This window comes from Pseudomonas sp. KH_027, assembly GCF_057838565.1.
Genome location: NZ_CM174470.1, coordinates 738,931 through 969,616, shown reverse-complemented (window position 1 = coordinate 969,616; position 230,686 = coordinate 738,931). Strand labels below are relative to the sequence as shown.

The window sequence follows — 230,686 nt, the reverse complement described above, 5'->3', positions numbered from 1 at the left end:
CCCTACAGCCTATGGCCACTACCACCTCAAGGTAGCGTGTCTACCAATTCCACCACCTCGGCAAAACTCTTTTTACTTCTGCTCTGGAGCTTGAGGTACGTCAGCCGCGTTAGCCGCAGGCTTTTGCTCTTCGAGCACCGGCACATCTTCTGCTACCGGCTTTTCTTGCTGCACTTCCAGAACCGCCGGATCAGGCAAACCAACCTGAGTCAGCGCCTCAGCCTTTTCCTTAGCAAAGAAGCCTAAGCCCAAGCTAGTTATGAAAAAAGCGGCCGCAAGTATAGCAGTAAAGCGACTAAGAAAGGTAGAGGAACCTTGGCTACCAAATACAGTTGCCGAAGCACCCGAACCAAAAGAGGCACCCGCATCAGCCCCCTTACCTTGCTGCAGCAGAACGAGCGCAACAACACCCAGCGCTGCCAACAGATGCAAAACTACAACGATAGTTTCCAGCATTTCTTCAGTTTCCTGCGGCGCGACAAATCGCACCAAACTCATCCGCATTCAGAGAGGCCCCACCAATGAGCCCCCCATCGATATCCGGCATGCCGAACAGTTCTATCGCATTGGCCGCCTTGACACTGCCGCCATAAAGAATTCTTACACCGCGCGCCACTTCGGCGTTTTCTGCCGCCAACTGCGCACGAATAGCCGCATGCACATCCTGCGCCTGCTGCGGCGAAGCCGTAAGCCCGGTACCTATGGCCCAGACCGGCTCATACGCCACAACCGCTTGAGTAAATGCACCGACACCCAACTCTTCGATGACGCTGCCAAGCTGGCGCCCGACCACTTCAAGCGTTCTGCCCGCTTCGCGCTGCTCGAGGGTTTCACCAATGCAAAGCACCGGGGTCAACCCGCAAGATTGCGCGGCAGCAAACTTGCGACTCAACAACTCATCACGCTCGCCGAGAATCAGGCGACGCTCCGAGTGACCGACCAACACCAACGTGCAACCGGCATCCGCCAACTGACTTGGCGCAACCTCACCGGTCAGCGCACCCTGCATGGGCTCTACCGCACAATTCTGAGCACCGACAGCAATCGACTTGCCGTCAAGGCCAGTCATCACTTGGTTGATGTACAGGCAGGGCGGAAAAACCGCAACATCCACGCCACTTGGCAAAGCCAAAAGACGCAGGCCCTTGATCAACTCAGCGACGCTGGCGCGGGTACCGTGCATTTTCCAGTTACCAGCTACCAAAGGGCGACGCATGCTATACCTCGTCGATCAAAGTGGGCGCAGATGTTACCCAAGAGCTTCTGGGCTGGCAAGCCGAATCAGGCACAGACTTGAGTAACTATTTTAGCCAATTCATCGGCATAGCTACGCACCGACGCCTCATCATCACCTTCTACCATGACCCTGACCAGTGGCTCGGTGCCAGATTTGCGCAACAGCACACGCCCTCGGCCCGCCATGCGCTCGGTAATTCGCGCGCAAGCCTCCTGTACGGCCGGGTGCTCGACCGGATCCTGGCCACCGGCAAAGCGCACATTAATCAACACCTGCGGACACTTGCGCAAACTTTGACGCGCCTGCGCCAAGCTCTGTTCACGACGCTTGAGCGCCAGCAGGACCTGCAGCGCCGCGATAATCGCATCACCCGTGGTGGTGTGCTGGAAGCACACCAGGTGCCCTGAGTTCTCGCCACCCAACTGCCAGTTGCGCTCCAACAGCTCGCTGATCACATAGCGGTCGCCAACTTTCGCCCGCACGAAGGGAATGCTCAACTCAGCCAGTGCCAGCTCCAACCCCAGATTGCTCATCAAGGTGCCAACCACGCCCCCCTGCAGCTTGCCTCGCTCCTGCAGGTCGCGCGCGATGATAAACAGCAGCTCATCGCCATCCACCACAGCACCCGTATGATCGACCATCAACACGCGATCGGCATCGCCATCGAAGGCGATACCCAGATCGGCCTGCTGCGTCACCACGGCAGCCTGCAAGGCCTGCATATGAGTCGAGCCGCAATCGTCGTTGATGTTCAAGCCGTTCGGCTGCGCGGAAAGCACAGACACCTGCGCACCCAGCTCACGAAACACGCTCGGCGCGACCTTGTAGGCAGCACCATGAGCGCAATCGATCACCAGCTTGAGGCCGGCAAAGTCCGTACTGGTCGGCACACTGCTCTTGCAGAACTCGATGTAACGACCCGCAGCGTCATTTATCCGCGAAACCTTGCCCAACTGCGCCGACTCGACCACGCTCATCGGCGCATCGAGCAACTCCTCGATCATCAACTCGACTTCATCCGGCAGTTTGGTGCCCTGACCGGAGAAGAACTTGATGCCGTTATCGTGGTGCGGGTTGTGCGAGGCACTGATGACGATACCGGCCTCGGCATGGAAGGTCCGGGTCAGGTAGGCGATCGCCGGCGTCGGCATAGGCCCCAACAGCATCACGTCAGCCCCGGCAGCGGACAGGCCCGCCTCCAACGCCGACTCGAACATATAGCCGGAAATCCGCGTGTCCTTGCCAATCAATACCCGGCAAGCGCCCTGGCGGCGAAACGCCATGCCAGCGGCCCAACCCAGTTTGAGCATGAAATCAGGCGTGATCGGAAACTCACCTACACGCCCCCGGATACCATCCGTGCCGAAATATTTTCTGCTCATAAACGCTCCGCTTTTCTTATTCTGCCGTTTGCACGGCAGCAATCATGCGTACGACATCAACGGTCTCGGCCACATCATGCACACGCAGGATGTGCGCCCCCTTGGCCACCGCCAATGCGGCCAGCGCCAAGCTGCCGTATAAACGCTCGCCCACCTCACGCCCCAGCGCCTGACCGATCATACTCTTGCGTGACACGCCGACCAGCAGCGGCCGCCCCATGCCATGCAAGACCTCCAGGTGCTTGAAGAGACTGAGGTTATGCTCCAGGGTCTTGGCAAAGCCAAATCCCGGATCGAGGATCACCCGCTCGGCGCCAATACCGACAGTTGCACAGGCAGCGAGGCGCTCGCGGAGAAAGTCGCCAACCTCCCCCAGTAAATTCGCATAGTGCGGATTTTGCTGCATGTTGCCCGGCTCACCGCGCATATGCATCAAGCACACCGGCAGACCGCTGGCGACCAACGCTTCAAGCGCGCCCTCGCGCTGGAGCGAGCGCACATCATTGATGAGCCCAGCGCCAAGCCGCGCCGCTTCACGCATGACCGCCGGCGTAGAGGTGTCCACCGAGATGATCACGTCCAGCTCGCATGCAATCGCCTCGACCACCGGCGCGACCCGCTCGAGCTCCTCCAGCGGTGAAACCGCACGCGCCCCTGGACGCGTGGACTCGCCACCCACGTCAATCAGCGTCGCGCCAGCAGCAACCATATCGGCCGCATGCTGGAGCGCCGTATCGACGCGACTGAAGCGCCCGCCATCGGAAAAGGAGTCAGGGGTTACATTGAGGATGCCCATGACGTGCGGGCGGCTTAAATCAAGAAACCGGCTGCCACACGACAGCCGGTTAGGGTATTGCGTCAGGGACATGTCAGGCCTTAATGCTCGGCAGCCGGCCCACCAATGGGCTTCTCAGGCTGTTCAACTTCATCCAGTTTGCTCAGCGGCACACCGGAATCATCTCCGCCATCCTGCCAATCGCGGGGCTCACGCGGGACGCGACCGTTCATGATGTCGTCGATCTGCTCGGCATCGACCGTCTCATACTTCATCAGCGCTTCGGCCATGGCATTGAGCTTGTCGCGGTTTTCTTCCAGCAGGCGCTTGGCCGTGCCGTAACAATGATCGATGATGCTGCGCACTTCCAGATCGATCAGCCTGGCGGTATCGGCAGAAATGTTGCTGTGCTGGCTGCCCATGCTGCGACCCAGGAATACCTCGCCTTCTTCCTCGGCATACATCAGCGGGCCGAGCTTCTCCGACAGGCCCCACTTGGTCACCATGTTCCGGGCAATCTGACTGGCACGCATGATGTCATTCGAAGCACCGGTGGTGACGCCGTCGAAGCCCAGGGTCATCTCCTCGGCAATCCGGCCGCCGTAGAGCGAGCAGATCTGACTGGTCAACGCTCGCTTGGACAAGCTGTAACGATCTTCCTCGGGCAGGAACATGGTCACGCCCAAGGCGCGGCCACGCGGGATGATCGAAACCTTGTAGACCGGGTCATGCTCAGGCACCAGGCGCCCGACAATGGCATGGCCCGCTTCATGGAACGCGGTATTGAGCTTCTCTTTTTCCGACATGACCATGGATTTGCGCTCTGCGCCCATCATGATCTTGTCTTTGGCCAGCTCGAACTCTTTCATCTCGACGATGCGCTTGCCGGTACGGGCCGCGAACAGCGAAGCCTCGTTGACCAGGTTGGCCAGGTCGGCACCCGAGAAGCCCGGAGTACCGCGAGCAATCACCGCAGGCTTGACGTCCTCGCCCATCGGCACTTTGCGCATGTGGACCTTAAGAATCTGTTCGCGGCCACGGATATCCGGCAGACCGACCACCACCTGACGGTCGAAACGCCCCGGACGCAGTAGCGCCGGGTCGAGAACGTCGGGGCGGTTGGTGGCAGCGATGACGATGATGCCGTCATTCATTTCGAAGCCGTCCATCTCCACCAGCAACTGGTTGAGAGTCTGCTCACGCTCATCGTGACCACCGCCCATGCCGGCACCACGGTGACGACCGACGGCATCGATTTCATCGATAAAGATGATGCACGGCGCATGTTTCTTGGCCTGCTCAAACATGTCGCGGACACGGCTGGCACCGACACCGACGAACATTTCGACGAAATCCGAACCCGAGATGGTGAAGAACGGCACTTTCGCTTCACCCGCGATGGCCTTGGCCAGCAGGGTCTTACCGGTACCCGGAGGGCCAACCATCAGCACGCCACGCGGAATACGGCCACCCAGGCGCTGGAACTTGCCCGGATCACGGAGGAACTCGACCAGCTCGCCAACCTCTTCCTTGGCCTCATCGCAGCCTGCGACGTCAGCCAGAGTGGTCTTGACCTGATCTTCCGATAGCAGACGCGCCTTGCTCTTGCCAAAGCTCATCGGCCCGCCTTTACCACCGGCACCGCCCTGCATCTGGCGCATGAAGAACATGAACACGGCAATGATCACCAGGATCGGGAAGCTGGCGACCAGCAACTGCGTCCAGATGCTCTGCTGCTCGGGCTTCTTGCCTTCGACGATCACGTTGTTGTTGATCAGATCGCCGATCAAGCCGCGGTCTTCGATCATCGGGCGCACGGTGGTGAAAGGCTTGCCATCGGTGCCAACGCCACTGATGGTGTAACCCTCAACGGTGACTCGCTGAACCCCACCGTCCTTGACCTGCTCGATAAACTGCGAGTAGTTCAGCGTCTGCGGCTCGCTCGGGCTGGAGAAGTTGTTCATCACTGTCACCAGGACGGCGGCGATGATGAGCCACAGGATCAGGTTCTTTGCCATATCGTTCAATTAGCTACCCTCTGAAGCAGGCCCCGTCCTGGAACGTGCCTCGCATGACGGCTGGTTATTTACCAGCCTAACTTACTACACAACTCCCGCCCCTGGCAGGAACCGTCTGTAACCCTTTATGAAACACCGACCCAGCGGGCCGGTTACGCTAAACACTTATCAGCGCGGCAGCCGCTATGCTTTCGACCCTGCGAAGCGGCTTAAGTGCCGCTCGGCGCGCCACGGAAACCGCGAGCCAGCAGGTACTGCTCGCGGGAGCGATCACGGGAAGACAGCGGCTTGCGCATCTGCACTTTCTCGAACATGGTCCGAACCTGCTTGTGGTAAAGGTCGAAACCCTCGCCCTGGAAGATCTTGATCAAGAAATCGCCCCCCGGGCGCAATACCTGCCCGGCAAGGTCCAGCGCCAGCTCGCACAGGTACATGGCGCGGGCCTGATCGGCCATCCTCACCCCACTCATATTGGGGGCCATATCGGAAATCACAAGGTCTACCGGATTATTGCCGACCGCCTCGAGAATCTGCGCCAGCACCGCCGCCTCGGTAAAGTCACCCTGAATGAAGGTGACATCCGGAATGCTGTCCATTTCCAGGATATCCGAGGCGATCAGGCGACCCTTGTCGCCAATCACCCGACTGGTCACCTGCGACCAGCCGCCGGGCGCCGCCCCCAGATCGACCACGGTGTTGCCAGGCCGCAGAATGCGGTCCTTCTCCTGGATCTCCAGCAACTTGTAGCTGGCGCGCGAACGGTAGCCGTCCTTCTGCGCCATCTTCACATAAGGGTCGTTAAAATGTTCTCTCAGCCAGTTCTGGCTAGTTTTGGAACGTGCCACGGGGTACCTCGAAATTGACGGGGCGTGATTAACTGGGCGGTTGCGGGGTCGCTCGGGTAAACTGGCCGCCGCTTTTTACCAGATCAGACGCAGGGGTCAGATTATGCCGCTCACTCAGGAGCAGAAGAAACAGTACAAATCTATCGGCCACCATCTGAAACCAGTATTGATTGTGGCTGACAATGGTTTGACCGAAGGCGTGCTAGCCGAATTGGAGCGCGCATTGAGCGATCATGAGCTGATCAAGATCCAGCTCAGAATCACCGAACGCGAAGATCGCTTGGCGGCGATTGCCGAACTGTGCAAGACCGCCAAGAGCGAGCTGGTGCAGGTCATTGGCAAAATGGCGCTGATTTATCGCAAGAACCCGAAAGCCAACAAACAGCTGTCCAACATCAGCCGTCACAGCTAAGGCTCCCGCCTCTACTGTCAGTGGCGCGCCTGGCGCGCCCTGCCAGCCCCTACACCCGGCACCGGCTGCAGCACCAGCAGCAAACCGAACAGGGCCAGCAGCAAATAATTGAACAGCAGCCAGCGCCTGGCGTCCGGCAGCCATTCGTGTGCCAGCAGATAACTCGCCGCCACCAGCACAATGGTCAGCAGCAACTGGCCACGCATATCGTGCAGCAGGCGGTCCAAACGCTCGACCCACAGCAGCAGCAATAACTGCAGGATCGCGCAAAAACCCGCCAACCCCACCAGCAGCGGGCCCAGCGCACGGGTAACGTCCTCAATCAATAGCGGCGCCCAACCCAATTTCACCAGAGCCGGGAGCATGACGAATTGCAGCAACCAGATGCCGCCGACCCAGAAAGTCTGAGCCACCTGCCAACTGATCGCTGCCGCCTTGAATGGCCGAGGCTTAAAGATGACGGACTTCGACAATCTCGTACTCGATGACACCGCCAGGGGTTTTCACGACCACCACATCGCCCTCTTCCTTGGCAATCAAGGCGCGAGCGATAGGTGAGCCGACCGAAATCTTGCCCAGCTTGATATCGGCTTCGTCTTCGCCAACGATCTGATAGGTCACGCGCTCATCGGTTTCGACGTTAGCGATCTCGACGGTCGTACCAAAGATCACCTTGCCGGTGCGAGGAATCGCCGCAATATCGATGACCTGGGCATTCTGCAAACGGCCTTCGATATCACGAACACGCGCCTCGACCATCCCTTGCTGCTCACGGGCGGCGTGATACTCGGCGTTTTCCTTCAAATCACCCAACTCGCGGGCCGTACCGATGTCCTGGCTGAGCTTTGGCCGAACGACCTTGGTCAGGTGAGTCAATTCTTCTTCCAGGGCGCGCGCGCCCTGGACTGTCATTGGGTATTTGGTCATGCCTTCAATCCTGCGTGTAGATCCTGCAAGCGACGCACGGTCTTCTCGGGACCGAACTTGAGCGCTTCGCAGATAGCCTCGCCAGCAGCAATGGTAGTGGTGCAGTAAATCTTGTGCTGCAGGGCGTTACGGCGAATGGAGTAGGAATCAGCAATCGACTGACGACCTTCGGTGGTATTGATGATCAGCGTGACTTCGTCATTCTTGATCATGTCGACCACGTGCGGACGACCCTCGGTCACCTTGTTCACCCGACGTACTTTCAGGCCTGCCGCTTCGATCAGCTTGGCAGTACCGGCAGTGGCGACCACTTCGAAACCCAAGTTGATCAGATCACGGGCCACGCCCGCAACCAGCGGCTTGTCGTCGTCACGCACGCTGATAAAAGCAGTACCGCCGGTCGGCAGCACTTCGCTGGCACCCATCTGGGCCTTGGCGAACGCTTCACCGAAGGTATCGCCGACGCCCATCACCTCGCCGGTGGACTTCATCTCTGGGCCGAGGATCGGGTCAACGCCCGGGAATTTGGCGAAGGGGAACACCGCCTCCTTCACGCTGTAGAAGTTCGGAATGATTTCCTTGGTGAAACCGATTTCCTTCAGGGTTTTACCGGCCATCACGCGCGCCGCGATCATCGCCAGGGAAACACCGATGCACTTCGAGACGAACGGCACGGTACGCGAGGCGCGTGGATTGACTTCAATGACGTAGATGTCTTCGCCTTGCAGCGCCAACTGCACGTTCATCAGGCCGATCACACCCAGCTCCAAGGCCATCTTCTTGACCTGCTCGCGCATCTCGTCCTGGATATGCGCCGGCAGCGAATACGGCGGCAGCGAACACGCGGAGTCACCGGAGTGCACGCCAGCCTGTTCGATGTGCTGCATGATCGCGCCGATCACCACGTCGGTGCCGTCGCAGACCGCGTCGACATCCATCTCGATGGCGCAGTTGAGGAAGTGGTCCAGCAGCACCGGGCTGTCGTTGGACACTTGCACCGCGTCACGCAGGTAGCGCTTGAGCTCTTCTTCTTCGTAGACGATTTCCATCGCCCGGCCGCCCAGTACGTAGGACGGACGCACCACCAGCGGGTAACCGATCTTGCCAGCCGCGCGGATGGCTTCGTCTTCGCTGCGCACGGTGGCGTTCGGCGGCTGACGCAGGTTCAGGCGCTCAACCATCTGCTGGAAGCGCTCACGGTCTTCGGCACGATCGATGGCATCCGGGCTGGTACCGATGATCGGCACGCCGGCTTCTTCCAAGGCGCGGGCCAGCTTCAGCGGAGTCTGGCCGCCATACTGGACGATCACACCCTTCGGCTTCTCGACGCGGACGATTTCCAGTACGTCTTCCAGGGTCACCGGTTCGAAGTACAGACGATCCGAGGTGTCGTAGTCGGTGGAGACGGTTTCCGGGTTGCAGTTGACCATGATGGTCTCGTAGCCGTCTTCGCGCAGGGCGAGGGCCGCGTGTACGCAGCAGTAGTCGAACTCGATGCCCTGACCGATGCGGTTAGGACCGCCGCCCAGGATCATGATCTTGTCGCGGGTCGACGGATTGGCCTCGCACTCTTCCTCGTAGGTCGAGTACAGGTAGGCGGTGTCGGTGGCGAACTCGGCGGCGCAGGTGTCGACGCGCTTGTAGACCGGGTAGACCTCGAGCTTGTGACGATGGCGCCGCAGGTTCTTCTCGGTCACACCCAACAGCTTGGCCAGGCGCGCATCGGAGAAGCCTTTGCGCTTGAGGCGGAACATCAGGTCGCGGTCGATGGTCGACAGGCCGAGGACCTTGATCTTCTCTTCTTCCTTGATCAGGTCTTCGATCTGCACCAGGAACCAGGGGTCGATCATGTTCATGTCGAAGATATTTTCAACACTCATGCCAGCACGGAAAGCGTCCGCCACGTACCAAATACGCTCGGCGCCCGGCACGGTCAGCTCGCGTTTGAGCACACTCATGCTTTCCGGATTGCTCAGGTCGAGTTTCGGGTCCAGGCCGCTGACACCGACCTCCAGGCCGCGCAAGGCTTTCTGCAGGGACTCCTGGAAGGTCCGACCGATGGCCATGACTTCACCGACCGACTTCATCTGGGTGGTCAGGCGCGCATCGGCTTTCGGAAATTTCTCGAAAGCGAAGCGTGGCAGCTTGGTCACGACGTAGTCGATGGACGGCTCGAAGGACGCCGGGGTCTTGCCGCCGGTGATTTCGTTCTGCAGTTCGTCGAGGGTGTAGCCGATTGCCAGCTTGGCCGCGACCCGGGCAATCGGGAAGCCGGTAGCTTTCGAGGCCAGCGCCGAAGAGCGCGATACCCGCGGGTTCATTTCGATCACGACCATGCGGCCGGTATTCGGGCAGATACCGAACTGCACGTTGGAACCGCCGGTTTCCACGCCGATCTCACGCAGTACCGCCAGGGAGGCGTTACGCAGGATCTGGTATTCCTTGTCGGTCAGGGTCTGCGCCGGCGCGACGGTGATCGAGTCACCCGTGTGCACGCCCATCGGGTCGAAGTTTTCGATCGAGCAGACGATGATGCAGTTGTCCTTCTTATCGCGGACCACCTCCATCTCGTACTCTTTCCAGCCGATCAGCGATTCGTCGATCAACAGTTCCTTGGTCGGCGACAGGTCCAGACCACGGGCACAGATTTCTTCGAACTCTTCACGGTTGTAAGCGATACCGCCACCGGTCCCGCCCATGGTAAAGGACGGACGGATGATGCACGGGAAGCCGAGCTTCTCGAGCACCGCGTTGGCCTCTTCCATGCTGTGGGCGATGCCGGAACGCGGGCACGCCAGGCCGATGGACTTCATCGCCTTGTCGAAGCGCGAGCGATCTTCAGCCTTGTCGATGGTGTCGGCGTTGGCGCCGATCATTTCCACACCGAACTTCTCCAGAACGCCTTCGCGCTCCAGATCCAGGGCGCAGTTCAGCGCGGTCTGGCCGCCCATGGTCGGCAGCAGCGCATCAGGACGTTCTTTTTCGATGATCTTGGCAACCGTTTGCCACTTGATCGGCTCGATGTAGGTGGCGTCGGCCATGTCCGGGTCGGTCATGATGGTCGCTGGGTTGGAGTTCACCAGGATGACGCGGTAACCCTCTTCGCGCAGGGCTTTGCAGGCCTGGGCGCCGGAGTAGTCGAATTCACAGGCCTGGCCGATAACGATCGGGCCGGCGCCGAGAATCAGGATGCTTTTTATGTCTGTACGTTTTGGCATTAGTTGTCACTCAAATCCGCAGGTCAGTCGGCAAGCCGTCTTGAACATTTTCCGAGGCACCTGAGGGAAATCCGCCGGAGTTACCGGGCTCGCCTCAGGCGCCTTTTCGCTACATTCTCAAGGCGCGCGATTAGCGGCGCTTGGCCATGGCGTCGATGAAGCGATCGAACAACGGCGCCACATCATTCGGGCCCGGGCTCGCTTCAGGGTGACCCTGGAAGCTGAACGCGCTCTTGTCGGTACGCTCGATCCCTTGCAGGGTGCCATCGAACAGCGACTTGTGAATCGCCCGGACATTGCCTGGCAGGGTCGCCTCGTCCACCGCAAAACCATGGTTCTGGCTGGTGATCATCACCACGCCGCTATCCAGATCCTGGACCGGGTGGTTGGCACCGTGGTGGCCGTGACCCATTTTCACGGTCTTGGCGCCGGAAGCCAGGGCCAGCAACTGATGGCCAAGGCAGATGCCGAACACCGGAATCTCGGTTTCCAGCACGTCCTTGATCGCCTGGATCGCGTAGTCGCAAGGCTCCGGATCGCCAGGGCCGTTGGACAGGAACACGCCATCAGGCTTGAGCGCCAGAACGTCAGTAGCCGGAGTCTGCGCCGGAACCACGGTTACACGGCAACCGCGCTCGACCAGCATGCGCAGGATGTTCACTTTCACGCCGTAGTCGTAAGCAACCACGTGGTACGGCAACTCGGAAGCTTCGATGGTTGCATGGCTGTCGGTCTTCAGATCCCAGACAGTCGAACGCCACTCATAGGTTTCCTTGGTGCTGACAACCTTCGCCAGGTCCATGCCTTTGAGGCCAGGGAAGCCTTGGGCTGCCGCAATGGCCGCGTCTTCGGAAATATCGTCGCCGGCCATGATGCAGCCGTTCTGTGCGCCTTTCTCACGCAGGATGCGGGTCAGGCGACGGGTATCGATACCAGCGATGGCCACTACGTTGTTGGCCTGCAGGTAATCCGACAACGACAGGGTGCTGCGCCAGTTACTGGCGGTCAGCGGCAGATCGCGAATCACCAGGCCGGCGGACCAGACGCGATCGGACTCGGCGTCTTCCGGCGTAGTGCCGGTGTTGCCGATATGCGGGTAAGTCAGGGTAACGATTTGCTGGGCATAGGAAGGATCGGTAAGGATTTCCTGATAGCCGGTCATGGCGGTGTTGAACACCACCTCTCCGACGGTTTGACCGTCGATGCCAATGGCTTCGCCGCGAAAAATGCTGCCATCGGCAAGGGCCAAAATGGCGGGTTTAAGGGCTGGCTTACTCAAGAAAACCTCCGATCAATCAAGCCTGACAGGGCATACGCAGATTGTAAAAAAGCGGGATGACGCTTGAACACGTCACCCCGCTTTTTTCGAATCACTTTTTCAAGTTTCTGCGCGCTTTTAGTGGACACACTAAAGCTGTAGCTTACAGAAAAAGGCCTTTTTGGTCTACCCGCCATTACAACCGCTTGGCTGTATCAGCGCAACTCCAGCACATCCTGCATGTCGTACAGCCCCGGCGCCTGACCTTCCAGCCACAACGCCGCCCGTACCGCACCCCGGGCAAACGTCATACGGCTGGACGCCTTGTGGGTGATTTCCACGCGCTCGCCGTCAGCGGCGAACAGGACGGTGTGATCGCCCACCACATCACCGGCGCGCACTGTGGCAAAACCGATGGTTTCGCGCTCACGGGCGCCTGTCTGACCTTCGCGACCATAGACGGCGACCTTTTGCAGATCACGCCCCAATGCATTGGCGACCACTTCACCCATGCGCAAGGCCGTACCGGAAGGCGCGTCGACCTTGTGCCGATGATGCGCTTCGATGATTTCGATATCGACCTCATCGCCCAGCACGCGGGCGGCGGTATCCAGCAACTTCAGGCAGAGATTGACGCCAACACTGAAATTGGCGGCAAAAACGATCGGAATCTCCTTGCCCGCCTGCGCCAGCACCAACTTCTCTTCGGCACTGAAGCCCGTGGTGCCGATGATCATGGCCTTGCCCGCCTGCCGGCACAGCGCCAGATTCTGCAAGGTCACGGACGGATGGGTGAAGTCGATCAGCACATCGAAGCGATCCAGCACTGTCGCCAGATCACCCGACAACGGCACACCCAGCTTGCCGAGCGCCGCCAACTCACCGGCATCCGCCCCGATCAGGCTGCTGTCCGGGCGATCCACCGCCGCCGTCAAGCTGGCACCCGCCTGCTGTATCGCTTCGATCAGGGTCTTGCCCATGCGCCCAGCGGCGCCTACCACGGCTATACGTCGCATAAATCCAGCTCCCAGCCAACCACCTAAAGCGGCATGGCGCAGGCGGCATTCGCCGCCCGACACCTGCAACTGATTACTTAAACATCGCCAAAGAAGCGCTTCACGCCCTCGAACCAGCCACTGGCCTTGGGCGAGTGGCTGGTATCGCCGAGCAGCGACTTGCGAAACTCTTCAAGCAGCTCGCGCTGACGCTTATCCAGGTGCACCGGCGTCTCCACCGCCACCCGGCACATCAGGTCGCCCGCGCCACCGCCACGCACCGGCGCCACACCCTTGCCGCGCAGGCGGAACAGCTTGCCGGTTTGCGTGCCTTCCGGAATCTTCAGCTTGACCCGGCCATCCAGGGTCGGCACCTCCAACTCGCCACCGAGCGCCGCATCGGCGAAGCTGATCGGCACATCGCAGTACAGGTGTTTGCCGTCACGCTGGAAGATCGCGTGCTCGCGCACATTCACCACCACATACAGGTCGCCCGCCGGGCCACCCATGGCGCCCGCCTCACCCTCACCGGAGAGACGGATGCGGTCGCCGGTATCGACACCTGGCGGCACCTTGACCGACAGGGTCTTGTGCTCTTCCACCCGGCCATGGCCGTGGCAGGAACCACAGGGATCGGCGATCATCTTGCCGCTGCCATGGCAACGCGGGCAGGTTTGCTGCACCGAGAAGAAGCCCTGCTGCATGCGCACCTGACCGATACCGCCGCAGGTAGTGCAGGTCACCGGGCTGGTGCCCTTCTTCGCGCCGGAACCTTCGCAGATCTTGCAATTGACCAGCGTTGGCACGCGAATGGTCACGGTAGTGCCACGCACCGCCTCTTCCAGATCCAGCTCCAGGGTGTAGCGCAGGTCACTGCCGCGCTGCGCACCGCCGCGCGAACCACCACGGGCGCCACCGAAGAAATCGCTGAACACATCGCCGAAAATATCGGAGAAGTTCGCCCCGCCAAACCCGGCGCCACCCGCACCGCCACCGCCCATGCTCGGATCGACGCCGGCGTGGCCGTATTGATCGAAAGCCGCACGTTTGTTCGCATCGGACAACACTTCATAGGCCTCATTGGCCTCTTTGAAGCGCTCTTCAGCCGCTTTATCGTCAGGGTTGCGGTCCGGGTGGTGCTTCATTGCCAGCCGGCGGTAAGCCTTTTTCAGCTCCGCTTCACTGACACCACGCTCGACACCCAGCACTTCGTAATAGTCACGCTTAGCCATAATTGTTCAACACTCTTAAATCGGCTTCTCCAGACACGCCAACGCGGGAGCAAGCTCCCGCGCGGCGGATAACACCTGCCAGCGCTTTAGCTAGTCAGGTTGGAGAGCAAGCAAATGGACGCTTACTTGTTTTCCTTGACCTCTTCGAACTCGGCATCGACTACGTCATCGGCGCCGCCTTTCGGCTCGTCATGGCCTTGTGCTGCTTCACCAGCCTGCGGCTGTTCGGCATACATTTTCTGCGCCAGCGGTGCAGTGGCTTCCGACAGAGCGTTGATCTTGGCTTCGATGGTTTCCTTGTCGTCGCCTTTCACGGCCACTTCGAGTTCACCCAAGGCTTTTTCGATCGCCGCTTTCTCATCCGCAGTGGCCTTGTCGCCCGCTTCGGTGATCATTTTACGTGTTGCATGCACCAAGGCATCGCCCTGATTGCGGGCAGTTGCCAGCTCTTCGAACTTGCGGTCTTCTTCAGCGTTGACTTCAGCATCGCGAACCATCTGCTGAATCTCTTCCTCGGACAAACCGGAGTTGGCCTTGATCACGATCGACTGAGTCTTGCCCGTCGCCTTGTCTTTGGCGCCTACGTGCAGGATGCCGTTGGCATCGATATCGAAGGTTACTTCGATCTGCGGCACGCCACGCGGAGCCGGCGGAATTTCAGCCAGGTCGAACTTGCCCAGCGATTTGTTCTGCGCGGCTTGCTTGCGCTCGCCCTGCAGCACGTGAATGGTCACAGCGCCCTGGTTATCGTCGGCAGTCGAGAACACTTGCGATTTCTTGGTCGGAATCGTGGTGTTTTTCTCGATCAGCGCGGTCATCACGCCGCCCATGGTTTCGATACCCAGGGTCAGCGGGCTGACATCCAGCAGCAGCACGTCTTTAACGTCACCGGCCAATACCGCGCCCTGGATGGCAGCACCCATGGCAACCGCTTCGTCCGGGTTCACGTCTTTGCGCGCTTCTTTACCGAAGAAATCGGTAACCAGCTTCTGCACCAGCGGCATACGGGTCTGACCGCCGACCAGGATCACGTCGTGGATCGCGCCAACGTCGATACCGGCATCTTTCAACGCGATACGGCAAGGCTCGATGGTGCGCTGCACCAGATCCTCGACCAGCGATTCCAGCTTGGCGCGGGAAATCTTCACGTTCAGGTGCTTAGGACCGCTGGCATCTGCAGTGATGTACGGCAGGTTGACGTCGGTCTGCTGCGCGGAAGACAGCTCGATCTTGGCTTTCTCGGCCGCTTCTTTCAGGCGCTGCATGGCCAGCGGGTCACCCTTGAGGTTCATGCCGCTTTCTTTCTTGAACTCGTCGACGAGGTAGTCGATCAAGCGGATGTCGAAGTCTTCACCGCCGAGGAAGGTGTCACCGTTGGTGGCCAACACTTCGAACTGGTGCTCGCCGTCGACTTCGGCAATCTCGATTACGGAAATGTCGAAAGTACCGCCGCCGAGGTCATAAACGATCACGGTGTGATCGCCCTTGGCCTTGTCCATACCGTACGCCAGAGCGGCTGCGGTCGGCTCGTTGATGATCCGTTTTACGTCCAGACCGGCGATACGGCCGGCATCTTTAGTGGCCTGACGCTGACTGTCGTTGAAGTAGGCCGGCACGGTGATCACCGCTTCGGTCACTGGCTCGCCGAGGTAGTCTTCGGCGGTTTTCTTCATCTTTTTCAGCACTTCGGCGGAAATTTGTGGCGGTGCCATCTTCTGGCCCTTCACTTCCACCCAGGCGTCGCCGTTGTCGGCTTTGACGATTTTGTACGGCACCATCTCGATGTCTTTCTGTACGACGCTTTCTTCAAAACGACGACCGATCAGACGTTTTACCGCGTACAGGGTGTTGTGCGGGTTGGTCACGGCCTGACGCTTGGCCGACTGACCGACGAGGATTTCGCCATCATTGGTGTAAGCGATGATCGACGGCGTGGTACGCGCGCCTTCGGCGTTTTCCAGCACTTTGACGGTGCCGTTTTCCAGGATCGAGACGCAGGAGTTGGTGGTCCCCAGGTCGATACCGATAATTCTGCCCATGTTTACTCTCCCGAAACTTTGATTTGGTTGCCGCAGCAGTGGTGGCTAACTGCGGTAGCACTTAAACGCTTGACTTCTAAATGGGGGCCTTACGGCTAATTTCAAGCCTGCTCATCAATCGAAGGCGGTGTTTCCGCCGGCGGCTTGCTGACCACGACCATGGCCGGGCGCAGCAGGCGACCGTTGAGCAGGTAACCTTTCTGGAACACCTTGAGCACGCTATTGGGTTCCAGATGGGTGCTTTCCTGCATCGCCATGGCCTGATGGTGCTCGGCATTGAACGGTGCGCCGTGCGGGTCGATGACTTCCAACTGGTAACGCTTGAGCGTGTCCTGGAACAGCTTGAGCGTCAGTTCCATGCCTTCACGCACCGCCTTGATGGCCTCGTCGTCAGGGCTGGACAGCTCCAGGCCGCGCTCGAGGCTATCGACCACCGGCAACAGGTCATTGGCGAATTTTTCCAGCGCAAACTTGTGCGCTTTTTCCACGTCCTGCTCAGCGCGGCGGCGCACGTTCTGCAAATCAGCCGCAACGCGCAGAGCCTGATCCTGAGCGGCCGCCAGCTGCTCTTCCAGCGTTTGCACGCGGGCAGCCAGGTCCTCGCCCGCTACAGCCTCGGCAGCAGGTTCAAAGTCAGGATTCTGGGAATTCTGGGTCTGTTCGTCAGCCATGCGTCTCTCCTATCAAAATCGTTCGCGAGCCTTAACTCACGTTTCTGCCGCTTATATGGGGCCACAATCTGGCGATTCAAGAGCAAGGGAGGATTGTCAGAGACAAAACAAACACTGTATAAATAACCATGTCTTACGCCCGAGGGCTCCGCCATGCTGGTCCACCTTTCCGTACACAACTACGCCATCGTCGAACACCTCGACCTCGAGCTGAATGGCGGGATGAGCGTAATTACCGGGGAAACCGGTGCCGGCAAGTCGATCATGCTCGACGCCCTCGGCCTGACCCTGGGTGATCGCGCCGACAGCGGCGTGGTGCGACCCGGCGCCGACAAAGCAGACATTCTTGCCAGCTTCGACCTGGCCGACATCCCGGAAGCCCGCGCCTGGCTGACCGAGCGCGACCTGGACAACGACGGGCCGTGCATCCTCCGCCGCGTGATCACCGCCGAAGGTCGCTCACGCGGCTACATCAATGGCTCGCCCTGCCCGCAAGGCGACCTGAAAGCCCTCGGCGAACTGCTGATCGACATCCACAACCAGCATGAACATCAGTCACTGCTCAAACCCGAAACCCACCGCCGCCTGCTCGATGAGTATGCCGGCAGCCAAGAACTGGCGCGCCAGGTGCAACTCGCCGCGCAGCGCTGGCGACAGACCCGGCAAGAGCTTGAACGCCTGTCCAGTGCCGGCGATGAACAGCGCGCCCGCCACCAGCTGCTCAGCTACCAGTTGGAAGAGCTGGATAATCTGGCCCTCGGCGAAAGCGAACTGGTACAACTGGAACAGGACCACAAGGCCCTGGCCAATGCCGAGAGCCTGCTCAGCGCCTGTCGCCTGGTACTGGAACAATGCAGCGAAAACGACGCCGGCAATGTGCTGTCAGCCCTGACCGGCAGCCTGCAACGGCTCAGCGCCTTCAACAGCCCGCAGGGCGCACTGAGTGAAGCGGTCAACCTGCTGGCCAGCGCGCAGATCCAAGTAGAAGAAGCGGTGGGTGAACTGAACCGCTTTCTCGATCATTTCGACGCCGACCCCGCGCGCCAGCAACTGCTCGAAGAACGCCTCGACGCCATCTACACCCTGGCGCGTAAACACCGGGTCCAACCTAGCGAACTGGGCGCGCTGCAACAGCAACTGTTTGAAGAACTGGAAAGCCTGAACGCCGACGACCAGGCCACCGAGCGCCTGAGCGAAGAACTGACGGCCTACGCCCGCCATTACCAGGAAAAAGCCCAGCAGCTCAGCACCCTGCGGCATGACGCAGCGGGTCAACTGGCCAGCGCCGTCGAAGTCGAGATGCAGCGCCTGGGCATGCCGGGGGGGCGCTTCAACATCCAATTGCACGTGGCCAACGTCAGCGATCCGCACCCGCAAGGCCTGGAACAGGTCGAGTTTCTGGTCAGCGCCAACCCCGGACAACCACTCAAGGCCCTGGCCAAAGTCGCGTCCGGCGGTGAACTGTCACGTATCAGCCTGGCCATTCAGGTGATCACGGCGCAAACCTCGCGGGTACCGACGCTGGTTTTCGACGAAGTCGACGTCGGCATCGGCGGCCCGACGGCCGAAGTAGTCGGCCAGCTGCTGCGCAAGCTCGGCGAGCGCGGCCAAGTGCTGACCGTGACCCACCTGCCGCAGGTCGCCGCGCAAGGGCACCAACACCTGTTCGTGCACAAGGCTCGCGGCAGCGACGCGACACGCACGGCAGTGGCGAGCCTGGATGGCCCGGCCCGGGTCGAGGAGATCGCCCGCATGCTGGGTGGCGTGGATTTGACCGAGGAATCCCTGGCCCACGCCCGGCAGATGGTCAGCACCGCGGCCAACGCGTAGGGCTGTCTCGGAACGCCGCGAACAACCCACCCCTCGCGCCCTCCGGCGTACCGCTTCGCGAGTACGCCCTACGCGGCTCAAGACATGCAGCGGCAAAGGATCAAAACGAAAAACGCCGCTTCCCCAACGGGGTAAGCGGCGCTTTCTGATCGACAGGCTTGATTAGGACGCCAGCAAGCTGGCGCCTGACGCATTACCGCTTCTTGCGTACATAGAGCACAAGGTTGTGATCCACCATCTCGAAGCCATGCTCGCGCACGATCTCTTTCTGGCGCTTCTCGATCTCGGTATCGAAGAACTCGATCACTTCACCGGTATCGACACAGACCATGTGGTCGTGATGACCGCCATCGGCCAGCTCGAACACCGCATGGCCGCCATCGAAGTTGTGCCGCACCACCAGGCCGGCAGCCTCGAATTGGGTCAACACACGGTAGACCGTGGCCAAACCCACATCTTCGCCAGCCTCCATCAGCGCCTTGTACACATCTTCCGCACTCATGTGCCGCTGTTCGGCAGAATCGAGCATCTGCAGAATCTTGACCCGTGGCAGGGTCACTTTCAGGCCAGCTTTTCGTAGTTCGCTATTTTCTACCATGGTCAGCTTTCTCGCGGTTGCTGCTTCGCAGCTCCCTTCAATGCAGGTATGATCGGACGCCAAGTTGCCCAGCCAAGATAGTGGAAGTCACCCACCGATGCAAAACACCAAGCTCTTGCTGACTAGTCTCACCCTTGTGGGGTTATTCGCACTCGCCGGCTGTTCGTTCCCCGGGGTTTATAAAATCGACATCCAACAGGGCAATGTCGTTACGCAGGACATGATAGACCAGTTACGCCCCGGAATGACCCGGCGTCAAGTGCGGTTTATCATGGGTAACCCGCTGATCACCGACACCTTCCACGCCGACCGCTGGGACTACCTCTACAGCATCCAGCCAGGCGGCAGACAGCGCCTGCAGGAACGCGTCAGCATCGTCTTCGATGGCGAGGATAAACTGGTAGGTCTGGCCGGCGATTTCATGCCCGGCGTCAGCCGCGACGAAGCGATTCTCGGTCAGGATGGCAGCAGCCCAGCGGTTGCCGAGCCCAAGGCGAGCGAGCAGCCGCAAGTCGAAGAGCCGCCGAAACCCGGCTCGCTGCTGGAAAAGATCCAGAAGGAAGTGGACAACGTCGAGACCATCCCGGTACCGACCCCCACACCACTGGAAACCTCGCCACAGTAAGCCTTGCGCCGAAACGAAAAAGCCCGGAAATGCCGGGCTTTTTTATGCGCGCAACAAAAGCTTCAGCCGCCGGCTCCACCCGCCTTGGCCAGTGCCGCCTTCGCCGCGCGCTGCTTGCGCACCTCTTTCGGGTCCGCCAGCAACGGCCGGTAGATCTCCACCCGCTCGCCCTCTTGCAGCACCCGCTCACGCGGATCCGCTACGGCCTTGCCGAAGATACCCAGCGGGCAATGCGCCAGATCCAGCCCCGGAAAATGCCCTGCCATACCTGACTGCTCGGCCGCCTGTCGCGCCGTGGTGCCGTGCGGCACGCTCAGGCGCAGCAACACCTGCCGGTCCGCCAGGGCATAGACCACTTCGACCACGATGCCGGGCTTAGCCATGCAGCTGCTTGGCTCTTTTGCAGAAAGCATCGACCAGGGTATTGGCCGCCTGATTGAACAACGGCCCAAGGGTCGCCCGAACCAGCGGCCCGGCATACTCGAAGGACAGATCCAGGCTGATCTTGCAGGCCTTGTCCGTCAGCGCCTTGAATTGCCAGACGCCGTGCAACTCGCTGAACGGCCCCTCCTCCAGATTCATTTCAATGGACTGGCCGAACACCAGGGTATTGCAGGTGACGAAGCGCTGGCTCAAGCCGCCCTTGGCCACTGCCAGGCTGGCACGCATCAGGGTGGTGCTTTCCTCCAGCACCTCGGTCGCCGAACACCAGGGCAGGAACTCCGGATAGCGCGCCACATCATTGACCAGATCGTAGAGTGCCTGCGCCGGATAGGGCAGCAGGGCCGAGCGTTGAATATGCGTGGTCATGCGGGGTTCACTTCCATAACTGCGCGGCAAACACGATGAGGATACCCAGCGGCGCGACATACCGCATGAGGAAGAAGGTCAGGGCAAAGAGTTTCGGGCTGCGCATGGCCAGCTCGTCCCGCACCGCCTCGCGACCCATCACCCAACCGGCGAAGACCACGAAGGTCAGCGCGCCGAGCGGCAACATGATCCGCGAGGTGAAGAAATCGATCACCCCGAAAAAATCCAGGCCGCCTGCCGCGCCCCACTGGTAGAGCTGGAAGCCGCTGGCATCGCTGACGAAGAACTTGGCCTGCTTCCAGATATTGAAGGAAAACACCGTGCCCAGCCCGACAAACCAGCAGATGAACGCCAGCCAGGTGGTGACCCAGACCCGGCTCACCCGCGTGCGCTCGACCAGATACGCGACCATCGGCTCCAGCAGGGAAATCGCCGAGCTCCAGGCGGCCACCGCCACCAGCACGAAGAACACCACGCCCATCAACTGGCCGAACAGCACATTACCGAAGGCCAGCGGCAGGGTGACGAACATCAGTCCCGGCCCCTCGCCCGGGTTAAGGCCGGCGGCGAACACGATCGGGAATAGCGCCATGCCGGCCAGCAGCGAAACGAAGGTGTCCAGCAACGCCACCCCGAGGATGGTGCCGGAGATCGAGGAATTTTTCGGCATGTAAGCGCCGTAGATCAGAATCGACCCCACTCCGACACTCAGCGAGAAGAACGCATGGCCCATGGCAGGTAACAGGCCATCGAGCAGGCGCGATGTGTCGAAGTTGAACATGAAGTGCACGCCCTCCATGAAGTGCCCGGTGGTCAGGCTGTAGCCGAGCAGGATCACCAGCAGCAGGAATAGCAGCGGCATCATGACCCGCAGGCTGCGCTCCAGGCCGGCGACCACGCCGCGGGCGATGACATAGGCCGACAGCAGCATGAAGATGCTGTGCCAGAAGATCAGCCGCCAGGGATCGTCGATCACCTGGGCGAAATACGCCCCGGCCTGCTCGGGCGCCACGCCCTGGAAATCGCCACGCCCCATGTCGATGATGTAATCCAGCGACCAGCCACCCACCACGCTGTAAAACGACAGGATCAACAGCGCCGTGATCATCCCGGCAAACGCCGCCCACGACCATTTGCCCGAGTGGCCGGCCTCCACCGCCAGATCACGCAAGGCATTCGCCGGGCTTTGCCGGGCCCGGCGACCGATCAGGGTTTCCGCCAGCATCACCGGCAGACCGAGCAGCGCAATGCACAGCAGAAACACGATGACAAAGGCACCGCCGCCATAGACGCCAGTCATGTAAGGGAATTTCCAGATACTCCCCAACCCCACGGCCGAGCCCGTAGCCGCCAGGATAAAAACCCAGCGGCTGGCCCAGGAACCGTGGATCGAAACCTTGTCGCCCGCCATGTAGTTGCCCGTGCTGCCCGTAAAAGAGCGCGCATTGTCGGAGATTCGTCCAAGCCCCTCAAGCCTTTGCGCTGCCGGCCCCGGGCCGAAGCGGCAGAAGCCCCGGGGTGAGCTGCGCAAACCACGGACAGGCGCCCAACAACGACAGCAAAGCCGCCGCACCCGAGCGCCGCGGTGAAAATTCGACTGTCGCCAGCAGCCCGACGACTCCCTATAATGCCGCGCCTATGGCTAAGCAAAAGAAACAACCTCAGGGCACCATTGCCCAAAACAAGAAAGCCCGGCACGACTACTTCATCGAGCACAAGTTCGAGGCAGGCATGGTCCTGGCTGGCTGGGAAGTGAAAAGCCTGCGGGCCGGCAAGGCGCAGCTGGTCGACAGCTACGTGCTGCTCAAGAATGACGAAGCCTGGCTGATCGGCTGCCACATCGCGCCGCTGACCGCCGCCAGCACCCATGTCATTGCCGACCCGGTGCGCACGCGCAAGCTGCTGCTCAACAAGCGCGAGTTGGAAAAGCTGACCACCTCCGTGCAGCAGAAGGGTTATGCCTGCGTAGCCTTGTCGATTTACTGGAAGCAGCACTTGATCAAGTGCGAAATCGGCCTGGGCAAAGGCAAGAAGGAATACGACAAGCGCCACACCGAGCGTGAGCGCGACTCCGATCGCGAGCTGCAACGCGCCGTGCGCAGCAAGGGCAAGGAGGACTAGCGCCAGCTAGTCGCTCTTTGCAGGGTCCCCGCCTTCGCGGGGATGGCCGCGGTAGAGAGTTTCACCCCGTCACAAGCCCTGACGTCGCTCCGCCCGCGCCACGCGTTGGGCTTCTTGCAGCCCTTCGGCCAGCACTTCCTGCACGTAATGGATATGCCGGTCGGACACTTCCCGCGCCGCTTCCGCCTGCCCCTCGATGATCGCCTGGTACAACTCGCCATGCTGCTGCATCAGCATCTTGCGGGTCTCGCTGCGCAGGGCGTACATGCCGCCGATATTGGTCACCACGTTGCGTTTCAACAGGTCGAACAGGCCACGGATGGTGTGCAGCAGCACCGCGTTGTGGCTGGCCTCGGCGATAGCCAGGTGGAAGCGCGCATCAGCGGCGCCCTCTTCCGCGCGGCTGACTTTGCCCTCGCTGGCATAGCACTGTTGCAGCGCCTCGAAGGCTTCGCGCAGACGCTGGTGATCCAGCGCAGTCGCCCGTTGCGCGGCGTAGTAAGCGCACGAGCCTTCCAGGGTGTGGCGAAACTCGAGCAGATCGCGCTGCGCCTCGGGGTTGCTTTCCAGCAAATGCAGCAGCGGATCGCTGAAGGTCGAACCCAGGGACTCCGCCACATAGTTGCCACCGCCCTGGCGACTGACCAGCAAGCCCTTGGCCGCCAGCTTCTGAATCGCCTCGCGCAGTGAGGGCCGCGACACGCCGAACTGCTCCGCCAGCGCGCGCTCCGCGGGCAGGCGCTCGCCGGCCTTGAGCGTGCCTTCGAGAATCATCCCCTCGAGTTGCGCGACGATATCGTCCGACAAACGGCGCTGCTGTACCTGACCGAACCCCATAACCCTCTCCACCCTGCCCGGCTGTCGACCGGGCTGTCTATTCCGTGCATAGGCACGCCTGAGCCGCAGCCTAACCAGCCCTTGGCAGCGCGACAACAACAGCCACCCGCGACCAAAGTCGCAGGCCGGCAAATTGACAGACTCACCCCAAGGCTTTTACCCTGAGCCGTCGACATTGTAAATTGGTATTACCAATTTATTCGACCCATGCGTTGCGGTCACTGTTTTGCCTGGCTGGCGCCACACGCACTCAGCCCAAACGACCCGACTTCCGGCACACCCAACAAAAATAAGGGAGCCAACCTACGATGCAAACCTGGCAACAGCTCTACACCCCACTCGGCGGCCTCGGCCTGTCGGCGTTGGCGGCCGTCATCCCGATTGTATTCTTCTTCCTCGCGCTGGCGGTGTTCCGCCTCAAAGGCCATGTTGCCGGCAGTATCACCCTGGCACTGTCGATCCTGGTCGCCATCTTCGCCTTCCAGATGCCGGTCGACATGGCCTTCGCCGCCGCCGCTTACGGCTTCGCCTACGGCCTGTGGCCGATCGCCTGGATCATCGTCGCCGCGGTTTTTCTCTACAAATTGACGGTGAAGAGCGGCCAGTTCGAGATCATCCGCAGCTCGGTACTGTCGATCACCGACGACCAGCGCTTGCAGGTGCTGTTGATCGGCTTTGCCTTCGGCGCCTTCCTCGAAGGGGCTGCCGGCTTCGGCGCGCCGGTGGCGATCACCGCCGCCCTGCTGGTCGGGCTTGGCTTCAATCCGCTCTATGCGGCCGGCCTGTGCCTGATCGCCAACACCGCACCGGTGGCGTTCGGCGCCCTGGGCATCCCGATCATCGTCGCCGGCCAGGTGACGGGCATCGACCCGTTCAAGATCGGTGCCATGGCGGGCCGGCAGTTGCCGCTGCTGTCGATCATCGTGCCGTTCTGGCTGGTGGCCATGATGGATGGCTGGCGCGGAATCAAGGAAACCTGGCCGGCCGCACTGGTGGCTGGCGTCAGCTTCGCCGCCACCCAGTTCTTCACCTCCAACTACATCGGCCCGGAACTGCCGGACATCACCTCGGCACTGGTCAGCCTGGTGTCGCTGACGCTGTTCCTCAAAGTCTGGCAGCCCAAGCGCAGCGCCGGCGCGCAAATCGCCGGCGCCACCTCCGGCACGGCAACCCTCGCCAGCGCGGGCGGCTTCGGCCAACCCCGCACCACCACGGCATCGCCCTATAGCCTCGGGCAGATTTTCAAAGCCTGGTCGCCGTTCCTGATCCTGACCGTATTGGTCACTATCTGGACCCTCAAGCCATTCAAGGCGATGTTCGCGGCCGGCGGCTCGATGTACAGCTGGGTGTTCAACTTCGCGATTCCGCACCTGGATCAACTGGTGGTCAAGGTCGCGCCCATCGTCATCGCGCCCACGGCCATCTCGGCGGTGTTCAAGCTCGACCCGATTTCCGCGACCGGCACGGCGATTTTTTTCTCGGCGCTGATCTCGATGCTGGTACTGAGGATTCATCTAAAAACTGGTCTGACCACTTTAAAGGAAACCTTCTTCGAACTGCGCTGGCCGATTCTGTCCATCGGCATGGTGCTGGCCTTCGCGTTCGTGACCAACTATTCGGGCATGTCTTCGACCATGGCGCTGGTCCTGGCCGGCACCGGCGCGGCCTTCCCGTTTTTCTCACCATTCCTCGGCTGGCTCGGGGTATTCCTGACCGGTTCGGACACCTCGTCCAATGCTCTGTTCAGCTCGCTGCAAGCGACCACCGCGCATCAGATCGGCGTCAGCGACACCCTGCTGGTGGCGGCCAACACCAGCGGCGGCGTGACCGGCAAAATGATCTCGCCGCAATCGATCGCCGTGGCCTGCGCGGCTACCGGCCTGGTGGGCAAGGAATCGGACCTGTTCCGCTTCACCCTGAAACACAGCCTGATCTTCGCCGCCTTCGTCGGCCTGATTACCCTGGCGCAGGCCTATGTGTTCACCGGCATGCTGGTGCACTAAAAAGGCCTCGGCCCCGGTGGCGCGCAAGTGCAACCGGGGCTGAACTAGACGAGCGCGGCCGGGCCGCCTCGCGTCTTATTTAAAACGGTATGAATCCATGATCATCTCTGCCTCTACCGACTATCGCGCCGCCGCGCAGCGCAAGCTGCCGCCCTTCCTGTTCCACTACATCGACGGCGGCGCCTACGCCGAATACACCTTGCGCCGTAATGTCGAGGACCTGGCAAGCATCGCCCTGCGCCAACGCGTGCTGCGCAATATGTCCGACCTGAGCCTGGAAACCCGCCTGTTCAATGAAACCCTGGCGATGCCCGTGGCACTGGCCCCGGTCGGCCTGACCGGCATGTACGCGCGCCGTGGCGAAGTCCAGGCGGCCAAGGCGGCGGCAGCCAAAGGGATTCCGTTCACCCTGTCGACCGTCTCGGTCTGCCCGATTGAAGAAGTGGCGCCAGCCATCGACCGGCCCATGTGGTTCCAGCTCTATGTGCTGAAAGACCGCGGTTTTATGAAAAGCGCCCTGGAGCGCGCCAAAGCCGCGGGCGTGACCACCTTGGTATTCACCGTGGACATGCCCGTACCGGGCGCCCGCTACCGCGACGCGCACTCCGGCATGAGCGGTCCGAATGCCTCCATTCGCCGTATGCTGCAAGCCATGACCCATCCAAGCTGGGCCTGGGATGTCGGTCTGCTCGGCCGCCCCCATGACCTCGGCAATATCTCCACCTACCGGGGCAACCCCACCGGTCTGGCGGACTACATTGGCTGGCTGGGCAATAACTTCGACCCGTCGATTTCCTGGAAAGACCTGGAGTGGATTCGCGACTTCTGGCAAGGACCGATGGTGATCAAGGGCATTCTCGACCCGGAAGATGCCAAGGACGCCGTGAAGTTCGGTGCCGACGGCATCGTGGTATCCAACCACGGCGGCCGCCAGCTCGACGGCGTACTTTCCAGCGCTCGCGCTCTGCCGGCCATCGCCGATGCAGTGAAAGGCGACCTGGCGATCCTCGCCGATTCGGGCATTCGCAATGGTCTGGATGTAGTGCGCATGATCGCCCTGGGCGCCGATACCGTGATGCTGGGCCGCGCCTTTATCTACGCGCTGGCGGCTGCAGGTGGCGCAGGTGTGACCAACTTGCTGGAGCTGATCGAGAAAGAAATGCGCGTGGCCATGGTGCTCACCGGCGCGAAATCCATCGCCGAAATCAGCGCCGACTCGCTGGTTCGCGAGCTGCATCAATAAGTAACGCAACATCGACAATAAGCCTGATGAGGCCGCCACAGCGGCCCGCGAAACGTTCCAGGAGTATGCATGAGCCTGCCCGCCGCCTTTCTCGGTGCTGTCGAACAGCTGATCCCGCGCGAGCGCCGCTTCGATGACCCGCTGTCGACCCTGGCCTTTGGCACCGACGCGAGCTTCTACCGGCTGATCCCCAAGCTGGTGCTGCGGGTCGAAGCCGAGGCGGAAGTCGTCGCGCTGCTCAGGCTGGCCCACGCCGAACAGGTGCCGGTAACCTTCCGCGCCGCCGGCACCAGCCTGTCCGGGCAGGCCATCAGCGACTCGGTGCTGATCGTCCTCGGCGACAACTGGAATGGCCGCGAGATTCGCCACGATGGCGCTCAGATCCGCCTGCAACCGGGCGTTATCGGCGCCCAGGCCAATGCCTGGCTCGCGCCATTCGGGCGCAAGATCGGCCCCGACCCGGCCTCGATCAACGCCTGCAAGATCGGCGGCATCGTCGCCAACAACGCCAGCGGCATGTGCTGCGGCACCGCGCAGAACACTTACCACACCCTGGCCGGCATGCGCCTGGTGCTGGCCGACGGCAGCACCGTGGACAGCGAAGACCCCTGCAGCGTCGTCGCCTTCCGCGCCAGCCATGCCCCCCTGCTGGAACGCCTCGCCGATCTGGGCCGCACCACCCGCGCCAACAGCGCACTGGCCGCGAAAATCCGCCACAAGTACCGGCTTAAAAATACCACCGGCCTGTCCCTCAATGCCCTGGTCGACTACGACGAACCGCTGGATATCCTCACCCACCTACTGGTTGGCTCCGAAGGCACCCTCGGCTTTATCAGCGCCGTGACCTACGACACGGTGCTCGATCACCCCCACAAGGCCTCGGCGCTGATCGTCTTCCCGGATGTGGAAAGCTGCTGCACCGCCGTTACCCTGCTGAAAAGCCAGCCGGTTTCCGCCGTGGAGCTGCTGGACCGCCGCAGCCTGCGTTCGGTGCAGGACAAACCGGGAATGCCGGCTTTCGTCCGCGAGTTGTCGGCCAATGCCTGCGCGCTGCTGATCGAATCGCGCGCGGCTTCGCCCTCCCTGCTGCAGGAACAGCTGGCGCTGATCATGGCCGCCCTCGCGCCCTTCCCGGTCGAGAAGCAGGTCGACTTCAGCACCGACCCGCTGATCTACAACCAGCTCTGGGCGATCCGCAAGGACACCTTCCCGGCCGTCGGCGCGGTGCGCCAGACTGGCACCACGGTGATCATCGAGGACGTCACCTTCCCGATCGAACACCTGGCCGCCGGCGTCAACCGTCTGCTCGCGCTGTTCGAGAAACACCGCTATGACGAGGCGATCCTGTTCGGCCACGCGCTGGAGGGCAACCTGCACTTCGTCTTCACCCAGGCCTTCGAAACGCCCGAGCAAGTCGCCCGCTACTCGGCCTTTATGGACGACGTCGCACAGTTGGTGGCAGTGGAGTTCGGCGGCTCGCTGAAAGCCGAGCACGGCACCGGCCGCAACATGGCGCCCTTCGTCGAACTGGAGTGGGGCAGCGACGCCTATCAACTGATGTGGCAGCTCAAACGCCTGCTCGACCCCCATGGCATCCTCAACCCGGATGTAGTGCTCAGTGCAGACACCGAAATCCATCTGAAGCATCTCAAACCGCTGCCGGCCGCCGACGAGATCGTCGACAAGTGCATCGAGTGCGGCTTCTGCGAGCCGGTCTGCCCGTCCAAGGGGCTGACGCTCAGCCCGCGCCAGCGCATCGTCATCTGGCGGGAGATTCAGGCGCAGAAACGCGCCGGCAACGACACCTCGGCCCTGGAGCGCGACTACCAGTACCAGGGCCTCGATACCTGCGCGGCCACCGGCCTGTGCGCCCAGCGCTGCCCGGTGGGGATCAATACCGGTGAGCTGGTGAAGAAGCTGCGCGGCCGCAGTGCCCGCCACGGCAAAACCGCAGACTGGCTGGCCGGTCATTTCAGCGCAGCACTGCAAGGCGCACGCGTAGCGCTGCACGTCGCCAATGGCGCACGGATGATGCTCGGCGCCCAGCGCCTGGCGCGGCTGTCCACGGCCTTGAGCAAAGCCTCAGCTGGCCGCATACCGCAATGGACAGCCGCCATGCCGCAACCTGAGCGTGCCGTACGTTTCAGTCCCGTGCCGGACGATCAGCGCCCGCGCGTGGTCTATCTGGCCGCCTGCGTATCACGGGTCATGGGCCCGGCCGCCAGCGACAGCGAGCAGATGTCACTGCTGGACAAGACTCGCGGCCTGCTGGAGAAAGCCGGCTACCACGTCGTTTTCCCAGACAACCAGGACAACCTCTGCTGCGGCCAGCCGTTCGCGTCCAAAGGCTACGCCGAACAGGCCGAACAGAAACGCCAGGAACTGCTCGGCGCCCTGCTGCACGCCAGTCGCGGCGGCCTCGACCCGATCTACTGCGACACCAGCCCCTGCACCTTGCGCCTGGTGCAGGGGCTGAGCGACACGCGGCTGGATCTCTACGACCCGGTGCGCTTCATCCGCACGCATCTGCTGGATAAGCTGGAGTTCGTGCCCCAGGATGAACCGATCGCCGTACACGTCACCTGCAGCACCCAGCATCTGGGTGAGAGCCAAGCCCTGATCGACCTCGCGCGCCGCTGCAGCACACGAGTGGTGATCCCCGAAGGTATCCACTGCTGCGGATTCGCCGGCGACAAGGGCTTCACCACGCCGGAGTTGAACGCCCACTCGCTGCGCAGCCTGAAAGACGCGGTGCAGCATTGCAGTGAAGGCATCTCCACCAGTCGCACCTGTGAAATCGGCCTGAGCCAGCACGGCGGCATCGACTATCACGGGCTGGTTTATCTGGTCGACCGGGTCACCAAATCCCGAGTGGTCTGAATCCTCGGTCCGCGCAACTCGCCCCGCGCAGGGCTGCTTGGGCTGGGGAACACATGACCGGCGGCCATCGGCACGCTGGATGGCTTCCTATACTGAGGGCGTCAGCCACACTCGGGAGACCTGCCATGCGCCGCCTTGCCCTGTTCCTCGCCGCCAGCCTGCTCTGCACCCCGCTCTGGGCGATGCATTGCCCGCAGGACATGGCGCAGATCGATGCCCTGCTCAAAAGCGACCCGCCCGTCGATCCAGAGGTACTGGCGCACGTGCAGAAGCTGCGCGCCGAAGGCGAAGCGCTGCACAAGGCTGGCGACCACAGCCAGTCGGTCAAAGTGCTCGGCGAAGCCCTGGACCTGCTGCAGGCCAGCGAGTAACGGCCAGGCGTTGACCTACAGCGCCTGACCGAGCATCGACAAGGCCAGCCGACGCACCTGCTGCAAATCAATCGGTTTGGTCACGCAGGCTTGGGCGCCACGCCTGCGTGCCTCGGCGAATATCGCCTCGTCGGCGGCGGCACTGACCACCAGCACCGGCACCTCACGCAAGCCCGGAGTGCTTCTGAGCATATCCAGCACCAGCAACCCATCGCCATCCGGCAGATCGAGATCAAGCAGCACCAAAGCCGGGGTGAAGGTATCCAGTTCCGCCAGGGCGCGTTGCACCGAGGCCACGCCGCGCACCTCGGCGAATTCGCGCAAGCCTTCCTGGAGCACCTTCAGGCACGCCGGGTGATCCTCGACACAGAGCACGGCGGCCAGTGCTTTCGACTCAGACTGGCTATCGGACTGTAGCTCGGCTGCCATGCCTTCGGGCGAGGCGGTGCTCGGAAGGTCGACCCAGAAGCGGCTGCCCACGCCCAGCACACTGTGAAAGCCAACTTCGCCACCCATCAGCTCCGCCAGTTCGCGGCTCAATACCAGACCGATGCCGGCACCCGGGGTATTCGAATTTTCCCAACCCAAACGCTGGAACGGCTGGAACAGCTGGGCCTGCTGCTGCTCGCTGAGCCCCGGGCCACTGTCATCGACCCACAGGCGCACGCAGTTCGAACGCACCTCATACCCCAAACTGACCAGACCTTGCGGGCTGTTGTACTTGATCGCGTTGGAAAGCAGGTTGAGCAGCACCTGGCGCACCCGCCGAATATCCGCCAGCACAAACAGCGGTGGCTCGGCAGCGGCCATGACCTGCAACTGCTGCCTGCGCTGCTGCGCCTCCGGCTGCACCAACTCGGCACAGCCGGCGAGCAGCGCGCCGACTTCGACCGCCTTGAGTTGCAGCTGCTGCCGCTGGCTCTCGATACTGGACAGGTCGAGAATGTCATCCACCAACGAAGTAAGGTGGCGGCTGGCATTGACGATTTCCCGCGCATAGTCAGCCTGCTGCTCGGCCCCAGGCTGCTCCTGCGCATCCAACTCGATCAGTTGGGCGAAGCCATAGATCGCATTCAGAGGTGTACGCAATTCATGGCTCATGCTGGAGAGAAACCGGCTCTTGGCCTGGCTCGCCGCCTGCGCCTCCAGGCTGGCGCGGCGCAGATCCTCCTGCACCTGCTTCAGATCGGTGATGTCGACATGGGTGCCAGCCACCCGCAACACCATCCCCTGCGCATCGCGCTCCAGCACCTTGCCACGGCTGAGCAGCCAGGCGTACTTGCCCTGCGAATCGGCGAAGCGGTATTGCGCATCGAAAGTGTCCTCGCCGCTGATGGCAAAGAGTTTGCGCAGGTGCCGCAGCCGATCCAGATCATCGGGGTGCACCCGTTGGTTGAACTCGCTGAATGTCAGGCACTCGCTGCGAAGGCCAAAACGCCGGACCGCACGCCCGCTGAGCCTGATCGTCAGGCTCTCGGCCTCGACCTCCCAGAGGCTTTCCGTCGTGCTTTCCAGCACCAGCTCGAGGTTACGCTGAGCCTTGAACCGCTCGATCTCGCTAGCCTGCAACTGAGCGCCGGTCTGCTGAACCGCCGTCGCCATACTGACCAACTCGTCGATCTGAGTCGTGGGCGCGGCGGGCTGATAATCACCCTGCCCGAGGCGGCGCATCATCGCCACCACCCCCGCAAGCGGCTGTGCCAACTCCGCGCTGAGGCGCCGTGAGCGACGCCACATCCAAGCGAAAAACAACAGGTAGAAGCACAACAACCCACCGATCATCAGGTAGCCGATCTGCCAGTAGCGCTCGGCCAGGCTATTGGTTTCACGAAAAATATTCGCCTCATCCACCACCAACAGCAGGCGCCAGCCGGTTTGCGGAATTTCACTCCACGCCACCAGCTGCTTACGCCCACCCAGCAGCACCTCCTGCACACTGCCCTGGCCCGCCGCCATCGCCTGCACCAGCGGCTGCAAATCACGCCGCTTGCTCAGGTTGAAGTCATCCGGCTTCAGCACTTCGCGGCGTACCGCCTCCTCGTAGCTGTACTGGGTCAGCTCGCTCAGCCCGAAGTCCCGCTCACCGGCTTCCGGCAAGGCAATGATCGCGTTATCGCGACCGACCAGCATCGCGTACCCCTGCCAAGGCACCTGCAGAGTGCCGATCTCGGCAAGCATCTGGCCGACGGTGATATCCAGCCCCACCACGCCCTCGAGAAAGTTATCCCGGTAGACCGGCGCCACCGCGGACATCATCCAGCCCTGCCCAGCCGGATCGAGGTACACATCGGTCCAGGCAACCTTGCGCGCCGGATTGTGCTGCGCGTCGGCCAAGTAATAGAAGTTGTAATTGGGTATCACCATGTCGTGCGGATAGAGCTCGGGCGTCATGAAGAAGGGATAGATGCGGTTATAACTGTCCCAACTGTTGAAATAGACCGCCGAGACCAGCGGGTTGGCGCTGCGGATCGAACTCATCAGCGGATCGATCTGCGACAGGCGCAAGGCCTTGGCGTGATCCTGCAGCGCCACCGGCGTGCTATTGGCATAGAAAGACGCCGCCCGCCCATCATCGCTACGGCTGTAGAACACGCCATCGGCACTTATCGCATGCCGGGTCCGCTCCAGCACATCCGCCTGGTAAGCCAAATCGCCCAGCGCCCGAGCCGTCTCGGCCCGATAGATCTGCACCTGAGCCTCGATACCCTGCAGGTGGCTATCGATGATCTGCCCCTCACGCTGCACGGCCCCGGCCAGGTCCTGCACGGCGCTCTGCTGCAGATAATCCAACTGCGAATCACGGATGGCGTTATTGCTCAGCAGGTACACCGCAATCAACACCGATTCAACCAATATCAGCGGGATCAGCGCGCTTTGCACAAAGGCGCGCCAGATCCACTGGCTCAAGGGATAACGCGACGGACGCGACATGGCGACGACTCTTAGAGGTTGCGGCGATAACCGACAGATTCGTCATGATATCGCCAGTTGGCAACATAACCTTAGCTAACAGCGAGTCGACGCATGGGAACCTTTGCCGTACACTGACCGTCCCAACTGTGTAACCACAGTGGTTTTGGGGCCGATTAGGATTCGACGCCGGTTGCGAAACTTTAGGGGCATGCCGAGTTGGTAACAGAACTCGTAAATAAACTGTTGCAAAACTCTATAATTGCCAATGATGACAATTACGGTGCTCAACTAGCTGCGTAAGCAGCCTAGTCGCACTTCTGGTAGCTTCGGCTCCAGCAATCATTAGGGGATGTCTGTAAACCCGAAATGATTGTCATATAGAACAGAATCGCCGCGTAGTACGTTGTGGACGTAACGGCTAAACATTACACAACTCGCCCAAAGCACCCTGCCCGTCGGGCGGCCAAGGGTTAACTCAGTAGACACGGCTAAGCATGTAGAACCAACAGCGGAGTACTGGCGGACGGGGGTTCAAATCCCCCCGGCTCCACCATTTATACATCTAAAGACGTCCACGGGCGTCTTTTTTTGTGCCTGAAACCCAGTAAATACGGGGCTTTCAGTGCCATCAGCGTTCGCGAGCGTCCAGCAAGATCCGTGTCTTTCGGTATTCCAAGCGGTATTCCAAGCCGCCTGCTGGTAATTTTTGGAATACCAAACGCCTTCTTGGAATACCAATGTGCGCTCAAGCCACCCGCCTCTCTGAACTCAAAATCAAAGCTGCCAAGCCCAAAGATAAGGATTACGTCCTGAGCGATGGCGACGGCCTTCAACTGCGAGTGAGAATCAATGGCCCTACGCTATGGAACTTCAACTACCGCCACCCGGCAACCAAGAAGCGCGTCAACATGGGGCTTGGCGCATATCCTGAGCTCTCTCTGGCACAAGCTAGAAAAAAGACAGTTGAGGCTAGGGAGCTGCTTGCCCTAGGGGGCAGCAGATGGTCGGCAAATGACGACGTTGCAGGTTGAGCGAAACGCTGTGTGCAACGGACATACAACAGATGACGACGGGTTCCAGGGGCGAGATTGAACGGACTTGACCACACACCAAAGTGACGACAGGCAGCTATCGGATGTGGATTCAACCGGTCGATGCAACACACTAAGCCAGCACGCTAGGCCGGCCAGATGATTCTCAGATTGGGAATCATAGGGGGGGCAGACCACGATTTCTGATCGAGCAGAAAGCGTGGTCTGTCCCCTATTGTTTCGGGTGTATCAAGCTCGGGCTGCCGGACAAGTGCGGCCTCGTCATCCAGCGCTTCGAGGTACTCCCGCACGGCGCGCGTGCTGAGTGCTGGATCGCGCCAGTTGACCTCTTCATCCCCCGCAACACCGTGCTGCCAGCTGCTTCCGCCTTGATGACGCTGGCGTCGAAGGCGAATCCCTCACCCTTGACCAGGTCGGCGGCCATGCAGCGCCTCAGCACCTCATTGAACAGCCAGCGAAACAGGCCGCTGTCGCGGAAGCGACCATGGCGATTCGTCGAGAATGTCGAGTGAGTAGGTACTTCATCTTCCAGGCCCACCCATGTGCGAGCGGCGCGCATCGCTGACGAGTACAACGACTGCCAAAGCCGACCGCGCCAGTAACAGAGCGGCGGCAAGGTTAGCTACGTGATGACAGTCGCGGGGCTGGAACCGCTGGAAGCACGGCGCGCACCGATCGACTACGACCATTACGTGACGCGCCAACTGCAACCCGTGGCGGACGCCATACTGCCGTTCGTGCATGATGACTTCAGCGCGCTGGTCGACGGGCAGCTTGGCTTGTTCTGAGTCTGCCTCCATCGCGCATCCTGCTCCGGAGCCATGACAAGAACCGTGAAAAGCCCGATCGACGCGAACTCTCTGGACCTGCTCAGGGCAGTCTTCTGCCGTTATGGCGTGAACGAACCCGAGCTCTGGGAGCACCTGACCCAAGTGGCCGTGTTGCGCGACTATGCCCGCGACCAGCCGATCATCCGCGCCGGCGAAACCCCTACGCACTTCTTTGTGATTCTCTGCGGCCTGGCCCGTTACTACTATTCATCGCCGGAAGGCAAACAGTGGAACAAGGCCTTTTTCCACGAAGGCGAGGCGATCGGCTCGCTCAGCGCCTATCTGAAACAGCAGCCCTGCACCTACAGCATCGAGGCGATGGAGCAGAGCCGGCTGGTGGCCGTGCCGCTGCATACCCTGACCCGCCAGCGCGAGCGCTTTGCGCAGTTGCAGGGGATGCTCGACAAAGTCACCCGGGAAATCATGCTGCGCAACGAAACCCGCGAGGCGCTGCTGCTCACCTGCAACAGCGAGGAGCGCTATCGCTGGCTGCTGGAGCACGAAACTTGGCTGCTAGCGCGCGTGCCGCAGTACCAGTTGGCCAGTTATCTGAGCATGGACGCGGTGTCCTTCTCGCGGATCAAGCGCAAGCTGGGTGACTGAATCAGCCCTGCTGTGCGCCCGCCTTGGGCCAGGCACCGTGAGCCAGCCAATGTTCGAGCATCCACAGGCGGTCGCTGCCCCAGATCAATTGCCCGTCGACCACGAAGCTCGGCGCACCGAACACCCCGCGTTCGAGCGACGCGCTGACTGAGTCCCTGAGCGCCTGCTTGATCGTCTGGCTTTCGATGGCAGCGCACAATTCCCTGCCGTCCAGGCCCTGTTCCCCGGCCAGCTCAGCCAACACTGCAGGGTTACCGATATCGCGATCCTCCTGGAAATAGGCGCAGTACAGGTGCTTGGCGAAGTCGGCGGCCTGCTCCGGCCAGTGCTGCTTGACCCAACAAAAGGCCCGCGCCGGCGGCAAGGGGTCGATCAGCTGTGAGGGCATGCTGAACGGGATGCCATAAAGCGCCGCCAAACGCGGCACGTCGTGGCGGATGTACTCGCCCTTGAGCGGTGTTTCCAGCAGCGGCTTAAGGCCCATCACCTTCACAACCGAGATGCCGAGCAGAATGGTGTGCCACGCCACCGGCCGCTGGTAGCGTTCGGCGAGCCGCTCGACCTGCATGGCTGCGAAGTAGCCATAGGGCGAGAAGAAATCGAAGTAGAAGTCGATCACAGGGTCGCCTCCTTCGGCGTCTGAACGCGCAGGCCAAGACGCTCGGCCTGCTCGGTACACCAGGTTAGATGCCCGACTGGCACTCCATCGAGGTTGAGCAACAGGCTGCCATCGGCCTGCTGACTCACCTCGATGGCGAGCTGGCCGCAACGCGGAGCCGCGCGTTCGCCATAGGCGCAGGCCGCCGCCAGCTCCCGTAGGCGCTGCTTGAAGATCTTGCCCACCGCCGTGACCGGCAGGGCTTCGACCAGGAAAATCCGTTTCGGGCAGGCCGGGCGTTCAGCGATGTGCTCAAAGGCGTACTGCTGCAGTTCATCAACGCTGACCTGGCTGCCCTGGCGCAGTTGCACGAAGGCCACCGGTAGCTCGCCGGCATATTCATCGGGCATGCCGACCGCGGCGGCCAGCAACACCGCTGGGTGCGACTCCAGGCAGTTCTCGATCAGCGCCGGGTCGATGTTGTGGCCGCTGCGGATGATCAGATCCTTGGCCCGGCCGGTGATGAACAGGTTGCCCTGCTCGTCCAGATGTCCCAGGTCGCCGGTGCGCAGCCAGCCATTCTCGAGAGGAGCCGTGCTCTGCCCCAGGTAACCGGGGAACACCGTCGGGCCTCGTACGCAGATCTCGCCGCCGCTGGCGATGCGCACTTCCACCTCGCCACTGACATGCCCGGCGCTGCCGGGAATCGAGGGCCGCTGCAGATTCGGCAGAGCGATGACGCCGGCGCACTCAGTCATGCCATAGGCCTGGTACAGACTCAGCCCGGTCGCTGTGCGGACTTGCTCGCAGAGCGCCGCAGGCACCGGCGCGCCGCCCGAGAGCATAAAGCGCAGTGAGCCGATGTCGTGGCCATCCAAAGGCACCTCGAGCATCGCGGCGACCGAGGTCGGGATGCCGCCGCTGATGGTGATGCCGTACTGTTCGACCAGCCGCCAGTGCTGGCGGATCACCTCGGGATTGCGGAAGCCGGCGAGTGTCGGCAACAGCATCTGCAAGCCGCTGGCTAGCCCGCCCAGGCTGTTCACCAAAGCTCCGGCGACGTGGAAGATCGGTAGGCCATTGAGCGCTACATCGCTGGGGCCAGTTGCCATGCAACGCACGTAAGCGTGCGCCGCCGCCACCTGGTTGGCATGGGTATGGCAGGCCAGCTTGGGCACCCCGGTGGTGCCGCCAGTATGGAAGTAGGCGGCGATGTCGTCGGCCTGCGGCTGCAACTCGGCCTCCAGCTCGGCGGCGCTGTAGTGCTCGAGCAACGCATCGAAGCAGTACTCGCCCGCTTTCGTCAGGACCGATACGCACTTGGGCTTGTGCGGCAGACGCTGGGCCACGCTGAGGGCCTTCTGCCAAAGGTCGGAGCCTGGCAGCGGTCCGAGTACGAAGATCAGCTCGGTCTGCGCCTTGAGCATCAAGTTGTACAGGGCATCCTCGTTGAGCAGCGGATTGAGCGGGTTGGCGATGCCGACGCTGGCGGCGGCCCAAAGCAGGTACTGGCTCTGCGGAATGTTCGGCAGTAACAGCGAGACCACCGGCTTGCGGCTGCCGGCCAGGTCCAGGATCAGGCGTGCCGTGCGGTTCACGTTGGCCAGCAACTCGGCATAGCTCACCTGCTGCTCGTCGAGCGGCGTCAGGCTGTTGAGGTAGATCAGGGCGAGCTGCTTGGCATGGGTAGCCGCTGAGGCTTGGAGGAGTTCGTAGACGGTTTTCGCACTAAGGGTGGACGTGGACATGGCGGACTCCTGCGGGCTGCGTTTTTTTGCAGATTCTGGACAGGCCGTGCGGGAGGCGGCATTAACAATTGTTAAGAGCGCTTTGGCGAGTGGGTAGGACGCACCAATACTCGCGAATCACCTCTGGTTTCGTTGACGTGCTGAAGGTCTGCTCCGGATCCAGGCTGTGTAAAAACGCCCTGAGCGATCGACTCGGCAGAAAACCGATCTCCTGTAATAACGTGAGTCTGACCACAATCTCCGTGTTTCCCTAAATTTTGCACCCCGACACATAGACGCCCACTCAACCCCGCGCTATCTCCGTTAGCGTTGTATCGGGGAGGTGTGTTGGTCGAACGGCTACGATGCAGACCGGTACTCGAGGCGATGCAGAGTCGCCTTGATCAAGCGCCAGAAATGATGCGGATCCGACGCCAAACGGTTGAGCATCCCTTCGGCACATTGAAGTCCTGGATGGGGGGCACGCACTTCATCACTAGAACCCTCGACCGAGTGAGCACCGAGATGAGCCTGCATGTACTCGCCTACAACTTCAAACGCGTGCTACAGCTGTTGGGCAGTGATGCCTTGATGGCGGCGGTGAAGGCCTGAGGCCTTTTTAGCGGTGCGATAAGTACATCTGGCAGGTGGCGTCTATTCACATCCCTAGCGCTGAGCGTCACATGACTGACCTGTCGGCAGGAGAAAAATATATAAGCTCGGCGTCAACGTTGATTTGAATCAAAATGAGTGACAGGCGGTAGTGTAAAAAGCGCATCAGACTTTGTAGGGATATAGTCGATGCGCGAGTCCAACCTGAAAACCCGGATTGTATGCAACGATCGTGAACTTGCCGACGAACTGCGCCACCAGTTGGTTCTCGTAGCACCAGATTGCGAGGTACTCAGCGCGCCGAGTGATTGCAGTGCGGCGCCTCTTTGCCGCTGGCTCGGTGAAGCACAATTAGGGCCTGCTGGGTGGGTACATGCCGCCTTGGTCGAGGCCACCGAGGTTCTGGAGCAGACTCGACACTCCTTCAAATCCCGCGAATTAGGGCAGCTGCGGCAGCGCTTGAATGAATTGCTGGATAAGTTGTCAGGCAATCCAGAATGATGTAAATATGACATCAGTAGGTTCCGCTCAATGCGGGAACCGGCTTTGCCGAGCAGGACAACGGGCCTGAAAGACGAAGCGCCGTGACACCAGTTCTTGACCAGAACTCGTGTCACGGCGTTTTTTTTTGTCAACAAAAAAGCATCTGTACAAAAACAGGGGCGTGAGAATGAAGGTGACAAAAGATCTGGCGGAGTTGCTCAGGCGTATCCGTCTCGATCACGAGGAGATCGTCGAACGCTTCCTCTTTCTCGACTGGAGTGCCGAAGATGCCGAGCGACTCAGCACAGCAGCTCAGCGCATGGCCCCCGCTCAGCAGACTTTCGTCGATCATTTGTACCGTCACTTGGCGAAATTCCCCACGCCGTCTGCGCTACTTCGCGCACCGGAGGTCATCGACCGACTGAAGCACAGCCAGGCCGAGTACTACCAGTGTTTATGGGGCGGCCCCTACGATGACGACTACGTCAACGGCCGTCTGCGCATCGGTGTGATCCACCAACAGGTCGGCCTGGAATTGAAGTGGTATTTAGGCGCCTATCGTCTGTACCTCGACGACATGCTTGCAAGCGTATTCGGCGACAACGACAACGCCACTCTCTACTCAAGTCTGTTGAAAGCGGTGTTCTTCGACATGACCTTGGCCATCGACACCTACAGTGCGGCACAGCACAAGGCGCTGGAGGACAGCGAGGCGCGCTTCGCCCGTGCTCTGCGTGGTGCCAACGACGGACTCTGGGATTGGCATGTCGATCAGGATCGACTGTATGTTTCAGAGCGCTGGGCAGGCATGCTCGGCCTCAGCCGCGATAGCATCGGCGAGAGCAGTGCCAGTTGGTTCGGTCGCGTGCATCCGGACGACCTGCCGGACTTTCGCCAGGCCATCGATGCCCACTTGCAAGGGCAGACATCGTCTGTCCACCATGAGTACCGCATCCGCCAAAGCAACGGTGGCTATACATGGGTACTCGTGCGTGGGGTCGCCGAAGCAACGACACCGGGTCAACTGCGCATGGCCGGCTCACAGTCCGATATCAGTGCACGCAAGGACGCCGAGCAGCGCCTCAAACATGCCGCCCACCATGACCCGCTGACCGGTCTGGCCAACCGTATGCGCCTTGACGAGCAAATGCAGAAAACTCTAGTGGAAAAGCGCAAGGGAGGTACCCAGGAGGCGCTGCTGTTCATCGATCTCGATCGCTTCAAGTTGATCAACGATAGCCTCGGCCACACTGTTGGCGATCGCGTTTTGGTAGAAGTGGCGCAGCGTTTGAGAGACTCTCTGCGCCCTGGTGATCAGCTTTTCCGCTTCGGCGGGGACGAATTCATCGTACTGCTTCATGATCTCACCTGCGGCCGCGACGCCGAGCGAGTATCCCAACGCATTCTCGACAATCTGCATCAACCGCTGCATGTGGACGATCGTACATTGGTAGTCAGTGCGAGCATCGGTATCGCCCCGTTGCAAGACGACGGTAAAACGCTGGATGCCTTGCAGGCCGCCGACCTTGCCCTCTACAGCGCCAAGTCTGCCGGCAAGGCGCGGTTCGCCCACTACAGCGAAGCGTTGCAAGACACCGCACAGCACCATCTTGAACTGGAATCCGCGCTGGGCCAGGCGTTGCAGCACGATGAATTCGAACTGCACTACCAACCGATCTATCGTCTTGACCAGGGAGCGCCCCTCGTGTCCGGGGTCGAAGCGCTGTTACGGTGGCGCCATGGTGAACGCCTGATCTCACCACTGGAGTTCATTCCTGCGCTGGAGGAGTCGGGGGAAATCATCCGCGTCGGCGAATGGGTATTGCGCCAGGCTTGCCAGCAGACCCGCCTCTGGCAACTGGCCGGACATGACCATCTGCGCTGTTCGGTGAACATCTCCAGCATCCAACTGCAACAAGTCGACTTCACCCTCCGGCTAATCGACATCCTGCAAGAAAGCGACCTGCCACCAGCCAGCCTGATCCTGGAGATTACTGAAAGCTACCTGATGCATGACGACACGGGCACCTTGGTCTGCTTGAACGAGTTGGCCAGCCTTGGCGTGTTGTTGGCGCTGGACGATTTTGGCACCGGTTACTCCTCTCTTGGTTATCTCACACGCTTTCCGCTGCACATCCTCAAGCTGGATAAAAGTTTCATCGGCGGCATCCCGCATGACAACAAACAGCGCGCGATCAGCCAGGCGATCATTGCCCTCGGCCGTACCCTTGGCCTGGAAGTAGTGGCCGAGGGCATCGAGAGCCCGGCACAACTCGACTTTGCCGTCAGTGAGGGCTGCCAATACGCCCAGGGTTACTGGTTTAGCCGGCCACGACCTGCCGCGCAGATGCAACGGTTGTTAAGCGGGGAAGACTGTTTCGAGGGGCATTGGTGCCCATTGCAGCAAGCACGGTAGGCACCCAGCGGTTATCCATCAGTTCAGGATGTAAATAATGAAAGTCAATCTTCCGGTCAGTGGTTGTGCAGTCGAGTTCAGCGCCAATTCGAACATTCTTTCAACAACCAATCCCAAGGGTGCCATCACTTACGTCAATCCAGATTTCATCAATATTAGCGGCTTCAGCGAGGCCGAGTTGCTCGGCGTCAATCACAATATCGTGCGCCACCCGGATATGCCGCCGGAGGCTTTCGCGCACATGTGGCAGACCCTCAAGGCCGGGCGCTCGTGGATGGGCCTTGTAAAAAATCGCTGTAAAAACGGCGACCACTACTGGGTCAGCGCCTACGCCACGCCGATGCTGCGCAATGGTGAAGTAGTGGAATACCAATCGGTTCGCACGCTCCCACCGAAAGAAATGGTAAAGTCCGCCGAGCATCTCTATGCACAGTTGCTCAGCGGTAAAAAAAAACGCTGCCTGCGCCCTCCGCGACTGTCCGTCGGTATGCGCTTGGCGCTTGCTAGCACTGGGCTGAACCTGCTCGGCTTTACCGCCTTATGCTGGGTTAGCACCCTTTCCTGGAACCATGCGGTCATCGCTGCGCCGCTATTCAGTTTGCTGCTCGGCGGCGTGCTGCGCTACAGCTTGCGCCCCCTCGATGCCCTTGCTCGCAAAGCCAGAAGTATCGCCGATAACCCGCTAAGCCAGATTCTATACAGCGGACGCCGAGACCAGTTTGGACAAATCGATTTCACCCTGCGAATGCTCGACGCCGAGACTCGGGCAGTAGTCGGACGCATTGCCGACTCGGCCCGTCAGTTGAACAAAGAAGCCGACGAGCTAGTCGCCGCAGTGGACAAAAACAACTGCGCGACCCTACAACAGCAAGTTGAAACTGCCCAGGTAGCCAGCGCCATCACCCAGATGGCCAGCAGTGTGCAGGAAGTGGCGCGCAATGCTCAGCTCACCGCCGGCACCGCGAGCTTGGCCGATCAAGAAACCGACCGAGGTCGACAACTGGTCGAGCAAACCCGCCAGCACATCGACAGCCTCGCCAGCGAGGTGCAACAGACCAGCACGGTGATTCACCAATTGGAGTTGCATGGCCAAGAAATCAACCGTGTATTGGAGGTAATCCAGGGCATCGCCGAACAGACAAACCTGCTCGCCCTCAACGCAGCAATCGAGGCCGCTCGCGCAGGCGAGGCTGGACGCGGTTTCGCAGTGGTCGCCGACGAGGTGCGCGGGCTGGCTTCGCGCACCCAGCGTTCCACCGCAGAAATCCAGGGCACCATCGATACTTTACGGCGCTCCACTGGGGATGCTGTGGCTGCGATGCAACGCAGTCACAGTAAGGCCGAAGCCAGTGTTGAACAGGCACTGCTCGCCGCCCAGGCGCTGGATGGGATCACCCAGCGAGTCGGTGAAATAAGCGACATGAGTGTGCAAATAGCCGCCGCCGTAGAGGAGCAGAGCGCGGTGGGTGACAGTATCCAGTGCAACCTAAACGGTATCAGTCAAGCCACCCAAAGTAATGTGCTTGCCAGCAGCCAGAGCAGCACGACTGCTGCCCATGTCGCCAAACTGGCCGAGCGCCTTCAACTGCTATCGGCGCAATTCTGGGGGTCGTCAACGTAATGACTGACGGGATGGGGCTGAAAGTTTTGAGGCGGCTGGATGCTCGTGGGGGCAGGCGTATTTGATTGAGCAAACGGGTTCTGTCCGAGTCTAGTTATTGGGCTCTATAAGCTCGCAGCTAGCGATGAGGGTTCATGGAGGGTTCGGTGAAGATTCTGGCCGGATTCTGCCTTCTGCCAACGGCAACTGTGGGTCCAGGCTGTGTGAAAACAGCCTGGGACGAAACCTGACTGCGGAACTCGTCGCTCGCGTTGAGCGTTTTGAGCCCGATCCTGGACCCGAACCGGGCACGACCGAACACACCAAAGCAGAGTTTGATGCAATGCTGGAGGCACTTTTGTTTGAATACAAACCGGAAGAGCTTTGGATCTTTGCTTATGGCTCACTGATATGAATCCGGAGTTCGATTTTTTGGAGAGCCGTAACGCCACCGCCTATTCTGGTGTGCCTCCTAGTCGTTTCAGTACAGGGCGTCCGCTGTATCAGGGGCGTTGTATGCTCAGCACCAGCCGATCGATCTGCGGCACCAGCAGGTTGGCGGCTAACACGGCGAAGCAGAGACCATCGGCATAAAGCCCGAATTCGCGAATCAATTCGGTCAGCGCGCCAATGATCGCGCCGAACAGGACGCGGCCGGCAAGCGTATCGGGACTGGTGACCGGATCGGTTGCGATGAAAAAGGCGGTGAACAGAAAACCGCCGAGACTGAGGCTGTACAGGCTTTCCTGTGGGCTATGGCCGGTTGCCAGGGACAGCACTGCGGCGCTGGCGAGCATCGCCAGCGGAATCTCGATTCGGATTACCTTCAATAGAACCAGCAGTAAGCCGCCGGCTACATAGCCGAACCCCGACAGATTGGGGGTGACCGGTGTGAACTGGTTCAGGGCCAGCTGTGTGGCGCCGGCGAACGCATCGAATGCGAGGCGGGGCGCCAGTTGCAACTGCTGCAGAAGCACCTGCTCTGCGTTCAGGACGAGCGTCCAGGGGGCCTGGGTCGATGGAGCGGGATACAGCAGTTGGTAGAAACAGATGGCGATGATCCCCAGGCCAACCATGGCGGGGTTGAGTCGGTTGCGGCCCAGGCCTCCACTGCCGTGTTTACACAGTACGACGGCGGCAAAGCAGGCCAGCGCGATCATCCACAGCGGCACCAACAGCGGCAGTGCCCGAGCCAGAATCAGGCCTAACACCAGCCAGCTCAGGTCGCCCAGTCCCGCACGCACATCACATCCGCGCAGGCGCAGCACAGCGGCTTCGAACGCCAAGGTCAGCAGCAGGCACCAGAAGGTCTGCAGCCAGACCACAATGCCGAATTGCCAGGCATACAGTGCGGTGCCCGGTAGCAGGCACAGGCTGACCGCCAGCATCAGCGTTCTGAGCCGGTGCGGGATGGGACGGCGGATCAGGCTCATGGGCGCAGCTCCGTCTTGCTCTGGCGAAAGCGCTCGCGCAGCGGCAGATTGCTGGGGCAGGTGCTGCTGCAGCTGCCGCACTCGATGCAGGCATCCAGCCGCAGTGTCTGCAATGTAGCGTGGTCATTGCGCTCAGCCGCGGAATAGAGATCCAGCGGTCTTAGCGACATCGGGCAGACATCTACGCAGCGTGTACAGCGGATGCAACTGCCCGCAGGTTTGGCTGCCGGCAGGTAGCGCTCGGCGCCAAAAATCAGGCAACTGCTGGTCTTGCTGATAACCGCGGCGGGATTCGGTAGCGGGCTGCCCATCATTGGGCCGCCGACCTGGGTCAGACGGCCCGCGAGATCGGCACCGGCAATTTTGCGCAGTTCACTGACTGGATAGCCAAGCGGGACCTCGACATTCCCGGGGTTCTCACAGGCCCCGGTCAGCGTCAGCACGCGTGATATCAGCGGTTCGGCGTGGAAGATGGCGCGTCCCAGTGCGTAAAGCGTCGCGACATTCAGCGCCAGCACTCCGATCTCGGCGGGCCGGGTCCCCGGCGCCAGGTTGCGGCCGCTAAGGCTCTTGATCATCAGCGGTTGGCCCCCAGCCGGGTAACGCGCCGGTAGCGGACAGATATCGACCCGGGTACGCGCTTGGCGGGAGGCGGCACGCAACGAGGCCATCGCCACAGGTTTGTTGGTTTCGATACCGAAGCGGGTCTGCGCTATGCCCAGCAGAGTGGCGAGATAGTCGGCAGTCTCGATCAGCGCCTCGGCGCGTTCGCGCATGAGACGGTCATCGCAGGTCAGGAAGGGTTCACATTCGGCACCGTTGATCAGCAGGAGGTCGGGCTGCTGGGCGCCGGCCAGCTTGAGGGCCGTCGGGAAACCCGCCCCACCCAGTCCAACTATGCCCATCTGCAAAGCCCGTTCGACCAGCGCCTCGGGCGTTTTTGGGGGGGCCAGAACGGGGCGTTCGATCCACTCATCCAGACTGTCTGCGTTCAGGATAACGGCCATAACCGGCTCGGCTGAGTCGGCCGCGAAGGCGAGTCCGATCTGTTCCACGGTGCCGGAGGTGCTGGCATGCACCCACGGGGTGTTGCCATCGCCGATGCCGATCACCTCGCCCTTGCGCACATGCTGCCCCGGCTGCACGCAGGGCTGGGCGCATCTGCGACCCCGCTCGAGCGGGATCGCCAGCTGTATGTGTCCGACCGAGACCGGAGCAATCGGCTTGGAGTTGGATAACTGCTTGTAGCCTTTGAGCTTGAGTCCGCCGTGCCAGCGGCGCTGTGTGGGCGTGGCGATGGCGAGCAGGCGGCGCCAGAAGGTTTTCGGTTGCGACCTGCATTGGGCTCGGAGAGGAAGCGGCATGCGCTCGACGCTCTGAAATGGATGGTTAGACACGTTCTGTCCTCCAATTTTTGGACATAAAACACCCCCGTGCGGTAACGCACATAAGAGGGTTTTGCTTCCGGGTCGTTGAGGGAAAAGCGAGGTAGGACACTCGATCACTCACGGGGCTCAGAGTGCCGAATGGATGGATTGTTCATTTTTTGATCTATTTTACTGATAAACGGCAGGCCAAGTGCCGGCCTGCGTGGCGATCGACAGGAGCACTGCGAGGCATCGCCGTGTGGCCAGAGACCGTGGTCCGGGTTGTCGCCCGTGGTGTTTCGCAGACCTTCCCTAGGCGCACCGCCACGTTTTGACTGGGCGGGGTTCATGGAGCGCTTACTTCTGAACAAGACGGAACGCGCGGCGCTTTCGGCATCCTTAGGATCGGATTTTCCCTGGGCACGGCGCGCAGCTCGATCTGGACGATTGATTTCCAGCACTTCGACGCCTTAGTTGCGCAGCACGCGCGTCAGCCCCGCACCGTACGCCATGCTCCAGCCGTCCTATTAAGTCCAGTACCTCTTCGGGCGGTGCTTGGATCGGGGCAACTCCTCCCAGCGCAGGCAAAGGTTGGCAAAACCATCTCTCTACGGCTTCCTGGTCTCCTTCGAACAAGCTAACAGCTGCACTCCAGAGTTGTTTCTCGATGTCCACAATTTAACCCTCACCGTGCCAAATGATGTTTTCCGTCCAGCCATCATTGGCTTCAGGGGGAGTATCAGGGATAAGGAAACTGAATAGGCCCAGCGGCAAGCGACAGAAGGTTACAAAATTGAAATATTCCAATCTGATACTAAAGCCACGTCCTCGCCTGTAGGAGTGGATGGCGCTCCTACCAAGCGAATAGCGAGGGCCAACTGGCAGGTTGGCTTTCTTTTTGCCTTCAAAAACTCACTCCCGTGCCCCGCGCGGTCAGGAGGTGATGCTATGAATATCTACGTTCAGAAGGTTACAACCCTGGGGAGTGAGCTTTGGCTCGTAACAGCCGGCTCAATCCAGCTTCGCTTCAATGATCAGCAATCTGCTCTCCACTTATCTACGCGCTTCAAAGCGCAGGTAGAAGCTCCCCATGAATTGCCAGCAGAGATGCACAAACCTTGGACAGAAAGGACGGAATCTGCCCCAGTCTGAACCTCTTTGCTGCATAGCCAGAGGCCTTCGTGCCTGCTGGGCCATCCTTCGGCAGAAATCGGGCAAGGACTCTGCCGAAGGATGGCTTTCTGATGTTCATAAAGCGTACGCCGTTGATTGCTCAGCGTACGGGGGCTTATGCCCGTCCTCAAGCTTCGCGCCCAGACGCTGCGCACCGAGCCAAACAAGGAGAGTGCCGATGAGCCCCATCCTTGTTCAAGTATAAGAACGCCTTCGCACTGCTGATCCTCAACGATCTACCGAAGCTGGATCGAGCCGATGCCGAAACGGCTCTGATAGTTCGCAAGCGCTCCGGCCTGGGACCACCCCGTACCAGGCATGATTGCCCGGCAACAGGGTGCCCCCAAGAACAAGGATCATCCGGGTCAACTCCCTGCGGCTGGCTCCGAACGGTTGGCCGTGCCCATTACAGCCGGAAGCGATTGACCAGCGTCTGCAGCTCACCGCCCAGGCGCGCCAGCTCGACGCTCGAGGCCTCGATCTGCAGGCCGGCCGTCGAACTCTGCTCGGCGATGTCGCGGACAACCTTGCTTGACCACACCCTGACTCAACTGCCGCCCAAATCGGCACTGAGCGGTACGATCCACTATGCCCTCTCGTTGGCAGGTGCCGACCCGCTACGGCGCGGATGGTAGCCTTGACATCAACACTAATTTCGCCAACCGCGCCCTGCCTGCAGTGGCCCAGTCAGTTCCTAAAAGCCGGGCGGGGGCGGCAAGTGCTTCAGGTCGGGAAAGCCGGGTGGAGGGGGTGGCAAGGATGGCAGAGACAGGGATGGCGGAGGAGAAGGCAGGGGCGGCAGATTTAGCGTGGCCGGCAGAGTCGGCAGGGTTGACGTGGACGGCCGGGACGGAGGGGACGGCAGGGACTTTGGCAGCCCACCAGCGGGCGGCTTGAGCACATTGACAACGGATTTGACCTTATGGACGATGGCCTTGGTGACCGCCTTTCTGGCTTCCTCGGCCAGCGCCTCGCACAGAGCGCGGATGATCGCGGGCGGCGTGGCTCCATCTGTGGTCGCGCCGATATTGGCGAGATGCAGCGGCGGCAGCGGTAGCGTAAGCGCGCCGCCAGGCAGGGGAATATCAAGAGAGATCGAGCCGCCCATGACGGTGAGTTCGCGGATGATGACCTTGCGCGCGTGGCTGCTGGCCCGAATGGCGACCGGGGTAACGGAATAGGCCTGGGCCGTGTTCTTGATGGCCTCCAGGTTACTGGTGGCAGTGGGACTTTTCGCCGTGTAAGTAATCTGCGGCGCGATGACTGTGGCGGAATCAACAATGATAGGGCCGCCACCGATAAGGGAGCCACGTTCCACCTGCATGGCGATACGGTCCACCACTACGGCGTAGGGCGAAGAGAATCCAGTGGGGTTGCCCAGGGTAAGCCCATCAAGCGCTCCCACGCCGGTGAAGGGCGAGAATTCCACGCTCCCCACGAGCACCTGCGTCTGGGTGGCCAGGGCCCCCTCGGTCTCGATGGCGGATTTGATGGAGGGCTCGAACTGGGCGAGCAGAGTCCACAGTGCAATAGCGGCGACGGCGAACAGGGCGGCAAGGGCAAGCCCGATGGCTTTCGGCATGGTGTTAGTTGCTCCATGAAAGGTGGCGGCACTCCAGGCGCCGCCTTGCTACTCAGCAGTCGCCAATACTGACGACTGAAGGGGCTTGGAAATGGACAAATGGGCAGTGTGAGCGCACGAGGTGGGGTTGCTTCTGGAGATTGACGAGCCCCCAGCCCGTTACAGTCGGAAGCGACTGACCAGCGTCTGCAGCTCGCCACCCAGGCGCGCCAACTCGACGCTCGAGACCGCGGTCTGCTGAGTGGTTATCGAACTCTGCTCGGCGATGTCGCGGACATTGACCACACTGCGGTTGATCTCCTCCGCTCTGCTGCTCTGCTGCTCCGCCGCCGCGGCGATCTGCAGGTTCATCGACTGGATGTTGGAGACCGAATCGGTGATGCTCGCCAGTGCCACGCCAGCTCGGCGGGTCAGCTCGCGTAGGCTGCCGCTCATGCGCTGCATGTTGCGCTGCAATTGGCCGATTCCGTCGCCCCGCTCCACCCGTATTTCGGCGGAAAGATCATCCTGAGCGATGCGCTCGGTGATCGTCAGCGTCTCGGCCAAGGGACGGACGATCAGGCGGGTGATCAACCAGGCAGCGAGCACGCCGAAAACGAAGGCGACCAGGGCAATACCAATCAACAGGGCGTTGGCGAAGCGGATGTCCTCGGTCCGCAGGCGCTGTTGCCCGGCGAACAGCTCATCGCTCAGCCGACGCACCGTGCCGGCTGCCTCTTCCATGACCTGCAGTATCTGCTGGCGCGCCGCGCCGCCGGGCTCCTGCTGCAGGCGTTGGAAGGCCTTGCGGTAGCCGCTCAGAGCGGCGAGTTCCTGGTCCATCAACGCCAGGTTCTGCGGCTTGTTGAACTGGAGCTTGAGTTCACCGATGTACTGTTCGATTCGGCCGATGTGCTGCTCGAGGGCTTGGGCGTCGGCGGAGCCGCGGCTGACCTCGAACTGCAAGCGCAGCACCCTGGCCTGATGTACCAGTTCGTGGAGTTTGGTGATGGCGCCCATCTTCTCGCTGCGCACGGTCAACCGTTCCAGGCTCTGCATGCCGGCCAGGGTGACGAAGAAAGTCATGAGCAGGACCAAGGCGAACCCCAGGACGAGCTTCTTGTTGACACTGAGATTGGCGAAGAGGCGGAAAATCGACATTCTGCTACTCATTGCAAAGGGCAATCGCTATCGAAGAAAGGGAGCCTCAGCCGGCGGAGTTCAAGGGCTCACATCCGTTACGCCAAGACTGTTTTCGCTCAAAGAGACAAACGGTAATCAAAGGTGTCCGACTTCATGCCGCCATTGGGTGTTCCAATGCCGGAGGTCGAGTAATAGGTCGCCTGCATAGTGGTCTCCTGCCCGTCCTCAAGCTTTGCAACTGGCGCATTCTGATCGTCGCAAGTAACCGAGCCCCCCAGTTGTTGCGCGCAGATATTGCTCTTCGAGACAAGCTCAGAACCTGCGCCGCCCTCGACATAAGACACATAGCGGAAGCTGCTGAACGCATAGGCGTACGCCGGACTTTGGGAGAGCGAATACGCCCCCCTGTAATCATGGCCCTGTGCCCAGTGCTGATAAGTGGCGCCCCAGGAAGCGCCCATTTGGCTGGCTTCACTCGCATGCCATGGCTGGCGCCAGTCGAACGCCTCATCGACGCGGTAGGTCATATCGCCCAGCCCTGTTGCTCGGCGGGTGACGGGCAGCTCATCGGCGCCGGCCAGTCTGCCGCCATAGAGCCAAGCCAGGATCGCCAGGATCGGTGCAATTCTTTTATTCATGGATCACCTTTTCAGCAAATTGGACTTAAGAACCTGTATCGCCCATCACCACCGACGTGAGTGCGCAAGCACCCACGGTGAGGATGGTGTTACGCCACGGCCAACGTTTGCGTACAGCAACCTCCTGTCGCCAAAGCACCGTGCGCAGTGCAATGGCGAGCCAGGTCGGCGGCCGTCGCGATCAGCGTTGCCGCCCGCCCAACAATTCAGCGAAACCCGGCTGGGCCTGATCGCCAATCAGGGCATCGGCGGCCGGCTGGCGGCGCACCTTGAACCACGCGGCGTACAGTGCCGGGACGAAGAAGATGGTCAGCAACGTCGCCACGGTGAGGCCGCCCATGATCGCGATTGCCATCGGCCCCCAGAACACGCTGCGGGTCAGCGGGACCATCGCCAGTACGGTGGCCAGCGCCGTCAGCATCACCGGACGGGCCCGGCAGATGGTGGACTGCAGCACGGCACTCCAGGGGTCGCGGCCCTGCGCGATCTCGATCTGCACCTGGTCGATCAGGATCACCGAATTGCGCATGATCATGCCGCCGAGGGCGATGATGCCGAGGATCGCGACGAAGCCCAGCGGCGACTGGAACACCAGCAGCGCCGGCACCACGCCGATCAGACCCAGCGGCGCAGTCAGCACCACCATCCACATGCGGGAGAAGTCCTGCAGTTGCAGCATCAGCAGCAGCAGGATGGTGATCATCATCAGCGGGGCCACCGCCAGCAGCGCCTGGTTGGCCTTGTCGCTTTCCTCCACCGCGCCGCCCACGTCGATGCGGTAGCCCGAGGGCAGCTTCGCCTCGATATCCTTGAGCAACGGCCGGATCTCCTGCGTCACCGACACACCCTGCTCGCCATCCTTCACGTCGGCGCGCACGGTGATCGCCATGTCGCGGTTGCGCCGCCACAGCACTGGCTCTTCCAGCTCGTTGCTCACCTGTGCCACCTGCGACAGCGGCACCACGGTGCCCTGGCGCGTGTAGAGGTTGATGTCCTTCAGGGTGTCCAGGCTCAGGCGCTCCTCGGGCACGGCACGCGCCACGATATCGATCAGGTCCTCATTCTCGCGCAGCTGCGACAGGGTCGCGCCGTTCATCACGCTCTGGGTCACCAGCGCCACGTCGGCCGGTGTGAGGCCCAGCGCGCTCGCCTTGTCCTGGTCCAGCTCCACCTTCAGCGTGCGCACCGGGTCGTTCCAGTCGAGCTGGACGTCGCGCACCTTCGGGTTGGACACGACCACCTGCTCTACCTCGCGGGCGATCTGGCGCACCATCTGGGTGTCGGGGCCGACGACGCGGAACTGCACCGGGTAGCCGACGGGCGGCCCCAGCTCCAGCCGGGTCACGCGCAACCACGCCTGCGGGAACTGCTGGTCGGCCGAGGTCATCAGCCGCTCACGCACCCGCTCGCGTGCCTCCAGGTCCTTGGTCATCACGACGAACTGGGCATAGCCCGGATTCGGCAGCTCGGGGTTGAGTGAGAGATAGAAGCGCGGTGCGCCGGCACCGGTATAGGCGGTGAAGAAACGCACGTCCTCATCCTTCGCCAGGATCTCCTCCATGCGCTTGACCTGCTCGGAGGTCGCGGCGAACGAGGCGCCTTCCTTGACGCGCAGGTCGATGACCAGCTCAGGGCGCGAACTGTTGGGGAAGAACTGCTGCGGCACCAGCTTCATGCCGGCCAGAGCCAGTACCAGCGCGGCAAAGGTCGCGCCGATGACCACCCAGCGGCGCTCGATGGCGGTGTCGATCAGGCTGCGCAGCTTGCGGTAGAACTTGGTGTCGTACGGATCGGCGCCATGCTGGTGCTTGCCCAGGTCGTTGGGCAGCATCTTGACCGCGAGGTACGGCGTGAAGATGCCGGAGCAGATCCAGGAGAACAGCACTGCGGCGCCGACGATCCAGAAGATGCCGCCCGCGTACTCGCCGGTGGTGGACTTCGACATGCCGATCGGCAGGAAGCCCACGACGGTGATCAGCGCACCGGTCAGGCGCGGCATGGCAGTCGCCGAGTAGGAGAAGGCTGCCGCCTTCACGCGGTCCCAACCGGTTTCCATCTTCGCCACCATCATCTCGATGGCGATGATGGCGTCATCCACCAGCAGGCCCAGCGCGATAATCAGCGAGCCTAGCGAGATGCGCTCGAGGTTCCAGCCCATCGCCAGCATCACCAGCGCCACGCCACCCAGCACCAGCGGCACCGTGGTCGCGACCACCAGGCCGGCACGCCAGCCCAGGCTGACCAGGCTCACCGCGATCACGATGATCAGTGCCTCGGCCAGCGCGCGTCCGAAGTCCAGGATCGCGTCCTTCACCGTGGTGGGCTGGTCGGCCACCAGCTCCAGCTCCACGCCGTATGGCAGCTCGGACTGGATCTTGGCGACTGCCGTGTCCATCTCCTGGCCAAGGTCGACGATGTTGCCGTCGTTGGTCATGGTGATGCCGAGCATCAGCACCGGCTGGCCGTTGTGACGCACCGTGTAGGTGGGCGGATCCTCGAAGCCGCGGGTGACGGTCGCGATATCGCCGAGTTTGATCAGCCGCCCGCCTGCGGCGATGGGCACGTTGCGGATGGCGTCTTCGCTGGCGAATTGGCCGCTGACGCGCACCATGACGCGGTCGCCGCGGGTGTCGATCTGGCCCGCAGGCAGCAAGGTGTTCTGGCTCTTGAGGCTGTCGGCGATGGTCAGCGGGGTGATACCCAGCGCGGCCAGGCGCTCATGGGAGAACTCGACATACACGCGCTTGGCCTGCTTGCCGATGACATCGATCTTCTTGACCATCGGCACCTTCAGCATGCGCCGCTTGATGTCCTCGGCCGCGTCGGACAGGTCGGCGTGGCCGATGCCGTCGCCCTTGATGGCGTACATCAGGCCGTACACGTCGCCGTATTCGTCGTTGACGATCGGGCCGATCACGCCGTCGGGCAGCTCGAGGCTCAGGTCGCCCAGCTTCTTGCGCGCCTGGTACCAGGCCTCGCGCTGGTCAGCCTTGGAGGTGCCGCCGCGCACGGTGAGGGTCATGCCCGCGTAGCCTTGTCGCGCGTAGGTGACCACCTTCTCGAAGTGGTCGATCTGCTCGAACTTCTTCTCCATGCGGTTGAGGACCTGATCCTGCAACTGCTGGGCGGTGGCACCCGGCCAGATGACCATGGCGGTCATCGAGGGCACGGAGAAGTTCGGGTCCTCGAGCTGACCGAGCTTGGTGAAGCTGAAGGCGCCGGCCACCGCGACGAGGATCAGCATGAACAGGACGACGGCGCGGTGACGCAGCGCCCAATCGGTGAGGTTGAAGTTGTTCATCGGGCGGCCTGCTGTGTGATGTTCGCTGCAGTGATCGCCGAGCCTGGCAGGGCGACCTGCATGCCGGGCGCCATCTTCTGCACCCCCGCGGTGACGACCCGTGCGCCGGCCTGCGGTCCGGAGACGAGCACCTCGTCGTTGCGGTAGCCCAGCACAGCGACCTGCACCAGCTCGACGCTGCCCGCAGCCTCAGCGCCTGCAGGCGTGACAATCCACAACGCCGGCTGGCCGCTGCTTTGCGTCAGCGCCGTGGCCGGCACCGCAGCCACCGAGCTATCCGTCATCTCGCGCTCGGCCACCAGGGTGGCTGTAGCGCCCAACGGCAGCGAGCTCACGCTCACCGGCTGCAATCGAGCACGGTAGGTGCGCGTTTGCGCCGCGGCCTGCGGTGACAGCTCGCGCAGCGTAACCGCAAAGCTCTGGTTCGGCGTGCTGGCCAGCGAGGCCTTGAACTGTGCTTGCTGGAAGGCAGCCAGGTGATCCTCGGGCACATCGACGACGATCTCTGGTTCATCCGGATTGGCGATTGAAACCACCGGTTTGCCCTCCGGCACGACCAGCCCGACCTCGAAGCGCACGGCCGTGACCACGCCGCTGCGCGAGGCGCGCAGCACTGTGTACTTGAGGCGGTTGCGTGCCAGGGCGAGCTTGCGCGCCTCGGCCTCGGCGGTTGCCCGGGCGGTCTGGGCATTGGTCTGCGCGCGCTCGTCGTCAGCCGCACTGACCGAGCCGTCGGCCTTCAGCGCCGTCAGGCGCCGGCGGTCGGAGTCGGCCTGGCGCGCCAGCTCAGCGGCGGCGACCAACTGCTGCCGCGCCGCTTCCTCGGCGAGGCGGTAGTCGCTGTCGTCCAGCATCGCCAGCACATCGCCGGCACGCACGTGCTGGCCAACATCGACCTTGCGCTGGACGACCTTGCCGCCCACGCGGAAGGCCTGGTCGACCTCATGCCGCGACTGCACGGTGCCCACGTAGCGATGGCTCTCGCGGGCGTTGTCGTAGCGAATTTCGACGGTATGCACCGGTCGCAGCACCTGCACGGGAGGCTGCTCCTGGCTGCACGCGGAGAGTATGGCGGCTACGGCTATGGCGCCGGCCACAGTAAGGGAGTTCTTCAAGACGGTTCCTCTTTGAAGACGACGGATTCTTAGGAAAGTGGCGGACGGTTGGCACCGCTGGTTGCGGCAGGGTTGGCGGGTTGTTCGAACACCTGCCAGCCCCCTCCCAGCGCCTTGTAGAGCTGCACGCTGTCGAGCAGCAGCTGGGTGTTGCTGTCGTTGGCGTTCAGGCGTGCCGCCAGACGCGCCCGTTGCGTGTCCAGCAGCGGCAACAGGTCGATCTGCCCGCGGTCATAGAGCGACTGGGCGCGGCCCTGCGCAGCCTCTGCGGATGCGGCGGCCGATTGCAGCGACCAGGCACGGCGGCGCTCCTGCGCCAGGGTGACGAGGGCGCTTTCCACCTCCTCGAGCGCGCGCGCTATACCGTCCTCGGCGCGCAGCAGCGCTTCGCGCTGGCCGCTTTCGGCGACCTCGTTGATCGCCTGCGTGCGCCCGGCGTTGAAGATCGGCATCGCCAGCAGAGCCGCCACGTTGGTGAAGCGAGCGGCGCCGAGGTCCATACCGTTCAGCTCCAAGCCCTGGCGACCGAAGGATGCACCGAGGAACAGGCGCGGGAACCATTCGGCCGCGGCCTGCTGGCGGCGCGCATTGGCCGCATCGAGCTGGGCCATCAGCGCCAGCACGTCAGGCCGGCGCTGCAGCAGCTCGGCGGGCTGGCCCGGTTTGGCCTCGGGTACCAGCAGATCGCCAGGCGATGGCTGGATGCTCGCGGCATTGAAGGCCTGGTCGCCGATCAGCACCGCGATGCGATGGCGCGACACGGCCGCCAACGTCTCCAGCGGCGGGATCTGCGCATGCGCCGACAAAGCATCGGTCTGCGCGCGCTCGACGTCGAAAGCGGTCGCCAGCCCCACGCGGTGGCGCGCACTGACCAGGCGCAGGGTCTCGTCCTGCATCGCCGAGATGGCGCGCAGCGTGTGGATCTGGCGCTGCGCACCGACCAGCGTGAAGTAATTGCTGGCGACCTCGCTCATCACCAGCAGACGTACGCCGCGCACGCCGTGCTCCGCGGCCAGCGCCTCGGCCTCGGCCGCTTGCGCTCCGGCGCGCAGGCGACCGCTCAGGTCGAGTTCCCAGGAGACGTCGAGGCCTGCGCTGGCACTCTTGCTGTCCGGGTAACCCTGCCGCTTGGTCGAGTCGTAGCCACTGCTGCGGTCGGTGCCGGAGGCGGACACGCCGACGCTAGGAAATAGCCAGGAGCGGCTGATCGTCTCGCCGGCGTGTGCGGCACGCAGGCGCTCGGCGGCGATCTTCACGTCGCGATTCTCGCGCGCCGCACGGCGCACCAGATCCGTCAACAGCGGATCGCCGAAGGTCTCCCACCAGGCAGCCTCGGGCTCCATCTCGGCGGCCGTGCTCGCCACGAACTCGGCCGGAAGGTCCAGCGACGGTTTGACGACCGGCGTGGAACACCCACTCAGGGCCAGGGCAATCGATACGGCCAGTGCTGCCACGACGGCGAGGCCAGGCGAGCGAGCGGCAGGATGCAGGGTTGTCTGCCCAGCGTGGTGGATCAGCGGGAAGGGGGTAGGAAGTCGCGACATCGAATTGGGCTCGTGTGGATTCGAGGTGGCGCCAGCGTAGAACCCTGTACGCGCCGAGTCGTCAGCGAAGCGTCGCGGTTCGGTCGCCATGTCGAGCGCTCGCTCATGCATGGCCGTCACTCGCAGGCCGCTTCTGCAATGGGCTCGCCTGCCGCTGACACGAGGTCGATGGCAATCGCTACCAGCAGCTCTTCGGCGGACGAGAACTCGCGCTGACGTCCGGTGACCAGGTTTTCGAGGCGCCCCACAAGGACCCCCGCAGTGGCGTCGCTACGCAGTTTCACCACATACGAGCGGCGACTTGGGTACTTGGATTCAGAGTTCAGGATCATGGTGGACCGCCGGATTAAGAAAGTTCGACGACAGCCTAGGGCGAGCCCTGGCTCGAGTCGTAAGGGAAAGGTCAGACTTCGGTCGGGACAGCGCCAACCCACGGCCCAGCAGGGATCGCGACCTGTCGCCGGCAGCTCCGGCTGAGCGTCCCTAGCACATGAACTCAGAGCCCCAAGACAGAGGCTCGCCACCGCCATTGCCTTGCCCGTCTGGACAGCTGCATCGAGCCACCGCTTGACCTCGGCGCACGCTGCGCCTGGCCAGCAGCAACGAAGCCAAGGGCTATGTGGGCATAGGCGAGATGGCGGGACAGTCGGTGGCAACGCGCGCGTCTGCGCCAGCGCGGCTCGATTACGCAGCGCTCAGCGACGACAAGCCGATGCACCCGATGGTGGCTTAAGGCCGCCGCTCACCGGGGACCGATGAACGGCATCGGCGAACTCGGCGCGCCTGGGCTGGTGGCAGCCGAGGGGAATGTGGGGGGCTCCGCGTTAAGCCGGCTTCGCGACCTGAAGCAACGTGCGCGCGCGCCTCACCGGCTCGGTGCCCTCGGCTTCAGGCAGCCGGTCAACCAGCGCCGCCAGGGCCTGGCGATCCTCGGCCGCGGCGTCGTGCTGCCCGCACAACTCGACCAGCGCGAGCAGCTCCAGCCAAGGCGCTTCCTGGGCGCGCGCTTCCTGCACCGCGCACCGGACTGCAGCGCTGCCGGCTTCGGGTCGCCCCTGCCCGCGCGCGACCGCCGCCTCCAACAGCAGCAGCTGCGGCAGGTACACGCGCTCACCCAGTTCATCCGCCACCCGATGCGCCTCCTGCAGTTCGGCTTGCGCAGCGTCGTAATCCTCCGCCAGCAGCAGCGCCTCGGCCGCGTAACCGAGCACTTCGCTGGCGCCGGAGCGCATGCCAAGCCCGGTGTGTTCCTCGTAGGCCTCGCGGATGCGCCGGTAGCCGTCGCGCGGCGCGCCGCTGCGCGCGTCGGCCCAGCCACGCCACCAGCGGCAGGCCGTGCGGCCCAGCGCGAGCGAATTCTCCTCGACCAGCGCCTGCATGTCGTCGGCCAACGCGGCCACGCGGGCAGGGTTGCCCATCCGCACCTCGACCAGCACCTCCTGCCAGGCGGCGATCAGCCTGGTCATCGGCTGGCGCAGCACCTGCGCGCGGGCTTGTGCGCGCTGCAGGTGGGCCCTTCCCTGCTCGACCAGACCGGAACGCACCAGCTCGATGGCCAGCATGCCGTGCAGCATGACCTGAGGGTCGGTCGCGAAGATTTCACTCGTCCCAATGTCGAGGAGCTCGGCGATCGCAAGGCCGCGCTCGAGCCAGCTGCAAGCCGCCTGCGTACGCCCCTGGAGATGACGCACCTCGCCCTGCACGATGCACGCCGCCAGCATGAGCGCCGGATCGTTAGTCTCGGACGAGAGAACCTCGGCGCGCTCCGCCACCGCCAGCGCCAGCGCATAGTCGCCGCGCAGACCCAGCAGATACCCGAACCCATGCAGCAGGCGACCGCGCATCGGATGCTCGGGAGCATCTGCCAGCAGCCTGTACGCACGCTCGAACGCGCTCCTGGCTTCGCTGCCGACGCCGAGCGCGTGGATAGCCGACATACCCTGCAGCGTGGCTAAGGTAATCTCCAGCGCATCGCGCTCCGCCCCTTCCGGCGCCTGCTGCAACAGGGCTAACGCACGCTCGGTGAGACCGAAGCACGAGACCGGACTAAAGTGCAGCAGCGCGGCTTCCGCCGCCTCGGCGCAGTAGCGCAGCGCGGTCATCGGCTGTCGGCCCCGCTCGAAGTGCATCGCCAGCTCCGCTGCCGCGACCAGCACGCCGGCCGAGCGCTCGCGCTCGAGGGCAACGCCGACCTGATGATGGAGGTGGGTACGCAGCGAGCGCGGCGTACGCTCGTACAGCACCTGGCGAAAGAGGGCGTGGCGGAACGCGTAGTGCAGCTCCTCCGCCTCCTCACCCTCGGCAGCTCGCGACGGCGTGAGCCAAACCTGCTCGCGCACCAGCTCCTCGCAGGCAAGGGCCACCGCGGCGAGGTCGCGCTCGAGGGTCAGCGCAACCGTCTCTGCGCGGAATTCGCCCCCGCACACCGCCGCCGCCGAGAGCAGGGCACGCGGCTCCTGACCGAGCTTGGCGATATGGTGGTCGATGATGGCCGCCAGGTTCTCGGGAACCGCCATACCCGCCAGCCGGGCCTCGATAGTGGCGTCGTCGTCCGCCCGGTCCATCACTTCGCCGATGAGCGACGAGACGAACAGCGGCACGCCGTCGGTGCGCTCGTGCAGGGCTCGCACGAAGGTTTCGTCGCGCGCCAGCGAGGCCGAATGCAGCGCGATATAGTCGGCGACCTCGATCTCCGAGAACGGGTCGAGTACCAGCTCCTCGCACAGCCGGTGCAGGCGCAGTTCGTGGCGCAACGAGCTGAGCGGGTGATCGAGCGCCACCACCTCGGCGACGCGGAAGCTCGCCAGCCACATCAACCGCGTGCCACGACGCCGCCGGGCGATGTAGTCGATGAGTTGGATGGTCGCCCGGTCGCTCCAGTGCAGGTCTTCGGTGACCAGCAACAGCGGCCGCTGCTCCGTGTAGCGGTCCAGCAGTTCGCCCAACTCCCGCAGCATGCGCTCCGGGCCGACGCCGGCAAGCTCGCGGCGCAACGCGTCGCGCTCCTCTGCGCTGCTCAGCCACGGCAGTTGCAGCAGCCAGGTCGGTGCCACGGAGCGCAGCAACGTCGGCAGGCTGGAGTCGCTGCGGCACAGCTCGGCCAGCGCCTCCAGCACCGGCAAGTAGGGCTCGCCGGTGCCGTAGTGTTCCACGCAGTGGCCGCGTGCGCAGGCAACGCCTTCGAGGCTGGCGACGAAATGCTCGATCAGCGAAGTTTTGCCGATCCCAGGCTCGCCGGCGAGCCAGACCAGCGCACGCTGGCCGCCGTTCGCCCCCTCCCACGCCCGCTGCAGCCGTAAGAGCGCTTCGGCGCGGCCGATGAACGGCGAGGACGGTCGTGCGTCAACCACCGGCACCGTCGCGGGAGCGGGCGATGTCGATGGCACAGCGGACGGCGTGGCGATGAAGCGATAGCCACGCCGCGACACGGTCTCGATGAAACGCGGCTGCTTGGCGTCGTCACCCAGCGCCGTGCGCAGATCGCTGATGGCGGTCTTCAGCACCGACTCGCTGACGAAGCGGTGGCCCCACACAGCGTCAAGCAAGGCATCCTTGGTCAGCAGCGTTCCCGGCTGGCGTGCGAGTACGCATAGCAGCGTGAAGGGTGTAGGTGCCAGCGCCACGGCTTCTCCGTTGCGCAACAAGCAGGCGTTGGCTTCGTCGAGCTCGAAGTCGACGAAGCGGATCTGGACTGGGTTCGAATGGGCCTGAGTACGCGCCACGCTTGATTCCTGAAGACTCAAAAAAAATCGTATTTGTGCGCCGGGAGGTCTGGCAGCCTGATCCGTTGCTCCGATGACAACGCTGATCGGCGCCGAAGCCAAGCCTCACCGGTCGGAAACCGGCGGAGACCACCACCTCTGGGAGGCAGGTGGCAACCTGCTAGACGGAACGGGAAGAACCAAGCGCGACTGCACTTCTCAGGCCGCAGAGATTCGTCTCTTCGTTCCGGACTCGACTCGCCCCTTGACACCCCCGACACAGCCCACGTGACCTCGTCATGCCATGGGAATGATCTCAAATAATAATGACTAAATCATCAATATTGAAAATTTAATCATTTTTATATAACTTCACCCTGCCTGACGATGAGACCCGGCGTCTCTCGACCTCAACTACAACAAGGGCTCAACATGAACAACAAGAAATGCTCCGAACTGCCTCCAGAAACAGTCGATGTACTGGTAGTGGGCTACGGTCCTGCAGGAGCGACGCTCGCCGCACTGCTGGGCCGCTATGGCGTAAAGACACTGGTTCTGGACAAGATCCATGAGGTCGTACTGATGCCCCGGGCCATTGCTCTGGACAACGAGGCGCTTCGTATCCTGCAACTAGCTGGATTGGCGGAAGACGCTTTCGAGAAGATCGTGATTCCCGAGGTGCGGATGCGCTCCCCGGTGCTCGGGCAGTTCGCACGGGCCAATACCGCAGGGTGTATTGACGGCCATCCCAAGCTGGTGACCTTCTATCAACCCGACCTTGAGCACGCGATGCGGGACCAGGCCTCCCGGTTCGAGTCGGTAACAAGCCTGGGCGGCTTCGAACTCGAGACTCTGGCCGAAGAGTCGGATTGCATAGTCGCCTCCGTACGGGATCAGAAGGGTCATCTGCACTTCGTTCGCGCCAAATACCTGGTGGGCGCGGATGGCGCCAGCTCCAGGGTCAGAACCCTGATCGGCCAGGACTTCGAAGGACAGACCTATGCCGAGGACTGGCTGATCGTAGATGCCAGCAATCGACACCAGTCAGCGATCGATCACGTCGAGTTTCACTGCGATCCGCGGCGCCCCACGCCGCACATGCCCGCACCAGGTGGCAGGGAGCGCTGGGAGTTCATGCTGCATCCGGGCGAGACACGGGAAGCGATGGAAAGCCCGGAGAGCATCGCCAGACTGATCGCACCTTGGATCGACCCGCAAGAGCTGCAAATCGAACGCAAGGCGGTGTATCGGTTCCACGCGCGATGCTGCAATAGCTTCAGCAAGGGACGCGTTTTCCTTGTAGGGGATGCTGCTCACATCACGCCGCCCTTCGTCGGCCAAGGTCTCGTCGCAGGGCTTCGCGATGTCGCCAACCTTGCATGGAAACTCACATGGGTCCTGCGCGGCAAAGCCTCAGCTTCGCTGCTGGATTCCTATGACCAGGAGCGCCGACCGCACGCAAAGGCAATGATCGACCTGGCCAAGCTCATGGGGCGACTGGTGATGCCCAGGAACAAGCTGGCGGCCTTCTTCACCCATGGTCTGATGCGCACGCTTGCATTGACGCCGGCTACCCGAAAGTACTTCGAGGAACTGGACATCAAGCCGAAGAACATCTTCAAACACGGTCTGTTCGTGAAGCATCGCCGTGGCGACAAACTGGTTCGCGGTGGACTGTTCCCCCAGGCCTGGGTTCGCAGCACTCAACAGCAGGTCCACCTGAGCGACGATGCTCTCGGAGACAACCTGACCCTGGTCGGATTCGGCGTTGACCCGCTTTCACTGCTGACCCCTCCTCAGGTCGTTTCCTGGATACAAATGGGAGGCAACTTCCTGCACATCGGCTCATGCGGTCAGCGCTCGGACGGCGATTGCGCCTTCATCGAGGACCTGAACCATGACATCCTGCCGCTAGCGGCCAAAGGCACGCTGGTTGTGGTACGCCCCGACCGCCACATCATGCACCACGCCCCCAGCGAAGACGCAGGCAAACTGCTTAAGGACTGCATTGAACTGATGGCCAGCCACGGCTCCACTGCCGACAGTGTTTCCATTACCATCAGCGAGCCCCCTCGAATGCGAGCTTGAGTATGCCCACCCCACAGCCAGAATCGGCCGCCCCCCAGCCCCTCACGCGAGGTCATAAGAAGCGTGAACGTACTCGTCGCGCCCTGGTGGACGCAGCATTGCGCCTGCTTGCACGCAAGGAGGTGGGGGAAATCGCGCTGCTCGAAGTCGCCGCGGAAGCCGAGGTCTCCAATGGCACCATCTACAACTACTTCCGCACTCGCGACGAAGTACTGGAGGCCGTGGGCATCACCCTGGCGGACGAGTTCTCCGATGCCATCTCCGCCCTGAGCACCAACGTACATAGCGGTGCCCAGCGGCTTTCGATTGGCGTACGCATGTTCATACGCCGGGCTGCCGATGATCACCAATGGGCCAACGCACTGCTGCGCATCATCCATCTCGATCAGGCCATGCGCTCGCGATTGGCCGACCGTGTGCTTGATGACTTGCGCGAAGGGCACCGTGAGGGTGCCCTCACTTTCGAGGACGAAGGAATAGCGCGGGACATGGTGGTGTCGTGCACGACCGGGGCAATGCGCTCGGTCGTCGAGGGGCGCGCTGTGGCGGAGCATGATGTACGGGTCGCAGAAATGACCCTCAAGGCTCTGGGCGTTACACCCGCCAGAGCCAAGAAAATCGCCGGCCTGCCGTTACCCGCCACCTCCTGAACCCAGTCGCGCAGCGACTGGCAGGCCGTTGAAAAAAGCCAGAGCCCGTTTGGCTCAGGCAAAATGGCAGCCATCCTCTTCCGCCGAGCCAAGCCAAGCCAAGCCAAGCCAAGCCAAGCCAAGCCAAGCCAAGCCAATGCGTGGACTTGACCCCAAACAAAACGAGCTGTTCAGCTACACCACGCTGGAGCAGCGCATCCCAAGCGATCAGCCGCTGCCATCCTTGATGGGCACCTACGCTTGGAGGTGCCTGGTGAAAACCGCCGAGAGTGGCTGTGCTGCGAGCTACTGCGGGCTCACAGGCCATCCTTGTCCAGGTGGTCGAAGTCGACGGGCTCGCCCGGATGCACGCCGAGCTGCTCGCGGATGTCCTCGAACATGGCGTCGTACTCGGCGTGCTCGGGCGCGATTGGGCCGCCGTTGAACGACAGGCCGTGTTTGGCCACGGCCTTGGAGATCGGGCTGGCAAAGTTGAAGGCGGTATCGCGATGCAGGTCGAACTCTTCGCTGAACGCACGCCCCTCGATGGTGCCAACCACCTTGAAATGCATCAGCATGCCTTCGACCGGGTCGCGGCGGACTTCGTAGAACACATCGATGTCGAAATTCGGCAGGTGTGGCATATCGAGTGGATTGGTGCGATGCAGATGACCTGGTTTGAACATGCTAGCCCCCATGGCCCGGCAGAATGGTTGGATGACGGTTTCTTGGGAGGGACGTCGCTTGCTGCATTTCCGGCAAGCGGGTCGTCCCTGGCCCGAATCACGCCCCCGAGGGCAGCAGCAGTGCCCGGCCGGGCAATTGCCGCGCCGCGTGATCGAAGGCCTGCCCGGCCGCGGACAGCGGCACCGCGATGCCGACCGGCAGTGTCAGTGCGCCTTCGCCCAACAGACGCTGCAGTACGTCGAGTGCTTCGTCCTCCGGCTTGAACACCACCCAGCCGTAGCCTGCCCCCTTGGCGGCGGCCAGCGCCTTGCAGCGGCGCAGGTCGCGGCGGGTTTGCCAGGCCCCGCCCAGCCAGCCGTTGCTGTCGAAATTCGCCAGCAACGGATGGACCGCGCTGGCAAAACCGAGCGCACCCTGCTTGAGCGCGGCGATCAGCGTCTCCTCGTCCTGCCAGGCACCGAAATTCAGCGCCGCGTCGTAGCGCTGCGGCAACCCGGACAAAGGCTGGCGCGTGCGGTCCCAGACGCTGGTCGCGCCGAGTTCTCGGCAAGAGTCCAGGTTCGGCGTGCTGCAGATGGCGGTCACCGCGGCACCCCAGCGTGCCAGGAGCTGGATGGCCAGCCGGCCGAGCCCGCCGGAGGCGCCATGCACCAGCACTTCGAGGCCTTTGGCGTTGTGCTCGTTTATGCCGACCTTGCGCAGCGATTGCCACAAGGTGGTGAAGGTGTACGGCAAAGCCGCCAGCGAAGCGGCGTCATGGCCGTCGACAAAGGGGCGAAGCCAGCGCGCCTCGACCGCCACATGGGTGGCGTGGGCGCCACCCTTTCCCGTCGGGACCAGGCCGAAGACCCGATCCCCCGGCCGCCATGCGCTGACGCCCTCGCCGACCGACTCGACGACCCCGGCGACATCGTTGCCCAGGACCAGGGGGAATTTCCCTGCGCCCTTGAGCTTCAGCAGACGCTGGCCGTAGCCGCCGGCACGCTTGACGTCGATCGGGTTCACCGAGGCAGCCTCGACCCGCAGTACGACCTCGCCCTTGCCGGGACGTGGAACGACCATGGCTCCGACCGAGAACACCGGCGGTGAGGCCGGTGACAGGCAGAGCAGCCGTTGGGCCATGATCATGCCGCGACCACCCGGGTGCGCTGCTGGCCGAGATCCAGTGCGCCGTCGTCGGTGCGGATGCTCAGGGCCATGACATCGTTGGGTTGCAGGTAGAGCGGGTTTTTCGTCGCCTTGGCGATGAAGGCCTTCCATTTCCCGGCATCGGACATGAAATGTTTGAGGATGAACATGACCAGTTTGCCCGGCGCCTTGGCGGCGCAACCGGCCGGGGTCCCGGTCGCCACCAGGTCACCGGTGTACATGCCGTGCAGCGACGCGAGTTCGGTCAGGGTCTGATGCGGCTTGAACAGCATTTCGCCGCAGTAGGCTTCCTGGCGGGCCGTGCCATTGACCGTCAGGGTCATCTTCAGCTCGCGCCAGCGCCGCCATTCCTGGGGTTCGAGCAGCAGCAGCAGCGGGCCGACCGGACCGAAGGTCTGGTAGCTCTTGCCCTTGTAGAACTGGCCCTGCGGCAGTTGGACATCGCGCGCCGAGACGTCGTTGACGATGGTCACGCCAGCCAGGACCTCGTGCAGTTTGTCCTCCGTGACCACCTCGCCGGCAACCAGATCGCGCCCGAGAACCAGACCCAGTTCGATCTCGTAGTCCAGCAGTTTCACGTGGGCGGGGCGCACCACGTCGTCGTACGGGCCGCTGATGCAGGAGGGTGCCTTGGTGAAAATGGTATTGAACGGGAAGTTCTTCGGGTCAAGGCCGGATTCACGCACATGGCTCTCGTAATTGACGCCCTGGCAAATGAATTGCTGGTTCGAAGTGACCGGCGGCAGAACGCGGACGCTGCCCAATTCGAGCGTGGCCTGGGCCGGCGTGAGTTGACGGGCAGCATCGCGCCCGTCCCGGATCAGCTCGGCGGTGGTCGCGTAGCGGCCATCCAGCGGCGCGATCTTGTCGCCAAACACGACGCCCCAGCCGGGCTCGGCGTCGGCAGGTGCGTTAGCGGGGATAAAGCGGATAAGGGTGATGGCCATAGATCAAGTCCTAGTGTGTCGAATTCAGAGCCAGGGACGCGCCGGGGTATCGAGCGTCTTGCCGATGATGCGGAGCTTGGACAGGGTCAGGCGCCCCTGGCGGATCAGTTTCAATGCCCGCCAGACCAGGCCGAGCGACTTGGCCGGGAAGATCGCCTTGGGTGCGTCGTCCCCCCAGGCCCAGATGCTGCCGGTCGAGAACGGCACGTAGCGCGTCTCGTGATCGGCGGTGAATACGTCGCCGTCGGTGTAGTGCTCGAAGTCGAAGCCGTCGGCGTCTTTCCAGTAATCGAACAGCTGGCTGCCGAGCAGGTGCCGGCCGATGCCCCAGAAGTGCTTGTGGCCACGGGCATGCATGACTTGCTGGCCCTGCCCCAGGGCGTCGAGGTCGATCACTTCCCAGGCGCTGTGTTCATAACGCGGCTGCAGAGCGCTGGCCATGACGAAGGTGTGGTGATCGGCCGGCTGGTCGCCCAAGTCCAGGCGGAAGAAGGTAACCAGCGGCGAGCCGTCTTCCAGGTACTGCACGTCCGTCGGAATGATGCCGAGGTGGCGCATGTACCACTCGGACATCACCTCGAAGTTGCTGGTCTGGTAGACCACGTGACCCAGGCGACCGACCAGCGCCGGCTCGATGGGCGAACGGACGGTGCGGTTGACCCGCTGGATCTCGCCCAGCACGTTCATTTCCCGATGGATAGCCGGCCGGGTCGGCAAGGCCGGTACCGATGCCCAGTCGGTGATCAGCCACAGTTCGGTGCCGTCCGGATCATTGAGTATGACGCCGCGCCCGCCGCCGGGAATGCGCTCCGGCGGCAGCGGCTTGGCATTGCTTTCGCATTCCAGCCGGGCGAAATCGGTATCGGCCGGAACCACGAAGACCGAGCCGACGAAGCGCGAGGTCTCGGCTTTGGTGGCGACGAGGATGGCCGGCGCCGTCCCGGCACCGCGCAGCACCAGTTGCTCCGCAGTGCGCGACACCGTCACAAAGCCGAAATCGTTCCAGAAGCGCTCAGCCTCGGCGAGATCCTTCTTTTCGAAACGCAGGAAGGCCAACTGCGTAGCCTTCTGCCAGGCCTTCGGCCTGACCAGCTTCTTGACGTGGGCGGGCGCCGCGCTTTCCGGATATTCCGGCGGCACGCTCAGTTCCTGGGTGTGATTCATGCGGTTCATTCCTCAATGCAATTCTGATGGCTGCTCACCAGCCGGATTTCGCCGAGATAGAGGCTTTCGTCGAGCTCGCAGTCGCGCTGCGCCTCGCCCAGGCCGTGGCGGACTTCGATGCGATAGCCGCCGCTTTTCTTGCCCAGGCCGGCGAAACGGAAGTCGCCAAAGGCGTCGCTGTGGGTGACCGCGATTTGTTTGCCGTTCTGCTGGAGCGTGATTTCGGCACCGGCGACACAATCGACCACGCCGTCAACGCTGGCGCTGAGGCTGCCGCCGATGAAGCAGGTGTCCCAGCGCTCCAGTCCGCGGTAATAGACCCGTGGCTTGGCGTTCAACTTGGGTAGCAGCACCTGCAACTCCTCCTGGCGCGCCTTCTCCTGCATCGCCGCGTCGTCGAGCTTCACCGCTTCGAACACGTCCGTCGGACACACCTGCTGGCAGCGCGGGCCTTTCCAGCCGCCGTCGAGCAGGTGGGCGTCGAAGATCCAGGTCTGCGGCAGCTGTTGTTCCTCGTTCCAGACAATGGCCTTGTACGGGCAGGAACGGACGATGTCCTTGCGCCCCTTGGCCTTGACCGGATCGATGACGACGATGCCGTCGGCACGCTTGCTGATGGCGTCGCCGCCGACCTTCATGCACGGCGCATCGTCGCAGTGGTTGCACATCACCGGCAGGTAGGTCGTCTCGACCATCGGTGCCGCCCCCTGCACCCGCCGCAGGATGCGGATCGGCGCCTCGTCGGCGAGGGAGGCCGGCGCCGCGTAGCCCGGATAGTCGTTGCCGACGTGCTCGTCGCGCTCGGCGAGCACGCAGTTGTAGCAATTCTCGCAACGCCCGACATTGATGATCAGGTTCCACTTACTCATGTGCGACTCCCGCCTCGGCGCGCAGGCGCTTGAACGCGTCGGCGCCTTGCCATTTTTCGATCTGGACCAGGCATGAATTCGGACTCATGCTGCTGGTCCCCTGGGTTTGCGGCCGATCCGGGGTGAGGATGTTCATGCAGCCGCCGATTTCGACGGTCTCGCCGGCCACTTCCAGCATCTGGAACTCGGCACTGGCCTCGTAGGACTTGACCACTCCCGGCACCACCAGCGCCGACACGTCGGCCGCGCAGATCACTGCCCCGCGATCGTTGTAAATCTTGACCAGGTCGCGGTGCGAAATACCGCGGGCAGCCGCATCGGCCGGGCAGATGCGCAGCAGCCAGAAATCGTGGCCGGCGATGCGCGCACGATGGTCCTGCACCCGGCTGGTCACGCCGTTCTTGCCATCACTTGACGTGTGGAAGCTGTAGCGCGAGTGGGTGGCGATCATCTGCAGCGGATACTTGCCGACCAGCTCGGTTGTCCCCAAGCCTTCCCAGGAGGGGATGTAACGGTTGAGCGCCGGCCGGTCGGGATTGTCCTTGGTGTGGCGCTTGAGGATTTCCGGAACGAACTCCAGCTTGCCGCTGGGCGTCTGCAAGCCCTTGCCGAACTCTTCCGCCCACTGCGAGGGCAGCGGAAACGGCTCCGGCAGGTCCTTGGCACGGCCTTCGGCGAACCAGCGCATGTCGACCGGCGGGCGCAGTTCGGGCCGTTCCGGCGGGACGATGTAATAACCCTTGCGGCAGAAATCGGCCCAGGAGACATGGTCCGGCAGGTCGGAGGAGTTGAACACCCGCTTGACCCAGTCGAGCTCGCTGCAGCCTTCGGTGAACACGCCGCCGAGGCCCAGGCGTTCGAGGATGGCCGTGAAGATGTCGTAGTCCGAACGCGACTCGCCGAGCGGCTCGATGCACTTGTGCTGCAACGCCACCACCCGGTGATTGACCAGGGTGTAGCCATGGTGGGCATAACCGCCGGAGTTGCACCATTCGCCGATGTCCCAGCGCTCGAGCTGGGTGCAGGCCGGCAGGATGATGTCGGCGAACTGGGCCTCGCCTTCCATCCAGATCGACTGATTGACGACGAACTCGATGCTGTCGTGGCGGTAGGCCTCGACCCAGCGGCCGGATTTGGTCACGGTGCTGAAGGACGAGCCGCCGTAGCGGTAGATCATGTGGATGGGCGAATAGCCCGCCATCGGATAAGTGAAGGGGGCGAACTGCGCCTCCTGCGACATGCCGTCCCACAGATAGCCGGTGGCGTGGCCATTGATGATGGCATCGGGCAACTGCTGGCGCGGCACCAGTTGCTTGACCGGGTTCATGGTCAGGATGTGCGGCATGCGCTGGTAATTGTTCACCGCGTTGCCGGTCCACATCAGGTCGCCGGAAATCCCGCCGTCGGCATAGCCGGGGAAGTAGAAGTGATGGTCCACCGGCGTGCCGATCTGCAGGCAGCCGAAATTGACCCCGGGTTTGCCCCAGCCCTGCATGCTCATCATCATGATCAGGCAGCGCGCCCACTGCTGGCCGGTCGCGCCGCGGCCGGCGCCACCGAAGCCGGCGCCGGTCATGCCGGTCGCCAGATAGACCTTGCGGTTGCCCCACTTGCGGGCCAGGGCGCGCACGTCCTTGGCCGGCACGCCGGTCTCCCCTTCCTGCCACTCGGGCGTCTTGGCGATGCCGTCGGTCTCGCCCAGCAGGTAGGCTTGCCACTCGTCGAAGCCGGTGGTGCGGGTGGCGACGTACTCCTTGTCGTACAAGCCTTCGACGGCCCACACGTACATGATGGCGGTGGCCAGCGCGGCGTCGGTCTGCGGCCGGATGGGAATCCAGCGCCCGCCGAGCAGTTGCGCAGTCGGGTTGTTGTGCGGATCGATATGCACGAACTCGATGCCCAGTTCCTTGGCCCACAGGCGCCGGGTGGTGCCCTCGAAGCCGGCATAGGCGCCGTTGGTGCTCTCCGGGTCGCAGGACCAGAAGACCATCATCTCGGCTTCCTTCAGGCAGTCCTCGACGGCGCCGTAGCCGGCCGGCACGCCGACGCGCATGGAATTGCCGAAATGGTGCATGGCGCCCCAGTACCAGCCCTCCCAGCTGTCCGGGTTGGCGGCGACGCGGGTGAAGCCGATCAGGTTGGCGAAGCGCGTCAGCGAGCTGAGGTAATAGCCGACATTGCCCCACTGATGGTGGGACGACATCGGGAAGGTGATCGAGCCGGGTCCGTGGACGCGCTTCTGCCGGTTGATTTCCTTGGCGACGATAGTTAGCGCCTCGTCCCAGCTGATCGGCTCATAGCCCGACTTGCCGCGGTTCTGCGGGTTGCGCTCGCCGTCGGGGTCGAAATCGACCCGCTTCATCGGCTGCAGGATGCGCTTGTCCGAATAGACCAGGGATTTCAGCGACAGGGCGTGCGGCGCCACCAACGCGCGGCGCTTGGGGCGGAAGGTCCTGCCGCGCGCCTGCAGTTCCCAGCTCGGCGCGTCCTTGTCGTCCAGTTCCAGCGGCGTGACGCGCTGGATACGCCCGTCCTTGACGTAGATGAACAGCGGCCCGCCGTTGGTGCAGGTGGTGTAGCGCCGGGTGCCGTCGCGCATCGGCCTGCCCATCTCCAGGCCGACCGTCTGGCTGAGGTTGAGCATCTGGGTGAACCACACCACCAGATGATCCGGGCCCTTGGCGACGACCTTGAAATTCTTGGCGGCGTGGACGATCTCGCCCATATCCGGGTTCGGCGAGAGGAATTTCAGCGCCGTCGGCAGGTCCTTGAACAACATGCTGACATCGGCCTCTGCCGCCGTGCCGGCGCGCGACGACACCTTGCCGCCTCTGATCTGCAGGAAGCGGCCGATGCTGCCGTCCTGCAGCCCCATATAGGCCGTGCAATTTTTTTGCTTCAGGCGCTCGCGGAACTTGGGATGTTTACGGGCAGTGAAACTGAGCACCTTCGGCAAGGCGAACAGGATGGTTTTCAGTATTATTTTTTTCATGTCTGGTCGATTCGGTTGCTAAATGCGAGGGGCGATTCGCCCGATTCGGAGCGGCGATGGCCGGGACACCTGCACGGTTTGCGGGCAGGCGTCCCTTTCACCGGTCGATTACCGTCCGCCCAGCGGACTCACAGGCCGGGAAAGGCCGGCCCCCACTGGAGCTGGGTGTCGCGGCCGAACGGGTAGCGCTGTGTCGGCGTGTCCTCGTTGACCATGTCGCCGTCGGAGAAATGCTCTACGTGGAAGCCCTCCGGATCGGTCGTATGGGAATACTTGCCGCCGCCGGGATGCGGGCAGTCCTCGATGTCCGCACCGAAACGGGCGGCGAGTTGAGCCAGGGCTTCCTGGTTGGCGACGCGAAAACCCATGCCGACGAAGGCGGCCTCGCCTTGGCTGGTCACATAGGAAAACGGCGCATCGCCATAGGCGCGCAGATACAGGGAATCTCCCTGCTGCCCGACATCCAGCAGGCCGAAATCGATCATGAACTGGCGGACCGCGGCAAGGTCGGAGTGGCAGAAGATTACGTATTCAATATCGTCGATGAGCATTTCACTCTCCTAATTGAAGGGTGCGCCAAGTCTTATTGTTTGAAAAGCAGCAACCTAGCGGGCTGGGACAGATGGAACCGAGTTCTTCAACGGCCTGCTAGGCCCGGCTGATCCATTGCCGATAGATCGTCGCCTGGCGACGGGACTTCAGCTGAGTCCCGAGCAGAGCCATGAGCGGCGACGTCCTGGGCCTTGTCCGTTTCCCCTGACTCAGCAAGCCGAGTTGCTTCTTGACCACCGACGCAACTGCAAGCGACGCCAGCGCCTTGTTCTTCCAGCGCACGACGATGGGCTCCACTTCGGTGCCTTGACCCGCCCGCCACTGGCTTGGCAGGGTCGGCTCGATAGCCAGCGCAGTGGCAAGCCCCACCATCGACACCGAGCCGCTCACCACTCGCTCCGCAACCTCCTTTCTGCGCACGCCGCCGGTGACCATCAGTGGCATGCGCGCGACCTCGCCCATTTTTTCCGCGAACTCGAGAAAATAGGCCTCTCGAGCCAAGCGACTGCCGTCGCGGGTCTGCCCCTGCATCGCCGGGCTTTCGTAGCTGCCACCGGACAACTCGACGAGATCGACCGCCTTGGCGTTGAGCATTTCCACCACGCGAGCCGCATCCTCGGCATCGAAGCCGCCGCGCTGGAAATCCGCGGAATTGAGCTTCACGGCGACGCAAAAGGTCGGTGCCACTCGCTGACGAATTGCCTCGAGGGTTCGCAGGAGGATCTGCGCACGATTTTCCAGGCTGCCGCCCCAGCGGTCGCTGCGCTTGTTGGTCAAGGGCGAAAGGAATTGGCTGAACAGGTAGCCATGCGCAGCATGGACTTCCACGCCGGTGAATCCGGCGCACTCGGCCAATGCTGCGGTATGGGCATAGCGCTCGATCAGCGCCTCGATCTCCACCTCGCTCAAGGCCCTGGGCGGCGCAAAAGCCTTGGACAGACCGGGAATGTCGACGGCAACTGCGGAAGGTCCCCGGGCCGGTTGCCCCAAGGCAGCCAGCACCTGCCGGCCGGGATGATTGATCTGCATCCAGGCCTGCGCGCCGCGACTGCGGCAAGCATCGGCCCACTGCCTGAATCGATCCAGGTTTTGATCGGACTCGAGCACCACACCAGCCGGCCCGGTCAGCGCATGGCGATCGACCATGACGTTGCCGGTGATGATCAGTCCGGCCCCGCCTTCCGCCCAACGCCGATAGAGCCTGACCAGCGCTTCTCCCGGTGCGTGATCGTCGTCGGCCAGGTTCTCCTCCATGGCAGCCTTGGCGATTCGGTTTGGAATCACTGCGCCATTGGGTAACCGAAGCGGTTCGAAAAGCTTTGAGCCGGTCATGTTCTGTCCTTCAGTTGATGAAAAGTCGGCCAGCCATCGCTACGGACCAAAGCCTTTGCAGCAACAAGTCGGCAGGCACGGAGCTCCTTCAAGCGTTCTCAATCCGCCGAGGCAAGGCCCGCCTGCAGTCGGGGCATCGGATGATCGACATCGACCCAGCCGGCTTGATGCCCCTATCGAGAGGGCGAACCAAAAGCAACCACGAATTGAACACGCGTGTACATCAAAGTCAATATGCACAACCTCGACAATCCCCATATAGCTTACTGACGCAGCCAAAACACCCTGAAATCACAGGCATATAACGTTTTCTGCATTGCGATGCGGATTCTCAATGCAAAAACATTGTTGACGGAAATCGAACACGCATGTTCAATCAACCCATGAGCAATCTTGGAGAAAATGCGTGGAATCCCTGAATCCGACACAGCGCCGCATTCATCAGGCTGCTTTTCGCCTGTTCGCTGAAAAAGGCACTTCTCAGGTGAACATCCTCGACCTTGCGCAAGAGGCAGGCGTGGCGCGCGGAACGATCTATAGCAACATCGAGAGCATGGAAAGCCTGTTCGAGGCGGTCGCCAGCCATCTCGCGGGGGAGATGCATGAACGCATCAAGAAGAGCTTCGACTCCCTCGAAGATCCTGCTCAACGCCTGGCCAACGGCATTCGACTCTTCATTCGTCGCGCGCACGAGGACTCCCAATGGGGAGCCTTCATCCATAAATTCGCCATGAGCAATACCTCGTTGCGGGAAATGTTCACCAGCCAGGCGACTGCGGATCTTCTGAACGGACTTTCCACTGGCCGGTACAAGTTCCAGCAGGCGCAATTGCTTTCCGTCATGACGCTGATAACGAGCAGCGTCCTGGGCTCGATTTTCCTGGTGCTGGAAGGGCACCGAACGTGGCGCGAATCGGGCTCCGACATGGCCGAGCTGGTGCTCCGATCATTGGGTGTGCCCCCAGAAGAGGCTCGCGCACTGGCGACCACCGAGTTGCCGGCACTGCCCACTCTCGACTGACGGCTAAACTAGACAACATCCCTGGAGTTTCAGGGAGCGGGTCGGCTTTGCTCTGAAAACCCGGAAAACAACAACAATGAACAGCAGAAATGAATTGCCCCGCCTGGCGACACAACACCCTGCCCGGCATCCTGCCCCCACGGTCAAGGCGCATCGTCTCGCCCACCTGATCTTCGAGCGACCCGACCTCGATGAGGCGGCGCGTTTCCTGACCGACTTCGGCCTGACCGTCAGCCATCGGGATGCCGATACGCTTTATCTGCGAGCGGCCGAACCCTCGCCCTACTGCTACCGCATCCATCGCGCGGCGCAGACGCGTTTTCTCGGTTTCGGCCTGGAAGTTGGCAGTCTGGACGACCTGAACCGCCTGGCCCAGCTCGGCGGAGCCTCCGCCATCGAAGCGATCAAGCATCCGGGCGGCGGCAAGCAGGTCAGACTGCTTGATCCTTCCGGATTCATGGTGGAAGCCATCTGCGGGCAGACCCCCAGTGAGCCGCTCCCGCACAGGCCCGCCCTTCTGCTCAACCTAGTGGAACATCCGCGCATCAACAGCACTCAGCGACCGCCGGTAGCGCCGCCGGAAGTGCTGCGGCTCGGCCATGTGGTCCTGGAGGTCGCCGATTACCAGGCGACCTGCGCCTGGTATACCCAGCATCTCGGTTTCATTCCCAGCGACGTGCAGGTCCTTCCCGACGGCACGCCTATCGTCACCTTCATGCGCCTGGACCTCGGCGATACTCCCGCCGATCACCATACCCTCGCCATTGCCCAGGGCTTCATGGCGACCTACAGCCACAGTGCCTATGAGCTCGTGGATGCCGATGCGGTGGGCATGGGCCAGCGCGTCTTGCGGGAGCGGGGCTGGAAGCACGCCTGGGGCATCGGCCGACACATCCTGGGCAGCCAGATCTTTGACTATTGGCAGGACCCCTGGGGTGACAAGCACGAGCACTACTGCGACGGCGACATCTTCACCTCCGCGCAGCCCACTGGCGTCCATTTAGTCAGCCCCGAGGCCATGGCGCAGTGGGGGCAGCGCATGCCCAAGAGCTTCACGCAGCCCAAGCTGAGCCTGGCCAATCTGCGCGCGCTGATCCGCAACCTGCGACGCAGCCCGGACCTGACGCTGCGCAAACTGATAACGCTCATGCGCATGTTCGGCTAGAGCTGCCGTCATGTCGGAAAACTCAACCAAATATGGCCGGCGGGATGTGCTTAAAGCCGGCGCGTTGATCGCCGGCGGCTCACTGGTCTATAGCCTTGCCGGCCCCCATTCAGAACAACACCAAAGTCCTCGCACCACCGAGCGCGAGACAAACGCTGCCCCAGGAGTGCCTTCAATGCCTGCTGTACATGTAGTCCGCTTTGAATATCAGAACGCTATCCACTGGGGCGTTATCCGCCAGGGCCGTATAACGGTCGTTCCCGGTGCTTTCGAAACCACCGGCGAGTTCATCCGCCAGAACAGCATCGAAGATCTCGCTCAATTGAAGGGTACGGAGTTGGCTGAGGGCGAGGTGAAACTGCTGTCGCCGCTGACCCGTAACCAGCAATTCGTCTGCCAGGGCGCCAACTACCGGCAGCACATGATCGAGTCGGGCATGGACCCGGACGCGAAGAAGTTCAACATGATCTTCACCAAGGCGACCAGCTGCCTGGTGGCGGCGGACAGCGACCTGATCAAGCCGCGCAACGTGCGCTTCCTGGACTACGAGATCGAACTGGGCCTGGTGATGAAGCGCGCGATCACTGGCGCCACCACGGTTACCGACGCCAACCTGCATGAATTCATCGCCGGCGTGGTCATCGTCAACGACTACTCGGCGCGCGACATCCAGATTCCGCAGATGCAATTCTACAAGGGCAAGAGCTTCCGCACTTTCGGCCCGGTCGGTCCTTACCTCTGCCTGCTGGATGCCAAGGACATGCATTACCTGAAGGCACTGCAGCTGCGCCTGACGGTCAACGGCCAGGTGCGCCAGGACGACAGCACGGCCAACCTGGTCTACGGCCCCGCGGAAACCCTCACCGAACTCTCGTCGGTTCAGGATCTCGACGCCGGCGACCTGCTCGCCACCGGCACCCCGGCCGGCTGCGCCTTGAGCATCCCCTCCCCGGCCAAACAACGCATCGCCGCCCTGATGCCGGAAGCCACCAAATGGAAGCTGTTCCTCAAGGCCCAGGAGAGCCGGACGCAGTATCTCAAGCCGGGCGACGTGGTCGAGGCGCGCATTCGCAGTGCCGATGGCGTGATTGACCTGGGCGTGCAACGCAACCGCGTCGTGGGGGAAGCCTAATGAAAGTGCAGACCCTGAACGACATCGAAAATCTCGAATTAGTCCCGCTGGCGGAGCGCGGCTTGGCGCCCAGCACCTACGAAGCGTTGCGACTCGCCGCCGAGCGCACCCCCCAGGCGCCGGCGCTCAGCTTCTTTGCCGATGCGGCCGACTTCAAGCGCACCCACGACTGGAACTACGCCGAGCTGTTCGCCGATATCACCCGTGCGGCCAATGCCTTCCACGACCTGGGCATAGAATCGGGTGAAGTGGTCGCCTTTATCCTGCCCAACCTGCCGGAAACCCACTTCACCATCTGGGGCGGCGAAGCGGCGGGCATCGCCATGGCGGTCAATCCGCTGCTGGAGGCCAAGCAGATGGCTGGCTTGCTGCACGCCGCCAAAGCATCCGTGGTGGTGATGCTCGCGCCGATGCCCGGCAGTGACCTGTGGCCCAAGCTGGCCTCGCAACTGGATCAACTGCCCGCGATCAAGCACATCGTTTGGGTCAGCATGGAACCCTATGTCAGCGAACCTGTGCGTGGCGTCCTCAGAGCGCTGGCGCAGCAAGAGCGAGACCTGCACAGCGGTGTCGCGATCCATGAGCTACGAGCGCTGATGGACGCTCAGCCAGGCACGCACCTCAAAAGTGGTCGGCAAATCCGCAAAGATGAGCGCTCCTCCTACTTCTGCACCGGCGGCACCACCGGACTACCCAAGATCGCTGCGCGCACCCATGGCTCGGAAGTCTTCAACGCCTGGGCCATGGCCGCCCATATGGCACCCCGCAACGGCAGCCAGGTGATTTTTTGTGGACTGCCACTGTTCCATGTCAACGGGCAACTGGTAACTGGTTTGATGCCCTGGACCCAGGGCGACCATGTGATCCTGGGCACGCCGCAAGGCTACCGCGGCGAGGGCGTGCTCGCCCGCTTCTGGGAGATGGTGGAACACTTCGGCATCAACTTCTTCTCCGGTGTGCCAACTGTCTATGCAGCGCTCTTGCAGACCGAGCTGGAGGGCCGCGACCTTTCCAGCCTGCGTTATGCACTCTGCGGCGCCGCGCCGATGCCGGTGGAGCTGTTCCGCGAGTTCGAGCTACGCACCGATGTAAAGATCCTCGAAGGTTATGGTCTCACCGAAGGCGCCTGCGCTTCCTCGGTCAATCCTCTGCATGGTGAGCGCCGCATCGGCTCCATCGGCATACGGATCGCCTACCAGGATATGCGCGCGATCGTGCTCGATGATGCCGGCGAGTACCTGCGCGATGCCGAGGTGGATGAGGTCGGCCTGATCACCATCAGTGGCCCGAACCTGTTCGACGGCTATCTGGAGGAGAGCCATAACCGGGGACTGTGGATCGCTATCGACGGCCAGCGCTGGCTCAACACCGGCGATCTGGGCCGCCAGGACGCCCAGGGTTACTTCTGGCTGACCGGACGCAAGAAGGAACTGATCATCCGCGGCGGCCACAATATCGACCCCAAGCAGATCGAAGAAGCCTTGCAGGCCCACCCGTCCGTGGCCCTGGTCGCGGCCGTGGGTTGCCCCGACGCCCACGCCGGCGAAGTACCGGTCGCCTACGTGCAGTTGAATCCGGGCGCCAGCGGCGACGTGCAGGAATTGCTGGCGTATGCCACGCAACACATCGCCGAACGGGCCGCCGTACCGAAGCGCATCGAGATCCTCGACGCCCTGCCATTGACCCCGGTCGGCAAGATCTTCAAGCCCGCCCTGCAACAGCGTGAGATCGCCCAAGTGGTGCGCCAGGAAGCCGAGCGCAGCGGCCTTGCCGGCATCGCGGTGGAAGTCGTACAGGATGCCCGCCGGGGGCTGGTCGTGCAGTTGGCCGCCTGCCCTGATCGGGAGCGCTTAGCCAGCGCACTGGGGCGCTACAGCTTTCAGGTCGAGTGGCTGCCATAAACAGAACGTTTCTAAACCCTCGGTCATGCCCATAGCCACCAGCTATACCAAGATATACACCTAGTTTATGCAACCCCGTCAGTTCCACTTTTAGCACCGGAGCCAGTAGCACAAACCCCAATCAAACAGCGTGCCAGACAACAACAACAAGAGGTAATGAACATGAACAATACACGAGTCTCTTGGCGGCATGCCCGCCTGCCACTGGCCATTGGTTTGGCCAACAGTCTAGCCCTGCCGGTCTATGGCATGACTTTCAACCTCGGCGAAATCGAAGGACAGTTCGACTCGTCGCTCAGCGTCGGCGCCAGCTGGGCACTGCGCGGCGCCGATCCTGAGCTGATCGGCGAGAACAACGGCGGCAAGGGCTTCGCCAGCGGCACCGACGATGGTCGCTTGAACTTCAAGAAGGGTGAGACCTTCTCGAAGATCTTCAAGGGGCTGCACGATCTCGAGCTGAAATATGGCGAGTCGGGCGTGTTCCTGCGCGGCAAGTACTGGTACGACTTCGAACTGAAGGACGAGAGCCGCCTGTTCAAGGACATCGACGATCACAACCGCAAGGAAGGCGCGCAGGCCTCCGGCGCCGAGTTGCTGGATGCCTTCCTCTACCACAACTACGTGATCGGCGAGCTGCCCGGCACCGTGCGTCTGGGCAAGCAGGTGGTCAGCTGGGGCGAGAGCACCTTCATCCAGGGCGGGATCAACAGCATCAACCCGGTGGACGTCTCCGCGTTTCGCCGCCCCGGTGCCGAGATCAAGGAAGGCCTGATCCCGGTGAACATGTTCTACCTGTCGCAGAACCTGACCGACAACCTGTCAGCCGAAGCCTTCTACCAGCTCGATTGGCAGCAGACGGTGATCGACAACTGCGGCACCTTCTTCTCGCAAAACGATTTCATCGCCGATGGCTGCGACACTCTCGCTGTCGGCCCCAATCTCAGCGCCAATCCGCTGGCCCAGGCGGCGCTGTCGCCCTTCGGCATCAACCTGGGTCCAGAAGGCATCGTGGTGCCGCGCGCCGGCGATGACGATGCGCGCGACAGCGGCCAGTGGGGAACGGCGCTGCGCTGGTTCGTGCCCACTCTGGACACCGAATTCGGCGCCTACTTCCTCAACTACCACAGCCGCCAGCCTTACGTCAGTTCGATTAGCAGCCCGAATATCGCCGACCTGAATTTTGTCCCACAGCTCTGCGCCAACCTCGGCATCACTGACCCTGCGGTCTGCGCTGCCGCCAGCGGCTCGCCCGTCGGCCAGCAGCTGGCCGGGGCTTATCGCCTCGGCACCTCCCAGTATCAGGTGGCCTACCCGGAGGATATTCGCCTGTATGGCCTGAGTTTCGCCACCACCCTGCCGATCGGCACGGCCTTGTCCGGCGAGATCAGCTACCGGCCCAACATGCCCATGCAGCTCAATGCCGTCGATCTGGTCCTGGCCAGCACCGGCGACCCCGCCGTCTCGCCGATGCTCTCCTCGGGTGCCTATTCGCCGGTCAACTCAAGCCTGATGCAAGGCTATCAACGCAAACCCATGACCCAGGCGCAGGTCACGGCCGTGCATTTCTTCGACCAGATCATGGGCGCCGATCGCCTGACCCTGGTCGGCGAAGTCGGCGTGACACATGTCGGCGATCTGGAGGGCACAGGAGGCCTGCGCTATGGCCGCGATCCGGTGTTCGGCCAGGGCGAGCTGCATCCGGACAACAGCCTGTGCCGCACGGTCACCAGTGCCAACACCGCGCAGAATTGCAACGACGATGGCTTTCTCACCAGCACCTCCTGGGGCTATCGCGCCCGTGCGATCTGGGAATACAGCAACCTGATTCAGGCGGTGACGCTCAAGCCGAACCTGGCCTGGTCCCACGATGTTGACGGTTATGCCCCCGAGCCGGGCTTCAACGAGGGCAGCAAGGCCATCAGCCTGGGACTGGATGCCGAGTACCGCAATACCTACAACGCCAGCCTGTCATACACCGACTTCTTCGGCGGCGATTACAACACCAACATCGATCGCGACTTCGTCGCGCTCAGCTTCGGCATGTCCTTTTAAGCAGGAGAGCAGATCATGAAACGCTTAATGCAAAGCACGAGCCTGGGTCTGTCGCTTCTGGCAGGCGCGGCACTGGCTGCCGTCACCCCAGAGCAAGCCGCTCAGCTCGGTAAAACCCTGACCCCGCTCGGCGCAGAGCAAGCCGGCAACGCCGACGGCAGCATCCCCGCCTGGATCGGCGGCCTAGGTGCGGATAGCGGCGGCAAGAATGCCGAGGGCTTTCTCGCCGACCCTTACGCCAGCGAGCAGCCGCTGTTCACCATCGATGCGCAGAACGCCGGGCGCTATCAGGACAAACTGAGCCCCGGTCAGTTGGCCATGTTGAAGCGTTATCCCAACTCCTATCGGCTGCCGGTCTACCCCAGCCACCGCAGCGTCGCGCTCCCCGATTCCGTCTACCGCGCGGCGCAGCACAACGCGCTCCATACCCAACTGGTGGGAGGCGGCAACGGCCTGGCCAACTTCCAGACCGCCTACCCCTTTCCGCTCCCGCAAAACGGTCAGGAGGCGGTCTGGAACCACCTCACCCGCTACCGCGGCGGCAGCATGCGGCGCATCAGCGTGCAGGCCACTCCAGAGAAAGACGGCAGCTTCACCCCGGTGTACTTCAAGATGCAGCTCACCTACCGCGACCAGCTGAAGGACTTCGATCCGGCCAATCCGGGCAACGTGCTGTTCTATTACAAGGAGCTGGTCAGCGCCCCGGCGCGCCTGGCCGGTAATGTATTGCTGGTGCACGAGACCCTCGACCAGGTAAAGGAGCCGCGCCTGGCCTGGATCTACAACGCCGGCCAACGCCGCGTGCGGCGTGCTCCCCAGGTGGCCTACGACGGCCCCTACCCCGCCTCCGAGGGCCAGCGCGTGGGTGACAACTTCGACATGTACAACGGCGCACAGGACCGTTACGACTGGAAGCTGATCGGCAAACGCGAGCTGTATATCCCCTACAACAGCTTCAAGCTGGATTCGCCCCAGCTGAAGTACCAGGACATAGTCCAGGCTGGCCACCTCAACCCGGACTTCACCCGTTACGAGCTGCATCGGGTCTGGGTGGTGGAGGCCACCCTGAAGCCGGGCGAGCGACATGTCTATGCCAAGCGGGTGTTCTTTATCGACGAGGACTCCTGGCAGATAGTCCTGGCCGACCACTACGACGCCCGCGGCACTCTCTGGCGGGTCGCCGAAGGCCATCTGCAACCCTATTACGACGCCCAGGTTCCCTGGCTGGCGGTGGAAACCCTGTATGACCTGCTCAATGGCCGCTACATAGTGTCGGGCATGAAGAACCAGGAAAAGCAGGCCGTCGAATTCGGCGTCAAAACCCTCGCCGCCGACTACACCCCGGCCGCCTTGCGCAACTCCGGGATCCGTTAAATAACGTTACTTAGTTGAAGGCCACAAGCCCGAGACCTAGGCCGCCACCACAACTGGCGGCCTTTTTTATTTCAGCCAGCAACTCGGAGACCTGTGCGGTCGTTTCAGGCCACCTGAAACAGTCTGCTGTTTAAGACGCCTGCTTTGGCCTCTATGTTCCGAGTGGCCTCATCAATGATTTCGAGAGCACTTTTCAGGGCCGTTACCATGGCTCCTATAGCGAGACCCGGGAGATAACCCTGCAGCCCACCATGACCTATCGAATCAATGATTACTTATCCATTGGTGGCGGCCCGACCCTGAACCGCTTCGATGCGAAACTTCAGAACAATTTGGCCACCGGCAGCCTGAACAACGCCAAGGAGACTCTGGTCGCTATCAAGGGGGACGATACGGCTATTGGCTATGAACGTCGGCCTCTTGGTTGACTTGAGTGATGCAATTAGTTGGGGGATCACCTATCACTCGAAGGTGAGCTATCGCCTCAAAGGACATACCGAGGTTTCTGGCTCCCCGAGCTTTCTCTCGCTGGACGGAAATTATGACGCCAAGATAGATCTTGATATGCCCGAATCAGTGGATACATCCATCACCCATCGTTTCAACAGCCGCTGGACCGGATACCTGGGGACCACCTGGACACGTTGGAGCCGGCTCGACAAGTTCGAGGCAGTCAATAGCAATGTTTCCGCCATCGGCCAGAGTGCCGGCCTGAGGCGTGTGGGCGAGAAATTGAACTGGCACGACACCTGATCCACTGCGGTTGGCGCATCCTATCAACTGACCCCGTAATGGTTGCTACGCGCAGGCTACGCCTATGATCCGGCTCCAGTTGGAAATGCCGAGCGCAGCGTGCGCATTCCGGTTGGTAACCGCAAAGCCGTGACCTTGGGCGCCGCTTATTCGCCGAATCCCGATCTGACGATAGACTTTGCTTATGGTTATCTCTGGGACTCCAGAGCGTCAGTAAAGCAGTCGAATAATTCCGTTCGCACCGCCCCCCATTTCAAGCCGTTTTTTTTCAACCTACCGGCCTTATTCTGTGTTTATGGGGCCGATTTCTGCACTCATTTTGCTGATTAGCGGGCTAGCCCCGTCTTTCAGACGGATTTATCCCGCCGGCTGTCGTAGACGGCATCTTCGGTACCTTCATCGGAGAAACCGAAACACTGCTGCACGACATACATGCGCAGCATGCGCGACACCCCAATCGCAGGGCGCCCGCGCTTGCCTGTGGTGTCGCTATAGAACGGAGCCAATTGCGCCTCCAGTTGTGCCCAGGGCACCAGCTGTTCAAGGTCAGCCAGGAAGCGATCTCGGCGAGTCTGCTTTTTCTTGCCGGTGTATTCGAGTTCGGAGAAGGTCTTCTTCACGCGCGTAACAAGGCTCACGGAGAGGGGGCTGGTTGAAGGTGCTCAGCGTGCCAAGGGTGGGGGCCGCTGGCTATTTTTGCAGCGTCTCCTTAAAGGTACGCATTGCACCGATCCTTCAAATGGGCTTACGTTTCAGTCAGGCCTCAGTACGAATGCCGAACGCGAAGGATGCACTCAAGCGCATACTGGAAATGGAATCATTCGGCGTTCTAAGCAGCTCAACCAACTAGGAGAGGCAGTGTGAAGCTGCATCTGAAGACTTCGAAGGCAGCTCACTCCAACACCGCTTCACTTCGCCTCAACGTAGTGTCGGGTCTCACGGCGGCTGCGGTCGTACTGCCCAAAGCAATGGCCTACGCGACCGTCGCGGGCTTACCTGTTGCCGTCGGTCTGTATACAGCCTTCGTCCCGATGATGATCTACGCACTCCTGGGAACGTCGCGAGTGCTCAGCGTCAGTTCCACTGCCACGCTGGCGATCTTGGCCGGTGCGCAGATCGGCTTGGCCGTACCGGACGGCGACCCAGGGAAGCTGATCACAGCAACTGCAACTCTAACCGCGCTGGTTGGCACGATGCTGCTCCTGGCGCGACTGATACGCCTGGGATTTCTCGCGAGCTTCATTTCCTCCCCTGTGTTGTGCGGCTTCAAAGCGGGGGTCGGCCTTGTGATCGTGCTGGACCAGGTGCCAAAACTCCTGGGCATCCACATCGCCAAACAAGGTTTTTTTGTCGACTTCCTCAACATCGTGAATCACGTGCCGGAGAGTTCCCTGATCACGCCTGCGGTAGCTGCTGCGGCACTCCTGATGCTCATCGGAATGGAACGCCTGTGGGCACATTCGCCTGCGCCGCTGGTTGTGGTTGGTGGCAGCATTGCCGCTTCATGGTACTTCGGCCTACAGGCTCTCGGAGCTTCGACAGTCGGCGTGATTCCACAAGGGCTACCATCATTCACGCTACCCGATCTCGCGCTGATCGAGCAGATGGTGCCTGGTGCGCTCGGGATCGCGCTGATGAGCTTTACCGAAACGATTGCGGCGGGTCGTGCTTTTATCCGCCCAGGCGATCCCCCCATCAATGCGAACCGCGAGTTGATCGCCACCGGGCTCGGCAACCTCGGTGGCGCACTGCTCGGCGCGATGCCGGCCGGTGGTGGCACCTCACAGACGGCGGTTGTACGCGCCACCGGAGGGCAGTCTCAGGCGGTCTCAATTGTCACTGCCGGTGTGGCTTTGGCCACGATGCTGCTGCTCTCGGGATTACTCGGGTTCCTACCTCACGCCACACTTGCCGCAATCGTCATCTACTACTCGGTCGGGCTGATCCAGCCGCGAGAATTCCTGGCTATTCGTAAGGTGCGCCCAATGGAATTCCACTGGGCGCTCGTAGCCGCGCTCGGGGTACTGCTGTTTGGCACGTTGCAGGGGATCACGGTGGCGATCGTCGTGTCGTTGCTCAGCTTGGCCTACCAGACCGCCCGTCCGCACGTGTACGCACTTGGTCGCAAGCCTGGCACCGACGTGTTGCGCCCCTTGTCAGAGAAACACCCTGATGATGAGACTTTCGAGGGGCTGCTGATCGTGCGACCGGAAGGACGCCTTTATTTCCTCAACGCGGACTATGTGAAGGAGCAGATCATTGCGCTGGAGGAGCAGTATCAGCCGCGTGTGGTTGTCTGGGACATGAGTGCGGTGAACGATATCGAATACTCGGCACTGCAAGCGCTGATAGAGGGCGAGAAACACTTGACCGAACTGGGCACCAGTCTCTGGCTGGCGGGGTTGAATCCCGGCGTACTTGAGATGGTGCGACGTGCCGGGTTCGACAAAAAACTGGGGCACGAGCGCATGCTGTTCAACGTCCATGCAGCGATCGAGTGCTATCAAGCACAGGAACCAACCCTGGTGGATGCCGCGCAGTAGCCCAGGTATTGGATGCGGAATTCCTGCTAGAAGCGAGCCTCGTACAGACGATCCCAGTCAATTGCGGCGGAGCGATCGGCAATGGCTACGAGGTGCAAACTTGTCACTCGGACCTGCAACTGGTCTGGCGTAGCTGATCCGAGCGTCGCAGGTGGAGGCACTCGCCCCCATGCTGGGAACTTTTTCGCTAGCGTCGCGACTTCGTTCCGGTGAAGCGTTGTTCGCTAGCTGAACGAAGAGGTCATTTATCTGGTCAAGCAGGCAGTGCCTGGTTTGCGCTGATTCTGTATCGACTTTTCGGTGATTGATGATGTCGACTACTCGGCTGCGGAAACCAACCGCAACCTGGCAAAGGAACCCACATGAACGTATCTCTAGCTCAAGCCCGGGCATTGCAGCGCAGCGCTTGCTGAAGAACGTCATCAGGGCTTGTGGCCGTCGTCGTTTTTCGTGCGGAACAACTGGTGAATATGATTGACCACAGCGAAGAAGACACCCGTGGATAAACCGCACATGAGGATGCCGGTCAAGCCCTCCATCAACCCGAACAGACGCCAGGGCTTCACCAGCACCACGTCACCGTAACCAATCGTCGCGTAGGTCACTCCAGAGAAGTAGAACGCCGTTTCGAGATCGGGCAGACACCCCTGCCACACATAGAACATCCCCCAGATCGAGATCGCCATCACATGCAGCAGAATCATGTAGCAGGCAACCCACACCAACCGCGTGATGATGGCCCCTAGTTGCCCCAGGGGAACATTTTCCCTGTGAGCCAGAAACTTCAGCATCAAGGCCAGACCGACTGCATGCACGACCACGGTAATGGCCGCCAGCCCCCATGCGAAAAAGATGATCGAATACATCAGTGCTCCTTCAGGACGTCAGCCCGGCAGGCTGACATCCAGTCTCGCGGTTTATGTGGCGCATGCGGCCTTTCCGGAAAACAGGTTTCACCTGGCACAAACCGCTATTGCTCAAGCAGCGCTTCTATCCGGCCAGAGTGTACGGCCTCCGTCAGGGCCAAAAAATCCCGCTCGGTCTGGTCGGCGTAAGATGTGGAAAACGCCGCCAAAGCGTGTTCAAGGCGTAGCCCTTACCTAAATAGCCGCTGATGGTCGCAGCATCGCCGGATTTCGCGTGGGCCCTTGCCAGAGTCCAGCCGCACACTTGTACATAGTGCCTGAGCTGAGCAGTCGAACATCTTTCCACCGGGAGGGTGAACTTCATGTCCCTTAATTGGCGATGCTGATGCCGGCCACGCACCCACCCCAGAAATATATCGCTGGAGGACTGCATTAACTACGGCCCCATGACGACTCGCTGCCCCTGCAAGCGAATTGTTCAACGCCTCCCTAGAGCAGTAGCGGTACGACAACACGCGATTTACCGACCATGTCCTCTTCTCGTCGGGATACCTTTTCGCCCGTCGTGCCGGGCCAGTTCTGCCTGGGTCAGATCGCCAGAACGTGGCGCGCGGTTTCAAAGTAGCGCAGGCCGCTGGCACTGCACCGCTGCTCCTCTCCGGGTGAACTGACTTCGCCTGTCATTTCCTGGCCATCCCGGTCCAGGCCGATGACCGCGTCAACTTCATAGCAGTCGATGCCCTCGGCCACCGTCAGGGAGAAGAACTCTACGGTTTCATCGACCTCGACCCGGCGGACCTCGGTACCCAGCGACATTCCAGCGCTGAATACCTCGAAGTAGAGATCGACATAGCGAACGTCTTCGCCGTCCCCACGGCTCAGGACGCCGACTAAAGTCGGTTGGTCTTGAATTTCCTGCACCCAATGAGCGCGAAGTTGAGGCTGGGCGAGGGCAGCCGGTGAACCCAGGCCGCAAGCCAGCGACAGGAGCAGCAGGCAAAGGGCGTTCCCCGGTTTGCGCAGGAACCCCGAGGGGAGTCCCCACTCCAGACTGCGCGGGGCAGGAAAGCAAGTATGGGTCATCATGGAGTAGAACCTTAGGAATGCAGCGGATCAACGGCTGGAGACATGCCTTGCCAATGGCCGTATTACCAGCCATTGACGCCAACGATCGAGATCGCCCCTGGCCATTTCAAACAGGGCCCGCGTGTTGAAGGACTCGAGTGAGCTGACACACTGATCGAGGGAAGCCTGCTTGAGTCGGCACGGGTTATCTGCTGGGAGCCTGGTTCCGGTGAGGTAGGTCGCCAGAAAGTAGGAGGCGGCGAAATCGGAAGAAAACTCGTGCGCGCCACCGGCGTGCAGCCAGGTATTCATCTTGTCGGTGAGATGCGCTGCGTACTCCCGGGCCTCATTACTGAAGTCGACCGATTCGCAATCCGTCAGGTAGACCAGGCTGGCTCTGTCGTCGAGCGTCTTCCCATGCACCGTGCAATAAAGCCGCACATTTTCGCCTTTCAGAATGGGGCCGGTATAACGCTTGACGTCCTTGCGGAGAACCGCCTGAACATTGGAGAAAGTGGCATTACCAGGAAGTTCGACTATTACGTCATCGTTGAAGTTGATCCTGACGGCCACTATTTCTCCGCTGACAATTATTTTCTTGCCCTTGTAGGACTCATTGGCCGTCGCCTCGTCTTCTCCGTACATGGTTGCCAGTCTGGAACTCTGCAGCCGTTCTACCGGGCTGACTATGGACAGCTCCACCAAAGCCGACTTGCCGCCGGAAAGTCCTATCAGATAGTCCTGCTCCATTACATGGCGGAAAAAGCTCAACGCCCCCCTATCTACCGCGAGCCTCGGCTCTTTCTCGGCATGGCGAGAGTCCACTAGGGTCAAGTAGGCCCATTCACCGGCCCCGGCAACCGCCAGGAAAATGGCAAGCAGTCCGAGCAGGGTCCTCTGTCGCCCGCGTTTGTTGCGTACCGATTTAGCAGGGCTAGAGGTGAAGGATTCGATAGGTTGATTCATTGATAGCTCCTCGGATTCCTTGAGTTGTTCATTCGTAGATTCGGGCGAAAGCACCGACCGCGATGAGGCTTGCAGCCAGCAATCAACCGAGGACGTGCCGGGTGACAGGCGGCTGCGAGGCGTTTATCGCATTCATGGACGCACCGATATGTACTGTACGGTACAGTTTATATCCTTGACTTTGGCCCCCCGTCAAGAAAAACTGTACCGAACAGTTCAGTTCAATGAAGAGGGATACATGAGTAGAAGGAGCGCAAAGCGGCAGGCCATTCTGGACACTGCTTACCGGCTATTCCGTACGCAGGGGTTCGACAAGACATCGGTCTCACAAATAACCACCGAGGTCGGCGGCTCTAAGGCGACGATCTACAGCCACTTCCCCTCGAAGGAAGATCTGTTCGTCGAATGTATGGTGGGAGCCGCCGAGGAGTACATCGCGGGAGCCATTGCGCAGTTGGACACGTCTGGATCCGACCCAGGCTCAGTACTTCGGGATTTCGGAGTCAGTTTCCTGCGCTTGATCTGTTCCGCCGACATGGTGGCTGTGCGCCGCCTGATGATCGCCGAGGCGGACCGCTCCGATATCGGCAAACTGTTCTTCGCCAGGATTATCTCTCTGCGGGCGCACGTAGCAGCGTTTCTGTCCAAGAGCATGGCATTGGGAGTCTTGCGCCCCGCCGATCCCCAACTTGCCGCAGAGCACCTCCGCGCTCTACTGGAGGCTGACCTTGCCGAGCCCTTGCTGCTACACGTGCGGGAAAGCGCTCCAGATGAAAAGGAAATTGCGCTCGCGGCCGATCGAGCTGTTTTCATCTTTCTGAAGGCTTACGCGCCTGACTAGACGCTCACTATCTCATCAACCCTTGCAAGGTCATGAGCGAGTTCGAGATGGGCGAAGCTTCAGCACAAGGCGAGTGACTGCGATACAGAAGCCCCAGTAGCACCGCCAATGGCAACGCCCTGCTCATAGGCATATTCCGGGAAACGTGAGTCACGACTGACCACCTCGTCTCGAGAGAACCCCAAAAGGTTTCTATGCTCGGCACCGTGATTGTAAGAATTCCAACAAATCACTGGTTCAGGGCAAGCAGCCCAAAACCATTGATTTGAGCAGGGGTATAGCGTTTTAGGATTCAAATCCCCCCGGCACCAAACAAACATCTAAAGACGTCCACGGACGTCTTTTTTTGTGCCTGAAACCCAGTAAATACGGGGGTTTCAGCGTCATCACGATCCGATAGCGTCCAGCAGGATCCATGAGATTCGGTATTCCAAGCCGCCTGCTGGTAATTTCTGGAATACCAAAGCCATCCTTGGAATACCCATGTGCGCCCAAGCTACCGTCGTGCTGGGTTCTCAATTCACGCATGCGGCTGTGGCGAGACCCATTGATACCACTGCTGTGCGGAAACCTAAGGGCGAGACGGTAATCCCCCCTGACCTCTAGGCAGCTTGGTCGCCGCCCTGGCCAGGGCGCGGCGAAATGAGGTTATCGCCGGAATGAACGGGCCATGCAGCTTCCAATGGCGGACGATCTTGGCTTCCAGACCGATCGAGATTGGAATTGACCGTACCTTACCGCTCTTGGTCCCGCTGAAGGTGATCACTGCGTTACGTAGCCCTGTCGGCTTGAGCTTCTTGGCTTCTGACCAGCGCGCACCAGTCGCCAGACAGATCAAAACGATGATCGCGACATGAAGGTTATCGCCGCCGGTGCGGGTTCAGCGCTGGCATTTTCAACATGCGCAAAAAGGTTTGGTAATTCCTATCTGATTTACAATGCCCTCCCTTTGGCGGAGGCTAGTCTTTCGTGGATGTTTTCTCGCTTATCTATGGCCATCTGACCGACTTGGTGATCAAGCCGGTCACCGACCAGCTTCTCGGTATTTTCGATCTGAACGGGCGCCTCGGTGCACTGTTTCTCTTCACGTCCTACAGCATCGCCTACAGCCTGTTCCGATTCAGGAAGCATCGCGGGCTGACCGACGCGCGCTCGTTTGGGCAGTTCATCGGCGGCAGCCGGGTAAATTTCCATCGCTCGGCGTTGCTGGATTACCGGTACTACTTCGTGCGAGCCATCCTGAAAGTCGCGCTGGTGCTGCCCATCGTCGGCCTGGTTGACCCCTACATCCTGCGCTCCGGGGATTACATCTCTTTTTTCACCAACCTTTGGGGCGCACGCCCGCAACTGAATGAAAACCTCTCACTCTCCCTTCTCTACGGGCTGGGGGTATTTCTTGTGAAAGACTTTACGCATTACTGGACCCACCGGGCCTTTCATTCCCGATGGCTTTGGGCGTTTCACAAGGTTCATCATTCGGCGCCCGTCCTGGTACCGGCGACTGCGAGCCGGGTTCACTTTATGGAAAAGATTGTCGAGAAACTGACTACCGCCGTCTGCCTTAGCGTCTACGCCGGTGTCTTCTGGTACGCCTGTGGCGGGGAGATCAGCCGTTACACCCTGTTCGGCGTGACCTATCTGGTATTTATCTTCAATGGACTGGCGGCAAACCTGCGTCACAGCCATGTCTGGCTTTCGTTCGGGCCAGTAGTCGAGCATGTGCTGAACAGCCCGGCCCAGCACCAGATTCACCACAGTGACGCGCCCCGGCACTTCCACAAGAACTTCGGCACCAACCTGTCACTCTGGGACTGGATGTTCGGTACGCTCTATGTCACCACTTCGAAGCCCGAGATCATCCGATTCGGCACCGGGGAACAGGATCACGACCGTTACCTGACGATCTACAGCTTGATCGTCACCCCCTTTGTGGAAACAGCCCGCAAGATCCTCCCGGCGAAACGTCCGCAGACGGTTCCGCCCGGAGCTTCCGAAACGCCCTACTCGTCGTAATGGGCGGCCAGAGCGGCATGCGGTGTGAGGCACCCGGGCCGTACAAAGCCGCCACCCAGAATGCTGACCCGTCCGAGCGAAGGCTGCCCCGGCGTATCGGCCGAGGCTGACAAAGAATTGGGATCGCCGACAGGCGCGGCGAAGTGAGCCATGGGCAATCAGCGCATCCATCGACAGGCACTGATCGCCGCCTCAGTGACTGCTTCACACCCTGAGGAAGTCAGTCGACCTCGACCTCGACCTCGCTCCAGCTGCTGTCCGGATCGAAACGGGACATGGCCATCGCCAACTTCGCGCTATCCGGGCCCTGGTCCTTCTCGAACACCTGGCCCTCGTGGCTGATCATGAAGCTCATCACGCCGCTGTCGTCGTATTTGGCCGGCCACGCGATCAGGGCGAAGCCGCGGCTCATGTTGTCGCCGAGCGTGTAGTCGTAGGCGCCACCCGGCGCAGATGAGCCCTGGGCGCTGAGGATGCGGTAGTGGTAGCCGTGCCAGTCGTCTCCGGGCTTGGCCTCGCCGAACAGCGGACCGAGCGGGCTTTCCTCGATGCCCTCCTCCTCGGGCCAATACAGACCGTCGTACTGGCCATCGCTGCTGATGAACATCTGCGCGTACTCGAGCACATCGTCGCCGTCCCGGTCGACCTCGGCGTAGTCCATCTGTGCGTCGTAGTAGGCCTGCACCGCCTGCAGGGTGGCGACTTCGTTGCGGCCGATGCGGCGGGCGCGGATCTCTTCGGCGCCGGCTTTGAGGTCGAAGGCCCAACCGTGCTGGCTCTTCACGATCGGCAGCGGCAGTGTCCAAGGCGTGTTGCCGACCACAAGGTGCCCCCGACCTGGCTTGTCGACCTGGATCTCATGCTTCTCCCGGTAGTGGGTCAGGAAGGCATCGACGTCTTCGCGGTCGACGCTCTCGGTCGGGATATAGGTGCGCCAGTCGGCACCGAACAGAGCCGCCAGCCGTGCAGGATCGGCGCGCTCCGTACCGAGCGCGGCGACCAGTGCCTCGGCGGCGGCCTCCGGGTTGGGAAAGGCCTGCTGCGCACGCGCGCCTTGGGCCAGCACCGCCAGTAGCGCGACGGCGAAAATGCGAAATGCAGCATGCATGGCAAGTCTCCTGTCAGCGCCGCCGGGCGCCGCCCCGGGCTGGAGGATTGGACGGACGTTGCACCGGCTGGCCGCTGCGCGCCGCATGCGGCCGACTGGCGGCGGCTTGGCTGGCTTGGCCGCGGCTGGCGTACGCGCGCGACTGCGAGGGGTTACGGGCACCGGCGAAGGCATTGTTGCGGGGCTCTTGCACCCGTGCATGCTGCTGGCGCGCCTGCTGGCGGACCTGCGGATTGTTTTGCGCGCGCGGGCTCTTCTGCGCTCCGCTCTGCGTCTGCGCGCGCTGGCGCACCTGCCCTCCCGCCTGTTCCTGCGTACGCCGGCTCAACTGCGGTTCGTTGCGCAGGTCGCGGCTCGCGGTCTGGGCCCGTTCGCGCGCCTGGCGATTGCTGGTGGCCGGCGACTCGATGCCACGCTGCTCCAGGCTCTGGCGTGCACGCTCGCGCTCGGCGGCGCGCGCCGAGTCGTAGCCGCGGTAAGCGTCGCGCTGTTCGTTGCCGGCCAGGCGCCGACCGTACTGTTCGCGGCTGGCACTGTCGCGGTAGGGCACGCCGTTGCGGTTGATTGCGTTGTGCTGCCAGTTGTTCTGGTTGGCGTTGATCTGGCGGTTGACGTTGATGTTGTTGTAGCGGTTGACGTCGATGTCGATATCACCGCGACCCCAATCGCAGTCGCCCCAAAGCGAGTCGACGATCGCCACGCCCACGCCGAAGGCCAGGCCGGCGGCGAGCGCGGTACCGACGTAGTAGCCCGGAGGCGGTGGGTAATACGCCGGCGGACTGGACGGGTAAGGCCACGTGCCATAGACCACGCTCGGGTTATAGCTGGGCACGTAGACGACCTGCGGATTGGCCGGTTCGATGATGATGGTCTGCGTGGGGGCGGCCTGTTCCACCACCGTGGTCGATTCGACCGGCGCAGCTGGCTGCACGGTAACGCGCTGCTGCTCGTTGGATTCGAGGTGGCCGGCGGCTTGTGCCTGACGGCGCAGGCGTTGCACCGAATCCATCACGGCGTCGGGCTGAGCGAGGAAGGCGTCGCCGACGCGCTGCACCCAGGCCGGGTCCTGGCCCAAGGTGGCCAGAACCGCCGGGAAGGCGACCAACGACTGCACGCTCGGATCCCAGGGTTCGTTTGCGACCTGGCGCACGGCGGTGTCGCCGCTGGCATCCGGGTGCGCCTTGGACCAGGCTACGGCATCGGCGACATTGCCCGGATAGGTCGCCGCCATCAGCACCTGGGCCAGTAGTGAGTCCGGATACAGGGCCAGCGGCGCCAGCATCTGGTCCAGTTCCTCCCGTCCGAAAACGGCCTCGGCCGGGGCCGTCGGTGCGGGCGTGGGTACAGTTGCGGGCGCGGCGGGGACGGCAGGCGCGGCAGGCGCAGCGGTGATGAGCGCCGGCGCCTTCGCCGCGCTGGGCTCGTCCTCGTCCGAGCAGCCGGACAAGGCCAGCAAGGCGAACAGGGTTGCGGTGAAGCGATAGCAAGCACGCATGACGCTTCTCCTACGAAAGAAAAAGCGGGTCGAAACGCCGAGCCCGTGGTGGCCGCCCCAGGTGGGGCGCGATCCTGAAGAATCATAGCCGAGCGCTAAGGGGGCATAGCGATTTATTCAGGCGAATTACCATGCCTCCTTTGGCGGCGTCAGCTGCAAGGACGTTGCCGGCGCTTGTGCCGGCACTGGAGGGTTGGTCGAGGGCACCGCCGTCGAGGTTGGCACTACGGATGGAGACGGACCCGAGGTTATCGCCTCGGGATTGAGTTGCCCCAGGCTTCCCCGCATTTCCTGTGTCCGGATATGGACTCCTCCCCCATTGCAACCCCTTTCGTTTTGGCGCCCATGCCGACTGCTCGCGTATATTCGGTCTCTGATCGCCATTACCTTTGGGACAACCAATGCCAGTTGTTTTTTCGCGTCAATTTTTCCGCTTAACGGTACTGCTGTTTTCCTTCGGTATGGCGCTCTCTGTGTCCGCCTGCCCAGCAGGGCAGTACGAAGTCTGCGTGGTCGCCTGTTTTTGTGCTCCAGGCTCCAAAGAGGAAATAGGGCCGATCTACGAAAACATGAGCAGCATGGCTGCCTCTGGATTACAGGAGTGGATAGTGCACTCGCGCAACACCGCGGCAGCTGGCGATATCCGGCCAATCCCGCTGAATATCCGAGCCCAGCTCGAACCCTACTATGACTTTCAAGTGCTCGACTCGGCTCGCTACAAAGTAGGCGATGATGTGGAGCTGAACGCCGCAAACACCATGTTGCAGAATCCCGATGTGAATGCCGTCACCCTTGTGGACATCATCGTTTTTCGGAATTCGGATGACGCACTTAACAATGTCGCGCTCTGGGCGCATGAGTTGAAACACGTGCAGCAGTACCTGCAATGGGGCGTTCGCGAGTTTGCCACGCGCTATACCCGTGACTACGACGCCGTCGAAGCGCCAGCCTACGAGATTCAAAGCCAGGTGGCTAAAGCGCTGAGAAACAGCGTTGCCCAGTCCGAGCCGTCTCGATAAGCCATGAGTTCGAGGGACCAAACGTAGTCGGCCAACCCGGCATGAGTGACTGGCTCATTCGCTCAACGCATCCTCAGAGCCTTAGTTCCAGGTACTCAACGGCACTTCGATCCAGACGGCCCGGGCCAAGGCAACGAGGCGGTTGTCCGGGGCGTAGATAGCGGTACCCGCAAGACGCTTCCGTCCCTCGCCCCCCAAGGGCCAACCGAGGACAACACAACGGTCACCGGGCTTAACGTGGCCGACGATGGATGCGACAAGTTCGCCGAGAACAATTGCGACGCCTTCGGGCAGGGGGAAAAGCGCGAAGGCTCCGGCGCAATCGAGCGCTGACCACAAGAATTCCGGCTTCAGGTTCCCCGACTCGTCGGCAAGCGACACGTCAGGCGTCCACGGCGCCGCAAGCGTGGAGGTGCCTTTCACCGCGCCAGGGAAGATGCATAGGCCCTCATGCGGCATGCGCTCTGGTCCGCATACGAAGCAACCGGGGAAGCTGTGGGTCTTGAACCCGAGGAACGACTGCGCGGCCTCTTCAGCCTCCTCATACGAAGGGGGTTGTGGGGCCTGCAAGTTCAGTTCGGAGCGCTTCGCCTCGGCGACGAGTGTTGTGCCGTGGAAGAGGCGAGCCTCCTCGTTCACGGACTCGAGGCGCAACTCGGTGTCGAGTGGCGGCGGCGCCTTAAGCCGAACCGCAACCGTGCCCTGCAGGTGCTTGGCAATGCGGCCACATGTGTAGCCGCCATTTCCCGACCTTGGAGGGCCACGAAAGCGCTCTGCGATCTCAAAACGTTCGATGTGCATGGGTACCTCCTTTCGAGGAGCGGCAAGACGCTCAACTATAAAGTGACACCCGCTAGCGCGATAACGTTTTTACACGTTTGCTGAATAACATTCCCAGCCCCCTGCTCAAACCGGTGCATTGCAGCGCTCGGAGGCTGTAGCCAGGGCCGCCATGGGCATGTCCCGGTAGCCGGGATGGTTCGTTTTCGCGGCCACTTGGCCCCGCTCACTAGCGGGTTGGTCCCGTCGTTGTGCGGCACGAAACCTCAATGACGATATCCCCCAGCGCCTGCGCCGCAGTCGACAGCTTGTGCTCGGCCAAACGCAGCAGGCCAACGCGACGCTCCACCTGCGGCGCGTTCAGGGCCACGCAACAGGCGCCCAGTTCCTGCATCTGCTGGATGCACAGACTCGGCACGGCGCTAACCCCCAAGCCCTGAGCGACCATCCGGCCGACCGTCACCAGCTGGTGACTCTCGAAGGCCACGGGGAGCTTGCCGTGCTGCGCGACGATGCTCTCTTCCAGCAGCAGACGGACCGCCGAAGGGCGCTGCAGGGTGATGAAATTCTCCCGCAACAGCTCCGCCCAGCTCACCTCGGCCCGTTCGGCCAGAGGGCAGTCCGCCGGCACCACGGCGACGAAACGGTCGGTATAGAAAGGCGTGAATTCCAGGCCGTCGAGGGAGTCCGGCTCGAAGGCGATGCCCAACTCGACGCGACGGTTGCGCAGCATCTCCAGCACCTGTTCGTTGATCACGTCATGCACCGCCACATTGACCTTCGGGTGACGGTGGCGGAAGGCCTTGAGTGCGACCGGCAGCAGGTTGCCGGCGAAGGAAGGCATGGCGGCGATGGCGACCTTGCCCAGTTGCAGGGTGAAGTGCTGGCGCAGCAGTTCCTCGGCGTTGTCCCAGTCCGCCAGCAGACGCCGGGCGATAGGCAGCAGGGTTTCGCCCTCCGGGGTCAGGCTGACACTGCGCGTGGTCCGCGCCAGCAATTGGCCGCCCAGGGACTCTTCCAGGTTCTTGATCGCCAGGCTCAGGGCGGGCTGAGACAGGTGCAGGCGCTCACAGGCCTGGGCAAAGCTCAGGCTCTGCGCCACGGCGAGGAAGGCACGCAACTGTTTGATGGTCATTTATTTGTTTTCGTAATTAATAGCTAAGGAAAACAAACTTAACAAATCAGTCTCCAGCAGTGAAGCTCTGACTCGCTTTCTGGCAGCACGGCTGCCGAACCAACAACTACAAGAGGCGCAGCAGCATGAGTGGACTCGACAAGCGTGTAGGCAGCTACGAAGAGGCTCTGGCCGGGTTGACCGACAACATGACCATCCTGGCCGGGGGCTTTGGCCTGTGCGGAATTCCGGAGAACCTGATCGCCGAGATCCGTCGTCGTGGCGTCAGCGGGCTGACCGTGGTCTCCAACAACTGCGGCATCGACGGCTTCGGTCTGGGCGTGCTGCTGGAGGATCGGCAGATCCGCAAGATGATCGCTTCCTACGTGGGCGAGAACGCCCTGTTCGAGCAGCAGTTGCTCAGCGGCGAGCTGGAAGTCGAACTGACCCCGCAAGGCACCCTGGCCGAAAAACTCCGTGCTGGCGGCGCCGGCATCCCGGCCTTCTTCACCGCCACCGGCTACGGTACGCCGGTCGCCGAAGGCAAGGAGGCGCGCGAATTCAACGGCCGCCACTACATCCTGGAGCCGGCGATCACCGGCGACTTCGCCATCGTCAAAGGCTGGAAGGCTGACCACTTCGGCAACGTGATCTACCGCCACACCGCGCAGAACTTCAACCCGGTGGTTGCCACCGCCGGCCGTATCACCGTGGTCGAGGTGGAGGAAATCGTCGAGCCGGGCGAACTGGACCCGAGCCAGATCCACACCCCGGGCATCTACGTCGATCGCATCATCCAGGGCCGTTTCGAGAAGCGCATCGAGAAGCGCACCCTGCGCGCCTGAGAGCCTGCCAGGATCGGCTGCGTATCGCGCGATCCTGATCAGGTTCTTCCACCACCGAATTGATGAGGAAGCACAGCAATGGCACTTACCCGTGAACAGATGGCTCAGCGTGTGGCGCGCGAGCTGAAGGATGGTTACTACGTCAACCTGGGCATCGGCATCCCGACCCTGGTGGCCAACTATGTGCCGGAAGGTATCGACGTGATGCTGCAGTCGGAGAACGGCTTGCTCGGCATGGGCGCCTTCCCCACCGCGGACGAGGTGGACGCCGACATGATCAACGCCGGCAAGCAGACCGTGACCGCGCGCGCCGGCGCCTCGATCTTCTCGTCGGCCGAGTCCTTCGCCATGATCCGTGGCGGCCACGTCGACCTGACCGTACTCGGCGCCTTCGAAGTGGACGCCAACGGCAACATCGCGTCCTGGATGATCCCCGGCAAGCTGATCAAGGGCATGGGCGGCGCGATGGACCTGGTGGCCGGCGCCGATAACATCATCGTCACCATGACCCACGCCTCCAAGGACGGCGAGTCCAAGCTGCTTAACCATTGCAGTCTGCCGCTCACCGGCTGCCGCTGCATCCGCAAGGTGCTCACCGACCTCGCCTACCTGGAGATCGAGAACGGCGCCTTCATCCTGCGCGAGCGCGCGCCGGGGGTGAGCATCGAGGAGATAGTCGCCAAGACCGCCGGCCGCCTGATCGTGCCGGACAACGTCATCGAAATGACCTTCTAAGTACCGCCAGGCACGGCCCGTTGCAGGGCTTGCCACATCAATGAATGAACGGGCCAGGGGCAGTCCCGACCGGGAGAAATCGCATGCAAGAAGTCGTTATCGTCGCCGCCACCCGTACCGCCGTCGGCAGTTTTCAAGGCTCGCTGGCGAGCATTCCCGCCGTCGACCTCGGCGCGGCAGTGATCCGTCGCCTGCTCGAACAGACCGGCCTGGATGGCGCCCAGGTCGACGAAGTGATCTTCGGCCAGGTGCTCACCGCCGGCGCCGGCCAGAACCCGGCGCGCCAGGCCGCGATCCTCGCCGGTCTGCCCCATGCGGTGCCGGCCCTGACCCTGAACAAGGTCTGCGGCTCCGGCCTCAAGGCCCTGCACCTGGGCGCCCAGGCGATCCGCTGCGGCGACGCCGAGGTGATCATCGCCGGCGGCCAGGAGAACATGAGCCTCAGCGCCTACGTCGTGCCCGGTGCGCGCAGCGGCCTGCGCATGGGCCACGCCAAGCTGATCGACACCATGATCAACGACGGCCTGTGGGACGCCTTCAACGACTACCACATGGGCATCACCGCGGAAAACCTGGTGGACCAGTACGCCATCACGCGCGCCGAGCAGGACGCCTTCGCCGCCGCCTCGCAGCAGAAAGCCGTGGCCGCCATCGAGGCCGGGCGTTTCACCGATGAAATCACCCCGATCCTGATCCCGTCGCGCAAAGGCGAGCCACTCAGCTTCGCCACCGACGAGCAGCCAAAGGCCGGGACCACGGTCGAAGCGCTGGGCAAGCTCAAGCCGGCGTTCAAGAAGGACGGCAGCGTCACCGCCGGCAACGCCTCCAGCCTCAACGACGGCGCCGCCGCCGTGCTGCTGATGAGCGCCGAGAAAGCCAAAGCCTTGGGCCTGCCGGTACTGGCGCGCATCGCCGCTTACGCCAACGCCGGCGTCGACCCGGCGATCATGGGCATCGCCCCGGTCTCGGCGACCAAGCGCTGCCTGGAAAAAGCCGGCTGGACGCTCGAACAACTCGACCTGATCGAAGCCAACGAAGCCTTCGCCGCCCAGGCGCTGGCGGTCGGCAAGGAGCTCGGCTGGGACGCCAGCACGGTCAACGTCAACGGCGGCGCCATCGCCCTCGGCCACCCCATCGGCGCCTCCGGCTGCCGCGTGCTGGTCACCCTGCTGCACGAAATGCTCAAGCGCGACGCCAAGAAAGGCCTGGCCACCCTGTGCATCGGCGGCGGTCAGGGCGTAGCCCTGGCACTCGAACGCGACTGATCGAACGGCTCCGTAAAGCGCTGTTCAACCCTAACCCGGCGCTATCGACGCTCATGGCTAGAGCATTTTGCCGCCCTCCAAGGGCGGCAAAGTCTCAGGCTTGTGACCTTTGACGAAGTAGCGTTCTCAAGCGGCCAACGGCGGGTCCAGGTTGGCCCGCACAGCGCTACAACCCGGCACGGCCTCAGCCCTGCCGGAGCGCATCTCTGCGGCATCGGCGACGAAGCAGCGCGAAACCTGCAGCAATCCACCCGCTTCATACGAAGATGCGCAGGCTGCATCGGTAGATCATTGGCTGGCCTTGCATTTGAGTTGAGTGCCATACCAGTCGACGACGGCTTCGCCATGATGCTCCCAGAACGTCATCCCATCGGTGGCGTACTGGCTGCCGCTGCCGACCCGCTGAGCGATGCCGATGCTCTGGTCATTGCCATAGGTGATCACTACCGCACGAGGCTCTAGGCCGTTGTAGAAAGCGGCGCTGAAGGGCTTGCTGTTATCTCCGCAAACAAACTCGACCGGCGTGGGCGCCATGACCGATCCGGACTGGATCTGCAGTTCGACCAGGCGGATCTGGTAACTCCAGGTGATGCACTGGGGCACATCGGCGGACTTCCAGCACTCGTCCCGCCCCTTGATCCAGCCACGTTGATCGGCCTTGAGCGACTTCTGCCCTTGCGCATCGACCTGGCCAAGGGCTTTCTTGTAGAGCGCCGCTACTTGCCGATCGAGTGCGCTTAGCTCGACACTCTTGCAGACCTGTTGCTCAGCCTGACCTTGCGCCTTGGCACAAGCGAATGACGGGCCGCTTTCAGCCTGTACGGCAGCGCCCACCATCATGAATACGAGCAGCGCGACTTTACGGTTCCCTGACTTCACGGTGAGCCTCAAAGATAAAGAGCCGAATTACAACTGACCTCAAATCAAGCCTGAGTCCGGCCATAACCACAGCGATTTTCGAGTGTCTGTAAGGCTTACTTCGGCCTGGCGGCCGAACCCTGCGCCTGCTGGCGCTGAACTTCCTTACGCTTCATATCGAGGTACTCGACGCGTTCCAATTCGTGCAACTGGATTGGGTAGCGTTCGACACCGGCGTACCAGTCGTTCAGGCGCTTTTCGAGTTGCTCGGCCGGTGGCGTCAAGAGTGCCCCCAGGTAAGCGTCGATCGCCAGAAAGTAACGCATCGCGTTGCGCTCGATTACGCCGCGCATGCCATCAATGTAGACCGGCGCCCCGCTGGCCTGGCGGCCGACGATACTGAAACCGACTTTGTTGTGCCCGATCGTCGCCAGATACCCCTCCATGGCTACGCGTGCCGCCAAGCCATAGGTATAGGAGTAAGACAGGTGAAGGAAGCTGCGGTGCTCATCGAGAGCCACTACCTCCAGCACGATGCGATAGTCACTCGTGCCGAGCGGGCCTTCTTCGGCGCTCAGTTGGACCTGCAGGTAATCCGGCGCGGTTGCCGCCACGGTGTAGCGAAACTCGACCTGGTAAGCATCGGCCAGCGGCTGATCGAACTTGCGCCCGATGCTCAGGTTCAGCCAGTCTTCGGCTTCCAGAGTGGAAGCGCTGCAGCCCTTTACATTCAGGTGCAGGATAAGGATTTCGCACCAGTGATCCATGCCCTGCAGAGCTGGGCTGAGCACGGCGTAGGGTTGTTCGATCAAGGCGAAAACATCCCCTTCCAGCTCGCTCGATGTCTGGTTCGATTCGAGGTAGAGCGGTCGTTGGAACGGGCTGTCGCTCAACCGCTCCTGCAAGGCCGCATAGCGAGCCTTCAGCTCCACTGCGCTCTGCGCCTGAGCCAGAGTCGTGGCAACCAGTGTGCCGAGCAGGGCCCACAGCAGCAGCCTGGAGCATCGCGCAAAACACAGCGCGCCAAACTTCTCTGACCTGTCCACGCGGGCGATCACTCGCTTGCGCCCCAAAGCTTACTGTCCGCAGTACCGGCGTACCTCGCCGCGCGCATCAAAGCCAGTATTCCCAGATGTGTGCAACCATCTCCTTGACTCTCACATCGAGCGAGCGGCGCTGCCACTTTTCCAGGGTGATCGCATTCGACTTTTGCAGGTCGGCGCGGAACGCCGCCCGCATCTTCTCGCCGAATTCGGTGCCGAGCACCACCGCATTGACCTCCTGATTGTGCAAAAAGCTGCGCCAGTCGAGGTTGGTCGAACCGACCGTGGACCACACGCCATCGATCACCGCAGTCTTCACATGCAGCAACGCATCGCCACGCTCATAAAGCTTGACGCCGGCCTTCAACAGCTCGGTGTAGTAGGTGCGCCCGGCATGAAATACCAACCACGAATCGGTTTGGCTGGGCAGAATCAGCTTCACGTCAACGCCCCGCCCCGCAGCGTCCTTGAGCACCTCCAAAAACTGCGGATCGGGCACGAAGTAGGCATTGGTCAGCCATATCTCGGTTTGGGCGCTGCGCAGCGCCGAGATCAACGTGGCATAAATCAGGCTGTAGGGCTCGTCCGGCGAACTGCCTATCGCGCGCACGACCTCGCGGCCTTTGCGCTCTGCCATTGGATAGTAGTGGCGCGCCGCAAGCGGTTCACCTTTCTGCTTTTCCCAGGTTTCGATAAATAACTTTTGCAGTTCACCGACAACCGGCCCTTCGAGTCTCAAATCGGTGTCGCGCCAGGGCAATTCACCATCGGGTCGGGGCTTCGAGGGGCGCCTTAATGACCCGCCCGAATAGACGCTGCTGATATTGATACCGCCAAGGATGGCAATACGCCCGTCGACGATCAGTAGCTTGCGGTGGTCCCGCTGGTTTACATCCCAGCCGGTCTTGGCGGTCAGCGGGTTGACCGGGTTGAATTCCAGCACATTGATACCCGCCTCAGTGAGGCGGGTGAAAAATTCGGTCGGCGTGCCGAGGGTGCCGACGCTGTCGCGGACCAGGTTGACCTGCACGCCCTGCTGCTGCTTGGCGATCAGCGCTGCGGCGAAGCGCTGGCCAACTTCGTCGTCATCGAGGATGTAGGTCTCCATGTTGATGTGGTCGCGCGCGGCATCGATAGCGGCGATCATCGACTGATAAGTGCGTGGACCGTCCTGCAGCAACTCGACCTTGTTACCGTCCGTCAGAGGACTGCCGACGATGGCCTCTTCAACGGCCAGATGCAGGTCGAAAATGTTGGTTTCCGCGCCGCTGGCCTTGAGCCGGTCGAGGATGGCCTTGCTGCGCTCGGCCGACAGCGGCCCACGCGTTCCATCGAGCGTCACGGGTGGCGCGCTGCTGTGCGCCATATCGGGCACGATGGTCGGTAATGAGCTGCAGGCCCCGAACAAGGCCAGGATCAGCGCCGCCGAGACAAACACCAGAGGCCGCAAGAACTGCACGTTCATTCGGAAACCTAGCGGAGTTGGAGGGGTATCGAGTCACAGCTGACGGGTAGCGGGCGCCCGGCACGCGATAAGGGCCGTTCTGAGTGGGCATGCGCAAAAGTATAGTCACCCGGCAGTGGTGCAATGATTCAGGACGCCTCGACAGGGCACCTGGTTGCACCCGCAAGCGCTTCCAAATCTTCCAACTCATTGCATTGTTGGGCGCTGCATCACCGGCTAGACTGGCACGCATGAAACGCTACTTGCGGTTTTGCCTCATCGCCCTGATTAGCCTGGCGCTTCCCCTGAGTGGGATGGCGGGCCTCGCAGCCGCGACAGAACCTTGCCCGATGAAAGTGGCGGGCACGGCGATGATGGCGCCTGGAACCAGTGGGGATGCGGGCCTGGACTGTTGCCAGGAGATGGGCAGCCAGTCCGATCACGGCAAACCCTGCAAGCCCGGTCAGGAATGCCAGACCGCTAGCATGCTGCAAGTATCGAGCGTGAAATCTCCCGTCACGTTGTCCAGCCCCATTGTGGCTTCCTTCTCCAGCGACTTCCTGCCTGCCCAGGCCCCTTCCGGGGTGTGGCGACCTCCCCGCGCTTGATTCCTGTACCTCGCTGAGCTCCACCCCGCCACCCGCGGGATGGCTGGCCTGCGCGCTCGCTTGAGCGGCGCGCCGGATCACCACAGGAATCATCAACATGCACTCCAAACGCTATTGCACAGGTTGGCCCGTCGCGGCTGCCCTGATGGCAACCGTGCTGGCATTGCCGAGCCTGGCCGCCCCGCTGACACTCGACGAAGCCTTGCGCTTGAGCGAAGACAATGCCCCTTCGCTGACCGCCCAGGCGGCCAAGCTGCAAGCCGCCAACAGTGCCGCCATCCCGGCCGGCGAATTACCCGATCCGAAGTTACTGCTGGGCGTGCAGAACTATCCCATTGGCGGTCCCGAGCGCTGGAGCATCGATCAGGACTTCATGACCATGCAGATGGTCGGGGTCATGCAGGAGGTGCCCAGCCGCGACAAGCGCCGGGCGCGTGTCGCGGTGGCTGAGGCAGCCGTTGAGCGCGCCACGGCCGAAAGCCGGGTCGAGCGCCTGAATGTCCGTCAGGCCACCGCGCTGGCCTGGATCAGCGGCTACTCGGTGGAGCGCAAGCAGGCACTGTTCCAGGATTTCTTGCGCGAGAATCGCCTGCTGGCGGATGTCGTCCGGGCGCAGATCGCCGGCGGCCGTGCGCAGGCCGCCGATGCCGTGACGCCGAAACAGGAGGCGGCCCTGCTGGATGAGCAGCAGGACGAACTGATCCGTTTGCGTGTGCAGGCCCGCGCCGCACTCCGGCGCTGGATCGGCCCGGCCGCCGATGAGCCGCTGGCTGGCGACTTGCCGGAGTGGCCCATCGATGCCGCGGGGTATGCCCACAAACTGCAGCATCACCCGGCGCTGACGGCCTTCGCGCCGATGACCCGCGAGGCGCAGGCCAAGGTGCGCGAGGCCGTGGCGGAAAAGACCTCCGACTGGAGCTGGGAACTCGATTACCAGCGCCGTGGCCGCGAGTTCGGCGACATGATGAGCGTGCAATTCAGCGTCGACCTGCCGCTATTCCCCGGCTCCCGGCAGAACCCCAAGATCGCCGCCAAGCATGCCGAGCTGAACCAACTGGAGGCCGAACGCGAAGCCCTCACCCGCGAGCATGCCCAGCAGCTGGAAGATGATCTTGCCGAATACCAGCGCCTGAACCGCGCGGTGCGCCGCAGCCAGGACAGCCTAGTGCCCCTGGCCGAGGAAAAGCTGGGGTTGAGCATGGCCAGCTACCGCGCCGGCAAAGGCGACCTGGCGCCTGTCATCGCCGCCCGCCGCGAACTGATCGAAGCACGACTCAAACATATCGACTTTGAAGAACAGCGGGCATTGACCAGTTCCCGCCTGTATTTCACTTACGGGGAGATCAGCCAATGACGGCCCATATCTGGAAAGGGGCATTGCTGGCTGGCTTGACGGCCACCCTCGGCGTTGCCGGCGGCTACTGGCTCGCTCAGCAGCGCATGGACGAAATGCCCGGCAAGACCGCCACGGCCGATGTTAGCGCGCAAGAAGAGCGGCAAGCGCTGTATTGGTACGACCCGATGTACCCGCAGCAAAAATTCGACCAGCCGGGTAAATCGCCCTTCATGGACATGCAACTGGTGCCGCAATACGCCGATGCAGCGGCGGACAACGCCGTTGTAAGCATCGACCCCAGCGTGACCCAGAATCTTGGCCTGCGCCTGGCCACAGTCACCCGCGAGGCCCGCGCCAGCAGCCTGGAGGCGGTCGGCGTGCTGGCGTTCAACGAACGGGATATCGCTGTGGTGCAGGCGCGTGCCGCGGGCTTTGTCGAGCGGGTCTATGCCCGCGCACCAGGCGATGTGCTCAAAGCCAATGCCGCGCTGGCCGACCTGTTGGTCCCGGAATGGGCCGCCGCCCAAGAGGAGTTCCTCGCGCTCAAGCGCAATGGTGACCCCGGCTTGCTGGCGGCGGCACGCCAACGCCTGCGCCTCACGGGCATGCCGGCAGCGTTGATTGCCCAGGTGGAACGCAGCGGCAGGAGCCAGCCGATCCTGACCCTCACCAGCCCGATTGGCGGTGTGTTGCAGGCGCTGGATGTGCGTGCCGGGATGAGCGTGGCAGCCGGCGACACCCTGGCCAGAGTCAACGGTTTGAGTAGCGTCTGGCTCGCAGTGGCCGTTCCAGAGGCCGAGGCTGGCACGATTGCCGTTGGTCAGGTGGTTGAGGCGCGCCTTCCTGCCTTCCCCGGGGAAGTGCTCGGCGGCAGGGTCGGCGCCATTCTGCCCGAGACGAATCCGGAGAGCCGCACGGTTCGCGTGCGCGTCGAACTGCCCAACCCTGACGGCCGCCTCAGGCCGGGATTGACGGCCCAGGTACGCCTGAGCCGTGCGGCTGAGCAAAGCCTGTTGTGGGTGCCGAGCGAGGCGGTCATCCGCACCGGCCGCCGGGCCCTGGTGATGCTCGCCGAAGCCCCTGGGCGCTACCGACCTGTCGAGGTGCAGCTTGGACGGGAAAGCGAAGGCCAAACGGTGGTACTGAACGGTCTTGAGGAAGGCCAGCAGGTGGTCGCCTCCGGGCAATTTCTGCTCGACTCCGAGGCCAGCCTCAAGGGCATAGTCGCGAGTACGGCGCCAATGCCTGAGCCGGCCAATGCCGCCCTTGCCTTGCATGAGGCCGAGGGGCAGATCGTCGAGATCGACGACAAGGGCGTGACCCTCGCCCATGGACCGTTCAAGACGCTGGGCATGCCCGCCATGAGCATGACCTTCCCACTGGCCGACCCCGCCCTGATGCAAGGGCTCAAGGTGGGCGACAAGGTTCGTGTGGCAGTGCGCCAAACCGACGCTGGGCTGCTGGTTGAGCGCCTGGAAAAGCTCGGGGGCCAGCCATGATCGCCGCCCTTATTCGCTGGTCGGTGGCCAACCGCTTTCTGGTGGTGCTGGCCACGCTGTTCGCAACGGCCTGGGGTATTTGGTCGGTGCAGAGCACGCCCATCGATGCGTTGCCGGACCTCTCCGATGTGCAGGTGATCATCCGTACCCCCTACCCCGGCCAGGCACCGCAGATCGTCGAGAACCAGGTCACCTATCCGCTGGCGACCACCATGCTCTCGGTGCCTGGGGCAAAGACCGTGCGCGGCTACTCCTTTTTTGGCGACAGCTTTGTCTATGTCATCTTCGAAGATGGCACTGACCTGTACTGGGCCCGCTCAAGGGTATTGGAGTACCTGAGCCAGATCCAAAGTCGTCTGCCATCTACCGCCAAGCCTGCCCTGGGACCAGACGCAACAGGTGTGGGCTGGATCTACCAATACGCCCTGGTGGATCGCAGCGGCGGACACGACTTGGCGCAGTTGCGTGCGCTGCAGGATTGGTTCCTCAAGTTCGAGTTGAAGACCCTGGCGAACGTCGCGGAAGTGGCAACTATCGGTGGCATGGTCAAGCAGTACCAGGTGGTGCTCGACCCGCTCAGGCTGGCCAGCCTGGGGATCACCCAGGCCGAAGTGATAGGCGCGATCGGCAAGGCCAACCAGGAAACCGGAGGCGCCGTGCTGGAGATGGCGGAGGCCGAGTTCATGGTCCGCGCTTCCGGCTACCTGAAGACACTGAACGACTTCCGCGCGATTCCGCTCAGGCTCGGTGTCGGCGGCGTGCCGGTGACCCTCGGCGACGTGGCGACCATCCAGCTGGGACCGGAGATGCGCCGCGGCATCAGCGAACTCGACGGCGAAGGCGAGACGGTCGGCGGCGTGGTGATCCTGCGCAGCGGCAAGAACGCCCGCGAGACCATTGCCGCGGTCAAAGCCAAGCTCGACGAGCTGAAGAACAGCCTGCCGGCCGGGGTTGAAATCGTCACCACCTACGACCGCAGCAAACTGATCGACCGCGCCGTGGAGAACCTCAGCCACAAGCTGCTTGAGGAGTTCATCGTCGTCGCCCTGGTCTGCGCGGTATTCCTCTGGCACTTGCGCTCCTCGCTGGTTGCCATTATCTCGCTGCCAATTGGCATACTCATCGCGTTCATTGTCATGCGTTACCAAGGGCTCAACGCCAACATCATGTCCCTCGGCGGTATCGCCATCGCCATCGGCGCCATGGTCGACGCCGCCGTGGTGATGATCGAGAACGCCCACAAAAAGCTTGAGGCCTGGCACGCGGCCCATCCTGGGGAGGCGTTGCAGGGCGAGCATCACTGGCAGGTGATGACCGACGCGGCAGTCGAGGTCGGCCCGGCGTTGTTCTTCTGCCTGTTGATCATCACCCTGTCGTTCATTCCGGTGTTCACCCTGGAGGCGCAGGAGGGCCGGCTGTTCGGCCCGCTGGCCTTCACCAAGACCTACGCCATGGCGGCGGCGGCCGGGCTATCGGTGACCCTGGTACCGGTACTGATGGGCTACTGGATTCGCGGACGGATTCCCAGCGAGCAACAGAACCCGCTGAACCGTTGGTTGATCCGGGTCTATCAACCGGCCCTGGATGCGGTGCTGCGCCGGCCCAAAGTCACCCTGCTGGCCGCCCTGCTGGTGTTTCTCAGTGCGCTGTGGCCAATCTCGCGGCTGGGCGGTGAATTCCTGCCGCCGCTGGACGAAGGCGACCTGCTCTACATGCCATCGGCCTTGCCTGGGCTGTCGGCGCAGAAGGCATCTCAGCTGCTGCAGCAGACCGATCGGCTGATCAAGACGCTGCCCGAGGTCGAGCATGTATTCGGCAAAGCCGGGCGCGCCGAAACCGCCACCGACCCGGCGCCGCTGGAGATGTTCGAAACCACCATTCAGTTCAAACCGCGCGAACAGTGGCGACCAGGGATGACCCAGGAGCAGCTGGTGGCGGAGCTGGATCGGGTGGTGCGTGTGCCGGGGCTGACCAATATCTGGATACAGCCGATCCGCAACCGCATCGATATGCTCGCCACCGGGATCAAGAGCCCGGTCGGGGTAAAAGTCGCTGGCACCCACCTGGCGGAGATCGACCAGGTCACCCAGGCGGTCGAACGTGCGGCCAAGAGCGTTCCAGGCGTGAGCTCGGCCCTGGCCGAGCGCCTGGCCGGCGGGCGTTATATCGATGTGGATATCGACCGCCAAGCAGCTGCGCGTTATGGGCTGAATATCGCCGATGTGCAGTCGATCGTGGCCAGCGCCATCGGTGGCGAAAACGTCGGGGAGACCATCGAGGGGCTAGCCCGCTTCCCGATCAACGTGCGCTATCCCCGTGAATGGCGCGACTCGCTCGGCGCGCTGGAACAGCTACCGATTTACACCGCGCAGGGTGGCCAGATCACCCTGAGCAGTGTCGCGAAGATCAAGGTCAGTGATGGACCGCCCATGCTCAAGAGCGAGAACGCGCGGCCTTCCGGCTGGGTGTACATCGACGTGCGCGACCGGGATATCGCCTCGGTGGTCGCTGACCTGCGCCGGGTCGTGGGCGAGCAGGTCAAGCTGCAACCGGGGATGAGCCTGAGTTACTCAGGGCAGTTCGAGTTCCTCGAGCGGGCCAATGCACGGCTCAAACTGGTGGTGCCGGCCACCCTGCTGATCATCTTCGTGCTGCTCTACCTGACCTTCGCCCGCTTCGATGAAGCGCTGTTGATCATGGCCACCCTGCCCTTCGCCCTGACCGGCGGGGTGTGGTTTCTCTATCTGCTCGGCTTCAACCTGTCGGTGGCCACCGGCGTCGGCTTTATCGCCCTGGCCGGGGTGGCTGCCGAGTTCGGCGTGATCATGCTGCTCTACCTGAAGAACGCCTGGACCGAATGTGAAGATGCCGGTGACCGCACCGAGCGTGGGCTGGTCGCGGCGATCCGCGAAGGCGCCGTACAGCGCGTGCGTCCCAAGGCCATGACGGTGGCGGTGATCATCGCTGGCTTGCTGCCGATCTTCTGGGGCAGCGGCACCGGCAGCGAAGTGATGAGCCGAATCGCCGCGCCCATGGTCGGCGGCATGCTCACCGCGCCCTTGCTGTCCTTGTTCGTCATTCCGGCGGCCTACCGCTTGATGCGCCGTCGGCATCTGCCGACGGCGCGCGCTACTGCAGGTAGTCAAGGGTGACACTCCACCTCTACGCCACTCTGGGGAGCAAGAAGAACCCAGGTCGCTGCATTTGACCTATCCCCCCCAGGGGGATAGGGTGTGGCCTTGACTCATCGAGGCATGGGCTCAAACCATGAGCGAACACAACCATCCGCACCAAAGCCATGACGACATCATCAAGCGGCTCAAGCGGGCTGAAGGTCATCTGCGCAGCATCATCACCATGATCGAGGACGGCCGCGCCTGCGTAGACATCGCCCAGCAGATGCACGCGGTGGAAAAAGCCGTCTGCCAGGCCAAGCGCACCCTGATCCAGGATCACATCGATCACTGCCTGGAACACACGGTCGGCGCGCTCACTAGTGGCGAGCGCGCGCCGCTGGAAGAATTCAAGCAAATCACCAAGTACCTATAGGCCTGCCCGTGTCGAATTTTGCCGAAGTCTTGCAACAAGGCGCCTCGCAGGCGTGGTTGTATTTTCCCAGCGCCATCTTGTTAGGCGCGCTGCACGGCCTGGAGCCTGGGCACTCGAAAACCATGATGGCCGCCTTCATTGTGGCTATTCGCGGCACAGTCAAACAGGCCATATTGCTGGGCCTGGCAGCGACCATTTCGCACACTGCGGTAGTCTGGCTGGTGGCGCTGGGTGGCATGTACCTGGGCCAGGGCCTGGATGCGGAAACCACCGAGCCTTATTTTCAGCTCGCCTCCTCTGCACTGATCATTGCCATCGCGCTTTGGATGCTCTGGCGCACCTGGCGTGGCGAACAGATGTGGCGCTTCGAGGAAGGCGCTGAGCATGATCACCCGCACGGCCATCATGATGAAACGCACCGTATCGACACTGGCCACGGCCGCATCGAACTGTCCATTTTCGAAGAGGGTGTACCGCCTCGGTGGCGACTGAAGGCACTCAGCGGGCATGCCTGGCCAACCGAGGAAATGAGCCTGCAGACCACTCGTCCAAGCGGACAAATCCAGCAGTTCCGCTTCGCGGATCGCGGTGGCTATCTCGAGTCGGTCGATGAGATCCCGGAGCCCCATGAGTTCACTGCGCGACTGAGCCTTGGTCACGCGAGTCATTCGCACGACTATGACCTGGATTTTCACGAGCACGACCATGACCACCCAGATGCCGAGCTGAAAGGTTTGGAGCTGTCGCTGGAGGGTTATCAGGATGCCCACGCGCGTGCTCATGCCAACGACATTCGCCAGCGCTTTACCAACCGTGAGGTCACCACCGGGCAGATCATCATGTTCGGCCTGACTGGAGGGCTGATTCCCTGCCCCGCAGCCATCACCGTTCTGTTGCTGTGCCTGCAGGTGAAGGAGGTCGCGCTGGGTGGGATTCTGGTGCTGTGCTTCAGTATCGGGCTGGCAATCACTTTGGTCACCGTCGGCGCCGCCGCGGCATTGGGCGCCCGACAGGCGTCGAATCGCTGGCCGTGGTTCGGCGCAGTCGCACGGCGTGCACCTTACTTGTCCAGCTTGTTGATCATCGGCGTCGGTCTCTACGTCGGTTTTCATGGCTGGATCGGTTTGAGCGCTTAAGTCACCACATTCATGCTGGAGCTCACCGGCTACCTGGGCCTGTTCCTGGCCGCTTTCGGCGCCGCCACTCTGTTGCCCTTGCAGTCAGAGGGCGTGCTGGTCGGCCTCCTGCTCTTGGACGCTTATCCGGCCTGGGCCCTGCTTCTAGTCGCCACTATCGGCAACGTACTGGGTTCGCTAGTGAACTGGTTTCTCGGGCGCTCCATCGAGCACTTGCGCCACAAGCGCTGGTTCCCAGTGAGCGAGGAGCAACTGGAGAAAGCACAGCGCGCCTATCGGCACTTCGGTCGCTGGTCATTGCTCTTCAGTTGGCTGCCGATTATTGGCGATCCGTTGACGATGGTCGCGGGGATTATGCGTGAGCCGTTGTGGCGCTTTCTGCTGATCGTGACCCTGGCCAAGGGCGCTCGCTACCTAACGCTCATGGTCCTAACACTGGGATGAGCGTGATGACTGCATCCATGATCCATCGCTTAACCCATTCCAGGGTGGGATATACCTATCAGCGAGGGCAATGGCCACAGACGCGCACGCCACTGCGCCGAACGGCTCGCGTTGGCGTGAATGCAGAGGCCCCGGGGGCCGAGGTACTGATCGCCATCGCGACCTGTTCTACCGGCCTGCGTGCAGCCGACCCGGCGCAACCAGGCCCGCGCGACAACGCTGGACGCGTCGGCGCGATCTCGGCTCCATGTGCAACGGCGCCCACTGGCTGGGTCGCAGGTTCGGTTCAGCGCCGCGTGATGACCACTTCGAGGTATTCACTCGGCACGACCAGCGAGTCGGCAGCCGCCCGATTCATACTGTTCAGCAGTTCCGTCAGGTCGCGCTCCAGTGCCATGGCGCCGTCGGCGGACAGAGCCGCGAAGGCCTTGTGAACCGGTCCGTACCAGGTGCGGAAAACCTCGATGAAATGCGCGGCCGAGCGGTAGCGGAAGTTGAACAACCGTCGCGTTACAGCGATCGCGGCGGCGCGTTCGCCGAACAGCGAATGCAAATGTGCTTCGACCCCCCACAGCGAAGGCGGTTGTGCACCCGCCGGTGGTGGCAAATGGCGTCCCAGCGTCTTGAACATCTGGCCGACAAAGCCCTCTGGAGTCCAATTGCTCAGACCGATTCGCCCTCCCGGGCGGCACACCCGCGCCAGCTCGGCGGCCGCCTTTGCCTGGTCGGGCGTGAACATCACGCCGAACGTCGAAAGCACGACATCGAAGCTCGCGTCCTCGAAAGGCAGTGCCTCGGCGTCGGCCACCTGGAAGCTCACCTCCAGGTGCTCTGCACGCGCCCGCTCTTTGCCTCGTTCGAGCAGCTCGGCCACATAGTCGGTCGAGGTCACCTTGCCTCCGCGACGCGCAGCGGCGAGCGTGGCATTGCCGTTGCCGGCCGCCACATCAAGCACACGTTCATCGCAACGCAGGTCGCATGCCTCCGCCAGCAGCTCGCCGACGAGCTGCAAGGTGGTGCCGATCACGGCATAGTCTCCACTGGCCCACGAAGCCATTTGGCGGTTTTTCAGGGCGTTGAAATCGATGGGTTCGCTCATGATGTCTGACTCCTCGGGTGCTGGAATCCGTGCTGGGAATATGCGGACGCTCTTGCTGCGAAGGTCGGTGGCCGCTGCTCGGCCCCGGTCCTGCGCTGAACGCCCTGTTGGACGGCACTACTCCGCCGTGGTGGGTTCGATGATCGATGTGACGTGGGAAATGCGGCTCGCGGGAAAGCCGCCTTGCTTGGCGTACTCCCTGACCAGCGCCTCGTTCGGTGCGATATACACGCAGTAAAGCTTGTCGCCCGTTACGTAACGTTGAAGCCACTGCACGTGCGGCCCCACCTGACTGAACGCCTTACAGGACGTTTGCGAGATCGCTGTCAGGTCTCGCCCTGTAAGCGCTCCGGCTCCCTGGATCTCGCGCTCAATGACGTACTTCGGCATGGCAACCTCCATTTCATTGATGACAGGTGCACGCAATGACCACGTCAAATGAATGTGCTGCGTGCCGCACAACTATCGTGCTCAGGCACGGCGGTGCCCTGCCTGCGCGTCGGCCATCTCTGCCTGATCGTCCGAGCGTAGACGACGGCGTGTCTCTCTACCGGCCGAACGTCCGAAATAGCGGCTCCATTCATCCGGCCGCTCGGCATCGGATCGTTGCGCCTCTAGGTGCGGCGCGGTGACGCGCTCAAAATCGGAGGCATCCGGCCGACGCGGAGCGCAACCATGGCAGCCCAAAACGCGGCAGCATTGCAGCGAGTGGCGCCGGTGATTCGGCGGCGCCCCGAGGCTGGCCTTCATGACGACGCACCGGCTACGGCGCGCAGGGACGGCGACATCAGGATTGTCGCTAGCCATGCGAACGATACCCAGGCTCCGCCCGACATGTCGGGCGAAGTGGGCGGCAGCGGCAATCGGGTCACGCCCGGCTGGCACGCTCCGTGCGGAACTCACATCCGGCGCCGCCACCCGCATTGCATTGCTGGCTTGCGGTTCGCTGGCCATGGCGCTTGACCTGGATGCTGCCAAGTCGCAAGGAATGGTGGGGGAGCGACCCGAAGGTTACCTCGGGGTGGTCAAGGCAACTCCTGACGCCGTACGGCTTGCCGCGGACATCAATGCCAAGCGTCGCGATGCCTATGAGGTCATTGCCAAGAAAAATGGCGCAACCCTGGATCAGATAGCCCGTCTGACGGGGCAGAAAGCCATAGAAAAAACGGCACCGGGGACTTACGTAAAAACCCCCGAGGGCCAGTGGGTCAAGAAATAATCCCCGGCGCATGCGCCGGACACCATCAGTCCTCGCTTCAGTATCCCCTGCTGCTCACAGATCCTGGTGAGCTCGCGAGCCCAGATAAAGCCCGGCCCGCGCTCGACAGCCCGCCTGAGCTGACCGCGGCCTTCACCGAAGCCGAGTACCTGCTGCGAGCGCTTTAGATCGGCTGGATACAGTCACGGTCGCCAGGTGTCTGGCGTCATCAACCCGTCAAAACTTGCAGAACCAACGTACTAACTATACTGATGCCAAATTGCCATGCGCCCTGTCGCCAGAAGAAGCCGGCGCCAAAATAATAGGGGTGCGCGCTATGCACTGGCTGGGCTTGCAATTTATCTCTGAACTGCCAGCTGGCGGGCAGCTAATCCTCCATTGCAACTACAACCCGTTACTGGTGCTCCTGGCCTATGTGGTCGCCTCGGCTTCCAGTTTGACCGCCCTTAACCTGGCGGAACGCGTAGGACATGCCGAACGCCGCGGTGCACGGCTGATGTGGCGCTGGGTCGGCGCCTTCTGCCTGGCCGGTGGCATCTGGTCCATGCACTTTATCGCCATGCTGGCCTTCCAGGCTCCGGTCCCGATCCTCTACGACATCCCGACCACCGCCGCCTCGCTGTTGATCGTCTTCATTGCCGCGTTGCTGGCCATGCACACCCTTGGCCACGAACACTTGCGTCCGGCTCAATACGTGCTCGCGGCCCTCTGCATCGGCCTCGGCATTGCCACCATGCACTACAGCGGAATGGCCGCAATACGCTCCCCCGCCATCCAGTATTACCAGCCCTGGCTGTTCGTCTTGTCGATCCTGATTGCCATCGCTGCCAGCCTTATCGCCCTGCTACTGGCCCTGTATTTTCGCAATAGCGATGGTTATTTCCACCAGATGCTGAAGTACCTGGCCAGCCTGGTGATGGGCGCCGCCATTGTCTCCATGCACTTCACCGGTATGTGGTCACTGAGCCTGGTGGTTCCGCTTGGCACTCCGTTGCAGCTGCAACCCGCCGAAAACAGCTGGCAACTGGGTCTGACCATCGGCCTGATCGCGCTGCTGATCATCGGCAGCGCGATCAGCGCGGCCTGGGCCGACAGGAAACTGGAAAGCAAGGAGCGCGACTTGCTCCGGGTTAACGCCCTGCTCAGCCAGCTCGACCACGCCCGCGCCTCGCTACAGCAAGCCGCCCACTATGATGCGCTGACCAACCTCCTCAATCGCCGTGGCTTCAATCAGCTGTTCGCGGAAAAACTGCAAGAGCATATCCAGTGCAACCAGGCCTTGGCCGTGATGTTTCTCGATATCGATCACTTCAAACGGATCAACGACAGCCTCGGTCACGATGCCGGCGACGAGATGCTCAAGGTGGTCGCCGAACGCCTGCGCGGCACCGTGCGCGAGCACGATGTGATCGCCCGGCTCGGTGGCGATGAATTCTGCATCCTGGCCAGCCTGCGCCAGGGCGATGAAGCACGGGAACTGGCGCAGCGGGTGATGGAGAAGATGAAAGACCCGATTGCGCTGTTTGGCCGTAGCCTGGTGATGACCACCAGCATCGGCATCAGCCTGCTCCCGGAGCACGGCAAAACCTGCGAGGAACTGCTCAAACACGCTGATCTGGCGCTCTATCAGTCCAAAGGCAGCGGGCGCAACAACCTGCACTTCTTCAGCTCGCACCTGAAATCCAAGGTTTCCCTCGAGCTGCAACTGGAAGAGGAGCTGCATGAAGCGCTGCTCAGGGAACATGACCTGCAACTCTACTATCAGCCGATTCTCGACCTGAGTAACGGCCAGCTCAGCAAGCTGGAAGCCCTGGTGCGCTGGCAGCATCCGCAGCATGGCCTGCTGACACCGGATCGCTTTATTGGCATCGCCGAAGCCAACGGCTTTATCGCCGAACTGGATGCCTGGGTACTACGCCGCGCCTGCCACGACCTCAAGCGGCTGGGTGACGCGGGCTTTGCCGAACTGAAAGTCGCGGTGAACTGCTCGGCGCTCAACCTGGGGCGCGATGAACTCGTCCTGGAGGTGCGGGACGCCCTCCAGAGTAGCGGCGTGCAGCCCCAGCGACTGGAGTTGGAGGTCACAGAGAACGCCCTGATGGGCAATATCAACCACGCCGCAGAGCTGCTGCAACAGATCCGCAATCTTGGCGTAGCCCTCTCGATCGACGATTTTGGCACCGGTTACTCATCGCTGGCCTACTTGCGGCGCCTACCACTGGACACCCTGAAGATCGATCGTTCTTTCGTTCAAGACATCCCCGAGTCCCAGCAAGGCATGGACATCGTGCAAGCAATTATTGGCATGGCCCACACCCTGAAACTCAAGGTGGTCGCCGAGGGCGTGGAAACGCCACAACAGCTGGAGTTTTTGCGTAAACACGGCTGCGACTTCATCCAGGGCTATCTGCTTAGCCGGCCGCTGCCACTGCAAGCGTTGCAAGACTTGCTGCATAGCTTCAGCACGCAACGCCTCAGCGCCGAACCCGCACGCGTGAGCGTGAGCTAAGCTGCTGCTGATCTTGTCAGCCCTCTGCTTGCGCATCACAGGCAGCAACCATTGGATCAGCCGAACTGCACCACCATCCGCCCTGCAATGCTCAACCGCTGACCAGCTGAAACCCGCCTGCCGCACCGTTTGAAACGGCGCTGCGTTCAAGCGCGACAGCTCAAGTCGGCCGCCGCCCCATCAGTAGCTCCTGGTTCGCCTCTGCCATCTCCCGCAGGAAACTCCAGGTGCTCTTCATCCTGGCGATGTCCTTGAGCTCGATCGGCATCAACATCCAGAACGTCCGGGTGAATTCGACCTGCTCGCCCAGCACACGTTTCAGCCGTGGGTCCGGGTCCGCGGAGAATGACGGCAGGATGGCAATACCGGCGCCGGCCGCAGTGGCCTGTTGCTGCGCGAGAATGCTGGTGCTGCGCAATGCGACATGCCGGGGCTTGCCGATTTCATCGAGATAGAGGAGCTCCTTGCTGTACAGCAGGTCGTCGATATAGCTGACAAAGCCATGCTCGCGCAGATCATCCCGACTCTTGATCGGTGGGTGCTGCTCCAGGTAGCTGACGGAGGCATAGAGCTTGAGCACGTAGTCGGTCAATTTGGTAATGATGAACGGCCCCCGTTCGGGGCGCTCCAGGGTAATCACGATGTCGGCCTCGCGGCGCGACAGATGCACCATCCGAGGCACGGCCAGCAGGTCGATGCCCAGGTTCGGATAGCGCCGGGTGAACTCCGCCAGTTGCGGCGCCAGCATCACTGAGCCGTAGCCCTCCGTCACACCAATCCGCACCTGGCCGGAGAGGTTGTCTGTCTGCCCTGCCCTCGCCTGTTCAATGGCGGAAAAAGCGCTTTCCATCGCCTCGGCCTGCGGCAGCAGATCCCTGCCGGCCTCGGTCAGGCTGTAACCCGATGTACCGCGGGTGAACAACTGGGCACCCAGGCTCTTTTCAAGGGCCTGAACACGGCGTGAAACCGTGGTGTGGTCAACCTCCAGCCGGCGTGCGGCAGCCGTCAGCTTGCTCGTGCGCGAGAGTTCGAGGAAAAAGCGCAGGTTATCCCAATCCATGAAGCCGGCCCTGTTACTGTGCAAAAACGCAGAATACCCTCGCACCACCACACATTGCCACCCACAAAAACGCACTGATAGGATCGAAGCCAAGGTTCTCAAGTCACCCGCGATGAGATCCACCACAGATCTGCCCTTGAAAGGCTGGAGTCAGAATGACCGCGCAAACACTCACCCAAAACGCTGTTCCAACCGTCAAACTGCTGATCGGCGGCAAGCTGATCGAGTCGAAAACCACGCAATGGCGCGACGTGGTCAACCCGGCCACCCAGGAAGTGCTGGCCCGCGTGCCCTTCGCCACTGCCGAGGAGATGAACGCCGCCGTCGCCAGTGCCAAGGACGCCTTCAAGAGCTGGCGCAAAACGCCGATCGGCGCCCGCGCCCGCGTGTTCCTCAAGTACCAGCAACTGATCCGCGAAAACATGCAAGAGCTGGCGGCGATCCTCACCGCCGAACAGGGCAAAACCCTGCCGGATGCCGAAGGCGATGTATTTCGCGGCCTGGAAGTGGTCGAGCACGCGGCCAGCATCGGCAACCTGCAGTTGGGCGAGTTGGCCAACAATGTGGCCAGCGGTGTCGATACCTACACCCTGCTGCAACCGCTGGGCGTGTGCGCCGGCATCACGCCGTTCAACTTCCCGGCAATGATCCCGCTGTGGATGTTCCCGATGGCCATCGCCACCGGCAACACCTTCGTCCTCAAACCCTCCGAGCAGGACCCGCTGGTGACCATGCGCCTGGTTGAACTGGCGATGGAAGCCGGTGTACCGCCGGGCGTGCTCAACGTCATCCACGGCGGCGTCGAGGCGGTGAACCTGATCTGCGATCACCCGGACATCAAGGCGGTGTCCTTCGTCGGTTCGACCAAGGTCGGCACCCATGTCTACAACCGCGCCACCCAGAACGGCAAGCGCGCGCAGTGCATGATGGGCGCCAAGAACCACGCCATCGTCCTGCCGGATGCCAACAAGCAGCAGACCCTGAACAACCTGCTGGGCGCTTCCTTCGGCGCCGCCGGCCAGCGCTGCATGGCCCTGCCGGTGGTGATCCTGGTGGGTGAAGCGCAGGCCTGGTTGCCGGAGCTGATCGAGCGGACCAAGACCCTCAAGATCAATGCCGGCACCGAGCCGGGCACCGACATCGGCCCGGTGATCTCGTGCGCCGCCCTGGACCGCATCAGCGGCCTGATCGCCAGCGGCATCGAGGAAGGCGCCAAGCTCGAACTGGATGGACGCAACCCGAGCGTGCCGGGCTACCAGGACGGCAACTTCGTCGGCCCGACCATCTTCTCCAACGTCACCACCGCGATGACCATCTACCGCGAAGAAATCTTCGGCCCGGTGCTCTGCGTGGTGCACGCCAACAGCCTGGACGAGGCCATCGAGCTGATCAACGCCAACCCGAACGGCAATGGCACCGCCCTGTTCACACGCTCCGGCGCGGCAGCACGGCACTTCCAGGAAGAGATCGACGTCGGTCAGGTCGGCATCAACGTACCGATCCCGGTGCCGGTACCGCTGTTCTCCTTCTCCGGCTCGCGCGCGTCCAAGCTCGGCGACCTCGGCCCGTACGGCAAGCAGGTGGTGACCTTCTACACCCAGACCAAGACCGTCACCCAACGCTGGTTCGACGAGAACGAAGTCGGCGGCAGCGTGAACACCACCATCACCTTGAAATGACCGGCCAAGGTCGGCGCCGCAAGGTGTCGGCCTGCCTCTGGAGACACCTTCGTGGAATTCGAAACCCTGCTGATCGAGGTGCAAGGACGCGTCGGGCTGATCACCCTGAATCGCCCCAAAGCACTGAATGCCCTCAATGGCCTGCTGATCGCCGAGCTGAACCTGGCCTTGGACCAGTTCGAGAAAGACCCGCAGATCGGCTGCATGGTCATCACCGGTTCGGCCAAGGCCTTCGCCGCCGGTGCCGATATCAAGGAAATGGCTGAGCTCGGCTATCCGCAGATCTACCTGGACGACTTCTTCGCCCCGGCCGATCGCATCGCCAATCGGCGCAAGCCGCTGATCGCCGCCGTCGCTGGTTATGCCCTGGGTGGCGGCTGCGAATTGGCGTTGATGTGCGACTTCATCTACGCCGCTGAGAACGCCCGTTTCGGCCAACCGGAAATCAACCTCGGCGTGCTACCCGGCATCGGCGGCACCCAGCGCCTGACCCGCGCCCTGGGCAAGGCCAAGGCCATGGAAATGTGCCTGACCGGCCGCCAGATGGACGCCCATGAAGCCGAACGCGCCGGCCTGGTGGCCCGTGTGCTGCCAGTGGAAACGCTGCTGGAGGAAACCCTCAAGGCCGCCCAGGGTATCGCCGAGAAATCCCTGCCCAGCACCATGATGGTCAAGGAATGCATCAACCGTGTATCCGAGACCAGCCTGAGCGAAGGCGTGCGCTTCGAGCGGCGGATATTCCATGCGGTATTCGCCACCGCCGACCAGAAAGAAGGCATGGCGGCATTCGTCGAGAAGCGCCCGGCGCAGTTCAAGCATCTCTGAAACCATCACCAGAACAATAGGGGCATCCACCATGCACATCGGCTTTCTCGGTCTCGGCAACATGGGCGGCCCAATGGCCCAGAACCTCATCAAGGCCGGCCACTCGCTCAAGGTTTTCGATCTGTCGCAAGCCTCGGTGGCGCAGCTGGTAGAGGCCGGCGCACAGGCCGTAGCCTCCCCGGCGGAGCTGGCCACGAGTGGTGTCGAGCTCATCATCAGCATGTTGCCGGCCGCGCAACATGTGAAGGCTGTGTACCTTGGTGAAGACGGCCTGCTGGCCCATCTCAAGCCTGGCATCCGGCTGATCGACAGTTCGACCATCGACCCGATGAGCGCCCGTGACGTAGCGGCCGCCGCCGCCAAGAACGGCAACCCGATGCTCGATGCGCCGGTCTCTGGCGGCACCGGTGGCGCGGCGGCCGGCACCCTGACGTTTATGGTCGGCGGCAGCCAAGCCGACTTCGACCATGCTCAGCCGGTTCTCGCCGCCATGGGCAAAAACATCGTGTATTGCGGTGCGTCCGGTAACGGCCAGGTGGCCAAGGTCGCCAACAACATGCTGCTGGGCATCTCCATGATCGGTGTCGCCGAAGCCATGGCCCTCGGTGTGTCGCTGGGCATGGACGCCAAGGTGCTGGCCGGCATCATCAACACCTCAAGCGGGCGCTGCTGGAGTTCGGACACCTACAACCCGTTCCCTGGCGTGCTGGAAACGGCGCCCGCCGCGCGGGGTTACAGCGGCGGTTTTGGCACCGACCTGATGCTCAAGGATCTCGGCCTGGCCAGCGAAGCGGCCAAACAGATCCGCCAGCCGGTGATCCTCGGCGCCCTCGCCCAACAGCTCTACCAGACCTTCAGCGCTCAGGGTAATGGCGGTTTGGACTTCTCGGCGATCATCAACCTGTACCGCAAGGACACCTGAGCATGAGCGCAACCGAGGCCCCTGTTCTGGCCAGCGTACGCAACCGTATCGGCCATCTGACCCTGAATCGCCCGAGCGGGCTGAATGCCCTGACGCTGCCCATGATCCGCCTGCTCTGGCAGCAACTGCAGGCCTGGGAGGACGACCCGCAGGTGCTCGCCGTGGTACTGCGCGCGGCGGGCGATAAAGCCTTCTGCGCGGGTGGCGACATCCGCTCGCTGTACGACAGCTACCAGGCCGGGGATACCCTGCACAGCATCTTCTTCGAAGAGGAATATGCCCTCGATCAGTACATCCACAACTACAAGAAACCCACCCTGGCGCTGATGGATGGTTTCGTTCTCGGCGGCGGCATGGGCCTGGTGCAAGGCACCTCGCTGCGGGTGATTACCGGGCGCGTGAAGATGGCGATGCCGGAAGTCGGCATCGGCTACTTCCCCGATGTCGGCGGCAGTTATTTCCTCTCGCGCCTGCATGGCGAACTGGGGCTTTATCTGGGCGTCACCGGCATCCAGATCCGCGCGGCCGATGCCATTTATGCGCGCCTGGCGGATTGGTGCCTGCCCGGCGAACTGCTCGCCGAGCTCGATCGCTGCCTCGACAACATGAGCTGGACCACACCGCCGCAGGAAGCCTTGCGCACGCTGCTCGCCACCCTTGCCAACAACAAGCTGCCGGGCGCGGAACTCAAGGCCTTCCGTCAGGCCATCGACGAACATTTTGCGTTGCCGGATATCGCCGCCATCCGCGCTTCGCTGCTGGCCGAAAACCGCCCCGAGTTTCAGGACTGGGCCGAAGAAACCGTCAAGATCATGGACAGTCGCTCGCCGCTGGCCATGAGCGTGACCCTGGAACTGATCCGGCGTGGCCGCTGCCTGTCCCTCGATGAGTGTTTCGAGCTGGAACTACACCTGGACCACCAGTGGTTTGCCAAAGGCGACATCATGGAAGGCGTTCGGGCGCTGATCATCGACAAAGACAAATCGCCGCGCTGGAACCCGCCGAGCATCGACAAGGTATCCAGCGAACAGGTTCGCGATTTCTTTGCCGGCTTCAAACCGGCCGCCAGCAAAAAACGCGCAACGCCTAAACGCGAAAACAACAGCGCGTTAACCGAATAAGAGAGAGCCTGATGCACGATCTGGAACTGAGCGAAGAACAACGCATGATCCGCGACATGGCCCGCGACTTTGCCCGTCGCGAGATCGCACCCAATGCCCAGGCGTGGGAAAAAGCCGGCTGGATCGACGACGCCCTGGTTGCCCAGATGGGCGAGCTGGGCCTGCTGGGCATGGTAGTGCCGGAGGAATGGGGCGGCACCTATATCGACTACGTCGCCTATGCCCTGGCAGTGGAAGAAATCTCCGCCGGCGACGGCGCCACCGGCGCGCTGATGAGCATTCACAACTCGGTCGGCTGCGGGCCCATCCTGCGCTACGGCAGCGAAGCGCAAAAACAGACCTGGCTGCCCTCGCTGGCAAGCGGCGCAGCGATTGGCTGTTTCTGCCTGACCGAACCGCAGGCCGGCTCCGAAGCCAACAACCTGCGCACCCGCGCCGAACTGCGCGACGGCCAGTGGGTACTTAACGGCGCCAAGCAGTTCGTCAGCAATGGCAAACGTGCGCAACTGGCCATCGTCTTTGCCGTTACCGACCCGGAGCTGGGCAAGAAGGGCCTCTCGGCGTTTCTGGTGCCGACCGACAACCCGGGTTTTGTCGTGGATCGCAGCGAACACAAGATGGGGATCCGCGCCTCCGATACCTGCGCGGTGACCCTGAACAACTGCACGATCCCGGAAGAAAACCTGCTCGGCCTGCGCGGCAAAGGCCTGGCCATCGCCCTGTCCAACCTTGAGGGCGGACGCATCGGTATCGCGGCCCAAGCACTGGGGATTGCCCGTGCGGCGTTCGAGGCGGCATTGGCCTACGCCCGCGAGCGGGTGCAATTCGGTCAGCCGATCATCGAGCACCAGAGCATCGCCAACATGCTCGCCGACATGCACACCCAGCTCAATGCCACCCGCCTGCTGATCCTGCATGCGGCACGCCTGAAGAGCGCCGGTCATGCCTGCCTCTCGCAAGCCTCGCAAGCCAAGTTGTTCGCCTCGGAAATGGCCGAACGCGTGTGCTCCAAGGCCGTGCAGATCCATGGCGGTTACGGTTACCTGGAGGACTACCCGGTGGAGCGTTACTACCGCGATGCGCGCATCACCCAGATCTACGAAGGCTCCAGCGAAATCCAGCGCCTGTTGATTGCTCGCGAACTGGCCAACTACCCGCTGTAAAGTTCGACGAAAGTGCGCCCACCACCGGACCGACATCCCGCGGATGAACGCCGCGGGAGACCCGCAACCAGGCGACTCCGAACGTGAAGAGCCGCAATGGCAACAGGATCAGCGCGAACCCTGCCGGTAGCAATTACCGGGCGCTTACCGAACCCTCATTGCCTGGCGCGGTTGATTGGCGCTCAACCGCCCCCTAACGTACGCCGTGCCGCCAACCCCGGCAGTGGTGCTCATGCTGTAAATGCTGCAGCCCACAAGGCCGTAGCGTCTCTCCATCCCTCTGCGCCTGTCGGACTGCCGTGGCCACCCGCCACGCTCAGGGCCGACAACCGGGTCCGGGCCTGCGCCTGGAGCCCGGCGCGGCGCTACCTCGACACGCAGATCGGCCAAGGTTTTGCTGCGCAGCATCGAGTGGCGCCAAGCGCCGCCAGCGCTCTTGAGCGGCCGGACGGCAGCACGTAGCTGAGCACACGCCTGCTTGTCCGCGACCATGTCGTCGTTAATGGCGGGCTATTCCGACTGAGCGCAAAGGTCTGCCTTACTCCGTCATCCTCGCGAGCGCGGGCCCCACCGGACACAGCGAGCAGCCCAAACGGGCAATTCGGCCATAATCACTGTGTCGCAACTGGAAATTGGGACAGGGCCTGATTTGAGCCATTGGCCTGGAGCGGATCGACTGTCGCACCCGAGCGCAGGGTTGCACCTTTGGCAGCGCAGCCCCAGGCAAACACAAACAAAAGGTGCAACCAGTCATCAGAAAAATATTTCACTTTTTCCATAAAGAACGGCTTGAGCGACTTATTACCTGCTTTCATCAGCTGTAAGTTCTTATTTTTATAGGCTTTTCACTATGCACGTGTAAAAGCGGCACTCAAGCATGAGCGATCGACACCCGCCATGGAAACCTCAATTTTAGAGGTTGTACCTAGTTGCACCTTGCGGGCTCGCAGGTTTAATCTCTCGCCAGTTTTGCAGCGCACCACCCCAAACAGGACAAAACCAATGGCCACCACCACCCTTGGCGTAAAGCTCGACGACGCAACCCGTGATCGTCTGAAGCAAGCAGCACAGTCGATCGACCGCACCCCGCACTGGCTGATCAAGCAAGCGATCTTCAATTACCTGGAACAGCTCGAAGGCGGCCTGACGCCGCCGGAACTGTCCGGCCTTGCCGCCGCCATGGGTGAAGAACCGCTGGAGTCCCTGACCGAGCAGGGCCTGCAGTGCTTCCTCGACTTCGCCGAAAGCATCCTGCCGCAATCGGTCCTGCGCGCCGCCATCACCTCGGCCTACCGCCGGCCGGAACCGGAAGCGCTGGCGATGCTGCTGGAGCAGGCGCGCCTGTCCAAGGATCAGGCCGAAGCCACCCATAAGCTGGCCATGGGCATCGCCGAGAAGCTGCGCAACCAGAAGAGCGCCAGTGGCCGCCAGGGTCTGGTGCAGGGCTTGCTGCAGGAGTTCTCGCTGTCCTCGCAGGAAGGCGTGGCGCTGATGTGCCTGGCCGAAGCCCTGCTGCGCATCCCGGACAAGGCCACCCGCGATGCCCTGATCCGCGACAAGATCAGCAACGGCAACTGGAGCCAGCACCTCGGCAACAGCCCGTCGATGTTCGTCAACGCCGCCTCCTGGGGCCTGCTGATCACCGGCAAGCTGGTGGCCACGCACAACGAAGCTGGCCTCGCCACCTCGCTTAACCGCCTGATCGGCAAGGGCGGCGAACCGCTGATCCGCAAGGGCGTGGACATGTCCATGCGCCTGATGGGCGAGCAGTTCGTCACCGGTGAAACCATCGCCGAAGCCCTGGCCAACGCCACCAATATGGAAGGCAAAGGCTTCCGCTACTCCTACGACATGCTCGGCGAAGCCGCGCTGACCGACGAGGATGCCAAGCGCTACCTGGCGTCCTACGAGCAGGCCATCCATGCCATCGGCAAGGCTTCCCACGGTCGCGGCATCTACGAAGGCCCGGGCATCTCGATCAAGCTCTCCGCCCTGCACCCGCGTTACAGCCGCGCCCAGTACGAGCGCGTGATGGATGAGCTGTACCCGATCCTCCTGGGCCTGACCCAGCTGGCCAAGCAGTACGACATCGGCCTCAACATCGACGCCGAAGAAGCCGACCGCCTGGAGCTGTCGCTCGATCTGCTCGAACGCCTGTGCTTCGACCCAAGCCTGACCGGCTGGAACGGTATCGGCTTCGTCATCCAGGCCTACCAGAAGCGCTGCCCGTATGTGATCGACTACGTCATCGACCTGGCCAAGCGCAGCCGCCATCGCCTGATGATCCGCCTGGTCAAGGGCGCGTACTGGGACAGCGAAATCAAGGCCGCCCAGGTCAACGGCCTGGAAGGCTACCCGGTCTACACCCGCAAGCCGTACACCGACGTGTCCTACATCGCTTGCGCACGCAAGCTGCTGGGCGTGCCGGAAGCCATCTACCCGCAGTTCGCCACCCACAACGCCCACAGCCTGTCGGCCATCTACCACCTGGCCGGACAGAACTACTACCCGGGTCAGTACGAGTTCCAGTGCCTGCACGGCATGGGCGAGCCGCTCTACGAACAAGTGGTTGGCAAAGTCGCCGACGGCAAGCTGAACCGTCCGTGCCGTATCTACGCACCGGTCGGCAGCCATGAAACCCTGCTGGCCTACCTGGTGCGCCGCCTGCTGGAAAACGGCGCCAACACCTCGTTCGTCAACCGCATCGCCGACAACAGCATCTCGCTCAAGGACCTGGTCCTCGACCCGGTGCTGCAGATCGAACAGATGGCCGCCCAGGAAGGTGGCCTCGGCCTGCCGCACCCGCGCATTGCGCTGCCGCGCTCCCTTTACGGCGAAGCGCGCTCCAACTCCGAAGGCATCGACCTGGCCAACGAACACCGCCTGGGCTCGCTGTCCTCCGCCCTGTTGAGCAGCACCAACAACCGCTACGTGGCCCTGCCGATTCTCGGCTGCGACACCCCGGCCCCAGGTGCTGCGGAGGCGGTAAGAAACCCCGCCGACCACCGCGACATCGTCGGCCACGTCAGCGAGGCCAGCGAGAGCGACATCCGCAGCGCGATTCTGTGTGCCGTTTCCAGCGGGCAGATCTGGCAGTCGACCCTGCCGAGCGAACGCGCCGCCGTACTGGAGCGCGCCGCCGACCAGATGGAAGCGGAGACACAGCAACTGATGGGCCTGCTGGTGCGCGAATCCGGCAAAACCTTTGCCAATGCCATCGCCGAAGTACGCGAGGCGGTGGACTTCCTGCGCTACTACGCGGCCCAGGCGCGCAACCATTTCGCCAACGACAGCCATCGCCCACTGGGCCCGGTGGTGTGCATCAGCCCGTGGAACTTCCCCCTGGCGATCTTCGCCGGTCAGGTGGCCGCGGCGCTGGCCGCCGGCAACACCGTGCTGGCCAAGCCGGCCGAGCAGACCCCGCTGATCGCCGCCCAGGCCGTACGCATCCTGCTGGAAGCCGGCGTCCCTGGCGGCGCGGTGCAACTGCTGCCGGGCCGTGGTGAAAGCGTCGGTGCGCGCCTGATCGCCGATGAGCGCGTGCGCGGCGTGATGTTCACCGGCTCCACCGAAGTGGCCGGGATCATCCAGCGCAACATCGCCGGGCGTCTCGACGCCCAGGGCCGCACCATTCCGCTGATCGCCGAAACCGGCGGCCTCAACACCATGATCGTCGACTCCTCGGCCCTCACCGAGCAGGTGGTGGTCGATGTGGTCGCCTCCGCCTTCGACAGCGCCGGCCAGCGCTGCTCGGCGCTGCGCGTGCTGTGCGTGCAAGAAGATGTGGCTGATCGCGTGCTGGCGATGCTCAAGGGCGCCATGGCCGAATACAGCCTCGGCAACCCGGAGCGCCTGAGCACCGATATCGGCCCGGTGATCGACGCCGAAGCCAAGGGCAATATCGAGCAGCACATCCAGGCGATGCGCGACAAAGGCCGCAAGGTCTACCAGAGCGCCCGCACCAGCAGCGACGAGCACAAGCGCGGCACCTTCGTCATGCCGACCCTGATCGAACTGGACAGCTTCGACGAGCTGCAACGCGAGATCTTCGGCCCGGTGCTGCACGTGGTGCGCTACCAGCGTGCGGATCTCAGCAGCCTGCTCGACCAGATCAACGCCAGCGGCTACGGCCTGACCCTCGGCGTGCACACGCGCATCGACGAAACCATCGCCCAGGTGGTGAGCAGCGCCAAGGTCGGCAACCTCTATGTCAACCGCAACATGGTCGGCGCGGTGGTCGGCGTGCAGCCGTTCGGTGGCGAAGGCCTGTCCGGCACCGGGCCAAAAGCCGGCGGCCCGCTGTACATGTATCGCCTGCTCTCGACCCGCCCGCAGGACGCGGTGGCCAAGCAACTGCGCCAGGACGACAGCGCCGTCAGCCGCGCGCAACGCCCGGCCGAGCAGAGCAAGGCCATGCAGGCACTGAGCGAGTGGGCCGCTCAACATGAGCCGACCCTGGTCGCGCTGTGTGCCCAATACGCTGAACTGGCGCAGAGCGGCACCGTGCATGTGCTGCCTGGCCCGACCGGCGAGCGCAACACCTACAGCCTGCTGCCGCGCGAACACGTGCTGTGCCTGGCCGAAGAGCGCGCCGACCTGCTGGTGCAACTGGCCGCGACCCTGGCGGTTGGCAGCCTGGTGCTGTGGCAGCAACAGGACCTCACTCGCGAGCTGTTCGCCACGCTGCCCAAGGACGTGCAGAAGCGCATTCAACTGATCAGCGAGTGGGGCAGCAACGACGCCGCGTTCGACGCCATCCTCCACCACGGCGATTCCGACCAGCTGCGCGAGGTCTGCCAGCTGGCCGCCCGGCGTCCCGGCGCGATCATTGGCGTGCATGGCCTGAACAAGGGTGAAACCGACATTCCGCTGGAACGTCTGCTGATCGAGCACGCCCTGAGCATCAACACCGCCGCGGCGGGTGGTAACGCCAGCCTGATGACCATCGGCTAAGCAGCAAGCCCGAGCGGCCCACCGCCGCTCCCAGGCGCTTTCCCAAGGCGCCTGACCCGGCGCATGCAGCGAACCCATTGGCCGCTGCACACGCCACACGCGGCACAACCGTAACGGGGGCTATCCGCCCGGTACCGCGCAACTCATCCTTTGGCACTTCGGTGCCCTGCGCCAGCTTACCCAGCCGGCGCGGGAGTGGGGCCAACCGCCCCGCTCCACCCCTTTGCGCTCCAGCTCAGCTCGGCGACACCGCCATGGCGGCTCTTCGACTCGCCCCACGCACGGCGGCGCCGTCAACGACCGCAAGGCAACACCTGATGCCGACCGGCTCACACCCGGCGGAACCTATGGATACGCGACCCGCCAACTCTTACCCAGGCATCTGATCCGGTTTTTATTCAAAAATCTGAGTCTGTTTTCAATACAGTCACACGCCGATCATTCGCCCCATCCGCTATAGCGCCTGATGGGGCAACCGCCATGACTGAACGCATACCCGCCAAGATCGTCGAGACGATCGACCCGCGCACGACTCTGCGCCTGACACCGGCACAGGCTGGCGGCCCGATTCACACCCGCAGCTTCAATGGCTTTTTCCGCAGCCTGCGTTTGAACGGCGCCGGTGCGCTGTTCCTGCTGTTTTTCGGTACCGCCTGGCTGAACTGGGGCGAGCGGCAGGCCGTGCTCTGGGACCTGGCCGGGCGCAAGTTCTACATCTTCGGTGCGACCTTCTGGCCGCAGGACTTCATCCTGCTCTCGGCGCTGCTGATCATCTGCGCCTTCGGCCTGTTCTTCATCACCGTACTCGCCGGCCGGGTCTGGTGCGGCTACAGCTGCCCACAAAGCGTCTGGACCTGGGTATTCATGTGGGCGGAGAAAGTCATCGAGGGCGACCGCAACCAGCGCATCAAACTGGACACCGCGCCCTGGTCGGCGAACAAGCTGCTGCGGCGCACGGCCAAACACGCGATCTGGCTGGCGGTGAGCCTGGCCACGGCGCTGGCCTTCGTCGGCTACTTCACGCCGATCCGCGAACTGGTGCGCGAGCTCTTCACCCTCGAACTGGACCCAAGCACCGGGTTCTGGGTGTTCTTCTTCACCAGCGCCACCTACCTCAATGCCGGCTGGCTGCGCGAGAAAGTCTGCCTGCACATGTGCCCCTACTCGCGCTTCCAGAGCGTGATGTTCGACGACAACACCCTGAACGTGACCTACGACGCCGCCCGCGGCGAAGGCCGTGGCGCCCGCAAGAAAGACGCCGACTATCAAGCCCAAGGCCTGGGCGACTGCATCGATTGCACGATGTGCGTGCAGGTCTGCCCCACCGGCATCGACATCCGCGACGGCCTGCAGCTGGACTGCATCAGCTGCGGCGCCTGCATCGACGCCTGCGACAGCGTGATGGACAAGATGGGCTACGCCCGTGGCCTGATCAGCTACACCTCCGAACGCGCCCTGGCCGGTGGCCGCACGCACCTGCTGCGCCCACGCCTGGTCAGCTACGGCGCCGTGTTGCTGCTGATGATCGGCGCCTTCGTCTGGGCCCTGGATGTGCGTCCGCTGGTGTCGCTGGACGTGACCAAGGACCGCGGCCTGTTCCGCGAGAACAGCCTGGGCCAGATCGAGAACGTCTACAGCCTCAAGGTCATCAACAAAACCCAGGAGCCGGCCCGTTATGCGCTGTCGCTGCTCGACGCCGCCCCCTTCGCCCTGCAAGGCCAGCGCGAGCTGCAGCTGGCGCCGGGGGAAATCGTCGACCTGCCGGTCAGCGTGGTGCTGACCGACGAGCGCGCCGTCAGCACGTCCGCAACGCTGCGCTTCCAGGTGACCAACCTCAGCGATCCGGAGACTCACGTCAGCGCCAACAGCACCTTCGTCGCGCCGATAAATCGCTGAGCCGCATCGCATGCCCCGTGAACTGCCAGTAAAGTGCCTGCTCCAGACCTCGCTGCCGGTGAACCAGGACACGATGAAACGCTACGAGAAGTTTGCCGATGACATCGCCGAACTCATCCGCACCGGCATGCTGGCCCCCGGCGAAAAAGTCCCCTCGGTGCGGCACGCCAGCCGCACCTATGGGGTCAGCCCCTCGACGGTGTTCCAAGCGTATTACCTGCTGGAAGATCGCGGCCTGATCCATGCCCGACCGCGCTCCGGCTACTTCGTGCGCGAGCATGCGCAGAGCCCGCTGCACGAGCCGGAGATCAGCTCGCGGCAGGCGCAAACCACCGAGGTCGATGTCAGCGAACTGGTGTTCTCGGTGCTCGGCTCATTGAAAGACCCGAACACCGTGCCTTTCGGCTCGGCCTTTCCCAGCCCGCACCTGTTCCCCCTCCAGCGCCTGGCCCGCTCCATGGCGCAGAGCGTGCGCAAGATGTCGCCCCACGAAGTGATCAGCGACATGACCAGCGGCAACCCCAACCTGCGCCGCCAGCTCGCCCTGCGCTACATGGTCAGCGGCGTGATGCTGGCGCCGGACGAACTGGTGATCACCAACGGCGCCATGGAAGCGCTCAACCTCTGCCTGCAGGCGGTCACCAGCCCCGGCGACCTGGTCGCCATCGAAGCGCCGGCGTTCTACGCCACCCTGCAAGTGCTGGAACGGCTGAAACTCAAGGCGGTGGAAATACCCGTGCACCCGCGTGAAGGCATCGACCTCGACACCCTGGCCGACAGCCTGTCCCGCCTGCCGATCAAGGCCTGCTGGTGCATGAGCAGCCTGCAGAACCCGCTGGGCGCGAGCATGAGCGAAGACAAGAAGCGGGCGTTGTATGCCTTGTTGCAGCGCCATCAGGTGCCGCTGATCGAGGATGACGTCTACGCCGAACTGTACTTCGGCAACCAGCCGCCCAAGTCGGTGAAAAGCTTCGACCGCGACGGCCTGGTGATGCACTGCAGCTCGTTCTCGAAAAGCCTGGCGCCCGGCTACCGGGTCGGCTGGGTGGCCGGCGGGCGCTACGCCGAGCAGATCAGCCGGCTCAAACTGATGACCACCATTTCACCCTCGGTGCCGGCCCAGGCCGCCCTCGCCGACTACCTGCAACATGGCGGCTACGACCGCCACCTGCGCAAGCTGCGCCACGCGCTGGAGGCGCAACAGGGTTCGATGCTGGCCTCGGCCGCCCGGCATTTCCCCGCCAGCACGCGGGTCACCCACCCCAGCGGCGGCTATTTCCTCTGGTTCGAATTCCCCGAACAGGTCGACTCGTTGAAGTTGTTCCAACTCGCCCTGGCCCAGGGCATCAGCCTCGCACCGGGGCCGATCTTCTCCGCCACCCGGCGCTTCGGCAACTGCGCCCGCCTCAACTACGGCCACCCCTGGGATGCCCAGAGCGAACAGGCGATGGCCGTGCTCGGGCAGATCATCGGCTCCTTCTGATAGGTCCGGGCAACACAACGCCAGGCGTCGGCGCGGGGTGACTGGCGACGGTAGCCGGGCTAGCCCGGCATTTCTTCCAACAACGTGTTGATCAGTTGCGCAGCCGGCATCTCACGCACCAGGGCGGCGGCCTGCCCGGCCCATTGCACGGCGAAATCATGGTTGCCCTTGGCGCTGGCGGCAGCGTGCAGCGCCTTGGCCGCATCGTAGGCGATCGGGTAATCCGGCACGCGATAAGCGCCGGGCGCGCCGACCTCGCTGAACAAGCGATTGACGATGCCCCGCGCCGCGCGACCGGATATCACGCTGCTGACCTGCGTGTGCCGGGCACGTTCGCTTTTCAGCGTTTGCCGGTAGGTCGCATTGGCAGCGGACTCGGGGCAGAGAATGAACGCAGTGCCCAGCTGCGCGGCACTGGCACCCAGCGCCATGGCGGCGCCGATGCCCTGCCCATCCATGATCCCCCCCGCAGCGATCACCGGCCGCCGCGCGTGCTTCACGATCAGGCGCACCAGCGCCAATGTCCCGATCCCCGCATCGCCGCGCTCCGGCTCGAACACCCCACGGTGACCGCCGGCCTCGATGCCTTGGGCGATGATGAAATCGACGCCCGCTTCTTCCACCAGGGCGGCCTCCTCCAGCGTGGTGGCAGTCGCCAGCAAGGTGATGCCGGCCTGCTTCAACGCCTGGATCTGCTCTTGCGGTGGCAGGCCAAAGTGGAAGCTGACCACTGCCGGGCGCTCGGCGAGCAACAGTTCGAGCATCGCCTCGTCCTGCAGGAAGCTGGGATAGATCTCCCGCAGCGCGGCTGGCGGCGCGGCGTCGAATTCGGCGAAGTACGGCGCGAGACGTTCCAGCCAGGCGGCTTCCACCTGCGCATCGGCTACCGCCGGGCGGTGGCAGAACAGGTTGACGTTGAAGGGCTTGCGAGTCAGGGCACGGGTTGCGCCGATCAGCGTCCGCGCCTGCTCCGCCGTGCTGGCACCGACGGCCAGCGATCCGAGACCACCGGCATTGGAAACGGCCGCCACCAGCTCGGGCGTCGAGACACCCACCATCGGCGCCTGAATGATCGGGAACTCAACCCCGGGGATCTGCGCGGGTTGGTTTTTCATTGGATTCCCCCTGGTAAATGCGTGGAAAGGCAGCACTGTCGGCAACGCTAGAATGCTCGATAAAATCATCTCTGCAAAGGATTGATTTACCGATTAGAATCTGCAAAAGAGATAAAGGAACCGCAGCATGGACCTGTCAGCGCTGGAAATTTTTCGGGCGGTCGTCCAGGAACGCAGCATCACCCGCGCCGCCCTGCGCCTGGACCGGGTGCAATCGAACGTGACCACGCGCATCCGTCAGCTCGAAGAAGAGCTCGGCGTGCAGTTGTTTCTGCGCGATGGCAAACGCATGACGCTGACAGACAGGGGCCAACGCTTTCTCGCCTACAGCGAACAGTTGCTGACCCTGGCCGAGGAGGCGCGCCAGGCCATGCACCCGGATACGCCCAACGGCCAGCTGCGCATCGGCTCGATGGAAAGCACTGCCGCCAGCCGTCTGCCCAGGTTGCTGGCGCAGTACCACAACCAATGGCCCGGGGTCCGGCTGGAGGTCAGCACCGGGCCGAGCCGCGCACTGCTCGAAGCCTTGCAAGAGCACCGGCTCGACTGCGCACTGATCGCCAAACCGCTGTCGCTGCAAGCCGGCCAATGGGTTGCCGACGCCTTGACGCCCGGCCTGCAAGGGATAAAGGCCTTCTCAGAAGAACTGCTGCTGGTGATGCCGGCTCAGCACCCCCGGGTGCGCGGACCGGCGGATGTGAATATCCATACCCTGGCGGGCTTTGCACGCGGCTGCAGCTATCGCCAGATCGCGGAAAGCTGGCTGAGCAACCATCCGCAAGGCACGGACAAGCCCCTCAAGGTGCAGGAAGTCGGTTCCTACCACGCCATTCTCGCCTGCGTCAGCGCCGGCTCCTGCATCGGCATCCTGCCCAGGTCGGTGCTCGAACTGCAGCGTGAACCGCCAGACGTGCGCACTCACCCTGTGATGCAGATCGACACCCACCTGGTCTGGCGCTCCGGCTATGACACTGCGGCGCTCGAGTCGCTGCGCGGCCTCCTGCAGGGCGCCTAGTGGCCTGTGCGGCCAGCGCTGAATACCGTGCGCACCATTCTGGGCATGTGTACCCCCGCGCCGAGCCCGCGCACGGCTGCCGTGTGTCACTCGGCAGCTGACCCCTTTTGCCCTTCGCCCTGTGATTCGCAGAGCAATAGGGAGCAAGTATCAGGGGGAAGTAGCCCAGAAGACGGCGCAGCAACTTATTGAGCGGCTACAGACGGCAAAAATGTCGTGCGCTACTTCACCGGGCCAGAGGCGCGGAAACGGAAAAGCGGACACCCAGTACCGCAATCAGCGGTTGGAGATCATCGCTGGCGCAATCGGATGAACGATTGGCGCGATCTGATTTCGCGAAGCAGGCCTGAGGCACGAAGATATGTGATATCGCTCACATTGCACAGGAACGACGATGCCCACCAAAACTATCTTCATCACCGGCACTAACTCGGGCTTTGGAAAAGCAACCGTGGAGCAATTTGCCCGAGCGGGCTGGCAGGTGGCTGCGACTGTACGAAACCTGTCAGCACATGCTCAATTGTTTAAGGGTTTTCCCAATGTCACCCTGTTTGAGCTGGACGTGACTGACTTTGCACAGGTAGAAGCCGTTGCTCAGGCCGCGATTACAACGTTTGGCACCATCGACGTGGTGGTGAATAACGCCGGTTATTGTCTGATGGGGCCGACCGAGACATCCAGCATGGAACAAATCAAGCGGCAGTTTGAGACCAATGTGTTTGGCGTGTTTGCGGTCACCAAGGCTTTTATCCCGCACTTTCGCAGCAAGCTCTCCGGTATGTTTATTAACCTGGCGTCAGCCAGTGCTCAGTTCAACTACCCGTTTATTGCCGCTTATGGCAGCAGCAAGTGGGCGGTGCGCGGCATGACGGAGAGCCTTGGCATTGAACTAGCCCCATTCAACATCGAAGTGAAGGCCATCTACCCAGGCCTGCACGCCACCAAAATATTCACCAAGCTGGACGACGGAGGCGATGCTAAAAACCCCGCGTTTGAGGCGTATGAAAAGTATTTCAGGACCTTTTTGTCGGCGCAGGAATCGATTCCCAACGTGACATCTCCTACCAATATCGCCAACGAAATATTTCAGGCAGCCACCCATGCCAAGGGCAAGCTCCATATTGTTTCGGGAGGCGATGCCAAGCTGTATGCATTCCTCAAAGCCATCCTGCCGGAACGCGTGTTCCAGAAAATGCAGCTCCGCGCCATGTCTCAACCACTCTCTGCCATGGAGATTTCGTTTGCCAAATGGCTATTTGGTTCCAACCTGGCCCAGCTCGAAGTTGGCAAACCCAAACTCTAGGAGCCAACATGGACTTCGCACAACACATGGTCAATTACTATAAAGGCGAGTGGCTGGAAGCCCTTATCTTGACGGCGTTTGGTATTGCAACCACGGGGCTGGCATTGGTGATGTGGCAGCTCGCGGACCAGAACTCCCTCCTCAAGGGGCTTTTCTACCCCATTGCATTCTTGGCCGCATTTACTGTTTTGGCTGGTGGTTTCGGTGTCTATAACAACAGCCAGCGACTTGCCGCCATGCCTGTCCAGTACGCACAAAGCCCGACGACGTTTGTTCTGGCAGAAAGCGACCGTTTTGAAGGCGCCAACGGGGTCAATACCTGGTGGATGCCTTTGAAAATGCTGTGGGCAGTTCTAGCTGTCGTGGGCATTTCGTTGTCCTTCATCACCCGCAGCGAGCTGACGCATGGCGTTGCCATCGGTTTGATATGCATCGGTGCGATGGGATTTTTGATTGACGGGTTCGCACACCACAGGGCCAAGCTATATACAGAGGCTTTGCTGGCCCAGAATGCCGCGCAACCATGAGCACCGTAGAGCGCATAACCCATGACCGCTGACCGGATACCCTTGCCTGGTCCCGGACTTAAACGGCTGGCCCACTTGGGCCTGGACGTGGATCAGATACTACGCCACGCAGGCATCTCACCCACCCTGCATCATCAAGCCAAGGTGTCGCTCACCACACGCCAGTATTTCGCCCTGTGGGTGGCCATCGAAGCGGTGAGCGGGGATGAGCTGATCGGCCTGCGTCTGGGCGGCGAGGTACGCCCCGACCAACTCGATCCGGCCTCTTTCGCAGCGCTGCACTCCAGCACCTTCGGAGAGGCGCTGGAGCGTTTGGCGCGATACAAGCGGCTGTCGTGCCCTGAGACCATTCGCGTGGAGTCCGACGGTGATACAACCCGCATCAGCTTTCATTGGTTGTGGGCGAAAGACCCCGCGCCCAGCACTTTGACTGATGCTGCGTTTGCCAACATCCATCTCCTGCTTCGCTGTGGAACCGGCAAAGCCATGACTCCGTTGCGAATTGAGCGTACGCAGCTGCGGGGCAATAGCCAGCGCTATACAGACTACTTTGGCTGCGAAGTGCGCGCTGGAGCGCCGCACGATGTGCTCGTGTACGCGAGCCGCACGCTGGACGAGCGCTTTGTCACCAGCAACCTAGACCTCGTCGCCGCATTGCTGCCGGGGCTGGATATGCAACTGGCCATCGCATCGCCCCCGTCGTTTGACCAGCAAGTGAAAGCAGTGCTGACCCAGATGATGCGAGGCAAGCGCCCCAGCATGGAGGCCGTAGCGCGCCACCTATGTCTGAGCCCTCGAACCCTACAGCGGCGCCTGACCGAAGCGCATACCAGCTACCAAAGTATTCTGGACGCCGTGCGCCTGGACACCGCCTGTAAGCTGCTGGGCCACACCGACATGGAGCCCGGAGAAATTGCTTTTTACCTTGGCTTTGAGGAGGCCAACTCTTTCCTGCGGGCATTTCATAAGTGGCAGGGTATGACACCGACACAGTGGCGTACTCAGGCACCCACTACACCAAACGCTCGGAACTCGCCCACCTGATCGGCCAGTCAGTTTGAGCTATACCCTAGGCGATGTGCCGTGACCGGGTATCGGACAAGCGTGCAGATCACCAAGTCTAGCGGTGGAAGTAAGAACAATAGGGGACAAACAATAGAACTAAAGGGGTCAACTAAAGGGGTCGCAACTAAAGGGGTCGGAGTGAATTATCTAACAGCCTTGCTTAAGCCCCACTGATCAAAAATAAATCACTCCGCCCCCCTTTAGCTCTGACCCCTTTAGCTCACTGCGCGGCCTCCTGCAGGGCGCCTAGCGGCCTGTGCGGCTAGCGCTGAATACCGTGCGCAACGTTCTAGGCATGTGTACCCCCGCGCCGAGCCACGAGGGACTCAGGACTTCATCATCCAAAGCGGGTCGCTTGCCATCAGCGCTGCTGCCCAGTCGGCGAAGGCCCGTACCCTGGCCGACAAATGCCGCGTGTAGGGATACACGAGGCTGATCGACATGCTTCCCAGCTCCCAGCCTGGTAGCACCTCAACCAGCGTCCCCGTCTCGAGATGCGGACTTGCCTCCGCGCGCGGAATCGAGACGATGCCAAGGCCTGCCAACCCAGCAGCGATGTAAGCGCTGCCATTGTTGAAGCGCATCGCCGGCAATTGTTCGATCGTAAAGCTGTCATCGCCTCGATGAAGTACCGGGATTAGCGGCCTGCCTGAGGCGGGAAATGTGAATCCGAGATAACGGTGGTGCAGCAAGTCCTCGAGCTTTTGTATCGGCGTCGAACTCAGCAAATAGGCAGGCGACGCGCATAGGCAAAAGCGCATCTGCCCCACCGGACGACACACCAGGTTCTGGTCAGCGACCAAACCGCCTCGAAAAGCACAGTCAATGCCTTCCTGCACGAGGTCAACCACGCGCTCGCTACAGCCGATATCCAGCTGAATCTGTGGGTATCGCGCCGTGAACTCCGGTAGCGCTGGAATAACGAGGCATGTAGCAACCCCCGTAGGCATCTCAACTCTCACCCTGCCACGCGCCACACTGCGGCTCTGTGCAACTGAAGCCTCCAGCTCGTCGAGATCATCCAATACCGAACGTGCGCGCTCATAGTAGGCAGCGCCATCAGTCGTCGGCGAAACCCTCCTGGTGGTCCTGTGCAATAGCTTCACGCCCAGCAGCGACTCAAGTCCCTGAACTTGGCCGGAAATCGTCGTTTTCGCCACCTTCAGCGCCTCCGCCGCGCCGGTGAAGCTTCCCACTTCAACGATGCGACAGAACGCGCGCATTGCCTCTAATCGATCGAAAGCCATGATTGTCCTATTTTTCGCCCAATTAAACCGGTTGCAGCTAGTTTATTCGCCATCTACAGCCTAATAAAGTTACTCCAAGGCCGAATTCCCTCGGTCAGATGGAGAACGAAAATGAGCTCAAAACGCCTCAATTACTACCAGGCCGCCCCTCAAGCAATGAAAGCCATGCTTGGCCTCGAGAAAGCCGCTTCCGAATCGATACTTCCCGGTTCGCTGCGTGAACTCGTGCGAATCCGCGCTTCGCAGATCAACGGCTGCGCGTACTGCATCGACATGCACACCGCCGACGCGACCAAGGCGGGCGAGAGTCTTCGCCGTCTGATGGCCGTGAGCTCATGGAAGGAAACGCCTTTCTTCGACGAGCGCGAACGCGCCGCCCTGCTGTGGGCCGAGACACTGACGCTGGTTGCAGCCACCCACGCGCCGGATGAGATCTACGAGGAAGTGGCCGCCGTCTTCAATGACCAGGAGTTGGCCGAACTGACCTTCATCATCGCCGCAATCAATGCCTGGAATCGCTTTGGCGTTGGCTTTGCGATGCAGCCGGAGTGAACGCCATGAACCTGCTCGCCAAGACACTCGGTATTGCAGTCGCAGGGTTGCTCAGTTCTGTCGCCCTGGCTCACGGGGGCGGCGCCGGAGATGAGGTCGTCACTCCGGTCGCGCAAACCGCGCTGCCTCCCCAGGTATTCAAGAGCGCCACTGCCACTCGCGTCGATTTCGCCCCTGGCGCGACTTCGACCGCACATCGACACCCGGGACACGTGTTTGTCGTGGTATTGAGCGGCGAAGTTGAATCAGCACTCGACAGCCAGCCTGCGCAGCGCTTCAAGGCTGGTGACGCCTGGTACGAGAGCCCTGGGCAATTGCACCGGGTGACCCGCAATGCAAGCGACTCTGAGCCGGCTTCATTGGTCGCCTGGTTACTGTCCGACGGCAAAGAGGCACTGATCCAGCCAGTCGAGTTGAAGAAGTGAACTAAAACTGAAGGGTCAAACTAAAGGGGTCGGAGTGAATTATCTAACAGCCTTGCTTAAGCCCCACTGATCAAAAATAAATCACTCCGCCCCCTTTAGTTCTAACTGTGCTGCAGCTAGCAAGCGCCAGAGTCCCCATGAGAAAAATGATGGTGAAAGTGGGCTTCATGGCTATTATCGAATTCGCACCGGCAGGCTGCAGGCGGTGTAGTAGGCGTGGCAGTTGACGCGTCCAGCATCACGGCATGTCTTCATGCCCACTGCGACCGCTTCATCCACTGTGGGGGCATTGGGCGAGTTGAGAGCTTATAGGGGACAAGAGCTTATAGGGGACAGACCACGATTAATCAGAGCGCGCCCTCAGCAAAATCGTGGTCTGTCCCCTATTACCTCTCTGCCAAACCTCAGCAGGCCGCTGCGGCGCTTGTCCTTGGGTTTCGCCGCCAGGAAGCCAAGAACAGCTACCAGGGTCATTGGGCGAAAACTTGAACGGCGCCATGCCGGAAGGACAACCGCCATCTGCATGCGCCAGGCCATTCCAAAGCAGGCTCGCTCCCATCAACAACAAGGCTTGTGCGAACATCTTCATTCATCACGCTTCTCCATCCACCTTAAGCAGGATTAAAGGGGCCGGGCCCCTTTTACTTTTTACTACCTTTTACTACGAAGAATATGAACTACTGGATGCGCACTGGCAGGCTGCAAGCGAAAACAATAGGGGACAGACTACAATTAATCAGAGCGCGCCCTCAGCAAAACCGTGGTCTGTCCCCTATTACCTAGAGTGCGTAGTTTCATGAATCCCCCTGAAGTAATCATTTAATTGAAATCAATGCTGCAGAGAGCATCGATTGGAAGCCTGAGCACCGCCTCGTTTAAGAATATGAACTACTGGATGCGCACTGGCAGGCTGCAAGCGGAGTAATAGACGTGGCAGCCGGCGCGTCCTGAGTTACGACATGTCTTCATCCCCATTGCAACTGCTTCATCCACCGTGGGGGCAGAGGGCGTGTTGTAGGCGCCGTCACCCACGACAACTGCAGCGCACTGGTTGTAGTACGGAAGCTCAACCTTGCAATTCATTCCGCCTTTTGACTGGCAATCCTGTACGGCCACCTCTGAAGCTTCTTGCTTGCTCCGCTTGTCTGTGGACACGCCCAGAATGCCATCTGGCGCAGAAGTCGCAAGCGCTCCCCAGCGCCGCTCCCACTGGGGTGCAGGTGGCTGCGGCGCCTGCTGATTTCCGCCGCCCGGAAGAGGTGCGCAAGCCGCGACGCTTCGATTCCCTATTGGATAGGAGCCTGGTGGACAACCCCCTTCCGCATGCACAAGGCTCACCCATAGAGCTCCGGTGACGATCAAAAAAAAACTACGCAAGAAAGTTTTGAACATGATCAGGTCTGCCTAAGTCGATTGCTGCAATGATTAAAGGGGCCGGGCCCCTTTTACTCGCGTGACTGGGAAGGATGGTGTTCATTGCATCTTCGTATGACATGCGTATCTCCGTGAGGATTTAGAGAGAGTCGTTTATCAGTCGATAGAGCTTCCAACAGCCGTCTTGCCTTCTGAAAAAGAAGGTCAGCTGGTAATCGATATCTTCTTTGGTCAGCTGGGCTGTCGCTTCATCGGAACTCGAAGTTATCAAGGTCATCTGAAGCTTCTCGCTGGCCTGTTGCTGCGTGCTGGGAATGAGAGGGAAACTCAACTGCGACACACGCATGTTCTTGACGATGGGCTTGGGTTCCGGCTGCGCATTGGTATCAATAGATTCACTTTGCACAGGGTCTGCGACAAAGGCTTTTTGAACAGCAATGCTGCCGACGAAGGCATCGACAAAGCGCACGAAGTCCTGAGAGGGGCAAGCGACCAAACTCGAGTTTGAAACCGTTAGGGTGCCTATTTCGGGGGTGCGTTGAAAAGTGCTCTCTTTTGGGGTACTCAATGTGCCGCAGCTAGCAAGCGCCAGAGTCCCCATGAGAAAAATGATGGTGTAAGCGGGCTTCATGGCTATTATCGAATTCGCACCGGCAGGCTGCAGGCGGTGTAGTAGGCGTGGCAGTTGACGCGTCCAGCGTCACGACATGTCTGCATGCCCCTCGCAATGGCTTGATCCACTGTGGCTCGGCTAGATACGTTGTAGCCACCGTCGCCTACAACAACCGCGGCACATTGATTGTCATACGCGGCGTCGATCTTGCAATTCATGCCGCCTTTTGACTGGCAATCCTGCATTGCAATTAGTGAGGCTTCTTCTTGGCTCACCCTATTGGTGGCGACGCCCAGAGCGTCTTTAGGCCCATCCGTCGCAATCGCACCCCATCGACGTTCCCATTGCTGAGCTGGCTGCTGCGGCGCCTGCTGACTTCCACCGCCCATAGGCGCGCAAGACGGGGGCTGATTGGGTGCGAATTGGAAGGGGAACATGCCTGCAGGGCAACTTCCTTCGGCATGCGCCAGGCCATTCCAAAGCAAGCTTGCCCCCATCAACAACAAGAATCGTGTCAGAATTTTCATGCTGCTTCTCCGTCCATTTTGAGCGCTTTCGCGGGGATTAAAGGGGCCAGGCCCCTATTGCTGATTGCTGCACATGGCGGTCATCATTGCCGCTTACACGGCCGATAGAGTCGCAGCGAGTACATCAACAATGATGCGTAGCGAATCGTCAGGCAATTCATGGTGGGGTCACATCCTCTTTACTCGCCGCGTACGAGTTCCGGCAAAACAATAGAAACAATAGAAACAATAGAAACAATAGGGGACAGACCACGTTTTTCTAGAACAACAAATCACTCTCAGGCTGGACGCTCTTTCTCGGCCTACCAGACTTTCCGCGTACAGCTCTTTGCCCCAACATACGTTCTACTTCTATCGCAAACCTTGAACTACCGAGGGCATAATTGCCATTCGTGGCCACTCGAATCTGATCTACAAGGCCCGGTTCAAGTTGATACCTGAACAGCTCCCGGTAGGCCTCAGCACTCTGCCCGTTCGCTCCACTCAAGGCAGCATATAACGGGTGAGGCGTAACCAGATTCGACGGCTCCGACTGGGCATTCACTCTATAGCTCGACCAGCGGTATTCGGCGGGATGCTCAACCATTCCAGCCCTGACGGGATTCAACTCTATGTATCGATAACACGCCAGTACATAGCTTTCCTCCTGCATCAGGCAGGAGCGAAACCGCCCCTCCCATAAAGTGCCAGTGCGGTGGTATGTACGGTTGACGTATTGCACATAACGCTGCCCAAGCCCCTTCATCAGTAACCCTACACTTTCCGCCTTGCTGGCTGTTACGAGCAAATGAACATGATTGGTCATCAGGCACCAAGCATGGATCATGCAACCGTGTTTTCTTGCTTGACTCGCAAGATGCTCCAGGTAGAACAGATAGTCATCTTCTGCAAAGAAACAAGCAGAATGGTTATTTCCTCGCTGAATAAGATGCAGAGGCATACCTGGCAGCAGTAATCGGGCTCGACGTGGCATATGGAAACTCCCTTCTCCATGGTCTGATGTTGGATAACCAAACTAACTATTGAGAGAAACCGTGGTCTGTCCCCTATTACCCACTATTGAGAGAAACCGTGGTCTGTCCCCTATTACCCCCTGCAGCGTGCAGGAAAACACAGATTCTTCGTTTGCCGCGCACAGTTGGGGTGCGTGGGTCTTCGGCTGCGCCTTCTGCGCAGAGGCGTGAAAGCAAACAAGGCCGAGTACGGCGGCGACAACAAGCGAATTGATGGATTTCATGGAATGTTCGTTGTTCAAATCAACAGCTTTTGGCAGAAGGAGTCGCGAGTGTTGTTGTGGGATTGGCGTGACAAAAGCTAAGCAACTAGCGAATTCGCACTGGTAGGCTGCAGGCGGTGTAGTAGACGTGGCAGTCTGGGTTTCCTTCGTCACGACATGTCTTCATGCCAAGTTGGGTGGCTTTTTCTATGGTTGCGGCATTGGGGGTGTTATAAGTTTTACTGCCCATGACCACCACGGCACATTGGTTGTCATACGCGACGTCGATTTTGCAATTCATGGCGCCTTTGGACTGGCAATCCTGCATGGCTACTTTTGATGCTTCTTGCCTGCTCTGCTTGTCTGTGGCGACACCCATCGCGCCTTTTGTCCCATCCGTCGCAATTGCCCCCCACCGACGCTCCCATTGCTGGGGAGGCTGTTGTGGCGCCTGCTGATCTTCATAACCCGGAATTGGCATACAACTCCACTGGCTTTGGTTAGGTTTGTAAGGCTGCATGCCGGTAGGGCAGCCCCCTTCCGCATGCACCAAGCAGCCCCTCAGCAACCCTAGGCCCACCAATAGCAGTCCACGCATGAGATTCGCATCCATGGTCATACCAAATGTCTCGTCGAAATCTGCGTGGTATTCGATGGCATGCCTGGTGGAATATTGACCTTGATGGCATCGGCTTGGCTAGAAGAGCCGGCGGTGTCGTAGGCGCGGTTGTTAAACCCACCGGTTGACTGTCCCATGGGAGCCGTTTGCTCCGCCTGGCTGGTTGGCTGCTGCGCATAAGTACCCGGAGCCTGTCCCTGCAGCCCTGGACGATTCGCACCTCCGCCCGGACTGACCTGTGCATACGGTACGAAGCCGCCCAACGTCCCCGCAAAAAACGCCGCAGCCATGGGCGGCGTAGAAACCAGCAGCACCGTCATCAAGAGTCCGATGCCACCCTGCTGCATCGCCTGATTGGTGAACCCCTCGGCCGTTTGACCGGTGATCGCATTGACGATGTTCGATGCCCACAGCGCCGCAGCCACCCGTGCGGTCTGCTCCAGCACGATGGAGGCCATGAAGTCCAACACGGCGAGCGAGAACAAGGTGCCCAATCCATACATGAGCCAGCGGTTGAACATCGGCTTGGTCTGTTCGAAGATCAGGCACAGGATGAACAGCGGGCCGAAGCCGATGAACAGCGCAATGGCCACCTGGTACATCAGCAGCATGGCGCCTGCTGTCATCGGTGGCCCGGCCACCCCCAGCCCGGCGATCAGCGAAGCGCGTCCCTGGGCGGCGACGGCCGACACGTCATGGGAGGGCGCCTGCACGCCGTCGATGGCGCCCATGGCCAGCTGCGTCCAGGCGAGGTTGCTGTCGATGGAATCGGTGAGTGAGCCATCGGAACCCGTGACCAGGCTCCTGATCTCGGTGCTCAGGCCCCCGTTGATGCCGAAGAACTGCTGAAGGTCCACGGACCCCACGGCCATGGTGGTGGCAGCGACGATGACGGCGTTAGTGCGGTGCATGGCATCTACCGAATTCGCACTGGCATGCTGCAGGCGGAGTAGTAGGTGTGGCGCCGGTGCTTCCGGCGTCGCGACATGTCTTCATACCGATTTCAACGGCTTCGTCCGTCGTGCCAGCCGACGGTGTGTTGAAACCACCACTGCCCACGACGACAGCAGCACACTTGTTGCCATAGGTTGTGTAGATTTTGCATGCGTCGCCACCGCCTTTTGACGCGCAGTCGCTCAAGGCCGCTTGCGACGCTTGCTGCTCGCTTGACTTGTTGGTGGCCACACCGAGAATGCCCTTGGATGCATCTGCAGCGATCGCTCCCCATCGACTCTCCCATTGGGGAATCGGCGACTGTTGCGCCTGTTGCAACGCTTCAAGGCGTTTGCGCTGCTCGTCGAGTACACGCTCCTGCCGCTCACGAATCAGGTCGCTGTCTGCCGGTAACGGGGGAGTGGCCGCATGGCCGATGCCGACAGCAAACATCAGGACGCTCGGCAGCGCCCAATAGCGGAGTGCAAACATGCCATCAATCCCTTGAATTGGCCTGGTCGATAATTTACCCCAACGGTTGTAACGCGTCTATGCGCAGGCCCCATGCCTACTGGCTGATCGGCTGTATTGCAGGCGGGTACCCAACGCCATGCCACTGCACTTGCCAGGGGCAGAACCTGGCGAAAAGCCTGTTTGCACCCCCGTGGTTTCGTGGGCAAAACAAGAGCGCCCGCAGCGGGCCAAAACCGCGGTAAAAAACGCTGCAAGCGCCTGTTTACGGTGGATTCAGGATTCAACAGCGGGCGCATCGAGCGCCTGTCTGGCGCTGACTCCGCACCTTCGCGCGGCCCGCGAAACCCGACCCGAACGGGTAAAGCGCAAGTGCCCAGGCGGCGGAAAAACAGGGGAGTTTTCCCCCGTCGCGGCAATTCTGAACAATTGTCACAGCCATCTCCGCGACCAGAAATCTCGCCTGGTTTTAGAGCAGCGGCACGACCTCCCGCCCATTGCCGCGGACCACGACCTGAACCGCATTACGACCTCCACGCGGATGAAGCGAGTCGCTGGCTATTGAGCACTACACCCCAGCGATCAACACTCCGCGGCGAGGCCTGCACGCGTTAATCGGTCGATAATCGAACGCATATTTAGCCCTGGCTCATCCCGCCCGAGCGGCGGCTGAAACCCGCTCCAGCGCTGGCTTGCGGCCATTTCAGGGGCACCGCGCACCGTCCGCGCCGCCTCGTTTGGCCATGAGCCAAGCCGGGTGCGAGCGGCGAGCACATTGACCAAATTAACCAGTTAGTACATTTTGCCGCCAACGGTTTGGCCCACCCGGCGCTGAAACCACAATAACAATGGAGGTCATGCCAATGACTCGTACTGTGCTGGTATTGAACGGCCCGAATCTCAACCTGCTCGGCACCCGCGAGCCGGCAACCTACGGCTACGAAACCCTGGCCGATATCGCCGCCCTGTGCAGCGCCACCGGCGTCGAATTGGACCTGGCCATCGACTTTCGCCAGACCAATCACGAGGGCGAACTGCTCGACTGGATTCATCAGGCACGCGGGCGCTGCGCCGGCATCCTGATCAACCCGGCCGCCTGGACCCACACCTCGGTGGCCATCCGCGATGCGCTGGTCGCCAGCGAACTGCCGGTGCTCGAGGTTCACTTGTCCAACGTGCACAAGCGCGAAACCTTCCGGCACCACTCCTTCGTTTCCGCAATCGCCGTCGGGGTGATCTGCGGCTTTGGCAGCCACGGCTATCGCCTGGCGCTGCAGCACTTCAACCAACTGCTCAAGGGATGAACACCATGCCCCAGACCAACCCCGCCAGCGTGCTCGCCGGCCTGATCGGCGCCGGCATCCAGGGCTCGCGCACCCCCGCCATGCATGAGTGCGAGGGTGATGCCCAGGGCCTGCGTTACCTCTATCGCCTGATCGACCTGGACCAACTGCAGCTCGACAGCAGCGCCCTGCCCGAGCTGCTGACGGCGGCCGAACGCATGAGCTTCACCGGCCTGAACATCACCTTCCCGTGCAAGCAGGCGATCATTCCGTTGCTCGATGAGCTGTCGGCCGAGGCCCGGGGGATCGGCGCGGTGAATACCGTGGTGCTCAAGGATGGCCAGCGCATCGGTCACAACACCGACTGCCTGGGCTTCGCCGAAGGCTTCCGGCGCGGCCTGGACGGCGTCGCCCGGGCTCGGGTGGTGCAGATGGGTGCCGGTGGCGCCGGTGCGGCAGTGGCCCATGCGCTGCTCAGCGAAGGCGTGCAGCAACTGAGCATTTTCGATGTCGATACCGACCGTGCCCAGGCCCTTGCCGACAACCTCAACCAGCACTTCGGCGCAGGCCGGGCGCAAGCCGGCAGCGACCTGCCGGCGGCCATGGCGATGGCGGATGGCCTGGTCAACACCACGCCGATGGGCATGGCCAAGCTGCCCGGCACGCCGGTACCGGCCGAGCTGCTGCGGGCCGAACTGTGGGTGGCGGAGATCGTCTACTTCCCGCTGGAAACCGAATTGCTGCGCGATGCGCGCGCGCTCGGCTGTCGCACCCTGAACGGTGGCGTGATGGCGGTGTTCCAGGCGGTGAAGGCGTTCGAACTGTTCAGCGGTATCGTCCCGAACGCGCAACGCATGCTCGCGCACTTCAACAGCATGAATCGCTGACCGCCGCCCCGCGTTCGCGAGGATGACAGGGCAAGGCGAACATCCCCGCCGGCCTCGTCACTCCCGCGAAGGCGGGAATCCAGTGGGCGGATGGATCGCTCAACCTGAGCGCCCCGGCCTTGGCCATCTTCATCGCCAAGGCTCGCGCAGCGGCTCAGTCCTTGCCGAGGGCCTGCTCAGACTTGCAGATAGCGCAGCACCGACTCGCAGATCATCTGTTTGTGGCGCTGCTTGACCTGCTCGTCGGGCAGGTCGATCTGGAAGATTTCACCGAAGGTATGGCGATTGGATACCCGGTAAAAGCAGAAGGAGCTGATCAGCAGATGCACGTCGAGGGCGTTCAAGCCCTGGCGGAAAACCCCCTCGGCGGCCCCTCGGCGCAGCAAGTCATCGAGGGCGTGGAGGATGGTGTTATTCAGCGCGCGAATCACCTCGGACTGCTTCACATACTCGCCGTGGTGGATGTTCTCGATACTGACGATGCGCACGAAATCGACGTTGCGGTCGTGGTGATCGAAGGTGAATTCGACCAGCCGCTGGATCGCTTGGCGTGGCTCCAGTTCGGTCAGATGCAGGCGATTTTCAGTGTTGCGGATGTCGCCGTAAACCTTCTCCAGCACCTCGACGTAGAGCTGCTCCTTACTGCCGAAGTAGTAATAGATCATGCGCTTGGAAGTCTGCGTGCGCTCGGCGATGGCATCCACGCGCGCGCCGGAAAGCCCTTGCTGGACGAACTCGGCGATGGCCGCCTGGAGGATGTTCTCGCGGGTCTTTTCCGGGTTGTTCTTGCGGCTCTTGCGAGGCACCGCAACGGGCTCGGCGGAGAGTTCTGCGGTAATTGTCATTATGGACTCACAGCCTTCGATGAACTCGGGCAATTATGGGTTGGGCGGCGGCGTGAAGAAAGCCTGGAACCCAGGCTTTCCACGGTGCGAGGGCGCGCTTCAGAGCTTGGCGTGGCGCGCTGCGCCGCTGCGGGACTTGGCCATGGCCGCCAGGCGCACCGCGACGTTGGCGGCACCATAACCGACGTAGCCATTCTTGCGTTGCAACAGCTCGAAGAAGAAGCGCCCTTCGAAAGGCTCGGTGTAGACATGGAACAGCTCGCCGCCCTGCGCATCGCGGTCGTAGAGCACGTTGTAGTACGCCAGCTCGCTGAGGTATTCGTCGTCGAAGTCGAAGCGCGCGGCGAGATCGTCGTAATAGTTCAGCGGGATATCCAACAAGGGCACCCCGGCATCCTTGGCGCGATTGATCTCGGCGAACAGGTCATCGCAGGAAAAGGCGATGTGGTGTACGCCAGAACCGCGATAACTGGACAGCGCGTGGGAGATCGCGGTGTTGCGATTTTCCGAAACGTTCAGCGGCAGGCGCACTGAGTTGCAGCGGCTGCGCAAGGCGCGGCTTTTGACCAAACCATAGGGGTCGGGCAGTACCACTTCGTCATCGGCTTCGAAATCGAACAGGCTCTTGTAGAACAGCACCCAGCTGTCGAGGCTGTCCGCCGGTAGCACCATTGCCATGTGGTCGATACGCAACAGGCTGCCGCTCTGGCGGGCGGCCGGGTCGAGGTGGAAGTCCCGGTCGTAGAGGCTTTCTTCGGCGGCGGGCTGGTCCACCAGGTAGATCAGACTGCCGTCGGGCGCGCGCACGGCGTTGAGCTCGCGCTCGTTGGGCCCGACCAGGCCGCGGTAGGGTTGCCCCTTGAACTCACGGGCACGCTCCAGGGCTGCGGCGCCATCCTTGACCCGCAGTGCGGTGGCGCACAGCGACGGGCCGTGGGCCTCGAAGAAGCTGTGGGCGAACGAATAGGGCTCGGCGTTGAGGACGATGTTGATGTCGCCCTGGCGCAGCAGGCTGACATCCTTGGAACGGTGCTGCCCGGCTTTGGCGAAGCCCAGGCGCTCCAGCCAATTGGCGAGTTTGGCGCCCTGGGCCTCGTCGACGGCGAATTCGAGGAACTCGACCCCCTCGTAACGACTGGCCTGCGGCGGCGCGAAGAGGATGTCCAGATTGGGGGCCGGCGTCGGGTCTTTTTCCAACAGCAGGCGGGTCTTCTCTTCCAGGTAGAGCAGCGAGCGCAGGCCGTCGGCGGCATTGCTGCGCGGCGGCGCGGCGCGGAAGCCGTCGTTGAAGATTTCCAGCGACAGCGGGCCGGTATAGCCGCTGCGGATGATCGGCGCGAGGAAGCCCGGCAGATCGAACTCGCCCTGGCCCGGGAAGCAGCGGAAGTGCCGGCTCCACTCCAGCACATCCATCGCCAGGATCGGCGCGTCGGCCATCTGCACGAAGAAGATCTTGTCGCTGGGGATCTCGGCGATAGCCTGCGGGTCGCCCTTCAGCGACAGGGTGTGGAAGCTGTCGAGGATCACCCCGAGGGCCGGATGGTCGGCCTGCCGCACCAGTTTCCAGACCTGCTGCCAGGTGTTCACGTGGCGCCCCCAGGCCAGGGCCTCGTAGCCGATCCGCAGGCCGCGGCTGCCGGCACGCTCGGCCAGCAGGCGCAGGTCGTCGACCAGGATGCCCTCATCGCCAAGGGAGTCCGCGGCGACGTTGCTGCAGACCAGCACCAGGTCGGTGCCCAGTTCCTGCATCAGGTCGAACTTGCGCTCGGCGCGGTCGATGTTGCGCTGCAGGCGGTCGCGGCGGCAGCCTTCGAAATCGCGGAATGGCTGGAACAGGGTGATGGCGATACCGAGGTCGGCGCACATCTGGCGGATCTCGCGCGGGCTGCCGTCGTAGTAGAGAAGGTCGTTCTCGAAGATTTCCACGCCGTCGAATCCGGCGGCGGCAATGGCTTCGAGTTTTTCCGGCAGGGTACCGCTCAGGGAAACGGTGGCAATCGAACGTTGCATGTTTCAGCTCCAGTCCTGGTTGTTGGCGCCGGCGCTGCGAACAGCGGCACGTCAAGGTACGCCCCATGTTCAGCAGCAGGCCACTTGGCTTCGCGCGGGTGACAATCGCAGGCAACGATCCGGCAAGGTTCAGGGTGAAACGATTATTCGCGCGTAAACTCTGTACAGCAAAGCAAAGTGTACGAACCAGTTAGTTTTGTGTTCGATTATCGAACAAAAGCCCTGTTATCGAATTGACGATTTTTCGATCACTGCGCAACATCAGCAGCACATTGCAGACATCCACCTTTGTGTCAGGCAGCCAACCGGCCACCTTGGTGTTCTGCGATAACCACCCAGAGTCGCACCATAACAATTTCAAGAATCGGGTAAATGCTCATGTCCGCACTCACCGCCCTACCTGCCTGCTCTCGCTTCACTCCCCATCAGCGTAGCCAGTCGCACTGCCTGCGACGACGAACCGCAGCCCTGCCGCCATTCCGTTCGCGGCTGAACCCCTGCGCTGAATAAGTTGGGTCGCCGGCGCACTCCAGGCAGCCCCTGACGCGACGGTTCCCGGTTATCAGGCCCCTCCAGATTCCTCTGCACCGCCATGCGCCAGCCTACGGGCGGCACACGCACACCGTTCGGCCCAAGGGCCTGCACGGCAGAGCATCAAGGGGTTCCTGAGTCGAGTCGAAGTCCCGATTGGTGGATAGCCTCCCCAGTCATTGAAAGGATGGCCATACGAAATGATTCAATCTCAAAGCACGAGCGTCGCGCCGAAATTGGGCCACGCCCAAGGCGGGATCGGCGACAAGATCCGCGGCGCCATGGCAGTCGGCAAGACCCGCTGGGGCATGCTGGCCCTGGTCTTCTTCGCCACCACCCTGAACTACATCGACCGCGCCGCACTGGGCGTGATGCAGCCGATCCTGGCCAAGGAAATGAGCTGGACGGCGATGGACTACGCCAACATCAACTTCTGGTTCCAGGTCGGCTACGCGGTCGGCTTCATCCTTCAGGGCCGCTTCATCGACAGGGTCGGGGTCAAGCGCGCCTTCTTCCTCGCCGTGCTGCTCTGGAGCCTCGCCACTGGCGCTCACGGCCTGGCCACCTCGGCGGTCGGCTTCATGATCTGCCGCTTCATCCTCGGCCTGACCGAAGCCGCCAACTACCCGGCCTGCGTGAAGACCACCCGCATCTGGTTCCCGGCCGGCGAGCGTGCCGTGGCCACCGGCATCTTCAACGCCGGCACCAACGTCGGCGCCATGCTGACCCCGGCCCTGCTGCCGTTGATCCTGGCGGCCTGGGGCTGGCAGGCCGCGTTCGTCGCCATGGCCCTGCTCGGCATTGTCTGGCTGGTGTTCTGGGCGCTGAAATACTACAACCCGGATGAGCACCCGAGCGTCAAACAGAGCGAACTGGACTACATCAACCGGGACGATGAGCCGGTGCAGGTCAAAGTGCCTTTCTCGCAGATCCTGCGCATGCGTGGCACCTGGGCCTTCGCCCTGGCCTACGCGATCACCGCGCCAGTGTTCTGGTTCTACCTGTACTGGCTGCCACCGTTCCTCAACCAGCAGTACAGCCTGGGCATCAGCGTCACCCAGATGGGCATCCCGCTGATCCTGATCTGGCTGACCGCCGACTTCGGCAGCATCGGCGGCGGCGTCCTCTCGTCCTGGCTGATCGGTCGCGGCATGCGCCCCATCACTGCGCGCCTGGTGTCGATGCTGATCTTCGCCTGCACCATCGTCAGCGTGGTCTTCGCCGCCAACGCCAGCGGCCTGTGGGTCGCGGTACTGGCCATCGCCCTGGCCGTGGGTGCCCACCAGGCCTGGACCGCGAACATCTGGAGCCTGGTGATGGACTACACGCCCAAGTACATGATGAGCACCGTGTTCGGCTTCGGCGGCATGTGCGCAGCCATCGGCGGCATGTTCATGACCCAGATCGTCGGCTATGTGCTGACCGTCACCAACAATAACTACTCGCTGCTGTTCACCATGATCCCGGCGATGTACTTCATCGCGCTGACTTGGCTGTACTTCATGGCGCCACGCAAGATCCCGCAGCTGGAAAACTGATCCATCCCACGGAGGCCTGGCTCCAGGCCTCCGTTCACCGCCCCGCCGCTATCTTGTTTCTCCTTCGCAATCCGTTCAACCCCACAAGGGAGGCATGGCCATGAACCCACGTCATCTGAGCATCGCCATGCGTGCCTTGATCAGCTTCGGCCTGATCGCCCTGCTGGTGCTTCTGCAAGGCCTGTTCGCCCTCAGGCAGGTCGCCGAAGTACGCGCTACCGGCCAGCATACGGAGAACGTCTCGCTACCCAGCACCCGCTACCTGGGGGAAATCCGCGACTACATTCTGAGCATTCGCGTGCTCAGCCTGCGCATGGCGCTGAACCGCGAGCCGGCGGTGCTCACGCCCACCATCGACCGCCTGCACCTGCTGGAAGGCTGGCTACAAGACAGCCTGAACAAGTTCGAACCCCTGGTCGGCGATTACAACCGCCAGCAATACACGGTGTTCGTCGACACGGTGAAACGCTACCGGCAGACGCTCGACCAGTATGAGCAGCTGTCGCGGGAGAACCGCCTGGAGGACATGAGCGCGCTGCTCAACGGCCAGATCCAGGCCTATTCGACCCAGACCGGCGACCAGTTCGCCGAGCTGATGAAGCTGACCAGCGCCGAGGTTGCGCGCTCGGCGGAACATGCCGACGCGCTCTACGCCAGCGTCAAGCTGACGGTGCTCGGCGCATTGCTGGCGGGCGCCCTGTTGACCCTGTTGCTGGCCTGGCTGCTGACCCGCAGCATCGTCACGCCGATCCGCCAGGCGGTACGAATCGCCGAGCAAGTCGCCGACGGCGACCTGACGGCCAACATCGAGACGACCGGCAGCGATGAAGCGGCCCGCCTGCTGACCGCCCTGGCGAGCATGCAAACCAGCCTGCGTAACACCTTGCTGCTGATCGCCGATGCGTCCACGCAATTGGCCAGCGCCGCCGAGCAGATGAGCCAGGGCACTCAGGAAGGTTCCGGCCGACTGCAACAGCAGCACGATGAAATCGAACAGGCGGCCACAGCGGTCACCGAGATGACCGTCGCGGTCGAGGAAGTCGCCCGTAATGCGGTCTCGACCTCCGACGCCACACGCCTGTCCGCCCAAGCCGCCACCCAGGGCCAGGCCCGCGTGACGGAAACCATCGGCTCGATTCAATTGATGAGCAGCGACGTGCGCAGTGCCTCGGTACAGGTGCAGCAGTTGGCCGAACAGTCGCGGGAAATCGGCAAGGTGCTCGATGTGATCCGCGCCATCGCCGAACAGACTAACCTGCTCGCCCTCAACGCCGCCATCGAAGCGGCGCGTGCCGGCGAGGCCGGACGCGGCTTTGCCGTGGTCGCCGACGAGGTGCGCGCCCTGGCCCACCGCACCCAGCAGTCGACCCGTGAAATCGAACAGATGATCGCCCGCGTGCAGAGTGACACCGAGGGCGCGGTTCGCTCCATGCAGGGCAATAACCAGCGGGTCTCCAGCACCCTGGAAATTGCCGAACGCGCCGGCCAGGCCCTGGATGAGATCACCCAGGCCATGGAGCAGATCCATGAGCGCAATCTGGTGATCGCCAGCGCCTCGGAGGAACAGGCCCAGGTCGCCCGCGAGGTGGACCGTAACCTGCTGAATATCCGCGATCTGTCCTTGCAGAGCGCCGATGCCTCGAGCCAGGTCACCAGCGCCAGCCAGGAACTGGCCCGCCTCGCCAGTGGCCTGCAAGGCATGGTGGTGCGCTTTCGTCTCTGAACCGGCTCAGCGGCTGCGTTGCTGCAACCAGGCGGCCGCCAGGCCGCTGCAGCAGATCAGGGCGATCCCGGCCAATGTGGCGGGCTCAGGCGTATGGGAGAAGACCACGAAGCCGAGCAGGCCGGCGAAGACGATCTGGCAATAACCGAACGGCGCCAACAAGGCCGGCGCGGCGTGCCGGAAGGCCTGGGTCAGGAACAGGTGCGCGGTCATCCCGCAGGCCCCCAGCGCCACCATCAGCACACCATGCCCAAGGCTCGGCAACTGCCAGAAGAACGGCACCAGCGCACTCATCGCCAGGGTATTGAACAGCCCGGCAAAGAAATTGCTGGTGGTCGGGCTGTCGACCTCGCTGAGCTTGCGGGTAAGCAGTTGGTAGAAGCTGAAGCACAATGCCGAGCCGAACGGCAGCAGCACCGCCGGCGTGAACAGCTCACCGCCCGGATGCACGATCACCAGCACGCCGACGAACCCCAACAGCACCGCCGCCCATTGCCCCCGGCTGACCTGCTCGCCGAGCAACGGCACCGACAAGGCGGTGACCAGCAGCGGCGTGAGGAAGTTGACGGCCGTCGCTTCCGCCAGGGGGATGAACAACAGCCCGGTGGTGAACAGCAGGCTGGTACCCAGCAGGCACAGGGCCCTGAGCATCTGCAACCCGGGACGCTTGCTGCGCAACACGCGCAGCCCGGATTGCGGCAGGAAGATCCCCGCCATCAGCAGGGTATGCGCCAGGTAGCGGGCCCACACCACCATGACGATCGGGTAGAAGCCGGACAGGTACTTCGACAGCCCGTCATGGCTGGCGAACAGGAAAGTCGCCAGCACCAGCAGCAAAATGCCCTTGAGCGGTTGGTTGGCGCCAGACAGGGTCGAACTCGGCGTACTCATCGGTTTCTCGCAATCGGACAGGGCGAACAGCAACCAAGCTAATAGTTAGGCGACTAACTATTAAACAACAAACATATAGAACTACGTTCCACATCTCAAGCCAGACCAACGCACTGCGAAGCCATTGGCGAACTCCGCCCTGTCGCTCATTCAAGCGCTGCAATCACGGCGAAAACCATCAGGCCAGCCGTGCGACCAGGTTGGCGCTAAGCCTGCGAAACCCGACGCCCCTTCCTCAGAGTAGACTCAGCAGCGTCCGGGTCTTGTCCAGCGCCATCTGCGCACGCTGCAAGGCGCTGACGCCCTGCTCCAGTAACTGCCGAGTGGGAATTTCCAGGCTCAGCGGGATATTGGTCGGCAGGCAACGCAACAGCCCGAGCAGATCGCAGTCGCCATCACCGGGGAAGCGCCGTTCGTTGCGCGCCTGGCGCAGGATCTCGTCCATGTCGTCCGGGCGCGGGCCAGTCACGTCGCAAAGCTGCGCATAGCGCAGGCGCGATGGCGCCACCTCAGCCAGCTCTTCGAGGCACGAGGCGGAACGGTCGAAGTGAAAGGCATCGACCAGCACGCAGCCATTGGCCTGGCCGGCGTTCTCGACGATGCGCACGGCCTGGGTCAGGTTGCGGGCATCGGTCCAGGGCATGAACTCCAGGTGCGGATGCAGGCCATAGTGGCCGGCCAGCTCGCACAGGGCCGCGAAATTGTCGGTCTGCCGCGCCTCATCGGCATCGTTGCCGGCGACCAGCAGTTCGCTCGCACCGCACTCGGCGCCCACGGCGAGCAACGCTTCAAAATCGGCAACGCGGGTCTGCGCTTTCAAGCGCAGGATCTCCACGTCGAGCACCTTGAGCCCGGTATCGCGCAGACGCTCGAAGGTTTGCCGACGCAGCCCGGCATCGGCCACCAGCGGGAAATGCTGCTCCTCGGCGGTGGCCGGCTCCAGACGTAGGCCAACGTGGCTGTAACCAGCGCGGGCCGCCACCTCCACCATCTCGGGGGGCGACAGTTCGAGCACGGTCAGGGCGGCCAGGGAAAAAATACGTTCGCTCATGTTATTCACTTTTTTAGCGGCCACAGGGTCGCTGGGCGGTTGGCAGAATGAGCCGCGCAGCGTGGCGCGGGCCCAGCAAACTTCAGATGCTTTCCGGCGAACAGGTGCGGCCGGTCTGTGCCGCCGTGCGAATCGCCTCGATCAGCGCCAGGGTGCGCCCGGCATCGGCGGCACTGACCAAAGGCTGGACTTCGCCACGGGCGACCTGGACGAAATGCTGCAATTGCAGGCGCAGCGCCTCATCCGCAACGAAAACCTCCTGCTCATACAACAACGGCTGGTGCCAGCCGGCACCGTCCTCGGCGTAGTGCCAGCGCTTGAGCTGCGGGATGCTCAGCGCGCCGCGCGTGCCGGCCAGCAAGTAGCAGGGCTGATCGGCCTGGCGCGGGTAGACCGGGTTCTCGCCGGAATCCAGCTCCCAACTCCAGGGCGCGGCCACGGCGTCGGAGCCGGTCAGGCTGCCGAGGGCGCCATTGTCGAACTGCAGCAGCACCGCGGCGCTGTCCTCGTTGCCGAAACCGCGCACGGCATTGCTGGTGAAGGCCTGCACCTGGCGCACCTCACCGCAGAGATGGCGCAGCAGATCGAGGTCGTGGATCAGGTTGGTCAGCAGCATCCCGGCACCGGGCTCGCGGCGCCAGGGAATGTTGAAGTAACTGTCCGGCTTCTGCAGTTGCCAGAGCGCGGTGACATTGGTCAGCCGCCCCAACGTGCCGCTGCCGATCAGCTCATGGGCGCGACTGATCAGCGGATTGTGCCGGCGGTGATGACCGACCAGCACCGGCACGCCGCTGGAGCGGGAGGCGGCCACCAGTTCGCGGACCTCGTCCAGATACACGCCCACGGGTTTTTCCAGCAACACCGGCACCCCGGCCGTCAGGCAATCCAGCGCAGTGCTGACGTGCAGACCGTTGGGGTTGGCGACGATTACCGCCTGCGCCTGGGCCTGCTCCAGCATCTTGCGGTGATCGGCGAAGTACGGCACCCCGCACTCGGCGGCAAACGCCATGGCCTGCGGCCCGGGGTCGGCCACCGCGCAGAGCTGCGCCTGCGGCACGTTCAGCAGGTGTTGGCAGTGCTGGCGACCCATGATACCGGCGCCGATCAAGGCGATCCGAAGTGGCTGGTTCAAAGCGGCAATCCTCTTGTGGTTGTTATGCCGGCCTGAGCAATAAAGTAGACTCAAGTTCCATAATTGGCTTTGAATAATTTAGAACTCAGTTCCATATATACGCAAGAAAAAAAACAGCCCGCCTGACGCCTGGTCACTCCAGGCATCGCACGGGCCGATGAACGTCGAGAAAAAGAGGGATGCCAGCCTCGCGACTGGCGGATGACTCAGATGAAGAGCTCGGACGCCTGGCTGGCCCCCGACAACTCCTGCACCGCACTCAGCAGTTGCAGCGCCAGCTCCGGCCGGCGTGCCTCAGGCAGCCGGGCACTCGGGCCGGCAACGCTGAGCACGCCGATGGCGTGACCATCGAGTGGGTGGCGTACCACCGCGGCGAGCGCTGAGGTGCCCAATGCCGAGCTTTCCACCACCCAGGCATAGCCGCGCTCACGGGCCAGACGCAGGCGTTCGAGCAGTTCGCTATTGGAGCGTGGGGCATTGGGGCCGAACTCCGCCGGATCGGCAATGCCCTGGCGCTCGACCAGCGCCAAGGCCTCGGCATCGCTGAGGCTAGCCAGCCAGGCATGCCCCGAGGCGGTATAGAACAGTGGCGCGTCGCGGCCCATGTCCGGGTCGTAGCGCAGGCCGGAGCGGGCGCCCTGGGACTTGGCGATCCAGGTCAGGCGCTCGCCATCCACCACCCCGAGGCGTACCAGGTCACCGGTTTCCAAGGCCAGGCGATCGAGGATCGGCTGAACGATGTCCGCGCCACTGCTGGCCAGGTAGCGGAAGCCCATGGCCACCAGTTTGGTGGACAGCTGATAGCGGCTGTTTTCCGGGTTCTGGCGCACATAACCGAGGCGGATCAGCTCGGCGAGCATGCGGTGCGTTGCACTCTTGGGAATCTCCAACTGATCGGCCAGGGTCTGCATCGGCAGCCCACGTGGATCGGAGGTGAGGCTTTCAATAAGGCTGAAGGCGCGTTCGATTTGACTACCGGCCATTGTGCGGGTCCATACAGGGTTTCGGCGATTCTAGAAGACAAGCGTGCGGCTATGGAACCTGGAACTGGAGTTCGGTGCGAATTGGCCGGCTCTGAAAATGTACGGAACAGTTAGTTTTCGTTCGATCATCGAACACAAACGTATTTCTCGAATTGTATGCCCGCCACCTTGCTTCCACTATTCGTCACAGACTGAAAGCGCCCCGGCTCGCCCCGCGAACCGTGGACACAACGCTTCATCGATGCGCCGAAAACTACAAGAAAGGTTCATTGCGATGCCCAGATCATCCGCCGTCACTGCTTCGGCGTTCCTCGCCGAACGGCTATTAGCGACTCCGCTGCCCGCCGGCTGTTCTTACTGCGCACCTGTCGCCCGGCCGTGCATCAAGGCTCTGAGCGACATCGACGCTCCGCAGCCGCCCCAGGACTAGCCCGCCAACATCGCGAGCTGACGCCGAAACACCCACTGCCGATTCCATTCGCCGTTTCGTGCCTGCAGCGCGAAGGAATTCCTTATGCCAACCGAAAACAAAAACCGAGGCCCGCTCATGAAAGTCCCGCACCCGAACCGCCCCACTTCGCACCTCCTGCTCGCCGCACTGACCACCGCCGTAGGCGCCTGCGCCTTGCCCGCCCAGGCCAAGGAAGCGGGCTTTCTCGAAGACGCCAGCGCCAGTGTCCTGGCTCGTAACTTCTACATGAACCGCAACTTCGTCGGCGACGCGAACCAAGACAAAGCCGAAGAGTGGACCCAGAGCTTTATCCTCGATGCCCGCTCCGGCTACACCCCGGGCATCGTCGGCTTTGGCGTGGATGTGCTGGGCATGTGGTCGGCCAAGCTCGATGGCGGCGGCGGCACCGCGGGTACGCAATTGCTGCCGGTGCACGACGATGGCCGGCCGGCCGACGATTTCGGGCGTCTGGGCGTCGCGGCCAAAGCGAAGTTCTCGAAAACCGAATTGAAGATCGGCGAGTGGATGCCGGTGCTGCCGATCCTGCGTTCCGACGATGGCCGTTCCCTGCCGCAAACCTTCCGCGGCGGCCAGGTCACCTCCACCGAGGTCGACGGCCTGACGCTCTACGGCGGCCAGTTCCGCGCCAACAGCCCGCGCAACGACGCCAGCATGGAAGACATGTCGATGAACGGCAAAAGCGCCTTCACCTCCGACCGCTTCAACTTCGGCGGCGGCGAATATGCTTTCAACGACAAGCGCACACTGGTCGGCGCCTGGTATGCCGAACTGGAAGACATCTACCAACAGCAGTACTTCAACCTGCTGCACAGCCAACCGGTTGGCGACTGGACCCTGGGCGCCAACCTCGGCTACTTCACCGGCAAGGAAGACGGCAGCCAACTGGCGGGCGACCTGGACAACCAGACCTGGTCCGGACTGTTCTCGGCCAAGACCGGCAGCCATGCCTTCTATGTCGGCCTGCAGGAAGTCAGCGGCGACAACGCCTGGATGCGCGTCAACGGCACCAGCGGCGGCACCCTGGCCAACGACAGCTACAACTCCAGCTTCGACAACGCCAAGGAACGCTCCTGGCAAGTGCGCCACGACTACAACTTCGCAGGCCTCGGCGTGCCGGGCCTGACCCTGATGAACCGCTACATCAGCGGCGACAATGTGCATACCGGCGCGGTCACCGACGGCGAGGAATGGGGCCGCGAAAGCGAACTGGCCTACGTGGTACCAACCGGCACCTTCAAGAGCCTGACCCTCAAATGGCGCAACTCGACCCTGCGCCGCGACTGGGGCAACACCAACAGCTTCGACGAAAACCGCGTGATCATCAGCTACCCCTTCTCGCTGCTCTGATCGCAGCATCTGGCCAGATCTTTTGCCCGCCCTTATGGCGGGCTTTTTTTGCTGCAGAATTCACGGATTGCCATGTGTTCCCAGCTATTGGGTGCCTGCCTTCGCGGGAACGACGGGGAGGTTTTCCTTGCGCCGTCATCCTCACGAACGCGGAAATCCACGGGGCGCGGCCAACAGCACAGGCGGACAGTTTGGCCAGGTCAGCGTGTTGCAACAACTCACTCAGCCATGGCCTTTTCATGCCCTGAGGCACAGAAGACCTTGGCGATTCGTCTCGCCAAATATAGAATATGGAACCAGGTTCCATAATCAACAATACATCGCCACCCTGCCCTATGATCAGCACAGGCGATACCCACACATACTCCACTGGAGACTCCACCGATGACTGCCGACACCCCCGAACAACAGGTCGAGTGCGACGTACTGGTCATCGGTTCCGGCGCCGCCGGGCTCTGCGCCGCAGTGACCGCCGCCTGGCATGGGCTGAACGTGATAGTGGTGGAAAAGGACCCGGTATTCGGCGGCGCCACGGCCTGGTCCGGCGGCTGGATGTGGGTGCCGTGCAATCCGCTGGCGCAGCGCGCCGGCATCGTCGAAGACCCGCAGCTGCCGCGCACCTACCTCATGCATGAACTGGGCGAGCGCTATGACGCGGCGATGATCGAGGCGTTCCTCGACGCCGCCCCGCACATGGTGTCCTTCTTCGAACGGCACACCGCCCTGCAATTCGCCGATGGCAACGGTATCGCCGATATTCACGGCGCTACGCCCGGCGCCGGTACAGGCGGCCGCTCGGTGATCGCCGCGCCCTATGACGCCCGCCAGCTCGGCGCGCTGCTCGGCAGGCTGCGCAAGACCATGCGCGAAACCTCGTTCCTGGGCATGCCGATCATGGCCGGCGCCGACCTCGCGGCCTTTCTCAGCGTCACCCGCTCGTTGCGTTCGGCGGTCCATGTCGCTAGGCGCTTCGGCCGCCACCTGCTCGACCTCGCCCTGCACGGCCGCGCCATGCACCTGGTGAACGGCGTGGCATTGGTCGCGCGGCTGGCGAAGTCCGCGGAGGATCTTGGCGTGCGACTCTGGGAGTCGGCACCCGCCACAGCGTTGCTGCGCGAAGGCGCTCAGGTGCGCGGCGCCATCGTCCACACTGCCAAGGGCGAAATCGCCATCCGGGCGCGCAAGGCCGTGGTCCTGGCGGCCGGTGGTTTCCCCAACGATATCGAGCGGCGCAAGGCGCTGTTCCCGCGCACGCCAACCGGCCACGAGCACCTGGCCCTGCCGCCGCTGGCCGCGAACGGCGACGGCCTGCGCCTGGGGGAAAGCGCCGGCGCTCAGGTCGCCACCGACCTGGCCTCGCCAGTGGCCTGGGCGCCGGTCTCCGAGGTGCGCTACAAGGACGGCAGCGTCGGCCATTTCCCGCACATCATCGAGCGCGGCAAGCCAGGCATCATCGGCGTACTGGCCAACGGCAAGCGCTTCGTCAATGAAGCCGGCGGCTACTACGACTATGTCGCCGCGATGGTAGAGGCGGTGCCGGCCGGCCAGGAAGTGGCCTCCTGGCTGATCTGCAGCCGCCGCTTCCAGCGCCGCTATGGCCTGGGCATTTCACGGCCATTCCCGCTGCCGGTGGCGCCTTACATCCGCTCCGGCTACCTGAAGTGCGGCAATAGCATCGAGGAACTGGCAGAAGCCTGCGGCATCGACCCGGCCGGGCTCGCCGCGACGCTCAGTGTGTTCAACCAGCACGCCCGCAATGGCGAAGACCCGGCGTTCGGGCGCGGCTCGACACCCTATAACCGCAAGCAGGGCGATACCCGCGTGCAGCCCAACCCCTGCGTCGCCCCCATCGACAAGGGCCCCTTCTACGCGGTGAAGGTACAACCGGGCTGCTTCGGCACCTTCGCCGGGCTGAAAACCAACCCGCACGCCCAGGTGCTCGATGGCGCGGGCCAGGCCATCGCCGGCCTGTATGCCGTGGGCAGCGACATGGCCAGCATCATGGGCGGTCATTACCCGGCTGGCGGCATCAACCTCGGCCCGGCAGCCACCTTCGGCTACATCGCCGGCCGCCATATCGCCGGGGCCAACGCCTACGAATAAGAGCCCGCACGACCGCGACCGCTGCGCGGGTGCCTATCATCGCGCCCGCCCACTGGCTTTCCGCGTTCGCAGGATGAAGGTGCATCCCACCAACCTCGTCATTCCCGTGAAGGCGGGAATCCACTAAACGCATCGAGCGTTCAGGCTGAACGGCCAGTGACGCTTAATGACGAGCCAGCTAAAAAACGCCGCCCGAACGGGCAGTCCGGGCAACGTTTTCAAACAACCGACACAAGATGGGCGCGGGCTTCAAGGCGTGTCGAGCGATTCCACACCCATCTCGTCCCACACTTCTTCCGCCAGGTGGAAGGTGGCGTTGGCTGCCGGAATGCCGCAGTAGATCGCGCTCTGCATCAGCACTTCCTTGATTTCATCGCGGGTCACACCGTTGTTCTTCGCCGCCTTGAGGTGCAGCTTCAATTCGCCCTCGCGGTTCATGCCGATCAGCATGGCGATGGTGATCAGGCTGCGGGTGTGGCGCGGCAGGCCGGGGCGGGTCCAGATATCGCCCCAGGCGTGGCGGGTGATCATTTCCTGGAACTCGCCGTTGAATGGCGTGAGGCTGTTCAGGCTGCGATCCACATGGGCGTCGCCGAGTACCGCACGGCGTACCTGCATGCCGGCTTCGTAACGTTCTTTCTCGTCCATCGTTGGCTCCGGGTCTGGGTTGGGTGCGCCGTGCGCACCACGAAATCATGCAGTGAGGAAGTCCAGCACGCGTTGGCTGAAGGCGTCACCGGCCTCGACGTTGGACAGGTGCGCGGCGTGGAACTCGACCATCTCGGCACCCTGGATGCGCTCGACCATGAAGCGCCCATCGATCGGCGTGGTCACCGCATCCTGGGTGCCGCACACCACCAGCACGGGTAGCTCAATCGTAGCGATCTGCTCACGGAAATCCGCGTCACGCACGGCGGCGCAGTTGGCGGCATAACCCTGCGGCGAGGTCGCGGCAAGCATACCGACCACCGGCTCGACCTTGGCCGGCTGGGCAGCGGCAAACTCGGGCGTGAACCAACGGGCCAGCGAGGCATTGCGCAGTGCGAGCATGGCGGCCTGACCGTCACGCAATACGGTTTCGATGCGCGGGTTCCACACGTCCGGGTTGCCGATTTTCGCCGCGGTGTTGCACAGCACCACACGCTGCAAACGCTGCGGGGCATTGATCGCCAGCCACTGGCCGATCAAGCCGCCCATCGACAGGCCGCAGAAAAATGCCTTGGCGATATCCAGCGCATCCAACAGCGCCAGCACGTCGCGACCGTTCTGCTCGATGCTGTAGAGGCCCTCGGTCACCAGCGACAGACCATGCCCACGGGTGTCGTAGCGCAGCACGCGGAAGTGCTGGGTGAAAGCGGCAATCTGCCCATCCCACATATGCAAATCGGTACCCAGGGAGTTGGAGAGCACCAGCACCGGCGCATCGGCAGGGCCTTCGAGCAGGTAATTCAGTTCGCCATCGGCGAGTTGTACGGCAGGCATGAGCGGCTCCTAAAGCAAGAAAGCGTGATGTTCAGCCACGGCGCGTTCGACCCAGCGACGGGCCTGGCCGAGGTAATGGGCCGGATCGAGCAGGCGATCCAGCTCGGCGGCGGACAGCTCGGCGCTGACTTGTGGCTCCGCGCCAAGTACCTGGCGCAGGTGCGCGCCTTGCTGCACCGCACGACGACAGCATTGTTCGATCAGGTGGTGGGCGGCGTCGCGGCCGATGCGCTGGGCCAGGGCGATGCTCACCGCCTCGGCCAGCACCAGGCCCTTGGTCAGTTCGAGGTTGGCGCGCATGCGTTCGGCATCGACCTCCAGCCCCGGCACCAGCAGCAGCGCCTGCTGCAAGGCGCCGGACACCAGGCAGCAGAGTTCCGGCAGGGTTTCCCACTCGGCATGCCAGAGACCGAGGCTGCGTTCGTGCTCCTGCGGCATGGCGCTGAACATCGTCGCGACGAGGCCCGGCGCACGGGTGGCGGCGCTGATCAGTACCGCCGCGCTGACCGGGTTGCGCTTGTGCGGCATGGTCGAGGAACCGCCCTTGCCCGGCGCGGCCGGCTCGAACAGTTCGCCGGCTTCGGTCTGCATCAACAGGCTGAGGTCACGGCCGAGTTTGCCCAGGCTGCCGGCGATCATCCCCAACAAGCTGGCGAACTCCACCAGGCGGTCGCGTTGGGTGTGCCAGGGTTGCTCGGGCAGCGTCAGTTGCAGCTCCTGCGCCAGGGCTTCGGCCACCGGAAAAGCCTGGTCGCCGAGCGCCGCCAGGCTGCCGGACGCGCCGCCGAACTGCAGGCAGAGCAGGCGCGGCTTGAGCTCAACCAAGCGCTGGCGATGGCGGGTGACGGCGCCCAGCACGCCGGCGATCTTCATCCCGAGGGTCACGGGCGTGGCATGTTGCAGCCAGGTGCGCCCGGCCAGCGGGGTGTCGGCGTGACGCTGGGCCTGCACGGCCAGGGCATCGGCAAGGCTGGCCAGATCGCTCTCCAGCAAGACGATAGCCGCGCGCAGTTGCAGCACCAGGCCCGTGTCCATGGCGTCCTGGCTGGTGGCGCCGAGGTGTACATAGCGCTCGGCGTCGGCATCGCTGGCTGCAATCCGCTTGCCCAAGGCCTTGACCAGTGGAATCGCCGAGTTGCCGGCACTGACAATGGCATGGCCGAGGGCCGCGACGTCATAGTGCGACGCCATGCAAGCCGCCGTGATGGGCGTCACCGCGGCTTGCGGGATCACCCCGAGGCATGCCTCGGCTCGCGCCAGGGCCGCCTCGAAGTCCAGCATGCCTTGCAGCCGCCCCTGATCGCAAAACACCGCGCGCATTGAGCCGGCCGTGAAGTAGGCATCGAACAATTGATTGCTCGGTCGTTCAGGCATAAAAAATCCTTGCAAGGCGAGCGCCCACAGCAGGCGCGCGCGGACAGATCAATGATCGTTGTGCAGGTAGGCCGCCTGCTTCGGCAGGCGCAGGCTGAACAGGAAGGCAACCGCCATCATGCCAGTGACATACCAGTAGAACGTGTTTTCCATACCGATGCTTTTCAAGCCGAGGGCCACATATTCCGCCGAACCACCAAAGAGCGCATTGGCCAGCGCATAGGCCAGGCCCACGCCCAACGCCCGCACCTGTGGCGGAAACATCTCGGCTTTGACCAGGCCACTGATCGAGGTGTAGAAGCTGATAATCGCCAGCGCCAGGGTGATCAGGGCAAAAGCGATGATCGGGTTGGTGGTGGTTTTCAAGGTCAGCAGGATCGGCAAAGTACACAGGCTACCGAGAGCGCCGAACCAGAGCATCGAGCTACGCCGGCCGATCTTGTCCGAGAGCATGCCGAACAACGGCTGCATGCACATGTACAGGAACAGTGCCGCGGTCATGATGTAGCTGGCGGTCTTGGCATGCATCCCGACGGTGTTGACCAGGTATTTCTGCATGTAGGTGGTGAAGGTGTAAAAAATCAGCGAGCCTCCCGCGGTGTAGCCGAGCACGGTGATAAAGGCCGCCTTGTGATGCTTGAACAACGCCGCGATGCTACCGGCATCTTTGTCCTGACGGCTTTGCGCACTGGTGGTTTCTTCCAGGCTGCGCCGCAAAAACAACGAAATGACCGCGGCAATCGCCCCGATGACGAAGGGAATCCGCCAGCCCCAGGCGCGCAGTTCCTCTTCCGTTAGCACTTGCTGCAGGATCACCACCACCAATACCGCCAGCAGCTGCCCGCCGATCAGGGTCACGTACTGGAACGAAGCGAAGAAACCACGCCGGCCACGCAACGCGACTTCACTCATATAGGTCGCCGTGGTGCCGTATTCGCCACCGACCGACAGGCCCTGGAACAACCGCGCCATCAGCAGCAGCGCGGGCGCCCAGGCGCCGATCGAGGCGTAGGTCGGCAGGCAGGCGATGACCAGCGAGCCGAAGCACATCATCAGCACCGCGATCATCATCGAGTTCTTGCGCCCGTGCTTGTCGGCAACCCGGCCAAACAGCCAGCCGCCAATCGGTCGCATCAGAAAACCGGCCGCGAACACCCCGGCGGTGTTGAGCAACTGCACCGTCGGATCGTCGGAGGGAAAGAACGCCGGAGCGAAGTAAATGGCGCAGAAGGCATACACATAGAAGTCGAACCATTCGACCAGGTTGCCAGAGGAAGCCCCCACAATCGCGAAGATCCGCTTGCCACGCTCTTCGACGGTGTATTCCGTGTTCGCCGCTATCTGCGTGTTAGGTTCTTCGCTGGTGCAATCCAAGGCTGTCATTACTCATCCCTCTTGAGGAAAACCGCTGTTTAGGCACAAATCCTAGCCACCCGCCTCACACAACCAATAGCCCGGCGCGTGGGCCGGGCTATTGGTTTTACAAGCGCATTCGATACTCGCCAAGCGCAGACCAGGGCTACCGTTTAAACCCGTTCGATGGCCAGCGCCAGCCCCTGACCAACACCCACGCACATGGTCGCCAGGCCTTTGCGCCCGCCGGTTTTTTCCAACTGGTGCAAGGCGGTCTGGATCAGGCGCGCACCGCTGGCACCCAATGGGTGGCCGAGGGCGATGGCGCCGCCGTTGGGGTTGACCTTGTCGCTGTCATCGGCCAGCCCCAACTCACGGGTCACGGCCAGGCCCTGGGCAGCGAAGGCTTCGTTGAGTTCGATGGTGTCGAAATCGGTGATCGCCAGGTTCAGGCGTTCCAGCAGCTTGCGCACCGCCGGCACCGGGCCGATGCCCATCACGCGCGGCGCCACACCGGCGCTGGCCATGCCGAGCACTCTCGCCCGCGGCGTCAGGCCGTGTTTCTTCACCGCGTCGGCCGAGGCCAGGATCAGCGCCACGGCACCGTCATTAACACCCGAAGCATTGCCGGCGGTGACGGTGTTGTCCGCGCCGTTGACCGGTTTCAGTTTGGTCAGCGCCTCGAAGGTGGTATCCGGGCGCAGGTGTTCGTCCTGGTCGATGACGGTGTCGCCTTTCTTGCCCTTGATCAGCACCGGGACGATTTCCTCGGCGAAGAAGCCTTCGGCCTGGGCGCGACCGGCGCGCTGCTGGCTGCGCACGGCGAAGGCGTCTTGGTCCGCGCGGCTGACCTGGTAATCGTCGGCGACGTTGTCGGCGGTCTGCGGCATGGCATCGACGCCATACCGGGCCTTCATCAACGGGTTGACGAAACGCCAGCCGATGGTGGTGTCTTCGATCTTCTGGCCGCGCGCGAAGGCGCTGTCGGCCTTGCCCATCACATAGGGGGCACGGGACATGGACTCGACGCCGCCGGCAATGGCCAGCTCCATCTCGCCGCAGGCGATGGCACGGAAGGCGGTGCCGACCGCATCCATACCCGAGGCACAGAGGCGGTTGAGGGTCACGCCCGGAATCCTCTCCGGCAGGCCAGCCAGCAGCAACGCCATGCGCGCCACATTGCGGTTGTCCTCGCCGGCCTGGTTGGCGCAGCCCATGAGCACCTCGTCGACCTGGCTCCAGTCGACCGACGGGTTGCGCTCGATCAGCGCCTTGATCGGCACGGCGGCCAGGTCGTCGGCACGCACCGCGGCAAGGCCACCGCCGAAGCGGCCGATGGGCGTGCGCACGGCGTCGCAGATAAAGACGTCGCGGCTCATTCCTCACCACCCAGTTGTCCGTGGGCGGCGGCGGTGCGGGCTTCCAGCGCGCGCAACGCGGTCAGTTCGACCTCGCTGGGTACTTCGCTTACCGCCACTACGTCGGCGAAGCGGATCTGCCAGCCGGTGGCTTCGATCACCTGCTCACGGGTTACGCCTGGGTGCAAGGACGTGACGATGAACTCGTTGCTGCCCTCTTCCGGCTCCATGATGCACAGGTCGGTGATGATGCCGACCGGCCCGGCACCCGGCAGGCCGAGGCGTTTGCGCGAGTCGCCGCCCTCGCCATGACCGACCGAGGTGATGAAGGCGAGCTTGTCGACGAAGGTGCGGTGCGACTGCTTGAGGATGATCAGCACCTGCTTGGCCGAACCGGCGATCTCAGGGGCGCCACCGGCGCCGGGCAGACGCACTTTCGGGTGCTGGTAATCGCCGATCACGGTGGTGTTGATGTTGCCGTACTTGTCGACCTGGGCCGCACCGAGGAAGCCCATGTCGATGCGCCCGCCTTGCAGCCAGTAGCGGAAGATTTCGCCGGTCGGCACCACGGTGTCGGCGGTTTCGGCCAGTTCGCCGTCACCGATGGACAGTGGCAGCACGCTCGGCTTGGCGCCGATCGGGCCGGACTCGTAGATCAGCACCACATCCGGCGAGGAGGTCAGGCGCGCGAGGTTGGCGGCCTTGGACGGCAGGCCGATGCCGACGAAGCACACCGCGCCGTTCTTCAGGCGGCGGGCGGCGGCCACGGTCATCATTTCATTGGTGGAGTAGGTCATTACTTGGCCTCCGCGAGTTTGGCTTGGAAAGCAGCGAAGTCAGCGGTGCCACGGATGTATTCGTCGATCCAGGCAGTGAAGCTTTCGCGGTCACGGGCAATCGGGTCCCAGGCTTGATAGAAGCGGTTGTCCCGTTCGTAGTAGCCGTGGGCGTAGGACGGATGCGCGCCGCCCGGTACGTGGCAGACCGCGGTCAGCGCCCAGGTCGGCAGCACGCAAGCGTTCATCGGCGCATTCAGGTCATCGACGATCTCTTCCACGGTGACGATGCAGCGCTTGGCCGCCAGGGCCGCTTCCTTCTGCACGCCGAGGATGCCCCAGAGCAATACGTTGCCTTTGCGGTCGGCCTTCTGCGCGTGGATCACGGTGACATCCGGACGTACCGCCGGCACGGCCGCCAGCACTTCGCCAGTGAACGGGCAGGTCACGGATTTGATCAGCGGGTTGACCTTCGGCAAGTCGGAGCCGGCATAGGCCCGCAACACGGCGAACGGCAGGCCGGAGGCGCCGGCGATGTAGGAGTTGGCGAGATCGGCATGGCTGTGCTCCTCGATCTCCAGTGCATGGGGCCAGTCCTTCTCGACCGCATCGCGCAGGCGGTGCAACGAGCCGACGCCAGGGTTGCCGCCCCAGGAGAAGATCAGCTTCTTCGCGCAGCCGGCACCGATCAGCAGGTCGTAGACCAGGTCGGGGGTCATGCGCACCAGGGTCAGGTCCTGCTTGCCCTGGCGGATGATCTCGTGGGAGGCGGCAGTCGGAATCAGGTGGGTGAAGCCTTCAAGCGCAACGGTATCGCCGTTGCTGACGAAACGCTCGATAGCTTCGCGCAGGGTCAGGAGTTCAGCCATGGTGGTTCTCGTATTGTTATCCGGGGCGCGGGGGTTACGCCGGGTGGAAAAACAGTAGCGTCGTGCGGCGATGCAAACAATCCGATAATCGACTATCGGTGCGATTATCGAACAACTCTTACTCAATAAAGCAGTCTGCACATCCGCCGTTGCTCACGCCAGCACGGCGTCGACACCGTTCAGCAGGCCGCTCATGTGCCGGTAGGTTTCGACGCCTGAACCAGACAGAACCTTGCTTCGCTCTATCTTTATGCGGCACCTCCTGCCTAATCAGTCAGGCTCCGGGTGGGTTGGCCGGCACCGAGCCAGCCGCTAAAGCCATCGATCACGTAACGTGCGTCCAACCCCATTGCCGCTAGCGTGGCGGCAATGCCCTGGCTGATTTCGTGTCCTTGTGCGCAATACAGAATTGCAGGCCTGTCTCGTGGTATCTGATCCTTCCAACTGAACACGCCTTCCGGGTTGAACCACAGGCTCCCGGGTATCTCCCTGGCCTCGATAAGCCGTACGCTCTCGCGACGCACATCCAGCAGGGAGAACGCCCGGCCCGCGGCTTGCCATTCCGCCAACTCGCAGATCGAGATACGGCCCATCGTTCACCTCTCAGTTCTGTATTAGGTGCACCGCTAACCCGCTCAACGCGCAAGCCATCAGCACCTGAATCACGCCGCGTTTGAAGTGCAGCAGAGCAACCGCCGCGGCCAGCGCGATCAGCGCCGACGGCCAGTCGAAATGACCGCTGAAGCCTTGCGGCCAAAGCACGTGGTAACCGAAGAACAGTGCCAGGTTGAGGATCACCCCCACCACCGCTGCGGTGATGCCCGTCAGCGGCGCGGTGAACTTCAGCTCATTGTGGGTCGATTCCACCAACGGGCCGCCGGCGAGGATGAACAGGAACGACGGCAGGAAGGTGAACCAGGTGACCAAGCAGGCGGCGACCGCCCCGGCCGCAAAGGCCTGATCGGCACCGAACACCTGCTGCGCATAGGCACCAACGAAAGCCACGAAGGCCACCACCATGATCAGCGGGCCCGGCGTGGTTTCACCCAGAGCCAGGCCATCGATCATCTGCGCCGGGGTCAGCCAACTGTAGTGATCGACCGCGCCCTGATAGACATAGGGTAGTACCGCATAGGCGCCGCCGAAGGTCAGCAAGGCGGCCTTGGTGAAGAACCAGCCCATCTGCGTCAACGTGCCTTCCCAGCCGAACAAGACAGTCAACAGCCCCATGGGCAAGGCCCATAGCGCCGCGCCGATCACCAGCAGGAGCGCCAGGCGCGGCCAATGGAAACGCGCATGCTCGGGTGTGGGGGTATCGTCATCGATCAACGCGGGGCCAAAGGTCTGCTTGGCCGCGCCGTGCCCGCCGCCGATGGTGAACTTCTCTGGTGCGAAGCGTCCGCCAAAGTAACCGATCAGCGCCGCGCCCAGAACGATCAGCGGAAACGGCAGGTTGAGGGCGAAGATGGCGACGAAGGACGCGGCGGCAATCGCCCACAGCCAGTTGTTTTTCAGCGCGCGCGAGCCGATGCGGTGAGCGGCCTGGACAACGATGGCAGTGACTGCCGGCTTGATGCCGTAGAACAGCCCGGCTACCACCGGGACATCGCCGAAGGCGATATAGACCCAGGACAAGCCAATCAGGATGAACAACGACGGCAGCACGAACAGTACCCCGGCAATCACGCCACCCCAGGTACGGTGCATCAGCCAGCCGATGTAGGTGGCCAACTGCTGGGCTTCCGGGCCGGGCAGCAGCATGCAGTAATTCAACGCATGGAGAAATCGACGTTCAGAAATCCAGCGCCGACGCTCCACCAGTTCCTGGTGCATGATCGAAATCTGTCCGGCCGGCCCACCGAAGCTGATGAAGCCCAACTTGAGCCAGAAAGCGAAGGCTTGCCAGAAGCCGACGGGCTGCGGTGGTAACGCCATTGTGTCAGCGCTCTGCGCGGCGGTTTGGGTCACGTCGAGGATACTCCCCTGTCGAAGCTGGCCAGCAGCCCATCGAAAACGGCAGAGGCGGCGGTCAGCAAGCGGTCATCTTGGGTAAGGGTCTTGCGCAGCCCTGCGAGCACGCTTTCGATACCGGCGGCCTCGGGCGGCTGTACGCCGCCCACGTCGAGGTAATGCACCAGCAGGCCCAGCCGTGCGATGGCGGGTTGTTCCAGGCCGAAACTTGCCGCCAGCACCTCGAAGGTGACGCGACTGCCGACGTGACTGAAGGTCGCGCCATCGAAGTCGAAGCCCAGTGCATCGGCTGGGCAATCGACGGGGCTGGCCAGCCACATAATCCTGGCCTGCGGATCGATAAAGCGACGGATCAGCCAAGCGCTGGCCAAGCGATCCACCCACGGCCGCTGTCGTGTCGCCCAGGTGCGCCCCTGGTAGTCGGACGAACGTAGCGGCGCGATTACACCGGCCATGGCCTGTGGCTCATCCGGGGACAGTGCGCGTGCGCAGGCTAGCTCCAGCTCTTGCAAGGCTATATCCGTTTGCCGCTGCGCCTCACCGGGAAAAAAATCGATCTCGACCAAACCAGCGAAGGTCTTGCGGAGTTTGCGTACCTGTTTGAGCGTGTCCTGCACGGTATCGGCGGTCAGCCTATGCCGCGCTTGCACGACCTCATCCAGCACGGCCGCGTAGTCTTGGCTGCGGTCAAACAGGTCGGTGAAGTTCGCACCGTCAGGTTCTTCGACACGGAGCACATGGGCTGCTCCACCGGCCTCACGAACACCTGCGGCCAAGCCATCCAGGGTGGTACGGCAGTCCACGCGCTCAGGCATCAGATAGACGCCATCCCGGAGTACGGCGGCACCGGAGGCTTTCAGCGAACGCCAAACACGCTGCCGAACGGTGGCGTTCTCAGTGGGCAAGGAAAGGACAAGGGCTAATAGCTGCATAGTGTAGAGATAGACTCAGTAATGTCTCTATTCCTACATATTGATCTTCGATCAAGGCGATCGCAAGCGTTTACGTCGCCCCAGCATGCCTTAGCGGGGGCAACTGAAAGCGGCTGCGGCGGTCATTGGCACTGGGATCGACCCGCGCACCGGGCGTGGCCCGTCAACGGCGAAGACATCCTCCGAGAAACATGCCAATACGAATGATGATTTGAATCATTCGCATCTAAATGATTAAATTCGCACTCACCCGAACGACCGATCTTCTGCCGCCTCTGCGAGGCTACGGGTTACCTCCATGTCAGACGACCGCAGTGACCTTGCTCGACTATTCGCCATCGCGTCTCAGGCGCTGCCGCGGCTGGGCGGGCGCATCGGCCCGGTCAGCGATGATCAACTCCACTGCGGTAGCGCAGGCAATCCGGAACGGCTCACGGCGCTTCACGCCTACTGGCAACAAGCCCACGCGGAAGCCGGTCCGCATTACTGGTCCACGCGAAGCTGGACGTTGTTGATCTGGCAACCGATCTACTTCAGCCTGCTGGCGGTTCACCTCGGTCGCCGGGCGCCTTGCCTGGCGCAGATGGGGCAATCGGTGTGCGACGGGTTCGTGGGCGGCTTCTGCCTTCCGGCCCATTGCCCGCGCATAGGTGCCGAAAACGAGCTAATCAACTATGCCGCCGACCAGGTCCGCGAACACATCGAACAGCAACTGACTGAATTCAACAGCGTGTCGAGCATCTACCCGAAACTCGCCCGGCTCCTGGCGGCAGACTGCATACGCGCGGCGCTGCTGATGGTGCAACGCGAGCGGGCGCTGGCGAACGACCAGTTGCGCGATCTGGAGGGGTGCTGGATGGAGGGCCTGGCGTTGCCGGGCAGCAGTTCGCTGATTGATGTGCGCCTGGACGACGGGCGCGAATGCCTGGCCCTGGGCCGCAAGGCCTGCTGCCAGCATTTTCGCCGAGCCGATGGCGACCTGTGCAGCACCTGCCCGAAACTCAAGCAGGACGAACGGGCCCGACGCTTGCGTGAAGAGTTGGCCCTGGAATGCTGAGGCTGCACAACATCCAGGTGCACCGCGATAACCGGCTGATCCTCGCGCTGGACAGCCTGCACATTGCAGCCGGCCAATTCACGGTGATCCTCGGCCACAACGGCTCTGGCAAATCGACGCTGATGAACCTGATCGCCCGCCAGTTCAGCCCCGACTCGGGGCATATCGAGCTGGATGGCAAGCCCCTGCCCAGCTATAGCCAGCGCGACTTTGCCCGACGCGTCGCCTTCCTGCCCCAGCGCCTGCCGGAAGTGGCCGGCCTGACCGTGCGCGAGTTGGTGCGCCTGGGCCGTTTCCCCTGGCGTGGTCTGCTGGGCCGCTGGCAAGCCGAGGACAACCAGCTGATCGAACGCGCCATGCAGCAGACCGATGTGGCCCGCTATGCCGAGCACCTGGCCGACAGTCTGTCCGGGGGCGAGCGGCAAAGGGCCTGGATCGCCATGCTGCTGGCCCAGCAATCGCCTTTGATCCTGCTGGACGAACCCACCTCGGCGCTGGACCTGGCGCATCAGTACGACTTGATGAACCTGCTGCATGGCCTCAACCGCGACAATGAGCGTGGCATCGTCGCCATCCTGCATGACATCAACCTCAGCTGCCGCTATGCCGACCGCATCATCGCCCTGAAAGGCGGCCGGCTGTTCTTCGATGGCAGCCCTCAGCAGTTGCTGTGCAGCCAGCGGCTCAGCGCGTTGTATGAGATCGATATCCAGTTGATCGAGCAGCCGGGCCAGGCACACAAGATTGCCGTGGTCAGTTGATGTGAATGTGTCACTGAGCAAGGCAGGCGCCTGGACGCCGCGGAACCCGAGGCAATGGCGCTACCTGTTGACCTTGCTGACACTGCTGGGCATGGCCGTCCTGCACCTGAATCTGGGCATGGGCCAGTGGACCCTGCGCGCCCCTGCCGGTGACACCTTCGAGGCCCTGGAATTTAACCTGGTCAGTCTGCCGCGCATGGTCATGGCGCTGCTGGTGGGGGCGGCACTGGGGCTGTCCGGCAGCGTGTTGCAGCAGCTTACGCAGAACCGCCTGGTGTCCCCCATGACCCTCGGCGCCGCCGCCGGAGCCTGGCTCGGGCTGCTCGGCGCAACCTTGTTGTTTCCGCTGTTTGCCGCCCAGCATGGGCACTGGGCCGCCTTGGCCGGAGCCCTGGCCACGGTGGCGCTGGTACTGCTGATCGCCGGTCGCCATGGCATCAGCGGTCTGCCAGTGATACTCGCCGGTATGGCCTTGAACCTGCTGCTGGGCGCCCTGGCCATGGCCATCCTGCTGCTCAACCACCAGCAGACCCGCGGCCTGTTCGTCTGGGGCGCGGGTGATCTGGGGCAGATCGACTGGCACTGGGTCACCTGGCTGTGGCCGAAACTGCTGCTCGGGCTGCCGCTGATCGTCTTCGCTCCGCGCCCCCTGACGCTGCTGCAACTGGGCAGCGCCGCGGCACAGGCCCGTGGCCTGAGCCTTTGGCCGGTGCTCCTGGGATTGTTCCTGGCCGCCCTCTGGCTGACCTCGGTGTCCATCACCGCCGTTGGCCTGATCGGCTTTATCGGTCTGATCACACCCAATCTGGCACGCCTGTGCGGCGCCCGCACACCCCGCGACGAGCTGCTCTACAGCACGCTGCTGGGCATGCTGGTGATGCTGGCAACTGACGCCCTGGCCCTGCTGCTGAGCCGCTGGCTCGGCGAGCTGATTCCCAGTGGGGCGGCGGCCGCGCTGATCGGCGCCCCGGCCTTGTTGTGGCTGTCACGGCGCCAGCTCGCGGCAGAGGACCAGCGGGCCCTGGCGCTCCCGCCCGGAGCCGCGCGCACCCGCCCGCGCACCTGGTGGCTGCTGGCCCTGGTCACTGCCGCCGTCGTAGTGATAAGCCTGTGCCTGAACCGCAGCCTGGACGGCTGGACGTTCGCCTGGCCCTCGGCGTTGGTCTGGTCGCTGCGTTGGCCCAGGGTGCTGGCGGCGGCCGCCGCCGGCGGCGGCCTGGCGGTGGCTGGGATGATGCTGCAGCGCCTGCTGCGCAACCCCCTGGCCAGCCCCGATATCCTCGGCCTCAGCGCCGGCGCGGCGCTGGCGGTGATGCTGGCGCTGTTGCTGTTCGGCAATGCCCTGTTCTGGATGCTGGCACCGCTGGCCGCCTTTATCGGTAGCCTGCTGGTCCTGATGCTGCTGCTACTGCTGGGCCGGCGCCATCGCTACGCTCCGGCGATCATGGTGCTGGTCGGCATTTCCCTGGCAGCCCTTCTCAACACCGCCTTGCAGATCGGCCTGAGCCAGGGCTCGGCCGACTCCCTGGCGCTGCTGGGCTGGCTGGCCGGCTCGACCTACCGGGTCAGCGCCCCCCAGGCGCTGGGCCTGAGTATCGGCGTGGCCCTGTTGGTTGGCCTCGGCCTGCTCTGGCAGCGGGCCCTGGGGCTGATTTCGATTGGCGATGCAGTGGCCCTCAGTCGCGGCCTGAATGTGCCCCTTACCCGCGTGGCGTTGTTGCTGCTGGTGTCCTTGCTCTGCGCCCTGGTCACCAGCCTGCTCGGGCCGGTGGCCTTTCTCGGCCTGCTGGCGCCGCATATGGCGGCGATCCTCGGCGCCCGCCGGGTGAGCGAACAGTTGCTGTTGTCCGCCCTGCTGGGAATCATGCTGATGCTGTTGGCCGACTGGCTCGGCCGCACCCTGATCTTCCCGCTGCAAATCCCCGTGGGCATAGTCGCCTCGGTGGTCTGCGGCAGCTATTTCGTCGTCCTTCTGCTGCGGCAGCGTCTGTCATGAAGACCCGGCGCCCCATGGCCACACTCAGCCGCCTGGCCCTGCTGTGTTGCCTGGCCCCGGCGGCCCTGGCCCAACCGCGGATCGCCGCCCTGAGCTGGGAGCCGGCCGAGCACCTGCTGCAACTGGGTATCACCCCGGTGGCCGTGGCGGACGCCGGCGACTATCGCGACTGGGTGGTACGCCCCAGGCTGCCCGCCACGGTGGCCAACGCCGGCAGCCGCACCGAACCCAACCTGGAGTTGCTGGCGCAACTACGCCCCGAGTTGATTCTGATCACCCCGCTGCTGGAGGATATCCGCGAACAACTGGAGCGCATCGCCCCGGTGCTGTCCTATGGAGACTTCACCCAGGAGCGCGACAACCTGATCATGCAGCGCGACAACTACCTGGCCCTGGCCGAACAACTGCAACTCAGCGCCCATGCCCGGCAACAACTGGATGCCATGCAGGCGCATATCGCGCAGATGCGCTGGCGCCTGCTCGAACACTTCGACGGCCAGTTGCCCAGGGTCACGGTGATCCGCTTCGCCTCGCCGACCCAGGTCTTCATTCACGGGCCCAACTCCCTGCCGCACCACGCCATGCAGTTGCTCGGCCTGCAACCGGCGCACCCGGTGCCGCTCAGTCGCTGGGGCAATATCCAGGCGCCGATTACCCGTCTGGGCAACATCGAGGACGGTGTGGTGCTGTATATCGAACCCTTTGCCCAGCAGGAACGTCTGTTCAACACCCGACTGTGGCAAGCCATGCCCTTCGTGCGTCAGCAGCGCCTGGCGAGCATGCGCGCCACCTGGACCCACGGCGGGGTGTTCAGCGTGGAGCATCTGGCCAAGGCGATCAGCGATGCCCTGCTCAGCCTGCCACCCGCACAACCTTGAGAGCCCGCACACTACTGCGAGCGCCAGGAAGCGCTCGCAGTAGGCGGCAATTGCTCAGCGGCTCTCAGTACTTCCAGCTCAATGTCACCATCGCATTGCGCGAAGGCGCGTAGTAGGACTGCGCCCAGTACAGACTGGTCAGGTACTTGCGGTCGAACAGGTTGTTGGCATTGAGGGCGACAGTGAAGTGCTCGTCAATGTCGTAGCTGGCCATGGCGTTGGCAACCGCGTAGGAGCCCTGACGACTGACGATGGTCTCACCCGAGGTCGAGGTGCCCTGCTCGCGGAATATCTCGCTTTGCCAGTTCACACTGCCGCCGACCTTCAACCCGCGCACCTGCGGCACCTTGTAGGTGGTGGACAGGTACAGGGTGTTCTGCGGAATGAAGGTGCGGGTGCTGCGGTCGTCGGCATCACGCAGGGAGAACAGATGGGTCAGCCCCGCGCTGGCTTCCCAGCCCGGCATCAACTGGCCAGCCACGGTCAGCTCGTAGCCCTCGGAGATAGTGTCTACCGGCTGGTAGTAGGAAAACCCCTGCGCGGTATCGAAACCGGCGTACTCGGCGGTGTTCTCCTGCTCGGTGCGGAACAGCGCGACGCTGGCGTTCAGACGCTTGTCGAACCACTCGCCCTTGATCCCGCCTTCGACGTTGTTGCCTTCGATCGGCTCCAGCAATGAGCGCGAGGCGTCCACCAGGTACTGCGGGTTGAAGATCTCGGTGTAGCTGGCATAGGCCGAGTAATTCGCGTTGAAGTCGTAGATCGCGCCAATGTACGGCGTGGATTTGCTCTTGTTGTATTCGTAGGGGTCGCCCACGCGCTCGCCGCCCCCCTTGAGGTTGGTGTGATTGAGCCCGGCGATTACATTCAGTTGGTCGGTGATTTCGAAGTTGCCCGCCGTGTAGTAACCGCGGCGGTAGATGGTGTAGTCCGCCGAACTGGTGACATTGGCGAAGTCCGGACGCGGGTAGTCGCCGTCGAATTCCCATACCGGCGGCAGCGGCAAGACAATGGCGTCGTCGCGGGAAGTCCAGTGCGCGTCGGTGCGTGACCAGTTGCTGCCGAGCACCACTTCATGGCTGCGACCGAACAACTGCAGCGGGCCTTTGACGAACACATCACCGAGCACCTGGCGCTCGCTGCGGTCGAACTTCGAGGCGTAGGTGAACAGGCCAAGTCCGGTCTGCGCATCGGGCACGCCGCCGGCCATGAACATCTCGGCGTCGGAGGTGGTTTCCCGGTAGTTGAGGGTGGCCTGGGTCTGCCAGCCACCGCCCCAGTCGGTTTTCAGTTCGGCGAAGGTCTGCTTGTCGTCGGTATCCCAGTAGGCCCAGTCTGGCGCGGTGTTGTGCGAACGGCTGTAGTCGATCTTCGAGCCGTCGGTGTAGTTCAGCGTCAGCGCGCTCCACATAATCGCGTCCGGGCGGTTGCGCTGCTCGGAGTAGCCCAGGGTGGCGGTGCTGCTGTCGGTGATATCGGCTTCGACGATGCCGGAGAACAACATCTTGCTCTGCGAGTAGCGGTCCAGGTAGGAGTCGCCTTCCTGCGCGGCCACCAGGGCGCGACCACGGACACGGCCGGCGTCATCCAGCGGCCCGGAGACATCCAGCTCACCGCGGCGGGTATCCCAGGAGCCGTACCCCAGCGAGCCCTCGGCCTGGAACTCGTGGGTCGGACGCTTGCGCACGAAGTTGATGGTCGCCGAGGGGTTGCCGGGGTTGGAGGTCAGGCCGTTGGCGCCCTTGAGCACCTCCACATGGTCATAGAGGAAGGTGTCGATATCGCCCATCTGCTCTTCCGAGGAAAACGGTACACCGATACCATCGATCTGAAAGTTGTTCACGTCAAAACCGCGCACGGTGAAGTAGGTACGGTCGGTCTCCACCCGCTGCACGTTGACGCCGGCGGCCTGCAACAGGTCGTTGGCGTTATTCAGCTTGAAGTCTTCGATCTGCTGGCGGGTCACGCTGACCGTGGTCTGCGGGGTTTCTCGCGGCGACAGGTCGAGCTTGGTAGCGGTGCTGGTAGCGCCAATGGTGTAGGAGTCGCTTTGCTCCGTGACGCTGGGCGGCGCCTCGTGCTCCCCATTGACGACCGTAGGCGTCAGCGTCACCTCCTCGCGACTCTCGCTATTGCCTCGGGCCTTTGCCGTCTCGGCGGCCAAAGCAACCTGGGTACCCAGTAGCAACGCGGCAGGCGTCAGGCTCAAGGCAACGGCCAGCGTGTAGGCGTTCGATGCTGCCGGCAACAGGTTCAAACAGGCCGGGCGACCTATGCGGTGGATTGGTTTTTTCATTGGCAATGCTTCTGATTGAGTGATTAGTGGTAGTTGGGTTGGCAGATGGCGGTGGAGGCTCAGATCATGGCTACCCTCCTTGAACCCGTAGGCTCATGAGCGCAAGGCGACGAGGGCCTCACCGCCTCCCGAGTTGATGGCCGGCCCCATGACCGAGCGATACCAGCCATGGAAGTGCTGCATGCCCTCCTCCAGCGGAATCTGGTACGGGCCGCTGTCATCGACGCCGCGCCGATACAACGCTCGACGACCCGCATCGGTGCGTTCGGCGATCTCGTCGTCTTCGATGGCGGTTTCCATGTAGGCCGCACGGTGCGACTCGACCAGCTCGCGGTTGGACGCCATGAGCGCCTTGGGGTAATAAAACTCCATGACGTTGCAGGTCTCGTGCACGCCTTTGGGGTAGACGGTGGACAGCACCAGCGCGTGAGGGAAAACCTCGATCATGTGGGTGGGGTAATAGCTGGCCCAGATCGCTCCGAAATCCGGCGACGCGCCGCCGTAATGCGCCATCAGCCCTGCGTGCCAGGCCTTGTAAGTGTCGCTGCCCGAGCGCTCGAGGTTGTGGGTCACATTGATCCGCTGCAGGCTGTACCAGTCGCCGTAGTCCCAACTCAGGCCATCGCTGCGTACATAGCGCCGCAGGCCGGGGTGGAAGGAGGCAATGTGGTAATCGTCGTTGTAGATCTCGAGGAAGGTTTTCCAGTTGCACTTGCAGGGGTGCACTTCGACGTGGTCGAGTTCATAACCGCTGAAGTCCATTTCGGGCCGGTCGAACAGCGCACCGATATCGTCAATCGGATCGCGCGGACCTTCGAACAGGAATCCCCCGACATTGCAGATCGGATAGCGCGGCAAGTTGCGGCATGGACGCTCGGGGAACTTCGGCGCCCCCACGATCAGGCCGCAGGTGTCATAGGTCCAGGCGTGCAGAGGGCACATGATGCGGTTGCCGGTCGAGCGCAAATTGCCACGGCGGATCATCGATTCAGGGGTGTCGGGGCTGAAATCCCCGAGCATCAGTGCCTGACGGTGCCGGCAGACGTTGGACAGCAACTCGATGCCATTCTCGTTACGCACCAGGATTCGAGCGTGATCATCGTGAGGCAAGGCATACCAGTCGCCCACATTCGGCACCATCTTTTCATGGCCGATGTAACGGGCGCAGTTATTGAAGATCAACTCCTGTTCTTTTTCGTAGATAGCCGGGTCGCAATACGTATGGATGGGAAGTTGCGGATGCTCTTCGCGAGTACGAAGAGCCACCACCTCCCCATGAGCTGTTCGGTTGGTATTCAACATGGGATAGCTCCTTGCACCGAGTTCACCGGAGTCGCTTCGATAATCGAAAAAGGCACGGACCCGCTGTCGGTATTGGGCTCCCATCTCCTGGCGAGAGCCCCTCCCTGGCCCGGTTCCGCAGACCCCCTACGTTCATTGACCCCCCTTCCCGACAGGGAAGGAGGCCGGTCGTGGCGGTGCGCTAGACCTGGAGTGCGGCCTGGGCGCTGGCGACTTTCGCCTGACGGCGCGGCGGGGCGAACGGCGCGACCGGGTTGTCCAGCGGGTCGGCCATGATCAGGCTGCCGGCGGGATTGGCCAGGTCGACCATCTGCAGGTTGTTCTTGAGTTGCAGACGGTTGAGGCACGAATGCAGGAAGGTGGGCGCGAAGAAGTCGTAGCGCTCGAAGCGGGGCTGGAGTTCGGGATGAGCCTGCTGATAATCGATCACCGAGTGCGCGACGGTGCTCCAGAACTCCACTTCGCTCATGCAGCCGTTCTCTTCAAGAATCTGGCTCATGTGGCGGAATACGCCGTCGAATACATCGATGAATATGCCGAGGATTTTGTAGTCCTCGGGTACATCGACGGCCAGGCGCTCCAACCCCTCGGGCATTTTCGCGTCCTTGTCGAGGATCGCCGACTCCTCGGCAATGTCCTTCATCAACGCGCGCGTGGGTACATGATTTTCGAGCACCAGGATCAGGTTCTCGCCATGCGGCATAAAGACCAGATGGTGCGCATAGAAGCAATGAATCAGGGGCTGCAGGAATGCCTCCAGGTACTGACGCAACCATTGCACCGGCGCCAGCCCCGAGCGACGCATCAGCTCGGGCAACAAGGCAGCGCCTTTCGGATCGACGTGCAGCAGGGCCGCCATGGTCATCAGCCGCTCACCGTCTTTCAGGCGGGTGACCGGGCTTTCGCGCCATAGCGCAGAAAGCATTTTCTTGTAGGGGCTGTCGGTTTCCAGGGCCGCTTCGTAGTAGCGGTTGCGATAACCGACGGACGCCACTTCGCGCAGGATGCTGAAGCCAAAGTCGCTCAGAACCGGATCGCTGGAGATCAGCTCGTGTAAATAAGCGTTGATGGCGGGCGTGCCGGCCATGTAATAGGGCGAAAGCCCACGCATGAAGCCCATGTTGAGCACCGAAAGCGACGTTTTCACATAGCACTTGTCCGGTTGCGAGGCGTTGAAATAGGTCCGCACCGATTGTTGCGCGACGTATTCGTCCTCACTGCTGCCCAGCGCGATGATCTTCTGGTTGGCGATGTCGGCGGCGAACATGATGCTCAACTTGTTGAACCACTGCCACGGGTGCGCCGGCATGAACAGATAGTCCTGGTCGCGAAGGCCTTGCTCCTGCAACTGCCGGCGGAACCGTTCGACCTGCTGATCGCCGAGTTCCTGGCGCATCAGCCGATCATGGTCAAGACCGGGGATGGCCGCGAAGTGCGCGTTGTCCTTGTGCACGGCAAGCCAGATGATGGCGAACCGCGAACCGGTCTCGGGCGCATAGGCGTGGTAGTCCAATGCATCGAAACCCAGACGGCCATTGTTGGCGACAAAGCCGGGGTGACCTTCGGTCATGCCCGCTTCAAAATCCTGATAATCGGCATCCGCCAGAGCGGCGCTGTCCAGATAAGGTCGGTTGTGCTTGAAGGCGGCGCCGTAGAGGGTGCTGCTGATCTCGTCCAGGTAGACCGGAAGCTTGTCCGCCGCAATGCCCAGGGTGTGCTTGAAGTCATTGATGAACGTCAGGGCATCGAGCGCGTCCTGCGCCTGTCGCGCGACGCTGCGCTGGATGGTCAACGGGTCGACATGCCAGTGACGCAGGGCCATTGTCCTGGCCTCGAAACGGTAGGCGCACTCGGGGGTGTCGGCTTTCAGCTCGTAGCGGGACCACCCTGGACGGCTGGCAGCCCCCACGACCGTAGGGGCGAACACTTGTTCGTGGGCAAATTCGGCGATGGCTTTACGGACCAGCAGACGGTTGACCTTGCTCCAGCTTTGCCGGTCCAGGTGAGCGACTACGGAGGCAGGCTGGTTCAATCGCGGGGAGTTCATGGCAGCAGTTATCCTTTAAGTGAGTGAGCGAAGTCTGCTTGGGTGCAAAAGGCCAATTGCGCCCGTTTGCCCGGCAATTCGACGACGGAGTCGTTGACGAAGCCGACCATTTCATTGAGGCGATGGACCTTGCTGTTGCGGATATCCGGCTCGACCACGACGCGATGAGCCTTGAGTTCATCGAACAGGTAAGCCATCACCACGCGCAGGATGTCGCGGGTGAAATGCCTGATCGGCTGAGTGGCTGGACCGACGAAAAAATGCATGCCGATGTCGCCGGCTTGAACCTCGTAGAGTTTCCCCAGCGGGTGGTGCGCGGGGTCGTAGTACTCCACCACGAACGCCGGCTGCGCTGCGCAGAAGCCCATGCAGGCCTGCATTTCACCGCTGGCCGCGGCACGGGCATAGAAGTCCCGCGTGGCTTCAGGCGTCATGTTCTGCATGTTCCAATAGCTGGCGTAGTCCAGCTGGTACCAGGGATGGATCACTTCCACGTCCTGATCCAGAACCAGGGGGCGAAGCGCCAGTGCGGGGTTAAGACCCGGCCGCTGCCGGGCCGGATGCAACAGTTCAAGTGGCATGGCAGAGCTCTCCTGGACCGGCATGGTGACGATCGACGCCGAACGACCAGCGATCAATCAAAGCCGTCAGCAACATGCCGCACGCGGCGATGATGAAAGTCAGCTGGATACCGACCAGGCTGACCACGTACCCGGCGCCGAACGAGGACAACAGGACACCCAGGTTCTGAAAGAAATTGGTGACACTGAAGTCGCGAGCGTAAGCATCGGGGGTGCTGATCTTGAACAGGGTCACTTCCAGCTTCACGATCACCTGGAACATGGCCCAGCCATACAGGCAACGACCCACGATAATTAGCGGCACCGAAGGCGAGGCCTGCAGGACCAGCCCCAGAGCGCCGAGCAGCAGGTTGCCAAGCGTGTGATCCAACAGGCGGGGGGCAGCTTTTACGAAGTACTTGATCATCAAGGCCAGCAGCGCAACGATTCCGGGAATGGCAAAAATGACGCCTGTCAGCATTTGCTCATGCAACCCGGACACCGACTCCCAGAAAACCGTGAAGAAAGGCCGGACCAGGTAGGCACTGAAGTCGAACAACAGCATCAACAGGCTGAGCTTGAGCAACGCAGCCAATGAACCGGGCGCACGCTTGACGGGCGGGATCTTCTTGTCGTTTTCGTCGATGACCAGGACTTTCACCACCTTGCCCGAGCGGATCAGGTAGAGACACAGTCCCAACTGGGCGAAATCGCCGGCCGCCATCAGCCCTATGCAGAAACCGGGGCCGAACGTCTGGAGTGCCCAGCCACCCACCGCCGCACCGAAGATCGCGCCAATGTGGATGACCACCGACAGCAGCCCGATGGTTACGCTGTGGTTTTCCGGCTTTTCCAGGCGCATCAGGTAAGGAAACATCAGCAGGTAACTGGCTTTGGTCATGAACATCAGCATGGTCAGCAGCCAGTAAGTCGGCGCATTGGGCGCCCAGGCCGAAAGCACACAGAACACGGCCGCTGCCAATTGGGTGTAAACCAGCAGGTGCATGGTTTCCACATGCCTGGCGACCCGAGCCCAGACCGGCAGCATGCACATGACCGCAATGGAAATCGCAGCGATGTAGGCCCCCACATGCACAGGGCTGGTAATGCCGTAGCGGATGTCGAAGAACTGCGGGTAAAACGCGATCAGGATGGAATCACTGATCACGCCAAACGCTGACATGATCAGAATGGTGTTGCGCAATGTCATGAGGGCGAGCCTTGGCGATCGATGACCACGAACCCGCTGTCGGCCCTCGGCATGAAGTCCTGGAAAGCGGTTCGCGGCTCGCTGGGGTAGACATCCCGGCCGGTCAGCGCCTGCAACAACCGGCTGTTGCGGTAGCAGGCCAGGCCCAGATCGGGGTTGGTCAGGCCGTGGCTCTGCAGCCCAACGTTCTGCACATAGATTTCGCGGCTTTCGTGGTCCACCGCCCAGTTCCTGGACGGTTCATAACGACCGGCAGCGTCCCAGCGGATGCGTTCGCGAATACCCTCGATAAAACGCGGCAATTGATGCCGATAACCGGTGGCGAAAACCAGGCCGTCAGTGACATGTCGATACGTACGCCCCAGTTGCGTATGTTCGAATGTAAGCTCCCACGCCCCTGCCTGAGGCAGGCGCTCGCACTGCTTGAGGGCCAGGTGGGTCAGCAGTTGAGTTGCCGGCGCTTGACGATGACTGCGCTCATCGAGTGTCTCGTAGAGACTTTCAATCAATGACTGATTGATACCGTTATAAATACTGCGCTGCTCGCCAAGTGTTTTAGCCTTGACCGCAGGCTTCAAGTCATAGAAGTAATTTCCATAATCCGGCGTGATCAACTCGAGGGTCAGTTTGGCGTTTTCCATTTGGAAAAAGCGCGAGGCGCGCGTCACCCAATTCAAGCGATAGCCGTGTACTTCAGAGCCTTGCAACAGGTCCTGATAAACCTCCGCACCACTCTGACCGCTGCCAATGATCGTAATGTTCTTGCATTGTTGCAGCGCCGCTTTGTTAGTCAGGTAGTTGGACGTATGAACGACCGGCAACGCTGGGTTGACCTGGCAGCATTCCGGTATGTGAGGCACACCACCGATCCCGATGACAAGCTTGCGGGCACGCAACTGGAAGGCCGCCTGGTCTGGACCCTGCACACCCGAGAGCACATAACCGGGCAGCGTCGAGTCGTACCAGATCTCCTGCACTTCATGGTGGAAACGCACGCCCTCGAGTTGGGCCGCGGCCCATTTGCAATAACGATCGAATTCCCGGCGAGTGAGGTACCAGTTCTCACGAATGTAGTACGTGTAGAGACGGCCTTGTTGCTTACAGTAATTAAGGTAACTGAAGGGACTGGTGGGATCGGCCATGGAGACCAGGTCGGCGAGAAAAGGATTTTGAAGTGTCGTGCCCTCCAACAACATGCCTTCGTGCCAACTGAAGTTCGTCTTCTTTTCAAGGAAAAGACTCCGCACGCCTTCGAGCGGCGAGGTCAAGCAGGCAAGCCCCAAGTTGAACGGACCCAAACCTATTGCAATGAAGTCGTACGGAAGATCATTCGTCACGCTTGCACCTTACGAGGCCGGGGAAGGTGGCAAGATCCTAGAGTCAAATGATAATAAGTGTCAATACGCAATACGAATCAATTGCAATTACGGCAAAATCAATAGACCCGCACGTCGCGCCGCGGTCCTTCCCCACCCACTGAACGAATGAGGCGTCATCACCTTGAGGCAATGACGCTGAAATGACGGAAAGCGGGATGCTCAAATCGACGCCATCGGCTGGCAGTGGGCATCGCAGAGAGGACGGGGGGGAAGTGACAAGAGCGGCCTGGGGCGCGCTCGAATAGAGACAATGGCCAGTTCAATTCGGTAATCGGCAAAGCGTTCGCTGATCGAACGCTTAGTTAGCAGCGCTGCACCACCGGAGAATGGTGGATCAGGATTGGCTCAGTGGAACAACCGCGCGCTCAGCTCCTTGCTGGCTTCGAGCAGCACCGGCAGGAAGCGGGTCTCCAGTTCCTGGCGGGAAACGCGCCCCGCATGGGTACCGACGTTGAGGGCGGCCAGCACCTGGCCCGCGGAGTCCTTCAGCGGCACGGCGACGGAGCGCAGGCCGACTTCCAGTTCCTGGTCGATGATCACCCAGCCCTGGCTGCGGATTTCCGCGATGCTGGCCCGCAAGGCTTCCGGAGTGTGCAGGGTGCGGCTGGTCTTGATTTGCAGGTCAGCATGCTCGAGGTAGTCGTCCAGCGCGGCATCGTCCAGCGCCGCCAGGAGGATGCGGCCCATGGACGTGCAGTACGCAGGCAGGCGGCTGCCGACACTCAGGTCCACCGAAATCAGCCGCTGCGGCGTGGCCGAGCGCGCCAGGTAGAGAATCTCGTCGCCTTCCAGGGTCGCCATCGAGCAGGCCTCGTGCAGTTGTTCGCTGAGGCGGTCGAGAATCGGCTGGGCGGTGACCGCCAGCGGGGTCGAGGACAGGTAGGCATGGCCGAGGGTCAGCACCTTCGGCAGCAGCGAATAAGTGCGCCCGTCGGTGGTGACGTAGCCCAGCTTCATCAGGCTATACAGACAGCGACGCACCGCTGCGCGGGGGATCTCGGTACGGTGGCTGATCTGCGCGATGGTCAGGTGGCGCTTGCGCTCCTGAAAGGCATGGATCACCGCCAGGCCCCTGGCCAGAGAGGTCATGAAGTTCGGGTCGCCGGCGAACGCCTCGATGCGCTTGGCCGGCGAGGCGATGATCGGAGGCGCCAGGGATAGCAGGCTCACACGCTGTTCGTCGCTCATTGGTATCGCCCTTCCTGGTGAATATCGCGAATTTTCAGCCGATTATCGAACCAAAGTTCGATAATCGCAATTGACCCTGCCGCGCAAGACCTCTACCGTGGCCCCGCTTCGGGCGTCCCGCTTCAAGCCACTGGTCAGGTATTCAAGGGGCGCCCGGTTCGGCTCCGCTCACGAGGTGGAACCGAAGCATCCCCGCCCCAGAAGCTCCCCGGCGCGCCACCCGCACGCCCGGGGACGGCTTTCCAGAGCACCGGGGGCCGCCGCTGCGGACGGCTCAGGTCAGCACGCCAACGAACAGGCTGATGCTCAGGAAAGACAGCACGGTAGCCACCACCAGCGCCGCCGCACAGCGCTCCTCCAAGCCGTAGCGTTGGCCGAGGATCGGGTAGATGCTCATCATCGGCGCACAGGCGAACAACACACCGGCAACCCGCAAGGCCGGGTCGACGCCAGGCAGCAGCGCGAAGCACAGCAGCACGGCCAGCGGATGCAGAAGCAACTTGCCCAGGCTCAGCTGCAGCACATCGGCAACCAGGCCACGGCCCTTCATGCCATCCAGGGTGGCACCGATGACGAAGAGCGCCACCGGCGCCGACGCCATCGCCAGCATCTCGACGACCTTCAACGGAATGGCCGGCAGACGCACCTCGAACAGGGCCAACGCCAGGCCAACGGATATCGAGATAATGATCGGGTTGCGCAGCAGGCGCTTGAAGGTTTCCGCCAGCGCGGACGGCGCGCTACCGCCACTCTGCTTACCCATTTCGGCCAGCACCAGGGCCAGGGGAATCATGAGCAGATTCTCTACCAGCATGCCGAGGGCCAGCGCCACCGCCGCGGGCGGGCCAAGCGCCATGGCGACTATCGGGTAGCCGATGAAGCCGCTGTTCGACACCGACATGCCCAGGGCACTCAGGGCGCTGCCGCTCAGGCTGTCCTTGCGCACCAGCCGGGAAAACAGCAGACCGAACCCGAACACCGCCAAGGAAGCGATGCCATAGGCCAGCAGGTAATGGCTGTCGAGCACTTCATCCAGGGGCTTTTCCAGCAGGGCTTTGATCACCAGGGCCGGCAAGGCGAAGGTGATGACGAACTTGCCCATGCCGACGACCTGCTCGCGACTGACCAGGCCCGTGCGCGAAGAAAGGAAGCCAATGCCGATCAGGATGAAAATGGGCGCGGTTATGCCGAGTATCTGGAACATGCGCTAGGCTCGCTCAGGGTGGCGATCACATCCGTGCGGACGGGCTTGAGTTGCTGCAGGCGACTGAGCGTTCGGGAGAAATCCACCTGCGCACCCGCCCGGCACAGCGCCGCCAGGCTGGTCTCGCAGCCGAGCAGCAGCCGGATGCCGCTGTCGTAGGCGATATCGATGAAATTGAGCAGGCGCTGCTGCACGTCGAGCCCCTCGCCATCCAGACAGGGCACCCCGCTCACCGCCAGGTGCTGGAAGCGTTGGCACAGCCACAGGTAATCGGCACTGGCGCGTGGCTGCCGGCACAGCGCGGAAAAATCCAGCCAGGCGCACGGCCCTTCGTAAGCGCGCAGGCTCAGCGGACGATGATTGACCGCCAGCGTCACATCGCGCTGTGCCGCCGATGTCAGCCCCAGCGCCTGGCCCAACCAGCTGTCGGCATGGGCACTCTGCGGCCAGCAGTAACTGCCCCAGGCTTCCTGGGCAGTGCCACGTTGCCGGTAATCCTCGCCGCCCTCCACGCTCAACACCTGGAAGCGCCGCTCGATCAGCCCGATGGCCGACTGGAAACGCTCGCGGTACAGCGGATTCGGGCACAAGCCCGCCGGGCTGTAGTTCGAGGTGCAGACCAGGCCGACGCCCGCCTCCACCAGCACCTTGAACAGACGACCGAGGAGCATGGCATCGCCAATGTCGTGGACATGAAACTCATCGAAGCAGAGCAACCGGGTCTGCCCGGCGATCTCCCGGGCAACCTGAGCCAGGGGATCGGGCTGGCCGCTGAACGCGAGCATGCGCTGCTGCAACTCCTGCAGGAAGCCGTGAAAATGCACCCGCCTTTTCGCCGGCACGGGTGCCGCGGCGAAGAAGGCATCCATGACGAAACTCTTGCCGCGCCCCACCCCACCCCAGAGGTAAACGCCGGCCACACGGCGACGCAGCCAGCCCTTGCGACCGGCCAAGTGCTCGCCAAGCCAGTCGCCAAGCTGCTCGATGGCGGCCTGCTGCGCACGGTCGGCCCGGTAACCACGAGCCTCCAGCACCTGATTGAAATGCCGCCGAACGCGGTCGGCGACCGGTTCGGTGAGCCGATCCCAATCGGCCCCCTGCGGTTTAGAAGTCAAAGAAAACCGTTTCTCCCTCGCCCTGGATACGGATATCGAAACGATAAGCCGGCTTGCCATCCACCTCGCAACGTTTGGCCACCAGGGTCTCGCGGCGCTGCGGCTGCTCGATCAGGTTCAACACCGGGCACTTGGCATTCGCCTCGGGCTCGTCGTCGAAGTACAGGCGGGTCTGCAGGTGGATGTTGATGCCGCGGGCGAACAGCGAGACGTTGATGTGCGGCGCCATCGGTACGCCGGCGGCGTTGTTCACTACACCGGGCTTGATGGTGTTGAGCGCCCACTCGCCGGCATCGAAGGTGGTGGCGGTGCGGCCGAAGCTGTTGAAGGGCTTCTCCAGGTCGAAGGCATCGTCATAGACGCCCTCATGGTTGGCCTGCCAGAACTCCAGAAAGGAGTCGCGCACCAGATGGCCGTTGCCGTCGTAGACGCTGCCGATCAGGATCAGGTGCTCGCCGGGCGCGCCGGGCTTGGCCATTTCGTTCCAGATTTCCTGGTCGCGGCTCGGGTTGCCGGCGGCCGCCAGGGCCAGGCCGATGTGCACGTAAGGTCCGGCGGTTTGCGAAGGGGTTTCCGGCAGCAGTTCGATAGGCATGTGCGTGCCTCCTCAGCAGTTTTCGAAGTGGGTCTTGCGCTGGCCGCGCAGGACGATGTCGAAGCGGTAGGCCAGGCAATCCATGGGATTGGCCGCGCTCATGTCGAGCTTGGCGATCAGGCTCTGCACCGCATCCGGGTTGGCGATCGACTTGACGATCGGGCACATCGGGATCAGCGGGTCGCCTTCGAAATACAGCTGGGTGATCAGGCGGGTGGAGATCGACGGGCCGCTGATGGAGAAGTGGATATGCGCCGGCCGCCAGTCGTTCGGACCGTTGCGCCATGGGTAGGGGCCGGGCTTGATGGTGCGGAAGCTGTAGTAGCCGTCGCGGTCGGTCAGGGTACGGCCGACACCGCCGAAGTTCGGGTCCAGCGGCGCCAGGTAGCGGTCGTTCTTGTGCCGGTAGCGGCCGCCGGCGTTGGCCTGCCACATTTCCACCAGGGTGTGCGCAATCGGCTTGCCGTACTGGTCGCAGACACGGCCGGAAACGATGATCCGCTCGCCGACCGGCAGGCCGCCATTATTGAAGTTCAGCAACAGGTCGTGGTCGAACTTGCCCAGCTTCAGGTGCGAGAAATCCGGACCGCTGGTTTCGGAAACCGATTGCGGGATGCTCACCAGCGCTTGGCGCGGGGAGCGGGGAATGGAGGTTTTGTAGTCAGGCGTAAAGGCCTTGGGGTGCCAGTTGCGGTCACGAATGACGAAACGGCTATTTTCCGCATCAGACATGTCGGTCTCCTGTTGTTGAATTTATAGAGGGCCCGGCCAGCAGGCATGGCGGCCAGTCTCGAACAAGCGGCGAGCAAGCGAAACTGAAAATACGCCCTCAACACATAACCGTTTGGTTATGGGTAAATCGCCTCACGGTAGTCACGCCCCACCTCGCGCAGCACCTCCACGCACCAGTGCGCCGCCAGCGAGAGCGCCAAGCTGGCATTGCTGCAAATACCCACCGAACCTCCCGGCTCCTGAATACCCAGCTCGACTTCAGCCAGCTCGCCACGCCGCAGGTCCAGGCGCACCGCATCGAACGGCGCGATCCAGAGCGCATCGCTGCACAGCACATAGCGCCGACTGAGGGCCACGGACAGGGTCTCCAGGCGCTGCCGTGGCGGGCTGATGCCGCATTGCACGATCAGGCTGTCGGCGAACTTGCGGATGGTGGTGCCAGCCAGCGGCAGCACCAGCGCAAAGTCCTCCAGCCGGCTGCGCTCGAGCGGCCCGGCCAGCAGCGGGTGGCCGGCGCGCACCACCAGGGTCATGGACTCGCTGTACAGATGCTCGAAGCTCAGCCCCTGGATCTGCGGGCTGTCGGTCATGCGCCCGACCACCAGATCCAGCTCGCCGACCCGCAACTGCGACAGCAGATAGGCGCTCGGCCCGGTCACCACGCTGACCACCAGCGCCGGATGACGCTCATGCAGACGCCGCACGACCTCCGGCACCAGCAGGCTCTCGACGGTGGACAACACCCCGAGGCGGATCACGCCCGACGCGTACTCGCCCTCGCGCAGGCTGTTGACCCCATCGCGCAGCGCCTGCACGCAAGGCCCGGCGTAACGCATGAACGCTACCCCGGCTTCGGTCAGGCTGACGCCGCTCTTGCTGCGCTCGAACAGGCTGGCGGCGAGCAACTGTTCCAGCTCCTTGAGGGTCTTGGAGATCGCCGGCTGGCTCACCGCCAGCTTGTCCGCCGCCCGCGCCAGGCTGCCCTGGCGCGCCACCTCGAGAAAGCACACCAGGTGGCGGAATTTGATACGGGTATCGATGTTCACGGCAGCCCTGCGAGTCGGTTGAAAGCATGCATAAGCCTAACGCTGGAGCTGCGACTGAGCCACTCAAATGGTTATGACCCTACGCATATCGAACGACCGCAGGGTGCTTGCTCGCGATAAGGACTCATCGATGCGACGGCTCATCAAAACTAGTGCGCGGGATGCAGGCCCGACCGCAACAGAACAGCCGGTTCAAAACACGCGGAAAGATGCTCGCAAAGGTTTTGAACTGCTGAGTGCGGTCAACTGGGCCTATTAGGGAAACCGTCTCGTCCGGCATGAACGACAGGCGCTGTTCCATGGCTGCGGCGGCCGGCTCAGTCCTGAGGTTTGCGCACAACGCTCAGGGCCGCGTAAAGCTCGGGGCGGCGGTCCTGCAGGTAAGGCGTCTGTCGCCGGGTGCGCTCGACCAACCCCTGATCGAGATCGGCGAACAGCAGTTCTGCATCGCGGCCGGCCAGCGCCAGCTGCGTTCCGTCGGGGGCGGAAATGCTGCTCAACCCGCAGTAGGTGATGTCCCCTTCTGCGTGGCAGTAGTTGCCGTAGGCCAGGTAGAGCTGATTCTCGAACGCCCGCGCCCGCACCGTGGTGGTGGCGATGAAGTCGAACGGCAGCATGTTGGCGGTCGGCACCAGCAGCAGATCGGCACCGGCCAAGGCCAGCCGGCGGGTATTTTCCGGGAACTCGACGTCGTAGCAGATCAGCATGCCGACCTTCCAGCCGCGCCACTCGATCACCTCGGACGCCGGCGCATCGCCGGGGCTGAACAGGTTGCGATCCAGCTCGCCGTACAGGTGTGTCTTGCGGTAATTGCCCAGACGCTGGCCGTCGGCGTCGATCAGTTGCACCGCGTTATAGACCCGCCCCCCGGCCCGCTCGGGATATCCATAGACAACCGCCACGCCAGCCGCCCGGGCAATCCGCGCCACGGCCTGTGCCGCCGTCCCGTCGCTCGCTTCGGCCAGGCGCGAGACGGCCTCGCTACCGATGTTGTAACCCGTAAGGAACATTTCCGGGCAGACCAGAAGGTCCGCGCCCTGCTGCGCCGCTTGCAAGGCCATGGCCTCCAGGCGCTGCAGGTTGCCGGCGACGTCCAGCGGGGCGGACGCGCATTGGTAGACGGCCAGACGCATGGCGTTCACTCCTGTTTCATTCCGGTAGCTCGATGGGGCCGAGCTCGTGGAACACATCACCGGGACCGGGGTTTTCCGGGAAGCTGCTGCCACCGAAGTGACTCATGATGCCCCACACCGAGTTGAGCGACGTCTGCACCGCGCCCTCGACCCAGGCCGGAGTCCAGGACACATCGTCGCCGGCGATGAAGATGCCGCGCTGCTCGGCGGGCATATCGGCCTGCATGAAATGCGCGTACATCCGCTGGTTGTAACGGTAGTGGCCCGGCAGCGCGCCCTTGAAGGCGCCGAGAAAATGCGGGTCGGCCTCCCAGGACACGGTGATCGGGTCGCCGATGATATGGCTGGCGATGTCCACGTCCGGGTAGATTTTCTTCAAGGCATCGAGGGCCAGTTTGACCCGTTTCTCGATCGGCTGCGGCAGCATTTTCAGCGCGTCGCTCATCCATGAATAGGACAGGCAGATGACGCCGGGCTTGTCGTCGCCGTTATCGAACAGGTAGGTGCCGCGGGTCAGGCGATCGGTCAGGGTCATGCTCATGACATCGCGCCCGGTCTGCGGATCCTTGTCTTTCCAGAACGGCCGGTCGACCATCACGAAGGTCTTCGACGATTGCATGTAGCGGGTGCGGTCCAGCGCCATCCACATCTTCTGCGAGAACAGCGACTCCTCGCATTCGATCTGGGTGGTCAGCAACCAGCTCTGGCAAGTGGTCAGCACCGCCTCGTAGTGGCGGGCCACGCCCCAGCAGTCGGTCACTTCAAAGTGGCCATTGCTGTCGCGGGCGATGCGTTTCACCCCTGGGCGCGGCGCGCCGCTGTGCAAGGACGACAAGGTCGTGCCTTGCGGCCAGTGGGCGCATTTGTCCGGCGCATGGCGCCAGATGCCCAGCGGCACCTGCTCCACCCCGCCCTCGATCAGATGCTGGTGGTCGTCGCAGTTGGTCATCACCACGCGGAAGATTTCCAGCATGGAGTTGGGGAAGTCGGAATCCCAGCCGCCGGTGCCGAAACCGACCTGACCGAACACTTCACGGTGGTGGAAGGTCAGGCGCGCAAAAGACTCGGACGTGGCGACGAAATCATAGAAAGTGCGGTCGTCCCAGAGCGGCACCAGGCTGTTCCACAGCGCCTTGAGCTTGGCCACATCGCGGGTGCGGATCGCCTCCTGGATACCGCTGAACTGCGCGCCCTGCTCCAGGGCTTCAGCCCAGGCATCGGCCACTTCGCTGAACAGCGCCGGCAGGTCGGCCAGGGTGTTGGCGTAAAAGGTCTCACCTTCCAGATCGACCACGGTGCTGCCGGAAGCCGGCGTCAGCGGGTTGGGGAATGGCTTGGTCTTCAGGCCCAATTTGTCGACGTAGTGGTAGAAGGCCGTGGACGACACCGGGAAGCGCATGCCGCCGAGCTCGGCGATGATCCCCTCGGCACCTTCGAAAGCCTGCGAGCGCAGGCGCCCGCCCATCCGCGAGGCTTCATAGACCACCGGCTTGAGGCCCAGCTTCATCAACTCATAGGCCGCCACCAGGCCAGCGATGCCGGCGCCGACAATGGCCACTTCCTTGCCATGGTTCGCGGCTGGAATGCTGCCCAGCCCCATTGGATGCTCGATCCAGTCGTCGAAGGCGAACGGGAAGTCCGGGCCGAAAATGGTGATGGGCTTCTTGCCGTTGGCGTCGGGATGGCGATGGTTATGTGCAGTCATGGCGAGGCCTTGAGAAAACCGGATGGAATGTTCAGCGCCCTGCCCGGCAGGCACGGCGTCCTATGCTGAACAGCAGTCTAGGCAAGATACTGGCTGACTATAAGACGCAAATTGCAGCGATTAGACGAAGTATCGCTACATTATGACGAGCAGATATTGCCAAATGACGAAGGCGCCGCTCAGAGCGGGTGGCCGCGGTCCACTTTGGTCGAGAGAATGATCGAGGTGGTGGTCTTCTCCACCCCCTCGAAGCTGCCGATCTCATCGAGCAGCTGGTCGAGCCGTTCCGGGGAGTCCACCCGCAGCCAAGCCACATAGTCGAACTCGCCACTGACCGCGCAAAGTTGCTGGACCTGCGCCATGGCGCTCAGCCGGCGCAGCACCTCTTTGCCGGAGCGCGGCTGCAAGGTGATGCCGACATAGGCCTGCAGGCCGCCGTCGAGCACCCGCTGCCCCAGGCGTACGCCATAGCCGGTGATGATCTTGGCCTTTTCCAGGCGGGCGATCCGCGAGGTCACCGTGGTGCGTGCAATTCCCAGCCGCCGAGCCAGCACCGCCACGCTTTCGCGGGCATTGAGCTGCAAGGCCGCAAGCAACTGGCGGTCGATCTCGTCCAGAGTAGGGAGGTACAAATCAGGCATGAATACTCGCTCGAACCGGGTGGGCAGCGGCGCAAGGGTCGAGCAAGGCACGTGCGGTTGTCAAAGTTTCTGCGCGCTCGCTGGCCCGCAAAGCCATGCCCGCAAAAGGTGCGCAAATGCACCTGCGCGGTTATCGGAAGCGAAAAACGCCCCAAATGTGCGCAAAGATGACCAACCGGACAAGAATCCGAAACAGCCAATAAGCCGGCCACACCGGGCTTTTCGTGGCTTGGCACGGATGCTGCCATTGCATTGAGCGCTGCATCGACGACTTTGTCGTCCTCCCCCTGTGTTGTGCATGGACCGCCAAGGAGCTGCCCACATGAAACGCCGTCCGTTCCTGAAAGCCACACTCGCCGCCAGTACCCTGCTGCTCAGCGGCCTCTTCCCGCTCAGCCTGCAGGCTGCCGAAACCATCAAGGTCGGCATCCTCCATTCGCTATCCGGCACCATGGCCATCTCGGAAACCTCGCTGAAAGACATGGCGCTGATGACCATCGACGAGATCAACGCCAAGGGTGGCGTGCTTGGCAAAAAACTCGAACCCGTGGTGGTCGACCCGGCCTCCAACTGGCCGTTGTTCGCCGAGAAAGGCCGTCAACTGCTGACCCAGGACAAAGTCGACGTGGTCTTCGGTTGCTGGACCTCGGTGTCGCGCAAATCGGTCCTGCCGGTGTTCGAAGAGCTCAATGGCCTGCTGTTCTACCCCGTGCAGTACGAAGGCGAAGAAATGTCGCCGAATGTGTTCTACACCGGCGCCGCGCCAAACCAGCAAGCCATCCCGGCGGTCGAGTACCTGATGAGCGAAGACGGCGGCGCCGCCAAGCGCTTCTTCCTGCTCGGCACCGACTACGTCTACCCGCGCACCACCAACAAGATCCTGCGCGCCTTCCTGCACAGCAAGGGCGTGGCCGACAAGGATATCGAAGAGGTCTACACCCCCTTCGGGCATAGCGACTACCAGACCATTGTCGCCAACATCAAGAAATTCTCCGCCGGCGGCAAGACGGCGGTGATCTCCACCGTCAACGGCGACTCCAACGTGCCGTTCTACAAGGAACTGGGCAACCAGGGTATCGACGCCACCGACGTGCCGGTGGTGGCGTTCTCGGTCGGCGAGGAAGAACTGCGCGGCATCGACACCAAGCCGCTGGTAGGCCAACTGGCTGCCTGGAACTACTTCCAGTCGCTGGATAACCCGGCCAACACGACGTTCGTCGACAGCTGGAAGGCCTACGCCAAGGCGCAGAACCTGCCGAACTACAAGACGGCGGTGACCAACGACCCGATGGAGGCCACCTATGTGGGCATCAACATGTGGGCGCAAGCGGTGACCAAAGCCGGCACCACCGATGTCGACAAGGTCCGCGAAGCCATGGCCGGCCAGACCTTCACCGCGCCGGACGGCTACACCCTGACCATGGACAAGACCAACCACCACCTGCACAAGCCGGTGATGATCGGCGAAGTTCAGGACGACGGTCAGTTCAACGTGGTCTGGCAGACCGAGGGCCCGGTTCGCGCCGAACCCTGGAGCCCCTTCATCCCTGGCAACGACAAGAAGCCGGACTATGCGGTGAAGTCGAACTAAGCGGAAAAGGGTTGAGGGCTGCACCGCGCATCTGCTGCCGTTCGCAGCCCCCCCTAACCCTCTCCCAAAGGGAGAGGGGACTGGTCCGAGTTTCAATTGGATACCTGGCCGCCCTCACTCCGCACCGTTTGTCTCCCCCTCCCGTTTACGGGAGAGGGGTCGGGGGAGAGGGTAGCGGTCCAATCCCCATTCTCCACGGAACGAGCGAACACCAGTGGAAACCCAAGGACTGCCACACATGCCCACTGCCCTGTACCGAATATTCCTGACGCTCGCCGTGCTGCTGCCATTGGCCGCCCATGCCGGCGATGCCAACGACTTCGTCGCCGCCAACCCGAGCACGCAGGCCAAACTGCTGGAAAGCTGGGCGGCGAAACCCGATCCCACTCGCCTGCCCTTGCTCGAGGCCCTGCAGCAGGGGCGCCTGGGCGGTGACAGCGGCAAGCTCGCCTTTATCGAAAACGCCGACACCTGGCAAGCCGCCGAAGGCGACGCCCAGCCGGCCGGAACACCACGCAAACTGCGCCTGAACAACCGCCTGCGTGGCCTGCTGACTATCACCCAGGCCAGCCACCAGTTGCTCGCCAGCGAGCCGGCCGTGCGCCTGGCCGCCGCTCAGGCGCTGCAGAAAAGCGCCAAGCCGGCGCAGCTGGAACTGCTGAATGCCCGCGTCGCCAGTGAAAGCGACGACGATGTGCGCACCGCCCTGGCCCTGGCCCTGGCCAACCTGCAACTGATCGACCCGGACCCGGCGATTCGCCTGGCCGCCGTGCGCCTGCTCGGCGACACCGGCGAGCCGCTGGCTCGCACGCGCCTGGAGGCGCTACTGGAGCCGGGTGTCGAGGCCGATGCCGGCGTGCACACCGCCGCCGAAACCAGCCTGGTCCAGGTCAAGCGCAAGCTGTTGCTCGGCGAGTTGCTCGGCCAGGCCTTCAGCGGCTTGAGCCTCGGGTCGATTCTGCTGCTGGCCGCCCTCGGGCTGGCCATCACCTTCGGCCTGCTGGGCGTGATCAACATGGCCCACGGCGAGATGCTGATGCTCGGCGCCTACACCACCTACATGGTGCAGCTGAGCTTCCAGCGCCTGGCCCCCGAGTACTTGGTGCTTTATCCGTTGGCAGCGTTGCCGATCGCCTTCTTCGTCACCGCCGCCATTGGCATGGCACTGGAGCGCACGGTGATCCGCCACCTCTACGGCCGCCCGCTGGAAACCCTGCTCGCCACCTGGGGTATCAGCCTGATCCTGATCCAGCTGGTGCGTGTACTGTTCGGCGCGCAGAACGTCGAAGTGGCCAACCCACCCTGGCTGTCCGGCGGCATCCAGGTGTTGCCAAATCTGGTTCTGCCTTACAGCCGCATGGTAATTATCGGTTTCGCGCTATTCGTCGTCGCCCTGACCTGGCTGCTGCTGAACAAGACCCGCCTGGGCCTCAACGTCCGCGCCGTCACCCAGAACCGCAACATGGCCGCCTGCTGCGGCGTGCCGACCGGGCGCGTGGACATGCTCGCTTTCGGCCTCGGCTCCGGCATCGCCGGCCTTGGCGGCGTGGCCCTGAGCCAGATCGGCAACGTCGGCCCAGACCTCGGCCAGAGCTACATCATCGACTCCTTCCTGGTGGTGGTGCTCGGCGGTGTCGGCCAGCTCGCCGGCAGCGTGATGGCCGCCTTTGGCCTTGGCATCGCCAACAAGATTCTCGAACCGCAGATCGGCGCCGTGCTGGGCAAGATCCTGATCCTCGCGCTGATCATTCTGTTTATTCAGAAACGCCCGCAAGGTCTGTTTGCTTTGAAAGGACGAGTGATCGACTAAGCGGGGCCTGTTCACGCCAATTGACGACCGCGCCGCCGCCTCGCTGGCGGCTGTACGGAGAAGGAATAGAAACGATGTTGCCAAGCAAAAATCACTGCAATGCCCTCGCCGCCATCGAGTCAGCGGCCCTTCGGGTTGCGACTGCCGACACGCCATGCTGCGTTGCGGAGCCTGCCGAGGGAGTGACCATCGCCTGCGCCCCGCGCCTTGCCTGGCACGCCGGCAGCCGGTACCGCGGTTCGCCCTTTGACGCGAGCATGCCCCGATGACTATGCCCCTTAACCAAACGCTGCTGGAGCGCGCCAGCGCCAAGCTCGGCCCACAGCTGTCCATCGGACTTGGGCTGCTCGTTCTCGCCGTGCTGATCGCCCTGCCGCTGCTGCACCTGCTGCCGACGGATAGTCCCCTGCAGGTCTCGGCCTATACCCTGACCCTGGTCGGCAAGATCCTCTGCTACGCCATCGTCGCCCTGGCGCTGGACCTGGTCTGGGGTTACGCCGGGCTGCTGTCGCTCGGCCACGGGCTGTTCTTCGCCCTCGGCGGCTACGCCATGGGCATGTACCTGATGCGCCAGAGCGCCGGCGACGGCTTGCCGGCCTTCATGACCTTCCTGTCCTGGACCGAGCTGCCCTGGTATTGGGCCGGCACCGACCACTTCCTCTGGGCCCTGTGCCTGGTGGTCTTGGCGCCGGGCCTGCTGGCCCTGGTGTTCGGCTTCTTCGCCTTCCGCTCGCGGATCAAGGGCGTGTACTTCTCGATCATGACCCAGGCCCTGACCTTCGCCGGCATGTTGCTGTTCTTTCGCAACGAGACCGGCTTCGGCGGCAACAATGGCTTCACCAACTTTCGCAGCATTCTCGGCTTCGACATCACCGCGCCCGGTACCCGCGCCACCCTGTTCCTGGCCACCGTGCTGCTGCTGACCGCCAGCCTGCTGCTCGGCTGGCGCCTGGCCAGAAGCAAGTTCGGCCGCGTACTGACCGCCCTGCGCGATGCGGAAAACCGTCTGATGTTCTGCGGCTACGACCCGCGCGGCTACAAGCTCTTCATCTGGGTCTTGAGTGCCGTGCTGTGCGGCTTGGCCGGGGCGTTGTACGTGCCGCTGGTGGGTATCATCAACCCCAGCGAAATGTCGCCGACCAACTCCATCGAAGCCGCCGTCTGGGTCGCCCTCGGCGGTCGTGGCAGCCTGATCGGCCCCTTGCTCGGCGCCGGTCTGGTCAACGGCATGAAGAGCTGGTTCACCGTGGCCTTTCCCGAGTACTGGCTGTTCGCCCTGGGTGCGCTGTTCATCCTGGTAACCCTGTACCTGCCCAAGGGTGTGATCGGCCTGCTTCGCAAGAAGGGAGAACACTGATGCGCGCCACTCCGGTACCTGAATTCATGCTCGAACCCGCCTACGACCCGAACACGGATGCCGGCACCAGCCGCGACGCCCTTGGCCTGGGTCGTGTCGCCAGCCAGGGCCTGGACGTGCGCCACGGCACCATCCTGACCCTGGAAGACATCAACGTCAGCTTCGACGGTTTCAAGGCGCTGACCAACCTCACCCTCTACATCGGTGTCGGCGAACTGCGCTGCATCATCGGCCCCAACGGCGCCGGCAAGACCACCATGATGGACGTGATCACCGGCAAGACCCGCCCGGACAGCGGTAAAGCCTACTTCGGCGAAACCCTCGACCTGACCCGCATGAGCGAGGTGCAGATCGCCCAGTCCGGCATTGGCCGCAAGTTCCAGAAGCCGACGGTGTTCGAGGCCCTGAGTGTGTTCGAGAACCTCGAACTGACACTCAAGACCGACAAGTCGGTGTGGGCCAGCCTACGGGCCAAATTGACTGGCGAGCAAAAAGACCGCATCGACGAAGTGCTCGCCACCATCAAGCTGGAGAACTCACGCCATCGCCCCGCCGGCCTGCTCTCCCATGGGCAGAAACAGTTCCTCGAGATCGGCATGCTGCTGATGCAAGACCCGCAATTGCTGCTGCTCGACGAACCCGTAGCGGGCATGACCGACGCCGAAACCGAGTTCACCGCCGAGCTGTTCAAGTCGCTGGCACGCAAGCATTCGCTGATGGTGGTGGAGCACGACATGGGCTTCGTCGGCTCGATCGCCGACCACGTCACCGTGCTGCACCAGGGCAGCGTATTGGCCGAAGGGGCGTTGACCGAGGTGCAGGCGGATGAACGGGTGATCGAGGTTTATTTGGGGCGGTGAGGTTTTTCCCTCTGCCTAACTCTACACCGCTTGTCTCCCCTCTCCCGTTACGGGAGAGGGGACGGGGGTGAGGGTAACGCCAGCAACACAGAATCGACGCAGAGCGTCGCGGACTGCATTCCCACGCGGAGCATGGGAACGATTGAGGGATACACATGCTGCAAGTCGACAAGCTCCACCAGTACTACGGCGGCAGCCACATCCTCCGTGGCCTATCGTTCGACGTCAGGATCGGCGAGGTCACCTGCCTGCTCGGCCGTAACGGCGTGGGCAAGACCACCCTGCTGAAATGCCTGATGGGCCTGATTCCGGCCAAGGACGGCGCCGTGCAGTGGGAAGGCCAGGCTATCACCAGCTTCAAACCGCACCAGCGCGTACACGCCGGCATCGCCTACGTGCCCCAGGGGCGGGAAATTTTCGGCCGCCTGAGCGTCGAGGAAAACCTGTTGATGGGGCTGTCGCGCTTCCCCGGTAGCCAGGCCAAGGAAGTGCCCGAGTTCATCTACGAGTTGTTCCCCGTACTCCGGGAAATGAAGCAACGTCGCGGCGGCGACCTCTCCGGCGGACAACAGCAACAGCTGGCGATAGGGCGAGCGCTGGCCAGCCAACCGCGCCTGCTGATCCTCGACGAACCCACCGAAGGCATCCAGCCCTCGGTGATCAAGGAGATCGGCGCGGTGATCAAAAAGCTCGCCGCCCGTGGCGACATGGCCATTCTGCTGGTCGAGCAGTTCTACGACTTCGCCGCCGAACTGGCCGACCAATACCTGGTGATGTCGCGCGGCGAGATCGTCCAGCAAGGCCGCGGCGACAGCATGGAAGCCGATGGCGTGCGCGGGTTGGTGGCGATTTGAGTGACCAACTTGCAGGGTGGGTCAGGCCGCAGGCCATAACCCACCGGAGGCTCCCTGACACCCACGGTGGGTTACGCCGCTTCGCCGCTAACCCGCCCTACGAAAAAAAGCCATGAACGCACCTGCCCCCGCCGCCCTGTTCACCCCCAACTGGCACGCCGAGCTGGAACTGGGCTATGGACGTGACGGCATGACCACTCGTCCGACCTTGCGTCGCCACAAAGGCCCGCTGCGGGTGCAGAAGCACCTGTATGCCGAAGGCCCCGAGGTGTGCCAGCACATCATCGTCCACCCACCGGGCGGTATCGCCGGTGGCGATCGCCTGGGTATTTGCGCCACGGTTGGCGAAGGTGCCTGGGCGCAATTGACCAGCCCCGGCGCCGCCAAGTGGTACCGCGCAGCCGGCCCGGCCTATCAGCAGGTCGAGTTGCGGGTGGAAGCCGGCGCCACCCTGGAATGGTTGCCGCAGGAAACCATCGTCTACTCCGCCGCCCAGGCCGAACTGAGTACACGCATCGAACTGATCGGCGACGGCAAGCTGTTCTATTGGGACATCGTCGCCCTCGGCCGCCCGGCCAGTGGCGAGCGCTTCGACCACGGCCACTTCCAGGCGCAACTGGACATCCGCCGCGACGGCCAGTTGCTCTGGCACGAACGCCAGCGCGTGGTTGGCGACGATGGCCTGCTCGACTCGCCCATCGGCCTGAACGGCCAACCGGTGTTCGCCACCCTGCTGCTCACCGGTGAAGTCGACACCGAACTGCTCGAACGCTGCCGCGCTTTAGCCTGTCGCGGCCGCGGCGACCTGACTCAACTGCCCGGCCTGCTCGTGGCCCGCTGCCTGGCCAGCGAAGCCCTGCACGCACGCGCCTGGCTGATCGACCTCTGGCATCTGCTGCGCCCAGCCCTGCTCGGGCGCAATGCCGTACCCCCCAGAATCTGGAGCACTTGAACGATGGACCTGACCCCCCGCGAAAAAGACAAACTGCTGATCTTCACCGCCGGCCTGGTGGCCGAACGGCGCCTGGCCCGTGGCGTGAAGCTCAACTACCCGGAAGCCATGGCCTACATCTCCGCCGCCCTGCTCGAAGGCGCCCGCGACGGCCAGACCGTGGCCGAGTTGATGCACTACGGCACCACCCTGCTGCGGCGCGAGCAGGTGATGGAAGGCATCCCGGAGATGATCCCGGAGATCCAGGTCGAAGCCACCTTCCCGGATGGCACCAAGCTGGTCACCGTCCATCAGCCGATCGTCTGACGCCATGACCATTTCGATTCGCGACGCCCGCGACAACGACCTGGAAGCCATCCGCGCCATCTTCAATGACGCGGTGCTCAACACCACGGCGATCTGGATGGACGGCACCGTCGACCTGGCCAACCGCCAGGCCTGGCTGGCCGCGCGCCGGCAGCAGGGCTACCCGGTGCTGGTGGCGGTGGACGCCGATGACAGCGTGCTCGGCTACGCCGCCTACGGCGACTGGCGGCCCTTCGACGGTTTCTGCAACACCGTGGAAAACTCCCTGTACGTCCGCGCCGACCAGCGCGGCCGTGGCCTCGGCGTGCTGTTGCTCGGCGCACTGATCGAACGCGGCAAGGCCGGCGGCAAACACGTGATGGTCGCCGCCATCGAGAGCGGCAACCTCGCCTCCATCGGCCTGCACCAGCGCTTCGGCTTCAGCGTTACCGGGCAAATGCCTCAGGTGGGACGCAAGTTCGGCCGCTGGCTCGACCTGACCTTTATGCAGCTGACTCTTACCCCCGACAGGAGCGCACCATGATTCCCGGCGAATACCAGATTCAGGACGGCGAGATCGAACTCAACGCCGGCCGTCGCACCCTCAGCCTGAGCGTGGCCAACAGCGGCGACCGGCCGATCCAGGTCGGCTCGCACTACCACTTCTACGAAACCAACGACGCCCTGAGCTTCGACCGCGCCAGCAGCCGCGGCATGCGCCTGAACATCCCGGCCGGCACCGCCGTGCGCTTCGAGCCCGGCCAGTCGCGGGAAGTCGAACTGGTCGACCTCGCCGGTCATCGCCGCGTGTTCGGCTTCGCCGGGCGGGTGATGGGCAACCTGGATTGACAGCACCTACAGGGCCTGTGGGCGGGGCGTTGGCCGCGACTAGGGCAACATCATCGCGGCTAAAGCCCCGCCCACAGAAATACATCGACCGAATCGCGTCAGGAATAGAGTGATGAAAATCAGCAGACAAGCCTACGCCGACATGTTCGGCCCCACCGTCGGCGACAAGGTGCGCCTGGCCGACACCGAACTATGGATCGAAGTGGAAAAAGACTTCACCACCTACGGCGAAGAAGTGAAGTTCGGCGGCGGCAAGGTGATTCGCGACGGCATGGGCCAGGGCCAGCTCTGCGCGGCGGACGTGGTCGACACGCTGATCACCAACGCACTGATCGTCGACCACTGGGGCATCGTCAAAGCCGACGTCGGCCTGAAGGACGGCCGCATCAAAGCCATCGGCAAGGCCGGCAACCCGGACATCCAGCCCGACGTGACCATCGCCGTCGGCGCCGGCACCGAAGTGATCGCCGGCGAAGGCATGATCCTCACCGCTGGCGGCATCGATACGCACATCCACTTCATCTGCCCGCAGCAAATCGAAGAAGCGCTGATGAGCGGCGTCACCACCATGATCGGCGGCGGCACGGGACCGGCCACCGGCACCAACGCCACCACCTGCACCTCCGGGCCCTGGCACCTGGCGCGCATGCTCCAGGCCGCCGACGCCTTCCCGATGAACATCGGCCTTACCGGCAAGGGCAACGCCAGCCTGCCGGAACCGCTGATCGAACAGGTCAAGGCCGGCGCCATCGGCCTCAAGCTGCACGAAGACTGGGGCACCACCCCCGCCGCCATCGACAACTGCCTGAGCGTGGCCGACCAGTACGATGTGCAGGTGGCGATTCACACCGACACCCTGAACGAATCCGGCTTCGTCGAAACCACCCTGGGCGCCTTCAAGGGTCGCACCATCCACACCTACCACACCGAAGGCGCCGGCGGCGGCCACGCCCCGGACATCATCAAGGCCTGCGGCTTCCCGAATGTGCTGCCCAGCTCGACCAATCCGACCCGGCCGTTCACCAAGAACACCATCGACGAACACCTGGACATGCTGATGGTCTGCCACCACCTCGACCCGAGCATCGCCGAAGACGTGGCGTTCGCCGAAAGCCGCATCCGCCGCGAGACCATCGCCGCCGAAGACATCCTGCATGACCTCGGTGCCTTCTCGATGATCAGCTCGGATAGCCAGGCCATGGGCCGCGTCGGCGAAGTGATCACCCGCACCTGGCAGACCGCCGACAAGATGAAGAAACAGCGCGGCGCATTGCCGGGCGACGGCCCGGGCAACGACAACTTCCGCGCCAAACGCTACATCGCCAAGTACACCATCAACCCGGCGATCACCCATGGCATCAGCCACGAAGTAGGCTCCATCGAAGTGGGCAAATGGGCCGACCTGGTGCTTTGGCGTCCGGCGTTCTTCGGTGTCAAACCGACGCTTATCCTCAAGGGCGGCGCCATTGCCGCCAGCCTGATGGGCGACGCCAACGCCTCGATCCCCACCCCGCAGCCCGTGCACTACCGGCCGATGTTCGCCAGCTACGGCGGCAGCCTGCACGCCACCAGCCTGACCTTCATCAGCCAGGCCGCACTGGATGCCGGCATTCCCGAACATCTGGGGTTGAAGAAAAAGATCGGCGTGGTCAAAGGCTGCCGCGAGGTGCAGAAGACCGACCTGATCCACAACGACTATTTGCCGAACATCGAAGTCGACGCGCATAACTACCAGGTCAAGGCCGACGGTCAGTTGCTCTGGTGCGAACCGGCGGATGTGCTGCCGATGGCGCAACGGTATTTTCTATTCTGAGAAAGTAGCCCGATAGTGGACCGTTAGGTAAGTTGGGCTGAACTCCGCGAAGCCCAACGAATAACGCCCTACGTTGGGCTTCGTCGCAAGCGCCTCAACCCAACCGCCCCACAATCACGCCCTCTCAACGCAACTGACTGTCCTTGCTGCCACGCCGGTTGTAGCCGCTGAACTTCGCCTGTTCCTTGTCGTGCTCCGTCTGGCAAGCCACACACAGGCGCACGCCGGGAATGGCTTTGCGCCGTGCTTCGGGAATCACGGCATCGCACGCTTCGCAATGGCTCAGGCCCTCGCCGCTCGGCAACTGGCTGCGGGCGCGCTGGATGGCGTCCTCGATGCTGCTGTCGATCTGCTCTTGCACCGCCCCGTCACTTGCCCAGCCACCGGCCATTGCAGCCTCCCGCAGTTATCTGCCTGTGCTACAGATATGAGCGCCTGTACGGCGTTTTACAAGCGCAGGTCATCGGGCCAACGGCGATGACGCGGGCTATTCCTTCACATCCATGAACGCTTCAGCCCAGACGAAGTACTCTTCGGGGTGCGTGTATTTATGCGACAGCGCGGATGCACTGAGGTCGCTGGCGCTCACCTGGCGTTGCTCGCGCAGGCAGTCGTAAGTCGCCTTGATCGCCGCGAAGTAAGCGGCATGGCCGTCCACCACGATGCGCACACCGAGACTGGCCAGACGCACATCATCACGCAGCGATGGATTGCCGTAGGTGACCAGCATGAGCGGCACGCTGAGGTGTTCGGCAATCCGCTCCAGATGCTCGAAATCGCTGACCCCAACCATGCAGATGCCATCGGCACCCGCACGCTGATAGGCGACGGTGCGGCGAATCACTTCCTCGACATCGAGCACACCGGCATGGGTTCGGGCGATGATGGCCAGGGCCGGATCGACCCGTGCCTCCAGGGCCGCGCGAATTTTGCCGACCCCCTCTTCCACCGCAATCAGGTCGGTCGATTTACGCCCGAACTGGGCTGGCAGCAAGGTGTCCTCGAGGGTCAGCGCGGCAATGCCGGCGCGCTCCAACTCGACCACCGTGCGCATCACGTTGAGGGCGTTGCCGTAGCCGTGGTCGGCATCGGCGATCACCGGCAGGCAGCTGACGCGACCGATGCGGGTGGCCTGCTCAACGAACTCGCTGAGGGTGATCAGGGCGAAGTCCGGGGCGGCCAGCACCTGCAGGGAGGCCACCGAGCCGCCGAGGATACCGACTTCGAAACCCAGGTCGCCGGCAATCCGCGCGGACATCGGGTCGAAGACCGAGGCGGTGTGATAACAGGCGTCGGAAGCGAGCAAGCGACGAAAGGCGCTGCGCAGTTCGTGATGAGAAACTCTGGGCATGGGCGGTTCCAACGGGTGAGTTCTTATTGAGTCGTCGCTTAACCATAGCAAGACACATACCCGTACAGGCAACTGCCATAGAGGTACCCACAGCCGCTCTAGCACGGGCATAAGGCTTGCAGCGCCGGCGAGCCGGTGGCGAATTCACGCCCTCCCGTCGGTTGTAGGGGCGATAAACCGCCACTACTTGCCGGCGGATCACGGCGGAGCTGGCCGACATTCCGGCGCCGTTCATGGGCGCCTTGTACGGCAGCGCGTCTGAATGCGCGAAGCTGGGAATGGAAACCCACAGGGCGGCGTCGATTGCGGCAAGTCGGTAGAGCGAGCAGTCCGTCATTGGCGGACGCAGAGCGGCCTCAGTCACGCCGCGAACAACCCGCCAGTACCTAATGCAGAACACCGCTCCCATCAGCGACTGACTGGGTTACCGCCTTCACGGCAAAGTGGCGGCAAGGGCAAAGATCGGCGCGAATCCTTGGCAGGCTGCCACAGCGCGGCGAGGCCACCCTACCTGAGCATAAAAGCACCAAGGCGGTGCATTGAAGATAGTCGCGCACCAAATAAAACCTGACCAATGCCCCAGTTTTTACCTGCCCCATGCTCAAGCCGCTCCAGCCCGGCGCTGCACGTGTTTGGCACCGCCCTTGCTCTGCAAGGAGCATTGAATTTGCCGGAACATCCTCATGCTGGTCATCCACAACCGAATCCAGCCACAACCGCACTGGGATGCCGAATTGCTGCTCAGCTTCGCGGCACGCAGCAAAAGCCGGCTGCGCTGCTTCACCACCCTAGGCGAAGATGTCGGCCTGTTTCTCGAGCGTGGCCAACCGGCGCTGTATGACGGCGAATGCCTGCAAGCGCAGGACGGTCGTATCGTGCGCGTTTGCGCCAGCCCGGAACAACTGCTGCATGTGACCTGCGCCAATGCCTTCGAGCTGACCCGCGCCGCCTATCACCTCGGCAACCGCCATGTCGCCCTGCAACTCGGTGACGGCTGGCTGCGCTTGCCGGAGGACTATGTGCTGCAAGCCATGCTCGAACAGCTTGGCGCCACAGTGGAATTGATCGAAGCGCCCTACCAGCCCGAACAGGGCGCCTATGGCGGCGGCCACCATCACTCGCATGCCGGCGACAGCGAATTCAGTTACGCGCCGCGCCTGCATCAGTTCGGCGCACGTAAGTGACCAGCAGCACCCGCCTGCTGAACCCGGCCTGGGCCTTGCTGCGCCTGGCCAGCCCACAATTGCCGATTGGCGGCTACAGCTACTCGCAAGGCCTGGAAATGGCCGTTGAACATGGGCTGGTCAACGACCCGTCAAGCGCGCAGCGCTGGATCGCTGATCAACTGCTGCTCAACCTGGCCCGCTTCGAGGCGCCACTGCTGCTGGCCCATTGCAATGCTGCCAGCAGCGCTGCTTGGCAAGCCTTGCACGAACTCGCCGAGCAACAGCGCGCCAGTCGCGAAACCCGCGAACTGCAGCAGGAAAGCCGGCAAATGGGCTACTCCCTGAAACAACTGCTGGACGGTTTGCCGGAGCTGGATGAGCCGGCCCGCAATTGCCTCGCCACCCTCCACGAGCCCGGCCTGGCCGTGATGTGGGCATTGGCCGCACGCGCCTGGCATATCGCGCCAAACGATGCCCTCGCCGCCTGGCTGTGGGGCTGGCTGGAAAACCAACTGGCGGTGCTGATGAAAACCCTGCCACTGGGCCAGCAAGCCGCGCAACGCCTGACCTCACAGCTGCTGCCGCTACTGGAGCAAGCGCAGCAACTGGCCTGTGAAAGCCACTCCACACACTGGGGCAGCGCCGCGTTTGGCCTGGCCCTGTCGAGCATGGCGCACGAACGCCAGTACAGCCGTCTATTCCGCTCTTGATCGTGAAAAGGAAGCATTGAAGATGAACAGCCAACCCCTGCGCATCGGCATCGGTGGCCCGGTCGGTTCCGGCAAGACGGCCCTGACCCTGGCCCTCTGCCTGGCCCTGCGCGAGCGCTATAACCTGGCCGTGGTGACCAACGATATCTACACCCAGGAAGACGCGCAGTTTCTGGTGCGCAACGAAGCCCTGGAGCCGGAACGCATCATCGGCGTGGAAACCGGCGGCTGTCCGCACACGGCAATCCGCGAGGACGCCTCGATCAACCTCGAGGCGGTCGACCAACTCAACCGGCGCTTCCCGGGCCTTGATCTGATCATTGTCGAATCCGGTGGCGACAACCTTTCCGCCACCTTCAGCCCCGAGCTGTCGGACCTGACCCTCTACGTGATCGACGTTTCCGCCGGCGACAAGCTGCCGCGCAAGGGCGGTCCGGGCATCTGCAAGTCCGACCTGCTGGTGATCAACAAGATCGACCTGGCCCCCATGGTCGGCGCTTCGTTGGAAACGATGGAGCGCGACACCCGCAAGATGCGTGGCGACAAGCCCTTCGTGTTCAGCAATCAGAAGACCGGTCTGGGCCTGGATCAGATCATCGCCTTTATCGAAAAACAGGGGTTGCTCACCGCAGCCTGAACCGACTCCTCGCGAACGAAGGAAAAACCATGAACCTGCGTAAAGTCCTCTATAGCCTGGCCCTGTTCCTCACGCCTGCCGTGGCCTTTGCCCACCCGGGCCACGACAGCTCCGGCATGCTGGCCGGCATCGCCCACCCGGTTACCGGCCTCGATCACCTGCTGGCGATGCTCGCCGTGGGCCTGTGGGCCGCGCAGCAACAAGGCGCGGCACGCTGGGCGCTGCCGTTGACCTTCGTCGGCACCATGCTGGCCGGTGGTTTGCTCGGTTTCCAAGGGGCTGAGTTGCCCTTCATGGAAACCGGTATCGCCGCATCCGTACTCGCGCTCGGCCTGCTGGTTGCAGTTGCCGTACGCCCGCCGGTTTGGCTGGCCGTTGGCCTGACTTCGATGTTCGCCATGGCCCACGGCGTTGCTCACGGCCTGGAACTGCCAGACCTGGTCAGCCCGTGGGGTTATGCCATCGGCTTCGTCGCCGCCACCGCCTGCCTGCACGCCGCCGGTTACGCCGTGGTACGCATCCTGCCAAATGCTGCGGCGCCGTTGGTGCGCATTGCCGGCGCCGCATCGGCGGGTGCCGGCGTGTGGTTATTGGCGGGCTGATTCAGACTTGCTCAGTGGGAGCGGCTTCCGCGGCGAAAAGCATCGCGGCTGAAGCCGCTCCCACAGGATGTGCTCAAAGCGGAAAATACGAAAAACGGCAGCTGGGTTAAACGTGCACCGCCACGCGCAGGGCTTCGTAGGAGCCAGCGGCGTGGATACCCAGCGCCGCGCACAGCTCCAGCACGCGCGGCAGATCGGTGGTGTACACCAGCACGGCCTGCAACTCGTCATCCAACGGTTGGCTGAAGTCCATCAGCACATAACCCTGAGTCTCCGGGCTCATGCTGCTCAACTGCACCTGAATGCGATTCAGCGCCGTCAGCGCTTCGGTTTTCAGCAGTTGCTTGGGCTTGATATTGAACGGCACATCCTTGCCGAACGAATCGACGATCTGCTGAAACAGCTCGGCATAGGTATCCGCCTGAAACAGCACCGTCTCCGGCAAGCTACCGACCACCACCCACTCGCCCAAGGGAATGGTGAAGGTATCGTCGTAATTGATATCCGGGTTGGCGATGAGAAAGGCCTGGGGATCGGCGTAGGCCTGGGCGGCCTCGTCGGCGACCTTGGCGATCTCGTCCTCGCTCATGCAGCCCGAACTTATTTTTTCGAGCAGTTCGGCAAGCGGGTTCTTCATGGCGGCGGTCCTCGGGAAGTGGAATGACGCAAAGGATATCTCGAAGCCCGGTAAGAGGGCTTTCCCAGGCAAAAAAAACCCGGCACAAGCCGGGTCGGAGGGCGGGTAGCCGGGGAGGCGGAACCCGCGGAGCAAGGAGACGTGCGCAGCGGTCGAACCGCTCGGGTGGCGCGGAAAACGCTTGAAAGGCTTGGGCTGGGCGACCTTTACAGGTCAAGCCACACGGCTGGCACCAGTACGTTCGGCACCACCTTCAGCCACACGGTTTGCGCCGGTACGATCGGCACCACCTTCAGCCACACGGTTTGCACCAGTACGATCGGCACCACCTTCGGCCACACGGTTTGCGCCTACACGATCAGCACCACCTTCGGCCACACGGTTTGCGCCTACACGATCAGCACCACCTTCGGCCACACGGTTTGCGCCTACACGATCAGCACCACCTTCGGCGATGATGGATGCGGGGGCTTTGACGCCGTACAGGGTGAAGTCGGGTTGGTCGGACGGCAGAGCAAAAACACTAGCGGACAGACTGGCCAGGATCAGGCTGGCGAAGACTTGGCTTTTCATGGGATGGCTCCTCGTGGGGGCTGGAAAGTGGGTACGGAGCCTATGGTACTCACCGGATTTTTATTAAGAAGTGAAGGGCCGCGATAGTAAGCATCGACGCCATTGATTGTAGAAAAAATCATTCCACATCAATCAGTTACTTCTTAATAAAAGCCACCAACCACCTTTCTAGACGCTGGCCAGCGTACGTTCGGTCTGGGCAAAGCGCTCCGTCAGCCAGTCGACGAACACCCTCACCCGTGGCGACATATGTCGGTTGTGCGGGTACAGCACAACCGGCATCGGCATCGTTGATCCGCTCAAGCCAGCCCTGTGAACCACGCAAGCCCTCGTCGACAACGCTCGGTACCTGATAGCCGCGTGAGAGCACACTGCTGTATGCGCCTCACATCACTTGATAAGCGGCGGCCAGCTCCTCGGCGAAATCCTCGAAGCGGGTCGCTGTGGTGTTGCCGCGCGTACGCCCCTCCAGGGACTTCACCCGCCCCTCGCTGATGGCCTGGGCCAGCTCGGCATAAAGGCCCGCGAGGCAGGCGGAAAAGCCTGCCTGTTGCAGCGCCTCACTCAGCTCGTTGGGCGGCAGCTGCACATAAGGCAGATCGGGCTTGCCGATACGCTCGCCGAAAATCCGGGTCGCCTCGCGGTAGCTGAGATCACGCGCCCCCAGCAGCTCGCGTACCTGCCAGCCACTCCAGTCGCGGGCGATCAGGGCTTTGGCCGCCGCGTCGGCGATATCGCGGGTGGCGATCATCGGCAACGCCACATCCGCCGCCACGCCGTCGGCGTTGAAGCCCATTTGCTTGATCAAGCCCAGGGCCGCATGGAAGTTCTCGAAAAACGCCCCGGCGCGCAGCACCCGGATATTCGCGCCCTCGACACTGCGCAGCCGCGCCTCCTGCGCATGGTGACTGGCGATCGGCCCGGTACCCGTCGGCAGGTCCGCCCCGACGCTGCTCAGCGCCACCACATGGCGCACAGCACTGGCGCGCAAGGCGCGGACGATGGCCTCCCCCTGCACCTGCTGCTCTGCATAGTAATCGAGGGTCTGCACCTCATACGGCAACAGCGTGTAGACCGCATCCGCGCCGCTGAAGGCCTCGGTCAGAAACCCGGCATCGGTTGACTCGCCAACCAGTACCTGTGCGCCGGCGCCGGCCAATTCGGACAACTTGCTCTGCGAGCGGCCGAGCGCGCGAACCGGTTGGCCAGCCTGTAATAACCGTTCGGTAATGCGTTTGCCGGTATGACCGGTAGCGCCCATCACAGTGATCATCTCGTCCTCCTCATGGGCATCGAGCCTTTGGCGGTTGCCGCAGGTCCCTTTCCCACTTGCCTGGCGTCCAGTCTCACCCCAAGCAATAGGACGCTCAATGATCGCAAGTCGCCTGTTCATGCTCATTCGTCCAATCCGTCTGGACGGCTCGACGACAGAGGCGCAGATTGGTGGCCATGAACGATCAGGACATTTGGGCGCCGCTGGACCCGCTCGGCGAAGCGCTGCACTTTTTGCGGATGAGTGGCACCTTCTACTGCCGCTCCGAATTCACGGCGCCGTGGGGGCTCGCGCTGCCGGCGTTACCGCAGTGCCTGATGTTCCATTTCGTCACGACCGGCCGCTGCTGGCTGGAAACCGAAGACGACAGCCCGCTGCTGTTGCAGCCGGGCGATCTGGCGCTGGTGCCCCATGGCGCCGGCCACCGCCTGGTCAGCGAAGCGGGCGCTAGTGCCGCGCCGCTGTTCGACCTGCCGCGCGAATACATCAGCGAGCGCTATGAAGTGCTCCGTCACGGCGGCGGTGGCACGGCCACGAGTATCGTCTGCGGCGCCGTGCGCTTCGATCACCCGGCCGCGCACCAGCTGATCCAGCTGCTTCCGGCGGTGATCCGCGTCGCGGCATCCGACTCCACGCAGACGGACTGGCTGCAAAGCACGCTGCGCTTCATGGCGGACGAAGCCAAGGCGCTACGGCCGGGCGGCGAAACGATCATCACCCGCCTCGCCGACATCCTGGTGATCCAGGCCATCCGCGCGTGGATCGAGCGCGACCCGACGGCGCAGACGGGCTGGCTCGGCGCCTTGCAGGACAAACAGATCGGTCGCGCCATCAGCCTGATCCACCGCGATCCCGCACGACCCTGGACACTGGCGACGCTGGCGGCGGAAGTGGCGATGTCACGCTCGGCTTTCGCGGCGCGCTTCAGCGAGCGCGTTGGTGTGCCGGCGATGCACTACGTGGCGCGCTGGCGCATGCACGTCGCGCTGGCCTGGCTGCAAGAACGCGACGCGCCGCTCGGTGATCTGGCAGGCCGCCTCGGCTACCAGTCCGAGGCGGCATTCAGCCGCGCCTTCAAGCGCTTTATCGGTGTATCTCCCGGCGCGATCCGGCGCAATGCAGAAGCGGCAGACACCGGCCGCTGGCAAGCCTGACCCCGCGTAACGTTCAGCCCCCGTCAGCAGCCGATGGCAACAACCGGTGGTCGCCGGCCCTGTAGCGGCGCAAAAAATGCGCTTAGCTCCATGGATAAATAACTGTGCGCGTAGGCCTAGCAGCCACAGCGCCAGTCGCGACGAATCCGTGAGTCCTGACAGCTGCCGTATGAGGGGATGACCATGATTATGCTCACCATCAATGCCAAGGAGCAGCCGTTCGATGTGCCGGGCGACATGCCATTGCTCTGGGTGCTGCGCGATGTGGCGCACCTGACCGGCACCAAGTTCGGCTGCGGCATCGCCCAGTGCGGCGCCTGCACCGTGCATGTCGATGGCGCCCCCCTGCGGTCCTGCATCACCCCGGTGTCGGCGCTGGCAGGGAAATCCATCACCACCATCGAAGGTCTTTCCGCCGACGGCTCGCACCCGGTGCAGCGCGCCTGGGCCGAGCTCGACGTGGTGCAGTGCGGCTACTGCCAGTCCGGCCAGATCATGTCGGCGGCCGCCTTGCTGGCGAAGATTCCCGCGCCAACGGACAGCGATATCGACCAGGCTCTGTCGGGGAATATCTGCCGCTGCGGCACCTATCCGCGCATCCGCGCGGCCGTCAAACGCGCCGCTGAGCTTGGCTAGCGACGGCCCGGTTCCGAGCCTATTGCCCAGTGGATTGGAGGCTTGCGATGAACAGCGTGACCGATACGTCCCGGCGTAGATTTCTGAAGAACAGCGCCATCCTCGGCGGCGGCCTGGTGATTGCCTTCGTGATCCCCGAAAGCAAACGTTTTGCCCTGGCCGACTCGACGCCGGACGGCGCAACGTTCGCGCCCAATGCCTTCCTGCGGGTGGGCAGCGATGACAGCGTCACCGTGCTATTGGCCCATTCCGAAATGGGCCAGGGCATCTGGACCGGCCTGGCGATGCTGATCGCCGAAGAGCTGGATGCCGACTGGTCGAAAATCAAAGTCGAGCACGCGCCCGCCGCGGCGGTGTATGGCAGCCCGGTATTCGGCGGGCTGCAGGGCACCGGTGGCTCGACCAGCATCTGGTCGGAGTTCGACCGCTACCGGCAAGCTGGCGCGGCCGCGCGGGCGATGCTGGTACAAGCGGCAGCCCAGCGTTTCGGTGTCGAACCCTCGGCCATCCGCACCGAGAACGGTGCCGCCATCGCCGGTGAACAGCGCGCCCGGTACGGCGAGCTGGCCGATGCAGCCGGCAAACTCAAGGCTCCGGAACCGGCCACGCTGAAACTCAAGGAACCGAAGGACTGGAACATCATCGGCAAACCGACCAAGCGCCTCGATACCCCGGAGAAGATCAGCGGACGCGCGCAATTCGGCATGGATGTGCAGTTTCCCGGGCTGCTGACGGCGGTGGTCGCCCGTTCGCCGGTGTTCGGCGGCCAGCTCAAGTCGCTCGATGCGAGCGCAGCCAAGGCGATTCCCGGCGTACGCCAGGTGGTTCAGGTGCCCTCCGGCGTGGCGGTGGTCGCCGATCACTATTGGGCCGCCAAGCTCGGCCGCGATGCGCTGAAGATCGTCTGGGATCCGGGCCCATACGCCGAACTGGACAGCGACCGGCTGCGCGAACGATTCCAGACCCTCGCCAGCTCGCCCGGCCAGACGGCAGCGCAGGCCGGCGACGCCAAGGGCGCCCTGGGCAAGGCCGCCAAAACCCTCGAAGCCGACTACGCCGTGCCCTACCTCGCCCATGCGCCGATGGAACCGCTCAACTGCACGGTGAAACTCGGCCCGGACAAATGCGAGATCTGGACCGGCACCCAGTTCCAGACCATCGACCAACAGATCAGCGCACAGATCACCGGGCTCAAACCCGAGCAAGTGGAAATCCACACGATGTTTCTCGGCGGCGGCTTTGGTCGGCGCGCCACCCCGACCTCGGACTTCGTTGCCGAAGCGGTTCAGGTGGCCAAAGCCGCCGGGGTGCCGGTGAAGACGGTCTGGGCCCGCGAGGACGATGTGCACGGCGGCTACTACCGTTCGGCCTTCCTCTACCACACCCGCATCGGCCTGGGGGCGGACGGTCTGCCCAGCGCCTGGCAGCAGGTCATAGTCGGGCAGTCGCTGGCCGCCGGCACTCCGTTTGAAGCCATGCTGGTACATGAAGGCATCGACCACACCTCGGTCGAAGGGGCGGCCGACTCGCCCTACCTGAAGGCGATTGCCGACCATCACGTCAGCCTGCATTCGCCCAAGACCGGCATCCCAGTGCTCTGGTGGCGCTCAGTCGGCCACAGCCATAGCGCCTTTGTCATGGAGTCCTTGATCGACGAGCTGGCCCATGCCGCAGGCAAGGACCCGGTCGAGTACCGACGCCTGTTGCTGAAAAACTACCCGCGGCACCTCGGCGCGCTGAACCTCGCCGCCGAGAAAGCCGGCTGGGGTACGCCGCTGCCCGAGGGGCGCGCGCGCGGCGTGGCGGTACACACCTCGTTCGGCAGCTTCGCCGCCCAAGTAGCCGAGGTCTCGGTCGAGAATGGCGCGATCCGCGTGCACCGGGTGGTTTGCGCGGTCGATTGTGGTGTCGCGGTCAACCCAGCCGGCATCGCCGCGCAGATGGAATCGGGAGTCGCCTTCGGCCTCAGCGCGGCCCTGTACAGCAAGCTCACGCTCAAGGGCGGCCGGGTCCAGCAATCGAACTTTCACGACTATCGCGTGTTGCGCCTGGATGAGATGCCCGTGGTGGAAACCCATATCGTGCCCAGCACCGACAAGATGGGCGGCATCGGCGAGACCTCGGTGCCGCCCATCGCACCGGCGGTGGCCAATGCCGTGTTCGCCTTGACCGGCCAACGGCTGCGCGAACTCCCCCTGCAACTGGCCAAGAGCTGAGGAGACGAGCATGCGTCCACCCCTAGCGTCGTTGCTGCTGCTGAGCCTCAGCACTGGCGGATCTGGCCTGCTGGCCGCGGAGCAAGGAGCCGCGCTCGCCGCCTTCGCCACCGTGCAGCAGGTCTTCCAGCACCCGCGCTGCCAGAACTGTCACATCCCGGGCGATTCGCCTCTGCAATTCGATGCCGGCACCCCCCACACAATGGGCGTGGTGCGCGGCGCGGATGGCAAGGGCGCCGCCGGCCTGCCCTGCGCGTCCTGCCATGCCGCAGCCAATCCACCGACCAGCTATGGGCCCCATGCGCCACCTGGTGCACCGCACTGGGCCTTGCCACCGGCAGCGCACAAGATGGCCTGGATCGACCTGCCGGCGAATGAACTCTGCGCCATCATCAAGGACAAGCAGCGCAACGGCGGGCGGGACTTTGCCGCGCTGCTCAAACATGTCAGCGAAGACCAACTGGTGCTCTGGGGCTGGAACCCGGGTGGCACGCGAGCCCCGGTACCGGTGGCGCATGCGCGGTTCGTCAGCCAGTTCAAACTCTGGGCGGATGCGGGCGGCCCATGCCCGGCGGCGGGTAGCTGAGCCCCCAGGGCATCGATGTGAGTCGACTGAAGAGATGGCCGGCGTCCTAGCCTCTTCGCGGCCCACCCGCCGAAAAGCGCGCCGACAGCTTTTGCTGCTCGAAGGCTTCGGTGACGAAATCGACAAAGGCCCGGGTCTTGGCCGGGAGCAATTTCTGGCTCGCGAAGTAGAGTGAGATCGGCCCGACATCGCTGTACCAGTCCGGCAGCAGCCGAACCAGCTTCCCGCTTTCCAGGTGCGTAACCACATGCGGCATCGCCAGCATGCCCACACCCATCCCCAGCAGGGCCGCACTGGCAATCGCATCGGGGTCGTTGAACACCATGCGCGGCTTGAGTTGCAGCAACTCCTGCACACCTGTGCCATTGCCCATCGTCCACTCGCGCACCCGCCCGCTTTTCGCCGAGCGCATCACCAGCCCATCCCAGCTCGCCAGATCGGCCGGGGTGTTCGGCAAGGACTTGCCACGCAAGTAGTCGGGCGCGGCCACGGCAACCACATGCACCCGCGCCAGTTCGCGCGCGACCATCCCCGCCTGCAACTCGAGACCAGCACCGATGCCGGCATCGAAACCCTCCGCGATCAACTCGACCTGACGATTCTCGAACTGCCAGTCCGGCACCACGGCCGGGTACCGGGCGCTGAAGGCCGGCATCAACGGCAGCAGGTAGTCGCGGGCAAACGCCAGAGAGGCACTGAGTTTGAGCACGCCGGCCGGTTGCCCGGCATTGCTGGTGAGATCGGCAATGGCGCCCTGGATGCTCTCCAGCCCGCCACTGACGCTGTGCAAAAAGCGCTCGCCAGCTTCGGTCAGGGTCAAGCGCCGGGTGCTGCGCTGAAACAGCCGCACGCCGAGGTTAGCTTCCAGTTGCGCGACATTGCGGCTGACCGCGGCGGGGGTCAGGGCGAGCCGCCGCGCAGCAGCGGAGAAGCTGCCGAACTCGGCGCTGCGCACAAAGGATTCGAGGTTGGCGAGGGTTTCCATAGACTTACCTTCAAGCATTACTTGAAAGTAATTCTAGCCATTACCTACTACTGCGTGTTGGTCGATAGGCGTTTCATAGCCTCACCCACTTCCAACCACTACCGAGGTACAGGTCATGAGCAATGCAACCAACCCACAACCCCTGCACGGCAAGATCGCTATCGTCACCGGCGGCTCGCGCAGCATCGGCGCCGCTATCGCCAAACGCCTGGCGGCCGACGGCGCCACTGTCGCCATCACCTACAATGCCTCACCGGAGAAGGCCGACGGCGTGGTGAGCAGCATCGTCGCAGCAGGCGGCCGCGCCCTCGCCATCCAGGCCGACGCCGGCAACCCCGTAGCCGTGCGCGCAGCGATCGGCCAGGTCGCCGAGGCTTTCGGCGCGATCGATATCCTGGTCAACAATGCCGGTATCAGCGTACTCGGCGCCCCCGAGGACATCGTCTTTGAAGACTTCCAGCGCATCCTCGCGGTCAACGTCACCGGCGTCTTCGTCGCCACCCAGGAAGCCTTGCGTCATATGGGCCAGGGCGGTCGCATCATCCAGATCGGCAGTTCGATGGTGCAGTACGCAGCCTTCGGCACGGCCTCGGCCTACACCCTGAGCAAGGGCGCGATCAGCGGTTTCAGCCGCGGCCTGGTGCGTGACCTGGGTCCACGCGGCATTACCGTCAACACCGTGCATCCGGGGCCGACCGACAGCGATATGAATCCGGCCGACGGCCCGGTCGCCGACTTCGTCAGGCCAAACATCGCAGTGGGTCGTTATGGCAGTGGTGCAGACATCGCCGCCGCCGTCGCCTACCTCGCCGGGCCGCAAGCCGCGTTCGTGACCGGCGCCGAACTGATGGTCGATGGCGGCTTCACCGCCTGAATCCCAGCCCACCTTGTTTGAGGAGAGTTGTCATGAGCATTGCAATCATCGGCGCAGGCGCCATTGGCGCGGCCATCGCTAAAGCCCTCGCCCGCGCGGGCATTGAAGCATCGATCGCCAACAGCCGCGGCCCGCAAAGCCTGACCGCGCTGGTCGGTGAACTGGGGCCACGGATCACCGCCGTCAGTGTCCAGGAGGCCGCCCAGGCCGACCTGGTGTTTCTCGCCGTCAACTGGTCGAAGATCCCGGTGGCGCTGAAGGCGCTGGGGCCCTGGAACGGGCGCATCCTGATCGACACCAACAACCCGATCGAAGCCCCGCAGTTCAAGGCCATCGACCTCGGTGGCCGTGCTTCCAGCCAAGTGATCGCCGATCTCGTGCCCGACGCACGGGTGGTGAAAGCCTTCAACCACCTGCAAGCCGCCTTGCTGGCCGACGACCCGCAGACCGAAGGCGGCCACCGCGTGCTGTTCTACTCCGGCGACGATCAATCGGCGAAGGTCGAGGTCGCACAACTGATCGAGCGACTCGGGTTCTTCGGCATCGACCTCGGCACGCTGAACGAAGGTGGGCGCCTGGCGCAGTTTCCCGGCGGCCCATTGCCCACCCTAAATCTGGTCAAGTTCGAGTGAAGCCACTCACATGGCGTCGTGGAAGATCACGCCGAGGGTATGCCGATACCCGGCGCGCACCCGACTGACGCCATGTCGCAGATTCACCCGGTAGCCGCCACGCGTGCCCTGCACAGGGCGCTGGTTTACAGCGAAGATCACTGCGTCACCCTGCTGGAGCGGCACGACTTCGGCTCGCGATTGCAGGCGCGGACGCTGCTCGGTCAGGACGAACTCACCACCGCTGAAGTCGCGGCCGGGCTGCGCAAGCAGAATCGCCACCTGCAGCGGGAAGACCAGCTCGCCATAGAGGTCCTGATGCAGGCAGTTATAGTCGTCGACACCGTATTGCAGGAGCAGCGGTGTTGGCCGCAGCTGGCCCACGGCGTGGCAGCGCGCAATGAATTGAGCATGTTGCTCAGGGAAGGAAACCTCAACACCCAGCGCCTGGTTCCAGCAGTTGGCGACAGGCGCCAGGTGTCGATAAAACGCACTGCGCAGCCCGGCAACCATCTCCGGCAGCGGATAGCTGAAATACTGGTATTCCCCACGACCGAAGCCATGCGAGGCCATCACTACCCTGCTGCGAAAACGACTCGCCTGCGGGTAAAGCCCCACCAGCTCAGCGCACTCGCTCGGGTTCAGCAGACGCTCGAGTTGCGCATAGCCGTGCAGATCCAGGTCATCGGAGATGCGCCGCCAGTCCAACGCCTCGACCCGCTCGCTCAGCGCTGCTGCCGGGCGACTGGCTGGCGCGTTCATGGCTGCACTTCCAGAGCGAGCAAGGCACGCTTACGTTCGACACCCCAACGGTAGCCAGACAAACCACCGTCGTGACGGACAACCCGATGGCAAGGGATAGCCACGGCCAGGGCATTGGCCGCGCAGGCCCCCGCAACGGCGCGTACGGCATTGGGCGAACCGATACGCCGGGCGATCTCGCTGTAGCTCGCCGTCCCCCCCGGCGGGATCTCGCGCAAGGCCTGCCAGACCCGCTGTTGGAATGCCGTGCCGCGCACATCCAAAGGTAGATCCAGGCCGATTGCCGGAGCCTCGACAAAGCCGACGACGCGGGCCACCACCTGTTCGAAGTCACTGTCGCCACCCAGCAGATAGGCCTTGGGGAAGCGATCCTGCAGGTCACGGGCGAGCAGATCAGGATCATCACCAAGCAAAATCGCGCAGACACCCCGCTCGCTCTGCGCCACCAGGATCGAACCCAGCGAGCACTCGCCGACGGCAAAGCGTATCTGGGTGTTGGCGCCGCCAGCTCGATAAGTCGAGGGCGTCATACCCAGCAACTGATTCGAGGCTTCATAGAAGCGCCCGTTGGAGTTGAAACCGGCATCGTAAATCGCTGCCGTTACCGACTCGCCGCGGTCGAGCTCATTGCGTACGCGGCGTGCCCGCTGGGCGTCGGCATAGCCTTTAGGCGTCAACCCGGTAATGGCCTTGAACACACGGTGAAAGTGATGGGTACTCATCCCCACCTGCTTGGCCAGCGTTTCCAGGCTGGGCGCCTGCTCGGCGCTATCGATCACCCGGCAGGCCTGCGTGACCAGCACCGCGTGCTGTTCCGCCAGCGATGGCTGATCCGGTTTGCAGCGCAGACAGGGGCGGAAACCGGCCTTTTCAGCCGCGGCACAGTCGGTATGGAATTGCACGTTCTCGGGATTTGGCAGGCGCGCGGCACAGGAAGGCCGGCAGTACACGCCAGTGCTTTTAACCGAGTAGACGAATTGCCCATCGGCGTCAGGACTACGAGCGAGCACGGCAGCCCAGCGCGGGTCATTGACCGTGGCGGCGGCGAACCGGGCTTTCTTTGCTGAAGTGTTCATATGGGTTCCGTTTGAGATCCACATTGCCCCTTCAATGTATCAATACCTTCGCCGCCTGGAACTCCGGGTCTTGCTTTCGAATCCAGCCGCGGCAGTTCCAGCCCGGCGGGCTGAACCCCGCATGCGCAACGCAAGGCTCAGAGCCCCGCGGCTCTTGCTCGAAGATCCTATCCAGTCGGCCACGGCAGCAGCCCCTGGGCTTTTTCCGGCGCAAAGACAAACCCCCCACCCGCTTGCGCGGATGGGGGGTTTGGAATTTAAGCTTGACGATGACCTACTCTCACATGGGGAGACCCCACACTACCATCGGCGATGCGTCGTTTCACTACTGAGTTCGGGATGGGATCAGGTGGTTCCAACGCTCTATGGTCGTCAAGCAATTCGGGTGGAGTGTCGCTTTCGCGCTACTCCAAATTGGGTCTGTGATAGATCGTATTTCGCGAGTTCGACGAACTTTCGGTATCGTCTTCACACTCATCAATTTGCCTAAGCAAATTGCTTGGGTGTTATATGGTCAAGCCTCACGGGCAATTAGTATGGGTTAGCTCAACGCCTCACAGCGCTTACACACCCCACCTATCAACGTCGTAGTCTTCGACGGCCCTTTAGGGAACTCAAGGTTCCAGTGAGATCTCATCTTGAGGCTAGTTTCCCGCTTAGATGCTTTCAGCGGTTATCTATTCCGAACATAGCTACCCGGCGATGCCACTGGCGTGACAACCGGAACACCAGAGGTTCGTCCACTCCGGTCCTCTCGTACTAGGAGCAGCCCCTCTCAAATCTCAAACGTCCACGGCAGATAGGGACCGAACTGTCTCACGACGTTCTAAACCCAGCTCGCGTACCACTTTAAATGGCGAACAGCCATACCCTTGGGACCGGCTTCAGCCCCAGGATGTGATGAGCCGACATCGAGGTGCCAAACACCGCCGTCGATATGAACTCTTGGGCGGTATCAGCCTGTTATCCCCGGAGTACCTTTTATCCGTTGAGCGATGGCCCTTCCATACAGAACCACCGGATCACTAAGACCTACTTTCGTACCTGCTCGACGTGTCTGTCTCGCAGTCAAGCGCGCTTTTGCCTTTATACTCTACGACCGATTTCCGACCGGTCTGAGCGCACCTTCGTACTCCTCCGTTACTCTTTAGGAGGAGACCGCCCCAGTCAAACTACCCACCATACACTGTCCTCGATCCGGATAACGGACCTGAGTTAGAACCTCAAAGTTGCCAGGGTGGTATTTCAAGGTTGGCTCCACGCAGACTGGCGTCCACGCTTCAAAGCCTCCCACCTATCCTACACAAGCAAATTCAAAGTCCAGTGCAAAGCTATAGTAAAGGTTCACGGGGTCTTTCCGTCTAGCCGCGGATACACTGCATCTTCACAGCGATTTCAATTTCACTGAGTCTCGGGTGGAGACAGCGCCGCCATCGTTACGCCATTCGTGCAGGTCGGAACTTACCCGACAAGGAATTTCGCTACCTTAGGACCGTTATAGTTACGGCCGCCGTTTACCGGGGCTTCGATCAAGAGCTTCGCGTTAGCTAACCCCATCAATTAACCTTCCGGCACCGGGCAGGCGTCACACCCTATACGTCCACTTTCGTGTTTGCAGAGTGCTGTGTTTTTAATAAACAGTCGCAGCGGCCTGGTATCTTCGACCGGCATGAGCTTACGGAGCAAGTCCTTCACCCTCACCGGCGCACCTTCTCCCGAAGTTACGGTGCCATTTTGCCTAGTTCCTTCACCCGAGTTCTCTCAAGCGCCTTGGTATTCTCTACCCAACCACCTGTGTCGGTTTGGGGTACGGTTCCTAGTTATCTGAAGCTTAGAGGCTTTTCTTGGAAGCATGGCATCAACCACTTCGCGCTCTAATGAGCACTCGTCATCAGTTCTCAGCCTTAACCGCCCGGATTTACCTAAGCAGTCAGCCTACAACCTTAAACTTGGACAACCAACGCCAAGCTGGCCTAGCCTTCTCCGTCCCCCCATCGCAATAACTAGAAGTACAGGAATATTAACCTGTTTTCCATCGACTACGCTTTTCAGCCTCGCCTTAGGGACCGACTAACCCTGCGTCGATTAACGTTGCGCAGGAAACCTTGGTCTTTCGGCGTGGGTGTTTTTCACACCCATTGTCGTTACTCATGTCAGCATTCGCACTTCTGATACCTCCAGCAAGCTTCTCAACTCACCTTCACAGGCTTACAGAACGCTCCTCTACCGCATCACCTAAGTGATACCCGTAGCTTCGGTGTCTAGTTTGAGCCCCGTTAAATCTTCCGCGCAGGCCGACTCGACTAGTGAGCTATTACGCTTTCTTTAAAGGGTGGCTGCTTCTAAGCCAACCTCCTAGCTGTCTAAGCCTTCCCACATCGTTTCCCACTTAACTAGAACTTTGGGACCTTAGCTGACGGTCTGGGTTGTTTCCCTTTTCACGACGGACGTTAGCACCCGCCGTGTGTCTCCCGTGCTCGCACTTGTTGGTATTCGGAGTTTGCATCGGTTTGGTAAGTCGGGATGACCCCCTAGCCGAAACAGTGCTCTACCCCCAACAGTGATACACGAGGCGCTACCTAAATAGCTTTCGAGGAGAACCAGCTATCTCCGAGCTTGATTAGCCTTTCACTCCGATCCACAGGTCATCCGCTAACTTTTCAACGGTAGTCGGTTCGGTCCTCCAGTTAGTGTTACCCAACCTTCAACCTGCCCATGGATAGATCGCCCGGTTTCGGGTCTATTCCCAGCGACTAAACGCCCTATTAAGACTCGCTTTCGCTACGCCTCCCCTATTCGGTTAAGCTCGCCACTGAAAATAAGTCGCTGACCCATTATACAAAAGGTACGCAGTCACCCAACAAAGTGGGCTCCCACTGCTTGTACGCATACGGTTTCAGGATCTATTTCACTCCCCTCTCCGGGGTTCTTTTCGCCTTTCCCTCACGGTACTAGTTCACTATCGGTCAGTCAGTAGTATTTAGCCTTGGAGGATGGTCCCCCCATATTCAGACAAAGTTTCTCGTGCTCCGTCCTACTCGATTTCATGACTAAGAGATTTTCGCGTACAGGGCTATCACCCACTATGGCCGCACTTTCCAGAGCGTTCCGCTAATCTCAAAGCCACTTAAGGGCTAGTCCCCGTTCGCTCGCCACTACTAAGGGAATCTCGGTTGATTTCTTTTCCTCCGGGTACTTAGATGTTTCAGTTCCCCGGGTTCGCTTCTTACGCCTATGTATTCAGCGCAAGATACCTAACTTATGTTAGGTGGGTTCCCCCATTCAGAAATTTCCGGATCAATGTCTGTTTGCCGACTCCCCGAAACTTATCGCAGGCTACCACGTCTTTCATCGCCTCTGACTGCCAAGGCATCCACCGTATGCGCTTCTTCACTTGACCATATAACCCCAAGCAATCTGGTTATACTATGAAGACGACATTCGCCGAAAATTCGCAATAAACTCGCAAATTTTACCTTAGCCTGATCACACCCCAGTGAAAAGGGTGACCAGTCTATTCTTTCTATCACATACCCAAATTTTTAAAGAACGATTAATACTTTCTAGTCAAAGACCAGAATTCAATATTCCAACCTCGCGGCGAATACTCAATTCTGAACTCTCTCAAGCAAGTCGTCGTGGTGGAGCCAAACGGGATCGAACCGTTGACCTCCTGCGTGCAAGGCAGGCGCTCTCCCAGCTGAGCTATGGCCCCTACTGAGGCTTTTCCACAACAATTGGTGGGTCTGGGCAGATTCGAACTGCCGACCTCACCCTTATCAGGGGTGCGCTCTAACCAACTGAGCTACAGACCCAATTGTTCGGGCTACTAGGCTGACAACTCTTACCTGATCCTCCCCTTCCAGCAGGGACGACCCAATCGTCTTTCGCAATGAATCAAGCAATTCGTGTGGGAGCTTATAAGGAAGCTGATGTCGTCGATTAAGGAGGTGATCCAGCCGCAGGTTCCCCTACGGCTACCTTGTTACGACTTCACCCCAGTCATGAATCACACCGTGGTAACCGTCCCCCTTGCGGTTAGACTAGCTACTTCTGGTGCAACCCACTCCCATGGTGTGACGGGCGGTGTGTACAAGGCCCGGGAACGTATTCACCGTGACATTCTGATTCACGATTACTAGCGATTCCGACTTCACGCAGTCGAGTTGCAGACTGCGATCCGGACTACGATCGGTTTTATGGGATTAGCTCCACCTCGCGGCTTGGCAACCCTTTGTACCGACCATTGTAGCACGTGTGTAGCCCTGGCCGTAAGGGCCATGATGACTTGACGTCATCCCCACCTTCCTCCGGTTTGTCACCGGCAGTCTCCTTAGAGTGCCCACCATAACGTGCTGGTAACTAAGGACAAGGGTTGCGCTCGTTACGGGACTTAACCCAACATCTCACGACACGAGCTGACGACAGCCATGCAGCACCTGTGTTCGAGTTCCCGAAGGCACTTCCGCATCTCTGCAGAATTCTCGACATGTCAAGGCCAGGTAAGGTTCTTCGCGTTGCTTCGAATTAAACCACATGCTCCACCGCTTGTGCGGGCCCCCGTCAATTCATTTGAGTTTTAACCTTGCGGCCGTACTCCCCAGGCGGTCGACTTAATGCGTTAGCTGCGCCACTAAGAGCTCAAGGCTCCCAACGGCTAGTCGACATCGTTTACGGCGTGGACTACCAGGGTATCTAATCCTGTTTGCTCCCCACGCTTTCGCACCTCAGTGTCAGTATCAGTCCAGGTGGTCGCCTTCGCCACTGGTGTTCCTTCCTATATCTACGCATTTCACCGCTACACAGGAAATTCCACCACCCTCTACCATACTCTAGCTGGCCAGTTTTGGATGCAGTTCCCAGGTTGAGCCCGGGGATTTCACATTCAACTTAACCAACCACCTACGCGCGCTTTACGCCCAGTAATTCCGATTAACGCTTGCACCCTCTGTATTACCGCGGCTGCTGGCACAGAGTTAGCCGGTGCTTATTCTGTCGGTAACGTCAAAACAGCAAGATATTAGCTTACTGCCCTTCCTCCCAACTTAAAGTGCTTTACAATCCGAAGACCTTCTTCACACACGCGGCATGGCTGGATCAGGCTTTCGCCCATTGTCCAATATTCCCCACTGCTGCCTCCCGTAGGAGTCTGGACCGTGTCTCAGTTCCAGTGTGACTGATCATCCTCTCAGACCAGTTACGGATCGTCGCCTTGGTAGGCCTTTACCCTACCAACTAGCTAATCCGACCTAGGCTCATCTAATAGCGTGAGGTCCGAAGATCCCCCACTTTCTCCCGTAGGACGTATGCGGTATTAGCGTCCGTTTCCGAACGTTATCCCCCACTACTAGGCAGATTCCTAGGCATTACTCACCCGTCCGCCGCTCGCCACCAGGTACAAGTACCCGTGCTGCCGCTCGACTTGCATGTGTTAGGCCTGCCGCCAGCGTTCAATCTGAGCCATGATCAAACTCTTCAGTTCAAACATCTTTGGGTTTTGAGAAAACCCTAAACTTGGCTCAGCAATCGCAAATTGCTTTATTTAAAAAGCTAAACTCTTTGAATTCACGAAGAGTTACTTGTGACGCTGATAATCAGTTGACTATCAGTCTTACCTCACAAGCACCCACACGAATTGCTTGATTCAGTTGTTAAAGAACAGTTGGTTAAGTCTTTCGTCTCAACCGAGGCGCGCATTCTACAGCAGCCTCTCAATCTGTCAAGCGGTTATTTCAACGAAGTTTCAAAATTTCTTGATCAACTTCAACCACTTGCGCTTACGATCAACCGGAGCTTCTCGTCAGCGGGAGGCGAATTCTACAGCGTTTCAAACCGCTGTCAACCACCTCGTTCAACCGCTTTCGATCCCTCCAGGAGACCCACCAACAAGGCTCAACCACCACCTTGTCAGCCCGGCGCATTCTACGCGGTTTTCACCGCTTTGCAACCCCTCTTTTAAAGCTAACTTCTTGTTATCTAAGAAGTTTTCCGAGAGGCTTGCGCCGTAAGAGGTGCGCATTATAGGCCCAACAAATTAACCGTCAAGCGCTTATTGAAACCTTTTTGTCATACCCGACGACTTGCGACCTGCAAGCCTGAAGCGGCCTTACCTGAGTAATCGCTACTATATAGAAGAAGCGATAAGACGCTTACCTCGCAGTGCCCTCGCGCCACAGTACTTAGGCCCTCCTCGCCAGCCCCCTTGACCTCACCTTGAGAGCAACCGCGTTTTCCAGCCTGAAAAAAGTCAGCCCCAATCCGCGGGGAGCGAATCGGGGCTGAGAGTGCTACGAGAAGTGGCGGCCCCAACAGGCCCGCCAGCTTTTCTATGACTGCATTTGCAATGCCTTAATAGGCTTCTTGCCCTCCGGCAACCGGGGCTTCTGCGCGCTCCCGCTCGACTGGCAGGAACTGCGGCAGCAATGAACCCAACAGCATGCCCAACAAGCTGAGCAGCAAACCGGCCAACTGGGGCGGCCAGAAATCGGTTTCCTGATAGGTCATCTCCAACGCCCCCCAGGAAAGCAGACCGAAAGCAATCGCCAGCAAGGCGCCCTGGGTCGTGGCGCGCTTCCAGAACAGCCCGGCGAACAACGGCACCACGGCAGCGACCAGCGTCACCTTGTAGGCATTACCGACCATCTCGTAGATGCTGGAGTCCGAATACAGGGCGAACAGGCTGGTGGCGGCGGTCATCGCCAATACGCTGCAACGCATGGCCAGCAGCGCCTGACGATCGGTCATCACCGGCAGGAAACGCTTGAGCACGTTCTCGGTGAAGGTCACCGACGGCGCCAGCAGGGTGCCGGAGGCGGTCGACATGATGGCCGAGAGCACGGCGCCGAAGAACATAATCTGGGCGAACAGCGGGGTGCGCTCGAGAATTAGGCGAGGCAGGATCATCTGCGAATCCTCGGCCAGCCAGTGCTTGACCATCTCCGGATCGATCATCTGGGCGGAGTAGGCGAGGAAGATCGGCAGCATGCAGAAGCACAGATAGAAACAGGCACCGGTCATTGAGGCGCGCGCGGCGATGTTCTCGGTCTTGGCCGACATCACACGGGCGTACACGTCCTGCTGCGGGATCGAGCCGAACATCATGGTCACCGCGGCGCCGAGGAAGGCGACGATGTCCTTGGCCGAGGTGCCGTGGAGGAAGGTGAACTTGCCCGCTGCCGACGCGTGGCTGATCACCGCCTCGGGGCCGCCGGCCATGCCGCCGACCAGCCAGGTCAGGTAGAACAGGCCGGCGACGATGATGATCATCTGCAGGAAGTCGGTCAGTGCCACCGACCACATGCCGCCGAACAGGGTATGCAGCAGGACGATGAAAGTACCCAGCATCATGCCCTCGGTGGTGGTCAGGGCGCCGTCGGACAGCACGCTGAACACCAGGCCAAGAGCAGTGAGTTGCGCGGCGACCCAGCCGAGGTAGGAGGCGATGATCACCAGGCTGGTGATCAACTCGACATTCGGCCCGAAGCGCTTGCGGAAGAAGTCGCCGATGGTCAGCAGGTTCATCCGGTACAGCGGCCTGGCGAACACCAGGCCCACCAGCATCAGACAACCGAAGGAGCCGAAGGGGTCCTCGATGATCCCGGCGAAACCCTCTTCGAGGAACGTCGCGGGGATGCCCAGCACGGCTTCGGAGCCGAACCAGGTGGCGAACACCATGGCCACGACCAGCGGAAAGCTCATGCTACGACCGCCGGAGGCGAAGTCAGTGGAGTTTTTCACTCGCGTGGCGGCATAGAAACCGACAGCGACAGTGACCAGCAGGTAGGCCGCAACAAACCAGATAAGCATTCGTTCTTGTTCCGATGGCTCGCCCGCCGGGGTCTGGACCTGCGCAGGGGACGCTTGAGCAGGCAGTGCCGCGACGGGCAAAAAGTTTTTGTTTTTAACTTGGCGGAGCAGGCAAAGCACACCACTGAATGGGCTGTTACAGCCCCTGCAGCGACCTATCTGCCTGGCACCACGGCCGCGCAGTCTGCCAACCTCGTAAAATATGTCAAACGATTACAGCCGGAAGGCTGCCTAAAAGCCGTTTATTCGCTTCATCGGATCAAGCGAAAATATATTCATGTATTTGTATTTAAAAGATTTTTTATAAAAATACAAATATTGTCAGTTTCTTATTTTTTACACGGCAGAATAGACCTGACACAGCACCATGCGCCTTCAGGTGCGCCTGAAAGCAAGCCGCGAAGCCGCATGCGTCGCCCGTTGTGGCCAGCACTGATTGAAGGGAGCGCGCCATGCGCACCACCGCTATCGACCCAAGGCTTACCGCCACCCGCCTGCAAGCCTTGCATGAGCGAGGCTTTGCACTGCTTTCCGGCGTGCTGGAAGCGCGGCAAATCGCCGAACTGCGTCAGGCCATCGACCGGCTCAGGCCGGAACACTGGGATTACAGCGGCCTGGTCGATCACTTCAAGTGCGTGTTCAATCGCGATCCGCTCTGGCTACCCTACCTCGACCCGCCGGGCGTAATCGAATTGGCCGAGGGCGCCTTGGGTGCGGACTGCCATGTGATCGGCCAGACGGCCTGGCGCTGTCACCCTGGCTTTATCGGCGCCGAGTTGCATCTGGATTATCTGGTGATGGAGTTGCCGCCAGCACTACTGGCCGATCCGGCCTTCCTCCTGCCCATGCAGATTTGCACGGCGCATCTCTATCTCGACGACATCGACGCCGACCTCTGCCCGACCCTGGTCATACCCGGCAGCCACCGCGCCGGGCGCAAGCCTCTGGCGGGAGAAAGCCAATGGCTGGGGCGGGCGGCGGAGCCGGTGCTGTGCCGCGCCGGCGATGTGCTGTTGTTTCGCAGCGAGCTGTGGCATGCCGGCAGCCGCAATCGCACGACGGACCAGACGCGCTACCTGCTACAGGTGCACTATGGTCGGCGCATGGTCGCGCAGAAGTTTTCACCCTATCTGGCGTGGCGCTTCAATCCCGACGTGATTGCGGCCTGCACGCCAAGGCAACGCAGACTGTTGGGGGAACATGAGGAGGCGGAATATGACTAGCCAATCTATCTGCCGAGCCCTCGACCTCCACACGGGCCGAGAAAAATCCTGCCGGGCCAGCCACTATCCCAGCCCCCGAACCGGAAGTCATGCCATGCAGCGCAGCCCCAACCAGCCCTATCTCAACCTGATGCGTCTTGTCGCGTGCAGCTTACTGGCACTGAACCTGGCAGCCAGCAGCACCTTGGGTCAGCGAGACCCGCTGCGCATCGACCTGGTGGGGCTGGAGCCGCTGCCGAGCCAAGACCTGGAAGTGCGCTTTGCACTGAAACTGCGCGTGCAGAATCCGAATGATGAGGCCATCGGCTACAACGGCGTGGCGCTGGAACTTGAGGTCAATGACCTGCCGCTAGCCAGTGGGGTGAGCGATCAGAGCGGACAAGTGCCACGCTTTGGCGAAGCACTGCTCAGCGTGCCAGTGACGATTTCCGCCCTCTCGGCCATGCGCCAAGCCTGGAGCCTGACAGAGAAGGCGCCTCGTCCGAGCTTGCCTTATGTGCTGCGCGGCAAACTGGCCGGTGGTTTCTGGGGAACAATGCGCTTTACCGATGCAGGCATGCTGAACCTGCCAGTGCCAGCGGCCACCCCATAAGGCAGCGCTGGAGGTGGCGGGTGAAGTGACGCTTCTACTCAACGAGCCCGGCTCCAGCCCGCTCGGTGGAAAACCGCTTTGCGGATTTTTCACCCTGCGCCGAGGTTTGATCTTGGTAGGATGGATAACGCTCTTCCTATCCACCCTCGGCTGCCATCCCCAGTGCGGCATGGCGCCTTATGCGAGCGAAGCCAGGTAGTTAGCCAGCTTGTCGTAGACATCCGCCACGCCGGCTTGCATCTGGGAATTCGCGGCGCAAATTTCCTTTGTTGAGTGCAGGACGGTGCATGTCAGCGTGGTTTTTCCGCCCTGTTCGAGGTATTCGGTAGTCACGATCAGCTCGGGCCAGTCGAGCATGTCGTACGATTCGGCGTGGACGATCCGCTCGTACGGGACTATCTCGCGGTAGTCGCCGCGCATCCCAAACTCGCCGCCATCGGCACTGCGAAATCGGTAACGAAAGGTCCCGCCCACTTTGAAATCGACCTCGCAGACCGCCAGCGACCAATCTTGCGGGCCGAACCAGCGTTTCAGCGACTCGGGCTTGGTCATTGCGTCGAAGACCGCGCGGCGCGGCGCGTCAAAGACGCGTGTAATCGTAATTTCGCGGTCGGCTGGCTTGGTCACTTGCAATGTTTCGGTGCTCTTGTTCATTGCCACAGCCTCCTTTGGGTCTTGGGTTTGCATGGGTGCGTTGAGTGGGGCCTGCGGTGGCATGCCCCCGTTTCAGCAGATAGCCGAACGAGAGAGTCTAGATTCGACGCGGCGACTCCGGTTTTCGTTCGTTGCTCATTCCCACGCACGGGCTGATGGACGCTCCAGCCGGCCAAAGCCTCAACGCCATCAAAACCCTATACAATTTACGGCCTTTAGCATTCCTGATCGCGAGGATCCGTCGTGAGCACTCTGCCGCCCTGCCCCAAATGCAACTCCGAATACACCTATGAAGACGGCCAGCAACTGGTCTGCCCGGAATGCAGCCATGAGTGGTCTGCAACTGGCGCGGCTGAAGCCTCGACCGATGGCGATAAGGTGATCAAGGATGCGGTTGGCAATCTCTTGCAAGATGGCGACACGATCAGCGTGATCAAGGACTTGAAGGTCAAAGGCACGTCGCTGGTGGTGAAGGTCGGCACCAAGGTCAAAAACATCCGCCTGTGCGATGGCGACCACGACATCGACTGCAAGATCGACGGCATTGGTCCGATGAAGCTGAAGTCGGAGTTTGTGAAGAAGGTTTAAGCCTGATCGATCCCATGCCCGGCGTGGGACGCGAAAATGCAAAAAAAGGCCAGTCACTCGACTGGCTTTTTTTCAAAAAAACAGCTCAACGCAGCGCCCCCACTCAGGCCACCACCGCCTTCCTCCGCTTCCCAGCCTTCTTCGCCTGATACTCCTTCGCCGCATCATGAAACGCCTGCAACAGCGTGTTGTAGTCCGGCTTTTCCCAGTAGCGATATTCCGGGTGCCACTGCACGCCGACAGCAAAAGCCTTGGCGCCAATCACGCTGACCGCTTCGATCTGCCCATCTTCACAAACGGCCTCGACCTGCAGGCCCTCGCCGAGGCGGTCGATACCCTGGCCGTGTAGCGAGTTGACCTCCACTTCGCGCTCGCCCAGCAGGCTGTGCAGCACGCCGCC

General features: G+C 62.3%; 192 protein-coding genes, 3 tRNA genes, 3 rRNA genes, 1 other RNA gene and 8 pseudogenes (2 of these 207 running past the window's edge). 91 read left to right on the top strand and 116 right to left on the bottom strand.

The genetic code is table 11. From position 1 onward, the window contains the following. From AC3IYG_RS04450 to rlmE, 7 genes are all read right to left on the bottom strand, one after another. A tRNA-Leu gene (locus AC3IYG_RS04450) sits at positions 1–62 on the bottom strand; it reaches 24 nt to the left of the window's first position. A gap of 10 nt (positions 63–72) precedes the next feature. Continuing rightward, positions 73–456, bottom strand: coding sequence for a preprotein translocase subunit SecG (secG, locus tag AC3IYG_RS04445; RefSeq protein WP_489312537.1), 384 nt, complete (start codon positions 454–456; stop codon positions 73–75). Positions 457–460: 4 nt separating this feature from the next. Continuing rightward, a complete protein-coding gene (gene tpiA, locus AC3IYG_RS04440) occupies positions 461–1,216 on the bottom strand; it encodes a triose-phosphate isomerase (RefSeq protein WP_489312536.1) in 756 nt (251 codons plus the stop codon). A 65-nt stretch (positions 1,217–1,281) separates the two neighbouring features. Continuing rightward, the gene (gene glmM, locus AC3IYG_RS04435; RefSeq protein ID WP_489312534.1) at positions 1,282–2,619 is read right to left on the bottom strand and encodes a phosphoglucosamine mutase; all 1,338 of its coding nucleotides are present in this window, start codon (positions 2,617–2,619) and stop codon (positions 1,282–1,284) included. 16 nt (positions 2,620–2,635) lie between these two features. Next, positions 2,636–3,487: a dihydropteroate synthase gene (gene folP, locus AC3IYG_RS04430; protein ID WP_489312532.1), complete on the bottom strand. Its 852-nt coding sequence runs from the start codon at positions 3,485–3,487 to the stop codon at positions 2,636–2,638. An 8-nt stretch (positions 3,488–3,495) separates the two neighbouring features. Next, complete coding sequence (gene ftsH / locus AC3IYG_RS04425) at positions 3,496–5,412, bottom strand: ATP-dependent zinc metalloprotease FtsH (protein WP_489313836.1); 1,917 nt, start codon at positions 5,410–5,412, stop codon at positions 3,496–3,498. 209 nt (positions 5,413–5,621) lie between these two features. After that, the gene (gene rlmE, locus AC3IYG_RS04420) at positions 5,622–6,257 is read right to left on the bottom strand and encodes a 23S rRNA (uridine(2552)-2'-O)-methyltransferase RlmE (RefSeq protein WP_489312531.1); all 636 of its coding nucleotides are present in this window, start codon (positions 6,255–6,257) and stop codon (positions 5,622–5,624) included. A gap of 103 nt (positions 6,258–6,360) precedes the next feature. On the opposite strand from rlmE, the gene yhbY reads away from it, so the two are divergent. Next, positions 6,361–6,669: a ribosome assembly RNA-binding protein YhbY gene (gene yhbY / locus AC3IYG_RS04415; RefSeq protein ID WP_489312530.1), complete on the top strand. Its 309-nt coding sequence runs from the start codon at positions 6,361–6,363 to the stop codon at positions 6,667–6,669. A gap of 17 nt (positions 6,670–6,686) precedes the next feature. Here the strand turns inward: yhbY and AC3IYG_RS04410 are convergent, their stop codons facing one another. The 8 genes from AC3IYG_RS04410 to grpE all read right to left on the bottom strand — a co-directional run bounded on the left by AC3IYG_RS04410 (position 6,687) and on the right by grpE (position 17,009). After that, entirely contained in the window at positions 6,687–7,082 is a 396-nt protein-coding gene (locus AC3IYG_RS04410) for a DUF4149 domain-containing protein (RefSeq protein ID WP_489312529.1), read from the bottom strand. A gap of 37 nt (positions 7,083–7,119) precedes the next feature. Beyond that, a complete protein-coding gene (gene greA, locus AC3IYG_RS04405; protein ID WP_489312528.1) occupies positions 7,120–7,596 on the bottom strand; it encodes a transcription elongation factor GreA in 477 nt (158 codons plus the stop codon). Then, positions 7,593–10,814 (bottom strand): carbamoyl-phosphate synthase large subunit, encoded by a 3,222-nt coding sequence (gene carB / locus AC3IYG_RS04400; RefSeq protein WP_489312527.1) that lies wholly within the window; start codon positions 10,812–10,814, stop codon positions 7,593–7,595. Before carB ends, greA begins: the two co-directional genes overlap by 4 nt. A 130-nt stretch (positions 10,815–10,944) precedes the next feature. Continuing rightward, positions 10,945–12,093, bottom strand: coding sequence for a glutamine-hydrolyzing carbamoyl-phosphate synthase small subunit (gene carA, locus AC3IYG_RS04395; RefSeq protein WP_489312526.1), 1,149 nt, complete (start codon positions 12,091–12,093; stop codon positions 10,945–10,947). A gap of 194 nt (positions 12,094–12,287) precedes the next feature. After that, positions 12,288–13,088 carry a 4-hydroxy-tetrahydrodipicolinate reductase gene (gene dapB, locus AC3IYG_RS04390; RefSeq protein ID WP_489312525.1) on the bottom strand — a complete coding sequence of 267 codons (801 nt, stop codon included), beginning with the start codon at positions 13,086–13,088 and terminating at the stop codon, positions 12,288–12,290. Positions 13,089–13,165: 77 nt separating this feature from the next. After that, positions 13,166–14,299 (bottom strand): molecular chaperone DnaJ, encoded by a 1,134-nt coding sequence (gene dnaJ / locus AC3IYG_RS04385; protein ID WP_489312524.1) that lies wholly within the window; start codon positions 14,297–14,299, stop codon positions 13,166–13,168. Positions 14,300–14,421: 122 nt separating this feature from the next. Next, positions 14,422–16,338 carry a molecular chaperone DnaK gene (dnaK, locus tag AC3IYG_RS04380; protein ID WP_489312523.1) on the bottom strand — a complete coding sequence of 639 codons (1,917 nt, stop codon included), beginning with the start codon at positions 16,336–16,338 and terminating at the stop codon, positions 14,422–14,424. A gap of 101 nt (positions 16,339–16,439) precedes the next feature. Continuing rightward, positions 16,440–17,009 (bottom strand): nucleotide exchange factor GrpE, encoded by a 570-nt coding sequence (gene grpE, locus AC3IYG_RS04375; protein ID WP_489312522.1) that lies wholly within the window; start codon positions 17,007–17,009, stop codon positions 16,440–16,442. 153 nt (positions 17,010–17,162) lie between these two features. Here grpE and recN point away from each other — a divergent pair, with 153 nt between their 5' ends. After that, positions 17,163–18,839, top strand: coding sequence for a DNA repair protein RecN (gene recN, locus AC3IYG_RS04370; RefSeq protein WP_489312521.1), 1,677 nt, complete (start codon positions 17,163–17,165; stop codon positions 18,837–18,839). A 193-nt stretch (positions 18,840–19,032) separates the two neighbouring features. Here recN and fur read toward each other — a convergent pair whose 3' ends face one another. Next, positions 19,033–19,437, bottom strand: coding sequence for a ferric iron uptake transcriptional regulator (fur, locus tag AC3IYG_RS04365; protein WP_489312520.1), 405 nt, complete (start codon positions 19,435–19,437; stop codon positions 19,033–19,035). Between the two features lie 97 nt (positions 19,438–19,534). Here fur and AC3IYG_RS04360 point away from each other — a divergent pair, with 97 nt between their 5' ends. Next, positions 19,535–20,062: an outer membrane protein assembly factor BamE gene (locus AC3IYG_RS04360; RefSeq protein WP_489312519.1), complete on the top strand. Its 528-nt coding sequence runs from the start codon at positions 19,535–19,537 to the stop codon at positions 20,060–20,062. Between the two features lie 62 nt (positions 20,063–20,124). Here AC3IYG_RS04360 and AC3IYG_RS04355 read toward each other — a convergent pair whose 3' ends face one another. The 3 genes from AC3IYG_RS04355 to AC3IYG_RS04345 are packed head-to-tail and all read right to left on the bottom strand — an operon-like array spanning position 20,125 to position 22,283. Then, complete coding sequence (locus AC3IYG_RS04355; RefSeq protein ID WP_489312518.1) at positions 20,125–20,445, bottom strand: RnfH family protein; 321 nt, start codon at positions 20,443–20,445, stop codon at positions 20,125–20,127. Beyond that, positions 20,438–20,872: a type II toxin-antitoxin system RatA family toxin gene (locus AC3IYG_RS04350; RefSeq protein ID WP_489312517.1), complete on the bottom strand. Its 435-nt coding sequence runs from the start codon at positions 20,870–20,872 to the stop codon at positions 20,438–20,440. Before AC3IYG_RS04350 ends, AC3IYG_RS04355 begins: the two co-directional genes overlap by 8 nt. 7 nt (positions 20,873–20,879) lie before the next feature. Beyond that, positions 20,880–22,283: a sodium-dependent transporter gene (locus tag AC3IYG_RS04345; protein WP_489312516.1), complete on the bottom strand. Its 1,404-nt coding sequence runs from the start codon at positions 22,281–22,283 to the stop codon at positions 20,880–20,882. A gap of 227 nt (positions 22,284–22,510) precedes the next feature. Between AC3IYG_RS04345 and smpB the strand changes: the two genes are divergently transcribed. After that, on the top strand, positions 22,511–22,993 hold the full coding sequence (smpB, locus tag AC3IYG_RS04340; protein ID WP_489312515.1) for an SsrA-binding protein SmpB: 483 nt from the start codon (positions 22,511–22,513) through the stop codon (positions 22,991–22,993). A 69-nt stretch (positions 22,994–23,062) separates the two neighbouring features. Here smpB and AC3IYG_RS04335 read toward each other — a convergent pair whose 3' ends face one another. Further along, positions 23,063–23,830, bottom strand: a complete 768-nt coding sequence (locus AC3IYG_RS04335; RefSeq protein ID WP_489312514.1) for an FCD domain-containing protein — start codon at positions 23,828–23,830, stop codon at positions 23,063–23,065. A gap of 308 nt (positions 23,831–24,138) precedes the next feature. On the opposite strand from AC3IYG_RS04335, the gene AC3IYG_RS04330 reads away from it, so the two are divergent. From AC3IYG_RS04330 to AC3IYG_RS04315, 4 genes are all read left to right on the top strand, one after another. After that, entirely contained in the window at positions 24,139–25,833 is a 1,695-nt protein-coding gene (locus AC3IYG_RS04330) for a lactate permease LctP family transporter (protein WP_489312512.1), read from the top strand. A gap of 97 nt (positions 25,834–25,930) precedes the next feature. Beyond that, the gene (gene lldD, locus AC3IYG_RS04325) at positions 25,931–27,076 is read left to right on the top strand and encodes an FMN-dependent L-lactate dehydrogenase LldD (protein ID WP_489312511.1); all 1,146 of its coding nucleotides are present in this window, start codon (positions 25,931–25,933) and stop codon (positions 27,074–27,076) included. Positions 27,077–27,145: 69 nt separating this feature from the next. Beyond that, entirely contained in the window at positions 27,146–29,956 is a 2,811-nt protein-coding gene (locus AC3IYG_RS04320; RefSeq protein WP_489312510.1) for an FAD-binding and (Fe-S)-binding domain-containing protein, read from the top strand. Positions 29,957–30,081: 125 nt separating this feature from the next. Further along, positions 30,082–30,327, top strand: a complete 246-nt coding sequence (locus AC3IYG_RS04315; protein WP_489312509.1) for a hypothetical protein — start codon at positions 30,082–30,084, stop codon at positions 30,325–30,327. 15 nt (positions 30,328–30,342) lie between these two features. Here AC3IYG_RS04315 and AC3IYG_RS04310 read toward each other — a convergent pair whose 3' ends face one another. Then, positions 30,343–33,258 carry a hybrid sensor histidine kinase/response regulator gene (locus tag AC3IYG_RS04310; protein WP_489312508.1) on the bottom strand — a complete coding sequence of 972 codons (2,916 nt, stop codon included), beginning with the start codon at positions 33,256–33,258 and terminating at the stop codon, positions 30,343–30,345. A gap of 147 nt (positions 33,259–33,405) precedes the next feature. Between AC3IYG_RS04310 and ssrA the strand changes: the two genes are divergently transcribed. Together ssrA and AC3IYG_RS04300 are read left to right on the top strand one after the other, a co-directional pair. Next, positions 33,406–33,793, top strand: a transfer-messenger RNA (tmRNA) gene (ssrA, locus tag AC3IYG_RS04305). A 184-nt stretch (positions 33,794–33,977) separates the two neighbouring features. After that, positions 33,978–34,232 (top strand): annotated as a pseudogene (locus AC3IYG_RS04300) (integrase arm-type DNA-binding domain-containing protein); the annotation flags it as partial. 275 nt (positions 34,233–34,507) lie between these two features. Here AC3IYG_RS04300 and AC3IYG_RS04295 read toward each other — a convergent pair. Next, positions 34,508–34,830, bottom strand: a pseudogene (locus AC3IYG_RS04295) (IS5/IS1182 family transposase); the annotation flags it as partial. On the opposite strand from AC3IYG_RS04295, the pseudogene AC3IYG_RS04290 reads away from it, so the two are divergent. Together AC3IYG_RS04290 and AC3IYG_RS04285 are read left to right on the top strand one after the other, a co-directional pair. After that, positions 34,826–35,080 (top strand): annotated as a pseudogene (locus AC3IYG_RS04290) (DNA polymerase II); the annotation flags it as partial. The pseudogenes AC3IYG_RS04295 and AC3IYG_RS04290 sit on opposite strands and share 5 nt — an antisense overlap. A gap of 45 nt (positions 35,081–35,125) precedes the next feature. After that, the gene (locus AC3IYG_RS04285) at positions 35,126–35,725 is read left to right on the top strand and encodes a Crp/Fnr family transcriptional regulator (RefSeq protein WP_489312506.1); all 600 of its coding nucleotides are present in this window, start codon (positions 35,126–35,128) and stop codon (positions 35,723–35,725) included. A 1-nt stretch (position 35,726) separates the two neighbouring features. Here the strand turns inward: AC3IYG_RS04285 and AC3IYG_RS04280 are convergent, their stop codons facing one another. Both AC3IYG_RS04280 and AC3IYG_RS04275 read right to left on the bottom strand, forming a co-directional pair. Next, positions 35,727–36,344 (bottom strand): 2-hydroxychromene-2-carboxylate isomerase, encoded by a 618-nt coding sequence (locus AC3IYG_RS04280; RefSeq protein WP_489312505.1) that lies wholly within the window; start codon positions 36,342–36,344, stop codon positions 35,727–35,729. Next, the gene (locus AC3IYG_RS04275) at positions 36,341–38,071 is read right to left on the bottom strand and encodes an AMP-binding protein (protein ID WP_489312504.1); all 1,731 of its coding nucleotides are present in this window, start codon (positions 38,069–38,071) and stop codon (positions 36,341–36,343) included. Before AC3IYG_RS04275 ends, AC3IYG_RS04280 begins: the two co-directional genes overlap by 4 nt. A gap of 351 nt (positions 38,072–38,422) precedes the next feature. Here AC3IYG_RS04275 and AC3IYG_RS04270 point away from each other — a divergent pair. From AC3IYG_RS04270 to AC3IYG_RS04245, 6 genes and pseudogenes are all read left to right on the top strand, one after another. Further along, a pseudogene (locus AC3IYG_RS04270) lies at positions 38,423–38,662 on the top strand (transposase); the annotation flags it as partial. A 189-nt stretch (positions 38,663–38,851) separates the two neighbouring features. Beyond that, positions 38,852–39,163, top strand: a complete 312-nt coding sequence (locus tag AC3IYG_RS04265; RefSeq protein ID WP_489312503.1) for a hypothetical protein — start codon at positions 38,852–38,854, stop codon at positions 39,161–39,163. Between the two features lie 169 nt (positions 39,164–39,332). After that, the gene (locus AC3IYG_RS04260) at positions 39,333–41,561 is read left to right on the top strand and encodes a putative bifunctional diguanylate cyclase/phosphodiesterase (protein ID WP_489312502.1); all 2,229 of its coding nucleotides are present in this window, start codon (positions 39,333–39,335) and stop codon (positions 41,559–41,561) included. Between the two features lie 37 nt (positions 41,562–41,598). Further along, positions 41,599–41,880: pseudogene (locus tag AC3IYG_RS04255) on the top strand (PAS domain-containing protein); the annotation flags it as partial. Between the two features lie 21 nt (positions 41,881–41,901). Beyond that, positions 41,902–43,182, top strand: a complete 1,281-nt coding sequence (locus AC3IYG_RS04250) for a methyl-accepting chemotaxis protein (protein WP_489313835.1) — start codon at positions 41,902–41,904, stop codon at positions 43,180–43,182. 124 nt (positions 43,183–43,306) lie between these two features. Beyond that, the gene (locus AC3IYG_RS04245; RefSeq protein ID WP_489312501.1) at positions 43,307–43,576 is read left to right on the top strand and encodes a hypothetical protein; all 270 of its coding nucleotides are present in this window, start codon (positions 43,307–43,309) and stop codon (positions 43,574–43,576) included. A gap of 88 nt (positions 43,577–43,664) precedes the next feature. On the opposite strand, the gene AC3IYG_RS04240 is transcribed toward AC3IYG_RS04245, so the two are convergent. Together AC3IYG_RS04240 and rsxC are read right to left on the bottom strand one after the other, a co-directional pair. Next, positions 43,665–44,594 carry an RnfABCDGE type electron transport complex subunit D gene (locus AC3IYG_RS04240; RefSeq protein ID WP_489312499.1) on the bottom strand — a complete coding sequence of 310 codons (930 nt, stop codon included), beginning with the start codon at positions 44,592–44,594 and terminating at the stop codon, positions 43,665–43,667. Continuing rightward, positions 44,591–45,991, bottom strand: coding sequence for an electron transport complex subunit RsxC (gene rsxC, locus AC3IYG_RS04235; RefSeq protein ID WP_489312498.1), 1,401 nt, complete (start codon positions 45,989–45,991; stop codon positions 44,591–44,593). The genes AC3IYG_RS04240 and rsxC overlap by 4 nt, the downstream gene beginning before the upstream one ends. Positions 45,992–46,909: 918 nt before the next feature. Here rsxC and AC3IYG_RS04230 point away from each other — a divergent pair. Next, positions 46,910–47,113 carry a hypothetical protein gene (locus tag AC3IYG_RS04230; RefSeq protein WP_489312497.1) on the top strand — a complete coding sequence of 68 codons (204 nt, stop codon included), beginning with the start codon at positions 46,910–46,912 and terminating at the stop codon, positions 47,111–47,113. A gap of 427 nt (positions 47,114–47,540) precedes the next feature. Here AC3IYG_RS04230 and AC3IYG_RS04225 read toward each other — a convergent pair whose 3' ends face one another. The 10 genes and pseudogenes from AC3IYG_RS04225 to AC3IYG_RS04180 all read right to left on the bottom strand — a co-directional run bounded on the left by AC3IYG_RS04225 (position 47,541) and on the right by AC3IYG_RS04180 (position 60,158). Next, entirely contained in the window at positions 47,541–47,675 is a 135-nt protein-coding gene (locus AC3IYG_RS04225; protein ID WP_489314003.1) for a hypothetical protein, read from the bottom strand. Between the two features lie 153 nt (positions 47,676–47,828). Then, a complete protein-coding gene (locus tag AC3IYG_RS04220; RefSeq protein WP_489312496.1) occupies positions 47,829–48,716 on the bottom strand; it encodes a hypothetical protein in 888 nt (295 codons plus the stop codon). 159 nt (positions 48,717–48,875) lie between these two features. After that, entirely contained in the window at positions 48,876–49,304 is a 429-nt protein-coding gene (locus AC3IYG_RS04215) for a HAMP domain-containing protein (protein ID WP_489332199.1), read from the bottom strand. Between the two features lie 99 nt (positions 49,305–49,403). Continuing rightward, positions 49,404–49,754: pseudogene (locus AC3IYG_RS04210) on the bottom strand (methyl-accepting chemotaxis protein); the annotation flags it as partial. A 200-nt stretch (positions 49,755–49,954) separates the two neighbouring features. Then, positions 49,955–50,476: an acyloxyacyl hydrolase gene (locus AC3IYG_RS04205; RefSeq protein ID WP_489312495.1), complete on the bottom strand. Its 522-nt coding sequence runs from the start codon at positions 50,474–50,476 to the stop codon at positions 49,955–49,957. Positions 50,477–50,657: 181 nt separating this feature from the next. Beyond that, on the bottom strand, positions 50,658–53,777 hold the full coding sequence (locus AC3IYG_RS04200) for an efflux RND transporter permease subunit (protein WP_489312494.1): 3,120 nt from the start codon (positions 53,775–53,777) through the stop codon (positions 50,658–50,660). Continuing rightward, a complete protein-coding gene (locus tag AC3IYG_RS04195) occupies positions 53,774–54,892 on the bottom strand; it encodes an efflux RND transporter periplasmic adaptor subunit (RefSeq protein WP_489332159.1) in 1,119 nt (372 codons plus the stop codon). Before AC3IYG_RS04195 ends, AC3IYG_RS04200 begins: the two co-directional genes overlap by 4 nt. A gap of 29 nt (positions 54,893–54,921) precedes the next feature. Continuing rightward, positions 54,922–56,436, bottom strand: a complete 1,515-nt coding sequence (locus AC3IYG_RS04190) for an efflux transporter outer membrane subunit (RefSeq protein ID WP_489312492.1) — start codon at positions 56,434–56,436, stop codon at positions 54,922–54,924. Positions 56,437–56,552: 116 nt separating this feature from the next. Then, positions 56,553–56,768: a hypothetical protein gene (locus tag AC3IYG_RS04185; RefSeq protein ID WP_489312491.1), complete on the bottom strand. Its 216-nt coding sequence runs from the start codon at positions 56,766–56,768 to the stop codon at positions 56,553–56,555. A 492-nt stretch (positions 56,769–57,260) separates the two neighbouring features. Then, positions 57,261–60,158: an ATP-binding protein gene (locus AC3IYG_RS04180; protein WP_489312490.1), complete on the bottom strand. Its 2,898-nt coding sequence runs from the start codon at positions 60,156–60,158 to the stop codon at positions 57,261–57,263. A 411-nt stretch (positions 60,159–60,569) separates the two neighbouring features. Here AC3IYG_RS04180 and mhpA point away from each other — a divergent pair, with 411 nt between their 5' ends. Next, positions 60,570–62,225: a bifunctional 3-(3-hydroxy-phenyl)propionate/3-hydroxycinnamic acid hydroxylase MhpA gene (mhpA, locus tag AC3IYG_RS04175; protein WP_489312489.1), complete on the top strand. Its 1,656-nt coding sequence runs from the start codon at positions 60,570–60,572 to the stop codon at positions 62,223–62,225. Positions 62,226–62,227: 2 nt separating this feature from the next. Beyond that, on the top strand, positions 62,228–62,875 hold the full coding sequence (locus AC3IYG_RS04170; RefSeq protein WP_489312487.1) for a TetR/AcrR family transcriptional regulator: 648 nt from the start codon (positions 62,228–62,230) through the stop codon (positions 62,873–62,875). Between the two features lie 296 nt (positions 62,876–63,171). Here AC3IYG_RS04170 and AC3IYG_RS04165 read toward each other — a convergent pair whose 3' ends face one another. From AC3IYG_RS04165 to AC3IYG_RS04130, 8 genes are all read right to left on the bottom strand, one after another. After that, a complete protein-coding gene (locus tag AC3IYG_RS04165; RefSeq protein WP_137820564.1) occupies positions 63,172–63,540 on the bottom strand; it encodes a DUF5064 family protein in 369 nt (122 codons plus the stop codon). Between the two features lie 97 nt (positions 63,541–63,637). Next, complete coding sequence (locus tag AC3IYG_RS04160; protein ID WP_489312486.1) at positions 63,638–64,669, bottom strand: alcohol dehydrogenase catalytic domain-containing protein; 1,032 nt, start codon at positions 64,667–64,669, stop codon at positions 63,638–63,640. Beyond that, the gene (locus tag AC3IYG_RS04155) at positions 64,666–65,637 is read right to left on the bottom strand and encodes a fumarylacetoacetate hydrolase family protein (RefSeq protein WP_489312485.1); all 972 of its coding nucleotides are present in this window, start codon (positions 65,635–65,637) and stop codon (positions 64,666–64,668) included. Before AC3IYG_RS04155 ends, AC3IYG_RS04160 begins: the two co-directional genes overlap by 4 nt. 24 nt (positions 65,638–65,661) lie before the next feature. Then, positions 65,662–66,801, bottom strand: a complete 1,140-nt coding sequence (locus AC3IYG_RS04150) for a VOC family protein (protein ID WP_489312483.1) — start codon at positions 66,799–66,801, stop codon at positions 65,662–65,664. Between the two features lie 5 nt (positions 66,802–66,806). Beyond that, positions 66,807–67,670 (bottom strand): 4Fe-4S dicluster domain-containing protein, encoded by an 864-nt coding sequence (locus AC3IYG_RS04145; protein WP_489312481.1) that lies wholly within the window; start codon positions 67,668–67,670, stop codon positions 66,807–66,809. Next, on the bottom strand, positions 67,663–70,662 hold the full coding sequence (locus AC3IYG_RS04140; RefSeq protein WP_489312479.1) for a molybdopterin-dependent oxidoreductase: 3,000 nt from the start codon (positions 70,660–70,662) through the stop codon (positions 67,663–67,665). Before AC3IYG_RS04140 ends, AC3IYG_RS04145 begins: the two co-directional genes overlap by 8 nt. 128 nt (positions 70,663–70,790) lie before the next feature. After that, on the bottom strand, positions 70,791–71,213 hold the full coding sequence (locus AC3IYG_RS04135) for a VOC family protein (RefSeq protein WP_489312477.1): 423 nt from the start codon (positions 71,211–71,213) through the stop codon (positions 70,791–70,793). Positions 71,214–71,310: 97 nt separating this feature from the next. Then, positions 71,311–72,546 carry an NADH:flavin oxidoreductase/NADH oxidase family protein gene (locus AC3IYG_RS04130; RefSeq protein ID WP_489312475.1) on the bottom strand — a complete coding sequence of 412 codons (1,236 nt, stop codon included), beginning with the start codon at positions 72,544–72,546 and terminating at the stop codon, positions 71,311–71,313. Between the two features lie 406 nt (positions 72,547–72,952). Here AC3IYG_RS04130 and AC3IYG_RS04125 point away from each other — a divergent pair, with 406 nt between their 5' ends. The 7 genes and pseudogenes from AC3IYG_RS04125 to AC3IYG_RS04095 form a co-directional block, all read left to right on the top strand. Then, a complete protein-coding gene (locus AC3IYG_RS04125; RefSeq protein ID WP_489312473.1) occupies positions 72,953–73,567 on the top strand; it encodes a TetR/AcrR family transcriptional regulator in 615 nt (204 codons plus the stop codon). 76 nt (positions 73,568–73,643) lie between these two features. Continuing rightward, complete coding sequence (locus tag AC3IYG_RS04120; protein WP_489312471.1) at positions 73,644–74,732, top strand: VOC family protein; 1,089 nt, start codon at positions 73,644–73,646, stop codon at positions 74,730–74,732. Between the two features lie 175 nt (positions 74,733–74,907). After that, entirely contained in the window at positions 74,908–75,864 is a 957-nt protein-coding gene (locus AC3IYG_RS04115; RefSeq protein WP_489312469.1) for a fumarylacetoacetate hydrolase family protein, read from the top strand. Further along, entirely contained in the window at positions 75,864–77,765 is a 1,902-nt protein-coding gene (locus AC3IYG_RS04110; RefSeq protein ID WP_489312467.1) for an acyl-CoA synthetase, read from the top strand. Before AC3IYG_RS04115 ends, AC3IYG_RS04110 begins: the two co-directional genes overlap by 1 nt. A gap of 162 nt (positions 77,766–77,927) precedes the next feature. Next, complete coding sequence (locus tag AC3IYG_RS04105) at positions 77,928–79,817, top strand: DUF1302 domain-containing protein (RefSeq protein ID WP_489312466.1); 1,890 nt, start codon at positions 77,928–77,930, stop codon at positions 79,815–79,817. Positions 79,818–79,832: 15 nt separating this feature from the next. After that, positions 79,833–81,191, top strand: coding sequence for a DUF1329 domain-containing protein (locus tag AC3IYG_RS04100; protein WP_489312464.1), 1,359 nt, complete (start codon positions 79,833–79,835; stop codon positions 81,189–81,191). Positions 81,192–81,337: 146 nt separating this feature from the next. After that, a pseudogene (locus tag AC3IYG_RS04095) lies at positions 81,338–82,274 on the top strand (outer membrane protein transport protein); the annotation flags it as partial. A gap of 35 nt (positions 82,275–82,309) precedes the next feature. Here AC3IYG_RS04095 and AC3IYG_RS04090 read toward each other — a convergent pair. Beyond that, positions 82,310–82,564 (bottom strand): annotated as a pseudogene (locus tag AC3IYG_RS04090) (transposase); the annotation flags it as partial. A 240-nt stretch (positions 82,565–82,804) separates the two neighbouring features. Between AC3IYG_RS04090 and AC3IYG_RS04085 the strand changes: the two are divergent. Further along, complete coding sequence (locus AC3IYG_RS04085) at positions 82,805–84,487, top strand: SulP family inorganic anion transporter (protein ID WP_489312462.1); 1,683 nt, start codon at positions 82,805–82,807, stop codon at positions 84,485–84,487. Between the two features lie 422 nt (positions 84,488–84,909). Here the strand turns inward: AC3IYG_RS04085 and AC3IYG_RS04080 are convergent, their stop codons facing one another. The 4 genes from AC3IYG_RS04080 to AC3IYG_RS04065 form a co-directional block, all read right to left on the bottom strand. Beyond that, positions 84,910–85,353 carry a potassium channel family protein gene (locus AC3IYG_RS04080; protein WP_489312460.1) on the bottom strand — a complete coding sequence of 148 codons (444 nt, stop codon included), beginning with the start codon at positions 85,351–85,353 and terminating at the stop codon, positions 84,910–84,912. Positions 85,354–85,504: 151 nt separating this feature from the next. Then, on the bottom strand, positions 85,505–85,786 hold the full coding sequence (locus tag AC3IYG_RS04075) for a DUF2252 family protein (RefSeq protein WP_489312458.1): 282 nt from the start codon (positions 85,784–85,786) through the stop codon (positions 85,505–85,507). Between the two features lie 155 nt (positions 85,787–85,941). Continuing rightward, positions 85,942–86,439: a hypothetical protein gene (locus AC3IYG_RS04070; RefSeq protein WP_489312456.1), complete on the bottom strand. Its 498-nt coding sequence runs from the start codon at positions 86,437–86,439 to the stop codon at positions 85,942–85,944. A gap of 27 nt (positions 86,440–86,466) precedes the next feature. Next, on the bottom strand, positions 86,467–87,384 hold the full coding sequence (locus AC3IYG_RS04065; RefSeq protein ID WP_489312454.1) for an OB-fold protein: 918 nt from the start codon (positions 87,382–87,384) through the stop codon (positions 86,467–86,469). 238 nt (positions 87,385–87,622) lie between these two features. Here AC3IYG_RS04065 and AC3IYG_RS04060 point away from each other — a divergent pair, with 238 nt between their 5' ends. After that, positions 87,623–88,225 carry a TetR/AcrR family transcriptional regulator gene (locus AC3IYG_RS04060; protein ID WP_489312453.1) on the top strand — a complete coding sequence of 201 codons (603 nt, stop codon included), beginning with the start codon at positions 87,623–87,625 and terminating at the stop codon, positions 88,223–88,225. Positions 88,226–89,194: 969 nt separating this feature from the next. After that, positions 89,195–90,238: a sterol desaturase family protein gene (locus tag AC3IYG_RS04055; RefSeq protein WP_489312451.1), complete on the top strand. Its 1,044-nt coding sequence runs from the start codon at positions 89,195–89,197 to the stop codon at positions 90,236–90,238. Between the two features lie 220 nt (positions 90,239–90,458). On the opposite strand, the gene AC3IYG_RS04050 is transcribed toward AC3IYG_RS04055, so the two are convergent. Beyond that, a complete protein-coding gene (locus AC3IYG_RS04050; protein ID WP_489312450.1) occupies positions 90,459–91,346 on the bottom strand; it encodes a DUF2950 domain-containing protein in 888 nt (295 codons plus the stop codon). Between the two features lie 13 nt (positions 91,347–91,359). Continuing rightward, on the bottom strand, positions 91,360–92,841 hold the full coding sequence (locus AC3IYG_RS04045; protein ID WP_489312448.1) for a DUF3300 domain-containing protein: 1,482 nt from the start codon (positions 92,839–92,841) through the stop codon (positions 91,360–91,362). Between the two features lie 401 nt (positions 92,842–93,242). Between AC3IYG_RS04045 and AC3IYG_RS04040 the strand changes: the two genes are divergently transcribed. Beyond that, positions 93,243–93,860, top strand: coding sequence for an eCIS core domain-containing protein (locus AC3IYG_RS04040; RefSeq protein WP_489312447.1), 618 nt, complete (start codon positions 93,243–93,245; stop codon positions 93,858–93,860). 81 nt (positions 93,861–93,941) lie between these two features. Here AC3IYG_RS04040 and AC3IYG_RS04035 read toward each other — a convergent pair whose 3' ends face one another. Together AC3IYG_RS04035 and AC3IYG_RS04030 are read right to left on the bottom strand one after the other, a co-directional pair. Next, positions 93,942–94,661, bottom strand: a complete 720-nt coding sequence (locus AC3IYG_RS04035) for a hypothetical protein (protein ID WP_489312445.1) — start codon at positions 94,659–94,661, stop codon at positions 93,942–93,944. A 208-nt stretch (positions 94,662–94,869) separates the two neighbouring features. Beyond that, complete coding sequence (locus tag AC3IYG_RS04030; RefSeq protein WP_489312443.1) at positions 94,870–95,775, bottom strand: LysR family transcriptional regulator; 906 nt, start codon at positions 95,773–95,775, stop codon at positions 94,870–94,872. A gap of 125 nt (positions 95,776–95,900) precedes the next feature. On the opposite strand from AC3IYG_RS04030, the gene AC3IYG_RS04025 reads away from it, so the two are divergent. From AC3IYG_RS04025 to AC3IYG_RS04015, 3 genes are all read left to right on the top strand, one after another. Further along, positions 95,901–96,599 carry a CoA transferase subunit A gene (locus AC3IYG_RS04025; protein WP_489312442.1) on the top strand — a complete coding sequence of 233 codons (699 nt, stop codon included), beginning with the start codon at positions 95,901–95,903 and terminating at the stop codon, positions 96,597–96,599. Between the two features lie 78 nt (positions 96,600–96,677). Beyond that, positions 96,678–97,334 (top strand): CoA transferase subunit B, encoded by a 657-nt coding sequence (locus AC3IYG_RS04020; protein WP_489312441.1) that lies wholly within the window; start codon positions 96,678–96,680, stop codon positions 97,332–97,334. Between the two features lie 83 nt (positions 97,335–97,417). Continuing rightward, on the top strand, positions 97,418–98,599 hold the full coding sequence (locus AC3IYG_RS04015) for an acetyl-CoA C-acetyltransferase (RefSeq protein ID WP_489312440.1): 1,182 nt from the start codon (positions 97,418–97,420) through the stop codon (positions 98,597–98,599). A 288-nt stretch (positions 98,600–98,887) separates the two neighbouring features. Here the strand turns inward: AC3IYG_RS04015 and AC3IYG_RS04010 are convergent, their stop codons facing one another. From AC3IYG_RS04010 to cls, 3 genes are all read right to left on the bottom strand, one after another. Continuing rightward, positions 98,888–99,478, bottom strand: coding sequence for an MliC family protein (locus tag AC3IYG_RS04010; RefSeq protein ID WP_489312439.1), 591 nt, complete (start codon positions 99,476–99,478; stop codon positions 98,888–98,890). Positions 99,479–99,573: 95 nt separating this feature from the next. After that, complete coding sequence (locus AC3IYG_RS04005; RefSeq protein WP_489312438.1) at positions 99,574–100,503, bottom strand: hypothetical protein; 930 nt, start codon at positions 100,501–100,503, stop codon at positions 99,574–99,576. Between the two features lie 67 nt (positions 100,504–100,570). Next, positions 100,571–101,965, bottom strand: coding sequence for a cardiolipin synthase (gene cls / locus AC3IYG_RS04000; protein WP_489312436.1), 1,395 nt, complete (start codon positions 101,963–101,965; stop codon positions 100,571–100,573). A gap of 230 nt (positions 101,966–102,195) precedes the next feature. On the opposite strand from cls, the gene AC3IYG_RS03995 reads away from it, so the two are divergent. The 7 genes from AC3IYG_RS03995 to AC3IYG_RS03965 all read left to right on the top strand — a co-directional run bounded on the left by AC3IYG_RS03995 (position 102,196) and on the right by AC3IYG_RS03965 (position 110,516). Then, complete coding sequence (locus AC3IYG_RS03995) at positions 102,196–102,552, top strand: hypothetical protein (protein WP_489312435.1); 357 nt, start codon at positions 102,196–102,198, stop codon at positions 102,550–102,552. Between the two features lie 97 nt (positions 102,553–102,649). Then, positions 102,650–103,906: a TolC family protein gene (locus AC3IYG_RS03990; protein ID WP_489312434.1), complete on the top strand. Its 1,257-nt coding sequence runs from the start codon at positions 102,650–102,652 to the stop codon at positions 103,904–103,906. After that, complete coding sequence (locus AC3IYG_RS03985; RefSeq protein WP_489312433.1) at positions 103,903–105,387, top strand: efflux RND transporter periplasmic adaptor subunit; 1,485 nt, start codon at positions 103,903–103,905, stop codon at positions 105,385–105,387. The genes AC3IYG_RS03990 and AC3IYG_RS03985 overlap by 4 nt, the downstream gene beginning before the upstream one ends. After that, positions 105,384–108,539, top strand: coding sequence for an efflux RND transporter permease subunit (locus tag AC3IYG_RS03980; protein ID WP_489312432.1), 3,156 nt, complete (start codon positions 105,384–105,386; stop codon positions 108,537–108,539). The genes AC3IYG_RS03985 and AC3IYG_RS03980 overlap by 4 nt, the downstream gene beginning before the upstream one ends. Before the next feature lie 115 nt (positions 108,540–108,654). After that, complete coding sequence (locus AC3IYG_RS03975; RefSeq protein ID WP_489312431.1) at positions 108,655–108,936, top strand: metal-sensing transcriptional repressor; 282 nt, start codon at positions 108,655–108,657, stop codon at positions 108,934–108,936. An 8-nt stretch (positions 108,937–108,944) separates the two neighbouring features. Continuing rightward, a complete protein-coding gene (locus AC3IYG_RS03970) occupies positions 108,945–110,072 on the top strand; it encodes a nickel/cobalt efflux protein RcnA (RefSeq protein WP_489312430.1) in 1,128 nt (375 codons plus the stop codon). Positions 110,073–110,084: 12 nt separating this feature from the next. After that, the gene (locus tag AC3IYG_RS03965) at positions 110,085–110,516 is read left to right on the top strand and encodes a YqaA family protein (protein ID WP_489312429.1); all 432 of its coding nucleotides are present in this window, start codon (positions 110,085–110,087) and stop codon (positions 110,514–110,516) included. A 286-nt stretch (positions 110,517–110,802) separates the two neighbouring features. On the opposite strand, the gene AC3IYG_RS03960 is transcribed toward AC3IYG_RS03965, so the two are convergent. Together AC3IYG_RS03960 and AC3IYG_RS03955 are read right to left on the bottom strand one after the other, a co-directional pair. Further along, entirely contained in the window at positions 110,803–111,615 is an 813-nt protein-coding gene (locus tag AC3IYG_RS03960) for a class I SAM-dependent methyltransferase (protein WP_489312428.1), read from the bottom strand. Positions 111,616–111,732: 117 nt separating this feature from the next. Beyond that, on the bottom strand, positions 111,733–112,005 hold the full coding sequence (locus AC3IYG_RS03955) for a DUF4242 domain-containing protein (RefSeq protein WP_489312427.1): 273 nt from the start codon (positions 112,003–112,005) through the stop codon (positions 111,733–111,735). Positions 112,006–112,567: 562 nt separating this feature from the next. Here AC3IYG_RS03955 and AC3IYG_RS03950 point away from each other — a divergent pair. Continuing rightward, a complete protein-coding gene (locus tag AC3IYG_RS03950) occupies positions 112,568–112,834 on the top strand; it encodes a YdbL family probable chaperone protein (protein ID WP_489312426.1) in 267 nt (88 codons plus the stop codon). A 316-nt stretch (positions 112,835–113,150) separates the two neighbouring features. After that, the gene (locus tag AC3IYG_RS03945) at positions 113,151–115,343 is read left to right on the top strand and encodes a putative bifunctional diguanylate cyclase/phosphodiesterase (protein WP_489312425.1); all 2,193 of its coding nucleotides are present in this window, start codon (positions 113,151–113,153) and stop codon (positions 115,341–115,343) included. 160 nt (positions 115,344–115,503) lie between these two features. On the opposite strand, the gene AC3IYG_RS03940 is transcribed toward AC3IYG_RS03945, so the two are convergent. Then, positions 115,504–116,403: a LysR family transcriptional regulator gene (locus AC3IYG_RS03940; protein ID WP_489313834.1), complete on the bottom strand. Its 900-nt coding sequence runs from the start codon at positions 116,401–116,403 to the stop codon at positions 115,504–115,506. A gap of 155 nt (positions 116,404–116,558) precedes the next feature. On the opposite strand from AC3IYG_RS03940, the gene AC3IYG_RS03935 reads away from it, so the two are divergent. Genes AC3IYG_RS03935 through AC3IYG_RS03915 form a run of 5 tightly spaced genes read left to right on the top strand, consistent with a single transcriptional unit; the run spans position 116,559 to position 122,113 of the window. Further along, positions 116,559–118,082, top strand: coding sequence for a CoA-acylating methylmalonate-semialdehyde dehydrogenase (locus tag AC3IYG_RS03935; protein WP_489312424.1), 1,524 nt, complete (start codon positions 116,559–116,561; stop codon positions 118,080–118,082). A 51-nt stretch (positions 118,083–118,133) separates the two neighbouring features. Continuing rightward, on the top strand, positions 118,134–118,907 hold the full coding sequence (locus AC3IYG_RS03930) for an enoyl-CoA hydratase (RefSeq protein WP_489312423.1): 774 nt from the start codon (positions 118,134–118,136) through the stop codon (positions 118,905–118,907). A 31-nt stretch (positions 118,908–118,938) separates the two neighbouring features. Next, a complete protein-coding gene (gene mmsB, locus AC3IYG_RS03925; RefSeq protein ID WP_489312422.1) occupies positions 118,939–119,829 on the top strand; it encodes a 3-hydroxyisobutyrate dehydrogenase in 891 nt (296 codons plus the stop codon). A 2-nt stretch (positions 119,830–119,831) separates the two neighbouring features. Continuing rightward, a complete protein-coding gene (locus tag AC3IYG_RS03920; protein WP_489312421.1) occupies positions 119,832–120,950 on the top strand; it encodes an enoyl-CoA hydratase/isomerase family protein in 1,119 nt (372 codons plus the stop codon). Between the two features lie 11 nt (positions 120,951–120,961). Next, positions 120,962–122,113 (top strand): acyl-CoA dehydrogenase family protein, encoded by a 1,152-nt coding sequence (locus AC3IYG_RS03915; protein ID WP_489312420.1) that lies wholly within the window; start codon positions 120,962–120,964, stop codon positions 122,111–122,113. Positions 122,114–122,724: 611 nt separating this feature from the next. Here the strand turns inward: AC3IYG_RS03915 and AC3IYG_RS03910 are convergent. After that, on the bottom strand, positions 122,725–122,928 hold the full coding sequence (locus AC3IYG_RS03910) for a hypothetical protein (RefSeq protein WP_489312419.1): 204 nt from the start codon (positions 122,926–122,928) through the stop codon (positions 122,725–122,727). A 187-nt stretch (positions 122,929–123,115) separates the two neighbouring features. Between AC3IYG_RS03910 and putA the strand changes: the two genes are divergently transcribed. The 3 genes from putA (at position 123,116) to mapR (ending at position 130,445) form a co-directional block, all read left to right on the top strand. Next, positions 123,116–127,066 (top strand): trifunctional transcriptional regulator/proline dehydrogenase/L-glutamate gamma-semialdehyde dehydrogenase, encoded by a 3,951-nt coding sequence (putA, locus tag AC3IYG_RS03905; protein ID WP_489312418.1) that lies wholly within the window; start codon positions 123,116–123,118, stop codon positions 127,064–127,066. 480 nt (positions 127,067–127,546) lie between these two features. Then, on the top strand, positions 127,547–128,962 hold the full coding sequence (gene ccoG / locus AC3IYG_RS03900; RefSeq protein WP_489312417.1) for a cytochrome c oxidase accessory protein CcoG: 1,416 nt from the start codon (positions 127,547–127,549) through the stop codon (positions 128,960–128,962). Between the two features lie 73 nt (positions 128,963–129,035). Next, on the top strand, positions 129,036–130,445 hold the full coding sequence (gene mapR, locus AC3IYG_RS03895) for a GntR family transcriptional regulator MpaR (protein ID WP_489313833.1): 1,410 nt from the start codon (positions 129,036–129,038) through the stop codon (positions 130,443–130,445). A 59-nt stretch (positions 130,446–130,504) separates the two neighbouring features. Here mapR and AC3IYG_RS03890 read toward each other — a convergent pair whose 3' ends face one another. Continuing rightward, positions 130,505–131,560: an NAD(P)H-dependent flavin oxidoreductase gene (locus AC3IYG_RS03890; RefSeq protein WP_489312416.1), complete on the bottom strand. Its 1,056-nt coding sequence runs from the start codon at positions 131,558–131,560 to the stop codon at positions 130,505–130,507. 127 nt (positions 131,561–131,687) lie between these two features. Here AC3IYG_RS03890 and AC3IYG_RS03885 point away from each other — a divergent pair, with 127 nt between their 5' ends. From AC3IYG_RS03885 to AC3IYG_RS03870, 4 genes are all read left to right on the top strand, one after another. Beyond that, on the top strand, positions 131,688–132,575 hold the full coding sequence (locus AC3IYG_RS03885; protein WP_489312415.1) for a LysR family transcriptional regulator: 888 nt from the start codon (positions 131,688–131,690) through the stop codon (positions 132,573–132,575). Between the two features lie 394 nt (positions 132,576–132,969). After that, entirely contained in the window at positions 132,970–133,878 is a 909-nt protein-coding gene (locus AC3IYG_RS03880) for an SDR family oxidoreductase (RefSeq protein WP_489312414.1), read from the top strand. Between the two features lie 8 nt (positions 133,879–133,886). Then, entirely contained in the window at positions 133,887–134,405 is a 519-nt protein-coding gene (locus AC3IYG_RS03875; RefSeq protein WP_489312413.1) for a hypothetical protein, read from the top strand. A gap of 21 nt (positions 134,406–134,426) precedes the next feature. After that, the gene (locus AC3IYG_RS03870) at positions 134,427–135,449 is read left to right on the top strand and encodes an AraC family transcriptional regulator (protein ID WP_489312412.1); all 1,023 of its coding nucleotides are present in this window, start codon (positions 134,427–134,429) and stop codon (positions 135,447–135,449) included. Positions 135,450–135,796: 347 nt separating this feature from the next. Here the strand turns inward: AC3IYG_RS03870 and AC3IYG_RS03865 are convergent, their stop codons facing one another. After that, complete coding sequence (locus tag AC3IYG_RS03865; protein WP_489312411.1) at positions 135,797–136,717, bottom strand: LysR family transcriptional regulator; 921 nt, start codon at positions 136,715–136,717, stop codon at positions 135,797–135,799. Between the two features lie 111 nt (positions 136,718–136,828). Between AC3IYG_RS03865 and AC3IYG_RS03860 the strand changes: the two genes are divergently transcribed. Together AC3IYG_RS03860 and AC3IYG_RS03855 are read left to right on the top strand one after the other, a co-directional pair. After that, a complete protein-coding gene (locus tag AC3IYG_RS03860) occupies positions 136,829–137,269 on the top strand; it encodes a carboxymuconolactone decarboxylase family protein (protein WP_489312410.1) in 441 nt (146 codons plus the stop codon). Between the two features lie 5 nt (positions 137,270–137,274). Next, positions 137,275–137,694, top strand: a complete 420-nt coding sequence (locus AC3IYG_RS03855) for a cupin domain-containing protein (RefSeq protein ID WP_489312409.1) — start codon at positions 137,275–137,277, stop codon at positions 137,692–137,694. 888 nt (positions 137,695–138,582) lie between these two features. Here AC3IYG_RS03855 and AC3IYG_RS03850 read toward each other — a convergent pair. The 7 genes from AC3IYG_RS03850 to AC3IYG_RS03820 all read right to left on the bottom strand — a co-directional run bounded on the left by AC3IYG_RS03850 (position 138,583) and on the right by AC3IYG_RS03820 (position 143,468). After that, positions 138,583–139,086, bottom strand: a complete 504-nt coding sequence (locus AC3IYG_RS03850; RefSeq protein WP_489312408.1) for a DUF4189 domain-containing protein — start codon at positions 139,084–139,086, stop codon at positions 138,583–138,585. A 121-nt stretch (positions 139,087–139,207) separates the two neighbouring features. Continuing rightward, positions 139,208–139,699 carry a hypothetical protein gene (locus AC3IYG_RS03845; protein WP_489312407.1) on the bottom strand — a complete coding sequence of 164 codons (492 nt, stop codon included), beginning with the start codon at positions 139,697–139,699 and terminating at the stop codon, positions 139,208–139,210. A gap of 5 nt (positions 139,700–139,704) precedes the next feature. Continuing rightward, positions 139,705–140,208, bottom strand: coding sequence for a DUF4189 domain-containing protein (locus tag AC3IYG_RS03840; protein ID WP_489312406.1), 504 nt, complete (start codon positions 140,206–140,208; stop codon positions 139,705–139,707). Between the two features lie 259 nt (positions 140,209–140,467). Beyond that, positions 140,468–141,181, bottom strand: coding sequence for a transposase (locus AC3IYG_RS03835; protein WP_489312405.1), 714 nt, complete (start codon positions 141,179–141,181; stop codon positions 140,468–140,470). A 349-nt stretch (positions 141,182–141,530) separates the two neighbouring features. Then, a complete protein-coding gene (locus tag AC3IYG_RS03830; RefSeq protein WP_489312404.1) occupies positions 141,531–142,043 on the bottom strand; it encodes a DUF4189 domain-containing protein in 513 nt (170 codons plus the stop codon). Beyond that, positions 142,040–142,954 carry a type IV secretion system protein gene (locus tag AC3IYG_RS03825; RefSeq protein ID WP_489312403.1) on the bottom strand — a complete coding sequence of 305 codons (915 nt, stop codon included), beginning with the start codon at positions 142,952–142,954 and terminating at the stop codon, positions 142,040–142,042. The genes AC3IYG_RS03830 and AC3IYG_RS03825 overlap by 4 nt, the downstream gene beginning before the upstream one ends. After that, the gene (locus AC3IYG_RS03820; RefSeq protein ID WP_489312401.1) at positions 142,941–143,468 is read right to left on the bottom strand and encodes a DUF4189 domain-containing protein; all 528 of its coding nucleotides are present in this window, start codon (positions 143,466–143,468) and stop codon (positions 142,941–142,943) included. The genes AC3IYG_RS03825 and AC3IYG_RS03820 overlap by 14 nt, the downstream gene beginning before the upstream one ends. An 842-nt stretch (positions 143,469–144,310) precedes the next feature. Here AC3IYG_RS03820 and aroQ point away from each other — a divergent pair. Continuing rightward, positions 144,311–144,751, top strand: a complete 441-nt coding sequence (gene aroQ / locus AC3IYG_RS03815; protein WP_489312400.1) for a type II 3-dehydroquinate dehydratase — start codon at positions 144,311–144,313, stop codon at positions 144,749–144,751. Positions 144,752–144,756: 5 nt separating this feature from the next. Further along, positions 144,757–145,617, top strand: coding sequence for a shikimate dehydrogenase (locus tag AC3IYG_RS03810; RefSeq protein WP_489312399.1), 861 nt, complete (start codon positions 144,757–144,759; stop codon positions 145,615–145,617). 176 nt (positions 145,618–145,793) lie between these two features. Here AC3IYG_RS03810 and AC3IYG_RS03805 read toward each other — a convergent pair whose 3' ends face one another. Together AC3IYG_RS03805 and quiC are read right to left on the bottom strand one after the other, a co-directional pair. After that, positions 145,794–146,462, bottom strand: coding sequence for a TetR/AcrR family transcriptional regulator (locus tag AC3IYG_RS03805; protein ID WP_489312398.1), 669 nt, complete (start codon positions 146,460–146,462; stop codon positions 145,794–145,796). A gap of 99 nt (positions 146,463–146,561) precedes the next feature. Then, positions 146,562–148,472 (bottom strand): 3-dehydroshikimate dehydratase QuiC, encoded by a 1,911-nt coding sequence (quiC, locus tag AC3IYG_RS03800; RefSeq protein ID WP_489312396.1) that lies wholly within the window; start codon positions 148,470–148,472, stop codon positions 146,562–146,564. Between the two features lie 731 nt (positions 148,473–149,203). On the opposite strand from quiC, the gene AC3IYG_RS03795 reads away from it, so the two are divergent. Further along, complete coding sequence (locus tag AC3IYG_RS03795) at positions 149,204–150,541, top strand: MFS transporter (RefSeq protein ID WP_489312395.1); 1,338 nt, start codon at positions 149,204–149,206, stop codon at positions 150,539–150,541. A gap of 100 nt (positions 150,542–150,641) precedes the next feature. Further along, positions 150,642–152,264, top strand: a complete 1,623-nt coding sequence (locus AC3IYG_RS03790; protein WP_489312394.1) for a methyl-accepting chemotaxis protein — start codon at positions 150,642–150,644, stop codon at positions 152,262–152,264. Positions 152,265–152,270: 6 nt separating this feature from the next. On the opposite strand, the gene AC3IYG_RS03785 is transcribed toward AC3IYG_RS03790, so the two are convergent. The 4 genes from AC3IYG_RS03785 to AC3IYG_RS03770 all read right to left on the bottom strand — a co-directional run bounded on the left by AC3IYG_RS03785 (position 152,271) and on the right by AC3IYG_RS03770 (position 156,321). Next, positions 152,271–153,155 carry a DMT family transporter gene (locus AC3IYG_RS03785; protein WP_489312393.1) on the bottom strand — a complete coding sequence of 295 codons (885 nt, stop codon included), beginning with the start codon at positions 153,153–153,155 and terminating at the stop codon, positions 152,271–152,273. A 235-nt stretch (positions 153,156–153,390) separates the two neighbouring features. After that, the gene (locus AC3IYG_RS03780) at positions 153,391–154,206 is read right to left on the bottom strand and encodes a sugar phosphate isomerase/epimerase family protein (protein ID WP_489312392.1); all 816 of its coding nucleotides are present in this window, start codon (positions 154,204–154,206) and stop codon (positions 153,391–153,393) included. Between the two features lie 82 nt (positions 154,207–154,288). Beyond that, positions 154,289–155,338, bottom strand: a complete 1,050-nt coding sequence (locus AC3IYG_RS03775) for a Gfo/Idh/MocA family protein (protein ID WP_489312391.1) — start codon at positions 155,336–155,338, stop codon at positions 154,289–154,291. Between the two features lie 206 nt (positions 155,339–155,544). Continuing rightward, a complete protein-coding gene (locus AC3IYG_RS03770) occupies positions 155,545–156,321 on the bottom strand; it encodes an IclR family transcriptional regulator (RefSeq protein ID WP_489312390.1) in 777 nt (258 codons plus the stop codon). 547 nt (positions 156,322–156,868) lie between these two features. On the opposite strand from AC3IYG_RS03770, the gene AC3IYG_RS03765 reads away from it, so the two are divergent. Together AC3IYG_RS03765 and AC3IYG_RS03760 are read left to right on the top strand one after the other, a co-directional pair. Then, the gene (locus tag AC3IYG_RS03765; protein WP_489312389.1) at positions 156,869–158,140 is read left to right on the top strand and encodes an OprD family porin; all 1,272 of its coding nucleotides are present in this window, start codon (positions 156,869–156,871) and stop codon (positions 158,138–158,140) included. Between the two features lie 384 nt (positions 158,141–158,524). Then, complete coding sequence (locus AC3IYG_RS03760; protein WP_489312388.1) at positions 158,525–160,243, top strand: FAD-dependent oxidoreductase; 1,719 nt, start codon at positions 158,525–158,527, stop codon at positions 160,241–160,243. A gap of 249 nt (positions 160,244–160,492) precedes the next feature. On the opposite strand, the gene pcaC is transcribed toward AC3IYG_RS03760, so the two are convergent. From pcaC to AC3IYG_RS03710, 10 genes are all read right to left on the bottom strand, one after another. Continuing rightward, positions 160,493–160,891 (bottom strand): 4-carboxymuconolactone decarboxylase, encoded by a 399-nt coding sequence (pcaC, locus tag AC3IYG_RS03755; protein WP_489312387.1) that lies wholly within the window; start codon positions 160,889–160,891, stop codon positions 160,493–160,495. A gap of 45 nt (positions 160,892–160,936) precedes the next feature. Next, positions 160,937–161,725, bottom strand: a complete 789-nt coding sequence (gene pcaD / locus AC3IYG_RS03750) for a 3-oxoadipate enol-lactonase (RefSeq protein WP_489312385.1) — start codon at positions 161,723–161,725, stop codon at positions 160,937–160,939. Positions 161,726–161,734: 9 nt separating this feature from the next. Beyond that, positions 161,735–163,099 carry a 3-carboxy-cis,cis-muconate cycloisomerase gene (locus AC3IYG_RS03745; RefSeq protein ID WP_489312384.1) on the bottom strand — a complete coding sequence of 455 codons (1,365 nt, stop codon included), beginning with the start codon at positions 163,097–163,099 and terminating at the stop codon, positions 161,735–161,737. Positions 163,100–163,147: 48 nt separating this feature from the next. Further along, positions 163,148–164,482, bottom strand: coding sequence for an MFS family transporter (locus AC3IYG_RS03740; RefSeq protein WP_489312383.1), 1,335 nt, complete (start codon positions 164,480–164,482; stop codon positions 163,148–163,150). 143 nt (positions 164,483–164,625) lie between these two features. After that, positions 164,626–165,831 carry a 3-oxoadipyl-CoA thiolase gene (gene pcaF / locus AC3IYG_RS03735; RefSeq protein WP_489312381.1) on the bottom strand — a complete coding sequence of 402 codons (1,206 nt, stop codon included), beginning with the start codon at positions 165,829–165,831 and terminating at the stop codon, positions 164,626–164,628. Continuing rightward, positions 165,828–166,607, bottom strand: a complete 780-nt coding sequence (locus AC3IYG_RS03730) for a CoA-transferase subunit beta (RefSeq protein WP_489312380.1) — start codon at positions 166,605–166,607, stop codon at positions 165,828–165,830. Before AC3IYG_RS03730 ends, pcaF begins: the two co-directional genes overlap by 4 nt. Then, positions 166,607–167,455, bottom strand: coding sequence for a CoA transferase subunit A (locus tag AC3IYG_RS03725; RefSeq protein WP_489312379.1), 849 nt, complete (start codon positions 167,453–167,455; stop codon positions 166,607–166,609). Before AC3IYG_RS03725 ends, AC3IYG_RS03730 begins: the two co-directional genes overlap by 1 nt. Positions 167,456–167,721: 266 nt before the next feature. Continuing rightward, positions 167,722–168,048 (bottom strand): rhodanese-like domain-containing protein, encoded by a 327-nt coding sequence (locus tag AC3IYG_RS03720; RefSeq protein ID WP_489312378.1) that lies wholly within the window; start codon positions 168,046–168,048, stop codon positions 167,722–167,724. A gap of 10 nt (positions 168,049–168,058) precedes the next feature. Next, complete coding sequence (gene chrA / locus AC3IYG_RS03715) at positions 168,059–169,390, bottom strand: chromate efflux transporter (protein ID WP_489313832.1); 1,332 nt, start codon at positions 169,388–169,390, stop codon at positions 168,059–168,061. A gap of 29 nt (positions 169,391–169,419) precedes the next feature. Beyond that, positions 169,420–170,358, bottom strand: coding sequence for a chromate resistance protein ChrB domain-containing protein (locus tag AC3IYG_RS03710; protein ID WP_489312377.1), 939 nt, complete (start codon positions 170,356–170,358; stop codon positions 169,420–169,422). Between the two features lie 298 nt (positions 170,359–170,656). Here AC3IYG_RS03710 and AC3IYG_RS03705 point away from each other — a divergent pair, with 298 nt between their 5' ends. The 4 genes from AC3IYG_RS03705 (at position 170,657) to AC3IYG_RS03690 (ending at position 175,050) form a co-directional block, all read left to right on the top strand. Beyond that, the gene (locus AC3IYG_RS03705; RefSeq protein ID WP_489312376.1) at positions 170,657–171,415 is read left to right on the top strand and encodes a siderophore ferric iron reductase; all 759 of its coding nucleotides are present in this window, start codon (positions 170,657–170,659) and stop codon (positions 171,413–171,415) included. Further along, positions 171,409–172,176 carry an ABC transporter ATP-binding protein gene (locus AC3IYG_RS03700; protein WP_489312375.1) on the top strand — a complete coding sequence of 256 codons (768 nt, stop codon included), beginning with the start codon at positions 171,409–171,411 and terminating at the stop codon, positions 172,174–172,176. The genes AC3IYG_RS03705 and AC3IYG_RS03700 overlap by 7 nt, the downstream gene beginning before the upstream one ends. Before the next feature lie 67 nt (positions 172,177–172,243). Continuing rightward, positions 172,244–174,172 carry a Fe(3+)-hydroxamate ABC transporter permease FhuB gene (gene fhuB / locus AC3IYG_RS03695; RefSeq protein ID WP_489312374.1) on the top strand — a complete coding sequence of 643 codons (1,929 nt, stop codon included), beginning with the start codon at positions 172,244–172,246 and terminating at the stop codon, positions 174,170–174,172. A gap of 14 nt (positions 174,173–174,186) precedes the next feature. After that, positions 174,187–175,050: an ABC transporter substrate-binding protein gene (locus tag AC3IYG_RS03690; protein ID WP_489312373.1), complete on the top strand. Its 864-nt coding sequence runs from the start codon at positions 174,187–174,189 to the stop codon at positions 175,048–175,050. A 64-nt stretch (positions 175,051–175,114) separates the two neighbouring features. Here AC3IYG_RS03690 and AC3IYG_RS03685 read toward each other — a convergent pair whose 3' ends face one another. The 15 genes from AC3IYG_RS03685 to AC3IYG_RS03615 all read right to left on the bottom strand — a co-directional run bounded on the left by AC3IYG_RS03685 (position 175,115) and on the right by AC3IYG_RS03615 (position 193,203). After that, positions 175,115–177,346, bottom strand: a complete 2,232-nt coding sequence (locus AC3IYG_RS03685; RefSeq protein WP_489312372.1) for a TonB-dependent siderophore receptor — start codon at positions 177,344–177,346, stop codon at positions 175,115–175,117. Positions 177,347–177,439: 93 nt separating this feature from the next. Continuing rightward, positions 177,440–178,648, bottom strand: a complete 1,209-nt coding sequence (locus AC3IYG_RS03680; protein ID WP_489312371.1) for an aromatic ring-hydroxylating oxygenase subunit alpha — start codon at positions 178,646–178,648, stop codon at positions 177,440–177,442. A 181-nt stretch (positions 178,649–178,829) separates the two neighbouring features. Next, positions 178,830–180,695 (bottom strand): IucA/IucC family protein, encoded by a 1,866-nt coding sequence (locus AC3IYG_RS03675; protein ID WP_489312370.1) that lies wholly within the window; start codon positions 180,693–180,695, stop codon positions 178,830–178,832. Between the two features lie 8 nt (positions 180,696–180,703). Further along, positions 180,704–181,276 (bottom strand): GNAT family N-acetyltransferase, encoded by a 573-nt coding sequence (locus AC3IYG_RS03670; protein ID WP_489312369.1) that lies wholly within the window; start codon positions 181,274–181,276, stop codon positions 180,704–180,706. Further along, on the bottom strand, positions 181,266–182,465 hold the full coding sequence (locus AC3IYG_RS03665; protein ID WP_489312368.1) for an MFS transporter: 1,200 nt from the start codon (positions 182,463–182,465) through the stop codon (positions 181,266–181,268). Before AC3IYG_RS03665 ends, AC3IYG_RS03670 begins: the two co-directional genes overlap by 11 nt. Next, on the bottom strand, positions 182,462–183,802 hold the full coding sequence (locus AC3IYG_RS03660) for a lysine N(6)-hydroxylase/L-ornithine N(5)-oxygenase family protein (protein ID WP_489312367.1): 1,341 nt from the start codon (positions 183,800–183,802) through the stop codon (positions 182,462–182,464). The genes AC3IYG_RS03665 and AC3IYG_RS03660 overlap by 4 nt, the downstream gene beginning before the upstream one ends. Before the next feature lie 387 nt (positions 183,803–184,189). Next, on the bottom strand, positions 184,190–185,032 hold the full coding sequence (locus AC3IYG_RS03655; RefSeq protein ID WP_489312365.1) for an IclR family transcriptional regulator domain-containing protein: 843 nt from the start codon (positions 185,030–185,032) through the stop codon (positions 184,190–184,192). Between the two features lie 274 nt (positions 185,033–185,306). Further along, positions 185,307–186,236: an AEC family transporter gene (locus AC3IYG_RS03650; protein ID WP_489312364.1), complete on the bottom strand. Its 930-nt coding sequence runs from the start codon at positions 186,234–186,236 to the stop codon at positions 185,307–185,309. Further along, complete coding sequence (gene zapE / locus AC3IYG_RS03645; protein WP_489312363.1) at positions 186,215–187,351, bottom strand: cell division protein ZapE; 1,137 nt, start codon at positions 187,349–187,351, stop codon at positions 186,215–186,217. The genes AC3IYG_RS03650 and zapE overlap by 22 nt, the downstream gene beginning before the upstream one ends. Next, positions 187,341–187,946 (bottom strand): protocatechuate 3,4-dioxygenase subunit alpha, encoded by a 606-nt coding sequence (pcaG, locus tag AC3IYG_RS03640; RefSeq protein WP_489312362.1) that lies wholly within the window; start codon positions 187,944–187,946, stop codon positions 187,341–187,343. Before pcaG ends, zapE begins: the two co-directional genes overlap by 11 nt. 12 nt (positions 187,947–187,958) lie before the next feature. Further along, the gene (gene pcaH, locus AC3IYG_RS03635) at positions 187,959–188,678 is read right to left on the bottom strand and encodes a protocatechuate 3,4-dioxygenase subunit beta (RefSeq protein WP_489312361.1); all 720 of its coding nucleotides are present in this window, start codon (positions 188,676–188,678) and stop codon (positions 187,959–187,961) included. A 116-nt stretch (positions 188,679–188,794) separates the two neighbouring features. Continuing rightward, on the bottom strand, positions 188,795–189,724 hold the full coding sequence (pcaQ, locus tag AC3IYG_RS03630; protein WP_489312360.1) for a pca operon transcription factor PcaQ: 930 nt from the start codon (positions 189,722–189,724) through the stop codon (positions 188,795–188,797). Between the two features lie 317 nt (positions 189,725–190,041). Next, positions 190,042–190,857 (bottom strand): carbon-nitrogen hydrolase family protein, encoded by an 816-nt coding sequence (locus tag AC3IYG_RS03625; RefSeq protein WP_489312359.1) that lies wholly within the window; start codon positions 190,855–190,857, stop codon positions 190,042–190,044. A gap of 16 nt (positions 190,858–190,873) precedes the next feature. Further along, on the bottom strand, positions 190,874–192,562 hold the full coding sequence (locus tag AC3IYG_RS03620) for a flavin monoamine oxidase family protein (RefSeq protein WP_489312358.1): 1,689 nt from the start codon (positions 192,560–192,562) through the stop codon (positions 190,874–190,876). Positions 192,563–192,741: 179 nt separating this feature from the next. Then, positions 192,742–193,203 carry an Lrp/AsnC family transcriptional regulator gene (locus tag AC3IYG_RS03615; RefSeq protein ID WP_489312357.1) on the bottom strand — a complete coding sequence of 154 codons (462 nt, stop codon included), beginning with the start codon at positions 193,201–193,203 and terminating at the stop codon, positions 192,742–192,744. Positions 193,204–193,525: 322 nt separating this feature from the next. Between AC3IYG_RS03615 and urtA the strand changes: the two genes are divergently transcribed. The 10 genes from urtA (at position 193,526) to ureC (ending at position 203,574) form a co-directional block, all read left to right on the top strand. Continuing rightward, positions 193,526–194,794 carry an urea ABC transporter substrate-binding protein gene (gene urtA / locus AC3IYG_RS03610; protein ID WP_489312356.1) on the top strand — a complete coding sequence of 423 codons (1,269 nt, stop codon included), beginning with the start codon at positions 193,526–193,528 and terminating at the stop codon, positions 194,792–194,794. A 238-nt stretch (positions 194,795–195,032) separates the two neighbouring features. Then, on the top strand, positions 195,033–196,604 hold the full coding sequence (urtB, locus tag AC3IYG_RS03605; RefSeq protein ID WP_489312355.1) for an urea ABC transporter permease subunit UrtB: 1,572 nt from the start codon (positions 195,033–195,035) through the stop codon (positions 196,602–196,604). A gap of 265 nt (positions 196,605–196,869) precedes the next feature. Further along, on the top strand, positions 196,870–197,961 hold the full coding sequence (urtC, locus tag AC3IYG_RS03600) for an urea ABC transporter permease subunit UrtC (RefSeq protein ID WP_489312354.1): 1,092 nt from the start codon (positions 196,870–196,872) through the stop codon (positions 197,959–197,961). Further along, the gene (gene urtD / locus AC3IYG_RS03595) at positions 197,961–198,821 is read left to right on the top strand and encodes an urea ABC transporter ATP-binding protein UrtD (RefSeq protein ID WP_489312353.1); all 861 of its coding nucleotides are present in this window, start codon (positions 197,961–197,963) and stop codon (positions 198,819–198,821) included. The genes urtC and urtD overlap by 1 nt, the downstream gene beginning before the upstream one ends. A gap of 155 nt (positions 198,822–198,976) precedes the next feature. Then, positions 198,977–199,675, top strand: a complete 699-nt coding sequence (urtE, locus tag AC3IYG_RS03590; protein WP_489312352.1) for an urea ABC transporter ATP-binding subunit UrtE — start codon at positions 198,977–198,979, stop codon at positions 199,673–199,675. A 112-nt stretch (positions 199,676–199,787) separates the two neighbouring features. Further along, positions 199,788–200,627 (top strand): urease accessory protein UreD, encoded by an 840-nt coding sequence (locus AC3IYG_RS03585; protein ID WP_489312351.1) that lies wholly within the window; start codon positions 199,788–199,790, stop codon positions 200,625–200,627. 3 nt (positions 200,628–200,630) lie between these two features. Continuing rightward, a complete protein-coding gene (ureA, locus tag AC3IYG_RS03580) occupies positions 200,631–200,933 on the top strand; it encodes an urease subunit gamma (protein WP_401120596.1) in 303 nt (100 codons plus the stop codon). A 4-nt stretch (positions 200,934–200,937) separates the two neighbouring features. Then, positions 200,938–201,456 (top strand): GNAT family N-acetyltransferase, encoded by a 519-nt coding sequence (locus AC3IYG_RS03575; protein ID WP_489312350.1) that lies wholly within the window; start codon positions 200,938–200,940, stop codon positions 201,454–201,456. Further along, complete coding sequence (locus tag AC3IYG_RS03570; RefSeq protein ID WP_489312349.1) at positions 201,453–201,761, top strand: urease subunit beta; 309 nt, start codon at positions 201,453–201,455, stop codon at positions 201,759–201,761. Before AC3IYG_RS03575 ends, AC3IYG_RS03570 begins: the two co-directional genes overlap by 4 nt. A gap of 112 nt (positions 201,762–201,873) precedes the next feature. Beyond that, the gene (ureC, locus tag AC3IYG_RS03565) at positions 201,874–203,574 is read left to right on the top strand and encodes an urease subunit alpha (RefSeq protein ID WP_489312347.1); all 1,701 of its coding nucleotides are present in this window, start codon (positions 201,874–201,876) and stop codon (positions 203,572–203,574) included. A gap of 124 nt (positions 203,575–203,698) precedes the next feature. Here the strand turns inward: ureC and AC3IYG_RS03560 are convergent, their stop codons facing one another. Then, a complete protein-coding gene (locus tag AC3IYG_RS03560; protein WP_489312346.1) occupies positions 203,699–203,965 on the bottom strand; it encodes a DksA/TraR family C4-type zinc finger protein in 267 nt (88 codons plus the stop codon). Between the two features lie 96 nt (positions 203,966–204,061). Beyond that, complete coding sequence (locus AC3IYG_RS03555; protein WP_489312345.1) at positions 204,062–204,925, bottom strand: isocitrate lyase/PEP mutase family protein; 864 nt, start codon at positions 204,923–204,925, stop codon at positions 204,062–204,064. A gap of 683 nt (positions 204,926–205,608) precedes the next feature. Here AC3IYG_RS03555 and ureE point away from each other — a divergent pair. The 4 genes from ureE to AC3IYG_RS03535 are packed head-to-tail and all read left to right on the top strand — an operon-like array spanning position 205,609 to position 208,040. Further along, entirely contained in the window at positions 205,609–206,109 is a 501-nt protein-coding gene (gene ureE, locus AC3IYG_RS03550; RefSeq protein WP_489312343.1) for an urease accessory protein UreE, read from the top strand. A 17-nt stretch (positions 206,110–206,126) separates the two neighbouring features. Continuing rightward, positions 206,127–206,801 (top strand): urease accessory protein UreF, encoded by a 675-nt coding sequence (locus AC3IYG_RS03545; RefSeq protein ID WP_489313831.1) that lies wholly within the window; start codon positions 206,127–206,129, stop codon positions 206,799–206,801. Between the two features lie 22 nt (positions 206,802–206,823). Next, a complete protein-coding gene (ureG, locus tag AC3IYG_RS03540) occupies positions 206,824–207,438 on the top strand; it encodes an urease accessory protein UreG (RefSeq protein WP_489312342.1) in 615 nt (204 codons plus the stop codon). Between the two features lie 29 nt (positions 207,439–207,467). Beyond that, on the top strand, positions 207,468–208,040 hold the full coding sequence (locus tag AC3IYG_RS03535) for a HupE/UreJ family protein (RefSeq protein ID WP_489312341.1): 573 nt from the start codon (positions 207,468–207,470) through the stop codon (positions 208,038–208,040). A 106-nt stretch (positions 208,041–208,146) separates the two neighbouring features. Here the strand turns inward: AC3IYG_RS03535 and AC3IYG_RS03530 are convergent, their stop codons facing one another. The 3 genes from AC3IYG_RS03530 to AC3IYG_RS03520 form a co-directional block, all read right to left on the bottom strand. After that, positions 208,147–208,677, bottom strand: a complete 531-nt coding sequence (locus AC3IYG_RS03530; RefSeq protein WP_489312340.1) for a hypothetical protein — start codon at positions 208,675–208,677, stop codon at positions 208,147–208,149. 213 nt (positions 208,678–208,890) lie between these two features. Further along, positions 208,891–209,250, bottom strand: a complete 360-nt coding sequence (locus AC3IYG_RS03525; protein ID WP_489312339.1) for a phage infection protein — start codon at positions 209,248–209,250, stop codon at positions 208,891–208,893. A gap of 385 nt (positions 209,251–209,635) precedes the next feature. Then, positions 209,636–210,523, bottom strand: a complete 888-nt coding sequence (locus AC3IYG_RS03520; RefSeq protein ID WP_489312338.1) for an NmrA family NAD(P)-binding protein — start codon at positions 210,521–210,523, stop codon at positions 209,636–209,638. A gap of 176 nt (positions 210,524–210,699) precedes the next feature. Here AC3IYG_RS03520 and AC3IYG_RS03515 point away from each other — a divergent pair, with 176 nt between their 5' ends. The 4 genes from AC3IYG_RS03515 to AC3IYG_RS03500 all read left to right on the top strand — a co-directional run bounded on the left by AC3IYG_RS03515 (position 210,700) and on the right by AC3IYG_RS03500 (position 215,115). Next, on the top strand, positions 210,700–211,677 hold the full coding sequence (locus tag AC3IYG_RS03515) for an AraC family transcriptional regulator (protein WP_489312337.1): 978 nt from the start codon (positions 210,700–210,702) through the stop codon (positions 211,675–211,677). A gap of 183 nt (positions 211,678–211,860) precedes the next feature. Beyond that, positions 211,861–212,313 carry a (2Fe-2S)-binding protein gene (locus AC3IYG_RS03510; RefSeq protein WP_489312336.1) on the top strand — a complete coding sequence of 151 codons (453 nt, stop codon included), beginning with the start codon at positions 211,861–211,863 and terminating at the stop codon, positions 212,311–212,313. 47 nt (positions 212,314–212,360) lie between these two features. Beyond that, the gene (locus tag AC3IYG_RS03505) at positions 212,361–214,529 is read left to right on the top strand and encodes a xanthine dehydrogenase family protein molybdopterin-binding subunit (protein ID WP_489312335.1); all 2,169 of its coding nucleotides are present in this window, start codon (positions 212,361–212,363) and stop codon (positions 214,527–214,529) included. Positions 214,530–214,539: 10 nt separating this feature from the next. After that, on the top strand, positions 214,540–215,115 hold the full coding sequence (locus AC3IYG_RS03500) for a hypothetical protein (RefSeq protein WP_489312334.1): 576 nt from the start codon (positions 214,540–214,542) through the stop codon (positions 215,113–215,115). 46 nt (positions 215,116–215,161) lie between these two features. Here the strand turns inward: AC3IYG_RS03500 and AC3IYG_RS03495 are convergent, their stop codons facing one another. Then, positions 215,162–216,100, bottom strand: coding sequence for a LysR family transcriptional regulator (locus tag AC3IYG_RS03495; RefSeq protein WP_489312333.1), 939 nt, complete (start codon positions 216,098–216,100; stop codon positions 215,162–215,164). A 115-nt stretch (positions 216,101–216,215) separates the two neighbouring features. Between AC3IYG_RS03495 and AC3IYG_RS03490 the strand changes: the two genes are divergently transcribed. Further along, positions 216,216–216,974, top strand: a complete 759-nt coding sequence (locus AC3IYG_RS03490; protein ID WP_489312332.1) for a 3-oxoacyl-ACP reductase family protein — start codon at positions 216,216–216,218, stop codon at positions 216,972–216,974. A 17-nt stretch (positions 216,975–216,991) separates the two neighbouring features. Beyond that, the gene (locus AC3IYG_RS03485; protein ID WP_489332156.1) at positions 216,992–217,606 is read left to right on the top strand and encodes an NADPH-dependent F420 reductase; all 615 of its coding nucleotides are present in this window, start codon (positions 216,992–216,994) and stop codon (positions 217,604–217,606) included. 6 nt (positions 217,607–217,612) lie between these two features. Here the strand turns inward: AC3IYG_RS03485 and AC3IYG_RS03480 are convergent, their stop codons facing one another. The 8 genes from AC3IYG_RS03480 to AC3IYG_RS03445 all read right to left on the bottom strand — a co-directional run bounded on the left by AC3IYG_RS03480 (position 217,613) and on the right by AC3IYG_RS03445 (position 227,229). Continuing rightward, positions 217,613–218,347, bottom strand: coding sequence for a 2OG-Fe(II) oxygenase (locus AC3IYG_RS03480; protein ID WP_489312330.1), 735 nt, complete (start codon positions 218,345–218,347; stop codon positions 217,613–217,615). After that, complete coding sequence (gene ada / locus AC3IYG_RS03475; RefSeq protein ID WP_489312329.1) at positions 218,344–219,423, bottom strand: bifunctional DNA-binding transcriptional regulator/O6-methylguanine-DNA methyltransferase Ada; 1,080 nt, start codon at positions 219,421–219,423, stop codon at positions 218,344–218,346. The genes AC3IYG_RS03480 and ada overlap by 4 nt, the downstream gene beginning before the upstream one ends. 261 nt (positions 219,424–219,684) lie before the next feature. Further along, positions 219,685–219,800 (bottom strand): 5S ribosomal RNA (rrf, locus tag AC3IYG_RS03470). A 133-nt stretch (positions 219,801–219,933) separates the two neighbouring features. Continuing rightward, positions 219,934–222,823 (bottom strand): 23S ribosomal RNA (locus tag AC3IYG_RS03465). 239 nt (positions 222,824–223,062) lie between these two features. After that, positions 223,063–223,138, bottom strand: a tRNA-Ala gene (locus AC3IYG_RS03460). A gap of 23 nt (positions 223,139–223,161) precedes the next feature. Further along, positions 223,162–223,238 (bottom strand) — tRNA-Ile (locus AC3IYG_RS03455). Positions 223,239–223,366: 128 nt separating this feature from the next. Beyond that, positions 223,367–224,905 (bottom strand): 16S ribosomal RNA (locus AC3IYG_RS03450). The 16S, 23S and 5S rRNA genes sit together here with 2 tRNA genes alongside, the layout of an rRNA operon. Before the next feature lie 866 nt (positions 224,906–225,771). Further along, complete coding sequence (locus AC3IYG_RS03445) at positions 225,772–227,229, bottom strand: high affinity choline transporter 1 (protein WP_489312328.1); 1,458 nt, start codon at positions 227,227–227,229, stop codon at positions 225,772–225,774. A 452-nt stretch (positions 227,230–227,681) separates the two neighbouring features. Here AC3IYG_RS03445 and AC3IYG_RS03440 point away from each other — a divergent pair, with 452 nt between their 5' ends. Both AC3IYG_RS03440 and AC3IYG_RS03435 read left to right on the top strand, forming a co-directional pair. Continuing rightward, positions 227,682–228,452: a phytanoyl-CoA dioxygenase family protein gene (locus AC3IYG_RS03440; protein ID WP_489312327.1), complete on the top strand. Its 771-nt coding sequence runs from the start codon at positions 227,682–227,684 to the stop codon at positions 228,450–228,452. A 94-nt stretch (positions 228,453–228,546) separates the two neighbouring features. After that, positions 228,547–229,044 (top strand): LEA/WHy family protein, encoded by a 498-nt coding sequence (locus tag AC3IYG_RS03435; RefSeq protein WP_489312326.1) that lies wholly within the window; start codon positions 228,547–228,549, stop codon positions 229,042–229,044. 177 nt (positions 229,045–229,221) lie between these two features. On the opposite strand, the gene AC3IYG_RS03430 is transcribed toward AC3IYG_RS03435, so the two are convergent. Beyond that, positions 229,222–229,698 (bottom strand): SRPBCC family protein, encoded by a 477-nt coding sequence (locus AC3IYG_RS03430; protein WP_489312325.1) that lies wholly within the window; start codon positions 229,696–229,698, stop codon positions 229,222–229,224. 243 nt (positions 229,699–229,941) lie between these two features. Here AC3IYG_RS03430 and AC3IYG_RS03425 point away from each other — a divergent pair, with 243 nt between their 5' ends. Continuing rightward, positions 229,942–230,286, top strand: coding sequence for a zinc ribbon domain-containing protein YjdM (locus AC3IYG_RS03425; protein ID WP_489312324.1), 345 nt, complete (start codon positions 229,942–229,944; stop codon positions 230,284–230,286). A 103-nt stretch (positions 230,287–230,389) separates the two neighbouring features. Here the strand turns inward: AC3IYG_RS03425 and AC3IYG_RS03420 are convergent, their stop codons facing one another. Beyond that, positions 230,390–230,686: the final stretch of a gamma-glutamyl-gamma-aminobutyrate hydrolase family protein gene (locus AC3IYG_RS03420; protein ID WP_489312323.1), read on the bottom strand. It continues 486 nt past the right edge of the window; 297 of the gene's 783 nt are visible here — the last part of the coding sequence; the start codon falls outside the window, past its right edge; its stop codon occupies positions 230,390–230,392.

Coding starts and splice junctions, on each gene's coding strand:
- AC3IYG_RS04060 (WP_489312453.1), top strand. CDS start 87,623: ATGAGTAGAAGGAGCGCAAAGCGGCAGGCCATTCTGGACACTGCTTAC.
- ftsH (WP_489313836.1), bottom strand. CDS start 5,412: ATGGCAAAGAACCTGATCCTGTGGCTCATCATCGCCGCCGTCCTGGTG.
- AC3IYG_RS03790 (WP_489312394.1), top strand. CDS start 150,642: ATGAACCCACGTCATCTGAGCATCGCCATGCGTGCCTTGATCAGCTTC.
- AC3IYG_RS03955 (WP_489312427.1), bottom strand. CDS start 112,005: ATGCCGAAGTACGTCATTGAGCGCGAGATCCAGGGAGCCGGAGCGCTT.
- pcaH (WP_489312361.1), bottom strand. CDS start 188,678: ATGTCTGATGCGGAAAATAGCCGTTTCGTCATTCGTGACCGCAACTGG.
- folP (WP_489312532.1), bottom strand. CDS start 3,487: ATGTCCCTGACGCAATACCCTAACCGGCTGTCGTGTGGCAGCCGGTTT.
- AC3IYG_RS03965 (WP_489312429.1), top strand. CDS start 110,085: ATGCTGGAGCTCACCGGCTACCTGGGCCTGTTCCTGGCCGCTTTCGGC.
- AC3IYG_RS03885 (WP_489312415.1), top strand. CDS start 131,688: ATGGACCTGTCAGCGCTGGAAATTTTTCGGGCGGTCGTCCAGGAACGC.
- AC3IYG_RS03870 (WP_489312412.1), top strand. CDS start 134,427: ATGACCGCTGACCGGATACCCTTGCCTGGTCCCGGACTTAAACGGCTG.
- AC3IYG_RS04020 (WP_489312441.1), top strand. CDS start 96,678: ATGGCACTTACCCGTGAACAGATGGCTCAGCGTGTGGCGCGCGAGCTG.
- AC3IYG_RS04185 (WP_489312491.1), bottom strand. CDS start 56,768: ATGATCCTGAACTCTGAATCCAAGTACCCAAGTCGCCGCTCGTATGTG.
- AC3IYG_RS04120 (WP_489312471.1), top strand. CDS start 73,644: ATGAACAGCAGAAATGAATTGCCCCGCCTGGCGACACAACACCCTGCC.
- mmsB (WP_489312422.1), top strand. CDS start 118,939: ATGCACATCGGCTTTCTCGGTCTCGGCAACATGGGCGGCCCAATGGCC.
- AC3IYG_RS03710 (WP_489312377.1), bottom strand. CDS start 170,358: ATGCAGCTATTAGCCCTTGTCCTTTCCTTGCCCACTGAGAACGCCACC.
- AC3IYG_RS03585 (WP_489312351.1), top strand. CDS start 199,788: ATGAACGCACCTGCCCCCGCCGCCCTGTTCACCCCCAACTGGCACGCC.
- AC3IYG_RS03520 (WP_489312338.1), bottom strand. CDS start 210,523: ATGATCACTGTGATGGGCGCTACCGGTCATACCGGCAAACGCATTACC.
- AC3IYG_RS04230 (WP_489312497.1), top strand. CDS start 46,910: ATGAATATCTACGTTCAGAAGGTTACAACCCTGGGGAGTGAGCTTTGG.
- AC3IYG_RS03865 (WP_489312411.1), bottom strand. CDS start 136,717: ATGGCTTTCGATCGATTAGAGGCAATGCGCGCGTTCTGTCGCATCGTT.
- AC3IYG_RS04035 (WP_489312445.1), bottom strand. CDS start 94,661: ATGCACATCGAACGTTTTGAGATCGCAGAGCGCTTTCGTGGCCCTCCA.
- AC3IYG_RS03490 (WP_489312332.1), top strand. CDS start 216,216: ATGAGCAATGCAACCAACCCACAACCCCTGCACGGCAAGATCGCTATC.
- AC3IYG_RS04045 (WP_489312448.1), bottom strand. CDS start 92,841: ATGCGTGCTTGCTATCGCTTCACCGCAACCCTGTTCGCCTTGCTGGCC.
- AC3IYG_RS03730 (WP_489312380.1), bottom strand. CDS start 166,607: ATGACCTACTCCACCAATGAAATGATGACCGTGGCCGCCGCCCGCCGC.
- AC3IYG_RS04250 (WP_489313835.1), top strand. CDS start 41,902: ATGCTGCGCAATGGTGAAGTAGTGGAATACCAATCGGTTCGCACGCTC.
- AC3IYG_RS03860 (WP_489312410.1), top strand. CDS start 136,829: ATGAGCTCAAAACGCCTCAATTACTACCAGGCCGCCCCTCAAGCAATG.
- AC3IYG_RS03445 (WP_489312328.1), bottom strand. CDS start 227,229: ATGCTTATCTGGTTTGTTGCGGCCTACCTGCTGGTCACTGTCGCTGTC.
- AC3IYG_RS03985 (WP_489312433.1), top strand. CDS start 103,903: ATGACGGCCCATATCTGGAAAGGGGCATTGCTGGCTGGCTTGACGGCC.
- AC3IYG_RS03835 (WP_489312405.1), bottom strand. CDS start 141,181: ATGCCACGTCGAGCCCGATTACTGCTGCCAGGTATGCCTCTGCATCTT.
- AC3IYG_RS03615 (WP_489312357.1), bottom strand. CDS start 193,203: ATGCCTGATTTGTACCTCCCTACTCTGGACGAGATCGACCGCCAGTTG.
- urtA (WP_489312356.1), top strand. CDS start 193,526: ATGAAACGCCGTCCGTTCCTGAAAGCCACACTCGCCGCCAGTACCCTG.
- AC3IYG_RS03910 (WP_489312419.1), bottom strand. CDS start 122,928: ATGAAAGCAGGTAATAAGTCGCTCAAGCCGTTCTTTATGGAAAAAGTG.
- AC3IYG_RS04190 (WP_489312492.1), bottom strand. CDS start 56,436: ATGTCGCGACTTCCTACCCCCTTCCCGCTGATCCACCACGCTGGGCAG.
- AC3IYG_RS03995 (WP_489312435.1), top strand. CDS start 102,196: ATGAAACGCTACTTGCGGTTTTGCCTCATCGCCCTGATTAGCCTGGCG.
- AC3IYG_RS03950 (WP_489312426.1), top strand. CDS start 112,568: ATGGCGCTTGACCTGGATGCTGCCAAGTCGCAAGGAATGGTGGGGGAG.
- AC3IYG_RS04145 (WP_489312481.1), bottom strand. CDS start 67,670: ATGAGTAAGTGGAACCTGATCATCAATGTCGGGCGTTGCGAGAATTGC.
- AC3IYG_RS04360 (WP_489312519.1), top strand. CDS start 19,535: ATGCAAAACACCAAGCTCTTGCTGACTAGTCTCACCCTTGTGGGGTTA.
- AC3IYG_RS03480 (WP_489312330.1), bottom strand. CDS start 218,347: ATGAACGCGCCAGCCAGTCGCCCGGCAGCAGCGCTGAGCGAGCGGGTC.
- AC3IYG_RS03515 (WP_489312337.1), top strand. CDS start 210,700: ATGAACGATCAGGACATTTGGGCGCCGCTGGACCCGCTCGGCGAAGCG.
- AC3IYG_RS03440 (WP_489312327.1), top strand. CDS start 227,682: ATGCGCACCACCGCTATCGACCCAAGGCTTACCGCCACCCGCCTGCAA.
- AC3IYG_RS04115 (WP_489312469.1), top strand. CDS start 74,908: ATGCCTGCTGTACATGTAGTCCGCTTTGAATATCAGAACGCTATCCAC.
- AC3IYG_RS03820 (WP_489312401.1), bottom strand. CDS start 143,468: ATGTTTGCACTCCGCTATTGGGCGCTGCCGAGCGTCCTGATGTTTGCT.
- AC3IYG_RS03845 (WP_489312407.1), bottom strand. CDS start 139,699: ATGAAGCCCGCTTACACCATCATTTTTCTCATGGGGACTCTGGCGCTT.
- AC3IYG_RS03840 (WP_489312406.1), bottom strand. CDS start 140,208: ATGAAAATTCTGACACGATTCTTGTTGTTGATGGGGGCAAGCTTGCTT.
- AC3IYG_RS03920 (WP_489312421.1), top strand. CDS start 119,832: ATGAGCGCAACCGAGGCCCCTGTTCTGGCCAGCGTACGCAACCGTATC.
- AC3IYG_RS04140 (WP_489312479.1), bottom strand. CDS start 70,662: ATGAAAAAAATAATACTGAAAACCATCCTGTTCGCCTTGCCGAAGGTG.
- AC3IYG_RS03560 (WP_489312346.1), bottom strand. CDS start 203,965: ATGGCCGGTGGCTGGGCAAGTGACGGGGCGGTGCAAGAGCAGATCGAC.
- AC3IYG_RS03960 (WP_489312428.1), bottom strand. CDS start 111,615: ATGAGCGAACCCATCGATTTCAACGCCCTGAAAAACCGCCAAATGGCT.
- AC3IYG_RS03570 (WP_489312349.1), top strand. CDS start 201,453: ATGATTCCCGGCGAATACCAGATTCAGGACGGCGAGATCGAACTCAAC.
- AC3IYG_RS03880 (WP_489312414.1), top strand. CDS start 132,970: ATGCCCACCAAAACTATCTTCATCACCGGCACTAACTCGGGCTTTGGA.
- AC3IYG_RS04155 (WP_489312485.1), bottom strand. CDS start 65,637: ATGGCCATCACCCTTATCCGCTTTATCCCCGCTAACGCACCTGCCGAC.
- AC3IYG_RS03670 (WP_489312369.1), bottom strand. CDS start 181,276: ATGCCACTTGAACTGTTGCATCCGGCCCGGCAGCGGCCGGGTCTTAAC.
- AC3IYG_RS04030 (WP_489312443.1), bottom strand. CDS start 95,775: ATGACCATCAAACAGTTGCGTGCCTTCCTCGCCGTGGCGCAGAGCCTG.
- AC3IYG_RS03795 (WP_489312395.1), top strand. CDS start 149,204: ATGATTCAATCTCAAAGCACGAGCGTCGCGCCGAAATTGGGCCACGCC.
- AC3IYG_RS04320 (WP_489312510.1), top strand. CDS start 27,146: ATGAGCCTGCCCGCCGCCTTTCTCGGTGCTGTCGAACAGCTGATCCCG.
- AC3IYG_RS04315 (WP_489312509.1), top strand. CDS start 30,082: ATGCGCCGCCTTGCCCTGTTCCTCGCCGCCAGCCTGCTCTGCACCCCG.
- AC3IYG_RS04265 (WP_489312503.1), top strand. CDS start 38,852: ATGCGCGAGTCCAACCTGAAAACCCGGATTGTATGCAACGATCGTGAA.
- AC3IYG_RS04310 (WP_489312508.1), bottom strand. CDS start 33,258: ATGTCGCGTCCGTCGCGTTATCCCTTGAGCCAGTGGATCTGGCGCGCC.
- dnaJ (WP_489312524.1), bottom strand. CDS start 14,299: ATGGCTAAGCGTGACTATTACGAAGTGCTGGGTGTCGAGCGTGGTGTC.
- greA (WP_489312528.1), bottom strand. CDS start 7,596: ATGACCAAATACCCAATGACAGTCCAGGGCGCGCGCGCCCTGGAAGAA.
- AC3IYG_RS04015 (WP_489312440.1), top strand. CDS start 97,418: ATGCAAGAAGTCGTTATCGTCGCCGCCACCCGTACCGCCGTCGGCAGT.
- AC3IYG_RS03890 (WP_489312416.1), bottom strand. CDS start 131,560: ATGAAAAACCAACCCGCGCAGATCCCCGGGGTTGAGTTCCCGATCATT.
- AC3IYG_RS03850 (WP_489312408.1), bottom strand. CDS start 139,086: ATGTTCAAAACTTTCTTGCGTAGTTTTTTTTTGATCGTCACCGGAGCT.
- pcaF (WP_489312381.1), bottom strand. CDS start 165,831: ATGAGCCGCGACGTCTTTATCTGCGACGCCGTGCGCACGCCCATCGGC.
- AC3IYG_RS03725 (WP_489312379.1), bottom strand. CDS start 167,455: ATGGCTGAACTCCTGACCCTGCGCGAAGCTATCGAGCGTTTCGTCAGC.
- carB (WP_489312527.1), bottom strand. CDS start 10,814: ATGCCAAAACGTACAGACATAAAAAGCATCCTGATTCTCGGCGCCGGC.
- AC3IYG_RS03855 (WP_489312409.1), top strand. CDS start 137,275: ATGAACCTGCTCGCCAAGACACTCGGTATTGCAGTCGCAGGGTTGCTC.
- AC3IYG_RS03665 (WP_489312368.1), bottom strand. CDS start 182,465: ATGACATTGCGCAACACCATTCTGATCATGTCAGCGTTTGGCGTGATC.
- quiC (WP_489312396.1), bottom strand. CDS start 148,472: ATGCAACGTTCGATTGCCACCGTTTCCCTGAGCGGTACCCTGCCGGAA.
- AC3IYG_RS04330 (WP_489312512.1), top strand. CDS start 24,139: ATGCAAACCTGGCAACAGCTCTACACCCCACTCGGCGGCCTCGGCCTG.
- AC3IYG_RS04245 (WP_489312501.1), top strand. CDS start 43,307: ATGAGGGTTCATGGAGGGTTCGGTGAAGATTCTGGCCGGATTCTGCCT.
- yhbY (WP_489312530.1), top strand. CDS start 6,361: ATGCCGCTCACTCAGGAGCAGAAGAAACAGTACAAATCTATCGGCCAC.
- ureG (WP_489312342.1), top strand. CDS start 206,824: ATGAACAGCCAACCCCTGCGCATCGGCATCGGTGGCCCGGTCGGTTCC.
- AC3IYG_RS03760 (WP_489312388.1), top strand. CDS start 158,525: ATGACTGCCGACACCCCCGAACAACAGGTCGAGTGCGACGTACTGGTC.
- AC3IYG_RS04050 (WP_489312450.1), bottom strand. CDS start 91,346: ATGCATGCTGCATTTCGCATTTTCGCCGTCGCGCTACTGGCGGTGCTG.
- AC3IYG_RS04025 (WP_489312442.1), top strand. CDS start 95,901: ATGAGTGGACTCGACAAGCGTGTAGGCAGCTACGAAGAGGCTCTGGCC.
- smpB (WP_489312515.1), top strand. CDS start 22,511: ATGGCTAAGCAAAAGAAACAACCTCAGGGCACCATTGCCCAAAACAAG.
- ada (WP_489312329.1), bottom strand. CDS start 219,423: ATGAACACTTCAGCAAAGAAAGCCCGGTTCGCCGCCGCCACGGTCAAT.
- AC3IYG_RS03770 (WP_489312390.1), bottom strand. CDS start 156,321: ATGGCCGGTAGTCAAATCGAACGCGCCTTCAGCCTTATTGAAAGCCTC.
- aroQ (WP_489312400.1), top strand. CDS start 144,311: ATGACTCGTACTGTGCTGGTATTGAACGGCCCGAATCTCAACCTGCTC.
- AC3IYG_RS04075 (WP_489312458.1), bottom strand. CDS start 85,786: ATGCAGTCCTCCAGCGATATATTTCTGGGGTGGGTGCGTGGCCGGCAT.
- AC3IYG_RS04165 (WP_137820564.1), bottom strand. CDS start 63,540: ATGTTCAAACCAGGTCATCTGCATCGCACCAATCCACTCGATATGCCA.
- AC3IYG_RS04200 (WP_489312494.1), bottom strand. CDS start 53,777: ATGAACAACTTCAACCTCACCGATTGGGCGCTGCGTCACCGCGCCGTC.
- mhpA (WP_489312489.1), top strand. CDS start 60,570: ATGAACAACAAGAAATGCTCCGAACTGCCTCCAGAAACAGTCGATGTA.
- AC3IYG_RS04105 (WP_489312466.1), top strand. CDS start 77,928: ATGAACAATACACGAGTCTCTTGGCGGCATGCCCGCCTGCCACTGGCC.
- AC3IYG_RS03780 (WP_489312392.1), bottom strand. CDS start 154,206: ATGAGCGAACGTATTTTTTCCCTGGCCGCCCTGACCGTGCTCGAACTG.
- AC3IYG_RS03510 (WP_489312336.1), top strand. CDS start 211,861: ATGATTATGCTCACCATCAATGCCAAGGAGCAGCCGTTCGATGTGCCG.
- AC3IYG_RS03675 (WP_489312370.1), bottom strand. CDS start 180,695: ATGAACTCCCCGCGATTGAACCAGCCTGCCTCCGTAGTCGCTCACCTG.
- AC3IYG_RS04335 (WP_489312514.1), bottom strand. CDS start 23,830: ATGGGGTTCGGTCAGGTACAGCAGCGCCGTTTGTCGGACGATATCGTC.
- AC3IYG_RS04080 (WP_489312460.1), bottom strand. CDS start 85,353: ATGTATTCGATCATCTTTTTCGCATGGGGGCTGGCGGCCATTACCGTG.
- AC3IYG_RS03990 (WP_489312434.1), top strand. CDS start 102,650: ATGCACTCCAAACGCTATTGCACAGGTTGGCCCGTCGCGGCTGCCCTG.
- fur (WP_489312520.1), bottom strand. CDS start 19,437: ATGGTAGAAAATAGCGAACTACGAAAAGCTGGCCTGAAAGTGACCCTG.
- AC3IYG_RS03685 (WP_489312372.1), bottom strand. CDS start 177,346: ATGAAAAAACCAATCCACCGCATAGGTCGCCCGGCCTGTTTGAACCTG.
- AC3IYG_RS04100 (WP_489312464.1), top strand. CDS start 79,833: ATGAAACGCTTAATGCAAAGCACGAGCCTGGGTCTGTCGCTTCTGGCA.
- AC3IYG_RS03435 (WP_489312326.1), top strand. CDS start 228,547: ATGCAGCGCAGCCCCAACCAGCCCTATCTCAACCTGATGCGTCTTGTC.
- AC3IYG_RS03805 (WP_489312398.1), bottom strand. CDS start 146,462: ATGACAATTACCGCAGAACTCTCCGCCGAGCCCGTTGCGGTGCCTCGC.
- AC3IYG_RS03975 (WP_489312431.1), top strand. CDS start 108,655: ATGAGCGAACACAACCATCCGCACCAAAGCCATGACGACATCATCAAG.
- AC3IYG_RS03945 (WP_489312425.1), top strand. CDS start 113,151: ATGCACTGGCTGGGCTTGCAATTTATCTCTGAACTGCCAGCTGGCGGG.
- AC3IYG_RS03525 (WP_489312339.1), bottom strand. CDS start 209,250: ATGAAAAGCCAAGTCTTCGCCAGCCTGATCCTGGCCAGTCTGTCCGCT.
- AC3IYG_RS04065 (WP_489312454.1), bottom strand. CDS start 87,384: ATGAATCAACCTATCGAATCCTTCACCTCTAGCCCTGCTAAATCGGTA.
- AC3IYG_RS04135 (WP_489312477.1), bottom strand. CDS start 71,213: ATGCTCATCGACGATATTGAATACGTAATCTTCTGCCACTCCGACCTT.
- ccoG (WP_489312417.1), top strand. CDS start 127,547: ATGACTGAACGCATACCCGCCAAGATCGTCGAGACGATCGACCCGCGC.
- AC3IYG_RS04110 (WP_489312467.1), top strand. CDS start 75,864: ATGAAAGTGCAGACCCTGAACGACATCGAAAATCTCGAATTAGTCCCG.
- AC3IYG_RS03915 (WP_489312420.1), top strand. CDS start 120,962: ATGCACGATCTGGAACTGAGCGAAGAACAACGCATGATCCGCGACATG.
- AC3IYG_RS04160 (WP_489312486.1), bottom strand. CDS start 64,669: ATGATCATGGCCCAACGGCTGCTCTGCCTGTCACCGGCCTCACCGCCG.
- recN (WP_489312521.1), top strand. CDS start 17,163: ATGCTGGTCCACCTTTCCGTACACAACTACGCCATCGTCGAACACCTC.
- urtB (WP_489312355.1), top strand. CDS start 195,033: ATGCCCACTGCCCTGTACCGAATATTCCTGACGCTCGCCGTGCTGCTG.
- putA (WP_489312418.1), top strand. CDS start 123,116: ATGGCCACCACCACCCTTGGCGTAAAGCTCGACGACGCAACCCGTGAT.
- AC3IYG_RS03785 (WP_489312393.1), bottom strand. CDS start 153,155: ATGAGTACGCCGAGTTCGACCCTGTCTGGCGCCAACCAACCGCTCAAG.
- AC3IYG_RS03830 (WP_489312404.1), bottom strand. CDS start 142,043: ATGACCATGGATGCGAATCTCATGCGTGGACTGCTATTGGTGGGCCTA.
- AC3IYG_RS03680 (WP_489312371.1), bottom strand. CDS start 178,648: ATGTTGAATACCAACCGAACAGCTCATGGGGAGGTGGTGGCTCTTCGT.
- AC3IYG_RS03495 (WP_489312333.1), bottom strand. CDS start 216,100: ATGGAAACCCTCGCCAACCTCGAATCCTTTGTGCGCAGCGCCGAGTTC.
- lldD (WP_489312511.1), top strand. CDS start 25,931: ATGATCATCTCTGCCTCTACCGACTATCGCGCCGCCGCGCAGCGCAAG.
- AC3IYG_RS04240 (WP_489312499.1), bottom strand. CDS start 44,594: ATGAGCCTGATCCGCCGTCCCATCCCGCACCGGCTCAGAACGCTGATG.
- pcaC (WP_489312387.1), bottom strand. CDS start 160,891: ATGGACGAGAAAGAACGTTACGAAGCCGGCATGCAGGTACGCCGTGCG.
- AC3IYG_RS03705 (WP_489312376.1), top strand. CDS start 170,657: ATGTCAGACGACCGCAGTGACCTTGCTCGACTATTCGCCATCGCGTCT.
- AC3IYG_RS03980 (WP_489312432.1), top strand. CDS start 105,384: ATGATCGCCGCCCTTATTCGCTGGTCGGTGGCCAACCGCTTTCTGGTG.
- AC3IYG_RS04040 (WP_489312447.1), top strand. CDS start 93,243: ATGCCAGTTGTTTTTTCGCGTCAATTTTTCCGCTTAACGGTACTGCTG.
- AC3IYG_RS03555 (WP_489312345.1), bottom strand. CDS start 204,925: ATGCCCAGAGTTTCTCATCACGAACTGCGCAGCGCCTTTCGTCGCTTG.
- tpiA (WP_489312536.1), bottom strand. CDS start 1,216: ATGCGTCGCCCTTTGGTAGCTGGTAACTGGAAAATGCACGGTACCCGC.
- AC3IYG_RS03505 (WP_489312335.1), top strand. CDS start 212,361: ATGAACAGCGTGACCGATACGTCCCGGCGTAGATTTCTGAAGAACAGC.
- AC3IYG_RS03700 (WP_489312375.1), top strand. CDS start 171,409: ATGCTGAGGCTGCACAACATCCAGGTGCACCGCGATAACCGGCTGATC.
- AC3IYG_RS03500 (WP_489312334.1), top strand. CDS start 214,540: ATGCGTCCACCCCTAGCGTCGTTGCTGCTGCTGAGCCTCAGCACTGGC.
- AC3IYG_RS03720 (WP_489312378.1), bottom strand. CDS start 168,048: ATGGGCCGTATCTCGATCTGCGAGTTGGCGGAATGGCAAGCCGCGGGC.
- AC3IYG_RS03535 (WP_489312341.1), top strand. CDS start 207,468: ATGAACCTGCGTAAAGTCCTCTATAGCCTGGCCCTGTTCCTCACGCCT.
- AC3IYG_RS03810 (WP_489312399.1), top strand. CDS start 144,757: ATGCCCCAGACCAACCCCGCCAGCGTGCTCGCCGGCCTGATCGGCGCC.
- AC3IYG_RS03690 (WP_489312373.1), top strand. CDS start 174,187: ATGGCCACACTCAGCCGCCTGGCCCTGCTGTGTTGCCTGGCCCCGGCG.
- AC3IYG_RS04275 (WP_489312504.1), bottom strand. CDS start 38,071: ATGTCCACGTCCACCCTTAGTGCGAAAACCGTCTACGAACTCCTCCAA.
- AC3IYG_RS03765 (WP_489312389.1), top strand. CDS start 156,869: ATGAAAGTCCCGCACCCGAACCGCCCCACTTCGCACCTCCTGCTCGCC.
- dapB (WP_489312525.1), bottom strand. CDS start 13,088: ATGCGACGTATAGCCGTGGTAGGCGCCGCTGGGCGCATGGGCAAGACC.
- secG (WP_489312537.1), bottom strand. CDS start 456: ATGCTGGAAACTATCGTTGTAGTTTTGCATCTGTTGGCAGCGCTGGGT.
- AC3IYG_RS04205 (WP_489312495.1), bottom strand. CDS start 50,476: ATGAATAAAAGAATTGCACCGATCCTGGCGATCCTGGCTTGGCTCTAT.
- glmM (WP_489312534.1), bottom strand. CDS start 2,619: ATGAGCAGAAAATATTTCGGCACGGATGGTATCCGGGGGCGTGTAGGT.
- AC3IYG_RS04070 (WP_489312456.1), bottom strand. CDS start 86,439: ATGATGACCCATACTTGCTTTCCTGCCCCGCGCAGTCTGGAGTGGGGA.
- urtC (WP_489312354.1), top strand. CDS start 196,870: ATGACTATGCCCCTTAACCAAACGCTGCTGGAGCGCGCCAGCGCCAAG.
- AC3IYG_RS04350 (WP_489312517.1), bottom strand. CDS start 20,872: ATGACCACGCATATTCAACGCTCGGCCCTGCTGCCCTATCCGGCGCAG.
- AC3IYG_RS04220 (WP_489312496.1), bottom strand. CDS start 48,716: ATGCCGAAAGCCATCGGGCTTGCCCTTGCCGCCCTGTTCGCCGTCGCC.
- AC3IYG_RS04150 (WP_489312483.1), bottom strand. CDS start 66,801: ATGAATCACACCCAGGAACTGAGCGTGCCGCCGGAATATCCGGAAAGC.
- AC3IYG_RS03650 (WP_489312364.1), bottom strand. CDS start 186,236: ATGTTCCAGATACTCGGCATAACCGCGCCCATTTTCATCCTGATCGGC.
- pcaG (WP_489312362.1), bottom strand. CDS start 187,946: ATGCCTATCGAACTGCTGCCGGAAACCCCTTCGCAAACCGCCGGACCT.
- pcaD (WP_489312385.1), bottom strand. CDS start 161,725: ATGCCTGCCGTACAACTCGCCGATGGCGAACTGAATTACCTGCTCGAA.
- urtD (WP_489312353.1), top strand. CDS start 197,961: ATGCGCGCCACTCCGGTACCTGAATTCATGCTCGAACCCGCCTACGAC.
- ureC (WP_489312347.1), top strand. CDS start 201,874: ATGAAAATCAGCAGACAAGCCTACGCCGACATGTTCGGCCCCACCGTC.
- AC3IYG_RS04170 (WP_489312487.1), top strand. CDS start 62,228: ATGCCCACCCCACAGCCAGAATCGGCCGCCCCCCAGCCCCTCACGCGA.
- mapR (WP_489313833.1), top strand. CDS start 129,036: ATGAAACGCTACGAGAAGTTTGCCGATGACATCGCCGAACTCATCCGC.
- AC3IYG_RS03875 (WP_489312413.1), top strand. CDS start 133,887: ATGGACTTCGCACAACACATGGTCAATTACTATAAAGGCGAGTGGCTG.
- AC3IYG_RS03620 (WP_489312358.1), bottom strand. CDS start 192,562: ATGACTGCACATAACCATCGCCATCCCGACGCCAACGGCAAGAAGCCC.
- ureE (WP_489312343.1), top strand. CDS start 205,609: ATGCTGGTCATCCACAACCGAATCCAGCCACAACCGCACTGGGATGCC.
- AC3IYG_RS04355 (WP_489312518.1), bottom strand. CDS start 20,445: ATGGCTAAGCCCGGCATCGTGGTCGAAGTGGTCTATGCCCTGGCGGAC.
- AC3IYG_RS03530 (WP_489312340.1), bottom strand. CDS start 208,677: ATGAAGAACCCGCTTGCCGAACTGCTCGAAAAAATAAGTTCGGGCTGC.
- AC3IYG_RS03940 (WP_489313834.1), bottom strand. CDS start 116,403: ATGGATTGGGATAACCTGCGCTTTTTCCTCGAACTCTCGCGCACGAGC.
- ureA (WP_401120596.1), top strand. CDS start 200,631: ATGGACCTGACCCCCCGCGAAAAAGACAAACTGCTGATCTTCACCGCC.
- AC3IYG_RS04260 (WP_489312502.1), top strand. CDS start 39,333: ATGAAGGTGACAAAAGATCTGGCGGAGTTGCTCAGGCGTATCCGTCTC.
- AC3IYG_RS03745 (WP_489312384.1), bottom strand. CDS start 163,099: ATGCCTGAACGACCGAGCAATCAATTGTTCGATGCCTACTTCACGGCC.
- AC3IYG_RS03430 (WP_489312325.1), bottom strand. CDS start 229,698: ATGAACAAGAGCACCGAAACATTGCAAGTGACCAAGCCAGCCGACCGC.
- AC3IYG_RS03740 (WP_489312383.1), bottom strand. CDS start 164,482: ATGACAGCCTTGGATTGCACCAGCGAAGAACCTAACACGCAGATAGCG.
- AC3IYG_RS03625 (WP_489312359.1), bottom strand. CDS start 190,857: ATGCGTCTGGCCGTCTACCAATGCGCGTCCGCCCCGCTGGACGTCGCC.
- AC3IYG_RS03935 (WP_489312424.1), top strand. CDS start 116,559: ATGACCGCGCAAACACTCACCCAAAACGCTGTTCCAACCGTCAAACTG.
- dnaK (WP_489312523.1), bottom strand. CDS start 16,338: ATGGGCAGAATTATCGGTATCGACCTGGGGACCACCAACTCCTGCGTC.
- chrA (WP_489313832.1), bottom strand. CDS start 169,390: ATGGCGTTACCACCGCAGCCCGTCGGCTTCTGGCAAGCCTTCGCTTTC.
- AC3IYG_RS04130 (WP_489312475.1), bottom strand. CDS start 72,546: ATGACCGGCTCAAAGCTTTTCGAACCGCTTCGGTTACCCAATGGCGCA.
- urtE (WP_489312352.1), top strand. CDS start 198,977: ATGCTGCAAGTCGACAAGCTCCACCAGTACTACGGCGGCAGCCACATC.
- AC3IYG_RS03825 (WP_489312403.1), bottom strand. CDS start 142,954: ATGCACCGCACTAACGCCGTCATCGTCGCTGCCACCACCATGGCCGTG.
- AC3IYG_RS03655 (WP_489312365.1), bottom strand. CDS start 185,032: ATGAGCGACGAACAGCGTGTGAGCCTGCTATCCCTGGCGCCTCCGATC.
- cls (WP_489312436.1), bottom strand. CDS start 101,965: ATGAACGTGCAGTTCTTGCGGCCTCTGGTGTTTGTCTCGGCGGCGCTG.
- AC3IYG_RS03575 (WP_489312350.1), top strand. CDS start 200,938: ATGACCATTTCGATTCGCGACGCCCGCGACAACGACCTGGAAGCCATC.
- AC3IYG_RS04345 (WP_489312516.1), bottom strand. CDS start 22,283: ATGGCGGGCGACAAGGTTTCGATCCACGGTTCCTGGGCCAGCCGCTGG.
- grpE (WP_489312522.1), bottom strand. CDS start 17,009: ATGGCTGACGAACAGACCCAGAATTCCCAGAATCCTGACTTTGAACCT.